The sequence below is a fragment of the Cellvibrio sp. pealriver genome (assembly GCF_001183545.1).
Lineage (GTDB): Bacteria > Pseudomonadota > Gammaproteobacteria > Pseudomonadales > Cellvibrionaceae > Cellvibrio.
Map to the genome: position 1 here is coordinate 2,988,395 of NZ_KQ236688.1, position 230,686 is coordinate 3,219,080.

207 protein-coding genes, 1 tRNA gene and 1 pseudogene (1 of these 209 only partly in view) are annotated in these 230,686 nt (G+C 49.8%); 77 read left to right on the forward strand and 132 right to left on the reverse strand.

Annotation, left to right across the window (positions count from 1 at the left end; translation table 11 throughout):
* Window positions 1-11: 11 nt before the first annotated feature.
* The 7 genes from VC28_RS12970 to VC28_RS13000 all read right to left on the reverse strand — a co-directional run bounded on the left by VC28_RS12970 (window position 12) and on the right by VC28_RS13000 (window position 4,936).
* Window positions 12-443, reverse strand: coding sequence for a hypothetical protein (locus VC28_RS12970; RefSeq protein WP_049631000.1), 432 nt, complete (start codon window positions 441-443; stop codon window positions 12-14).
* A gap of 571 nt (window positions 444-1,014) precedes the next feature.
* Complete coding sequence (locus VC28_RS12975) at window positions 1,015-1,332, reverse strand: VOC family protein (RefSeq protein WP_049631001.1); 318 nt, start codon at window positions 1,330-1,332, stop codon at window positions 1,015-1,017.
* Between the two features lie 179 nt (window positions 1,333-1,511).
* Window positions 1,512-1,787: a hypothetical protein gene (locus tag VC28_RS12980; protein ID WP_049631002.1), complete on the reverse strand. Its 276-nt coding sequence runs from the start codon at window positions 1,785-1,787 to the stop codon at window positions 1,512-1,514.
* A gap of 138 nt (window positions 1,788-1,925) precedes the next feature.
* Complete coding sequence (locus VC28_RS12985; RefSeq protein ID WP_049631009.1) at window positions 1,926-2,354, reverse strand: hypothetical protein; 429 nt, start codon at window positions 2,352-2,354, stop codon at window positions 1,926-1,928.
* 565 nt (window positions 2,355-2,919) lie between these two features.
* Complete coding sequence (locus tag VC28_RS12990) at window positions 2,920-3,348, reverse strand: hypothetical protein (RefSeq protein WP_049631010.1); 429 nt, start codon at window positions 3,346-3,348, stop codon at window positions 2,920-2,922.
* 633 nt (window positions 3,349-3,981) lie between these two features.
* The gene (locus VC28_RS19770) at window positions 3,982-4,395 is read right to left on the reverse strand and encodes a hypothetical protein (protein WP_156184334.1); all 414 of its coding nucleotides are present in this window, start codon (window positions 4,393-4,395) and stop codon (window positions 3,982-3,984) included.
* A 133-nt stretch (window positions 4,396-4,528) separates the two neighbouring features.
* Window positions 4,529-4,936, reverse strand: a complete 408-nt coding sequence (locus VC28_RS13000) for a hypothetical protein (protein ID WP_049628923.1) — start codon at window positions 4,934-4,936, stop codon at window positions 4,529-4,531.
* An 809-nt stretch (window positions 4,937-5,745) separates the two neighbouring features.
* Between VC28_RS13000 and VC28_RS13005 the strand changes: the two genes are divergently transcribed.
* Entirely contained in the window at window positions 5,746-6,717 is a 972-nt protein-coding gene (locus VC28_RS13005; RefSeq protein WP_049631012.1) for an integron integrase, read from the forward strand.
* 4 nt (window positions 6,718-6,721) lie between these two features.
* Here the strand turns inward: VC28_RS13005 and VC28_RS13010 are convergent, their stop codons facing one another.
* Window positions 6,722-7,396, reverse strand: coding sequence for a GntR family transcriptional regulator (locus VC28_RS13010; RefSeq protein ID WP_049632385.1), 675 nt, complete (start codon window positions 7,394-7,396; stop codon window positions 6,722-6,724).
* Between the two features lie 366 nt (window positions 7,397-7,762).
* Here VC28_RS13010 and VC28_RS13015 point away from each other — a divergent pair, with 366 nt between their 5' ends.
* The 5 genes from VC28_RS13015 (at window position 7,763) to VC28_RS13035 (ending at window position 12,033) form a co-directional block, all read left to right on the forward strand.
* Window positions 7,763-8,542, forward strand: coding sequence for an outer membrane protein OmpK (locus VC28_RS13015; protein ID WP_053094201.1), 780 nt, complete (start codon window positions 7,763-7,765; stop codon window positions 8,540-8,542).
* A 1-nt stretch (window position 8,543) separates the two neighbouring features.
* Window positions 8,544-9,233: a cysteine hydrolase family protein gene (locus VC28_RS13020; protein ID WP_049631013.1), complete on the forward strand. Its 690-nt coding sequence runs from the start codon at window positions 8,544-8,546 to the stop codon at window positions 9,231-9,233.
* Between the two features lie 60 nt (window positions 9,234-9,293).
* Complete coding sequence (locus VC28_RS13025; RefSeq protein WP_049631014.1) at window positions 9,294-10,886, forward strand: hypothetical protein; 1,593 nt, start codon at window positions 9,294-9,296, stop codon at window positions 10,884-10,886.
* Window positions 10,887-10,908: 22 nt separating this feature from the next.
* The gene (locus VC28_RS13030; RefSeq protein WP_049631015.1) at window positions 10,909-11,592 is read left to right on the forward strand and encodes a biuret amidohydrolase; all 684 of its coding nucleotides are present in this window, start codon (window positions 10,909-10,911) and stop codon (window positions 11,590-11,592) included.
* 69 nt (window positions 11,593-11,661) lie between these two features.
* Window positions 11,662-12,033 carry a cupin domain-containing protein gene (locus VC28_RS13035; protein ID WP_082191529.1) on the forward strand — a complete coding sequence of 124 codons (372 nt, stop codon included), beginning with the start codon at window positions 11,662-11,664 and terminating at the stop codon, window positions 12,031-12,033.
* A 57-nt stretch (window positions 12,034-12,090) separates the two neighbouring features.
* Here the strand turns inward: VC28_RS13035 and VC28_RS19585 are convergent, their stop codons facing one another.
* From VC28_RS19585 to ectA, 9 genes are all read right to left on the reverse strand, one after another.
* The gene (locus tag VC28_RS19585) at window positions 12,091-12,627 is read right to left on the reverse strand and encodes an Lcl C-terminal domain-containing protein (RefSeq protein ID WP_082191530.1); all 537 of its coding nucleotides are present in this window, start codon (window positions 12,625-12,627) and stop codon (window positions 12,091-12,093) included.
* A gap of 11 nt (window positions 12,628-12,638) precedes the next feature.
* Window positions 12,639-13,628, reverse strand: a complete 990-nt coding sequence (locus tag VC28_RS13040) for an Lcl C-terminal domain-containing protein (protein ID WP_049631016.1) — start codon at window positions 13,626-13,628, stop codon at window positions 12,639-12,641.
* Between the two features lie 375 nt (window positions 13,629-14,003).
* On the reverse strand, window positions 14,004-15,344 hold the full coding sequence (locus VC28_RS13045) for a PepSY-associated TM helix domain-containing protein (protein WP_049631017.1): 1,341 nt from the start codon (window positions 15,342-15,344) through the stop codon (window positions 14,004-14,006).
* 107 nt (window positions 15,345-15,451) lie between these two features.
* Window positions 15,452-17,803, reverse strand: a complete 2,352-nt coding sequence (locus tag VC28_RS13050; RefSeq protein WP_231591744.1) for a TonB-dependent receptor — start codon at window positions 17,801-17,803, stop codon at window positions 15,452-15,454.
* Window positions 17,804-17,933: 130 nt separating this feature from the next.
* Complete coding sequence (locus VC28_RS13055) at window positions 17,934-18,527, reverse strand: GNAT family N-acetyltransferase (RefSeq protein ID WP_049631018.1); 594 nt, start codon at window positions 18,525-18,527, stop codon at window positions 17,934-17,936.
* A 160-nt stretch (window positions 18,528-18,687) separates the two neighbouring features.
* A complete protein-coding gene (locus VC28_RS13060) occupies window positions 18,688-19,602 on the reverse strand; it encodes a TPR end-of-group domain-containing protein (RefSeq protein WP_053094203.1) in 915 nt (304 codons plus the stop codon).
* The gene (locus VC28_RS13065) at window positions 19,602-19,994 is read right to left on the reverse strand and encodes an ectoine synthase (protein ID WP_049631019.1); all 393 of its coding nucleotides are present in this window, start codon (window positions 19,992-19,994) and stop codon (window positions 19,602-19,604) included. The genes VC28_RS13060 and VC28_RS13065 overlap by 1 nt, the downstream gene beginning before the upstream one ends.
* 48 nt (window positions 19,995-20,042) lie before the next feature.
* On the reverse strand, window positions 20,043-21,317 hold the full coding sequence (ectB, locus tag VC28_RS13070) for a diaminobutyrate--2-oxoglutarate transaminase (protein ID WP_049631020.1): 1,275 nt from the start codon (window positions 21,315-21,317) through the stop codon (window positions 20,043-20,045).
* Between the two features lie 175 nt (window positions 21,318-21,492).
* Window positions 21,493-22,104: a diaminobutyrate acetyltransferase gene (ectA, locus tag VC28_RS13075; RefSeq protein WP_049631021.1), complete on the reverse strand. Its 612-nt coding sequence runs from the start codon at window positions 22,102-22,104 to the stop codon at window positions 21,493-21,495.
* 316 nt (window positions 22,105-22,420) lie between these two features.
* Between ectA and VC28_RS13080 the strand changes: the two genes are divergently transcribed.
* The 3 genes from VC28_RS13080 (at window position 22,421) to VC28_RS13090 (ending at window position 26,179) form a co-directional block, all read left to right on the forward strand.
* Window positions 22,421-22,921 carry a MarR family winged helix-turn-helix transcriptional regulator gene (locus VC28_RS13080; protein ID WP_049631022.1) on the forward strand — a complete coding sequence of 167 codons (501 nt, stop codon included), beginning with the start codon at window positions 22,421-22,423 and terminating at the stop codon, window positions 22,919-22,921.
* A gap of 119 nt (window positions 22,922-23,040) precedes the next feature.
* Window positions 23,041-25,560, forward strand: a complete 2,520-nt coding sequence (locus VC28_RS13085; RefSeq protein ID WP_049631023.1) for an ExeM/NucH family extracellular endonuclease — start codon at window positions 23,041-23,043, stop codon at window positions 25,558-25,560.
* A gap of 16 nt (window positions 25,561-25,576) precedes the next feature.
* Window positions 25,577-26,179 carry a cohesin domain-containing protein gene (locus VC28_RS13090; protein WP_049631024.1) on the forward strand — a complete coding sequence of 201 codons (603 nt, stop codon included), beginning with the start codon at window positions 25,577-25,579 and terminating at the stop codon, window positions 26,177-26,179.
* A 90-nt stretch (window positions 26,180-26,269) separates the two neighbouring features.
* Here the strand turns inward: VC28_RS13090 and proB are convergent, their stop codons facing one another.
* The 7 genes from proB to VC28_RS13125 form a co-directional block, all read right to left on the reverse strand.
* The gene (gene proB / locus VC28_RS13095) at window positions 26,270-27,394 is read right to left on the reverse strand and encodes a glutamate 5-kinase (RefSeq protein WP_049631025.1); all 1,125 of its coding nucleotides are present in this window, start codon (window positions 27,392-27,394) and stop codon (window positions 26,270-26,272) included.
* Between the two features lie 128 nt (window positions 27,395-27,522).
* Window positions 27,523-28,725 (reverse strand): Obg family GTPase CgtA, encoded by a 1,203-nt coding sequence (cgtA, locus tag VC28_RS13100; protein WP_049631026.1) that lies wholly within the window; start codon window positions 28,723-28,725, stop codon window positions 27,523-27,525.
* A gap of 189 nt (window positions 28,726-28,914) precedes the next feature.
* A complete protein-coding gene (rpmA, locus tag VC28_RS13105; RefSeq protein WP_049631027.1) occupies window positions 28,915-29,175 on the reverse strand; it encodes a 50S ribosomal protein L27 in 261 nt (86 codons plus the stop codon).
* Between the two features lie 16 nt (window positions 29,176-29,191).
* Window positions 29,192-29,509: a 50S ribosomal protein L21 gene (gene rplU / locus VC28_RS13110; protein WP_049631028.1), complete on the reverse strand. Its 318-nt coding sequence runs from the start codon at window positions 29,507-29,509 to the stop codon at window positions 29,192-29,194.
* Window positions 29,510-29,670: 161 nt separating this feature from the next.
* Complete coding sequence (locus VC28_RS13115) at window positions 29,671-31,707, reverse strand: putative bifunctional diguanylate cyclase/phosphodiesterase (protein ID WP_049631029.1); 2,037 nt, start codon at window positions 31,705-31,707, stop codon at window positions 29,671-29,673.
* Window positions 31,708-31,801: 94 nt separating this feature from the next.
* Window positions 31,802-32,755, reverse strand: a complete 954-nt coding sequence (locus VC28_RS13120) for an alpha/beta hydrolase (RefSeq protein ID WP_231591746.1) — start codon at window positions 32,753-32,755, stop codon at window positions 31,802-31,804.
* Between the two features lie 84 nt (window positions 32,756-32,839).
* A complete protein-coding gene (locus VC28_RS13125; protein ID WP_049631030.1) occupies window positions 32,840-33,205 on the reverse strand; it encodes a zinc ribbon-containing protein in 366 nt (121 codons plus the stop codon).
* Window positions 33,206-33,400: 195 nt separating this feature from the next.
* Between VC28_RS13125 and VC28_RS13130 the strand changes: the two genes are divergently transcribed.
* The 6 genes from VC28_RS13130 (at window position 33,401) to axe2C (ending at window position 41,785) form a co-directional block, all read left to right on the forward strand.
* Window positions 33,401-35,383 carry an alpha/beta hydrolase family protein gene (locus tag VC28_RS13130; protein ID WP_049631031.1) on the forward strand — a complete coding sequence of 661 codons (1,983 nt, stop codon included), beginning with the start codon at window positions 33,401-33,403 and terminating at the stop codon, window positions 35,381-35,383.
* 134 nt (window positions 35,384-35,517) lie between these two features.
* Window positions 35,518-38,112, forward strand: coding sequence for a leucine--tRNA ligase (leuS, locus tag VC28_RS13135; protein WP_049631032.1), 2,595 nt, complete (start codon window positions 35,518-35,520; stop codon window positions 38,110-38,112).
* A gap of 151 nt (window positions 38,113-38,263) precedes the next feature.
* Complete coding sequence (gene lptE / locus VC28_RS13140; protein WP_049631033.1) at window positions 38,264-38,809, forward strand: LPS-assembly lipoprotein LptE; 546 nt, start codon at window positions 38,264-38,266, stop codon at window positions 38,807-38,809.
* 1 nt (window position 38,810) lies between these two features.
* Complete coding sequence (gene holA / locus VC28_RS13145; protein WP_049631034.1) at window positions 38,811-39,860, forward strand: DNA polymerase III subunit delta; 1,050 nt, start codon at window positions 38,811-38,813, stop codon at window positions 39,858-39,860.
* 199 nt (window positions 39,861-40,059) lie between these two features.
* Window positions 40,060-40,716: a GDSL-type esterase/lipase family protein gene (locus VC28_RS13150; RefSeq protein WP_231591748.1), complete on the forward strand. Its 657-nt coding sequence runs from the start codon at window positions 40,060-40,062 to the stop codon at window positions 40,714-40,716.
* 10 nt (window positions 40,717-40,726) lie between these two features.
* A complete protein-coding gene (gene axe2C / locus VC28_RS13155; RefSeq protein ID WP_049631035.1) occupies window positions 40,727-41,785 on the forward strand; it encodes a bifunctional acetylxylan esterase/glucomannan deacetylase AxeC2 in 1,059 nt (352 codons plus the stop codon).
* Window positions 41,786-41,864: 79 nt separating this feature from the next.
* On the opposite strand, the gene VC28_RS13160 is transcribed toward axe2C, so the two are convergent.
* Together VC28_RS13160 and VC28_RS13165 are read right to left on the reverse strand one after the other, a co-directional pair.
* Complete coding sequence (locus tag VC28_RS13160) at window positions 41,865-44,447, reverse strand: efflux RND transporter permease subunit (protein ID WP_053094204.1); 2,583 nt, start codon at window positions 44,445-44,447, stop codon at window positions 41,865-41,867.
* A 170-nt stretch (window positions 44,448-44,617) separates the two neighbouring features.
* On the reverse strand, window positions 44,618-44,950 hold the full coding sequence (locus VC28_RS13165) for an Rdx family protein (RefSeq protein WP_049631036.1): 333 nt from the start codon (window positions 44,948-44,950) through the stop codon (window positions 44,618-44,620).
* 138 nt (window positions 44,951-45,088) lie between these two features.
* Between VC28_RS13165 and VC28_RS13170 the strand changes: the two genes are divergently transcribed.
* The 3 genes from VC28_RS13170 to VC28_RS13180 all read left to right on the forward strand — a co-directional run bounded on the left by VC28_RS13170 (window position 45,089) and on the right by VC28_RS13180 (window position 48,319).
* The gene (locus tag VC28_RS13170; protein ID WP_049631037.1) at window positions 45,089-45,919 is read left to right on the forward strand and encodes an FHA domain-containing protein; all 831 of its coding nucleotides are present in this window, start codon (window positions 45,089-45,091) and stop codon (window positions 45,917-45,919) included.
* A gap of 67 nt (window positions 45,920-45,986) precedes the next feature.
* Entirely contained in the window at window positions 45,987-46,517 is a 531-nt protein-coding gene (gene ppa, locus VC28_RS13175) for an inorganic diphosphatase (RefSeq protein ID WP_049631038.1), read from the forward strand.
* Window positions 46,518-46,723: 206 nt separating this feature from the next.
* Entirely contained in the window at window positions 46,724-48,319 is a 1,596-nt protein-coding gene (locus VC28_RS13180; RefSeq protein ID WP_049631039.1) for an MFS transporter, read from the forward strand.
* A gap of 89 nt (window positions 48,320-48,408) precedes the next feature.
* Here the strand turns inward: VC28_RS13180 and VC28_RS13185 are convergent, their stop codons facing one another.
* From VC28_RS13185 to VC28_RS13225, 9 genes are all read right to left on the reverse strand, one after another.
* Complete coding sequence (locus tag VC28_RS13185; protein ID WP_049631040.1) at window positions 48,409-48,825, reverse strand: PilZ domain-containing protein; 417 nt, start codon at window positions 48,823-48,825, stop codon at window positions 48,409-48,411.
* Window positions 48,826-48,925: 100 nt separating this feature from the next.
* Window positions 48,926-50,122 (reverse strand): DUF418 domain-containing protein, encoded by a 1,197-nt coding sequence (locus VC28_RS13190; RefSeq protein WP_049631041.1) that lies wholly within the window; start codon window positions 50,120-50,122, stop codon window positions 48,926-48,928.
* Between the two features lie 91 nt (window positions 50,123-50,213).
* Window positions 50,214-50,289: transfer RNA gene (locus VC28_RS13195), tRNA-Phe, on the reverse strand.
* 183 nt (window positions 50,290-50,472) lie between these two features.
* Complete coding sequence (locus VC28_RS13200; protein WP_049631042.1) at window positions 50,473-51,039, reverse strand: phosphoribosyltransferase; 567 nt, start codon at window positions 51,037-51,039, stop codon at window positions 50,473-50,475.
* A gap of 138 nt (window positions 51,040-51,177) precedes the next feature.
* A complete protein-coding gene (aga27, locus tag VC28_RS13205; protein WP_049632393.1) occupies window positions 51,178-52,344 on the reverse strand; it encodes an alpha-galactosidase Aga27 in 1,167 nt (388 codons plus the stop codon).
* Window positions 52,345-52,532: 188 nt separating this feature from the next.
* On the reverse strand, window positions 52,533-53,903 hold the full coding sequence (locus VC28_RS13210) for a glycoside hydrolase 5 family protein (RefSeq protein WP_049631043.1): 1,371 nt from the start codon (window positions 53,901-53,903) through the stop codon (window positions 52,533-52,535).
* Between the two features lie 20 nt (window positions 53,904-53,923).
* Window positions 53,924-55,165 (reverse strand): AGE family epimerase/isomerase, encoded by a 1,242-nt coding sequence (locus VC28_RS13215; protein ID WP_197085527.1) that lies wholly within the window; start codon window positions 55,163-55,165, stop codon window positions 53,924-53,926.
* A 4-nt stretch (window positions 55,166-55,169) separates the two neighbouring features.
* Window positions 55,170-56,351, reverse strand: coding sequence for a 4-O-beta-d-mannosyl-d-glucose phosphorylase Mgp130 (gene mgp130, locus VC28_RS13220; protein ID WP_049631044.1), 1,182 nt, complete (start codon window positions 56,349-56,351; stop codon window positions 55,170-55,172).
* A gap of 140 nt (window positions 56,352-56,491) precedes the next feature.
* Window positions 56,492-58,363 carry a sodium:solute symporter family protein gene (locus tag VC28_RS13225; protein WP_049631045.1) on the reverse strand — a complete coding sequence of 624 codons (1,872 nt, stop codon included), beginning with the start codon at window positions 58,361-58,363 and terminating at the stop codon, window positions 56,492-56,494.
* Window positions 58,364-58,577: 214 nt separating this feature from the next.
* Here VC28_RS13225 and VC28_RS13230 point away from each other — a divergent pair, with 214 nt between their 5' ends.
* From VC28_RS13230 to gshA, 3 genes are all read left to right on the forward strand, one after another.
* Window positions 58,578-59,579: a LacI family DNA-binding transcriptional regulator gene (locus VC28_RS13230; RefSeq protein WP_049631046.1), complete on the forward strand. Its 1,002-nt coding sequence runs from the start codon at window positions 58,578-58,580 to the stop codon at window positions 59,577-59,579.
* An 81-nt stretch (window positions 59,580-59,660) separates the two neighbouring features.
* The gene (locus VC28_RS13235; RefSeq protein ID WP_049631047.1) at window positions 59,661-59,993 is read left to right on the forward strand and encodes a hypothetical protein; all 333 of its coding nucleotides are present in this window, start codon (window positions 59,661-59,663) and stop codon (window positions 59,991-59,993) included.
* 108 nt (window positions 59,994-60,101) lie between these two features.
* Complete coding sequence (gshA, locus tag VC28_RS13240) at window positions 60,102-61,715, forward strand: glutamate--cysteine ligase (protein ID WP_082191534.1); 1,614 nt, start codon at window positions 60,102-60,104, stop codon at window positions 61,713-61,715.
* A 52-nt stretch (window positions 61,716-61,767) separates the two neighbouring features.
* On the opposite strand, the gene VC28_RS13245 is transcribed toward gshA, so the two are convergent.
* Window positions 61,768-62,316, reverse strand: coding sequence for a flagellar basal body-associated FliL family protein (locus VC28_RS13245; RefSeq protein ID WP_231591750.1), 549 nt, complete (start codon window positions 62,314-62,316; stop codon window positions 61,768-61,770).
* Between the two features lie 236 nt (window positions 62,317-62,552).
* On the opposite strand from VC28_RS13245, the gene VC28_RS13250 reads away from it, so the two are divergent.
* Window positions 62,553-63,050 carry a disulfide bond formation protein B gene (locus tag VC28_RS13250; protein WP_049631049.1) on the forward strand — a complete coding sequence of 166 codons (498 nt, stop codon included), beginning with the start codon at window positions 62,553-62,555 and terminating at the stop codon, window positions 63,048-63,050.
* Window positions 63,051-63,194: 144 nt separating this feature from the next.
* Window positions 63,195-63,659, forward strand: coding sequence for an Rsd/AlgQ family anti-sigma factor (locus tag VC28_RS13255; protein WP_049631050.1), 465 nt, complete (start codon window positions 63,195-63,197; stop codon window positions 63,657-63,659).
* 77 nt (window positions 63,660-63,736) lie between these two features.
* Here the strand turns inward: VC28_RS13255 and VC28_RS13260 are convergent, their stop codons facing one another.
* Entirely contained in the window at window positions 63,737-64,477 is a 741-nt protein-coding gene (locus tag VC28_RS13260; protein ID WP_049631051.1) for an FKBP-type peptidyl-prolyl cis-trans isomerase, read from the reverse strand.
* Window positions 64,478-64,911: 434 nt separating this feature from the next.
* Between VC28_RS13260 and VC28_RS13265 the strand changes: the two genes are divergently transcribed.
* Window positions 64,912-65,778, forward strand: coding sequence for a hypothetical protein (locus tag VC28_RS13265; RefSeq protein WP_049631052.1), 867 nt, complete (start codon window positions 64,912-64,914; stop codon window positions 65,776-65,778).
* Window positions 65,779-65,916: 138 nt separating this feature from the next.
* Window positions 65,917-66,153, forward strand: a complete 237-nt coding sequence (locus VC28_RS13270; RefSeq protein WP_082191535.1) for a DUF2789 family protein — start codon at window positions 65,917-65,919, stop codon at window positions 66,151-66,153.
* On the opposite strand, the gene VC28_RS13275 is transcribed toward VC28_RS13270, so the two are convergent.
* On the reverse strand, window positions 66,130-66,663 hold the full coding sequence (locus VC28_RS13275; RefSeq protein WP_197085528.1) for a TIGR02444 family protein: 534 nt from the start codon (window positions 66,661-66,663) through the stop codon (window positions 66,130-66,132). The two genes, VC28_RS13270 and VC28_RS13275, sit on opposite strands and share 24 nt — an antisense overlap.
* A 49-nt stretch (window positions 66,664-66,712) precedes the next feature.
* On the opposite strand from VC28_RS13275, the gene VC28_RS13280 reads away from it, so the two are divergent.
* Complete coding sequence (locus VC28_RS13280) at window positions 66,713-68,638, forward strand: ATP-binding cassette domain-containing protein (RefSeq protein ID WP_049632397.1); 1,926 nt, start codon at window positions 66,713-66,715, stop codon at window positions 68,636-68,638.
* 125 nt (window positions 68,639-68,763) lie between these two features.
* Here the strand turns inward: VC28_RS13280 and VC28_RS13285 are convergent, their stop codons facing one another.
* Window positions 68,764-69,327: a hypothetical protein gene (locus tag VC28_RS13285; RefSeq protein WP_049631054.1), complete on the reverse strand. Its 564-nt coding sequence runs from the start codon at window positions 69,325-69,327 to the stop codon at window positions 68,764-68,766.
* A 195-nt stretch (window positions 69,328-69,522) separates the two neighbouring features.
* Window positions 69,523-70,176 carry an exopolysaccharide biosynthesis protein gene (locus tag VC28_RS13290; RefSeq protein ID WP_082191536.1) on the reverse strand — a complete coding sequence of 218 codons (654 nt, stop codon included), beginning with the start codon at window positions 70,174-70,176 and terminating at the stop codon, window positions 69,523-69,525.
* Window positions 70,177-70,338: 162 nt separating this feature from the next.
* Between VC28_RS13290 and VC28_RS13295 the strand changes: the two genes are divergently transcribed.
* Complete coding sequence (locus tag VC28_RS13295) at window positions 70,339-71,496, forward strand: GNAT family N-acetyltransferase (RefSeq protein ID WP_049631055.1); 1,158 nt, start codon at window positions 70,339-70,341, stop codon at window positions 71,494-71,496.
* Window positions 71,497-71,587: 91 nt separating this feature from the next.
* Here VC28_RS13295 and VC28_RS13300 read toward each other — a convergent pair whose 3' ends face one another.
* The 5 genes from VC28_RS13300 to glnA all read right to left on the reverse strand — a co-directional run bounded on the left by VC28_RS13300 (window position 71,588) and on the right by glnA (window position 78,170).
* Window positions 71,588-73,078, reverse strand: coding sequence for a methyl-accepting chemotaxis protein (locus VC28_RS13300; RefSeq protein WP_049631056.1), 1,491 nt, complete (start codon window positions 73,076-73,078; stop codon window positions 71,588-71,590).
* A 364-nt stretch (window positions 73,079-73,442) separates the two neighbouring features.
* Window positions 73,443-74,879, reverse strand: a complete 1,437-nt coding sequence (glnG, locus tag VC28_RS13305) for a nitrogen regulation protein NR(I) (RefSeq protein WP_049631057.1) — start codon at window positions 74,877-74,879, stop codon at window positions 73,443-73,445.
* A complete protein-coding gene (gene glnL, locus VC28_RS13310) occupies window positions 74,866-75,939 on the reverse strand; it encodes a nitrogen regulation protein NR(II) (RefSeq protein WP_049631058.1) in 1,074 nt (357 codons plus the stop codon). Before glnL ends, glnG begins: the two co-directional genes overlap by 14 nt.
* Window positions 75,940-76,092: 153 nt before the next feature.
* The gene (locus VC28_RS13315; RefSeq protein WP_049631059.1) at window positions 76,093-76,632 is read right to left on the reverse strand and encodes a DUF4124 domain-containing protein; all 540 of its coding nucleotides are present in this window, start codon (window positions 76,630-76,632) and stop codon (window positions 76,093-76,095) included.
* 137 nt (window positions 76,633-76,769) lie between these two features.
* A complete protein-coding gene (gene glnA / locus VC28_RS13320; protein WP_049631060.1) occupies window positions 76,770-78,170 on the reverse strand; it encodes a type I glutamate--ammonia ligase in 1,401 nt (466 codons plus the stop codon).
* 174 nt (window positions 78,171-78,344) lie between these two features.
* On the opposite strand from glnA, the gene VC28_RS13325 reads away from it, so the two are divergent.
* The gene (locus tag VC28_RS13325; protein WP_049631061.1) at window positions 78,345-78,524 is read left to right on the forward strand and encodes a hypothetical protein; all 180 of its coding nucleotides are present in this window, start codon (window positions 78,345-78,347) and stop codon (window positions 78,522-78,524) included.
* A 220-nt stretch (window positions 78,525-78,744) separates the two neighbouring features.
* Window positions 78,745-79,947, forward strand: coding sequence for a cation:proton antiporter (locus VC28_RS13330; protein ID WP_197085529.1), 1,203 nt, complete (start codon window positions 78,745-78,747; stop codon window positions 79,945-79,947).
* Window positions 79,948-80,028: 81 nt separating this feature from the next.
* On the opposite strand, the gene VC28_RS13335 is transcribed toward VC28_RS13330, so the two are convergent.
* Window positions 80,029-81,648 carry a methyl-accepting chemotaxis protein gene (locus VC28_RS13335; RefSeq protein WP_049631063.1) on the reverse strand — a complete coding sequence of 540 codons (1,620 nt, stop codon included), beginning with the start codon at window positions 81,646-81,648 and terminating at the stop codon, window positions 80,029-80,031.
* Between the two features lie 240 nt (window positions 81,649-81,888).
* Between VC28_RS13335 and thiI the strand changes: the two genes are divergently transcribed.
* Window positions 81,889-83,367, forward strand: a complete 1,479-nt coding sequence (gene thiI, locus VC28_RS13340) for a tRNA uracil 4-sulfurtransferase ThiI (protein ID WP_049631064.1) — start codon at window positions 81,889-81,891, stop codon at window positions 83,365-83,367.
* The gene (locus tag VC28_RS13345) at window positions 83,364-84,422 is read left to right on the forward strand and encodes an acyltransferase family protein (RefSeq protein ID WP_049631065.1); all 1,059 of its coding nucleotides are present in this window, start codon (window positions 83,364-83,366) and stop codon (window positions 84,420-84,422) included. Before thiI ends, VC28_RS13345 begins: the two co-directional genes overlap by 4 nt.
* A gap of 17 nt (window positions 84,423-84,439) precedes the next feature.
* Here the strand turns inward: VC28_RS13345 and VC28_RS19860 are convergent.
* From VC28_RS19860 to VC28_RS13355, 3 genes and pseudogenes are all read right to left on the reverse strand, one after another.
* Window positions 84,440-84,673: pseudogene (locus VC28_RS19860) on the reverse strand (PIN domain-containing protein); the annotation flags it as partial.
* A gap of 21 nt (window positions 84,674-84,694) precedes the next feature.
* A complete protein-coding gene (locus VC28_RS19865) occupies window positions 84,695-84,844 on the reverse strand; it encodes a PIN domain-containing protein (protein WP_197085530.1) in 150 nt (49 codons plus the stop codon).
* A gap of 10 nt (window positions 84,845-84,854) precedes the next feature.
* Window positions 84,855-85,085 (reverse strand): antitoxin, encoded by a 231-nt coding sequence (locus tag VC28_RS13355; RefSeq protein ID WP_049631067.1) that lies wholly within the window; start codon window positions 85,083-85,085, stop codon window positions 84,855-84,857.
* Window positions 85,086-85,289: 204 nt separating this feature from the next.
* On the opposite strand from VC28_RS13355, the gene typA reads away from it, so the two are divergent.
* Window positions 85,290-87,113 carry a translational GTPase TypA gene (gene typA / locus VC28_RS13360; protein ID WP_049631068.1) on the forward strand — a complete coding sequence of 608 codons (1,824 nt, stop codon included), beginning with the start codon at window positions 85,290-85,292 and terminating at the stop codon, window positions 87,111-87,113.
* Window positions 87,114-87,341: 228 nt separating this feature from the next.
* Window positions 87,342-88,145 (forward strand): sulfite exporter TauE/SafE family protein, encoded by an 804-nt coding sequence (locus VC28_RS13365; protein WP_049631069.1) that lies wholly within the window; start codon window positions 87,342-87,344, stop codon window positions 88,143-88,145.
* Between the two features lie 47 nt (window positions 88,146-88,192).
* Here the strand turns inward: VC28_RS13365 and hemH are convergent, their stop codons facing one another.
* Window positions 88,193-89,209, reverse strand: a complete 1,017-nt coding sequence (gene hemH / locus VC28_RS13370) for a ferrochelatase (RefSeq protein ID WP_049631070.1) — start codon at window positions 89,207-89,209, stop codon at window positions 88,193-88,195.
* 104 nt (window positions 89,210-89,313) lie between these two features.
* Between hemH and VC28_RS13375 the strand changes: the two genes are divergently transcribed.
* Complete coding sequence (locus VC28_RS13375) at window positions 89,314-89,712, forward strand: thiol-disulfide oxidoreductase DCC family protein (protein WP_049631071.1); 399 nt, start codon at window positions 89,314-89,316, stop codon at window positions 89,710-89,712.
* Window positions 89,699-89,986 (forward strand): DUF6482 family protein, encoded by a 288-nt coding sequence (locus tag VC28_RS13380; protein WP_049631072.1) that lies wholly within the window; start codon window positions 89,699-89,701, stop codon window positions 89,984-89,986. The genes VC28_RS13375 and VC28_RS13380 overlap by 14 nt, the downstream gene beginning before the upstream one ends.
* A 37-nt stretch (window positions 89,987-90,023) precedes the next feature.
* On the opposite strand, the gene VC28_RS13385 is transcribed toward VC28_RS13380, so the two are convergent.
* From VC28_RS13385 to VC28_RS13400, 4 genes are all read right to left on the reverse strand, one after another.
* Window positions 90,024-90,437 carry a gamma-glutamylcyclotransferase family protein gene (locus VC28_RS13385; protein WP_049631073.1) on the reverse strand — a complete coding sequence of 138 codons (414 nt, stop codon included), beginning with the start codon at window positions 90,435-90,437 and terminating at the stop codon, window positions 90,024-90,026.
* A gap of 66 nt (window positions 90,438-90,503) precedes the next feature.
* Window positions 90,504-91,628, reverse strand: a complete 1,125-nt coding sequence (locus VC28_RS13390) for a PQQ-dependent sugar dehydrogenase (RefSeq protein ID WP_049631074.1) — start codon at window positions 91,626-91,628, stop codon at window positions 90,504-90,506.
* Between the two features lie 202 nt (window positions 91,629-91,830).
* Window positions 91,831-92,451: a DNA-3-methyladenine glycosylase I gene (locus VC28_RS13395; protein ID WP_049631075.1), complete on the reverse strand. Its 621-nt coding sequence runs from the start codon at window positions 92,449-92,451 to the stop codon at window positions 91,831-91,833.
* 19 nt (window positions 92,452-92,470) lie between these two features.
* Complete coding sequence (locus VC28_RS13400) at window positions 92,471-93,196, reverse strand: helix-turn-helix transcriptional regulator (RefSeq protein ID WP_049631076.1); 726 nt, start codon at window positions 93,194-93,196, stop codon at window positions 92,471-92,473.
* Between the two features lie 184 nt (window positions 93,197-93,380).
* Between VC28_RS13400 and pip the strand changes: the two genes are divergently transcribed.
* The 3 genes from pip to VC28_RS13415 all read left to right on the forward strand — a co-directional run bounded on the left by pip (window position 93,381) and on the right by VC28_RS13415 (window position 95,418).
* Entirely contained in the window at window positions 93,381-94,352 is a 972-nt protein-coding gene (gene pip / locus VC28_RS13405) for a prolyl aminopeptidase (RefSeq protein ID WP_049631077.1), read from the forward strand.
* Window positions 94,353-94,466: 114 nt separating this feature from the next.
* Window positions 94,467-94,907, forward strand: coding sequence for a D-aminoacyl-tRNA deacylase (dtd, locus tag VC28_RS13410; protein ID WP_049631078.1), 441 nt, complete (start codon window positions 94,467-94,469; stop codon window positions 94,905-94,907).
* Window positions 94,908-94,998: 91 nt separating this feature from the next.
* Window positions 94,999-95,418: a GNAT family N-acetyltransferase gene (locus VC28_RS13415; protein ID WP_049631079.1), complete on the forward strand. Its 420-nt coding sequence runs from the start codon at window positions 94,999-95,001 to the stop codon at window positions 95,416-95,418.
* Here the strand turns inward: VC28_RS13415 and VC28_RS13420 are convergent.
* The 6 genes from VC28_RS13420 to VC28_RS13445 form a co-directional block, all read right to left on the reverse strand.
* Window positions 95,413-96,315 (reverse strand): type 2 periplasmic-binding domain-containing protein, encoded by a 903-nt coding sequence (locus tag VC28_RS13420; RefSeq protein ID WP_049631080.1) that lies wholly within the window; start codon window positions 96,313-96,315, stop codon window positions 95,413-95,415. The genes VC28_RS13415 and VC28_RS13420 overlap by 6 nt on opposite strands.
* Window positions 96,316-96,359: 44 nt before the next feature.
* Window positions 96,360-97,154 (reverse strand): gluconate 5-dehydrogenase, encoded by a 795-nt coding sequence (locus tag VC28_RS13425; protein ID WP_049631081.1) that lies wholly within the window; start codon window positions 97,152-97,154, stop codon window positions 96,360-96,362.
* Between the two features lie 103 nt (window positions 97,155-97,257).
* Window positions 97,258-98,097 (reverse strand): 5-dehydro-4-deoxy-D-glucuronate isomerase, encoded by an 840-nt coding sequence (kduI, locus tag VC28_RS13430; protein ID WP_049631082.1) that lies wholly within the window; start codon window positions 98,095-98,097, stop codon window positions 97,258-97,260.
* A gap of 63 nt (window positions 98,098-98,160) precedes the next feature.
* Window positions 98,161-100,683 (reverse strand): glycoside hydrolase family 88 protein, encoded by a 2,523-nt coding sequence (locus tag VC28_RS13435; protein WP_231591752.1) that lies wholly within the window; start codon window positions 100,681-100,683, stop codon window positions 98,161-98,163.
* Window positions 100,684-100,844: 161 nt separating this feature from the next.
* Complete coding sequence (locus VC28_RS13440) at window positions 100,845-103,583, reverse strand: TonB-dependent receptor (RefSeq protein ID WP_049631083.1); 2,739 nt, start codon at window positions 103,581-103,583, stop codon at window positions 100,845-100,847.
* 273 nt (window positions 103,584-103,856) lie between these two features.
* Entirely contained in the window at window positions 103,857-105,323 is a 1,467-nt protein-coding gene (locus tag VC28_RS13445; RefSeq protein WP_053094205.1) for a glycoside hydrolase family 28 protein, read from the reverse strand.
* A 739-nt stretch (window positions 105,324-106,062) separates the two neighbouring features.
* Between VC28_RS13445 and VC28_RS13450 the strand changes: the two genes are divergently transcribed.
* From VC28_RS13450 to VC28_RS13470, 5 genes are all read left to right on the forward strand, one after another.
* On the forward strand, window positions 106,063-107,583 hold the full coding sequence (locus VC28_RS13450) for a UxaA family hydrolase (protein ID WP_049631084.1): 1,521 nt from the start codon (window positions 106,063-106,065) through the stop codon (window positions 107,581-107,583).
* A 344-nt stretch (window positions 107,584-107,927) separates the two neighbouring features.
* Window positions 107,928-109,085 (forward strand): Re/Si-specific NAD(P)(+) transhydrogenase subunit alpha, encoded by a 1,158-nt coding sequence (locus VC28_RS13455; RefSeq protein ID WP_049631085.1) that lies wholly within the window; start codon window positions 107,928-107,930, stop codon window positions 109,083-109,085.
* Between the two features lie 12 nt (window positions 109,086-109,097).
* The gene (locus tag VC28_RS13460; RefSeq protein ID WP_049631086.1) at window positions 109,098-109,397 is read left to right on the forward strand and encodes an NAD(P) transhydrogenase subunit alpha part 2; all 300 of its coding nucleotides are present in this window, start codon (window positions 109,098-109,100) and stop codon (window positions 109,395-109,397) included.
* A 2-nt stretch (window positions 109,398-109,399) separates the two neighbouring features.
* On the forward strand, window positions 109,400-110,806 hold the full coding sequence (locus VC28_RS13465) for an NAD(P)(+) transhydrogenase (Re/Si-specific) subunit beta (RefSeq protein ID WP_049631087.1): 1,407 nt from the start codon (window positions 109,400-109,402) through the stop codon (window positions 110,804-110,806).
* 114 nt (window positions 110,807-110,920) lie between these two features.
* A complete protein-coding gene (locus VC28_RS13470; protein WP_049631088.1) occupies window positions 110,921-111,316 on the forward strand; it encodes a VOC family protein in 396 nt (131 codons plus the stop codon).
* 171 nt (window positions 111,317-111,487) lie between these two features.
* On the opposite strand, the gene VC28_RS13475 is transcribed toward VC28_RS13470, so the two are convergent.
* Window positions 111,488-112,429 (reverse strand): sugar kinase, encoded by a 942-nt coding sequence (locus VC28_RS13475; RefSeq protein WP_082191538.1) that lies wholly within the window; start codon window positions 112,427-112,429, stop codon window positions 111,488-111,490.
* Between the two features lie 334 nt (window positions 112,430-112,763).
* Between VC28_RS13475 and VC28_RS13480 the strand changes: the two genes are divergently transcribed.
* From VC28_RS13480 to VC28_RS13490, 3 genes are all read left to right on the forward strand, one after another.
* On the forward strand, window positions 112,764-114,254 hold the full coding sequence (locus VC28_RS13480) for a mannitol dehydrogenase family protein (RefSeq protein WP_049631089.1): 1,491 nt from the start codon (window positions 112,764-112,766) through the stop codon (window positions 114,252-114,254).
* A gap of 79 nt (window positions 114,255-114,333) precedes the next feature.
* Complete coding sequence (locus tag VC28_RS13485) at window positions 114,334-115,539, forward strand: pectinesterase family protein (protein ID WP_231591754.1); 1,206 nt, start codon at window positions 114,334-114,336, stop codon at window positions 115,537-115,539.
* 207 nt (window positions 115,540-115,746) lie between these two features.
* Entirely contained in the window at window positions 115,747-118,029 is a 2,283-nt protein-coding gene (locus VC28_RS13490) for a methyl-accepting chemotaxis protein (RefSeq protein WP_049631091.1), read from the forward strand.
* 8 nt (window positions 118,030-118,037) lie between these two features.
* Here VC28_RS13490 and VC28_RS13495 read toward each other — a convergent pair whose 3' ends face one another.
* The 35 genes from VC28_RS13495 to gspC all read right to left on the reverse strand — a co-directional run bounded on the left by VC28_RS13495 (window position 118,038) and on the right by gspC (window position 154,665).
* Entirely contained in the window at window positions 118,038-118,556 is a 519-nt protein-coding gene (locus VC28_RS13495; protein WP_049631092.1) for a GDYXXLXY domain-containing protein, read from the reverse strand.
* Between the two features lies 1 nt (window position 118,557).
* Window positions 118,558-119,610 carry a DUF4401 domain-containing protein gene (locus tag VC28_RS13500; protein WP_049631093.1) on the reverse strand — a complete coding sequence of 351 codons (1,053 nt, stop codon included), beginning with the start codon at window positions 119,608-119,610 and terminating at the stop codon, window positions 118,558-118,560.
* Window positions 119,607-120,593: a DUF2157 domain-containing protein gene (locus tag VC28_RS13505; protein WP_049631094.1), complete on the reverse strand. Its 987-nt coding sequence runs from the start codon at window positions 120,591-120,593 to the stop codon at window positions 119,607-119,609. Before VC28_RS13505 ends, VC28_RS13500 begins: the two co-directional genes overlap by 4 nt.
* Window positions 120,594-120,682: 89 nt before the next feature.
* Entirely contained in the window at window positions 120,683-121,651 is a 969-nt protein-coding gene (locus VC28_RS13510; RefSeq protein ID WP_049631095.1) for a class 1 fructose-bisphosphatase, read from the reverse strand.
* A gap of 29 nt (window positions 121,652-121,680) precedes the next feature.
* Window positions 121,681-122,760 carry a class II fructose-bisphosphate aldolase gene (fbaA, locus tag VC28_RS13515; protein WP_197085531.1) on the reverse strand — a complete coding sequence of 360 codons (1,080 nt, stop codon included), beginning with the start codon at window positions 122,758-122,760 and terminating at the stop codon, window positions 121,681-121,683.
* A 212-nt stretch (window positions 122,761-122,972) separates the two neighbouring features.
* Window positions 122,973-123,734: a triose-phosphate isomerase gene (gene tpiA, locus VC28_RS13520; RefSeq protein ID WP_049631097.1), complete on the reverse strand. Its 762-nt coding sequence runs from the start codon at window positions 123,732-123,734 to the stop codon at window positions 122,973-122,975.
* A 227-nt stretch (window positions 123,735-123,961) separates the two neighbouring features.
* On the reverse strand, window positions 123,962-125,578 hold the full coding sequence (locus VC28_RS13525; RefSeq protein ID WP_049631098.1) for a sensor domain-containing diguanylate cyclase: 1,617 nt from the start codon (window positions 125,576-125,578) through the stop codon (window positions 123,962-123,964).
* Window positions 125,575-126,000: a type 2 periplasmic-binding domain-containing protein gene (locus VC28_RS13530; RefSeq protein ID WP_231591755.1), complete on the reverse strand. Its 426-nt coding sequence runs from the start codon at window positions 125,998-126,000 to the stop codon at window positions 125,575-125,577. Before VC28_RS13530 ends, VC28_RS13525 begins: the two co-directional genes overlap by 4 nt.
* On the reverse strand, window positions 126,000-127,265 hold the full coding sequence (locus tag VC28_RS13535; protein WP_231591756.1) for a hypothetical protein: 1,266 nt from the start codon (window positions 127,263-127,265) through the stop codon (window positions 126,000-126,002). Before VC28_RS13535 ends, VC28_RS13530 begins: the two co-directional genes overlap by 1 nt.
* Before the next feature lie 130 nt (window positions 127,266-127,395).
* On the reverse strand, window positions 127,396-128,277 hold the full coding sequence (locus tag VC28_RS13540; RefSeq protein WP_049631099.1) for a response regulator: 882 nt from the start codon (window positions 128,275-128,277) through the stop codon (window positions 127,396-127,398).
* A gap of 80 nt (window positions 128,278-128,357) precedes the next feature.
* Window positions 128,358-128,741 carry a TfoX/Sxy family protein gene (locus tag VC28_RS13545; RefSeq protein ID WP_049631100.1) on the reverse strand — a complete coding sequence of 128 codons (384 nt, stop codon included), beginning with the start codon at window positions 128,739-128,741 and terminating at the stop codon, window positions 128,358-128,360.
* 320 nt (window positions 128,742-129,061) lie between these two features.
* Window positions 129,062-130,213, reverse strand: a complete 1,152-nt coding sequence (locus tag VC28_RS13550) for an AGE family epimerase/isomerase (protein WP_049631101.1) — start codon at window positions 130,211-130,213, stop codon at window positions 129,062-129,064.
* 464 nt (window positions 130,214-130,677) lie between these two features.
* A complete protein-coding gene (locus VC28_RS13555) occupies window positions 130,678-131,646 on the reverse strand; it encodes an AgmX/PglI C-terminal domain-containing protein (RefSeq protein ID WP_049631102.1) in 969 nt (322 codons plus the stop codon).
* A gap of 1 nt (window position 131,647) precedes the next feature.
* Complete coding sequence (locus tag VC28_RS13560; RefSeq protein ID WP_049631103.1) at window positions 131,648-132,166, reverse strand: ExbD/TolR family protein; 519 nt, start codon at window positions 132,164-132,166, stop codon at window positions 131,648-131,650.
* On the reverse strand, window positions 132,163-132,711 hold the full coding sequence (locus tag VC28_RS13565) for an ExbD/TolR family protein (RefSeq protein ID WP_049631104.1): 549 nt from the start codon (window positions 132,709-132,711) through the stop codon (window positions 132,163-132,165). Before VC28_RS13565 ends, VC28_RS13560 begins: the two co-directional genes overlap by 4 nt.
* A 34-nt stretch (window positions 132,712-132,745) precedes the next feature.
* Complete coding sequence (locus tag VC28_RS13570; protein WP_049631105.1) at window positions 132,746-133,426, reverse strand: MotA/TolQ/ExbB proton channel family protein; 681 nt, start codon at window positions 133,424-133,426, stop codon at window positions 132,746-132,748.
* A gap of 73 nt (window positions 133,427-133,499) precedes the next feature.
* Complete coding sequence (locus VC28_RS13575; protein WP_049631106.1) at window positions 133,500-133,868, reverse strand: hypothetical protein; 369 nt, start codon at window positions 133,866-133,868, stop codon at window positions 133,500-133,502.
* Window positions 133,861-134,703 carry a tetratricopeptide repeat protein gene (locus tag VC28_RS13580; RefSeq protein WP_082191539.1) on the reverse strand — a complete coding sequence of 281 codons (843 nt, stop codon included), beginning with the start codon at window positions 134,701-134,703 and terminating at the stop codon, window positions 133,861-133,863. The genes VC28_RS13575 and VC28_RS13580 overlap by 8 nt, the downstream gene beginning before the upstream one ends.
* A complete protein-coding gene (locus VC28_RS13585) occupies window positions 134,690-137,581 on the reverse strand; it encodes a tetratricopeptide repeat protein (RefSeq protein WP_231591758.1) in 2,892 nt (963 codons plus the stop codon). Before VC28_RS13585 ends, VC28_RS13580 begins: the two co-directional genes overlap by 14 nt.
* The gene (locus tag VC28_RS13590; RefSeq protein ID WP_231591760.1) at window positions 137,578-139,542 is read right to left on the reverse strand and encodes a hypothetical protein; all 1,965 of its coding nucleotides are present in this window, start codon (window positions 139,540-139,542) and stop codon (window positions 137,578-137,580) included. Before VC28_RS13590 ends, VC28_RS13585 begins: the two co-directional genes overlap by 4 nt.
* Window positions 139,542-140,072: a hypothetical protein gene (locus tag VC28_RS13595; protein WP_049631107.1), complete on the reverse strand. Its 531-nt coding sequence runs from the start codon at window positions 140,070-140,072 to the stop codon at window positions 139,542-139,544. Before VC28_RS13595 ends, VC28_RS13590 begins: the two co-directional genes overlap by 1 nt.
* A gap of 322 nt (window positions 140,073-140,394) precedes the next feature.
* Window positions 140,395-141,594, reverse strand: coding sequence for a hypothetical protein (locus VC28_RS13600; RefSeq protein ID WP_049631108.1), 1,200 nt, complete (start codon window positions 141,592-141,594; stop codon window positions 140,395-140,397).
* Between the two features lie 105 nt (window positions 141,595-141,699).
* Window positions 141,700-142,677, reverse strand: coding sequence for an FAD:protein FMN transferase (locus tag VC28_RS13605; protein ID WP_049631109.1), 978 nt, complete (start codon window positions 142,675-142,677; stop codon window positions 141,700-141,702).
* Window positions 142,677-143,471: a type II secretion system protein N gene (gene gspN, locus VC28_RS13610; protein ID WP_049631110.1), complete on the reverse strand. Its 795-nt coding sequence runs from the start codon at window positions 143,469-143,471 to the stop codon at window positions 142,677-142,679. Before gspN ends, VC28_RS13605 begins: the two co-directional genes overlap by 1 nt.
* 51 nt (window positions 143,472-143,522) lie before the next feature.
* Window positions 143,523-144,002, reverse strand: coding sequence for a type II secretion system protein GspM (gspM, locus tag VC28_RS13615; protein ID WP_049631111.1), 480 nt, complete (start codon window positions 144,000-144,002; stop codon window positions 143,523-143,525).
* 20 nt (window positions 144,003-144,022) lie between these two features.
* Window positions 144,023-145,306 (reverse strand): type II secretion system protein GspL, encoded by a 1,284-nt coding sequence (gspL, locus tag VC28_RS13620; RefSeq protein ID WP_049631112.1) that lies wholly within the window; start codon window positions 145,304-145,306, stop codon window positions 144,023-144,025.
* Window positions 145,307-145,388: 82 nt separating this feature from the next.
* A complete protein-coding gene (gspK, locus tag VC28_RS13625) occupies window positions 145,389-146,522 on the reverse strand; it encodes a type II secretion system minor pseudopilin GspK (RefSeq protein ID WP_231591762.1) in 1,134 nt (377 codons plus the stop codon).
* On the reverse strand, window positions 146,485-147,174 hold the full coding sequence (gene gspJ, locus VC28_RS13630; protein WP_049631114.1) for a type II secretion system minor pseudopilin GspJ: 690 nt from the start codon (window positions 147,172-147,174) through the stop codon (window positions 146,485-146,487). Before gspJ ends, gspK begins: the two co-directional genes overlap by 38 nt.
* On the reverse strand, window positions 147,171-147,659 hold the full coding sequence (gene gspI, locus VC28_RS13635) for a type II secretion system minor pseudopilin GspI (protein ID WP_049631115.1): 489 nt from the start codon (window positions 147,657-147,659) through the stop codon (window positions 147,171-147,173). The genes gspJ and gspI overlap by 4 nt, the downstream gene beginning before the upstream one ends.
* On the reverse strand, window positions 147,656-148,228 hold the full coding sequence (locus VC28_RS13640; RefSeq protein WP_049631116.1) for a prepilin-type N-terminal cleavage/methylation domain-containing protein: 573 nt from the start codon (window positions 148,226-148,228) through the stop codon (window positions 147,656-147,658). The genes gspI and VC28_RS13640 overlap by 4 nt, the downstream gene beginning before the upstream one ends.
* Window positions 148,229-148,244: 16 nt before the next feature.
* A complete protein-coding gene (gene gspG / locus VC28_RS13645) occupies window positions 148,245-148,706 on the reverse strand; it encodes a type II secretion system major pseudopilin GspG (RefSeq protein ID WP_304413525.1) in 462 nt (153 codons plus the stop codon).
* Between the two features lie 48 nt (window positions 148,707-148,754).
* Window positions 148,755-149,993, reverse strand: coding sequence for a type II secretion system inner membrane protein GspF (gene gspF / locus VC28_RS13650; protein ID WP_049631117.1), 1,239 nt, complete (start codon window positions 149,991-149,993; stop codon window positions 148,755-148,757).
* A gap of 21 nt (window positions 149,994-150,014) precedes the next feature.
* Window positions 150,015-151,487 (reverse strand): type II secretion system ATPase GspE, encoded by a 1,473-nt coding sequence (gspE, locus tag VC28_RS13655; RefSeq protein WP_197085603.1) that lies wholly within the window; start codon window positions 151,485-151,487, stop codon window positions 150,015-150,017.
* 72 nt (window positions 151,488-151,559) lie between these two features.
* Window positions 151,560-153,629 carry a type II secretion system secretin GspD gene (gene gspD, locus VC28_RS13660; protein ID WP_082191540.1) on the reverse strand — a complete coding sequence of 690 codons (2,070 nt, stop codon included), beginning with the start codon at window positions 153,627-153,629 and terminating at the stop codon, window positions 151,560-151,562.
* A gap of 7 nt (window positions 153,630-153,636) precedes the next feature.
* Window positions 153,637-154,665, reverse strand: a complete 1,029-nt coding sequence (gene gspC, locus VC28_RS13665) for a type II secretion system protein GspC (protein ID WP_049631119.1) — start codon at window positions 154,663-154,665, stop codon at window positions 153,637-153,639.
* 560 nt (window positions 154,666-155,225) lie between these two features.
* Between gspC and VC28_RS13670 the strand changes: the two genes are divergently transcribed.
* The 4 genes from VC28_RS13670 (at window position 155,226) to VC28_RS13685 (ending at window position 159,313) form a co-directional block, all read left to right on the forward strand.
* The gene (locus VC28_RS13670) at window positions 155,226-155,471 is read left to right on the forward strand and encodes an exodeoxyribonuclease VII small subunit (RefSeq protein WP_049631120.1); all 246 of its coding nucleotides are present in this window, start codon (window positions 155,226-155,228) and stop codon (window positions 155,469-155,471) included.
* Window positions 155,471-156,358: a polyprenyl synthetase family protein gene (locus tag VC28_RS13675; RefSeq protein WP_049631121.1), complete on the forward strand. Its 888-nt coding sequence runs from the start codon at window positions 155,471-155,473 to the stop codon at window positions 156,356-156,358. Before VC28_RS13670 ends, VC28_RS13675 begins: the two co-directional genes overlap by 1 nt.
* 74 nt (window positions 156,359-156,432) lie before the next feature.
* Window positions 156,433-158,343 (forward strand): 1-deoxy-D-xylulose-5-phosphate synthase, encoded by a 1,911-nt coding sequence (gene dxs, locus VC28_RS13680; protein WP_049631122.1) that lies wholly within the window; start codon window positions 156,433-156,435, stop codon window positions 158,341-158,343.
* A gap of 76 nt (window positions 158,344-158,419) precedes the next feature.
* On the forward strand, window positions 158,420-159,313 hold the full coding sequence (locus VC28_RS13685; RefSeq protein ID WP_049631123.1) for a chemotaxis protein: 894 nt from the start codon (window positions 158,420-158,422) through the stop codon (window positions 159,311-159,313).
* A 13-nt stretch (window positions 159,314-159,326) separates the two neighbouring features.
* Here VC28_RS13685 and VC28_RS13690 read toward each other — a convergent pair whose 3' ends face one another.
* Complete coding sequence (locus tag VC28_RS13690; protein WP_049631124.1) at window positions 159,327-160,220, reverse strand: LysR family transcriptional regulator; 894 nt, start codon at window positions 160,218-160,220, stop codon at window positions 159,327-159,329.
* A gap of 98 nt (window positions 160,221-160,318) precedes the next feature.
* Between VC28_RS13690 and VC28_RS13695 the strand changes: the two genes are divergently transcribed.
* Together VC28_RS13695 and fghA are read left to right on the forward strand one after the other, a co-directional pair.
* Window positions 160,319-161,431 carry an S-(hydroxymethyl)glutathione dehydrogenase/class III alcohol dehydrogenase gene (locus VC28_RS13695; protein WP_304413533.1) on the forward strand — a complete coding sequence of 371 codons (1,113 nt, stop codon included), beginning with the start codon at window positions 160,319-160,321 and terminating at the stop codon, window positions 161,429-161,431.
* Window positions 161,432-161,479: 48 nt separating this feature from the next.
* A complete protein-coding gene (fghA, locus tag VC28_RS13700) occupies window positions 161,480-162,331 on the forward strand; it encodes an S-formylglutathione hydrolase (RefSeq protein ID WP_049631126.1) in 852 nt (283 codons plus the stop codon).
* A 343-nt stretch (window positions 162,332-162,674) separates the two neighbouring features.
* Here fghA and VC28_RS13705 read toward each other — a convergent pair whose 3' ends face one another.
* From VC28_RS13705 to VC28_RS13720, 4 genes are all read right to left on the reverse strand, one after another.
* The gene (locus VC28_RS13705) at window positions 162,675-163,907 is read right to left on the reverse strand and encodes an MFS transporter (protein ID WP_082191541.1); all 1,233 of its coding nucleotides are present in this window, start codon (window positions 163,905-163,907) and stop codon (window positions 162,675-162,677) included.
* Between the two features lie 103 nt (window positions 163,908-164,010).
* On the reverse strand, window positions 164,011-165,156 hold the full coding sequence (locus VC28_RS13710; protein ID WP_049631127.1) for a Gfo/Idh/MocA family protein: 1,146 nt from the start codon (window positions 165,154-165,156) through the stop codon (window positions 164,011-164,013).
* 152 nt (window positions 165,157-165,308) lie between these two features.
* Window positions 165,309-166,361 carry a sugar phosphate isomerase/epimerase family protein gene (locus VC28_RS13715; protein WP_049631128.1) on the reverse strand — a complete coding sequence of 351 codons (1,053 nt, stop codon included), beginning with the start codon at window positions 166,359-166,361 and terminating at the stop codon, window positions 165,309-165,311.
* 263 nt (window positions 166,362-166,624) lie between these two features.
* Window positions 166,625-168,562, reverse strand: coding sequence for a RecQ family ATP-dependent DNA helicase (locus VC28_RS13720; RefSeq protein WP_197085532.1), 1,938 nt, complete (start codon window positions 168,560-168,562; stop codon window positions 166,625-166,627).
* A gap of 587 nt (window positions 168,563-169,149) precedes the next feature.
* Here VC28_RS13720 and VC28_RS19595 point away from each other — a divergent pair.
* Both VC28_RS19595 and VC28_RS19315 read left to right on the forward strand, forming a co-directional pair.
* The gene (locus VC28_RS19595; RefSeq protein ID WP_082191542.1) at window positions 169,150-172,182 is read left to right on the forward strand and encodes a discoidin domain-containing protein; all 3,033 of its coding nucleotides are present in this window, start codon (window positions 169,150-169,152) and stop codon (window positions 172,180-172,182) included.
* A 255-nt stretch (window positions 172,183-172,437) separates the two neighbouring features.
* Entirely contained in the window at window positions 172,438-173,229 is a 792-nt protein-coding gene (locus tag VC28_RS19315) for a hypothetical protein (RefSeq protein ID WP_053094206.1), read from the forward strand.
* 132 nt (window positions 173,230-173,361) lie between these two features.
* On the opposite strand, the gene VC28_RS13735 is transcribed toward VC28_RS19315, so the two are convergent.
* Both VC28_RS13735 and VC28_RS13740 read right to left on the reverse strand, forming a co-directional pair.
* Window positions 173,362-174,219 (reverse strand): helix-turn-helix domain-containing protein, encoded by an 858-nt coding sequence (locus tag VC28_RS13735; protein ID WP_049631130.1) that lies wholly within the window; start codon window positions 174,217-174,219, stop codon window positions 173,362-173,364.
* A 216-nt stretch (window positions 174,220-174,435) separates the two neighbouring features.
* The gene (locus VC28_RS13740) at window positions 174,436-175,929 is read right to left on the reverse strand and encodes an OmpA family protein (RefSeq protein WP_049631131.1); all 1,494 of its coding nucleotides are present in this window, start codon (window positions 175,927-175,929) and stop codon (window positions 174,436-174,438) included.
* A 224-nt stretch (window positions 175,930-176,153) separates the two neighbouring features.
* Here VC28_RS13740 and VC28_RS13745 point away from each other — a divergent pair, with 224 nt between their 5' ends.
* The 3 genes from VC28_RS13745 to VC28_RS13755 are packed head-to-tail and all read left to right on the forward strand — an operon-like array spanning window position 176,154 to window position 178,416.
* Window positions 176,154-176,984 carry an AraC family transcriptional regulator gene (locus tag VC28_RS13745; protein WP_049631132.1) on the forward strand — a complete coding sequence of 277 codons (831 nt, stop codon included), beginning with the start codon at window positions 176,154-176,156 and terminating at the stop codon, window positions 176,982-176,984.
* Window positions 176,985-177,026: 42 nt separating this feature from the next.
* Window positions 177,027-177,473: a carboxymuconolactone decarboxylase family protein gene (locus VC28_RS13750; RefSeq protein ID WP_049631133.1), complete on the forward strand. Its 447-nt coding sequence runs from the start codon at window positions 177,027-177,029 to the stop codon at window positions 177,471-177,473.
* 25 nt (window positions 177,474-177,498) lie between these two features.
* Window positions 177,499-178,416 carry a TlpA family protein disulfide reductase gene (locus tag VC28_RS13755; protein WP_049631134.1) on the forward strand — a complete coding sequence of 306 codons (918 nt, stop codon included), beginning with the start codon at window positions 177,499-177,501 and terminating at the stop codon, window positions 178,414-178,416.
* A gap of 168 nt (window positions 178,417-178,584) precedes the next feature.
* On the opposite strand, the gene VC28_RS13760 is transcribed toward VC28_RS13755, so the two are convergent.
* The 4 genes from VC28_RS13760 to grpE form a co-directional block, all read right to left on the reverse strand.
* Complete coding sequence (locus VC28_RS13760; RefSeq protein ID WP_049631135.1) at window positions 178,585-179,385, reverse strand: CPBP family intramembrane glutamic endopeptidase; 801 nt, start codon at window positions 179,383-179,385, stop codon at window positions 178,585-178,587.
* 243 nt (window positions 179,386-179,628) lie between these two features.
* The gene (dnaJ, locus tag VC28_RS13765) at window positions 179,629-180,741 is read right to left on the reverse strand and encodes a molecular chaperone DnaJ (RefSeq protein ID WP_049631136.1); all 1,113 of its coding nucleotides are present in this window, start codon (window positions 180,739-180,741) and stop codon (window positions 179,629-179,631) included.
* Between the two features lie 212 nt (window positions 180,742-180,953).
* Window positions 180,954-182,888: a molecular chaperone DnaK gene (dnaK, locus tag VC28_RS13770; RefSeq protein WP_049631137.1), complete on the reverse strand. Its 1,935-nt coding sequence runs from the start codon at window positions 182,886-182,888 to the stop codon at window positions 180,954-180,956.
* Between the two features lie 223 nt (window positions 182,889-183,111).
* On the reverse strand, window positions 183,112-183,684 hold the full coding sequence (gene grpE / locus VC28_RS13775) for a nucleotide exchange factor GrpE (protein WP_231591764.1): 573 nt from the start codon (window positions 183,682-183,684) through the stop codon (window positions 183,112-183,114).
* A gap of 453 nt (window positions 183,685-184,137) precedes the next feature.
* On the opposite strand from grpE, the gene VC28_RS13780 reads away from it, so the two are divergent.
* Together VC28_RS13780 and recN are read left to right on the forward strand one after the other, a co-directional pair.
* Complete coding sequence (locus tag VC28_RS13780) at window positions 184,138-185,757, forward strand: methyl-accepting chemotaxis protein (RefSeq protein ID WP_049631138.1); 1,620 nt, start codon at window positions 184,138-184,140, stop codon at window positions 185,755-185,757.
* A gap of 153 nt (window positions 185,758-185,910) precedes the next feature.
* Window positions 185,911-187,584 (forward strand): DNA repair protein RecN, encoded by a 1,674-nt coding sequence (recN, locus tag VC28_RS13785; protein WP_049632413.1) that lies wholly within the window; start codon window positions 185,911-185,913, stop codon window positions 187,582-187,584.
* A gap of 217 nt (window positions 187,585-187,801) precedes the next feature.
* Here recN and fur read toward each other — a convergent pair whose 3' ends face one another.
* Window positions 187,802-188,209, reverse strand: coding sequence for a ferric iron uptake transcriptional regulator (gene fur / locus VC28_RS13790; protein ID WP_049631139.1), 408 nt, complete (start codon window positions 188,207-188,209; stop codon window positions 187,802-187,804).
* Window positions 188,210-188,287: 78 nt separating this feature from the next.
* Between fur and VC28_RS13795 the strand changes: the two genes are divergently transcribed.
* The gene (locus tag VC28_RS13795; RefSeq protein ID WP_049631140.1) at window positions 188,288-188,743 is read left to right on the forward strand and encodes an outer membrane protein assembly factor BamE; all 456 of its coding nucleotides are present in this window, start codon (window positions 188,288-188,290) and stop codon (window positions 188,741-188,743) included.
* Window positions 188,744-188,839: 96 nt separating this feature from the next.
* On the opposite strand, the gene VC28_RS13800 is transcribed toward VC28_RS13795, so the two are convergent.
* Entirely contained in the window at window positions 188,840-190,471 is a 1,632-nt protein-coding gene (locus tag VC28_RS13800; RefSeq protein WP_049631141.1) for a diguanylate cyclase, read from the reverse strand.
* 294 nt (window positions 190,472-190,765) lie between these two features.
* On the opposite strand from VC28_RS13800, the gene VC28_RS13805 reads away from it, so the two are divergent.
* The gene (locus VC28_RS13805; RefSeq protein ID WP_049631142.1) at window positions 190,766-191,989 is read left to right on the forward strand and encodes an HD-GYP domain-containing protein; all 1,224 of its coding nucleotides are present in this window, start codon (window positions 190,766-190,768) and stop codon (window positions 191,987-191,989) included.
* A gap of 179 nt (window positions 191,990-192,168) precedes the next feature.
* On the opposite strand, the gene VC28_RS13810 is transcribed toward VC28_RS13805, so the two are convergent.
* From VC28_RS13810 to VC28_RS13835, 6 genes are all read right to left on the reverse strand, one after another.
* Window positions 192,169-192,552 (reverse strand): response regulator, encoded by a 384-nt coding sequence (locus tag VC28_RS13810; RefSeq protein WP_049631143.1) that lies wholly within the window; start codon window positions 192,550-192,552, stop codon window positions 192,169-192,171.
* A gap of 89 nt (window positions 192,553-192,641) precedes the next feature.
* Window positions 192,642-194,273 (reverse strand): GAF domain-containing sensor histidine kinase, encoded by a 1,632-nt coding sequence (locus VC28_RS13815; RefSeq protein ID WP_049631144.1) that lies wholly within the window; start codon window positions 194,271-194,273, stop codon window positions 192,642-192,644.
* Window positions 194,273-198,223 carry a PAS domain S-box protein gene (locus VC28_RS13820; protein ID WP_049631145.1) on the reverse strand — a complete coding sequence of 1,317 codons (3,951 nt, stop codon included), beginning with the start codon at window positions 198,221-198,223 and terminating at the stop codon, window positions 194,273-194,275. Before VC28_RS13820 ends, VC28_RS13815 begins: the two co-directional genes overlap by 1 nt.
* A 124-nt stretch (window positions 198,224-198,347) precedes the next feature.
* Window positions 198,348-198,683 (reverse strand): RnfH family protein, encoded by a 336-nt coding sequence (locus VC28_RS13825; protein WP_049631146.1) that lies wholly within the window; start codon window positions 198,681-198,683, stop codon window positions 198,348-198,350.
* A gap of 37 nt (window positions 198,684-198,720) precedes the next feature.
* The gene (locus VC28_RS13830; protein ID WP_049631147.1) at window positions 198,721-199,155 is read right to left on the reverse strand and encodes a type II toxin-antitoxin system RatA family toxin; all 435 of its coding nucleotides are present in this window, start codon (window positions 199,153-199,155) and stop codon (window positions 198,721-198,723) included.
* A gap of 5 nt (window positions 199,156-199,160) precedes the next feature.
* Window positions 199,161-200,543 carry a sodium-dependent transporter gene (locus VC28_RS13835; protein ID WP_049631148.1) on the reverse strand — a complete coding sequence of 461 codons (1,383 nt, stop codon included), beginning with the start codon at window positions 200,541-200,543 and terminating at the stop codon, window positions 199,161-199,163.
* A 240-nt stretch (window positions 200,544-200,783) separates the two neighbouring features.
* Here VC28_RS13835 and smpB point away from each other — a divergent pair, with 240 nt between their 5' ends.
* Complete coding sequence (gene smpB / locus VC28_RS13845) at window positions 200,784-201,266, forward strand: SsrA-binding protein SmpB (protein WP_049631150.1); 483 nt, start codon at window positions 200,784-200,786, stop codon at window positions 201,264-201,266.
* 97 nt (window positions 201,267-201,363) lie between these two features.
* On the opposite strand, the gene VC28_RS13850 is transcribed toward smpB, so the two are convergent.
* The 3 genes from VC28_RS13850 to tkt all read right to left on the reverse strand — a co-directional run bounded on the left by VC28_RS13850 (window position 201,364) and on the right by tkt (window position 205,068).
* The gene (locus tag VC28_RS13850) at window positions 201,364-202,536 is read right to left on the reverse strand and encodes a phosphoglycerate kinase (protein ID WP_049631151.1); all 1,173 of its coding nucleotides are present in this window, start codon (window positions 202,534-202,536) and stop codon (window positions 201,364-201,366) included.
* A gap of 29 nt (window positions 202,537-202,565) precedes the next feature.
* On the reverse strand, window positions 202,566-202,988 hold the full coding sequence (locus VC28_RS13855; protein ID WP_049631152.1) for a DUF5991 domain-containing protein: 423 nt from the start codon (window positions 202,986-202,988) through the stop codon (window positions 202,566-202,568).
* A 76-nt stretch (window positions 202,989-203,064) separates the two neighbouring features.
* Window positions 203,065-205,068, reverse strand: coding sequence for a transketolase (gene tkt, locus VC28_RS13860; RefSeq protein WP_049631153.1), 2,004 nt, complete (start codon window positions 205,066-205,068; stop codon window positions 203,065-203,067).
* Between the two features lie 367 nt (window positions 205,069-205,435).
* Between tkt and VC28_RS13865 the strand changes: the two genes are divergently transcribed.
* From VC28_RS13865 to metF, 4 genes are all read left to right on the forward strand, one after another.
* Window positions 205,436-206,461, forward strand: a complete 1,026-nt coding sequence (locus tag VC28_RS13865; RefSeq protein WP_049631154.1) for an ArsR/SmtB family transcription factor — start codon at window positions 205,436-205,438, stop codon at window positions 206,459-206,461.
* Between the two features lie 153 nt (window positions 206,462-206,614).
* Window positions 206,615-207,769, forward strand: coding sequence for a methionine adenosyltransferase (gene metK / locus VC28_RS13870; RefSeq protein ID WP_049631155.1), 1,155 nt, complete (start codon window positions 206,615-206,617; stop codon window positions 207,767-207,769).
* A 138-nt stretch (window positions 207,770-207,907) separates the two neighbouring features.
* Window positions 207,908-209,278, forward strand: a complete 1,371-nt coding sequence (gene ahcY, locus VC28_RS13875) for an adenosylhomocysteinase (protein WP_049631156.1) — start codon at window positions 207,908-207,910, stop codon at window positions 209,276-209,278.
* Window positions 209,279-209,420: 142 nt separating this feature from the next.
* Window positions 209,421-210,269: a methylenetetrahydrofolate reductase [NAD(P)H] gene (metF, locus tag VC28_RS13880; protein WP_049631157.1), complete on the forward strand. Its 849-nt coding sequence runs from the start codon at window positions 209,421-209,423 to the stop codon at window positions 210,267-210,269.
* A gap of 82 nt (window positions 210,270-210,351) precedes the next feature.
* On the opposite strand, the gene VC28_RS13885 is transcribed toward metF, so the two are convergent.
* The 3 genes from VC28_RS13885 to rph are packed head-to-tail and all read right to left on the reverse strand — an operon-like array spanning window position 210,352 to window position 211,949.
* Window positions 210,352-210,810, reverse strand: coding sequence for a phosphate-starvation-inducible PsiE family protein (locus tag VC28_RS13885; RefSeq protein WP_049631158.1), 459 nt, complete (start codon window positions 210,808-210,810; stop codon window positions 210,352-210,354).
* 31 nt (window positions 210,811-210,841) lie between these two features.
* Entirely contained in the window at window positions 210,842-211,231 is a 390-nt protein-coding gene (locus VC28_RS13890; RefSeq protein ID WP_049631159.1) for a diacylglycerol kinase, read from the reverse strand.
* Window positions 211,221-211,949: a ribonuclease PH gene (gene rph / locus VC28_RS13895; protein ID WP_049631160.1), complete on the reverse strand. Its 729-nt coding sequence runs from the start codon at window positions 211,947-211,949 to the stop codon at window positions 211,221-211,223. Before rph ends, VC28_RS13890 begins: the two co-directional genes overlap by 11 nt.
* A gap of 169 nt (window positions 211,950-212,118) precedes the next feature.
* On the opposite strand from rph, the gene VC28_RS13900 reads away from it, so the two are divergent.
* Window positions 212,119-212,988 (forward strand): YicC/YloC family endoribonuclease, encoded by an 870-nt coding sequence (locus VC28_RS13900; RefSeq protein ID WP_049631161.1) that lies wholly within the window; start codon window positions 212,119-212,121, stop codon window positions 212,986-212,988.
* Between the two features lie 38 nt (window positions 212,989-213,026).
* Here the strand turns inward: VC28_RS13900 and VC28_RS13905 are convergent, their stop codons facing one another.
* From VC28_RS13905 to VC28_RS20035, 5 genes are all read right to left on the reverse strand, one after another.
* The gene (locus tag VC28_RS13905; protein WP_049631162.1) at window positions 213,027-214,529 is read right to left on the reverse strand and encodes a Ppx/GppA phosphatase family protein; all 1,503 of its coding nucleotides are present in this window, start codon (window positions 214,527-214,529) and stop codon (window positions 213,027-213,029) included.
* Between the two features lie 180 nt (window positions 214,530-214,709).
* Complete coding sequence (secB, locus tag VC28_RS13910) at window positions 214,710-215,222, reverse strand: protein-export chaperone SecB (protein ID WP_049631163.1); 513 nt, start codon at window positions 215,220-215,222, stop codon at window positions 214,710-214,712.
* Window positions 215,223-215,279: 57 nt separating this feature from the next.
* Entirely contained in the window at window positions 215,280-215,537 is a 258-nt protein-coding gene (grxC, locus tag VC28_RS13915) for a glutaredoxin 3 (RefSeq protein WP_049631164.1), read from the reverse strand.
* A gap of 50 nt (window positions 215,538-215,587) precedes the next feature.
* On the reverse strand, window positions 215,588-216,001 hold the full coding sequence (locus tag VC28_RS13920) for a rhodanese-like domain-containing protein (protein ID WP_049632414.1): 414 nt from the start codon (window positions 215,999-216,001) through the stop codon (window positions 215,588-215,590).
* Between the two features lie 261 nt (window positions 216,002-216,262).
* Complete coding sequence (locus VC28_RS20035; protein ID WP_255356020.1) at window positions 216,263-216,388, reverse strand: hypothetical protein; 126 nt, start codon at window positions 216,386-216,388, stop codon at window positions 216,263-216,265.
* Window positions 216,389-216,400: 12 nt separating this feature from the next.
* Here VC28_RS20035 and gpmI point away from each other — a divergent pair, with 12 nt between their 5' ends.
* From gpmI to VC28_RS13945, 5 genes are all read left to right on the forward strand, one after another.
* Entirely contained in the window at window positions 216,401-217,948 is a 1,548-nt protein-coding gene (gpmI, locus tag VC28_RS13925) for a 2,3-bisphosphoglycerate-independent phosphoglycerate mutase (RefSeq protein WP_049631165.1), read from the forward strand.
* Window positions 217,949-218,047: 99 nt separating this feature from the next.
* A complete protein-coding gene (locus tag VC28_RS13930; protein WP_049631166.1) occupies window positions 218,048-219,226 on the forward strand; it encodes a murein hydrolase activator EnvC family protein in 1,179 nt (392 codons plus the stop codon).
* Between the two features lie 179 nt (window positions 219,227-219,405).
* Window positions 219,406-220,785 carry a S41 family peptidase gene (locus tag VC28_RS13935; protein WP_231591766.1) on the forward strand — a complete coding sequence of 460 codons (1,380 nt, stop codon included), beginning with the start codon at window positions 219,406-219,408 and terminating at the stop codon, window positions 220,783-220,785.
* 5 nt (window positions 220,786-220,790) lie between these two features.
* Window positions 220,791-221,675, forward strand: coding sequence for a divergent polysaccharide deacetylase family protein (locus VC28_RS13940; protein WP_053094207.1), 885 nt, complete (start codon window positions 220,791-220,793; stop codon window positions 221,673-221,675).
* Between the two features lie 156 nt (window positions 221,676-221,831).
* The gene (locus tag VC28_RS13945; protein ID WP_049631168.1) at window positions 221,832-222,056 is read left to right on the forward strand and encodes a DUF6316 family protein; all 225 of its coding nucleotides are present in this window, start codon (window positions 221,832-221,834) and stop codon (window positions 222,054-222,056) included.
* Window positions 222,057-222,132: 76 nt separating this feature from the next.
* On the opposite strand, the gene hisF is transcribed toward VC28_RS13945, so the two are convergent.
* The 4 genes from hisF to hisB are packed head-to-tail and all read right to left on the reverse strand — an operon-like array spanning window position 222,133 to window position 224,951.
* Window positions 222,133-222,906 (reverse strand): imidazole glycerol phosphate synthase subunit HisF, encoded by a 774-nt coding sequence (gene hisF / locus VC28_RS13950; protein ID WP_049631169.1) that lies wholly within the window; start codon window positions 222,904-222,906, stop codon window positions 222,133-222,135.
* A gap of 14 nt (window positions 222,907-222,920) precedes the next feature.
* Window positions 222,921-223,652, reverse strand: a complete 732-nt coding sequence (gene hisA, locus VC28_RS13955) for a 1-(5-phosphoribosyl)-5-[(5-phosphoribosylamino)methylideneamino]imidazole-4-carboxamide isomerase (RefSeq protein WP_049631170.1) — start codon at window positions 223,650-223,652, stop codon at window positions 222,921-222,923.
* A 30-nt stretch (window positions 223,653-223,682) separates the two neighbouring features.
* A complete protein-coding gene (gene hisH / locus VC28_RS13960; RefSeq protein ID WP_049631171.1) occupies window positions 223,683-224,354 on the reverse strand; it encodes an imidazole glycerol phosphate synthase subunit HisH in 672 nt (223 codons plus the stop codon).
* Between the two features lie 3 nt (window positions 224,355-224,357).
* Complete coding sequence (gene hisB / locus VC28_RS13965; protein WP_039918066.1) at window positions 224,358-224,951, reverse strand: imidazoleglycerol-phosphate dehydratase HisB; 594 nt, start codon at window positions 224,949-224,951, stop codon at window positions 224,358-224,360.
* A 221-nt stretch (window positions 224,952-225,172) separates the two neighbouring features.
* Between hisB and VC28_RS13970 the strand changes: the two genes are divergently transcribed.
* Window positions 225,173-225,790, forward strand: coding sequence for a hypothetical protein (locus tag VC28_RS13970; RefSeq protein ID WP_049631172.1), 618 nt, complete (start codon window positions 225,173-225,175; stop codon window positions 225,788-225,790).
* Between the two features lie 201 nt (window positions 225,791-225,991).
* Window positions 225,992-226,657 (forward strand): hypothetical protein, encoded by a 666-nt coding sequence (locus VC28_RS13975; protein ID WP_231591767.1) that lies wholly within the window; start codon window positions 225,992-225,994, stop codon window positions 226,655-226,657.
* A 109-nt stretch (window positions 226,658-226,766) separates the two neighbouring features.
* Here VC28_RS13975 and VC28_RS13980 read toward each other — a convergent pair whose 3' ends face one another.
* Both VC28_RS13980 and VC28_RS13985 read right to left on the reverse strand, forming a co-directional pair.
* A complete protein-coding gene (locus VC28_RS13980) occupies window positions 226,767-228,068 on the reverse strand; it encodes a dicarboxylate/amino acid:cation symporter (protein WP_049631174.1) in 1,302 nt (433 codons plus the stop codon).
* A 104-nt stretch (window positions 228,069-228,172) separates the two neighbouring features.
* Window positions 228,173-228,448, reverse strand: coding sequence for an HU family DNA-binding protein (locus VC28_RS13985; protein WP_049631175.1), 276 nt, complete (start codon window positions 228,446-228,448; stop codon window positions 228,173-228,175).
* 179 nt (window positions 228,449-228,627) lie between these two features.
* Here VC28_RS13985 and VC28_RS13990 point away from each other — a divergent pair, with 179 nt between their 5' ends.
* The 3 genes from VC28_RS13990 to phoB form a co-directional block, all read left to right on the forward strand.
* Complete coding sequence (locus VC28_RS13990) at window positions 228,628-229,194, forward strand: chorismate--pyruvate lyase family protein (protein ID WP_231591770.1); 567 nt, start codon at window positions 228,628-228,630, stop codon at window positions 229,192-229,194.
* A 299-nt stretch (window positions 229,195-229,493) separates the two neighbouring features.
* Window positions 229,494-230,318, forward strand: a complete 825-nt coding sequence (gene ubiA / locus VC28_RS13995; protein ID WP_231591892.1) for a 4-hydroxybenzoate octaprenyltransferase — start codon at window positions 229,494-229,496, stop codon at window positions 230,316-230,318.
* 112 nt (window positions 230,319-230,430) lie between these two features.
* A protein-coding gene (gene phoB / locus VC28_RS14000; RefSeq protein WP_049631177.1) for a phosphate regulon transcriptional regulator PhoB crosses the window boundary here: on the forward strand, window positions 230,431-230,686 show its start. It continues 443 nt past the right edge of the window; 256 of the gene's 699 nt are visible here — the first part of the coding sequence; it begins with the start codon at window positions 230,431-230,433; the stop codon falls past the right edge of the window.

Genomic DNA, 230,686 nt, shown 5'->3' on the forward strand with positions numbered 1-230,686 from the left:
CTTGTTAGAGTTTACTTTTTTGGGTTAATACTTTCTTCTACAACCCCAACAATTTCTGCTAAGGTGATTGTAAATATTCCGGCCTCACCGTTGTCAAAGGCATCTTTCCAAACGTTGTAACCGTTTAAATATTCTGGATTTGGTTCTTTCTTACCGATGAGCTTGACTACACTTTTATTCAATGTTTCTTCTGAAACAGGGAAATGAGGTAAGTCAGTTGATATACCACCAGCAATTCTAGAGTTTTTAACTTTAACGCCAAAAATACTGACATGAAAAATTTTTCCAAGCTTAGGATGGCTTTCAACTTTATTAATTAATACTGTAGATCCTTCCTCTCCGATACGATTTTTATAGCTCCATACTTGCCCTGCGGAAAATTGAGAAGCCTCAGCTAAACCGAAAAAAGAAGATAGCCCCAGAATTGCAATTATTTTTTTCATACGATTACTCTAACGTTGTATTAAACGGCAGAATTTAAGGCGGGCTTTTGTGGAAACTTTTTGCGAAGCAAAACCACAAAAGAGCGACTTAAATTATGTCCGGTGGAGCGTAGCGTAACGGATTTGAATACTTTGTTATAAAACTACGCCAATTGGGTAAAACTTGGCACGACCTAAAATATTCCAGCCCGCACAAACTTCACTAGCGATTTGCAGAACCATGCCGCAATTTACTTTAAAGCACCTGCTGCCAAGTGCAGAAAGCGCCCATTCGAACTATTCCAGAGATTCTAACGGAACTACGTTTCTACCAAAACTCGCTTAGTAACTTAGTTGCTACAGCGCACTTACTTTCAAAAACCGACAACCAAAAAGGCCGCGCTTTATAACGTTAAGCACAACGGCAGTTTGTAAGTTGCGCGTTGTGGAATACTTTTGCGAAGCAAAACCACATAAGCGCGACTTACAAACTGTCCAGCCACGTAGTGGCGTGTTGCTGCGCCTTGTTATGTTTGCTTTATTGTTTTAAGCCAAACAACTAATTTATACAAACGATTGATATTAGGATTAACTAGGAAATTTCTATTTTTCTACCGTCTGGGTCTAAAAGAATATAAATAGTTTTTCCATTAAATTCATACTGGCCATGAAATTGGATGCGCTCAAGCAAAGATTCAAGAGATTGAACGGAAAAGCCCAGCCTAGTATTGCATGGGGTTTCACCTAAATTTAATGGGTAAATTTCAAACACCAAATCTTCTATGCAAGTAGCATAGTGCTCAACCCCTTTGCCATGCTTTTCTTTCACAAATTTTAAACCAAGCAGCTCATAGAAATTCTTGGAAATCTCTATGTTTGTACATCGCAAAACTAGCAGATTAAGTTTCATTCGCCACCTTGAGAACATAACGTTCGGTTCAACCGCAGTTTGTAAGCGGCGCATTTACGATAAACTTCGCGCAGCGATTCGCTAAATGCGCTGCTTACAAACTGTCGAGCGTAAGCGCGAAGCGCTGGAGCGGCGTTGGAACCGCTTGTTATGTTTTTGTGACCTATTTTCGATTGAATTTAATCTAAGCAATCAACTGGTATATTTTTAACAAATTCGGTTGCTTTAGCCATTAGTTGATTCCAATCTTTTTCAGGGCGAGAAGAATAGCCCTGATTAATAAGCTCCCTTTCACACAAGTCTTCTAGACCCCAAATTGCTCTTTTTTCCTCTTCGGTAAACGAATCTTTTATTGGGGAACTAGATAACTTTTCGGACAGGATTCCCCATACAGCAAGTAGGTGACCCACGGGAATTTTGATATTAGCTTCTTTGCTTAGATCATCTTCGGACATTTCGACTTTCCTAGTGAAACATAACGTTGCGTTCACCTGCGGATTGTAAGTAGCGCGTTGCGATAAACTTAGCGCAGCGGTATTGCATAAGCGCTACTTACAATGCGTCAGGTGCAACGCTTTGTTATGGTTTACAATTTATTTCTTAATGTAACGATATAAAAGCACAACTAAAATTTGCAAAAAGCCCAAGAAAAGAGCTCCAAACATAAGGCCAAATGCCCATGCATGATATATGTGTTTTCCGGTATTAACTACCCGATAGGGTTGCGAGAAGTAATAGTAGAATAGGCTTCCGAAAACTACCAACCCTGCGGCTAACGCAAACCAAGCCTTAAAGGAATAAGTGTTTTGGGAGCTTTTACCCGTATAAGTTGGGCCTTGAAGAATGGCTTTAGATAACAATGTAGCACTCACTAATACTGCAAGTGAAAATGACCCCGTGGCAGATGCGATTAAATAGGTCTGAAAGCCTGTTCCAAAGTCATAATATGCACCAAGAATACATAGAGTTATTACTAGCGTCACTGTTAATGAAACAGAGATTTTCAATTTATAAGCATCCATTACCATAACGTTGTATTAAACGGCAGAATTTAAGGCGCGCTTTTGTGGAAACCTTTTGCGTAGCAAAACCACAAAAGCGCGACTTAAATTCTGTCCGGTGGAGCGCAGCGTAACGGATTTGAATACTTTGTTATAACACTACGCACAATTGGTAAAACTTAGCACGGACTAAAATACTTCAGGCCGTACACACTGCACTATTCAATTTTCAGAACCATGAGCAACTGAACTTTAGAGCGCCAGCTGCCAAGTGCAGAAAACGCCCATTCGAACTATTCCAGAGATTCTAGCGGAGCTACGTTGCTACCAAAACTCGCTTAGCAATTTAGAACACCTAAACCACCGAGCGCACAAACTAAAATATTGCTACAGCGCACGGACTTACCGAAAACACCAACCAAAAAGACCGCGCTTTATAACGCCGAGCTAAGCGGCAGTTTTTAAGTTGCGGTTTTGTGGATTACTTTTGCGCAGCAAAACCACAAAACTGCGACTTAAAAACTGTCCAGCCACGAAGTGGCGATGCTTGAGCGATTTGTTAGGCATACTTTTTGTTTTCCTTAGTTTAAAGTTTTTTAACTTCATAAACTCCATGCACAGATATTAAGTAATGTGAGTTTCTGACTTCATTCATACCAACCCATAACAAAAATATCCCTGGGCAATTTTCACAAAACCTTTTTAAAAAATAAGACCAACCGTTGCACGGAGCAGACTTAAAAAGTTTAACTGAAAATATTTCTTCCGCGAGAACGATAAGTTCTGCTTCTAAATCTTCTTCCTTTCCAAATAGATAGCCATCCAAAACAAGTTTCAGATCTACATGATTACCATGCTTGCATAGTGGGCATAACCATGAAAAAGAAGAATCCTGAACATTTTTAGCATTATCATAATGCGTAGTTCCAAATCCTTTAATCGTAGCGATACATTTTTGGTATTTGTACATGTTTTGCCTAACGTTGTGTTCAACCGCAGCTTGTAAGTAGCGCATTGCGATAAACTTTGCACAGCAATTCGCTAAATGCGCTACTTACAAACTGTCGAGTGGAGGCGCGAAGCGCCGGAACGGTGTTGGAACACTTTGTTATATTTACTGCCTTATAAGCATAAGAAACAAAGCTGCAATCTGCGACAAAGGTAGAGTTACAATAATTAGCGAAAAAGACGAAAATGGTGTGAAAAAACCTGATATTAAGGGCGGTAAAAATGCACAAATAGCTGCAGATAAAAAATAGCATTTTTTTCCTGATATGTATTTATTTAGCTGTAAGTATATAGGCAGCCACACTATAGCAGTGACCAAGCCGATAATAAGCGAGGATAGTAAAACTGACATTAGTAGATATAGATTTCCCTTTGATGCAAAAAGAAATAGAACAGCGAATAAAATTGATATTATTCCAACAGCGACATTCATCTGAATGTATAAAGTTAAATTTTTGTTCATAATTTTCCTTGATATAACGCCGAGCTAAGCGGCAGTTTTTAAGTTGCGGTTTTGTGGAATACTTTTGCGCAGCAAAACCACAAAACTGCGACTTAAAAACTGTCCAATGGAGGCACGAAGTGCCGGAGTGGTGCTTGAGCGACTTGTTAGAATATTTTTCTCATGTACCACCTATTTCTATGTAAATTCCAGCGGTGTATTTACATGAACACTCAACTCTTTTTTGCATGCGTTAAATGCTGTGACAACAATGTTTTGAAGACTAAATGGATTGCCGATGATTTCAAAAGTTGTTTCTTCCGACATTAAATAGCTAGATGCGCAGCCTTCTCTATAAATGGACGAAGATCTATATAAAACTAACTTATTGCTTGGCGCATTATTGTAACCATGCCGCCAACTAACACGAATTTCAGCTGAAGCTCTATTAGGGGGAATGCTAGCACTAAAAATAAAAACATACTGCCATATGTCACCTTCTGGGCTTCCACTGGATATACCAGAAATTTCCGCGCCAAGATTCTTAAGATGAATCTTGCACTTCTCCAATTCAGAATCTAATAATCTTTGTTGTGGTGTAATATTTTTCATGGATTCTTCTAACGCCGAGCTAAGCGGCAGTTTTAAAGTTGTAGTTTTGTGGAATACTTTTGCGCAGCAAAACCACAAAACTGCGACTTTAAAACTGTCCAGCGCACGTAGTGCGCGGTGCTTGAGCGATTTGTTATAAATGGCCGCTAAAAGTTATTGCGCAGGCAACATACCCTAATAAACCTGCATAACCCAAAATAACAAAACCAAGTTTAGACCAGAAGAAAAGATTAATAGGCCAAGTTAAGTATTTGGATGCTTGTAATTCTGGATCATTTCCAGCGCCATATTTTATTTCTTTAATTCTATGAAAAATGCCCCAGATTGCAGATGCAACTATGTAGTGCAGCAAGTCACAGAAAATGCTCAGAACAAGCAATAAGGCAGGCCAAAGCAAGTTTTCAGGAAGTGTATATGTATTACCTGTTTTTGTATTAAAGATCCAAAGCAATGCAATTCCCGCAAATGAAGCCTGCCGACTTACAGAACTTGCTGAGCTGCTAAAGTCATAATATGACTGCTTATAGCCTGATAATTTCATTTTTTACTATTACTTGGGCTTCTAGGCCCAGTACTCGTAGTGGTTTGATTGTTGTTCTGCAATTTCCCAGAAGAGGATGTTGAAGAATTCCGCCCGCTACCACCTCTATTTTCACTAGGTTTCTGTGGCGGTGATTGTGGAGTTTTTCCATTGCCGCCAGTTTTATTATTTGTCATTGTGTTTCTCCATATTTTTTATAACGTTGTGTTCAACCGCAGTTTGTAAGTAGCGCATGCGATAAACTTTGCGTAGCAATTCGCTAAATGCGCTACTTACAAACTGTCGAATGGAGGCGCGAAGCGCCGGAATGGTGTTGCAACACCTTGTTATAACAATACGCTTATTTGGTAAAATTTAGCACGACCTAAAATATTTCAGGCCACACAAACCACACTATTCTATTGCAGAACTATGCTGCAATTTTCTTTAGAGTGCCTGCCGCCAAGTGCAGAAAATGCCCATTCGAACTATTCCAGAGATTCTAACGGAACCACGTTTCTACCAAAACTTACTTAGTAACTTAATTGCTACAGAGTAAAAACTTCCCGAAACCACCAACCAAAATACTGCTCTTTATAACAATGTTATTAGACGGAAAGATTCCGTATTTTCTACCGGAATTTTTCCGTCTAAGTTTTTAGAAGTTGATATATAGCATAGACCTCAATTACGCGCCATTACAGAGCCTTAGCCCGCTACCCTAATAGGAATGGAGGAGTGAAAGGCGGAAAATTTCCTTGCTAATTCTCCTATTATGAATACAATCACTGTATATGCAAACAGTTATCTATTCATAACATGGTGCGCGCATGTACAAATCCCCTTTCCTTTCCAGCATTTACGATGAAATGATGCGGCGGCGTTATGCCAAACGCACGATTGAAACTTATCTTCATTGGATTAAGGGATTTATTCTATTTCACAACAAGCAGCACCCGAGCTTGTTAAGCGATAACGATGTCGAAACCTACCTCGATTTTTTAGTGCTTAAGCGCAACGTCGCAGGGCCTACGCAGGCTCTCGTTTTGAATGCATTGAATTTTCTTTATAAAGAAATTTTGCAGAAGCCGCTGTCACTGGAACTCAGATTTGTAAAAAGCCAAAAGCCGCGCAAATTACCTGTGGTGTTAACCCGCGACGAAATCAGCCAATTGTTTGCACAAATCAGCGCTAACTATTATTTGCCTGCTGCGCTCATGTATGGAAGCGGGCTCAGGCTGATGGAGGCAGTTCGCTTGCGTGTTAAAGATATCGATTTTGATTATTGCTGCGTGCGTGTTTGGAATGGAAAGGGTGGAAAACACCGCACAGTGACCTTGGCAGCGGAATTAAAAAATGCATTACAAAACCAGATAAAGCGCGCTGAAAGTTTTTTAGCGCACGATCTGAACAACCCGGATTATGATGGTGTCTGGCTGCCTCATGCATTGAGGAGAAAATATCTTGCTGCAAGTAAATCGCTCGATTGGCAATATTTATTTCCGTCAGATCGCTTAAGCAATGACCCGGAAGATAATGCATTACGCCGTCATCATATCGATGAAACAGGCTTACAAAAAGCGATTAAAAGCGCTTCGCATAAAGCAGAGATTCGGAAAATAGTGAGTGCACACACGCTGCGCCATTCTTTTGCTACACACCTGCTTGCTTCGGGGGCAGACATTCGCACCGTGCAAGACCAGTTAGGTCATACCGATGTAAAAACAACACAAATTTACACGCACGTATTACAGATGGGCGGCAACGCTGTCAGAAGTCCGTTTTCAAGTTTAGGGGTTTAACAACTTACGGCTTATGGCGCTTGATGGCTTGCTGCAATTGGCTGAGTGTTACGCTGCGCGCAAGCTCCTGGCTTTTGCGGATATGTTTGGTCATGGTTTTGCGTGCTTGCGATTTGTTTTTGTCGCGGATTAATTGGCAAATTGAAAAATGCTCTTCGCAAGTTTCAATCACTGATTGGCGATCAGGGAACCCTAACCGGCGCAAAATGCGGATGTTGTTATTGATGTCGCGCAAATAATTGGCAAGCACTGGATTACCGCTACCAATGGCAATGCCGATGTGAAAGGCCTCTTCGCGCGCTTTTATTTCTTCCATATCCAACTCGTCATCCAAACGCTCGGCATTCCAGTCTTCTTGCAATGCATCCAGATCATCGTCATTCATATGGTCGCAAGCCAACTCTACGGCGCTGGCCTCAAGCATGATACGCACATCGTAATATTGGCTGATGGTTTCAATATCCACCGAGCGCACAAAACAACCCTGCTTGGGCATGATGGTGATCTGCCCTTCCGTTTCCAAACGCTGCAAGGCGGCGCGCACTGGCGTGCGGCTTACTTGAAAATCATCGGCGATTTCTGATTCCGTAATACGGGTACCCGGATAGATTTCAAAATCGATAATCTTTTTTTTGAGCTGGTCATAGACCAATTGTGCGGCTGATTTCGGGGTAGTCAAAACACCTGCTCCAGTTGTGGAATTGCGCTGGCTGAACGCCTCTACTGGCATGGTAGGCGAGCCTCCCCACCTTGTAAACCAAACACCCTTCCAAGGGGAGTTACAAGCACAGTATCAGTGCACAAATAAATAGCATCGCTGCTTTATAGCGCCCACGCCACAAACCCAGGTAGCGGGCAACCGCTATAACTCCCCCCAAAAACTCATGCTTTTTCAAACACCTACACCAAACAGATTGAGCCCTATTGCCTGCTGGCACAGCTTGTGCACAACATAAATCAGAGCAACGTTGTATACAACAATGTTTTATTAAGTCAGGAATCACTACAAGCCAAACTGCATAATCAGAACAATGAGGAGCCCGAGATGCACCATGCCAATAGCCGTCACCCCGTTTCTTCCCCCCGCTTGTGCCGCGGCCTTTTGGCCTGCGGCGCGTTTTTTTGCGCACTGCTGGCTAACACGGCCACCTATGCCGACGCACGCTGGAGCAGTACTAATTTTCAATATCACTATGGCACCGAATATGAGCTGGGCGATGAAGAGCGCAGCCTGATTACGCTTGAGCATGCGAGCGGCTGGAAATATGGCGATAACTTTTTCTTTGTGGATATAACCAACCCCGACCGCACCGGCGAGCTGACCGAGACCGGTTATTACGGCGAAATTTCCCCGCGCCTGAGCCTTGGAAAAATCACCGGCAAGGATTTATCGGCGGGCATCATTCAGGATTTTTTAATCACCAGCACCATGGAAATTGGCGAGGGTTTTCACACCTACCTTTACGGTTTTGCCGTGGATCTAAAACTACCCAAATTCAATTTTTTCCAAATCAATTGGTATGCGCGCAATGAAGTGAGTTTTGGTACCGAGCTTGGGCAACAAATCACACTCGCGTGGGGAATGCCGTTTGAAATTGGTAAAGCGAAATTCAGCTTTGAAGGCTTTTTTGATTACGCGTGGGATGTAGGCCCCGCTGAAGACAACATTATTACCCAACCGCGTTTGCTGTTGGATGTGGGCTCACTGTGGGATTCACCCGGTGTAATTCAGGCCGGGATTGAATACCAAATCTGGCGAAATAAATTCGGCATTGATGGCATTGATGAAAACTTTCCCGAGTTAATGGTCAAGTGGATTTTTTAAAATGATCAGTTTAAGTGCGCAACCCGAAGCAATTGATTTATCACTCGCACACACCGCGCTGATAATTATTGATATGCAACGGGATTTTCTTGAGCCAGGTGGTTTTGGTGCGAGCCTTGGTAATGATGTGAGTTTATTGCGCTCAGCAATTGCGCCTTGCCAAGCCTTGCTGAATGCGGCGCGCGCGATAGGCATGTTGGTTATTCATACGCGTGAAGGACACCTGCCTGATCTTAGCGATGCGCCACCGGCAAAAATTATGCGCGGCAAACCGGAGCTGCGTATCGGCAGCAGCGGGCCCATGGGCCGAGTGTTGGTGCGCGGTGAACCCGGCCACGCGATTATTCCGGAGCTCGCACCTATCACCAGTGAGGTGATTATCGACAAGCCAGGAAAGGGCGCTTTTTATCGCACCGAATTAAATGATGTGCTGCAAGAAAATCGTATCGAAAATGTATTGGTGTGCGGTGTCACTACCGAAGTCTGTGTGCACACCACCGTTCGCGAAGGCAATGATCGCGGTTATCGCTGTGTAGTGGTGGGCGATGCCTGCGCCTCCTATTTTCCTGAGTTTCATCGCGTTGCCTTGGCGATGGTCTCTGCACAAGGCGGTATTTTTGGTTGGGTCAGCAACAGCACCGCTGTCGTTTCTGCGCTCACACAAACATATAAAACCACGTCACTCACCTAATTTTTAATTTTAATTTTTTATCCCTGTCATTTTTATCCCTATAAACAGGAGCGCCGCATCATGAAAAGTAATGTAAAACTCTGGGTTCCAGGAGATTGGAATGCGCTTTTTGGTTTCGGTACAAACATTCTGGTAAATTTATTGGTGTTAACGGGTTTGCTGCGTTTTGTATTGCAAATGCCGGATGACATTGTATTTGGTCGCATATTGCCTGCGGTGGGCTTAATGATGTGTTTAAGCACAACTTATTACGCTTACCTCGCATACAAATTGGCAAAAGAAACCGGGCGAACCAATGTGTGCGCATTGCCTTCCGGCATTAGCGTGCCGCATATGTTTGTGGTGGTATTTGTAATTATGTTGCCGATATCACTCACCACCGGTGACCCCATTAAAGGTTGGGAGGCCGGATTAACTTGGGTATTCGTGCAAAGTTTTGTGCTGATGCTCGGTGGATACATCGCCCCTTACATTCGTAAAATTACACCACGCGCTGCATTGCTCGGCACACTCGCCGGTGTTTCCATCGCATTTATTTCATTGCGCCCCGCACTGGAAATGTTTATGACACCAGTAATTGGTGTTGTGTGTTTTGCCATTATTTTATTGAGTTGGTTTGGCGGCGTGCGCTACTTCAAAGGAATTCCTGCCGGGCTGGTGGCAATTGCAGTGGGAACATTAATTGCCTGGGGTTCAACCGCAATCGGTTTGAATTTTGGTGGATTAAGTTTGGACAACCTCACCCAGTCGCTTACCAGTTTTGGTTTTTCTGTTCCTATCCCTGCCGTTGGTCATGTGTTTTCCGGATTCGAATTTATTGGAATTATTTTAGTCACTGCAATTCCCTTCGGTATTTACGATTTAGTTGAAGCGATGGACAACGTTGAGAGCGCTGCAGTCGCGGGCGATAGTTACCCAACCACGCGCGTGCTGACTGCCGATGGTGTAATCAGTTTAATTGGTTGCTGCATGGGCAATCCGTTTATCAATGCTGTTTATATCGGGCACCCCGGTTGGAAATCCATGGGCGGGCGCATCGGCTACTCAGCGGTTACGGGCATCGTCGTACTGCTGTTGTGTTGGTTGGGAATCATCGCCGTATTTTCATCCGCAATTCCTGTGGTCGCGATCTCACCTATCTTGCTTTACATCGGCATGCTCATCGGTTCACAAGCGTTTCAGGAAACCCCCAAGTCTCACGCACCGGCCATTATTGTTTCACTCATGCCGCACCTTGCAGCCTGGGGAAAATTGCAAATCGATAATGTACTCAATGCAGCAGGCACCAATGCCGCAGCGGTTGGTATGGACAAGCTCGCACAGAATGGTGTGCTCTATGAAGGTTTATCGGTGTTGGGTGGCGGTGCAATTCTCGGTGGCCTCATGCTCGGTGCGATCACGGCATTTATTATTGATCGCAGTTTTGTTAAAGCTGGATTATTTGCCTGTGCAAGTTCGGTATTAACCTTTTTCGGTTTGATGCACGGTGAAGCCATTGGTATTGCAGAATCGCCTACCGTTGCATTTGCTTATCTCGCTGTTGCCGGTGTGTTGTTCGCTTGTGCAAAGTTTGGCACAGCAGCAAGCACACTGCCGGAAAGCGATGATAAACATGAGCATCTTGATCGCGATGCCATTGAACCAGCGCACTGAAACAGGACAGGAGAACACCGCTATGAGTACGCCACTTTTCATTAATAGCACGCCTTATAAATGGCCTTATGATGGCAACCTTCGCCCGGATAATACCGCGCTGATCATTATCGATATGCAGACGGATTTTTGCGGCAAAGGCGGCTATGTAGACACCATGGGTTATGACATTAATTTAACCCGTGCGCCGATTGAACCGCTGCGAAAATTATTGCCCACCATGCGCACGGCCGGTTTTCATATTATTCACACGCGTGAAGGCCACAGGCCAGACCTTGCTGATTTGCCCGCAAACAAGCGCTGGCGCTCACGGCAAATTGGCGCGGGCATTGGCGATGAAGGTCCTTGCGGAAAAATTTTAATTCGCGGAGAACCAGGCTGGGAGATTATTCCCGAGCTCGCACCTATCGCCGGTGAAATTATTATCGACAAACCGGGCAAAGGTTCTTTCTACGCAACCGATTTGGAAATGGTTCTGCATTTGCGCGGAATCAGCAACATTATCCTCACCGGTATCACCACCGATGTCTGCGTACACACCACCATGCGCGAGGCAAATGATCGCGGCTTTGAATGTGTGTTGCTTGCCGATTGTTGTGCGGCAACAGACCCGGAAAACCATAAGGCCGCGCTCGCGATGATTCATATGCAAGGCGGCGTATTCGGCGCAGTGGCTAACTCGGCTGATATTCTTCACATATTATAAAAATAGATTTTCTTAAAAATATTTTCAAAAACCAGACAACAATCCTTTCCGAAAAAACAGGAGTCACGTGTGGAAAAAAATTTGGTATGGACAGATTTATTAAACAGGAACTTTGATGCGCCGGAATATCAGTGGCAAGCATTCCGCAACGGTGTAGGCATATTGCCATTGCATGGCGACCCACAAGGTTGCTCATGCGCTTTGTTGCGTTATCACCCTGGAGCAAAAATTCCACGACACCTACACACCGGCGTGGAATTTTTATTGATTTTGCGCGGCAGCCAGCGCGATGAACGCGGTGAATATCACCAGGGGACTTTTTTAATCAATCCCGCTCAAACCAGTCATGCGATTGTCAGTGATGACGGTTGTGTGGTGTTGGCGGTATGGGAGAAGCCTGTTAGGTTTGTAAGTGACCGAGTAAATATTATTAACGATTGATCTGTAGCGCGTATGATTCAGGGCGGACTACTGAGGTCATCTTTTCAGCTTGAGGATCTACTCGTCACGAACCAATAATAGAGCCAGGTTTTGTCTCTTGGTATTGGTAAACGTCCTGCCCGACAAATAACTCCACGCTTGATCAGTCTGACCTGCGCCTCCATTATTTACAGCTGAAGTTGAAGACCATAAATACGTATCATCAAATGGAAATAAAGTTGCATTGAAAGAGGTTCTGCATTGCACCTCATGAAGGGAGCCCAACTCAGATATGCTAGGTAGCCTCCAATCAGAATAATCGGCAAAACTAAATGCTCTTGTTAAAGTAATAGCATCAGACCAAGAATAATATGCTGGCTCACCAACACAAACATTTTCAATCAATGTTTGACCTACCAAGCACCTCATCCAAGTTGACTTAGTAATCTTGTTAGTAATAGTCCCATCGTTATTAATAATAAAATTATCAACTTGTATACTTGACGGGATAGCCACACTAGTAGGCTCTATGCAGTCACCTAAAGAAACATTAGAAAATAAAATAATATTGAATACTATAATATTAATTTTTTGGCTTGATTTAATTACTCGCAATTTAAATTTCCTTAAGGTTTTTGACGCACTAATCTGATTCGACCAAAATTACGCTTAACATCTAGATTAACGTGCCCGTTTGAAAATTCAACGCCCCAGGCACTCAATCCAACTGAAATTCCCGTACCAGTTGATGATGACCAAGTCCAATTAAAATAATTTGATGGTGGTGCATTGCGAAAAAAATTCACATCAGTAGCAGGGTATATTCGCCCATAATTAATAATTGTTTTTAATTCATTAATTGTTGGAATTGACCAATCATTGAAACCGCATAACCCCTGGGAATTTACGGCGCTCAAATAAGAAAATGTGTCGCAATCACTACCAACACAACTCCCTTGATTCCGGACACCCTCGTCACCACCATTTGACGCTGGGTTTGGGTCGTACCAAGTGTAATAGTTATTCGCATCACGCAAACCTCCATCACTTGTTTTTTCCTCCCAAAGCAAATTGGTAACATTATCGAGAACACAGCTCCACTTCTCTGCATTGTCTGGCAACTCGTTACCATTCGCATCTATCTTAGTAAAATCAAAACCTGCTGTACCTGAACCAATTTTCACCAAATACCCCGAACGATATTGCGCATCACGGCCATAATCCCCATCCTGCCCGAAGAAATCTGCCTGCGGACAAGTTAAATAAATGAAATCTATATCTGCGCACCAATCGACACCGGTATCATTAATTTTGCCTGATCCTCGAACAGGAAACTGAAGGAGAGGCTGGGGGATTGCACTAACTTCATCACTTGGGGGACTTTCACCAAGCACATTCAATGCCGTGACAACAAAATACAACCTAGTTCCGTTTTGTAAATTATTCAGGGTAAAAAAAGAGGGAGTTACATTTTCCATACGATTTAAAGCTGCCAATTGGCCAAATTTACTTGGGTCTATATTTGGCTCAATGGAGTAATAAAGATTATAGGAGTCAGCATTATTAACGGTAAACCAACTAAGCGTAACACTATTGTTACCGGCAGCCACACGCATTGCACGAGGAGAATCCAAACTAGGTGAGCTAGATTGAGCATATGAACTCGATTGAAAACTCGAATTTACCTGACTAGTTGACGATGAGCTTGTCGAGCCCGAACCACCTCCACAGCCACTTGTAATGACACATATCGCCAACATAAAAAATAAATCAATACAATACCTCATACATTTACATCCTATCCATAATAAATATTTTAAATATCCAACTTTTCCGAGTGCTTTCCGAAGAAAAACGCTACACAAGCTAGTAGCGATATAATTAATCAAGTCCAGCACAGCGACTCTATTACTTCAATTGCGCTTTGATTTTCTGAGATGGATGCTATAAGGATGGTACTACGCCACTGTAATTATGCCAACAAGAGAAGTTTATGCGCTGCCCAATCCTAACCATTGGCTAACGCGATCAATACGCCGCAAAATTAAAAACTCCACCAGCAGTAAAACAACCAATGACATGGCCAGTAGCGGTAAAAATATTGCCAAAGCAAGAGTGATGGCGACGACAGCAAACCCAACGCGCGCCGGCATTGCTGGCGGTGCACCTAACACTGAATCGGGTTTGCGTTTGCGCCAGAGAATAAATCCGCTGACACACATCAAAATTAATCCTGTGCAGGTCAGCACACCTAACACCAGATTAAACCAACCAAACAAATAACCTTCGTGCGCGGCTACGCCAATACCTATGGCTTTATCCACCAATTTTTTCTCAGAAAAGTTGGACTTTTTTTCAATACTGCCGTCGGTTTTGATCCACACATCGGCGCGCAGTGGACGGTTCTGGCTTTGTGAGGATGCCTTCCAGGTGTGGTGATGCGCATGACCGTTAACGTGATGCACAGAAGCCACGCTTAAATCTACTGGCGGTGCTAATTGCAATGCATCTGCTGTGCGTAGCACCTCGGGGGTAAGGTCAAAACTCTCTACTGCTTGCGCGCGCCAGTGTTGGTGCTCTTGCGCGCGGCTTTGCGACCAATCTTGCTGCACAGAAAAATCAATTGAGCGCACTTCTTTTAGCGCTGCGCCCCACACCATCGCCCAAGGCAAACCGGTCACCAATAAAAATAATGCGAGTGCAGAAATCCAAATACCAGTAACAGCATGGATGTCGCGCCAGAAAGTGCGGCTGCCTTCACGCAAGCGCGGATACATCACACCTGCCAAGCCTTTGCTATTGCGCGGCCACCATAAATACAAACCGGAAACGATCAGCACAATTGCCCAACAGGCAGCAAGCTCAACCAAAATAGAACCAACATCACCGATTAATAATTCGCCGTGAATGGTTTTCACCACATTCATCAGTTGCCATTGGCTTTGTTGTTGGCCAACCACTTCTGCGGTGTAAGGGTTAACAAATACTTGCCAGTTTTGCTCGCCTTGCACGCTAATTAATACGGCTTCATTTTCTGCTTGTGGCAAGCGATAACTTAAAAACTTTCCGTTGGGAATTGCATTCAGCGCCGCCTGTATCTGTTCATTGGCAGGCACGCGCTCGCCGGAAACAGGTAGTGAATGGTATTGGCTTTCTTGCCAACTTTCATAATACGGCTTGAACAGATAAATAGCGCCGGTGATGGACAACAGAATCACAAATGGGATGCAAAAAATACCGGCGTAAAAATGCCAGCGCCAAATAGTGCGATAGAGGGCGCGGGAATTATTTGTGCTGCTCGTCTGCGGATTGGAATGAGCACTGACATTCATTTTATGAAACCTTTTTCAGTTTTCCGAGATAGTCATGTTGGGTTACGCTGCTCGTTGTACTCGCAGCTAACCCAACCTACGGTCACTCTGTTTTTATTTTTTCGCTATTACAAATCGTAAGAAAGACTTAGATAATAACTTCTGCCCGGCCATGGGTGGGCGACATAGCTGATTTCATCAGTAACGTTATCGATACCGAAACCCACTTCAAGATTGTCATTCAAGTCATAGGTGGTTTTCACACCAATGCGCGTATAACCATCCTGCGCGCCCATCACATTTTCAGCAGTATCGTCGTTCTGCAAACGGCCAAAACTTTTATCGGCATATTGGACGTTTGCACTTAAATCCCAGCGATCGGTCGCGTGGTAAGTCGCCATTAAATTGCTGCGCCAGCGCGGCATGCGCGGGTAGTCATTGCCTTCAATGCTGGGAGCGTTCGGGTTCGTATCTTCAACAGTGCTGTTATCGGTGATAATCGATTTGGTGTAAGCGATATTAAAACGAATATCCAACTCCGGCACCAAAACACCGTAGCGATTTAAAATCAGTTCAACACCGTCGGTTTCCACTTCATCCACCGCAGAGAAAGTCGTGACCGATGGCACAGGCGAGCCGCTGGGCAAAAGCGTCGTTTGCGATTCAATCGCGTCTTTGACTGTTTCGGTAAAAATATTGATGCGCGCATAACCAGCATCAAATTGTTTTTCCAACATCAGATTGTGATGCAAACCATTTTCCGGTTTTAGATCTGGCCGCGCTTCTACTGCGGAGGAATAGGATTGGCTCTGCGCAAATAATTCTTCCACAATCGGAAAGCGGTAAGCTTTTGCTAACGAGTAACGCACTAACCAGGTATCTGCAGGAATATAGCCGAGTGAAAATTTGGGCGAGAATTGGTTGCTGGATGCATCGGCAACATCGACCAGATCGTACTCCGGTGTTGCCGCCACATCTTTACTGAAATAACCGCCTTCACTTTGCCAGCGCTCGTAACGCCCGCCCAAGGCAATATCCCAGCGATCATTAATATCCCAATTGGCTTGCACAAACGCAGCGCTGATATTGGTTTTACCGCCGCTACGGCCGGTGTATCCGGCGAAGTCACCTTTGGTCCAACGCGCAGAGTTATAGGTATCCAAATTTAATTCATAGGCTTCGTAGCGCGCACCAGTAATTAATTCCAAACCATCAACGCCTATATCAGAAAAGGTGAATTTTCCTTCCAGCGTTTGCCAACCAGTGTCTTCGTAATTGGTCGTGAGACCACGATTTTTGAACAGTGGATCTTGCAATGCATGGCTGGAGGCGCGATTGTTATCTTCCAAAATACGGAAGTCACTCATATTGGCTTCAAAACGCGTGTGCTCGTTTAATTCTCCTTTGATGCGCAAACCAGTGGATAAACTGCGGCGATCCAATTCGCTGGCACCCAAGCGCGATGCAGGCACAGTAATGGCAACGCCGTCCTGAATAAAATTGCCAGACCATACAGTGTCACCCGCGTTGCTGCGTAAATAACTGTTGGGTGTATCGCGCAAGGTATTGCGATCTTCATAGGCGATATTTAACAAGCTCGACCAGTTTTCAAAATCGTAACCCAATTTAATTTTGAAATTATCTGTTACCGCTTGCTCAACGCCGGTATCACCAAAGTAGTAGGCAGGTTTGCCATACACATCCTGATCTGTAATCAAACCGCTGACCGGTGTTGCGTTAGCGAGTGTGCGTTTACTATCAAAATAATAGGACTGCGGTTGGCTTTTGTTTTCCAAGCGATTGTAGGAAAGATAAATACTAAAATCGCCCAGGTTTTCACTGCGAAAAGTATCGCCATAAGAGACAAAGGTTTTGTAGCCGTCCAATGTATCGCTAAAACCATAAGCGGAAAAATCCTGCACAAAATAATCCAGATCCACATGCACTTTGCGCTCTTGTGGCAGCGCGGTTTCAATCAGAATTACACCGCCCATGGAATTGCCGCTGTATTCGGCAGAAAAAGGGCCGTACAAAATTTCCACCTGCGCAATTTCGCTTGCGCTCACCATGGTCCAGCGCGGTGCGCCGCTCCAGCGGGTTTGCAATAAATAATGCAGGGGAACACCGTCGGCAAACACCATAGAACGCGGTGTGGCAAACATATTGGAACCGCGCAAACCGAGCGTACCATTGGAATCACCAATGTAGCGTTTGCGGATCACAATGCTGGGTTCGTATTTGACGAGATCTTCGGTGGTGGTGGCATTAATGCTGACCATGTCTTCTTGCGTCAGCACACTGGTGGGGTTGGTATAGCCGGATGCCGCACTGTCGCGCGCCTCGCCCCAGACTTTTACCTCTTCAACTTCCTGCGGATTTTTCGTGCGTTTTTTCTTCAATACCTCTTCATGCGCATGCGCTGCACCCGCCACACCCAAGCTGGCAATTGCAATCACCAGCAGTCTTTTCACCTGTTTCACTCACCCCACCCCAATCGTTTTGGCTGTTATTTTCAGGGTGGAACATTAGGCGTTTTGGCGCGTCACGCACAGTGACAAATTGTCGCAGGGGTACGGCAATTTGTTACAGCGCAAGTGCTGGTAAAAACGCTTAATCCAACCAGCGCCGCATCGCCGAAATATGCGAGCCGCTGGATTTAAGGTCGCTTAGCAGATCATGTGTGACAGGGGCTTTGCGGTTGGGGAGCGGAGAAATTCGCAGCAGGTATTCGCTTTGTTTGTCATCGGGCAAGGGTTTGATAGGGGTAACAAACGACTTGATGGGCAGTGCGCCTATGTCGCGCGCGAAGCTGTCGAACATCGACCAGGAGATACTGTTTTTGATGCCTATCGCCGTGACCAGATGAATGGCCTGCTCACAGCCCGGCTGTGCGATCAGCCAATGCAGCATTTTTTTGCCCAAGCCCAAATCGCGCAAGTCCTGGGCGACAACCACTTGCCACACGAACAGGGTATGGGGTTCATTGGGGGGATAATAGGCCGAGACAAACCCCACTAATTGGCCGTGAAAAAAGGCCGCTACCGAGGTCTGGGCGAAGTGGCTGCACTGTAAAAGCGTGCATTGGACAGAGTTACCATCGAGCACTGGCGTGGTAGCCAGCAGGGCGTTCAGGGCATCGCCATCACTGGCGAGCGGGTGGCGAAATTCAATCTTATCGAGCAAAAGATCGTTTCTGGCGTTCATATAAACCTCCATACAGCGTCTTTGTCTACACAGATGCAGACGTTCAGATCACATCGTTTTCATGTATATCAATAGGTGGCGTTACTTGGATGAATAGTTCCGACCCACTGCAATCCGCCATGGTTCCCCGTCTTTACATTTCTAATAGATTCATTTGCTATTAGGATGTTTTTTCCGCCGCCTTTTCATGTAATAACTGCTCAAATGCCGGCAGATGATGCAGTGGCTGCAGTGCAGGATCTTTGGCGAAATCATCCAAACGCGCATCGCCATTGATCAAGGCTTGAGTGAGAAATTGAATCGCATCATCAAAATGGGAAAGCGCGGTGTGCGCGCAGGCGAGCTGGTAAAAGGCGTGGGCATTGGCCGGATCAAGCTGTAGCGCGCGCTGGCATAAATTAATCGCCCATTGCGGCTCGTTGGATTCAAGTGCGGCATCGGCTTTGTAGGTCAGCGCTTCGCAATCACGCGGATTGAGCGCGAGTATTTGATCGTAAATCGTAATTTTATTAGCGGGCGTATTTTCTTGCGCAGCGCGCAACCAGAGCGCATGAATTTCTTTTGTCTTTTCTATCGCCTCGCGATTTTCATCAATGTAGGTGGATTTTTCGCGCAGCTGTAATTCAATTTCGCGCAAGCGGTCTTCATAAGCACCAATTAATTTGCGCAATTCTTTATCGGCGATATTGCCCATTTTTTCTTTCATATCGCGGATGGATGACCAACCGACAATCACCAACACCGAGCTAACTGCGGCAATGATATAAAAAAGATTGGACACGGTGCTGGTGGCGTAACTGACACTTTTATCAACTGCATCAATCTGGCGATCAGTAATTTGCTGCACAAACTCCACCCGTTGCGCCGCCATATCGGTGCGCAGGGATTTAAGCTCATCCAGAATGTAGCGCTCAGTGAAGGGCGTATACAGTGGCTGCTGTAATTGATCGACTTGCTGCTGCGCTTTTTCTGCAGCATCTGTTTTGGTGCGCTGATCATCTGCCGCAGCAGAAACCGCACACCACAAAAAGCAGCAGGCACATAACAGTGCCTGCCCAAGCGGGGAGTTACTCATTAAATTGCATCCGCTTCCAGTGCATAGGCACCTTCGGCATTGTGCACCTCGCGCCCCATTAGCGGTGGATTAAACACACACACCAATTCCAGCTCTTCAAACGCGCGCAAAATATGCTTGTCGTGTTGATCAAGCACATACAAAGTGCCCGGCGAAATACTGTGGGTCTCACGCCCGGCAATATCCACTACCTCACCTTGACCGCGCACACAATAAACCGCCTCAATGTGGTTTTGATAATGCATTTCCAACTCAGCACCTTTCACAATGCGGGTGATATGAAATGAAAATCCTGCTTTATCACTTTTTAATAACAGGCGATTACTTTCCCAACCGGGCGCGCTTACACAGCGACCTTGCATGGCCGCATCGGCTAATTTTCTGACGATCATATTTACCTCTATTTTTTGTCGGTTGCTATTCGTTGCATTGACTTGCTTTTACGCAGTCTTGAGCGATGGATAATCATTTAATGCGGCAGTAAAACTGCGCCCGAGAATATTCAGGCCTTTCATTAAATCTTCTTCACTGATAGTCAGCGGGCAAAAACATTTCACCACCTGACCATGATTGCCCGCGGTTTCAATAATCATTCCGCGATCAAATGCATGACGACAAATCGCCTCGGCAATATCGCCATTTTCGCATTCAATGCCCTGCATAAATCCGCGGCCTTTTATGCGCAGCGCCAAGGGTTTATGTGCATCCACAATGGCCTGCAAACTGCGCGTAACCAATTCCGCTTTATGCTGAATATCGCGCTGGAAACGGTCGTCACCCCAGTACAATTTTAATGCTGCAGCGGCAGTGACAAATGCATGATTGTTGCCGCGAAAAGTGCCGTTATGTTCGCCCGGCTTCCACACATCCAACGCAGGGTTTAGTAACACCAATGAAAAAGGCAAACCAAAACCGCTAAGTGATTTTGACAAGGTCACTATGTCGGGTTTGATTCCACTGGATTCAAAACTGAAGAAATGCCCGGTGCGACCGCAACCGGCTTGTATGTCATCCACGATCAATAACATGTCATGCTTGCGGCAGAGTTTTTGCAAACCTTGCAGCCAGGCATCGCCCGCCACATTTAATCCACCTTCGCCTTGCACTACTTCAACGATCACCGCTGCAGGCAAATCCACACCGCTCGATGGATCGCCCAATAATTTATCCATCATCTTGAGTGTATCGGTGTCGCGCCCGTGATAACCACAAAAAGGCATGCGCTCAATATTGCCAAGCGAAACACCGGCACCACTGCGGTGATGGTCATTACCCGTGGCAGCAACCGCACCGAGCGATACGCCGTGAAAGCCATTGGTGAACGCAATAATTTTTTCGCGGCCTTTTACTTTTCGCGCAATTTTCATTGCTGCTTCCACTGCGTTGGCACCGGTCGGCCCGGTAAACTGCGCGCGATAACTCAATTCGCGCGGCAATAAAATGACATCGCGCAGGGTTTCCAAAAACTCTGCTTTGGCAGTGGTGTGCATATCCAAACCATGCGTCACACCGTCGTTTTCGATGTAGTCCATCAATGCTTTTTTAAGCAAGGGATTGTTGTGCCCATAATTGAGCGAACCAGCACCCGATAAAAAATCGAGCCAGGGATTGTCTTTTTCATCGTAAAGATAACTGCCGCGCGCGCGTTCAAACACTACTGGAAAACTGCGCGAATAGGATCTGACTGCCGATTCCATCTGTTGAAACACTTGCATAATCCATCTCCTGTCTTTTTAGTTAGGAAAAAATTAATTTAGAAAATATCAATTTAGAAAATATTGAACAGCTGATAAAAATTGAATAAAAAATTTTAGAGAATTTTGGGTAAAAAAATCCCCTGCGCCGATAGACATCGGCACACATACGCATCAGCGGGGATGATTAACGGATTTACTCTAACCAGCGTTTGCCGGGAGGGAGACGCAGGCGGCTGCGCAAATCGGAATAAAAATGGGCGATAGAATCCTGCGGGCGATCAGGTAAAGGCGCAATGCGCAGCAGATATTCATCGTCATGTTGCCCGGCAAAATGCCGCTCGCGCTCGAACAACATTTCTTTTATGGGTTGCGCATGCCAATCGCGCGCAAGACTTTCAAATAGCGACCAGGAGGCGCGGTTATCCGGCGTAATACTGGTAATCAATTGGCGCGCCGATTCAGTGCCCGGCTGCGCAACCAACCAATTCAACATGCGCTTGGCCAAACCGTGACCGCGGAATTTTGCATCCACCACCACCTGCCAAATAAACAGGGTTTCAGCGTCGTTTGGCAGCAGGTAGCCGGAGATAAAACCGATCAGGCGCTTATCGATAAGGGCGGCAACGGAAGTGTCCGCAAAGTGCTGGCACTGCAACAGGTTGCAATAAACTGAATTGGTATCTAGTGGTGGGCTGGCCGTAACCAGTTGATTGAGGTGGAACCCGTCGGTAGCGCGAGGATGGCGCAGCTCCAATCTATCCTCAAACTCCAATGTATCCTCAAAAAGATCGTTTCTGGTGTTCATAAAACCTCCATAGCGCGTCTTTCTCTGCCAAGCACGATAAACCTGACTGCACTTTTATTACAACACAAAGTACTTCTATGCTGATTTAAGAATGGCAATAACCTGAAAACCTTATAAAACGCCTGGAAGCCGCTTCAAAGTGGGCAAATTATTACCTTGAATACAAATTACTTACTTAGTGTACAAAACATTATTTTGTCTGTCCACCCTAAATAACCCGCGCAATCTTTATCCGCAAGAGTGACAAACATGCCAACAACAGGCATGCTGGCACCTGAAAACACCCGTAATTACTGCCATCCACCACAAAATACCTATGCAACCTATAGATCAAGTACTGACCAGCCTGCGCCGCGTGATACGCGCAATTGATTTGCACTCAAAGCAATTAGTCAAAACGGCCAGCGTCACCGGCCCACAATTGCGACTGCTGCAACTTATCCGCAGCCAGGGCGATGCCACGGCCAGCGAACTGTCCGATGCCATGAGCCTGAGCCAGGCCACAGTCACCAGCATTTTGGATAGGTTAGAAGATCGCGGGCTAATCGAACGTATCCGCTCGCAAACCGACAAACGCAAAGTCCACCCGCGCCTGACCGATGGCGGCAACGCATTACTCGATAAAGCGCCCGCCGCATTGCAAGACAACTTTGTGCGCAAGTTTGATCAGCTGCAAAGTTGGGAGCAGCACATGATTATCGCCTCACTCCAGCGGCTGGCCGAGATGATGGATGCCGAGCATATCGATGCATCGCCCTATCTGGATTTGGGCTCGCTGGATCGCCCCATCGACAAACACCCTCATGAAAAAGACTGATGCGGCCATTCACAAAAACATCATCAAACCGCCTTTTTAACGCCACAGCCCCGTAACAAAGCCCACCTAAGCTGCGCTCCTCGATCACCAAAACCTTATGGTTTTCCAAGGAGCGCATCATGAAAACCTTCGCACAACCGCCATTAGTATTGGCCTGCTTACTGGCAAGCCTCGGCGCTATGCCCGCTGCGGCTAATGTGTATTTTTCTGAATACATTGAAGGCTCCAGCAACAACAAAGCGCTGGAAATTTATAACAGCAGCGACACGGCAATTAATTTAAGCGGCCACAAGGTGGAGATGTATTTTAATGGCAGCAACAGCGCCGGATTGACCATCAACCTCACCGGCACCATTCCCGCGCAGGGCGTATTTGTGCTCGCACATGGCAGCGCTAACGCAACCATTCTGGCAAGCGCCAACCAAACCAACAGCTCCGGTTGGTTTAACGGCGACGATGCGATTGTGCTGAAAAACGGGAGCACCATTTTAGATAGCATCGGCCAAATTGGTGTTGACCCCGGCAGCGAATGGGGCACGGGCTTTACCAGCACCGCTGACAATACTCTGCGCCGCAAAACCGCCATTACCCAGGGCGATACCAATCCCTTCGATATTTTTGACCCCGCAAGCGACTGGGAAGGTTACGCGCAAGATACCTTTGATCACCTTGGCAGCTATCAGGGCAGCAGCAATGGTGGCGGTAATAACGGTGGCAGCGATGGCGGAACAAACAACCAATGCGGCACAACCGCAACACGCATTGCCGATATTCAAGGCGCAGGCACTGCTAGTTCAATGGTCGGCAACAGCGTCAGTGTTGAAGCCATAGTGGTCGCGGATTTCCAGAATGCGAATCAACTCGGCGGATTTTTTATTCAGGAAGAAGATGCCGATAGCGATGGCAATTCCAGCACCCCCGAAGGCATTTATATCGCCAGTACCAGCGCCGTTGCTGTGGGCGACCGCGTGCGCGTCACCGGCACGGTTGCAGAAACCTTTCAGCTAACCCAGCTCAATAATGTCAGCGTCACTGTGTGTGCCAGCAATCAAACATTGCCAACTGCGGCCAACATTTCTCTGCCGGTGACTTCACTCAATGCGTTTGAAAATGTTGAAGGCATGTCGGTTGCGATTGCACAAACACTCACCGTGAATGAAACCTATCAACTAGGTCGCTTCGGGCAAGTGCTGCTCGCCAATGGCCGCCTGCAACAACCGACCAATGTGGTGGAACCGGGTGCAGCCGCCAATGCACTGCAAGCGCAAAATAATTTAAATAAGTTGATGCTGGACGATGCGAGTAATGTGCAAAATCCTGACCCGGTTATTTTCCCCGCGCCGGGTTTATCTGCAGATAACACTCTGCGCAGCGGCGATACCGTCGCGAATCTGCAAGGTGTTATTACTTACGATTTTGGTGTGTATCGCATTCTTCCTACTGCTACGCCGAATTTTGTGCACAGCAATGCGCGCCCGCTGGCACCTATTACCGATGCGGCGGCGAATCTAAAAATCGCCAGTTTTAATGTGCTGAATTTTTTTAATGGCAACGGCAGTGGCGGCGGATTCCCAACCTCACGCGGCGCAAATACCGCTGCAGAATTTGCGCGGCAAAAAGCCAAAATTGTGAGCGCCTTGGCTGGCTTGAATGCCGATGTTATCGGCCTGATTGAAATAGAAAATGATGGCTACAGTAGCACCAGTGCCATCGCGGAATTAGCAGCTGCTTTAAATTCAGCAACCGGCACCAGTGCATGGAAAACTATTAATCCGGGTGTGAATAAAATCGGCAGCGATGAAATTGCGGTGGGTATTATTTATCGCAGCGACAAAGCCACACCTATTGGCACAACAGCGATTTTGGATTCCAGTGTTGATGCACAATTTATCGATACCAAAAACCGCCCCGCATTGGCACAAAGTTTCCGCGTGAATAGCAACCGCGCTATTGCCACGGTGGTTGTCAATCACCTGAAATCCAAAGGTTCGGATTGTAATGACTTGGGCGATACCGATATTGGCGATGGCCAAGGCAATTGCAATATCACCCGCACCCAAGCCGCAAGCGCATTGGTGAATTGGCTGAGCACCAATCCAACCGGTGTAAATGACCGCGATTATTTAATCATCGGTGACTTGAATGCTTATGCAAAAGAAAATCCCATCACCACAATTATTAACGCCGGTTACACCGATTTAATTAATCGCTTTGGCGGTAGCAACGCTTACTCCTATGTGTTCGATGGTCAAGCCGGTTATTTGGATCACGGCTTGGCGAGCAACTCACTGACACCGCAAGTATTGTTTGCCGCCGATTGGCATATCAATGCCGACGAGCCCATCAGCCTCGACTACAACACTGAATTTAAATCCGCCGCGCAAATAAACAGTTTTTATGCGCCCGATGCTTATCGCTCATCCGACCACGACCCGCTGGTGATTTCACTGAAATTAATTCTCGACCTGGATGGCGACGGCGATGTGGATAAAAACGATGTGCAAATCGTTACCAACGCGCGCGGAACAACAACCAGCGCATTCGACCAACGCGATGTGGATGGCAATGGTGTGATTAATGTTAACGATGCGCGTGCACTCAGCTTGCAGTGCACGCGTACCGGCTGCGCCACTCATTAATATTAAGGAGTTTGCAATGAAAAAAATCTTCGCCAGTTTATTAGCGTTTGGGTTAAGCCTATCGCTTAATGCTAATGCCATCAGCATTGACCTGATTGCTGATAAAACTACCGCCAACATTGGTGACAATATCGAACTGCAAGTACGCATCAGCGGCCTGGAAGGAGCCAGCGCACTCGGCAGTTACGATGTCAATGTTCATTACGATAGCGATCTCTTCAGCATCAGCAACATCACTTGGGGCGATGCAGTACAAGGCAATCAATTGGATCTGCTCGGCTTTGGCAGCTTGCAAGATAACAGCAGCAGCCTTGACTGGTTAACTATGCTGGAAGTCTCTTTTGATGAAATCGCCGATTTGGAATTGCTGCAAGCGGGAGAATTTACCTTGTTCAGTATATTGCTCAGCGCAATTGCTCTTGGCAGCGGAGATTTTTCGCTAACCGCTAATACAATAGGCGATGCTTACGGTCAGGATTTATTTATCGACACCATTAACAGCACAACAGTGAATGTAAACGCAGTCGCTGTACCTGAACCATCGGGAGTGTTGTTATTGTTAGTCGGCCTTATCGCTGCTGCATTATTGCGCTCAAGGTTGTCGCACTCATCAAAATAAATATTAATTCAGTAAAATCTACCAATAAAAAACCGCTCACTGATCATGAGCGGTTTTTTATTTTTATTGCGCACAGGCAATATCTGTTTGCTAACTTAACACCAGATTGTCGCGGTGAATTAATTCGTTGTCGTCGCGGTAGCCGAGAATCTCGGCGATTTGACTGCTGGGTTTGCCAATGATTTTGCGCGCTTCGTCGGCGTGGTAATTAATTAAACCGCGAGCAATTTCTTTTCCGGTTAGGTCTACGCAAATTACCATGTCACCGCGGGTAAAATCGCCGCGCACATCTTTTACTCCCACCGGCAAAATGCTTTTGCCCTGCTCACGCACGACGCGCACAGCGCCGTCATCCAGCACAATAGTGCCGCGCGTTTGCAATTGACCGGAAATCCAACGCTTGCGTGCCGCTTGCGGCTGTTGTTCTGCCCACAAAAAAGTCCCCAGATTTTCACCGGCGGCGATACGCAATAATGCATTTTCAATTCTGCCACCGACAATTACTGTGTCCGCACCCGAGCGAGCCGCCACACGTGCAGCGCGCACTTTAGTAATCATGCCGCCACGCCCAAGCGCGCCACCGGTGCCGCCCGCCATTTGTTCAAGGCGCGAATCATCTGCCGCAATTTCACTCAACAATTGCGCGCCGGGATTATTGCGCGGATCACTGTCGTACATGCCTTTTTGGTCAGTGAGAATCACCAACAAATCCGCTTCAATTAAATTCGCCACCAATGCGCCGAGCGTGTCGTTATCGCCAAAGCGAATTTCTTCGGTGGTAACCGTATCGTTTTCATTTATTACCGGCACCACATTAAAACCAATCAGGGTTTTCAGTGTAGAACGAGCATTTAAATAACGCTGACGCGACGAGAGATCGTCGTGATCCAACAGTACTTGCGCAGTGAGCAAACCATAACGTTGGAATTCCACCTCATAGGTTTGGATCAAACTCATTTGGCCGACGGCAGCGGCAGCTTGCAGTTGATGGATTTCGGTGGGGCGCGCAGCCCAACCCAAACGGCGCATACCGGCCGCAACTGCACCCGATGACACCAACACCAACTCAATACCGCGCAAGCGCAGCTCGGCCATTTGTTTTACCCATCCGGCAATGGCTTCCGCATCCAGACCTTTGCCGTCGTTGGTCAGGAGCGCGCTGCCAATTTTTACTACCCAGCGTTTGGCTTGGGGAATGATGTCTCTTTTACTCATGCGCGAAATACACTTCAAAGGAATTCGTTAAATTTATCTGCAAAACCGCCAGCGCCTAATGCAACACGCCCGGAGCATTGCCCGGGCGTGAGGTTACACTATTTTTTTATATCCGCTAATCAGCACAATTAGTGATTAACGTAAATGACTTCAACATCGTAATCATCTTCGTTGAAATTATCGTCATCATCTTCGCCACGTGCACGACGCGCTTCACGCTGTGCCTGACGCAATTCTTCAATGCGCTCACGCGCTTCTTGCGCCATCTGGTTTTGCATTTCCAATTCGCGCTCACGCGCTTCAGGGTTGGATTTTTCTTCTTCCCAAATTTCTTCCAACAAATCCATCGCCTTGCCCGCGAGCGGCATGGTGCCTTCGCGGTTTAATGCGGAGATACGGAATACCGGACCAGTCCAACCCAGCTCATCCACCACTGCCTGACAGCGCGCTTCCACTTCATCGGGCGGAAGCAAATCGATTTTATTGAGCAACAACCAGCGGTCGCGCTTGGCGAGTGTCGGGCTGAATTTTTCTAATTCGTTGGCGATGATGCGCACATTGTCAGCAGGGTTGGATTCATCCACCGGTGCCATATCGACCATATGCATCAATACGCGGCAGCGTGTGAGATGCTTGAGGAAGCGCACACCAAGACCCGCGCCTTCTGCAGCACCTTCGATAACACCGGGAATGTCGGCAATCACAAAACTGCGATGCTGCTGCACTTTGACTACACCGAGATTTGGTACCAGTGTGGTGAAGGGATAATCGGCCACTTTGGGTTTGGCCGAACTCACCGCGCGGATAAAACTGGATTTACCGGCATTGGGTAAACCGAGCATGCCCACATCAGCAAGAACTTTTAATTCGAGCTTTAAATTGCGCGACTCGCCGGGAGTACCGGGCGATGTTTTGCGCGGCGTACGGTTGGTACTGGTTTTAAAGCGAGTATTACCCAAACCATGGAAACCACCTTGAGCGACTTTTAATTTTTGGCCATGTTCAGTCAAATCGCCAAACACTTCCTCGGTATCAAGATCGATAACGGTTGTACCGACGGGAACCGGCAAAAATAAATCGGCACCTTTGGCACCGGTACAATCTTTGCTGCCGCCTTTCTCGCCATTTTCAGCGCGATATTTGGGCACAAAACGGTAATCGATCAGGGTATTCAGGTTTTCATCAGCAACCAGGTAAACACTGCCGCCGTCTCCGCCATCACCACCGTCCGGGCCACCTTTGGAAATAAACTTTTCCCTCCGGAAGCTCATGAATCCGTTGCCACCGTTACCGGCTTCAACATGAATGGGGGCTTCATCAACAAATTTCACAACACACTCCAGAGGAATAAAAATTCAAACACTTTTAAGACACTACATATCGCCGCTTCTGTGCATCCATGCACCCGCGGCATACCGTTCTTCCTGAACATAAAAAAGCCCTGACGTTATCGGCAGGGCTTTTTTATTGTTCTTCATTGCCCACTGCAAGCAGCAAGCTTGGCTGGTTTCAGCGCAGTATTAAACAGCAGGAATAATGCTGACGTACTGACGGCCAAAAGCGCCTTTAATTTCGAACTTAACGGTACCGTCCACTTTCGCGAACAGAGTGTGGTCTTTACCCAGACCTACGTTTGGACCAGCGTGGAACTTGGTACCACGTTGACGAACGATGATGCTGCCGCCAGAAATCAATTCACCGCCGTAAGCTTTAACACCAAGGCGTTTCGCTTCTGAATCGCGACCGTTACGGGAACTACCTACCCCTTTCTTGTGAGCCATTTTCTAAACTCCTCAATTAACCTTTAATTGCAGTGATTTTCACTTCAGTGAACCACTGACGGTGACCTTGACGCTTCATGTGGTGCTTACGACGACGGAACTTGATGATTTTCACTTTGTCCGCACGGCCGTGAGAAACGACTTCTGCAGTTACGGTAGCGCCATCTACAACAGGAGCGCCGATCTTGACGTCTGCACCGTTGGCAACCAGGTAAACTTTGTTGAATTCAACAACGCCACCAGTGGCGAAATCGATTTTTTCGAGTTTGAGGGTTTCACCCACAACTACGCGATGCTGTTTACCACCGCTTTCAAAAATTGCGTATGCGCTCATTGTTTGCTCCAAGACGCTGGACGACACGAAGTAGCCGGGCGACATGCCCTATGGCGTTTGAGACTAGCGTCGTATACCTGCTTTTGCAGGGGCGGCGATTGTATGCCAAGGGCGAGTGTCACTGCAAGTGAAGTTTGGTCAATTATTCATCAAGTACCTGATCAGCTGCTCTTCGCACTTTGCGCCAACCAATCAGGCACATCTGCTTGCAACATCGGGCGAGCGATCAAATAGCCCTGCAAATAATCCACCCCCATGGCCACCAGCAGGTGTTGTTGCTCGGCCGTCTCCACTCCCTCCACAACCACCCTGAAACCCAACCCATGCGCCATAGAGACAAGCGCCAGCAGGAGTTTGCGCGCGCCTTGGTCGAGCGACTGGATAAAACAGCGGTCAATTTTAATGACATCTACAGGCAAGTGACGCAGATACGCCAAAGAAGAATAGCCGGTACCAAAATCATCGATGGCGATACTCACACCCAGCGCCCGCACCTGCTCCAATACCCGGCAGATAGTTTCCAGATCGCGCGAAAACACGCTTTCGGTGATCTCGATTTCCAGGCGTTGCACCGGAAGACCGGTCAATTCAATGGCGCGGCGCACATCACTGACCAGATCCCCGGCGAGTATTTGCTGCACCGAGACATTCACACTCACCATCGCATCGCCAGGCCACAGCATTGCCGCGCGGCAGGATTCCAGCAGCACCCAGCGGCCAAGGGGCATGATCAAACCACTTTCTTCCGCGACCGGTATAAATAACGCCGGAGAGACTGTGCCCAGCTCGGGATCATCCCAGCGCAGCAGTGCTTCCAGTTTGCGCGGGACATTGGTGCGGCAGGGTTCTATCGGCTGGAACACCAGTGTCAGGCTGCGGCTATCGAGCGCCGCATGCAGGGCGAAGCGCAATTTCTGGCGACGGCGAATGTCCACCTCCATTGCCGCATCAAATAGCGCTATACCCCCGGCACCGCGCTGGCGCAGATCCTGTTTGGCGATGGAGGCGCGATAGTTGAGCGTTTCCAGATCCTGTGCGTCTTCATCCACAGTAGCGATACCCAGAATCACATCGACAGCCACCGGGCCTATATCGGTGTCGATTGTCGATTGCAGGGCGGCGCGCAAAAACAGGCTGCGATCGTGCCAGCGCCGCTCCGGGTCATGCAGTGCCAACGCAAACTCTGCGGTGCCGGTGCGCGCCAGCAGGAATTTACCCTCGGCAAAATCGCGCAGGCGATTGGCAATAGCCAGCAATACTTGCTCGCAGGTGCGCGCGCCCTGCAACTCAATTAAGTCAAAGCGTCTGATTTCTACCGCCACCAATGCGAGCGGCAGATCGCCCGCATCACCTGCATTGGCGGCTAATTGTTGGTGCAGCTCGCGTTCGAAGGCGCTGCGGTTCAGCAACCCTGTCAGGCTGTCGAGCGCTGCCATCTGCGTCAACTCGCGGGCATAGCGCTCTTTAAGGCTCATCTCCAGCTCCAACGTTTCCACTTTTTCCGCAAGCTGGATCTCCAGGCTGGACTTGGCACGCTGCAACGCCTTGCTCTGCGCATATACGCGCTCGATCTTGCGGTTGCGCTCCTGTGCCACCTGCAATAGATGGTTGGCGCTTTGGCTGGCTACCCGTGAAAAACCGGTCAAGCCGATAAACAGGGCAATCCCCAGCGCAGCGATCACCAACTCATCGCGCTCACCGGTATTGGCGAACATCACCACCAGAGGGCCGATCAACAGTGCAATAAACGTGCGACTTGTCCAAGGCGACAACGCCAGCACATTCACGCTACCGGCAGCGACAGTCGCCATCACCAGCGCAATCACCAGACGCTCGGAGGCGTTTGATACAGGGAAGAAAACGATGGAAAAGCACGCCCAAAGCGCGCCCGCAACCAGCGACAGAGTGAGGAAGATATAGGTAGCGCGCAGGGATTGTTGTGTACTTGCCGCCTTGCTCCAACGGTAGCGCCAGCAGACCCAGCTAGCCAAACGCATCACGCCGACAAGTTGCATCGCCCCCCACCACAGCCAAAGCTGTTGGATATCGCGGAAGTAGAGCATCAGCGCCGAGCTGGCGACAAAGGTAAAAATCAATACATTGGGCAGCTGGCGATACATCACCAGCGCCTTTTCATGAGTCAATTCCAGCAATTCACGTGAGCACCCCAGCACCGGCGAGGAATGTGAGGAATTCATAACTGCGTCTCCTGATACCCAACTGCACCACCTGCTATTTGTGCTACTTGTTTCGGGTAGCACATGCGGGTTTCCCTGAGCGATCGACCTGATATCAAGGCATCATCCAGCCGCGTTCGCGCATCCAGGCCTCAAGCGCCTGTGGCCAACTGGAAATACTGCCTTGCCCCTGGATCATCCCCACGCCATGGATATTCGATTGATAAACATGCAATTCGGATTGTTTATTGTACTTCTGGACTTCGGTAAAAAACGCGAGGCTATTGGCCACTGTGACAGCCTGATCGCCAACTCCGTGCAGCATAAACACCGGCGGCACTTTATCGGTTACTTGAAATTGTAAGGAATTGTCATGCAGCAGCTTGGGCTCAGGGTTTTCACCCAGCAGCGCCTTGCGCGATCCGGCATGGGCATCGGGGCCGTAGAGGGCGATCACCGGATACCCCAGCACCGCAAAATCCGGACGGGCGCTGATATCGGCCAGAGGATCGCCCAGCAGGTTGGTATAAGTGAAACGGGTTGCCACGCTCGCCGCCAGATGGCCGCCAGCCGAAAAGCCCACCACCCCGATTTTGCCGGGGTCTATCCCCCAACCGGCTGCATTCTGGCGTACCAAGCGCACCGCGCGCAGACCATCCAACAAAGGCGCAGGGAATCCATACTCCTGCATGCGGTACTTGACCACAAACGCCGCCACACCACGCGCAGCAAACCATTTGGCGATGTCGTAGCCCTCGTGATCAATCGCGAGGCGCACATAACCGCCGCCGGGGAAGATCACCACTGCCGCACCGGTAGCGGTACCCTCTTGCGGCCAGAAAGGGGTCATTGAAGGATTATCGACCGCATACACACGCTGGTCTTTAATGTGCTCCCGGTCGGGTTCGACCAAAGGTTTTTCCGCCCACAAATACAGAGGCTCGGCAGGGAATTCAGTCACGGGGTCGGCAACTCCAGGCAGGGGTATTAATAACAAAACAGCCCCCATGCAGATGCACAGGGACTTGAGGGCGTTTACCGCCATAAATACATTTGAAGGCTGCATCATATGCTCTCACCGCGGATTATTTTCATAAGCAAGGCGAGAGCTTAGCAAACTTATCAGATAAATAGCGCGAACCCTGCGGTCACATCAATGCCGAAGCTGGGATTCCTCATCGCCCCACCAATGATGCTGGTGCCAGTCAACCCGGGTGGGATCTGCTGCTGTCAGTAACAACTGGCCAGCCGCCAACTCCCAATAGATAAACTCCTGCTTCAGGTCACCCCAGAAATGGCCGGTGTCTTCTTTGACATACTCACGCGCCAAGCGAACCTCATCGCCAAGCATCTCTTCGGCCGTGAGCTCAAGCTTGACCAGATCGTCAACCTCATGATTGAAGCCCTGCCTGACTGTGCCCAAAGCGCCTGTCTCCTCCGCGCTGAAAGGCAAGTCCATCTGGTTGGAGTGATAGGGATTGTTGGACGTGGTAAACGGTGAACGGTCGCCGGATTTCATAAAACACCTCTCGCTGGTTCCTCAAGATAGGGGTTTAGCGCCGCACACAACAAAAAAACAAGAAGGCGCTGTTTTTTGCAAATCGCCCGAGCACTCCTTAGTATAGCCACGCCAATTCTGGCAAGCGCCACGACGCAGCAAAATAACAAACCCTTACAATGCCATCGGGTCTTTTTATTGACACGGAGTTGTTCTATGAAGTTCTGCTTGACTGCCTTTTTATCCTTGTTTTTCCTCGCCAATATCAGCCTTGCATCAACCAACCTGCTCACCGTAGAGGACTTTATGGCAGAGCCGGATTTGCTCGATATTGATATTTCACCCAGCGGCCGTTACATGGCTGAAGTGCGTAAAGTCGGTAAGCTCCGCGTTGCCGTCGTGCGCGACCTGAGTTCACCCAACCTGAAAATCATCGGCAAAATCGGTGACAGTGTTATCCGCCCCTATGCAGTGACCTGGGCTAAGGATGAGCGACTGGTCGTGCACTTGCTGGTGCCATACAACACCCAAAAAGTCATCCGCGAATCCGATGAAGAGGATTTCGATCTTGATGAACACTTCATGTTTAGTCGATCCATCGCCATGGACCCGGATGGTAAAAATACCGTTGCCTTGATGGCGGATACGCGTTCACTGCGGGCAAGAGTCAACCTCTCCAACATTCGCCACACCATGCCAGAGGACCCCAAGCACATCTTGATGAGCAGCTTTCACAACGAAAGACTCGCACTATTCAAAGTGAATGTGTTCGATGGTACATCCGAAAAGCTCATCGTCGGTGGCCGCAATACTACCTATTTCATCTGCGAAACTGATGGCACCCCGCGCTATCGGATTGACTATTTACCCATCCGCAAAAAGATGCGGATTCTTGAGCTGACCGACGGGGGCAAATGGCTCAATGTCGATGAAATCAACACAGATGAGGATACCGACGATATGGATGACAGCAGCATCCTCGTCGGTCTGACCATTCAGGGGGCACTGACCTACCGCAAGAAAAATCCAACCACCGGTTACTATGAATTGGTTGAACAAAACCGGACGGATAAAACACTCACCGTATTGGCCTCATCGCCCAACAACGATATTGCCGGATTGATTTATCAGGGGCGCAACGACCAGGTTATCGGCTACAGGGTGGAAGAAGACGTTTTGGTTAATAAATACTTCGACGCAGCCACGCAGCGCACCTACGACAGCATCCGCAAACGCCTTTATGGCTACGGCTTTCATTACATGAGCAGCGATAAAAAAGGGGAGCACATTGCGATCAAATCCTACGGACTGGATCTTCCCGCCGGATATTACCTCTACAACGCCAAACAGGATGAGCTGCAATTCTATGATGTCGGCTATAAAAGCTTGCCTTCTGAAAAAATGGGTGCACCGGGTATTGCGACCTTTAATAGCCGCGATGGCTTGCCGATCCGCACCTACCTGCTCTTTCCTGCGGGCTATCAACAAGGGAAAAAATATCCATTAGTAGTCATGCCACACGGAGGTCCGCACAGCCGCGACTATGCGCTTTACGATGATTTCGCTTCCTTTGTCGCCAGTCAGGGCTATTTTGTTGTGCAACCCAATTTTCGCGGCTCAACAGGTTACGGCAAAAAATTTGAAGAAGCTGGCTACAAACAATGGGGCGGAACCATGCAGGACGACCTGCAGGATGCAGCCCAATTCCTGATTAAAAAAGGCTATATCCAGACAGATAAAATCTGCCTGGTGGGAGCCTCTTACGGCGGTTATGCCGCCCTTATGGGGCTGGTAAAACACGGTGATTTTTATCGCTGTGCGATCAGTATCAATGGCGTCACCCATCTGGCAGATCAGGTCAAGTTTGATGAAAAGCGTTTCAGGAAGCGCCAGGAAATCATCGACTTTGCACACAAAAGCATCGGCCATCCAGAGACCGATGCCGACCTGCTGGCCGCTAACTCGCCACTTTTGCACATCGACAAAATCAACGACCCGGTCATGATTGTCGCTGGCACTGATGACAATGTAGTGCCCTACAAACAATCCAAGTCGCTGGTAAAGGCATTGCAGAAAGCGAAGAAGCCGGTTGAGTGGGTATCGCTGAAAGATACTGGCCATCATGCGCTCTATTTTGATGAAGACCGGGAAACCGTTTACACCAAAACCCGGGATTTCCTCGCCAAACACCTACGCTAACAGCATACCCGCCTGATCCAATCACAGGATCAGGCGGGTGTTTTATCCGCGATTATTACCCCTTTTCAACCTCATCCCTCTATAATCAGCGCCTTTCTCACATTCCCATTTTCAGTAATAGGCCGTACACGTCCATGCAAGAACAATACAACCCCGCCGAAGTCGAAGCACAGGCACAGCAGTACTGGGAAGCCAATGACAGCTTCAAAGTAGTAGAAGACCCCAGCAAGGAAAAATTCTATTGCCTGGCGATGTTCCCCTACCCCAGCGGCAAGTTGCACATGGGGCACGTGCGTAACTACACCATTACCGATGTGATCGCCCGCTACCAACGTATGCAGGGCAAAAACGTATTGCACCCGATGGGCTGGGATGCGTTCGGCCTGCCCGCCGAAAATGCCGCACTCAAGCACAACACTGCACCGGCCAAGTGGACCTATTCCAATACCGACCACATGCGCAACCAACTCAAGCAACTGGGTTTTGGTTTTGACTGGTCGCGCGAACTCACCACCTGTACACCGCAATACTACAAATGGGAACAGTGGTTCTTTACCCGTTTGTACGAGAAAGGCTTGGTGTACAAAAAAATGTCCACCGTGAACTGGGACCCCATCGACCAAACCGTATTGGCGAATGAGCAGGTGATCGACGGTCGCGGTTGGCGCTCCGGCGCATTGGTTGAACGCAAAGAAATTCCGCAGTGGTTTATCAAAATCACCGACTATGCCGAAGAATTGCTGAACGATCTGGACAAGCTGCCCAACTGGCCAGAGCAAGTAAAAACCATGCAGCGCAACTGGATCGGTAAAAGCCGCGGTTTGGAAATGCGTTTTGATCTGGCATCTGCTGTAGGCGAATTCACCAGCTTCGATATCTACACTACGCGCCCGGACACCCTCATGGGCGTGACCTATGTAAGCCTCGCTGCTGAACATCCTATTTCAAAGTTTTTAGCCGAATCGAACCCTGATCTCGCGCAATTTATTGCGGATTGCAAAGTGCAATCTGTCGCCGAAGCCGATATGGCGACCATGGAAAAGAAAGGCATGGATACCGGCATCAAGGCGCTACACCCCATCACCGGTGAGCCGGTTGCGGTGTGGGTCGCTAACTATGTGTTGATGGATTACGGCTCAGGCGCAGTGATGGCAGTTCCTGCCCATGACCAACGCGATTACGAATTTGCACAGAAATACAATTTGGCAATTACGCAAGTGATTGCGCCAGCCAATGGCGAAGAAATTGATTTGGCAAAAGCGGCGTTCACTGAAAAAGGTGTACTGGTAAATTCCGGCGAATACGACGGTCTCGATTTCAACGCCGCGTTTGATTCCATCGCCAGCACCCTGGAAATGGCAGGCAAAGGCCGCGTAAAAACCAATTACCGTTTGCGCGACTGGGGTGTATCCCGCCAGCGTTATTGGGGCGCTCCTATCCCTATGTTTAATTTGCCCGAAGGCGGTGAAATTCCGGTTCCTGCGCACAAGTTGCCCGTGTTGCTGCCGGAAGATGTGGTGATGAACGGCGTGCAATCGCCCATCAAAGCCGACCCGGAATGGAAAAAAGACGAATTAAATGGCCAATACGTTGAGCGCGAAACCGATACCTTCGACACCTTTATGGAGTCCAGCTGGTATTACGCGCGCTACACCTGCCCGAATTTTACCGATGGCATGATCAACAAAGCCGCCGCCGATTACTGGTTGCCGGTGGATCAATATGTGGGCGGTATCGAACACGCCATTTTGCATTTGCTCTACTCACGCTTCTTCCACAAATTAATGCGCGATGAAGGCCTCGTCAGTGGCGATGAACCCTTCGAGCGCCTGCTCTGCCAAGGCATGGTGAATGCAGAATCGTTCTTCACCAAAAGCGAAGGTAAAGAGAATTGGATCGAGCCGGAAAATGTGGTTATCGAGCGCGATGACAAAGGCCGCTTTATTTCCGCCAAGCACAAAACCACCGGCGAACCAGTGGAATTTGGCGGCGTGATCAAAATGTCCAAATCCAAAGCCAACGGTGTTGATCCGGAAAGCGTAATCAGCCAGTACGGTGCCGATACCGTCCGCTTGTTCACCATGTTCGCTGCTCCGCCAGAGCAAAGCCTGGAGTGGAGCGATTCCGGTGTAGAAGGTGCGAGCCGTTTCTTGCGCCGTTTGTGGAAGGCTGTTGAAGGCCACATCAATGCGGGCACACCCGGCAAGCTTGACGCAGAAAACCTGCCACAAGCACAGAAAGATTTGCGCAGAAAAACCCACGAGACCATCCAAAAAGTCAGCGACGATTACGGCCGTCGCCAAACATTCAACACCGCTATCGCGGCAGTGATGGAATTGTTGAATGAAACCAGCAAACTTGCAGACCGTGCCAACCCGCAGGGTTTGGCGGTAGAACGCGAGGCACTGGAAGCGGCGATTTTATTGCTCGCTCCGATTGTCCCGCACATCACCCATGCGCTCTGGTCAGAACTGGGCAACAAAGAAATTCCGCTGAACCAACCCTGGCCAACGCTGGATGAGAGCGCACTGACTCGCTCAACGGTAGAAGTGGTTATACAAGTGAACGGAAAATTGCGCGGCAAATTGGATGTTGCGGTTGATGCACCCAAAGAGCAACTCGAAGCTGAAGCACTTGTACAAGAGAATGTGCAGCGCTTCCTCGAAGGTGTAACCGTGCGCAAGGTAATTGTGATCCCTAATAAATTGGTCAACATTGTTGCTAATTAAAAGCAAATCCCCCTAGCCCCTTTTTCAACGGGGGAATTTTGGTGCACAGAATCACCAAAAGATTTAATGAGCAGGATGCGAGATTCAACAGGGAGTTTGCCCCTCCCTTTGAAAAAGGGAGGCTGGGAGGGATTTACAACACAGGTCTGTTATGAAAAAAATTATCGCCGTTTTATTAATTCTTTCTCTCTCCGCGTGCGGCTGGCATTTGCGCGGCTCTGCTGCGGGTGGCGATAAACTGGCAATGACCGCACCATTGGACATAGTTGTTATCGCAACCGACGATCACAGCCCAGTGATCAACAGCCTGCGCCAATTATTTCCTGCCTACAAAATCAATGAACTGACGGCACCTACCAGCACATCGCTTACCTTAGTGATGGAGCGGGAAATAATGGACAAGCGCACAGCAGGTGTCGGTAGCGATGCACTGACGAGCGCCTATGAAATTATTCTCAGTGTGGATTATCGCGTGAGCAATGCCCAGGGTATTCTCACACCGCGCAACACCAGCGCGCGTATCTCGCGCACCTACAATTACAATGTGAATAACGCGAATGGTGCAGCGCAGGAAGAAGAATTAGTCTTGCGCGAAATGCGCCGCGAATTAGCCAGCAGTATTTTGCGCCGGGTAAAAAATATCAGCACAAAACCTGTAATCACTTCAGCAACACCCGCATCCACTACGGCAGAATAAAATGCCCAAATTGCGCGCCGAACAATTAGGAGCTTCACTCGCCAAACAATTAGCGCCTATCTATCTGGTGTCTGGTGATGAGCCCTTATTGATTCAGGAATCCTGCGACCAAATTCGCGCTGCCGCGCGCAAAAATGGTTTCAGCGAGCGCGAACTTTATCATGTCGATACCAGTTTTGATTGGAACCAATTGCTCTCGGCAGCCAACAGCCTATCGCTCTTTGCCGAGAAAAAAATTCTTGAAGTGCGTATGCCCAGCGGCAAACCCGGTGACAAAGGCGGAAAGGTATTGCAGGAGTATGCACAATCGCCAGCACCGGATAATTTGTTGTTGATCGTCACTGAAAAACTCGATGGTGCCACACAAAAAAGCAAATGGTTCAAAGCCATTGAAGATGCAGGCCAACACATCCAAATTTGGCCGGTTACTCCCGCGCAATTACCGCGCTGGATTGGCGTGCGTTTGCAACAAGCAGGGCTACACGCCGACAGCGATGCGATAGACCTGCTCGCCTCACGTATTGAGGGCAACCTGTTAGCCGCCGCTCAGGAAATTGAAAAATTAAAACTGCTCACTACCGATAACCGCATCAGCTATGAGCTTATGGCATCGGTTGTTGCTGACAGCGCGCGTTACGATATTTTCGGCCTGACCGATAAAGCACTGCACGGCGATGCCCGCGCAGCCGTGCGTACCCTGCAAGGATTAAAAACGGAAGGCACAGAACCGATTAACATTCTCTGGGCAGTGACGCGCGAAATTCGCGCATTGGTGCAAATTTCACAGGCAGTCGCACAGGGAAAACATTTTGATTGGGCAGCCAAACAAGCCGGTGTATGGGATAAACGCCAACCGCTCATGCAGGCGGCATTGCGCCGCCTTAAACCAGCGCAATTGCAACAGTTGTTACGAAAAGCCAATGGGATTGATAAAGCCGTAAAAGGGATGCGCAATGCAGAGCCTTGGGACGAATTGCTCGATTTGATTTTAAATATTGCCGGTGTTCAAAGCTTGAACTCACACAATGAACGGCTAAGCTTGAAAAACTAAAAATTCATATAAAAACATAAGCACACCAGTGCACTTTATTAAAAACACACAGCCTGCACTGCAATTGATTTTCTTACACCATATCGATTGCCAATATTAAAAATTTACTACGCAGGAAACCACTATGTTTCGCCATCCCATAATCTGGATATGTTTGCTTTCTTTTTTAGCCGGTTTCGCTCACGCAAAACAGGATGAAATGCCCGCTGGTACAATCCCCACAAAACGTACGATTGAATTTGACTGGATGCCGGTAAAAAACTGGGACAAACGCCACGCTGAAGATGTCGTTGTCGCACAGTATGAAGAAGTTGACCTCTTGTTTATTGGCGACTCCATTACCGCAGGTTGGGATTGGCAAATTTGGGACAAGCACTTCAAACCGCTCAAGGCCGCTAACTTTGGTATCGGTGGCGATCACACTGCGAATGTTCTCTGGCGCTTACAGCACGGTGCTATAGGCAATATGCAACCCAAGCTTATTGTATTGATGATCGGCGTCAATAATTTTGGCCATCTGCACGAGACACCAGAACAAGTAGCGCAAGGTGTTGCCAAGGTTGTCGCGCAGCTACAGCTAGCCTGGCCGCACAGCAAAATCCTGCTCAATGGCGTATTTCCCTTTGATCAACTGGCGAGCTCGGATAACCGCAAGCATGTTAAAAAATTAAACCACCTGATTGCACAACTTGATAACCAAACAACCATTTTCTTTAAAGATTACGGCGCTCTGTTGCTGGAAAAAAACGGCAACATATCCACCGCTATCATGAATGATTTTTTGCATCCCACCCCAAAAGGCTACCAAATTTGGGCGGATGCAATGCTGCCCGATATTCAACAGTTATTAAAATAGGCGGCGCATCATGAAACACTACGCACAACATATTATTTCGCTAGTGATGATTTTATTTATGAGCACCAACCTCTTCGCTGAAACCATTAATGCTAACGATGAACGCATTGGCCTTATGGGGAGAGCACAACAGCAAGGTGATGGCAGTGTGCGTTTCGCGTACCCCGGTGTAACGTTTTTGCTGGAAGTGAAAGCATCAAAACTGGAGATGGTTGCGCAGAGCAATACAGGAAACGGCTGGATTGATGTGATTGTGGATGAAGGCCCCGCAACAGCTATCCAACTTGCAAAAGAGGCGACCACGATAGAACTGTTTCGTTTTGCGAGCGCAGGCAAACACAGTGTGCGCATCGTTAACCGCACCGAAACCTGGCAAGGTATATCAACCATCAAAACATTTACGTTGGATAAAGGCGAATTACTCCCACCGCCATTATTACCAAAACGCAAATTGTTATTTCTGGGCGACTCAGTTACCTGCGCCGAAATGATTGATCGTATCCCGGGTGAAAAACCGAATCCATCCTGGTCAAACGCACGTGAATCCTATGGCATGCTCACCGCCGCAGCATTGAATGCGCAAGTGCAGTTGGTATGTTACGGAGGGCGGGGCTTGGTGCGCAGCTGGAATGGCAAAACCGATGAATTGAATTTACCGGATTTTTATCCACTCACTATTGCAGACCAGGCAGCGCCTGTGAGCTGGAATACAAAAGCGTATCAACCCGATTTAATTGTCAGCGCCATAGGCACCAATGATTTCAGCACTGGCATTCCCGAACGCGAGGCCTATGTGCGCACTTACGTAAAGTTGGTTAATCAATTACTCAAAGAGTATCCGCACGCACATATTGCACTCACCGAAGGAGCTATTTTGCATGGCGATAAAAAAACCGCATTGATTGATTATATTCGCGAAACGATTTCCCGCGTGAATGCAGCTCGTGTACATCAAGTCACATCGCCACATTATCCCGGTGACGAGCAAGATGCCCACCCCACCAAATCACAACATGCCGCCATGGCTGCGGATCTTGCACCACAATTAAAAGCATTGATGGATTGGTAATCGATTAACCAAAATAAAAGGCAACAACGACAAATAAAAAAGGGCGCGATATATCGCGCCCTTTTTTCAACCGGGAAATTTATTTTTCCGGCCCAAACGGCTTCATCAGCAAAATCAGCTTCGGCAGCAATGTGAGTGAACCAATAACCGCCATCAACATGGCAAACGCCGTCAATGCACCGAAATAAATGGATGGAATAAATTCCGACAACATCAGGATAGAAAAGCCAACAATAATGGTGACCGAGGTGTAGTACATCGCGCGGCCGATTGATGCATGCGAACGATGCATAGCTTCAACATAACTGTGGTCGTGCGCAAACTCGACACGGAAGCGATAGAAATATTGGATCGCCTGATCCACCCCCACGCCGACCACAATCGCCGCGATAGTCGTAGTCATCATATCCAGCGGAATGCCTACCAAGCCCATCGCACCTAATACGGTTCCCGCTGCCAAAATATTTGGCAGTATGGCAATGACAGCAATTTTAATTGAGCGGAACAGCGCCATCATCATCAGCATGATCGAAACAAACACGACACCGATGGTTGAAATTTGCGAGGCAAATAAACTCTGCAACATATTGTTGTACAGCACCAACATGCCGGTGAAGTTCACTTGCTCGGGTTTAAACCCACCTTCGGTAATAGCGTATTGGCGAATTTTTTCGACCAATTCAGCGCGTTTTAAATCGGGGGTTGTTTCAATCACACGCAGGGTAATACGTGTTTGCTGTTGCTCATCCGACAAGTAGGGTTTGATAAGGAACCCCTTGATATCGTCCGAAAGCATATTGCGCATAACGTTCAATTCAAAATCGTTAAGCTTGCCTTTATTGATATCGCGCGCCAACTGATACACCGTTGCCAGCGATTGCACTTTGCCCACTTCCGGCAAGGATTCCAGATAATTATGCAACTGCTTGATTTGATCCAAACCTGCCACACTGAACCAGTAACTCGATGCAGACGAAGCGGTATCGCTGTCTTCGGCGAACGCATCTTCATCGCCCACCTCGGCGAAGGGATCTTCTTCCAGATCCATGTCGCTTGCCGGGTCGGCAGTTGTATCTTCAGCAAAGGGATCTTCTTCTATTTCTTCATCACTTTCATTGATGGCAATTGTGTTCTTTTCAGCATCCAAAATAATATCGAGCGTTACCGTACCGCCGAGCTGGCGATCAATGACGCTCAAGCCTTGATGGATTTCACTGTCGTCTTTGAAATAATCAACAAAGCGGTTTTCCACCTCCAATTTGCTGATTCCCCAAATGCTGACCAAGGCTGCGAGCACACTCAGCAGCAAAATTTTTCCACCGTGAAACTCTGCCAGCTTTGAAAACCTTACTGTCAGTGCTGCCGAATTGTCGCCGCGATCTTTAGGCTCGCCTTTGGGCAGGATCATCAGACCGGCAGGCAGAATGACAAACACCAATACAAAGCCCACACATAAACCGATCGTCATCATCCAGCCAAAATCAATCACCGGGCGAATGCCGCTCATCACCAATGACATAAAAGCCACTATGGTGGTCAGCGCCGAATATAAACAGGGAATGGCCATGTCGCGCATGGTTTGCAACACCAAATCGGCTTGCGACATATCCGGGTCAATTGCATGTAATTCACGGTAGCGCACCACAACATAAATCGTGAATGCAAACACCATGATCAACAACAGCGCGACAAAGTTGGATGATATGACCGTAAGCCGCCAATCAATCCAGCTGAGCCAACCCAACATCAACGTCACTGACATCAAACAAACCGTTAATGGCAAAATCACAAAACGCCATTGGCGGAATAAAAATGCGAGCATAAAAATAATAAAAGCGATAAGCGCACTGCCAAACACCACCAGATCGCTTTTGATATAGGCAATCATGTCGGTAGTGATCATGCTCACACCGCCCAGGAAAATTTGCGCGCGATCCTGATATTTGCTCACTATGCCGCGCACAATTTCCACACGCGCAGCATCTTGTGCTGCCGTTGCGGTGCGGTACGCAAGAAACTCTGCCGAAACACGCTCCAACTCTTTCGCTTCTGTTTCACTCAGCCCTTCTTTATCACGCTTTAAACGCAAAGCATCGCGATGACGTGCCATTTCAATGTATTGATTATTCACTTTCAGATTGAGCAGGATCGCCGATGTAGTGCCATCAGCACTGAGTAACATATCGCGGTAAATCGGGCTGGTTAAAAATTCTTGCTTGACCATCGCACGATCAACACCGGGCGTTAACAAGGTGCGCGTTGATTCTTGTTGCTCCGCCAAAGTGCGCATTGGGCTGTACAGCAATGGGACATCGATCATCGAATACACACTCGCCACCCCATCTACGCTCGCCAGTTCATCGCGCAGTTGTTTCAGCGTGTTGATCGATTCATCGGAAAACATTTCGGCTTTGGGTGCATACGTCAGCACCAAAAAATCGCCGCTTTGATAGCGCTTGGAAATTTCGCGCAGATAATCAATAGATGTATCGTGTTCGAGCGTGAGCGAATCAGCAGAGGCATCCAATTTGAAATTGGTCATGCCAAAGGCGGCCACAATGGTGAGAATCACAAGACCGGTAAACACATGGTAGGGACGGTTGATAACCAGCGCGCGATAAAGACGGTTAAGTGACAAATAAAAGCGTGAAAGTATCTGCATGGAAAAATCCGGTTGGTAGGGGTTCCCTGAACGACAAAAACCGGGCGGTAATTGCCTGTGAGACATCGCCCGGACGTGGTCGCCATTATGCCAGCCACACCCGGGCAAAACAGTAAAAAGGCCATTAATCCGGCCAAGGGAAACGATTTGTTACAAAAGTCAGTGGGAAGTCAGTCAGATTTTTTATGGCCATCGCTATGACCAAGGGATCGATCAGGGCAAAGCACATCGCGCACACGCTGCTTGAGCTCCTTGGCTTCCGGAAAGCCGCCATCGCGAACCCTGTCCCACACCAGCTCATTATTGAGCCATACATGGAAAATCCCGCCTGTGCCCGGGTGCAACGCAACCTCATCCAGCTCGCCGTCAAAGGTGCTGAGCAGCTCTTGCGCGAGCCAAGCCGAGCGCAGCATCCAGCGGCACATATTGCAGTAGTGAATCACCACTCTGTTTTTTGCCTCGGGAGCTGCCAATAAAGAGTCAGCAACAGGAATATCAGCCATACAATTGCCCTTTGGGGTATGAGTTAATAGAATTCGATGGTAATGTCATTCAACTTACAGGATCGACGCCAAAATCGGCTTTATCAGGGTAGATACACACATAAAAGATTATTTAGACGACAAAAATACGGATCGGCCATGCTTAAACTTCATTTTAAGGACAATCGACGCCCACCCTTGTGGGTTGTTGAAAAACTGTTCTCGATTGGCAGCTCCGCAGACAATCATCTGGTTATCGACGATAAAGACATAGACCCCGTACACGCCAAGGTCATCCAGGAAAACACCCGTTACTTACTCAAGGACAACAACAGCACCAGCGGCTGCTTTGTGAACGGCCAGCGCATCACCCAGAAAGAAATCCTGCCCGGCGATATTATCAAAATCGGCAGCGCCGAAATCATTGTACTCGACCCCCGCAGCCTACCCGATAAAACCAAAGAACCTGCCGCTGCCCCCTGGCGGCTTGTCTCCGATAGCAGCTGGCTGGCGGGCAAACACTTCATGCTGATGCCCGAGCGCGCAACGGTGATCGGGCGCGGCAACCAGTGCGATATCGTTATTCCAGGCACACATTTGTCGCGCCGCCATGTGGAAATCAGTGTTGAGGGTAACCATCTGCGCATTAAAGACCTTGGTTCAGCTAACGGCACCTACCTGAATGAATTGCGGGTCGATAACGCCACCGCCAATAACGGCGATCGTTTGCGACTGGATGTTTATAGTTTCCGCATTGTTGCGCCCGATCTGGAAGAAAATAAAACCCGCATCCGCAAACCGATTGATGAACTGAGCAAACCCATCGAGCGCAAGCTGCCCAGCAGCGAACCCAAGCGCTGGAAAACACGCCCGACATCACCGGGCAACCGCATTGAGCCCGATACCCAACGAAGCCGCCGCACCACCTGGTTAATCCTTGCTGCAGCGACCCTCGCAGTGGCTGCTATCGCTGCCTTTTTGTTGTGGTAGAATCCGCCGCCGATCAGCTCAAAGAATTCAATAACCTTCTGCAATCCTTACACATCAGGTATCTACCATGAGTTTTGAACTTGTCCCCGCTGGCAAAAGCCTGCCCGATGACTTCTACGTTGTTATCGAAATCCCTATGAATTCCGGCATCAAATACGAGATCGACAAAGACAGTAATTCACTGTTTGTTGACCGTTTGGTTAGCACTGCCATGTACTATCCATGCAACTATGGTTACATCCCGCAAACCCTGTGTGGCGATGGCGATGCCGCTGACGTGTTGGTGGTATTCCCTCAGCCAGTACAAGCAGGTTCCGTGATTCGCTGCCGTCCACTGGGCGTGCTGAAGATGACCGACGAAGCTGGCGAAGATGCAAAAATCGTTGCTGTTCCGCACGACAAGCTGACCACCATTTACAGCAATGTCAAAACTCTGCAAGACCTGCCGGAAATTACCCTGAAGCAGATCGAGCACTTTTTTGAACACTACAAAGACCTGGAAAAAGGCAAGTGGGTTAAAGTGGCAGGCTGGGGCGATCTGGAAGAAGCGCGCGCTGAAATCCTTAAAGCCGCTGAAACATTCAAAAGCAGCAAGTAATTCCATTCTAAAAAAATGCACCAACCAAAGATGCACCCGCACAGGAAGCATCTACGCTTGATCAGGTGAGAGAGATCAAATCAGGGGGGCAAATCCCCCTGATTTAACAAGCCGTTAAAAAACCAAATCGCGCATGGACAGCGCAACAATAAAACCAGCCATCATTCTTAAATTGCTGAGTAAAACAAACTCGAGGTTTTGAGACCATGCACGACTCCACCGCCGGAGCCACCACAGGTGTTGCTCCTAAATTATCTCTGCGAGAAAAAATCGGTTATTCATTAGGTGATGCCGCCGCCAACTTCGTCTGGCGCAGCGGGTTTTTCATCCCCGTGTTTTACACCGATACTTTTGGAATCGCCGCCGCCCACGCCACGATTTTGATTTTGATTGTGCGCCTCTCTGACGGTCTTACCGACATCATGATGGGCTCCATTGCCGACCGCACCAAAACCAAACAAGGCAAATTCCGCCCCTGGATTTTATGGTCAACGCCGTTCCTCGCACTGTTCCTTGCATTGATCTTTACCACGCCCGATTTCAGTTACACCGGCAAATTGATTTACGCCTTCGTGATTTATTTCTGCCTGACGCTCGCCTACACCGCCAACAACGTACCCTATGGCGCACTCATGGGCGTGATGACCGATAGCGTGAAAGAGCGAGCAAGCTTATCGAGCTTCCGCTTTATTGGCGCATTTACCGGTGGATTACTGGTGATGACCAGCCTGCCAGAATTGGTAGAAATTCTTGGCAAAGGCAATGAGGCTGTTGGCTATCAACGCACCATGCTGATTTTTGCTGTATTGCTCATTGTGTTCCTGTTGATTACCTACAAGACCACCAAAGAGCGCATTGAGCCGCCCACACAGCTGCACGGCACGTTCTGGGAAGAGATGAAAGATCTGTTCGCCAATTTGCCAGTGATTTTGGTTCCGGTTTTCGGCATCAGCTTGTTTATTATCACGCTGGCAATGCAGGATTGGCCGGCGACTTACAAGTACATCGCCCTCGGTTTCATGCTGGCTTCATTCGCATATACCGTGTATTTGCGCAAACGTATTATCAGCCGCCCGCAAGAATCCTTGAGCCCGACCCAAAAAGATCTGGCCGATTTGCTCACCAACAAACCTTGGCTGATTCTGCTCGGCGTCGGCATTATGTTTGGCCTTTTCACCGTAGTTCGTCCAAGCGCCGCAAGCTATTACTTCAAGTATTACCTTGAGCGCCCGGATCTTATCAGCCTCTACTTCCTGCTCACCTTGCTCGCATCCCTGGCCGCAGCAGTAGCGACAGGCTGGCTCTCCAATCGCTTTAATAAACGCACACTCATGATCGCCGCCTTTGTGCTTGGCGCAATATTTAACGGAGCGATTTATTTTGTACCGCAAGAGAATGTGACGCTGATGCTGGTGCTGGCGACTATCGGCGAGTTTTTTGCCGGCATGATGCCCGTACTTTTCTTCAGTATGCTGGGCGACACCGTGGATTACTCCGAATGGAAAAATCACCGCCGTGCAACCGGCCTGATTTATTCCGCAGGTACTTTTATCAATAAAACCGGTCACGGTTTTGCCGGTGCAATGGTGCTGATTGTGTTGGCGCTCTATGGTTACGATGCCAGTGTTGAAAGTGCTGTTACCGCCTCCGTACCTGCCATGGTGTTATTGATGACCGGCATTCCGGTAATCATCGGTATTCTCGGCACTATCTTCACCCTGTGGTACCCGCTCGATGACAAAACCATGAAATCCATTGAGCAGGATCTGATTAATCGCCGCCTGCAAAACCCGGCGCAATAATCTCCACACATTCTTTTAATAAAAAAATCCCCGCAGCTCACAATGAACGGCGGGGATTTTTTTATGCATCAATTTAGCTTAACCCAATACTAACCCATCGCATGCTGATCAAAATTACCCGAGTAACGCTCGATCCACTCCAGTGCGGCCTCTTCACTGGTTAACTTACGCCCCTTTAATGCCAGGCGCTGGCGATAATCTTCTATCTGGCACACTTGCTCCACCATACGTGTACGAAAGTATTCATCGTCGCTGGTAAAGCGCACTCCCACTTCATACTGGGTTGAAGATTGTTCGCGTCGCCACACAATGACACCAGAGCCATGATAGTCAGGCTTGGTGACGGGAATATCGAATTCCACCAGAGTCCCCACTTTGACCGGTTTATCGGTGACAAAGCATAAACCGCCCGCACTCAGGTTGCGCACCCGCACACGCGATGCTTCATCACCACCTGCACAAACTTGAATAGGGATAGACGTGGGATGACGGATATAAGTACGCATAGCCAATCGCTCGCAAAATGTGGGCACACCTAAAAGTGTAATCCAGCACACCCGGCAAAACAGATGCAATTGCTATGAAAGAGTCGCTTACTTAGAACCGTTATTCAGCGCGATACACCAAGCGATGCCACAACCACTCAAGCGGGCCATACCGGAAGCGTGCGAGCCACCAGCAGGCGAACATACACTGGAACGACCAGATAAGCAGAGTGACTAGCACCACTTGTGAAAGCGATAATTGGCCATACCACCCCAGCCCATAGCCATAAAATAGCAGCGTACAAATCAGCGATTGCATGATGTAGACGCTCAGCGACATACGTCCCACAGCCGCAAGGACTCGCGCGAAAAATGATCCACCTGCCGCGCGACACCACAGCATCACCATCAGCACATACGCAATGCCCAGCAAACTACTACCCCAAAAATGGAGCTCATAACCATAGGTGTAGACATAACCAGCGGCAAACCCATAGTGGATGCTTTTGTACAACCCAATCGCAATCAGCAACAACCCCGGCACGCCGGTTAGTGCGATTAACCGGCGATAGTGATCAGCACTCACTTGCAGGGTTAGCAATCCGCAACGCGCCAACACTATCCCCACCAACATCAGCGCGATGGTTGACCACCCCGTCACAAGCACACCCAGCTGCAGCCCAACTGCCGTTCCAATCCGTTCAAGCGCAATTGCCCCCCAACCCTGTTGATAGTGCTCAACCTCTGCGGCGATTTCATCTGCCGTTTGGTAAGCCATCAGCTCATTCATCACCTCAGGAAAAAAAGCAGTCATCACCACATTGGGCAGCGCACCGATTGCGAACAGACCGGCACTTATTTTGAGCAGCAACACAGTGTCATAGCGACGCATATGCCAGACCACCCAGCCACACACAGCATAGGTAAACAACACATCGCCGTCCCACAGCAAATAGCTATGCAGCAAACCGAACACCAGCAACCACATGAGCCGACGCCCCTGTAATTGATCAACAAGCCGCGCATCCCCCGCGGCGCCATGCTCAGCAAAAAGCCAAAGACTCGCACCAAACACCACGCTGAGCATGGTGATAAATTTAGTGTCGGCAAAGATATGCAGCACATACCAGAGCGCGCGATCCAGGCTACTCGCGTCCACCAGCAAAAATGGATTGGCACGCATCACTTCCGGCAGGGCAAATGAATACATATTGATAAGCAAGATACCGAGCACCGCGATGCCGCGAGCAGTATCAAGAGCAGCGATGCGCTGCGTTGTAAGCGCAGGCTGTACATTGGGGGCTTGGTTACTTTCCATCGTCAATACATTCCTGATGCACACAAAGCGGAGGGCAAAAATATACGCCCAATAAAAAACCCGAAGTTCTTGCGAACTTCGGGTTTTAATATGGTGCCCAGACCCGGAATCGAACCAGGGACACGAGGATTTTCAATCCACTGCTCTACCGACTGAGCTATCTGGGCGTGTCGTGCTTGCTGTGGCGGTAGCCACGCTGCAAGAGGCGCGTATTAAACCCGTTTGGTCTTTTTGAGTCAACACAAAAGTTGAAAAATTCCTGCTTTATCGCCTGTCGAATAACAGGTTTTCGCTCTTGGACAGGGTTCAATTACGCAATTGGTATTTTTCCTATTCAGGGCGATTATTTTTTATCCTTTTTTCAGTTGCGCAAGGGTCGCAGCCACCTCCTGACCTTTTCCTTGCAGAATTTCCTGTGGGGTCAGGCCGCATAACTCGTGCGGAAAAACCAACCAGCGGTCGGTTGCGTGAACATAAAAATCGGGCGTAATACTGGTGGTATTGCGCGTTGGCTTATACCAGGGGCATGCCACTTTTATGATGCTGGGCGCATTGCGGCGGGATTTCCGTTTGATCTCCTCTATCACCGCCATGATCGAACGGCCGGAGTCAAACACGTCATCGACAATCAGCAGCGATTGGTCGGCATCGACATTGTTGACGATGTAATCAAGCCCATGCACACGAATATCTTTGCTTTGTTGATCAATACCGTAATAGGACGAAGTGCGTATTGCGATATGGTCGGTCGGCACACCGGCATACTCCAGGAATTCCTGCACAGCAATGCCCACTGGCGAACCGCCGCGCCATACACCCACAATAAAATGCGGGCGAAAGCCGCTGAGGAAAATTTGCTCCGCAAGCTTGAATGAATCCAACAACAATTCATTTGCGCTAATAAAATATTTATCCATCTCACCTCCCAACATACGCACGCTGCGCGATAGCAAACGGCTTTATGTGAAAAGTGTAGGCGCAAAACAGCATAAGCCACAATAAAAAGCCAACGCGTGCTGACTTTTTATTGTGATGGCGCAGCGACAACCAAACGATTATTGCGGACTCAAACGCAGCACAACAACACCATGGGCAGGAATACGGGTTGTGTATTGGCTGCCCGTAGTACCTTTTTCACCAGTCCAGATATCGCGCCAGTTGAAGCGCTTTTTATCAAAGAAAATTTCATGCTTGCTAATATCGTCTTTCATGTAATGAAAATTCCAATCCAGACTGTAATCGCGCGCGACGTCATCGCGATTTAAAAACAGCACCGCGTAATCACCTTTTTCCAATGGCTTGATAAAAATTTCAATAGCGCCTTCATCAATCCACTTCATGGCTTGGATACCCAACTTATCCTGATTAATCGCCAAGGTATCCTTATGGGTGAGCAATTGTTTGGTGGCGTCGCTCATGTTGCGCAAATCATTTCCTGCAATTAGTGGCGATGCCATCATCGCCCACAGCGAAAAGTGTGCGCGATCTTCATCAGCCGTCATACCATTGCCCACTTCCATCATATCCATATCATTCCAATGCCCGGGACCGGCAAACTTGCGCAAACCTGTTTGCTTATCAAGGATCGGCAACACGCCCCATGAAGACCATGAGCCGTGATTGTGCTCGCAGTTCCAGCAAGGATAAATATCGCCTGTGGTGCGCCATGAATGGCCAACATCTTTTGCCCAGTCCCATGGTTTGTTATCGCCCCACTCACAAATACTGAACAACATTGGCCGGCCCGCTTTGTAAATTGCATCGCGCATGGTTGAGTACGCAGAAACGGGATTAATGTCTTTGGTATCGCACCAATCGTATTTCACATAATCGATGCCCCAACTCGCATAAGTAAGTGCGTCCTGGTATTCATGCCCGCGGCTGCCCGGGCGACCTGCGCAGGTGGTGTTACCTGCATCCGAATAAATACCAAGCTTTAAACCTTTTGCGTGAACATAATCGGCAAGCGCTTTCATACCGGACGGAAAATGTTTTTTATCGGCTTGGATAAAACCATTTTTATCGCGCTCGCCGTGCCAGCAATCATCGATATTAATGTATTCATAACCCGCATCTTTCATGCCGCTGCTGACCATCGCATCCGCCATTTCGCGAATCATTTTTTCATTCACGTTACAACCAAATGTATTCCAACTGTTCCAACCCAACTGCGGTGTTCTAGCTATCTGTTCAAATTTTTGTGCATACACTTGTGCACCCATAAAAAAACTCAGGGCGATAAACCCCAAGCGAAAAATTAAATGTGCTGACATAGGTATTTACCTCTGGAGAATAGATTTTATTAAACTTATGAATCAATCAATGCGTATTACTAATCATATAAATTAAGCGATTGCGAAAAAAAACTGCAATTCACATTGCAGTTTTTTACTGTTGGATTAACGCAATACTATTGCTGAAAGCGCGCGTTAAATTCTTTCATGATAGCGATGGTAGATTTATCGGTATCGAACACGCCATACATTCCCTGCTCTTCTTGTGGCGGATCTCCCATAAAATCATCGCCCTCTTGCCACCAATAATTTTCACGCGTTGTCCTGCCAGCGCCATTCCACGCCCACAGGTTGTAGCCCGCACTGGGCTCGCCTTTTTGTGCGCTTTCAAGCAGCACGCTGAATACTTCGCGAAAATAGCGGTCGCGATATTCTGTTGTGGCATCTATTGCATAGGCACCCATATCGCGATCCAAACCAAACTCTTCCAACACTAACGGTTTGTTCATTTTTTTGGCGATATCAATATGCGTGCGCATATAATTTTGTGCTTTTTCCCATGCTGGCTGCCATGTTTCAGCGGGATTGGTTTTATCAAACCAACCCCAGTTGCGAATCCACATATGATAGGTGAGATAATCAATATCCGGCGTTGCATGTGCGCGCGCAAATACATCCAGATCATTAACCGAACCCATTTCACCCTCACTGCCACTACTCACCAAATGATGCGCATCCAGGCTCTTGATATAAGCAGCGGTTGCATGTATCCAATTAATATAAATTTCTTTGTGCTCTTGGGATGTTTGTGAGTTGCCGGGGCGGGGTTCATTGGCCAATTGCCAGGACATAATCGTTGCATCATCGACATAAGCTTTGCCGTTAATGCTATTCACGCGCGTAATGATTTTTCTCAAAGTGTTGCGATATTCCTGTTGTGCTTTTTCGCTGCGATAAAAACTGGCCGAGTTGGCCATAAACGATTCCCACTGCTGGGTCACATTGGGATCTTGCATAGGCTCACCCGTAATCCAGCTCATATATTGGCTCATGCCGCCTGACCATTGCCAAAAATTATTGAAATAAAGCACTGCTGTCATATCGCGCTTGGCAAGTTCTGCTAATAAATAATCCAAGCCCTGCAAAAGATTTTCATCGTAATTGCCAAAACCGTTGGTGACTGCGGGTTTTACTGCAGAATTAATATCGCTTTGTTCGGATACCGCCAGCACCCGGATATTGTTTACACCAATCGACTTAAGCGTATCCAACTCCTTCGCCAAACGCGTGCGGTCACCAACACCATGTGGCGCGCCTAAATAAGCGGCGTACCACATGTTCACACCGGTGATGACATAAGGCTTGCCATTTTTTTCAAAACGCACGCCTTTTACCTGAACAAAATCCGCTACATTTTTTACATTCCCGGCACCTTCAGGCTCGCCTGATACTGCTGGAGTTGTTGTCGAATCGGTGCAGGCGATAACCCCGAATAAAATAACGAGCGCGGATAACAAGCGAAGCAGCAGTGGGAAATAATTATTCATTATGTAATTCCAACAAAAAATTAGCTGTGTGTTTGCAAATAACGGATTGCTTCCATCATTGCGCGCCCGTTGTGATAAGGGCACTTCCAGAAGCCTACTTTATAATAAGAATATTGATCGGGTTGATCCAAGTTGGACAACCAAAACCATTCACCTTTTTGGTGATCAATCTGATACTGCTTGATAAATTCCCACACATTTACGGCGGCAGTAAAAAACCGCTGCTCGCCAGTGGTAGCATAGGCATACAAAAAACCAACCAACGCTTCTGCTTGCACCCACCAGGTGGTATCGGTGTTAGTGGTTTGGGTTGCACGATCATAAGAGTCAATCACTTGCCCATAACAACCCACCGCCTCATTCAACGTAACCTCCGCCACTTTGAGCAGAGTAGGAGTCAATGCCTGGGTGCAATGCTCATCACCTAATGACTCCAATGCCTTGGCAATTAACCAACTGGCTTCAATATCATGGCCGTAGGTGTAACCCGGGGAAAAATCGTTCCACTGCAAATCCATAAACATCCGCAGGTGATGACTGCTGCGGTCGATCATGTAGCGATCAAACATCCGGATATTATATTCAAGCGCCGCGCGTATACCGGGTGCCGGATGTGCCTGATGCAAAGTGGTGTAAGCCTCCATGATATGTAAATGCGTATTTTGTGATTTGGGATAATTCAAATCTTTTTCACTCAAACGCAAATCATCAATCGGTTTCCATTCGCGCGTGAAGGCTTCCAGATAACCCTCATTAATGGGATCAATACCGTACCGCTCTACCAACTCAAAACATTCCAGTGCGCGCACCAACACCTGCTCATCTTTTGTTAATTCGAAATAAGCCACCAGCGCATAAATAGTGAACGCCTGTGCATAAATTTGTTTTTTGGTATTGATGGGGTTTCCTGCTGCATCTAATTCCCAATAGACACCACCAAATTCCGCATCAAAAAAATGCGTAACAAGATAGTCATAGGCACGCTGCGCGCAGTCGCGATAACGTAAGTCATCCAACTGCTGCGCAACCTCGCTAAAAAACCATAAAATGCGTGCATTCAAAATAATGCCTTTGCTGGCATCGTTTACCGGACGATTGCCAGCATCGATTTCGCCATAAAATCCACCGCGCTCCAGATCTGGCGAATACGTCGCCCACCAATCTGCGATCGCGATCAATTCTGTATGGAATTCCTGCATCATTACCGCAGCCTGGGCTGCGGCATCAATAACAATTGGCTCTGGTAAAACAGGATGCCCCATCTGCTTATACCCACTCTTTCAGAATGGACAAATTCGCACTGATCAACTCATTGCGCACCGCGACAGATGCAGCAGAGCGCAAACCATCTTCCGGAGTGTTTTTGCAGTAATCAATCAGTTTTTCAACCGTTGATGTCGCAACATGCATGCGCGTGTCAGATGACGCGTAATAAATAAATACTTCATTTTTTTCATTCACGATCCAACCATTAGAGAACGCCACGTTGGACACATCGCCTACACGCTCATCACCGTGCGGCGCAATAAAATGCCCGGCAGGGCGATGAGTAACAACCCATGGGCGCTCCAACTCGGTCATGAACATATAAAGCACGTAACGCAAACCAGCCGCCGTGTTGCGCACACCGTGCGCGAGATTCAACCAACCCTCTGCGGTTTTAATCGGTGCGGGGCCCTGGCCGTTTTTTACTTCTTTGATGGTGTGATAAACCTTGCCATCCACAATCACTTCGGATTTCACTTCAGCTTTGGTCATATCATCAACCAGACCCCAACCGATACCGCCACCGGCACCCACACTGATAAAACCATCTTGCGGACGCGTGAACAAACCGTATTTGCCATCAATAAATTCCGGATGCAACACCACATTGCGCTGCTGGCCCGAGTAAGTCACCAAATCCGGCAAACGCTCCCAGGTAATTAAATCTTTAGTGCGCGCGATTCCGCATTGCGCCTCTGCAGCAGAAGTATCATTCGGATGATTGAGATCTTTGCGCTCGGTGCAAAATAAACCATAGATGTAACCATCTTCGTGCGCGGTCAAACGCATGTCATACACATTGGTGTCCGGGCGCTCGGTTTCTGGCAGGGTGATGGGGTAATCCCAAAAACGGAAATTGTCGATACCGTTCGGACTCTCAGCAATCGCAAAAAAAGATTTGCGGTCAACGCCTTCTACGCGCACAGCCAAAATATATTTTCCATTCCAATAGAGCGCACCGGAATTGAACGCGGCATTTACGCCTTGGCGCTCCATCAGAAAGGGATTAGTTTTTTCATTCAGATCGTAGCGCCAAAAAATGGGCGCATGGGCAGCGGTAAGAATGGGATTTTCATAGCAGTCGTAAATGCCATTGCCATTTGCTTTTACTGTATTTTTTTTTGTTACCAACGCCTCGTGCTGCTGCAACAGTGCCTTGGCTTTTTCTTTAAAGCTACTCATGTGTCAAATACTCCAATGAATTTATCAATGTATCGCCCTGCACTGTGCTTCATAACCAGCGGGCATAAAACGTAATCGATTACACTGGTCGTTAAAATTTTTTGCACTGCAGAGACATCCACAGTGCAAAAAATTAACGATCAGGATTTTGTTAACAGATGCTCGTCATTTGTGTTTTGCAAAACACCAGCAGGCGTATCTGCCGGGTAGTCTTCTAATTTTTTATACCAGTTAAACCACAAGAAAATGCTGGCAACCAATGCAATTGCCATCGCCGATATAAATTCCGGCCAGTGCTTGATCACCATAAAAATAGGCGCAGCAACCAACGAGGTTTGCCATACCACACCCACCACCACGTTGAGCGCATCGCGGGTGAAATTTTTATTGCTGCCCAGATGCGGATACTCTTTCTGCACTTCGGCAAGCACCGGTGCCCAGAAGCCCCAAGGGCGCACTTTGGCATAGAATTTTTTCAACACTTCCATATCGTCCGGCGCGGTGAGCAGCGAGCCAATCACACAGGCAGCGATACAGGCAACAAACATAAATGGAAATGCATTGATTGGTGAGATATCGGTAAATATCAACGGGAAAGCAATCGCAAAGCCAGTCACCATTCCCCAGAAATAGCCGTAGCCATTGAAACGCCACCAATACCATTTAAGAACGTTGGATGCGGTATAGCCACCGTAAAGCGCGCTCACCAACCATTGGATTACCTGATTCAGAGTGGGAATAAAAAAACCAATCGCCACACCGAGAATAACGAATAACACCGAGATCACGTAACTCATGCGCACATAGGTTTTTGGATCGGCATCTGCATTGATGTAACGCTTGTATAAATCATTGACCACATAGGCCGGTGCAGCATTAACGGTGGCGGCAAAGGTTGACATAAATGCGGCGAGCAAACCGGCAATCAACAAGCCCAACAGGCCGCTCGGCAAAATTTCACCCGCTAACACCATCGGCAGGATTTGTTCAAAATCCAGATTCTCGCCCATTGCATTTAAATCGCCCATAAAAAATCCGAGCGCAAGTACGGTTAATCCGGCGATCAACATGTAGCGGGGGAACATCAACACCACGGTCACAAAGCCACTCATTTTGGCGGCCTCTTTCGGCGTTTTTGCAGAGAGCACGCGCTGCATATCGTAGGTTGGCTGAGGGCCAGCCATGCTTTGCAGCACGCCTTTGAACAGCATCAACATAAAAAAGATGGCAAACAATTCATAACCATCGGCATCAATTTTTGCCTGCGCTGCCGCGAGCTTTTCCGACCAATCCAGATGCAATTCCCAGCTGAAGAGGATGCTGGTCCAGCCATCTGGAATCACCGCATTTAACATCTCGGGCGAGACGCGCTGCATCGCAATAATTCCAACCGCGACGCATGCAACAGTCATGATAAAAAATTGCAACACTTCAGTGAAAACCACGCTGAACATGCCGCCTTTAACGACATACAGCGTGGTGATGGCGGTGATAATCAAACCGTAATACACATCGTTCATGTGCGAATTACTGGATAACTCCCACGGCATAAACACCGCCGCAAATTTTCCGATGCCGATGAAACCATAAGCGATAAACCCAATCACGTTCACCAGCGCAAACACCACCACAATCAAATGCGATAAGCGCGCTCCTTTACCTTCACCAAAACGAAAGGTAATCCACTCAGCGCCAGTCATCACGCCAGAGCGGCGCAGCCATACCGAGAGGAACACCATCAGAAAAATCTGGTTAAACACCGGCCACAACCAGGGAATAAACACGCTGGTGAGGCCATACACAAAGAGCAAATACACCAACCACATGGTGCCGGAGATATCGAACATGCCCGATGCATTGGATAACCCCAACTGCCACCAGGACAATTTATTGCCGCCAAGGAAGTAACTTTTAATATCTTGTGACGCGCGACTGGAAATCCAGAAGCCCACCACCAAGGTCGCCAATACGTAGGCAAATATGATGGCAATATCCAGCAGGGGAAGATTCATGAACAGATTCCAACGTTATTATGTAAACCGGCGCGCGATCACAAAATGATATATTAAATAAGACCATAAGCCCGCACACCCAATTAATGTAACCGTTTACATTTTATTTTTCTAGTCTCTTTTAATGAGCTGTAGTAAATTTTCCGGCAAATAAGCAGATTTCGTGCAAATCCAGCACCATTTCACCCCAGCCGACAGCCTAAGGTTGCCCTCTATGTCAAACATTCGCGATGTCGCCCGCTTGGCCGGTGTATCCGTTGCCACCGTTTCCCGCGCTTTAAGCAACCCCGAAAAGGTATCTCCGGAAAGCCTGGAGAAAGTTCATAAGGCCATCGCCCAGGTGGGCTATCGCCCCAATATGTTGGCGCGCAACTTCCGCTCGGCTCGCGCCTATGCTGTTGTCGTTTTGGTACCCGACATCGCTAACCCTTTTTACTCGCTGTTTATCCGCGCCCTTGAAGACCGCGCGCAACAGAAAGGTTATGCCGTACTTTTGGGCGATACCCGCGGCACCCCGGAACGTGAAATGGATTACATCCGCCGCGTGGAAACGCGCCTGGCTGACGGCATAGTGCAGTTGCGCCCAAGCTCCGAAAAAAGCCAGAACAACATCCCGCCGGATATCCCTTGCGTCAACGCCTGTGGTTGCGAATACACCACCGGCCCTGCGATCCGCATCGACAACCGCGCTGCTGCCAAAACCATGGTGAATTATCTGATCTCGCTCGGGCACAAACGCATCGGGGTAATTTCCGGCCTGAAAGACAACCCCCACGCGATCGACCGTTTGGAGGGCTATAAAGAAGCGATTGCCGAAGCCGGCATCCCCTTTGAAAAAGACCTGATTGCTGAAGGTGACTTCACCATGTGGTCAGGCCTGAATGCGGCATTCCAGTTCTGCAACATGAAAAACCGCCCCACTGCGATTTTCTCGATGAACGATGAAATGGCCATCGGTGCCATGCAAACCTTGAAGAACCAGGGCATCCGTATTCCGGAAGATATGTCGGTCACCGGCTTTGACGATATCGCCTACGCCAAGTATTCCGACCCCAGCCTCACGACCATTTCCCAACCGGCAGAAGAGATGGGCAAGATGGCGATGGACATGCTGCTGAAAGTCATTGAAGGCGAACCACTGAGCCAACGCGAATGCGTACTGCCCACGGAATTTATTATCCGCAAAAGCACAGGCCCAGTACCGGGGAAAAAATAACTTGAACTCAGCCGACATCACCCCCACATGGGCGTTTGGTTATTCTTACGAACGCTGGGTATTTGTGAACAAGGGTGGATTATGAGCGACCTGTTTATCCTTCAAAATCAGGACTTGCTGTTTCTGGGCAAACAAAATAATTGGGTCGATGGCCGGGACTTGGGCGCGTTGTTCAAGACAGTGCACAAAGACGAAGCTATCAACCAGATGTTTGAAGCCAGCTCAAAAGATTACAAACAACGCATCAAAGTGGTTAGTTGCGCAGCGAATGAAAAGGGGCTGCCGGTTATCGACCCCGCCATCATGCCCGAACCGCTCCCTAAAGTAGGTAAAGACCTGCTGGATACGCTGGAGCAAGACGCTGCCGCACAAGCCTCTCCGCCTCTGACTACCGAATCAGCCGACATACACTAAACTGTGGCCAATAGCCCAATACCAGAGTGAATCTGCTTCCCATTCCCGTGGAGGGTTTGGATACAGCATCCAAACCTCCTGACTGCGCTTGCCGCCAAGGAACCTGAATTGTCATTACCTCAAGGTTTACATACTTCATTACTTGAAACCTTTACCGAGCCAACGGCGAACGCCAGCTTGCGTGGTATTTTGCGCGGACTGGAAAAAGAAAGCCTGCGTGTTACACCGGCTGGCACCCTGGCGCAGACAGATCACCCGCACTCGCTGGGATCGGCACTGACGCACCCGCATATCACCACTGACTACAGCGAAGCATTACTCGAATTTATTACCGATCCGTTCGATGATGTCGCGCCCCTGTTAGCGCAGCTTGACGATATCCATCGTTTTACCTACCAGCAACTCGCGGCCAACAATGAACGCCTATGGCCAGCAAGTATGCCGTGCATACTCGGGGGTGATGACGAAATTCCCGTCGCGCGCTATGGATCATCCAACAGTGGAAAAATGAAAACGGTGTATCGCATTGGGCTCGGGCATCGCTATGGCCGCGCCATGCAAACCATCGCCGGCATCCATTACAATTTCAGCATGCCCGATGATTTTTGGCGCGTACTGCAAACGCAATGCAATAACCAACAATCGCTGCAAGATTTCAAAACCGAACGTTATTTTGGTTTGATCCGCAATTTCCGCCGCAATTTTTGGTTGTTGATTTATTTATTTGGCGCATCACCTGCTGTCAGTTCCTGTTTTGTAAAAAATCGCACGCACAAATTGCAACTTTTCCCCGCCGCCGAGCACACCATGTATTTGCCGTTTGCAACATCGTTGCGCATGGGCGATCTGGGTTATCAGAGCGATGCGCAAAAATCCCTGGTAGTGAACTACAACAACCTTGGCGATTATTTAAAAACCCTGTGCGGTGCCATCACCCAAAGCCATCCGGCTTACGAGCAAATCGGCGTAAAAGATAACGCAGGAAATTATCAGCAACTCAACAACAGTTTGCTGCAAATCGAAAATGAATTTTATTCCAGCATACGTCCAAAACGTACCACCGGACGCGGCGAAACTGCGTTACAAGCATTGCGTTTGCGCGGGGTTGAATATGTGGAAGTGCGCTGCGTGGATTTAAACCCCTACGCGCCGCTGGGTATTACAGCAGAGCAAATGCAGCTGATGGATGCGTTTTTGCTGTACTGTTTATTGAGCGATAGCCCGGAAACAGATGAGCGGGAGTTTTATCAGGGGCAAGAAAACCAGAAGCGCATCGTCAATAATGGCCGCGATCCCCAATTGCAATTACAACGCGGTGATAAAGACATTCCCATGCCGCAATGGGCAAACGAAATTTTGCGCGGTTGCAGTGCGTGTGCTGCACTATTGGATCAAGCTAAAGGCGGCAATTACTACCAACAGGCTGTTGCTGCGCAATTTGCAAAAATTGATAACGCAGAACTAACACCGTCTGCGCAAGTGTTGCGCGATATGCAGCAATCGCAACAGAGCTTTTATGCTCATGTATCAACACAAGCAGAACAACATCGCGCCTATTTTGCCGAGCGGCCGCTGATAGGTGAGTTTTTTGCAGCGTTTACACAGATGAGCGAAACATCACTGCAGTCACAAAAGGATTTGGAGGCAAGCCAACAACTCAGCTTTGACCAGTATCTGGAAAATTATTACGCCCAGTATCGCGGCTGCAGTTGCGGAACTTGATTATTGAAAAATAGCGCTACCCGTTTCACATCCGGTTTGCGCTATTTTGGTATTACTTCTGCACAACGAAATTATTAAAAAATAAATCCGACGCTGGGCCTTTCACCGGCTTAAGATCAGCAAGCGATGGCACTGCTGGCTTGGCGTCTTTCACCTCAGCAGCATCACTAACGGCAGAGGCCTTCGCACTGCCATTGGTTTTGCTGTGCCCTGTGTCATGACCATCCACACTGTGCCCTTGCACTTGCAACAGCGCTTTGTTGATTTCCGATAACGCATAAAGGCGCACATACTCTTTACCTTCCGGCGTACTGATACTCTCCTCGGTCTGGGAGCTGAGGATACTGATCATGCGATCGCGAATCAGTGGCAAGTGATGCATCACCTCTACGGCATTTTCAGCATTTTCCGCGCGCAGCGACAATTCCGCCTTGATATAGCGCGGCTTGCTACCGGGGCCACCGTAATTCACTACCAATGCGGGTGTCAGTGGAATGTAGTTAACACCTTCCGCCACTTTAGGGCCGCCGCCAGATGCCAATACCGGCAACGCAAGCATGCCCGCCATCCACACCACCAATCTCTTCAACACAACCTTCATAACCGCTCCACTCATTTGAACTTGTCCTGTTTTTTACGCTCCAACAGACGCAATAATATCTCAGCCCCAAGCATAGACTATTTCATCCATCCGCCAAGCAGGCTTTTTCGCAACAGAAGGAACACGAAAGGCTGGCTCTGGCGCGAGCTTATTGCTTACCATTAGCGCCGCACACCCATAAAACAAGCGCGATACAAACTGACCCCATACAAAATAGAATCGATTAAGGATTTCCTATGATCCCCGGCATTCGCACAACCAACCTGATCATCTTCCTCACTTGTACCGCCATGATGCTCGCCGCCGCTTACATGGAGCACGTCATGAAAATGGTTCCCTGCTCACTCTGTATTACCCAGCGCGGTTTTGTCGTATTAACCGGTATCATTGCCCTGATTGCCGCAATCCATAACCCTGCACTTACCGGTCGCCGCGTTTATGCTGTGCTCGGCATTATCAGCCCCATTCTCGGCGCTTGCTTTGCCGGCCGCCAACTCTGGTTACAAAGCTTGCCCGCCGATCAGGTGCCCGCATGCGGCCCCGGACTTTCCTATATGTTTGAAGTTTTCCCTTTTATGGAAGCGATGAAATTGTTGCTGCAAGGTGATGGCAACTGCGCCCACGTCGATAAAATCCTGGGTGTCAGTCTTGCCGCATGGACATTGATCGCCTTTATCGGGCTGGCTGTCGTGAATCTATACCAACTCATACGCAAGGATCACAAAGCCGCCTAAGCGGCTTGCCCTTGCGAATCAGATGGCCTATTGTGGCAAACTCAAAACAACAGCAGCCTGCTTGCTGTTATCTGGTATCCATAGCCATGCGCCGGATACCCGATATAAAAACAGGCTGCGCTTGAACAACGATAGGATTAACTGATGTTAGAAAATTGCAAAAGTGCCAAAGAACGCTGGGGTGGTGTGAACGACATTATTGACCGCTGGTTGGAAGAGCGTCAGGCAATGCTGGTGCAGTACTGTGCACTCAGCGGTCTGGATCAAGACCTGAGCGATTTGCAGCGCGGAGAGAAACTGCGCAGCTTTTGTCAAATTCTGGTGGACTATGTTTCTGCCGGTCACTTTGAAGTCTACGATCAGTTGATCAAAGAAGGGCGCGAGTTTGACGATGCCGATGCATTAAAAGAAGCCAGCAAACTGTACGACATTGTCGATAGCACAACCGAAAAGCTGCTCGACTTTAATGACAAATACCTTGAAACCGATGACTTGGCATCGCTGACTGATGACCTGTCCAAACTCGGCGAAGTACTGGAAGTGCGCTTTAGCACTGAAGACCGTTTGGTTGCCGTACTTCATACATCGCACAAAGATCTGGTGAGCTAAATATTACCGACCACCAAATACCGCGCATAAAAAAACCCGCTCTTGAGCGGGTTTTTTTATGCCTCAGAAAGCAGAGATTACTTGGCTTCTGGTGCTGCTTCTGGCGCTTTAACTTCCAGCAACTCAACTTCGAAAATCAAGGTTGATGATGGCGGGATTGGGCCTTGGCCACCAGCACCGTACGCCAACTCTGATGGGATCACAATTTCCCACTTGGAGCCTTGCGGCATCAATTGCAAGGCTTCAGTCCAACCTGGAATTACGCCATCCAATGGGAAAGTAGCAGGCTGGCCGTTTTTCACAGAACTATCAAACTCGGTACCGTTGATCAGCTTACCGGTGTAGTGCACGGTTACAGTGTCAGTCGCTTTTGGCTTGGCACCTTTGCCTTCAGTAATTACACGGTATTGCAAACCACTTTCAGTGGTGGTTACGCCTTCTTTGGCTTTATTTTCTTCAAGGAATTTTTTGCCTTCAGCAATGTTGGCTTCGCTCAGCTTCTTTTGTTCTTCTTCTTGTTTTGCCATGGCTTTTTGCTGAACTTCTTGCATGATTTTTTGCATATCTTCTTCACTGATACGCGACTCTTTACCGTCACGCACATCAGTCAATGCCAGCGCCAGTGCTTCTGGCTCAATTGCCAAACCACCGTTTTGCAGGTTCTTACCCAGGTTTTGGCCAATGATGTAGTTGGCTTTTTGCTCAAGGCTAGTCAGTTTTGCACTGTCATCAACTGGCTTGGCTTCTTCTTTGTTGCAGCCGATCAGGCCAGCGGTCGCAGCCATCAGGCCAACAACCAATAAACGTTTGTTAAACATAATGCACCTTATTAGTAATCATTAATTTGTAATCATGGTCTGTGAAGCAAGCCAACTGCTCGCCTGGTTCCTAGCCGACACCTTACTGCGATGCCAGAGCAGGCGGCAATGGTATACCAACTTCAGCAAAATGTGCGCGTTTTTAGCGCCCCGGCAAGGCAAACACCCGCATAAACTGTGTGCTATCGCGCATTGCCTCCAATCAGCCACATTGGCAGTCGCATTGCGATCAGGATTGTGAGCTCTTGTGACTGGCAAAGGCGTGCGAAGTTCAAAACAGGTTCGCAATCAATATCAGTTCTTAGGTACCCGGAGGGCATACCCTTTTTAACAAGGCAAAGCTACAATTCGCTCACCTTACATCAAGGCATCCAAGCCGATAACTGTGACTTTCCAACGCATATTTTTCCAACACATCTACGATAGGTATTTTTATGGCCGCCGCAAAAAACCCAAAAATCTCAATTGCTGAGTTGGAACAACAGATTGCCAAACTCAGTGCTGCACTTGATAAAGCCCGCGCACAGGAATTGACTGCCGCAACCAAAGCAGTCGCCGCAGCACAAAAAAATCTGGCAACAGCCAAGAAAAAAGTGGCCGCTGCCAGTGCGAAAGGTGCATCGACCGCTGCTGCAAAAGCCCGTATCGCACAAGCAAAAAAAGAACTGGCTGCACACAACAAAACCTTGGGCGATGCACAAGCCGCATTGGATAAACTCACCACCGCACAAGCAACTGCCAAAGCCGTCGCCAAAGCAGTCGCTGAACAACTGAAAGAAAGCGGCACAAAAAGCGGCTCGGCAAAAAAAGTGAAATCTGCAAAGAAAACAGCAGCAAAAAAAGATTCAGCCAAAGAAACTGCTGTTGATACAAAACCGGCTACCGATAAAAAAGCAGCCGCTAAAAAGACCGCAGCCAAAAAAGAAAAAACCAGCAGCAAAGATAAACCAGCAGCAGCAAAACCTGCCAAAACAATAAAAGCAGCACCCAGCACACCTGCTGCTACAGCAGTTGAAAAAGCAGCAGAAGCAAAAGCAGCGCCGAAAAAAATCGCCAAAAAAGCTACTCCTAAAAAAGTAGCGGCCAAAAAAACCACTGACAAACCCGTCACTGCGCCAGTAGCTGATGCAACACTTGCTACAGCCGCTGACGCACCTGTCACCGCAGAGCCAACACCGGTTGTTGAAGCACCTGTTATTGAATCACCGGTTGCAACTCCTGCCCCGACAGAAACACAAGCGCCAGTGACACCTGCAACTGCATCATTGCCATTTGATGATGACCAGGGTGCCTTGAGTTAATAAACTCTATTACTCGCACAAAAACAAAGGGCGTTTTTACGCCCTTTTTTATCACAATCGTTTTTTATAACAATAAATTCACTTGCAATAGCACATCACCTCCCATACTTAATCATTATGAATATGGAGGTAACAACTATGCTCACAACCAACAGCAGCGTGGATATGCATCAATTGTTTTCACAATTGGGGTTAGAGTCCAGCAACCTCGCTATAGCACGATTCATCAAACACCATCATTTACCTGAGGGTATTGCGCTGGAAAAAGCGGATTTTTGGACACCCGCCCAACGCCAGCTGATCCACCAAAGCTTGAAAGAGGATGCCGAATGGAGTCAGGCAGTAGATCAATTAGCCGCGCTCTTGCGACACTGATGTGCGACAGACACATGCCGCACCAATAACCGTTAGCGCCTGTGCAATAGCGGAATCAGCAACACCTGATGTATGCAGATAAAAGTGGAGATTCTTTTCAGGTGCTGTTGCCGGATCAGACCGAGGGGCGCTTCCCCAAGTTTGCACCTGAAGCTCAAGCCAATACAGGAGTTGTCGCTCAGCTTGCAGTTCAGCCTGCTTGATGTGGGCACGAACGCTTTCAATGCCTTCATCACCCACACCAAATTCCGCCTTCATTTGCCGCCGCAAGTTCCGTAGTGGCTCAATATAGTTAGCATTCCATGTGCGGATACGCACCTGTGCATCCGCCAAGCGCGGTTGATCAAGTACATAACCTTGCACGCCCAGCCAGCAACACCAGAGCAACATATTCACATTAACACCCTGCTCATCTTGCAAGCGCAGACAGCAGTCAGCCACACCGGGCTGTGCATAGAGTGCGAGCGAAAAATCCCACAGTGAATCAGGCGCTGGTACAGGTGCTTGCATAAAGAATCCACTAGCAGGAATTTGGAGCAAGTCTGCTAGAATGCGCGCCATGATTCAATTACAAAACATCTCCGTACAACGCGGCACCAAATTTTTATTGGATTCCGCCGACCTCACTATTTACCCGGGCCAAAAAGTCGGTTTGATCGGCGCTAATGGCACAGGGAAATCCACCTTGTTTCAACTGTTATTGGGAAGCCTGCAAAGCGATACCGGCTCGCTGGATATTCCCAGACAATGGCGTATCGCCCATATGGCGCAGGAAGTTGGTCACACCAACCGCAGCGCATTGGATTATGTGCTGGATGGCGATAGCGAATTGCGTCGCTTGGAGCAAGAAATTGCACAAGCCAATCTCGATATTGAACACAACGGTGAAAAGCTCGCGCACTTGTATAGCGATATGGAAAACATCCATGCTTACACAGCTCCGTCGCGCGCGCAGCAATTATTAAACGGTTTGGGGTTTGCTCCGGGCGATGCAGAGCGACCTGTTTCTGATTTTTCGGGCGGCTGGCGGATTCGCTTAAACCTTGCCCAAGCACTAATGTGCCCATCGGATTTATTACTGCTTGATGAGCCAACCAACCACCTGGATCTGGATGCAACCCTGTGGCTGGAAGAGTGGTTAAAACGTTACGCAGGTACGTTGATTATTATTTCGCACGACCGCGATTTTCTCGACAATATTGTTGACCGGATTGTGTGTATCGAGCGCCAGAAGCTGGATCTTTACAGCGGTAACTATTCTGCGTATGAGCGCCAGCGCGCCGAAAAATTAGCGCAGCAACAAGTGAGCTATGAAAAGCAACAAGCGCGCATTGCTCACGTTGAAAGTTATATTCGTCGCTTCCGCGCGCAAGCCACCAAAGCACGCCAGGCACAAAGCCGCATTAAAGAATTGGAGCGTATGGAAAAAATTGCGCCCGCCCATATCGATTCACCGTTTACGTTCACATTTAAATGCCATGACAAAATGTCGGTGCCGCTGGTGCATATCACACGTGCGAGCATCGGTTATGGCAGCGGCTCCGATCACAAAATTATTCTCAATAACGTAGAGCTAGCAATCCGCGCAGAAACTCGCGTGGGCTTACTCGGCCCCAACGGTGCAGGTAAATCCAGCCTGGTAAAAACACTCGCGGGGTCCCTACCGTTAATCGCCGGCGATCGCACCAATGGCGAACATTTCAAGCTCGGTTATTTTGCCCAGCATCAACTGGAAGCACTGGACATCAATGCTTCCGCGGCACTGCATATCCAACGCTTGTCACCGCAAGCGCGCGAACAAGAGATACGCGATTTTCTTGGCAGTTTTGATTTTCATGGCGACCGCGCGTTTGAGCCGATTACACACTTTTCCGGCGGAGAGAAAGCACGTCTGGCATTGGCCATTATTGCGTGGGAAAAGCCGAATGTGTTGCTGCTCGATGAACCCACTAACCATTTGGATTTGGAAATGCGCCACGCATTGACCATGGCGCTACAGGAATTTGAAGGCGCAGTGATTGTGGTATCGCATGACCGCCATTTATTACGTAACACCGTCAATGAATTTTTATTGGTAGCCGATGGTAAAGTAGAAGAGTTTGATGGCGATTTGGAAGACTATTACCAATGGATGCAACAACAAAAAGCCAAAACAGTTGCGGCAGAAAAAGAGACTCCCGTTGCCACTGACAGTGATGTTAAAGTTGATAAAAAAGCCCAGCGACAACAGTCAGCCGCAGCGCGCGCGCAATTAAAACCACTGACCAATAAATTAAAATCACTTGAAACTCAGATGGAAAAATTGCAAGCCCGCCTGGGTGAAATAGAAAATCAGCTAGGTGATCCTGCTATTTACGATGAAAAAAACAAAAACACCTTGCAACCACTTTTACAAGAGCAAGCCAAACTGCAAGCCCAACTGGAAGAGTCCGAAGAAAGTTGGCTACTGGTGAGTGAAGAATTGGAAGCGGCAAGCCAACAGTAAAAAGTCGTTATCGCTCGCAATAAATACTCACCAACATAAAATATTGATTAACTCAAAAACAAAAAGCCGGCAAAAATGCCGGCTTTTTGTTTTGCAAATTCACATTAAAAAATCATGCAGCAGCATTAGAAGTTCATGCGAAGACCAACACCAAATTCAGAAGCCTCAGAGCCAAATCCGACATCACCAGTTACTGCAAATTGCGGAGCAAACCAGTAGGCAACACCGCCACCCAAAACGGTATTACCGTCATACACAGTATGGTGAGCTAATTCTACTTTTGCTTCCAAATTGTTATTGATAAAACCACGCAAACCAACAGCAGCAATCAAACCTGAATCACTGTTACCACCATCGGGCGACATATGCTCTGCGCTTACCGTACCATAAAGACTGGAGTCCGCACCAAACACTGTGCGATAGCCAATACCTGCACTGATTGTTTCTGAGCCACAACCACGGCCACTAACATCGCTATAAGAACCCACAGCAAAAAAATCGCTATTTAATTCCATACTGCCATTCAAGCGCAGGCCATCCTGGTCACAATGATAATCGTCTATATCTTGCTCAACAAACTGTAACCCGGCGTAGTTGTAGCTGATTCCTGGAGCGGCCTGCACACCAATACTTGCGCACACACCAACCACTGCGGATAAATAAGTCAGCTTTTTAATTGTACTGTTCATTGAATTGTTCATTGAATTTATCTCCCATTAAAGTCTTTCAGGGCCGATACTAGTTTGTAAGGATGAACAAATCCTGAATATCAATTCAGAATGTTGTTTGTTTTTTTATTATTGGTGGAGGTTATCAGAAGAAGGGTGAGCCAGTTCTCGATAGAATTCATTACCACATTTTTATTGATTGTAGAAATGCAATTCCTATACAAGCCGATCAAGCATGGCTAATACGGTTTGTACAGCGACCCATATTAATCCACTTAAAAATATCCAGGCAGCAATACCAATACCTATACCGGTAAGTACGCAAACACCATCGCGCTCAATCAAGCCTAACGCAATAAAAAGAATTCCCAGAGCGGGCAATAAATTTCCCAGAGGAATTGGAAGCACCAGCAAAAATGCGAGAGAAACACAAAACGCACCCAATAGACGCTCTGCATTGTTTTTTGTAAGGAAGAGGATACGTGGGCGCATCAGTTTTTCTATTCGCTGCAGCCAGGGAGCTACTTTATTGATCAACGCTTGAAAATCGACCGTTGCGACGGAACGGTTGGCAATCCAACCCGGTAGATATACGCGCTTATGCCCCAATGCCATCTGCACTGCAACAAACAACATCGGCAGCCCCGTGACAGTCGATACACCAGGAATACCCAGAATAGGTAACGAATTAGGCAGCGCAAAAATTAACAGGATGAAACCAAATGACCGCTGCCCGAGCGATTCCGTAATATCACGCACACGCACGCGCTCAGCCTGAAAATTTGCTGCAATATCCATTAGCAAGGAGGACAAACTAGGGCTCGAATGACGCTGGGCAGTGAGTTTCGGATCAGCAGGAGACGATGACATTGATCAACCAAAAAATTGTCGGGTTGGCAGGATTCTACTGTAGTCTGAATAAAAATAACCAGCACGATAGGATCAGAGTTGCGTAACTTTACCTTTTACACAAGACTCTCTTAAGATCCAACGTGATCGAATGGCGATGGCTAATTTCGGCAGGGTGCAATAGTGCATATCCAATTTATCAACTCAATACAGCAAATTTCTCCTGCTCAGTGGAATGCACTATGCCCCGACGGCTACCCATTTATACGTCATGAATTTATCGCAGCACTTGAGCTCAGCGATTCCACCACTGCAGAAACAGGCTGGCAGCCGCAGCACTTGCTGATATTTTCGGGGGCGCAACTTATTGCTGCAATGCCCGGCTACATCAAAACACATTCTTATGGTGAGTATGTATTTGATTGGGCGTGGGCTGATGCCTATCGCCGACACAACCTCCCTTATTATCCGAAATGGATCAATGCAATTCCTTTTACGCCCTGCACCGGCCCCCGTTTATTGTGCGCACCGGGGATGCAAAGCGGCGAACTGATTGACCGGGTAGTGCAAACACTTTCAACCTATTGCATCGAGCACAATCTATCGGGCTGGCATTGTTTATTCCCTGATGACAACCTAAGTGAACAATTTAAACAACGGCATATACCGCAACGGATTGGCTGCCAATTTCACTGGTTCAATCATCACTATAAAAGCTTCGATGATTTTCTGGCACGAATGAATTCGCGTAAACGAAAAAATATTCTTAAAGAACGCAAGCAGGTAAAAGAGCAGGGATTTTATTTTTCATCCAAAACCGGAACACAACTAACGCCCGAGGATTGGGATTTATTTTATCAACTCTATCGCAACACCTACCTTAAGCGCAGCGGACATGCTGGCTATTTATCGGCGCAATTTTTTCACTCTCTCGGCGCAACCATGCACGACAACCTGGTGTTGATCTGCGCCCATAACAGCACACATGAACGCGCTGATAACACTATTGCAGCCGCACTGTTTATACGCGATGAGCGCACTATTTATGGCCGTTACTGGGGCTGCATGGAAGAATTCCAATTCCTGCATTTTGAAACCTGTTATTACCAAGGCATTGAGTTTGCCATTGCACATAACATAGAGCGGTTCGACGGTGGCGCACAGGGAGAACATAAAATTGCACGTGGTTTTGAGCCAACGCTCACCTACTCCAACCACTGGATTAACAGACAGGATTTTGCAGGGGCAATTGCCCATTTCATTGGGCAGGAAGCAAACGCCATCAAACACTATGCAGAAGACGCGCGAGCCATGCTACCGTTTAAAAATAAGGATGAGTAACACTGATGCTCAAAGCATAAAAAGACTGCAAAACAAGGCAAAAAAAAACGGCGCAGATTGCGCCGTTTTTTTATTGCGATAAATGTAATCGTTACACTTTGAAACTATCAATTTGTTTTTTCAACTCACTGGTTTCATTGATCAACTGACTACCGCTGTGATTGACCACCTGGGCATTTTCCACCACGTTTTCTGACAACCCATGAATAGCGGTAATGTTTTTACTGACCTCATTTGCGACCGAGCTTTGCTGATGCGATGCTGTAGCAATTTGATGGTTCATATCGTTAATGATGCCAATATTCGCGCGGATTTTATCCAGCGCCCCACCGACTCTGGATGCGGTATCAATAGTTTCGCGCGCAGAAGCTGTACTGGTATTCATTGCTTGATGCGCCTCATCGGCAGCGCGCTGTAGTTGCACAATGATCGATTCAATTTCTTCAGTTGATGAACGGGTTTTTTGTGCAAGCGAACGCACTTCATCCGCAACCACCGCAAAGCCACGCCCTTGCTCCCCCGCGCGCGCTGCTTCAATCGCAGCGTTAAGGGCGAGCAAGTTGGTTTGCTCGGCAATCGTGCGGATCACTTCCATTACCGAACCAATATTTACCGAATTATTTTTTAGTACCTGAATTTTTTGCGCGGTTGATTCAATTTGGTTAGTCAGGCGATTAACGTTTTCCAATGAAAGATTAACGATCTCATTACCTTCTTCCGCGAGGATACTGGTGGCATTAGTACGCTCAGCCGTATCGCCAGCGTGACGCGCAATTTCGGTTGCGGAGGCCGATAACTCTTCTACTGCCGTCGCCACCAATTCAATTTCGCGCAATTGTTGCGAGGTAGAATTCACCGTACTTTCGGTGGCATTACTCATTTTGTTAACGTTGGTGCGCACCTTGTCATTCACTTGCACTACGTTGCGAATAATGTCAGCGATATGCTCCATTACGCGGTTAAAATTGTGCGCGAGCGCGGCGATTTCATTTTGGCTGTCGGTCGGTAGACGACGGGTCAGATCGCCGCCGCCATCCGCAATCGTCGCCAGTGAACGGGTCACTTCATCTACCGGTGCCAACACCAGACTGCGGATCAATACATAGACTGTAATCAAGCTGGCTGCCAGCAGTGCCAATACGGTAAAAATTGTGGTTTGTCGCTGATGGGACAAGGTTTCATTTAATTCCTGAGTGGAAAAACGGATGCTGTAACTTCCAATCGTGCTGCCGTTGTACACAATCGGGATTGCATCGCGGGAGAGTTGGTTTTCACTCTGGTCGCCATCGTCGGCTTTGGCCAAAGATTGCCCACGGTGATCGACCACATTGACCGAGGTCACCAGAGAGGTATTCACCAGGGATTTGGCGATCGCTTCAATCTGCTGGAAGTCGTAGGCAAACACCGCCTCCAGAATCGAGCTGTTGGTCAGCGAGATCATCGCCGAGGTTTCGGCTTCCAGTTTTTCTTCCAGGTTATCGGAAGCAATTTTGTCATTGACCAGGGCGACTATGACGGCAATAACCACCATCGCAACCGCCAACACCAACATCAATTTGGTGAGTAAGGATTTTTGTACCATGTGTCCCCCGAATATATTCGGCTATTAGAGTTATTGGATTACCCACTATTCGCTATTGTTGACGGCAGCAATGCACCAATCTTGAGCACATCTTTCCTGGGCTGGGGTAATTATCTATTCAACGGTATACGGTTTTGTTAGGTGAGCTGTAGTAGTCAGCCGGTGATCCACCGGTGTTGTATACCAGTTAGCAGAGTATAGACTCAGGTTGGAAAAGCTGCGCGAAGAAGAAAAGAAGATCTAAAAAGATGTTTTTAATGCCGCAAAGCATAAAGAAAGGAATAAGAAAGAGCAGAGAGAGGCATATCCGCAGCGAAAACGGTCACTTATTCACCATTTTCACTGCGGACATTTTTACTACTGGTTAATCATCACCATCGCCATCAGGATCATTGCCACCTGCCATTCCCAACTCTTTCAGTTTGCGGGTCAAGGTATTGCGCCCCCAGCCCAGTAAATTGGCAGCATCGCGTTTGCGACCGGCGGTGTACTTGAGCGCAGTTTCAATCAAAGCCCGCTCGAAGGTAGGTACAGCCTCGCTCAACAATTGATGCTGACCGCGACTCAGCGCCTGGTCGGCCCAGTGACGCAGCGCCTTTTCCCAATCATCGGCCGGGGTGCTGGTCTCTTTGTTTTCAAGCAGTTCTGGTGGCAAATCTTCGATGTGCACTTCACGCCCGGACGCCATTACGGTGATCCAGCGGCAGGTATTCTCCAACTGACGCACATTGCCCGGCCATTGCAATGAACAAAAATACTCTTCGGTCTCAGGCAACAGTACTTTGGGATCCACATTCAATTCAGTGGCTGCTTTATGCAGGAAAAAGCGCGCCAACTTGGGAATGTCTTCGCGGCGATTAGCGAGCTTGGGGATATGGATGCGGATGACGTTCAAACGGTGGAATAAATCCTCGCGAAAGCGATTCTCTGCCACCAAGGTTTCAAGATTCTGGTGAGTAGCGGCGATGATGCGCACATCCACTTTTACCGGGGTATGCCCGCCGACGCGATAGAACTCGCCATCGGCCAATACCCGCAACAAACGGGTTTGGGTTTCGGCTGGCATATCGCCGATTTCGTCGAGGAACAACGAGCCGCCGTTGGCTTGCTCAAAGCGCCCCTGGCGCTGTGCAGCAGCGCCGGTAAAGGCACCTTTTTCGTGGCCGAACAGCTCGGACTCCATCAAGTCTTTGGGAATAGCCGCCATATTCAGCGCGATAAAGGGTTCGTTACGGCGCGGACTGTGGCGGTGCAGCGCGCGCGCCACCAGCTCTTTACCGGTACCCGACTGACCATTGATCAACACGGTGATGTTGGATTGCGACAGGCGGCCAATCGCGCGGAACACCTCCTGCATCGCAGGCGCTTCGCCGATGATTTCGGTATTGGTTTCCAGGTTGTTATCCGGCGCATGCTCGCTTTTTTGCTCTTGCGCGTGGGCGAGCGCGCGTTGGGTCACCGCGACGGCATCATCGACATCAAACGGCTTGGGCAAGTATTCGAAGGCACCCCCTTGATAGGCAGCAACGGCGCTATCCAGATCCGAATGGGCAGTCATGATGATGATCGGGATCTGCGGATGAGTAGTGTGCAGGTTGCCCAGCAGCGTCAGGCCGTCGGTGCCCGGCATACGGATATCGCTGATGATGGCATCGGGCGTATCGCGGTTGAGCTGGCTCATGGCGCTATCGCCCGAATCAAATACGCGGGTTTCTATGTTCGCTCCTTGCAGGGCTTTTTCCAGCACCCAGCGGATCGAGCGATCATCATCAATAATCCAGACTTTGTTAGACTTCTGCATGTTGCGCTTCCATTGGTAAGTAGAGCGAGAAACGGGTTTTGCCCGGTTCGCTTTGGCACTCGATGAGGCCATGATGTTGATGGATGAGATGTTGCGAAATGGTCAAGCCAAGCCCGGTACCTTCGGCGCGGCCAGAGATCATCGGGTAGAAAATGTTTTCGATCATGTCGGCCGGAATACCGGGGCCGTTGTCGATAATGTCGATGCGGCACACCAGCGAGTGATGCTTGCGGCCGATGGTGTATTGGCGCTGTATACGGGTGCGCAGCTGGATCACACCATTGAGCACACTGGCTTCAACCAGCGCCTGCATAGCGTTGCGCACAATATTCAGCAGCGCCTGGATCAGCATCTCTTTGTCGCCCTGCATGGCAGGAATACTCGGGTCGTAGTCGCGTACGATTTTGATCGCATCGCTGCTTTCGGCCTTGATGATATTGGCTACACGCTCAATCGCCTCGTGAATATTGAGCGATTGCCATTTGGGCAGCTGGTTCGGGCCGAGCATGCGGTCAACCAGATTACGCAGGCGGTCCGCCTCATCGATAATGATATTGGTGTATTCACTCAGGCCTGAATGGGGCAGCTCGCGCGCCAGTAACTGCGCCGCGCCACGGATACCACCCAGCGGGTTTTTAATCTCATGTGCCATGCCACGCACCAGATTGCGCGTGGTTTCATGTGAGGTAGTCAGCATCTCTTCGCGGCTAATGCGCAGCAGACGGTCAATTGGCTGTATTTCGATAATCAAACCATCGTGGTCGCCAAAGGGCGTTACGGTGTAATCCACCGTGATAGTACCGCCACTCAACAAACGCCACTCAGCATGGCGCTTGGTGTAATGATTTGCCTGGGCAGCCGCCAGTTTTAACTGGCGATCTGTCTCATCTGATTCATAGAAAAAATAGGTGATAGGTTCGCCGGTATTGCTCTCGCAACTCATCGCCATAAGCGCTTCAGCAGCGGGGTTCATATGGCATAGCAACAAGTCCGCATCTACCAGAATGATGGCAGTGCTCAAACTATCCAATATGGGTTTGTAGATATCGCGCGGGCTCACCAGCTAATGCTCTCCTGAACGCCTCGACAATGGGCATGGAGGCTACTGCAAAAACCAAACCAAGTAGAAATAAGGCCAGATTCAGCAGTTTTAGCCGCCAAACCTGTCCATAATGGGGAATATCAGGAAAATTGTAGCACCATTTTGGTGCGACTATTTTGGAGTGGGCTTTGGAAGGGCATTGTTTTTAATATTTGGCCGAATAACGTTCACAATCACCGGTGGCGATGTGCCCAATGATCGACCATCGGCATCAATCGCCTCCACCACCAGAGTGTGAGTTCCCCTTGGGACATCTTTGACGATGATGTTATTCCCCGTCGTTTCTTCCAGCAGCTCACCATTCATGAAGTAGACCAGCAAATGTCCGGGCTGGAGCGCCGGCTCTATGTTGATCGCAATTGCCAGATCACGTTGCCCGACAGGAATTGTGACATCCGAGCGCGGACTGATAATACCGATACGGTAATCCACCGCAGCCTGTTGCACCCCCATAGTGTCTACCGGCACAGACTGGGGCAAAGGCGGAGGACTAGGGACAGTATTGATCTCACGCAGCTCGATTTTTTCTGCCTTGTCAGATTTTGGTTTATCCGTGTAGATAACACGGCCATCTTTATCTACCGTCTTGTACACATCGGCCAAGGTCCATGGAGCAATCAATACACATAACAACACTACAAACAGGCGCATAATTTTTCCCTCATGGATTCACCCCCCAAGAGTAGCCCTATCGCCCCCAAAGAAAAAGCCCGCCCCCTTGCGGGTGCGGGCTTTTTCACAGATCGCCAGCAGGTACTGGCGATCAGCATGGCTTACACAGACATCACTTACACAGAGTAGTAAAGTTCAAATTCTACTGGGTGTGGAGTCATGTTAACGCGTTGGATCTCTTGTTTCTTCAGGTCGATGTAAGCATCGATGAAGTCTTTAGAGAATACGCCACCAGCCAACAGGAACTCGTGGTCAGCTTCCAGAGCGTTAAGCGCCTCTTCCAAAGAAGCACACACTTGTGGAATTTCGGCTTCTTCTTCCGGCTCCAGGTCGTACAGATCTTTGGTAGCTGCTTCGCCCGGGTGGATCTTGTTCAGAACACCGTCGATACCCGCCATCAGCAATGAAGCGAAGCACAGGTATGGGTTAGCAGTTGGGTCTGGGAAGCGAGTTTCGATACGCTTGGCTTTCTCGCCAACAGTGTAAGGAATACGGATAGAAGCAGAGCGGTTGCGAGCAGAGTAAGCCAGCATTACTGGCGCTTCAAAGCCTGGAACCAAACGCTTGTACGAGTTGGTAGACGCGTTACAGAAAGCGTTCAGTGCTTTAGCGTGCTTGATGATACCGCCGATGTAGTACAGGGCAGTTTCAGACAGACCAGCGTAAGCGTCGCCCGCGAATTGGTTTTTGCCGTTCTTGGAGAAAGACTGGTGAACGTGCATACCTGAACCGTTATCACCGATCAGAGGCTTCGGCATAAAGGTAGCAGTTTTACCGTATTGGTGAGCTACGTTGTGTACGCAGTACTTGAGGATCTGTACTTCGTCCGCCTTCTTAACCAGAGTGTTAGCACCTACGCCAATTTCACATTGACCAGCGTTAGCAACTTCGTGGTGGTGAATTTCAATTTCCAGGCCCATAGCTTCCATGGCGTTACACATAGCGCCACGAATGTCGTGCAGTGAGTCTACTGGAGCAACGGGGAAGTAACCGCCTTTTACGCGTGGAGCGTGGCCGTGTTTACCTTCAACGTCGTCACCTGATGACCATGCTGCTTCTTCAGATTTGATCTTGTAGAAAGCGCCGCCCATTGAGCTGTGGAAGTGAACGCTGTCGAAGATGAAGAATTCTGGTTCTGGACCAAACAGAGCTACGTCGCCCAGACCGGTAGACTTCAGGTATTCCTCAGCGCGCAAACCGATAGAACGTGGGTCGCGGTCGTAGCCTTGCATGGTTGCAGGCTCAACGATGTTACAACGAATGTTGATGGTTGCTTCGTCGTAGAAAGGATCCAGAACGGCAGTTGAATCATCCGGCATCAGAATCATGTCTGAGTCGTTGATGCCTTTCCAACCGGCGATAGAAGAACCGTCGAACATCTTGCCATCAACAAAGAAGCTGTCGTTAACCACGTGTGCAGGGAAAGTCACGTGTTGCTCTTTACCTTTGAAATCGGTGAAGCGCAAATCAATCCAGCGAGCTTCGTGTTCTTTGATCAGGTCTAAAGTCTTAGACATTGAATGCCTCCAAGTTGTAATAGCCCGAAGGCTACGGATTGTGAAAGTTGTTATTGCGGCCGATAAGCCCCCCCGAGGGAGCAACTTACCTGAAATTTTTCCCACTTCATCCGGGCGCGCGACTCATTTCGGTGAGCGGGGCAAGACTAGGGTGTCAGAAAAGGGGCAAAATATATGCCATTCAAGGAAAATAGCAATAAGCGTTGTGAAATAAGGCTTTCGCGCGATAAGCAAAAACCTGAAAACGCACAAAAGAATCATTTTGGTGCACAAAATACTCGCAAATGCACCATTTTGGATCAAAAAGCATTGACTGCTAACATTGCTTTACCGCTCTTCTCGCAAACAACATGAACATCCCTATTGGCTGCGCCAATTTGCACCATTTTGTATACGGCATCATCCTTTTAGCTTTTAGCTTTTAGCTTTTAGCTTTTAGCTAAAGCCCTGATAAAAACTATCAATAGGGTTAGCATCGAATGGCGCAATAATTCACTGTAGTTTGCCGCCCTTGTCCACAGGACTCCAAAAAACACGATAAAAACCTAAAGTGGTAAGGGCTCGCAAGATGCACATGACAACAACAGAAATATTCCTGATCGCGATGGTGATCATTTTTACTATTCCCTACCTGATCTGGCGCCTTGGCCGGACAGATTACTGGGCACCCTTGGTGGTCGTTCAAATTATTATGGGGATAGTACTTGGCCCCGGCGTGTTGGGTAACGCTTTTCCTGAATACTACACCTTTGTCTTTAATCCGGATGTCATCAAATCGCTCAACGGTATTGCCTGGTGGGCGGTGATGATTTTTGTGTGGATCGCCGGTATTGAGCTGGATCTGAAAAAAGCCTGGGAATACAAGCGCGAGAGCGGCATCACCGCTGGTTTGGCGCTGGGCACACCACTGCTGTTTGGCTGTGGTGCCGCGGTAGTCTTGATGGGATTTAGCGATGGCTGGATGGGGCCAAAAGGCATGACCTGGCAGTTTATCCTCGGTGTCGGTATGGCCTGTGCGGTAACTGCCTTGCCCATTTTGATCCTGCTAATGGAAAAGCTGGAAATCCTGCGCCAGCCTATTGGCCAACGTATTCTGCGCTATGCCAGCCTCGACGACATTGCCATCTGGGGCGTATTGGCGCTGATCCTGCTGGATTGGGAGCGCGTAGGCCGCCAAGGCATGTTCCTGGTGGGCTTTGCCATCGCTGCTTACCTGTTCCGCAAATTGATGCTGGCCATTCAGGAGAAAGATCGCTGGTATTCCGGTTTTATCTGGCTGGCGGTTATCGGCTTGGCCGCTGATTGGGCAGGTTTGCACTTCATGGTAGGCGCGTTCCTCGCTGGCGCAGTGATGGATGCCGACTGGTTTAATCAGGAAGACATGGACAAGCTGCGCCACTTTGTACTGATGATCATTATGCCGGTGTTCTTCCTCAGTACCGGTCTGCGTACAAACTGGGAGGTGGGCGGCGCTACCGTATTTATCGCAGCAGCCATCCTATTGGTCGCCTCGGTATCGGGTAAGCTGGTGGGCGTTCACGCGGCCGGCAAAATCCTCAAATGGCAAAAAGGCGAAGCATCGATTATCGGTTGGCTGCTGCAAACCAAAGCATTGATTATGATCATCTTTGCCAACGTGCTGCTCGACAAACAGATCATCACCAGTGAGACCTTTACCGCGCTGCTGATCATGGCAGTCGCCAGTACCATGCTAACCGTGCCGGTGGTATCACCCAAGTTGGCCAAAATCAGGGAGCTGATTTTCCGTTCCAAGTAAGTCATCCAGCAGGGAAGGAACGCAATACGGATAAAAAAGCCCCGGATCAGCTGGGGCTTTTTTATTGCTCACAGTGTTGTTTTAGATGACAAAACGCGTGACCAGGCTATTCAATTCGGTCGCCAAACGCGCCAGCTCATAGGTTGCTGCACTGGTTTGATTAGCGCCCGCTGCGGATTGGGTGGATAGATCGCTGATATTGACAATATTGCGGTCAACTTCGCGCGCCACTGCCGCCTGCTCTTCCGATGCGCTGGCAATCAGCAGGTTGCGCTCGCTAATCTGCCCGGCTTTTTGATAGATCTGCTCCAGCGCCTCACCCGCTTGCTCGGCAACACCCAATGTCTGCCCTGCGTGTTGTACGCTGCCGCGCATGGAATCCACCGCCGCCGCGGTACCGCCTTGTACTTTGCTGATCATCTGCTCAATTTCCTGTGTGGACACTTGAGTGCGATGCGCGAGTGCACGCACTTCATCGGCCACTACCGCAAAACCACGCCCCGCTTCGCCCGCGCGTGCCGCCTCAATAGCGGCGTTTAACGCAAGCAGGTTGGTTTGCTCGGCAATCGCGCGAATCACATCCAGCACCTTGCCAATATCCTGGGATTGATCTGCCAGACCACTGATCAGCGCTGAGGTGCGGGTAAATTCTTCGGTCATGGATTTTAATGCCGACACCGTATGGCCAACCTTATCCCGCCCCTCATAAGCAAGGCGTGAGGATTCGTTGGAGGCTTCGGCAGTACTCACGGCATTGCGTGCTACTTCGTCCACTGCGGCGCTCATTTCTGTTACTGCAGATGCTGCCTGTTGGATCTCATCATTCTGGCGCTGCAGGTTGCGCGACGAGTCCTCCGCAACTGAACTCAGCTCTTCACCCGCCGATGCCAGTTGTACCGATGCATTGCCAATCTGGCTGATAGCACTGCGCAGGTTATCTTGCATACGCGCCAGCGCTGCCAGCAGCTGCGCTGGCTCATCGCTACCCTCAACATGGATGGACTGGGTAAGATTACCACTGGCAATGGTCTCGGTTGATTTCACGGCTTGTTGTAACGGGCTCACGATACTGCGCGAGAGCACTAGGGCGAGCATAGCCGTAATAATTAATGCCAAGACTATGCTGGCAATCACCCAGGTTTTACTACTGCTATAAGTTTTTTGGGATTGCTCTGCCGCTGCCGCTGCACCGTCTCGATTGATTTTGCCCAACTCCAGTAGCATCTGGGTCATTTGGTCGGCAAGCGGGTTTTGCTCTGTTTCGATAATCAATAACGCCGCCTGTTGGTCGCCCTGTTTCATTGCTGCTAGTACCTTTTCGGTACCCTGCATGTAGCGGCTTTTGACATCGCGCAACTCGCTGAATATCCGGCGCTCCTCCGGTTCGGTAATCAGTTTTTCGAAGTTTGCTTGCGCCACCTCAACATCCTGCGCGCGTGCGCGCAGATTGCTTTCGGCTTGGGCAATCCCCGCCGGATCTACATCAATCACAGCACGCACGGCATTCACCCGGTAACGCATTAGCGCCAGATTCAATTCACCCACAGCACTGAGCGCAGGAACCCAGATACTTTTGACCTCATCAGCCTTCTCCTGCATGTTGGCCATGTTATTCAAGCCAAACAGCCCCTGCAGGAGCAGGATCAACGCCAGCGCGCCAAAACCCAGCGTCAGACGTGAGCCTATGTTTATATTTCTCATCAATACTCACCTTTGTGGAAAACAGCCAATTTGCCTCACCGGATCAACCCGATGGGAGACTAATGTGTTTTTAAGTATCGGCCACAAATGGCAAAGGTAAAGGCGATAAAATTACCTTTGGCACTGATCGCAGGTGCAAATAAAGACGTAACGACCCGCCAAATTTCACCTGCTATTGCTTTATAATCGCCGCCTTTTTAGCCAGCCAGCACCGGCTGCATTCTCTCAGGCGCGATATCCATGCATGTTGTTGTTAAAGTTTTTTCCGAAATCATCATCAAAAGCACACCCGTCCGGAAGCGCTTTATCAAGCAATTGCGCGATAACCTGCGCCTGCTGCTAGGCAATTTAGGGGTGGATATTGATGTACAGCGCGATTGGGAAAAAATCGAAATCCGCTGCCCCAATGCCGATGCCGAAATTGCCGCGCAGATCGCCGAGGTGCTGGCGCACACGCCGGGTATCGCTAACTTTGCCGTGCTGCACGATTATCCGCTGGGTGACCTGGATTCCATCTTCCAACACACCCTGACCCATTGGCGCGACGCGCTTGCAGGCAAAACCTTTTGCGTGCGCGTTAAGCGGGTGGGCAAACATCCCTACAGTTCGGTCGATGTTGAGCAATATGTCGGCGGCGGATTACTGCAGCACTCGAACGCCAAAGGCGTTAGCTTGCATAAACCCGATGTCACCGTACACCTTGAAATTAAAGGCGATCGCCTCTGGGTGCTTACCAGCAAAACCCAAGGCATGTGCGGCTATCCACTCGGTGCGCAAGATCCGGTACTGTCATTGATTTCCGGTGGATTTGATTCGACGGTTTCGACTTATCTGTGCATCAAGCGTGGCCTGCGCGCGCACTACTGCTTTTTTAATCTTGGCGGGCGCGCACACGAAATTGGCGTAAAAGAAGTCGCCTATTATTTGTGGAATAAGTACGGCGCATCGCATCGCGTTAAATTTGTCACCGTGCCGTTTGAAGAAGTCGTAAAGGAAATTCTGGAAAAAGTCGATAACCCCTACATGGGCGTTACGCTTAAACGCATGATGCTGCGCGCCGCTGAAAAAGTCGCGGAGTCACTGGAAATTCCCGCACTCGTCACCGGTGAAAGTGTGGCGCAGGTATCGAGCCAAACACTGGTCAATTTAAATGTGATTGACCGCGCGATTGACATGCTGGTGCTGCGCCCGCTCGCCACTATGGATAAGGGCGACATCATTGATCTCTCGCGCAAAATCGGCACCGAAAGTTTTGCCGCGAGCATGCCGGAATATTGCGGCGTAATCTCAGTGAACCCGACCACTCGCGCTAAACTGCCCAAACTTGAACACGAAGAAAGTAAGTTCGACATGGCCATTCTGGAGCGCGCCATCGCCGAGCGCCGCGCACAAAATATCGATGAAATTGTCGATGAGTTGGATGCAGATTTATCGGTACCCGTGGTGGGCGAAGTCAATGCCCCCGATGTGATTATCGATATCCGCCACCCGGACGAGCAAGAGGCCAGCCCATTAAAACTTGTGGATGTAGAAGTGCTCACTATTCCGTTTTATTCACTCAACCACAACTTCGCTAATCTCGATATGAGCCGCCAATATTATCTCTACTGCCAAAAAGGTGTAATGAGCCAACTGCATGCGGCTAATTTAAAAGATGCAGGAAAATTCAATGTCGGCGTATATCGTCCCGAACCCAAGAGTGCTTGCGCTATTTCATGAGTGGTGCAAGCACCATAGCGCAGAAGGAACGATTAGTTGAATTTGATTACCTGCGCGGTATGGCCATCGCCATGATCGTGCTGGGGCATTCTATTTTTCTTTCACAACCAGTATTTCCAGCACTGTTGGAAAATCTACTGCGCGGCGGCACCGGCTTATTTGTGTTTATTTCCGGATTTTTCTTTCACCGCGTTTTTTATCCGCGCTTTCACTACACTGACTTTATCCGTAAAAAAGCTCGCTTATTGTTAATTCCTTTTGTCATTATTTCATTATTTGCTTTAGCGATCCGCATGCTCGGCTGGTGGCAGGACGGGCTGAACATACAACAGAACTTACTCAACGCTTGGTACACACTGCGCAACGGCTACGTGCTTTATCCGCATTGGTATATCCCGTTTATTTTTCTTACTTTTTTGTGCTCGCCGCTCCATGCCATTTATATCCGCACACCATTATCAATACAGATATTCGTGCTGCTGACTTTTTCATTAATTGCATTGTTGATGCATCGTCCGCAATCCAACTCCAACTTTTTGCAATCGCTGGTGTATTTCACGCCCTACTATTTATTGGGGATTTTATTCTCGCAGTATGAAAAACCCTTGCGTCGTTTTCATTGGCCTTTGTTGTACATCAGCGTTGCAGTGATTGCCACTACTGCGCTGGTGCAAACTTATGTTCTCGTTCATCTCGGCAATTACCACAAAGCACCGTTTACTTATGAAGGCTGGGATTTGCAATTTATCCAGATTTTGTTTGGCTGCATCGCCATGCTCGCACTCTGCCGCCATATCCGCCCGTGGCTGCAACAACATTTGTGCTGGCTCGCGGAATTAAGTTTTCCGATTTTTTTTATTCATCCATTACTAACAATTGCACTGGAAAATATTGCAGCATTGGATGCAATCAAACTTTACTTCCCCGTCACCAGCATAGCGGCAAGTTTGTTTGTGTTTACGCTGGTATTTTTGATTCAGTTTTATGGTTCGGCGGGGGTTGCGCTAGTCATTCAGAAAGTCTTTAAAAAACACAGTAAATTGATTGTGGGATAAAACCTTATCAATTCAGATCACACCCAATTCTCCACACGCAATCCATTCACGCGCAAAAACTCTTTTTCATTATTAGTCACGAGCGTCCAATCTTGGGAGCGGGCGTGGGCGGCAATCCATAGGTCATTATTGCCAATCAGCTGACCGGATTTTTGCAAGCTTGCCCGAATATCGCCGTAATGATTCGCGACATCTTCCGACAATTCGGCAATGGTAATCATGCTGGCGAGATCATTAATGACCGCTAATGCGCGATCTTTCGAATGACTTTTTTATGCACCAAAGCGCAGCTCACCCAAGGTAATGACCGACATGACTAATTGATTGGCAGAATATTGCTGAAAGCGTTCGCGCACGGAGGGTGGATTATATTTGGCGATATAAATACAGATGTTGGTATCCAATAAGAAACGCTGATCCATAAAAAATCCTTTAGAAAATATCCCTTTCCTGTGGTGGGGTATCGTCACGGCCTTGTTCCATAAAATCGGATGGCAATTGGGTTAATGCATCAAAAATCGCTGTAGCCTTGGGCGCTATGGCTCGCAGTACAACCTCATCGCCACGCCGAAAAATCTCCACTTCATCTACATCAAAACGGAATTCCTTGGGTAGGCGAACCGCTTGGCTATTACCAGACTGAAAAACCCGCGCGAACGTCATAGGGCACCTCTCAATTACGCCGTGTTCACAACACAAATAAGTATCTACAAACAGTATATACATGCGCATTCTGACAAACCAGCCTAAATTTTCGCCAATTAGCGTCTGCTAGACATATCCGCGTCACAGTCAGATAGGTATAATGCGCGCCTTTTTACGCGTCCCCACTTGCCTGATACAGGCACCATCAAGAGAAATCCCACAGTGACAGATCAATCAGCTATCGAAAAACTGCGCAATATTGCGATTATCGCCCACGTTGACCACGGCAAAACCTCTATGGTTGACCAGTTGTTGCGTCAATCCGGCACCCTCGACCGCCGCGATGACACCGGCGACCTGATCATGGACAGCAACGATCAGGAACGCGAGCGCGGCATTACCATTCTGGCGAAAAACACCGCCATCAAGTGGAATGACTACCGCATCAACATCGTGGATACCCCCGGACACGCCGACTTCGGTGGCGAGGTAGAGCGCGTACTGTCGATGGTTGACTCGGTATTGCTGATTGTGGACGCGGTTGGCGGCCCAATGCCCCAGACCCGTTTCGTAACCTCCAAAGCCTTTGAACAAGGTTTGAACCCAATTGTGGTCATCAACAAAATTGACCGCCCGGGTGCGCGCCCTGAGTGGGTAATCGATCAGGTGTTCGATCTGTTTGACCGTTTGGGTGCGACTGAAGAGCAATTGGACTTCCCGATTGTTTACGCCTCTGCATTGAACGGTGTTGCTGGCCTGTCACCCGATGACATCGCTGATGACATGACCCCGCTGTTCCAAATGATCGTCGATAAAGTACAACCACCGAAGGTTGACCTCGATGGTCCGTTCCAAATGCAAATCTCTGCATTGGATTACAGCAGCTATGTAGGTGTAATCGGGATTGGTCGTATCACCCGCGGTAGCCTCTCGCCCAACCAACAAGTCGTGGTAGTTGATCACGAAGGTAACCAGCGCAAAGCGAAAGTATTGCAAGTGATGGGTTACCACGGTTTGCAACGTATCGAAACCGACAAAGCTTACGCGGGCGATATCGTGTGTATTACCGGTGTAGACAAACTCGGCATCTCCGACACCCTGTGTAGCCCTGATGCGGTTGAAGCCCTGCCAGCGCTTTCTATCGATGAACCAACCGTGAGCATGACCTTCCAGGTAAACGATTCGCCGTTTGCCGGTAAAGAAGGCAAGTACGTGACCAGCCGCAATATTAAAGACCGCTTGGAGCAGGAACTGATTGCCAACGTTGCACTGCGTGTACAACAAGGCGATTCGCCGGATAAATTTATCGTGTCTGGCCGCGGTGAATTGCACCTGTCGGTATTGATCGAAAATATGCGCCGCGAAGGCTATGAGCTGGGTGTATCGCGTCCTGAAGTAGTGAAGAAGATTGTGAACGGCGAAGTGCACGAGCCGTTTGAGCAAGTGGTTATCGACGTTGAAGAAGAGCATCAAGGTAAAGTGATGGAAGAACTCGGCCTGCGTAAAGGCGAGTTGACCAACATGGAGCCGGATGGCAAAGGCCGTATCAAGTTGGAATTCTTGTGCCCATCGCGCGGCTTGATTGGTTTCCGTGGCCAGTTCCTGACCATGACTTCCGGTTCCGGCATCATGACCAGTATTTTTGATCACTACGGCCCGGTAAAAGAAGGCGAAGTGGCCAAGCGTCAAAACGGTGTGTTGGTATCAATGGTGAAAGGCAAGACTCTGGCTTACGGCTTGCACCCATTGCAAGATCGCGGCCGCTTGTTCCTCGGCGCTGGTGTGGAAGTTTACGAAGGCCAGATCGTGGGTATTCACTCGCGCTCTAACGACTTGGTAGTAAACCCAACCAAGGCCAAACAATTAACCAACGTTCGTGCATCAGGTACTGACGATGCGCTGACCCTGTCACCGCCAATCCGTCACACGCTGGAACAAGCGCTGGAATTTATTGAAGACGACGAGCTGGTAGAAGTAACACCACAATCGATTCGTCTGCGCAAAAAACTGCTCACCGAAAACGAGCGTAAACGCGCAAATAAATAATTTACGTTTGTTCGCGTAAACTAAAAATCCCCGACGCGAAAGTGCCGGGGATTTTTTTTAGTGCTAGTGCTATTGAGTAATTGAACGTGCCATTGGCACTTGCGAATACCTCTGCAGGACACGCCGTAAACCCATCCATGGGGGCTTGTCTTCGACTTCCCTGTCTCAGACAGTCCTGCAGAGGTATTCGCAAGCGCCTTGAAATATTTTCGCAAGTAGATTTTACGTATGGATATTTATTTTATTGTTTCGCTTTTAGCTCTCGGTGCCTTCACCGGATTTTTTGCCGGGCTTTTTGGTATTGGCGGCGGCGGGATTATGGTACCGATGCTGACCTTGTTATTCACCCAGCAGCAATTCCCCGCTGAACACATAGTGCATATGGCACTTGCCACATCGATGGCGGCAATTGTGCCCACCGCTATCGCCAGCTTGCGCGCGCATCACAAACATCAAGCGGTGATTTGGCCAGTGGTAGTACAGATTACTCCGGGAATTTTATTGGGGACATTTGCCGGAACCTTTTTAGCGAGTTATTTATCGGCAGCACCGCTCGCGATTTTCTTCTCCTGCTTTATGGCATTTGTCGCACTGCAAATGGTGCTCAACCGCAAACCAAAACCCTCGCGTCAACTACCGGGGCTATTCGGCATGAACGCAACCGGCTCCGGGATAGGGGCGATTTCTGCATTAGTGGCCATTGGTGGCGGCACACTGACAGTGCCGTTTTTGGTGTGGTGCAATGTGACGCTACCGGTTGCGATTGGCACATCGGCCGCAGTGGGATTACCTATCGCAATTTCCGGTGCCGTCGGCTACATCACCAACGGCTGGAATGAAACCAACCTTCCGCTGTACACACTGGGCTACGTTTACTGGCCAGCGGTAATTGCCATGGCCTGTATGAGTTTTTTCAGCGCACCGCTGGGTGCCAAGCTTGCACACCGATTGCCCATCGCGCTGCTAAAAAAATTATTCGCATTATTATTGGTTGGCCTATCGGCGCAAATGCTCTTCACCATTTTTGGCTAGCGCATTTCACATCAGTCCATGTAAGCAACCGTGCTGTGCTGTGCTGGTTAATGTTTTAATACATTAACCAACGCCGCAATATGGTCAGCACGATCATTTAGCGCAGCAATGTAATCATACTTCTCGCCGCCCGCCGCGATAAATGCATGGCGATTTTCAACGGCCAATTCTTCCAGCGTTTCCAAACAATCGGCACTGAATGCAGGAGAAATAATCGCGATATGCTTGATGCCGTCTTTGGGCAATTGTTCCAATGTCTCATCAGTATAAGGCTTCAGCCATTCTTCGCGACCAAAGCGCGATTGGAAACTGGTGAGGCAAATACTTTTATCAAGACCGAGTTTTTCCTGCACCAACCGCGTGGTTTTTTGGCACAAACAAAAGTAAGGGTCGCCCGCCGTTAAATAACGCTTGGGCATGCCGTGGTAGGAAAAAATAATTTTTTGTGGCAAACCATTTTTTTCGATGTGTTCCCGTACCGAATTGGCGAGCGCTTCTACGTACAACGGGTGATCGCAATAATTATTAATAAAATGTAATTCAGGCACCCAGCGCCAGTTTTTTAATTCTGTCGCAACTGCATCAAAGGTCGAACCGGTGGTTGGCCCCGCATACTGCGGATAAAGCGGGAGCACAATAATTTTACGCACGCCCTCTTTTTGCAATTCGCGCAGCGCACCTGCGATTGATGGGTTGCCGTAGCGCATACCCAATTTCACACTGTAACCATCACCCAATTGTTGCTGGATTGCCGCCTGTTGCTGTTTGCTGATCGCAAGCAGCGGCGACCCTTCACTGGTCCACACACTTTTATAAAGCGCGGCAGATTTTCTGGGGCGTATGCGTAAAATAATCCCGTGCAACACCATCATCCAAATAAGGCGCGGCACTTCAATTACGCGTGGGTCAGATAAAAACTCAGCCAAATAGCGGCGCAAGGCGGGAGCAGTGGGTTCATCGGGCGTGCCCAAATTTGCAAGCAGCACACCAACGCGCGGAGCAGGGCGGTTGGCGGCGTGAAACACCGGGTCTATATCGTAATTCAATGCGCTAAAACGACTCATGAAATGCTCCGAAGAATGATCTGGTTTTCAAACAGCACGTAAGTATATAGGGAAACCAAAACCGGCGTTTAACTGAAGCGAATAGCTTCATCAGGAAACTTGTCATGCCATTACCCGCGCCCATCCATTGCGCCCAACTCTTTTTTGATGGCCGCTGCAGCCTGTGCGCGCGGGAGATGGCTCTTTTACGTAAACATAAACGTCCCGGATTAGTGTTGGTTGACATTCACACGCTGGAGAACATAGACAGCAGCATACGGCAACAAATGCTGCTGGAGTTGCACATGTTGCTCCCTGACGGGCAATGGCTGCGCGGTGTCGATGCCAGCGTTAGCGCGTGGAGTTTTACCCGGTTCGGATTTTTGTTGCAGCCGCTACGCTGGAAAATTTTTGCTCCATTAGTGGATAAGCTTTACAAACACTGGGCAGTAAGACGCTACTGCAATTTGTATGGTGAATGTTCGATTCAAACCAAAGAGGTGGCCTGCAATGAGCCGAAATGAGCGCGCATTAATTTTTAGCATGTCTGATTGCGCAAGCTACCTTGCAGGAACAACCCTGGAACCAGAAGGTCTTTCAGATGCAGTAACCATGCTGCGCGCTCCCGATGGCAAAATCAGAAAATTCCCCAGCGCTTACCGCGCGCAAGAAGCATTGAAAGAGATGGGGTTTGAGCGCGGCTGGTTAGTCATGCAATCCCCTTACGATGAAATGATTGGCAACGGCCCCGCAGCACAAAAAACGGAATTGCCATTGGTATTCAGTCGCGAAGCCTGACTCGATGCAGCAAAAAAAGAGGTGGCAAAAAAATCGCTCAGGGATTTAAAAAATCACCGCTCTCGATAACGGCTAATCCATCGGGCGTTTGTTGATAGGCATAAACCCAGCAGGCAATTTCTTTTTCATTATCAGCGTTAGCAAAAACGGTTATTCGTTGATACTCCTGATCCGGTGTCGCTGGATAACTGCATTCTTCATACTCATCCAATGCCGATAATTGCGCAGCATCCTTGAGGCGATAAATTTCACCTTTCACCCAATCACCGCTTTCATCTATGACCAGCGCCGGATAATAACTCACACGATAAAGCCTGCCGCGCACGCGCGCCTTGGCAATAAATTCAGCACCCGCAAGATAACGCTGATGCGCACCGGTAGTGCAATCGCGTCGCAAAGTACCGTAGACAAATAAAAAAGTGCCGTAAACAAATAAATAAGAATCAGCCATTGATCACCTGTTAAAAAAATTCCCGCAACTGCGGGAATTTTTTATGCCGGTTTATATAAGCACGATTTAGCGTGGGGAAACCTGCAGGATTTTCCCTTTGCCTTCATCGGTTGCCAAATAGATCAAACCATCTGGCCCTTGCACAATTGAACGCAAGCGCTGCCCTATTTCTTTTTGCAGCATACGTTCTTCTTTTACAATTTTATCGCCATCCAGCACTAAACGCACCAACGTCTGCTCACGCAAACTGGCCAGCAAAATATTATTTTTCCACTGCGGAAATTTATCGCCGGTGTAAAAAATAAATCCTGCGGTTGCAATGGAAGGAACCCACTTATAAGTTGGCTGCTCCATTCCGTCTTTATGTGTACCTTCACCAATTTTTCCGCCACCGTAATTTTCACCGTAGGTGATCACCGGCCAGCCATAATTTTTTGCGGCGCGATCAATGTTCAATTCATCGCCACCCTGTGGGCCATGCTCGCCAGTCCACAATTCTTTGGTGATAGGGTTGATCGCTGCGCCCTGCATATTGCGATGTCCAAACGACCAAATTTCTGGCAGCGCACCAGGCGTTTTTACAAAGGGGTTATCTTTTGGCACTGAACCATCGGCATTGATGCGCACCACTTTGCCTTGGTGATTATCCAGCGTTTGCGCTTTGTCTTTTTCGCTGTAGCGATCACCCAGCGTGATAAACAAAGTGCCATCCGGTGCCCATACCAAACGCGAGCCAAAATGGTTGTTGCTGTTCACTTTGGGTTGCTGGCTAAAAACACGCGTGACATTTTCCAGCGCATTGCCATTTAATGTAGCCGAGCTCACTGCGGTGCTGTTACCGCCTTTGCCCGGTTCAGAATAACTGAAATAGATTTTTTTGCTGGTGGCAAAATCCGGTGCAGTCACTACGTCCAATAATCCGCCTTGGCCTTGCGCAACAATTTCAGGCAACCCGGTCAAAGGCTTCCCGATTTTTCCGTCGGCCGTCACTACACGCATCCGGCCTGCGCGCTCGTTTACCAGAATACTGCCATCGGGCAAAAAAGCCATGCCCCACACATTTTCCAATCCTTCCGCAATAACATTTACCTGAATGGTACCGGCTTCTGTTTTCACTTCTACCGGTTTGGCATGCGCGACAGGCAATGCGAGCGACAATGACAAGGCTGCCGCGAGTAATGAATATTTCATTGATAAACTCCTATTGGAAAAACATGAATTCGTAACAATGGGCTCGCAAAACAGAGCCACGAAAATATAGTTTGACCTGATGTGGCCAGTGTAGTGTCGTCAGGGTGTCCGGCTTAAAGCTGGATTCGATAATGCGGGCTAGGGTAACAAGCCCACCAGAGGCAGGCAATTCAAGGATTGTTAAGGAATTACCAAGGCGTAATCAACGCGCCTCGGCAGCTGGGAATGCGGGAATTTTTTTAGCCAGCGCAGCACAGGGTTTGTGGCGATGGCAATCCACAAAGTGATCATTCACCATGCCGCAGGCCTGCATAAAGGCATAGCAAATAGTTGAGCCGACAAAATTAAATCCTCTCTTCTTGAGCGCTTTGCTCATAGCGTCGGATTCCGGTGTGGTAGCTACCGCATCATGCATGCCGCGCAAGGTATTTTGCACAGGCTTGAAGTTCACAAAGCTCCATAAAAAGTACACAAAATCGTCGCCATTTTTTTTCATCGCCAATAATGCTTTTGCATTTTTCACAGTACTTTCCAGTTTCAGGCGATTGCGGATAATGCCATCGTTCAGCATTAACTTTTCTATTTTGGCGGGCGTGTAACGCGCGATTTTTTCAGGATTAAAATGATCGAACGCGGCGCGATAATTTTCGCGTTTGCGCAACACCGTAATCCAGGATAAACCTGCCTGCGCGCCTTCCAGGATGAGCAATTCAAATAGTTTTTGCTCATCAAATACCGGAACACCCCATTCGGTATCGTGGTATTCACAGTAAAGAGGATCATAACCACACCAGCTGCAACGGCATTTTTCAACGCTTGGCATAACGCTATTTCCTATCAGGTTAATCGGAATGTGTTTCCATTTTCTCGGGTTCTTGCTCGCATCGCTCTTTCATCAAATTTAAAAAATGCTTGAGACTTTTTTGGTCGTGCGTCGCAAAGCTGTTATCAGTGAGAATGGTGGTTTGAATGCGGTCGAGGCGGAAGGTGCGATAGTCATTGCGCAATTGGCACCATGCCACCAGCGTCCACACTTTGCCCCAAAAAATCATGCCGAGTGGTTCAATCGTGCGCGAGCTGTGCTCTTCATCGGCGCGTACATAATCGATCACCACACAGCGATGCAAACGTATCGCCTCGCGCAGCGGTTGGCTGTGGGCGGTGTAATATTTTTGTACCTCTTCCATATTCGGCACGAGCAGCGGCAGGGTTTCATCGCTATGGCGCAAATGGTCGGGCAAGACCGCAAGAATTTTTTGTATCGCCTGATTGGCATGGATCGCCATGTCAGTATCGCCCCAACTGCTGACCATGCGCGCGCCGAGCAACAGCGCCTCTACTTCCTCGCGGTCAAACATCAATGGTGGAAGCTGGTAGCGGTGCGACAGGCGATACCCAACCCCCGCTTCACCTTCAATGGGTACGCCGGAGAGGCTGAGCGATTGGATGTCGCGATAAATCGTGCGCTCGGAAACGCGCAAATGCTCGCTCATCTGTTTTGCGGTGAGCACCGTGCGGCGGTTGCGCAGCAGGGTAGTAAGCTGGAAAAGACGTTCAGCGCGATGCATAACAAAGTCCCGCAATCAGCCAGAAGAAACAGGGAATCGAACAGAGAATGCGCTATGCTAGCCGCCACCCCTGACAGTTTATGTCAGCATGTAGGCAAGTGTTAACCCACGCGTAGTGTGCTACCTTTAGTGGACGTTATTCCCCAGCGCGATCCCCAGTGATTACCCCGAACAAGGCGAGTTTATGCAGATTTTTTATCCCGAGATAAAACCCTACCAGCGTCACCAAATTGCCGTAGAGCCGCCCCACGAACTGTATGTCGATGAATCCGGAAACCCCGATGGCATTCCTGTGCTGTTTGTCCACGGCGGCCCTGGTGCGGGTTGTGGCAAATATGACCGCCGCTTTTTCGATCCTGAGGTCTATCGCATTGTGCTGTTCGACCAACGCGGCGCAGGCCGTTCGCGCCCACACGCCGAACTCGACAACAACACCACACAAAAGCTGGTGGACGATATAGAAGTGATCCGCAAAACCCTCGGCATCGAGAAATGGGTGTTATTTGGCGGCTCCTGGGGCTCAACCCTGAGTCTGGTCTATGCCCAAACCTATCCCGAACGCGTACTGGGTTTGATCTTGCGCGGCATTTTTCTGTGCCGTCAGGAAGACATCCATTGGTTTTATCAGGAAGGTGCCAACCGTTTGTTCCCCGATTACTGGGAAGACTTTGTAGATCAAATCCCGGCGGACGAGCGCAACAATATATTGGCGGCTTACTACCATCGCCTGATTGGCGAAAACCAGATCCAGCAAATGTCGGCCGCCAAAGCCTGGGCTGGCTGGGAAGGGCGCACCGCCACCCTCAAGCCCTGTCAGGATGTCGTGGACTCCTTTACCGAGCCGCACCGCGCGCTGTCGCTCGCGCGTATTGAAGCGCACTACTTCATGAATAACTCGTTTCTTGAACCCAACCAGATCCTGCGCGATGCCCATAAGCTCGCCGGTATTCCCGGGGTTATTGTGCACGGCCGCTACGATGTGATCTGCCCGCTGGATAATGCCTATGCATTACATCAAGCATGGCCAGACTCCGAGCTGATTATTATCCGCGAAGCGGGTCACGCATCGCGCGAGCCCGGCATTGTCGATGCACTGATTCGCGCAACCGACGATATGGCCAAAACCTTACTGAACACGGGCGATCAACTCGCGTAACCTCGCAAGCAACCAGCCTTGAAAAAACGGAGCCAGCAGGCTCCGTTTTTCTTGGGGCACAATACAGTCACCACGGTTCACATTATTTAGCAATTTATAAAAGCGGAAAATTTCATGTTAGGCCTCATCCAACGCGTTAAACAGGCATCAGTCGTAGTCAACAGCGAAACCGTCGGAGCCATTGACCAAGGTATTTTATTATTATTGGGCATCCAAAAAACCGACACCCAAGACACCGCCAATAAACTGATCGACAAATTACTCAGCTACCGGATTTTTTCCGATAGCGACAACAAAATGAATTGCAGCGTGCAGCAAATTGACGGCGGTATTTTGGTAGTCTCGCAATTCACCTTGGCGGCCGACACCAAAAAAGGCACCCGCCCCAGCTTTTCCTCCGCTGCACCACCGCAACAAGCGGAAGCACTCTACGATTATTTTGTCGCGCAGCTGCGCAGCAAACACCCAAAAGTCGCCACCGGTATTTTTGCCGCAGACATGCAAGTGAGCCTGATTAATGATGGGCCGGTGACCTTTATGTTGGAGATAGAATGATGTTGGAGATGGAGTGATGTTGGAGATGGAATAATCCTGCGATGAAATAGTCATGCCTGCTTAACCTTTATTTTAATCATGGAACCGATACATGAACATTCAAATTGCACATACCCAAAAAGAGATTATTGCTTGTTATGCAGTAATGGTCGAGTTGCGCCCGCATCTGTCACAGGATGATTTTTTAGCGTTGGTTGAGCGCATGCATAACAATCACGGCTACGATCTGGTCTATCTGGATGACAATGGCATTAAAGCGGTAGCGGGCATACGCATTGCGGAATGGCTTTACACCGGGAAATATCTTGAGATCGATGATTTGATTACAACTGCCGCAGCGCGTTCACAAGGTTATGGTGCAATGTTATTTGATTGGGTTGCAGATTACGCACGCGAAAACCACTGTGTGCAACTACGGTTGGTTTCCGGTGTGCAACGAATTGATGCGCACCGGTTTTATGAAAACAAAGGCATGAAGTTTGAAGCGAAATATTTTTCACTGAATTTATAATTCATTATTTTCACGCATGAGCTGTGTTTTTTCTCTTAATTCATCAAGCGAGATCCACAGTTCTTTGCGCTCAAGCGGTGTTGCTTTGGGAAGGAAAGGGTTTTCCATGTAAAAGGCTTTCCGGTTGGGCAAGTCCGCTTTTATCAATACGTCCTTCACTTCTTTACTCGCATAAAAATAGCGGTCGAAACTGCCATCGGCGAGCATTTTTTCTAGTCCTTCTTCCAAATCTTTTGCAACTTCTGGGCGGTGTTTACTGACAAAGAAATAAGTAGGTAATGGATAAACCAACACCAAATTTTTTTCCACATCCAATGCAAGCGTGGGGAACGCCGCTAATTCATTCCAAGCTTCATTCGCGCCGCGCGGGAAGGCATCAAACCGGGCACCATCGAGCATATGGAACAGGCCGGGTTTTTTGGTGATTTTAACTACCTTGAAACCGGATTTTTCCAAAATGTCCGAGTCTTGCCAGGTTCTGACTTGGCCGAGGGAAAATTGGCGCAAATCGTCGAGCGTTTGCACACGATCAAAACGCGCTTGATCGCCTTTGCGGATCAACAAAATGCGATGACTCATTAAACCGCGATAGGCATCGATACGGATGGGAATAAAATCGTCTTCCATTTGCGCCGAGGTGCCGCCCCACATCACGGTGATGTCACCCGATTTCATGGATTCCATTACCCGGTCGCGCGAATAGGTTTCTGCCGTTGTGAGGTAGGTGTATTGCTTGCCGGACTGGCGCAGTGCCAGTTTTAACAGCTCCTGCATGTAGTCCGACTGCACCCTGTTCGGTTTGTTATAGGTGATTGCCAGCTCGCTGTCAGCAAGCGCGCTGCCGGAAATTGCACACACAAAAAGCGTTATCAGTGAAAAAATAATTTTTGTGTTCATTGCCTGTCACCCGTTAGCAGCACCCCTCCAAAGAGGGGCGAGTATTAGATTTCGTTAGACGGCTTGCCAATCGTTGCCAGAATTCCACCATCGACATACACAATTTGGCCGGTGACAAAATCGCTGGCTTTTGATGCAAGAAAAATGGTCGCGCCTTGCAAGTCATCCGGGTCGCCCCATTTGGCGGCAGGTGTGCGGTTGATAATAAAATCATTGAACGGGTGGCCATCCACACGGATGGGTTCAGTTTGGCTGGTAGCAAAATAACCGGGGCCAATGCCATTCACTTGCACATTGTATTTCGCCCATTCAGTGGCCATATTCTTGGTCAGCATTTTCAATCCGCCTTTGGCAGCCGCGTAAGCGCCGACAGAATTGCGACCGAGCTCGCTCATCATTGAACAGATATTAATAATCTTGCCCTGACGACGCTCTACCATTTTGCGCGCAACCGGACGCGTCATGGTAAACACACCGGTTAAATCGATTTTGATTACTTCTTCAAAATCTTCCAGCGACATTTCCAGTAACGGCGTGCGCTTGATAATGCCCGCGTTATTAATCAGGATATCGATAGCGCCATGGTCTTTTTCAATTTGTTCAACCGCTGCAATGACTTGATCTTCATCGGTGACATTGAATTTGTAACCAAATGCCTTGAAACCTTTTGCGCGATATTCATTAACCGCATTGTCGATTTTTTCTTGCGACGAGTTGCCATTAATAATTAAGGTTGCGCCTGCACTGGCAAGGCCGGACGCCATGGCCATGCCCAAACCGTGAGTCGCGCCAGTGACCAGCGCGATTTTTCCGGTTAAATCAAACAGTGGATGATTCATGTTTTTATCTCAATTTAAATGGGAGTCGTCATCCTCGCGTAGCGGGATCCAGATTTTAAAACGCAATCCATGGATACCCGCACGCGGGTATGACAGAACAAACTTATTTCAATTCACTGGGCTTGTGATGATCCATATCGGTGTAATCGTGGTTCTCTCCCGCCATGCCCCAAATAAACGTGTAGTTCGCCGTGCCTACGCCCGAGTGCATTGACCAAGGTGGTGAGACGACCGCTTGTTCATTACCAACCCACAGGTGACGGGTCTCTTCCGCTGGCCCCATGAAATGGCATACCGCATGGTCTTGTGGAATGTTGAAATAAAAATAGGCTTCCATACGGCGGCTGTGCGTATGCATGGGCATAGTGTTCCAAATACTGCCGGGTTTTAATTCGGTCATCCCCATTTGCAATTGGCAGGTATCCAGTACGGTGCTGATCATCAGCTGATAAATATCGCGCTCGTTGCAGGTATCGCCTGCGCCCATGTGCAACACCTTGCTGTTTTCTTTATTTAATTTTTTGGTGGGATAAGTGCAATGTGCGGGTGTTGAATTCAAATAAAATTTGGCTGGATTGGCTGCATCGACACTGGAGAAAATCACTTCTTTGGCACCGCGACCAATATACAGCGCCTCTTTGGTGTTGATCTCATAGACCTCACCATCGACCGATACATTACCTGCACCGCCAATGTTAATTGCGCCCAATTCACGGCGCTGCAAAAAATATTCTGACTTTAATTGATCGTAGGTTTCCAGCGCGACCGGCTTGGTTGCCGGAAATGCACCGCCCACCATCAACCGCTCATAATGCGTGTAGGTAAATAACACTTCATCTGCAGAAAAAATATTTTCCACCAGAAAATGCTTGCGCAATTTTTCGGTATCGTAATTTTTGTAGTCGTCGACGTGGACGGCAAAACGCTCTTCAAGGACTTTCATAATAAAACCTGCTAATTTGCTCCTCCCCCTTGGCAAGGGGGAGGCTGGGAGGGGGTAAATATTTTATTGCTTCAGCAATTTATACATTTCAAGACCCGCCAAAATAAACGGCGTATTGCCTTTAGGGTCGTTAGAAACAATGCGTTCGGTCATGTAATAGTTGTAGCTACCATCGCGACCAAAGCCCAAACCAGCCACCAGGCATTGATCATTCATACTGATTTTTCCATCGGCGTGTACAGTGACAAATTCATTAATCATGCCTTGATAACTTTTCACCGCAAGCTCGCGATAGGTGTCTGCAGGCAAGTAACCTTTATTAACAGCTTTGGCATAAAAGTAAGTGAACATGGCGCTCGCGGTCGATTCACGATAGTTCGCAATCTCGCCCGGCTTATCCATAATTTGCCACCAGGTCCCTGTACCCGCATCTTGATAGCGCGCAATATCCGCCGCTAACTCCACCGTAATATCGATCAGCGTTTTGCGCAATTCGGTTTCAGATTCAGGCAAATAATCGAGCACATCTACCAGCGCCATGGCATACCAACCCAAGCCGCGCGCCCAGTATTGCGATGCACGGCCATTTTCTTTGTTTGCCCAATTCGCTTGTTTTGATTCATCCCACGCGTGGTAATAAAGGCCGGTGTCCGGGTTGCGTAAATGTTTGCGCGCGACCACAAATTCATGCACTGCCTCTTTAAAACTTTCGTGCTGTTGTTCACCACTTTCATACAGCGATGCATATTGCGCAAGGAACGGCATGCCCATGTAAACACCATCCAACCACAATTGGTTAGGGTAAGTGGCGCGATGCCAAAACGCGCCTTCACTGGTACGTGGATGGCGTTTTAAATTTTCACGCAAAAAATCCACCGCTTTGCGATATTTTTCTGCACCGGTTTTTTGCTCCAGCAAAATCACCATTTGCCCCGGCTTAGTCAGGTCGATACTGAATAAATCCGGTTCAAATGTATGGATATGGCCGTCATCGCGAATGTAACTGCCGGTCACGGTTTCCAATGCGCTGGTGTACGCAGGGTCAGGGCTTAATTCATTTAATTCTTGCAATGCGGCAATTTGCATTCCCACCACATCGTATTCAAATTTTCCGGGGCGTTTGCGGTATTCGTCCCAACCTTGATAGTGGTAATTCAATGTTTTGCGCGCGAGCTCGGAATCGGCCAATTTTTTAGACCAGCCCAACGCAGCATCTGCATCAACTGGATTCTTTTTTGCATCGGCACTGAGTGTAGATTCAAAACGGATGCGCGGAGTTTTGGTCAAACGCTCCACTTCCTGGTCGAGGTAAGCTTTAAAGTCAGCCTCGGTTTTAATGCCATCCAGTTCATGCTCCCAAGCGGCAAGAAAATAATATTCCAGCTCACCGCCTTTATCTTTCATCACCGATACATAGGAATTTTCATCCTGGGTTTGTTCGGCGCGGTCATCGCGACGGAAAATTACCGCCATGCCTAAATGGTCATTTTCACCGCTCAGACTTTGCTTGCCCCAGCTGGCAACATAGGTCCAGGCGTAGCCGCTGATTTCTTGCGGCCCTTCCAACAGAGTGGTGCCTTTATGCTTGACCAAACCAATGGCCAGATTCGGCAGTTGTTTGCTCGCTTTGAGTTTGACATTCACCAAACGGCTGCCAGCGTTCATGGAAAAGTGCGCAGCGAGATCTACTTTTTGGTTGTTGATTTGCCAGCCGTTGTAATTGATTTTAAAGCCGGAATAAATATCGCCATTGTTGGTGATGATGGCATCGCGGGTATCAACTTGCGACACCAAGTCAACGCTCTTGCCATTCCAAAAACCAAAACCACCCATGCCGAGGGATTTACCCACTTTCAGCACATCTACGCCCCAATCAGCATTGATGTGATAGTCGTCGTAATTATTCACACCGACATTTTGCAACACGACATCGTTAACGCGTTTGCCAAAAATATCAAAACCGTTGCGCCAATCGAGATAAATACGGTACGCCACTTTGTCCGATTCTATGCCGGGGCCTTCATAGCGAATCCAATAGGAGTGGTCGGTATACTGTGGCGGTGGCGTTACGCTCTGCACATTTTTAAATGTGCCACCCACATATTCTTTGCCTTTCCATTCGCCGCCTTCTTTAATGGAAATTTCAGCCTGGGTTTGTTTTGTTAACGCGGGCTTGGCGATGGATGGATCACGGGTAACGGTAAAATATTTAATTTCTGCCGGAGCAAAATCCGCTACCAACAACAAACTATCGAGCGTGCCATCGCCATCGGTATCAACCGTTTGTGATGGCTGAGCTTGATCACCTACCAATACATTCAGGTGTTTTATTGCATCATCTCCCGCGCTTATTCCCAAATCATAAAACGGGAAATAAACCGGTTCGCGCTGCAGCGCAAAAGCATTGGCATTGGTAATCTCTGCCGTTGCCAAAGTAAATTGTTGTTCAGCGTGCGCAACAGATGTTGTAGCCGTGGCATTTTGTTTATCAATGGATTGCTCTGTGGTTTTTTCCGGTGAGCATCCAACCAATGCTGCCAAAAAAATACCGCCATAAATTACTTTATTTTTAAACAATAGACTCACGATCTACCCCTCTCTTGCGTATCAATTTTTGCGCATTAATCGCACAGGCTTTAATAATCAAATAGGGATGCCAGCGAACTGGCATCCCTTTTTGTTGCTTTCACCATTTATTGCTTTCGCAATTCACATACTGCATGTCGCACATATGCGCTCAAACACTATCAGTATTTGTATTGCACACCGAGATAGTATTGACGGCCAGTTGAGTGGTAGTAAGAAAGACGTTTTTCATCTTCCGTACCAACCCATTGGTCATCCACTTCGTCGGTCAGGTTTAATGCTTCGAAGGTAAATTTCCAGTTATCGTTTAACTGATAACCGAAGGATGCATCAACGTTGAACGTTTCGTTAACACCTTCTTCAACGTTGCCATCGCGACCCACTGGATAAGTGAGGTATCCGCTGCGGGTTGCAGCAGACACACGAGCGCTGAATGCATCGTCTTCGTAGTATAGCGTCGCACTGGTTGTTTCATCGGACAGGTCAACCAAAGGTTTGGTCGCCTGAACCAGACCTGCGGTGTTCAGGTAATCCATGTCGGACTCAATGCTGGTGTAAGAACCGATGAAACCGAAGTTACCCCAAACACCCGGCAGGAAAGTGAACGGCTGTTGGTAGCTAATTTCGTAACCATCCAAATCACCGCCAGGACCATTGGTTGGAACGGTGTATTGCCACTCAAGGTTTTCATTACAGTTTGCACCGTAACCACCCAGTGCAGCGCCGTTTTTGGTACAAGCATCTATCGCAGCCTGAATTGGCAAACTCAACTCACTGGCCAATTCGCTATAAACACGTGAAGAGTTCAGCGATTGGATATGGCTCGCAATTTCTTTCTTGAACAACGTCAACGCGATCATGCCTTCTTCAGAGAAATACCACTCAGCACCTAAGTCATAACTCTTGGCTTTGGTTGGCTCAAGGAATGGGTTACTGCCGCTTACCTGACGGTTAGTACCGTTTACGGTTACGCTAGTTGCCGGAGTCAGGCTACTCAACCCTGCGCGTGAAATACCTTCGGAATAGCTTGCACGTAACAAGAAGTCCTCAACTGGCTCCAAGCTCAAATTCAGTGAAGGCAGTGTGTCGGAGTAATCGTGATCTACAGTGATCCACTGTGCAGGGGTTGTCAGAATATAGCCTGAAGTGCTTTGCTCGGTATCAAAGCGACGCACACCTACATCACCGCGGAATGGCATGCCGGCAATTTCAGTTTCAAAATCCACTTGCACAAAGTAACCCAGCGTTTCTTCAGAAACGTCATACGTACCGGTAGTCGCGGTTGAACTGGTGTTGATCACCATCGGCAAATCAAACAGGTTGTAGGCTTCCATAATGGCTGCACGGTTAGGAATCAACCACGCACGGCCATCGCCCACACCAGCTTTGTACTCTGAAATAAAATCAGGATTAGACTGGATGTTAACGCCGTTGGCACCTTCACCACCCTGATAGGAGTATTGATCAGTGCTGAAATTAAATTCTTTTTGTTCAACACCAAATTTGAATGTCAGACCATCCGCCAGATCGTATTCAAAATTGATTTTTGCCGCTTCACTTTCATTCAGTGTAGATTGCGGACGCTGACGCACAGCAGTAGCCACCCATGAGGCTTTCTCATAAGCCGCATCACCAAAAGTAAGGGTCGGAGTGTAGCCACGATAATCATAAGTGAAGCGCTGATTGCTCGCTTGCATCAACAATGTATTTTGGATTGGGTTGTCGTAATCGGATTTGGTTTCGCCGTACATGGCATTCACACGGAAGCTTTCACCAAATTCCTGCTTCACATTCAAGGTACCTTGAGAGAAGTCAGTTGATGCTTCGTCAAAACGGTTTTCAGAGAGCAAACGAATACCGGCCAAATCTGCATACACCAGAGTATCACCCTGAATTTCGTAATCCAGCACATTACCGGTAGTTACGTTAGTGCCAGGGTTGAGCGATGCCTGCATAAAAAGCTCTTGGCGAGTGGTATCAAATTTTGCCCATAAGCCATCCAGACTGATTTCAGTAGTATCAGTTGGACGGAATTGCAAAGACAAACTGGAGCCCAAGCGTTCCATTTCGTGCGTATAGGAATCGTAACGGGGAATACGTGGCTTGAATGACGAATTCACTTCATGAGAAGCAGTGATTGGCGCTCCATTGAGGAAGCCAAAACGGTTGGCACTTGCCTCACTCCAACGCACCGTACTAGTGCCTTCGTCTTTTACATCACGCTCGGAATAAGACAATGAAAAAAGCGCACCGAATTTTCCATCGGCAAACGTATTACTCACCAAGAAAGAAGTAGCAGGATTGGTTTTTTCAGCGTCTTCGTTGTAGCCCAATTGGCCGGATGCGGTGAAAACAAAACCATCGTAATCAAATGGCTGCGCTGCTTTCAAATCAACGGTTGCACCCAATGAACCTTCTGCAATTTCTGCAGAACCGGTTTTACGCACTGTCAATGAGCTGAATAAATCTGATGTGAATGTGTTGAAGTCAAAACCGCGGCTGCGGTTGTTACCACCAACAGCGTCGGTACCGCCAGTAGTAGAAATAGTCTCCATGCCGTTCAAACGCACGGTGGTAAATGCAGAGCCCAAACCACGCACAGCAATTTGACGACCTTCACCACCAGAACGGGTAATGGCTACACCGGAAATGCGCTGCAAGGATTCAGCGAGGTTGTTATCTGGAAACTCAGCAATGTCTGATGCAACAATTGAATCGGTAAAACCGCTTTGATTGCGTTTGATGTTCATCGCATTCTGCAAGCTGTCGCGGAAACTACCGGTAACAATGACCTCTTCTACGGTATCGTCTCCAGCACCCTGATCTTGTGCATAAGCGCCCATAGACAACGTACCGGCCATCATGGCTAACACGATCGGATTGAGTTTAAATTTTCTCATAGCTATTCCCCATCTTTTATTGTGATTAAATCATTGAGCTAGCGTAGCTGTGTCATTCATCGCACTCACAGCGTGACAACAGATGACACGGTTTCACAAACACCACAGTAGTTGCCGCACCTTGACGACGAATGACTGCTGCAATTTGTAATCTGGTTTTGTTTCAATCCAGGCATTAACCAATCGCACTGGATCAATCACGGTTTTTATTCATGGATGCGGCGCGTAACTTCCGCAGAAATTTTTATGTCAATAACGCTGCCTTGGCAGCCATCACACTTTGAATTCAACACCCTGGATTAAAACTCCGTCCGCAACAAAGTTATCCATTTTTTCCAACACACCAATTTCACCCACTTGGGAAAATTGGCAATTGGTGAGATGCAAATTTTGAATCGGTGAGCGCTCATAGCCACGCACCTGAAATACTTTTACTGCTTTTTGGCAAGTGAGGTTGCGGATATCGATATTGCGCACGATGGGCGTAAATTTTCCGGCGTCGCCTTCTTCGTAATCAAAGTCGATCACAATGGCGGTGTGCACTTCGCCAATGGAAACATCGCGGATAAAAAAGTTTTCAATCAAACCGCCGCGCACTGAATTGGTTTTGATGCGAATGCCGCGCTCCAGATCCGGGCTGCTCATTTCGCAATGCTCAACAAATACGTTGCGCGCACCGCCGGAAATTTCGCTGCCGATCACAACACCGCCGTGACCGCTGCGCATTTTGCAATGGCTGATAAGAATATTTTCAGAGGGGATATTGATCCGGCGGCCATCGGCATTGCGGCCAGATTTAAGTGCGATGCAATCATCGCCGGTATCAAACAAACAATTTTTGATCACAACATTTTTGCAGGACTCAGGATCACAACCATCGGAATTGGGGCCGAGGCTCGCAAAATCGACACCATCGATAGTGACGTTTTCACACAGCACCGGATTGAGCAACCAAAAAGGCGCATTGGTAATGGTGATACCTTCAATCAATACATTGGTGCATTGGTAGGGCTGGACAAACACCGGGCGCAAGTAAGAACCTTCGGCATAAATGCGCTGCGCAACCGGCACATTGTTTTCCATGTCTTGCATCAGTTTATTGCGCGCTTCCGCCTGGGTTGGAACGCCGGGAATACCCCAGTCAACCGAGCTGAAATTGCTCCCCTTCCAGGGCCACCAGGTAGTGCGATTAGCCTGGCCATCCACCGTACCTTTTCCGGTCACGGCAATATTGGTTTGCTTGTAGGCGTAAATCAGCGGGGAATAACCCATGATCTCCATACCTTCCCAGCGGGTTAATACTTCAGGCAGGTAAGCTTTGGGATCGGTCTTGAATGCGATGGTCGCATCACCGGTGATATGCAGGTTGACGTTGGACAATAAATGGATCGGGCCCGTTAAGTAGCGCCCCCCAGTCACCAGCACTTTACCGCCACCTGCGCTGTGGCACGCGGCGATTGCTTTGGCAAATGCCTCGCTGCAATCGAAAACGCCGCCCGCTTGTGCGCCAAAATCGCGGACATCAAACGTGCGCTCAGGAAATGTAGGTGCAACCACTTGCTGGCGAATCTGCTCTGCCAGTGCCCAGGCATCGGCCACGGCATTGTGATCGGCTTTGACAGATGCCTGGCGGGCACAGCCCGACCCCACACTTGCCAATGCACCAAGCCCAACCACGCCGGGCAGGGTGCGGGAGATAAAGTCACGGCGACCTGATTGTAATAGGCAGTTATCTTTCACCAGTGTTAGCTCTCGTGTTGTCTTGCGTTTTAATTTTTTTGTTTTTCTTATTACTTACTTTTACTGACTTCTTTTACTTACAGCCTCGCTTCACAGCTCTGAGGGCCGCCTTTGAGCCTTTTGCTGCAGGGCGAAGCATCAAAAAAGATAAACATCCTCATATAGAGTGAAAAACATTCTGGATGTCATATTCGATAAATGCAATACAGCCACCCCAAAAAAAACCACTATTAGGTAATTTTTCGTTAATTTAGCCATTTAATGGTCATGTATACGTTTACATTTTAAATGCGATAGTTTTGTATACGTTTACACATGTAAATCAATAAAAATAATTTGAAATTTTTGTTTTTTGGCAAAAGAAAAATTATTTCAATAAATGCAAATAAATTAGGATAAAAATGTTTTTCACTGCGCCATCTTTTTATGTAACAGGCTAAGGTTTCCTGTCGCACAAATGAAAACGGTTACATTGCGGGTTTTATGGGTTTTGGGGCTGTTGCGAGGGGTAAAAATCCGGCGTAGATTTGATCCCGGTATTGACCGAATACCATTGCCGATTTTGAGGCGCCGCAAGGCGCCTTTTTTTTCGGGACAGTTTTAGCAGGCGATAAATACACCGTATCGACACCCGCCAGAGTGCAATCAGGATACGGCCAGTCGCAAATGATAAGACCCATCGTAATAAGTGAGGCGGTCTACACTTATCACTTAGAGTCAACCAGAGAGAGACATCAGCGTGAGCAGCATTATTGTTTTACATGACAGTGATAACGTCGGTATCTGTAAAGTCGCGCTGCCTGCAGGCGTATTGTTTGCCGAGCGTGATGTCACCCTCGCACGCGATATTCCGGCCATGCACAAAGTGGCTGTGCGCCCCATCGCCAAAGGCGAACCTATCCTTAAATACGGGCAGACCATCGGCTTTGCCAGTGAAGACATCCCCGCCGGTGAGCATGTGCATGTACACAACTGCGTCATGGGCGAGTGGGAAAAAGATTACAGCTTTGGAAAAGATGCCAAAGCCACCGAATTTGTACCGGCCGACCAACGCGCCACTTTCCAAGGTTACAAGCGCGCCAACGGCAAAGTGGGCACACGTAACTACGTGGGCATTATCACCACCGTGAATTGCTCGGCTACAGTCGCCAAAGCCATCGCCCAACATTTCACCTTTTCCGGCGAGCTGGAACAATTTCCTCATATCGATGGCGTGGTTGCCATGACCCACGACAGCGGCTGCGGTATGCGCTCGGACGGTGAAGGTTACGAAACCCTGCGCCGCACTTTTAATGGCTACGCACGCCACCCGAATTTTGGCGGGGTGATGATGGTTGGCCTGGGCTGCGAGACCATGCAGATCCAGCGGGTGATGGAAGAGTGTGGCCTCGCCGATTCCAAAACCTTTACTGCATTTACTATTCAAGATGTCGGCGGCACGCGCATCGCAATTGAAAAGGGCATTGAAACCCTGCGCGCAATGTTGCCCTTGGTGAATCAAGCACGGCGTGAAACCGTACCCGCGAGTGAACTGATTATTGGTTTGCAATGCGGCGGCTCGGATGCGCTCTCTGGCATTACCGCCAACCCGGCGCTGGGTATTGCGGGCGATATTTTAGTGCGCCACGGCGGCACAGTCATTTTGTCCGAGACACCGGAAATTTTCGGCGCAGAACATTTGCTCACGCGCCGCGCGCAATCGCCAGCGGTTGCACAAAAATTATTGGATCGCATCGAGTGGTGGAAAGATTACACCGCGCGCAACGATTTTGAATTAAACAATAATCCATCGCCCGGCAACAAAGCCGGTGGCCTCACCACGATTATTGAAAAATCCCTCGGTGCGCAAGCCAAAAGCGGTTCAACTAATTTGACCGATGTGTTTTTGTACGGTGAAGACGTTACCACCAAAGGTTTTGTGTTTATGGATAGCCCGGGATACGACCCGGTATCCGCCACCGGGCAAGTTGCATCGGGTGCACAAATTTTGTGTTTCACCACCGGCCGCGGCTCGGCTTTTGGTTGCAAGCCAGCACCGAGTATCAAGCTTGCTACCAACAGTAAAATCTATAACCACATGCAAGAGGATATGGATTTGAACTGCGGCAAAGTGTCCGATGGTGAAATCAGCTTGGAAGAATCCGGTCAGGAAATTTTTGCAGAAATCCTTGCGGTTGCTTCCGGCAAAAAAACCAAAAGCGAATTGCTCGGCTATGGCGATAATGAATTTATCCCATGGAAAATTGGTGCAGTGGTGTAAATCCAATTTTTGTGCGTGATGGACTCCGGTATTCCCTCCGGGACACGCCGTAAATACATCCGTGTAGGCTCGACTGCGGCATCCATGCCGCAGACGGTCCCGGATGAAATACCGGAATCCATCTGCAAGATCATCACGCAGAATTAGAAACGTAAATAAAACAGTATCTGGAATACTCGGGATCAATCAAAGAATTGACTCGTCAAAATAACCAGCAACAAGCTGGAATCTACTAGAAGCAAGTTACGGCAAGTTCCATTCGTATCGTCAACCACATTAATACTGTTATTGATGGAAACTTGTATTGCCGAAAATTTGCCACGACTACAGAGGGCGACAATAAAATGAAAATTGTAATTTCTAAAGAGCGACGCGCGCACGAGCGCCGCGTTGCTGCAACACCCGATACCGTCAAAAAATTTATCGCACTGGGTTTTGATGTGGCGATTGAAAAAGATGCCGGTATTGCCAGCCGTATTAGTAACGAATCCTATCAGGAAGCGGGAGCAACCATCAGCGATAACCTCGCTGACTTGTTGGGCTCTGCTGATATCGTATTAAAAGTGCAGCGTCCGTTATTGGCGAATGAAGGCGATGTGAATGAGCTCGCACTGATCAAACGCGGCGCGCTATTAATCGCCATGCTTGCACCTTACGCCGAACCCTCGGCAATTCAACAATATGCCGATGCCGGTATCACCGCACTGACATTGGAATTTGTACCGCGCATTACCCGCGCGCAATCGATGGACGTGCTCAGTTCGCAATCCAACCTCGCCGGTTATCGCGCAGTATTGGAAGCCATCAATGTATACGACCGCGCCATGCCAATGATGATGACCGCCGCAGGCACCATTGCACCGGCACGCGTGATGGTGTTGGGCGCGGGCGTTGCCGGTTTGCAGGCCATCGCCACGGCAAAACGATTGGGCGCAATTGTGTCTGCTACCGATGTGCGAGCTGCATCCAAAGAGCAAGTGGAAAGCCTTGGCGGAAAATTTGTGATGGTGGAAAGCGATGAAGTGAAAAACGCTGAAACCGCAGGCGGATACGCCAAAGAAATGAGCGACGACTACAAGCGCCGTCAGGCGGAGTTGGTTGCAGAAACCTTAAAGAAACAAGACATCGCTATTTGCACTGCGTTAATTCCCGGCCGCAAAGCGCCTACATTAATTAATGATGAAATGGTGCACAGCATGCGCCCTGGTTCAGTGATTGTTGATCTTGCCGCGGAGCAAGGCGGCAATTGCACGCTGACCAAACCGGGTGAAATTGTTGAAGTAAATGGCGTGACGATTATTGGCTTGTTCAATATTCCCAGCCGCTTATCGGCCGATGCCAGCGCACTTTACGCCAAAAATATTTTAAATTTTGTAACACCCATGATCGATGCCAACAAACAGTTCAACGTGAATTGGCAAGACGACATCATCGCGGCAACCGTGCTTACATGCGACGGCGCGATAGTTCATCCCAACTTTAAACCGGCTACATCTGCCTAAGGGGAAGTGATCATGGAAACCAATTTTGTTTCGCAACTCTCTATTTTTGTGTTGGCGATTTTTGTGGGTTACTACGTTGTGTGGAGCGTAACGCCCGCACTGCACACACCTTTGATGGCAGTGACCAATGCGATCTCTTCTGTGATTATTGTCGGTGCATTAATTGCGGTTGGCCCCGAGGGCATGAGCCTGTCAAAAGTATTGGGCTTTTGCGCGATGGTGCTGGCAGCAATCAATATTTTTGGTGGCTTTACGGTCACGCACCGCATGCTCGCTATGTATAAAAAGAAAAATAAAGCAGGGGAGAAATAATCATGTCATCACTCAATGAAAATTTAACCTCGCTCGCGTATTTGGTGGCCGCTGTTTTATTCATTATGGCGCTGCGCGGTTTGTCATCACCCGAGTCATCGCGCAAAGGTAATTTGTTTGGCATGCTGGGTATGACTATCGCCGTGGTTACGACGGTGTTAAGCCCCGCAGTGACTTCTTATGGCTGGATTTTATCGGCACTCGCGATTGGCGCCGTGATCGGGATTTTTATCGCGCGCAAGATTGCGATGACCGCCATGCCGCAATTGGTTGCAGCCTTTCACAGCTTGGTAGGTATGGCCGCTGTATTGGTTGCCGGTGCTGCATTTAGCAACCCTACCGCGTTTGGAATTGTCAACGCAGCGGGTGAGATTTATATCGCCAGCCGCATTGAAATGGGCTTGGGTGTTGTGATTGGTGCAATTACCTTTTCCGGTTCCGTGATTGCGTTTACCAAACTGCAAGGTTTGGTATCGGGCAAGCCGATTGTATTTGCAGGCCAGCATTTTATTAACGCCATTCTCGGCGCAGCGATTCTCGGTTTGATTGGTTATTTTTGTGTGGATCAATCGCCTTGGGTATTTTGGGGAATGACGGCGCTCGCATTTGTCATTGGTGTGCTGCTGATTATTCCCATCGGCGGTGCGGATATGCCCGTGGTGGTTTCCATGCTCAATTCCTATTCCGGTTGGGCCGCTGCTGGTATTGGTTTTACCTTGCATAACGATGCGCTAATCGTCACTGGTGCACTAGTCGGCTCGTCAGGTGCCATCCTCTCCTATATCATGTGCAAAGGCATGAACCGCTCGTTTTTTAACGTGATTCTCGGTGGTTTTGGTGCAGATACATCAAGCGCGGGTGCAGCAGCTGGTGGCGATGATCGCCCGGTAAAACAGGGCAGCGCAGAAGATGCCGCGTTCATTATGAAAAATGCGGGCTCGGTAATTATTGTTCCCGGTTACGGTATGGCCGTTGCGCAAGCGCAACATGCCTTGCGTGAAATGTGCGAAGAATTAAAAAAAGCCGGAGTCAAAATCAGTTACGCGATTCATCCGGTCGCTGGCCGTATGCCAGGGCATATGAACGTATTGCTCGCCGAGGCGAATGTTCCTTACGACGAAGTATTTGAACTGGAAGACATTAACAATGAATTCCAAACAGCGGACGTAGCGTTTGTCATAGGCGCTAACGATGTCACCAACCCCGCAGCCAAAACCAATCCGCAAAGTCCGATTTTTGGTATGCCGATTCTGGAAGTGGAAAAGGCGCGCACTGTATTGTTTGTGAAGCGCTCAATGGCGTCAGGCTATTCCGGTGTGGAAAACGAATTATTCCATCGCGATAACACCATGATGTTATTTGGCGATGCGAAAAAAATGGTGGAAACCATTGTTAAAAATATTGCGTAACCTGTTTTACGTTATTTGCGTTCTGGAGCCATATTGAGTGCCCTTAAAAGCACTCTCTTTTTACATGAACCGACTTCATATTTTTTTGCCCGCAGAAATAAGTAGTAAGCCGTTATGAAGATTGAACATTTTGCTGTAAACGTTGCCGACCCGATTGCCATGGCCGAATGGTACGTTGCCCATATGGGGTTGCGTGTGGTGCGCAAACAGGATGGCGGCGCTAACACACATTTTCTCGCAGATGATTCCGGCGATGTCATGCTTGAAATTTATAATAATCCGCCCGACCAGGTACCGGATTATAAAAATATGAATCCGCTGTTATTGCATTTGGCATTTGTGTGTGACAACCCGGAACAGAAGCGCGCCGAACTGGAAGCGGTAGGCGCAAGCTTTGCGGAAGAAGTGCATATTAAAGATGGATCACATCTGGTGATGATGCGCGACCCTTGGGGGCTGGCAATCCAGTTGTGTAAGCGTGGAAATAAAATGCTGAAGTGTCAGCAGTGATGTATCAAATAAACTTAAAAACATACTTCGAACCCGTTTGCTGTTAAGGTTTTTGTTTCGAAAACGCATCAACCCATCCGTGGGGCTCACATTCGCCATCCATGGCTCAAGTGTTTCGAAACAAAAACCTTAACAGCAAACTCACAATAGAATTGTGTTCGATTGATCGGCCTATGCGCCAAGTTCTTTATCAAAAACAGCTTTATCAATAATTGCACCGCGATGGCGAATGATAATACCGGCGCAGCGAATACCTTGTTTGGCAGAATCCTCAATGGATTTTTTCTGCAAACGCCCGGCGAGATAGCCAGCGTTAAATGTATCGCCCGCACCGGTAGTATCAATAACACCTTGCACCGGTGGAACAGGTACACAGATTTCAGCATCGGGCGTAATGATTACCGCATCGTCAGCACCACGCTTTAATACCAGCTCGCTCAGATTGTAATTTGCATAACGCTGCTTGCAACCTTCGATGCTGTCATCGCCCCACAGGAGTTGTTCGTCGTCCAGCGTGAGCAAAGCAATGTCGGTGTATTCCATGATTGCGAGCATGGCTTGTTGCGCTTCGCCTTTGTCGCGCCATAAACGCGGACGATAGTTGCTGTCGAATGCAACGATCACATCTTGTTGACGCAGTTTGTGCAAGGCGTTGTACAAAAACTCGCGCGACTTTTCGCCGATGATCGCGAGCGTAATACCGCTCAGGTAAACGCAGTTGCAATTCACCAGTTTTTGGCAAAGCTGGTCTGCCGCTTCTTGCGATTGGAACAATTCGCGCGCGGGGGCTTCTTTACGCCAATAGAAAAATTCGCGCTCGCCATCCGGGCGGTTGCGAATGATGTACAAGCCAGGTGAGCGGCCGGGTATTTGTTTGATCATGCCGGTGCCGATATCTTCATTGGCCATACGCTGCATGATTTGCGCGCTGTAAGGGTCATCGCCCAATTGGGTGACGTAATCAGTCTGCAAACCCAAACGCGCCATATAAACGGATGTGTTGTAGGTGTCACCAGCGAAGGAAAGTGCCATCGTTTCGCGGCCGTTGCTGTCGGCAGTCGGGAAAGGAGAAAGCTCCACCATGACTTCGCCAATTGCTGCTATGTGTGCCATGTTAATTGTCCACAGATATACAAATGAATATTTATAAATTACGTGTGCAGTGCTTGTTAGGTAATTCGATGTGCGCTTTAAACAGCGCAATAATTAACCCGGCAACTATATCACTTGTTAATTATCAACCCTAGAAATTTGTGAAATTAAAATGAAGTTGTTTCAAAAAAAATGATTTTTCCTGATTGGAAATAAAGTTATTTTTATTGCAGGAAAAATATTTTTTCAGTGCTGTTTTTATATTTTATAAGCACCGTACATACAGGTTTATTTTTTTACATTTTTATTTTTGCGTTTTTTTATTGACCGCCATTAACCTTGCTGGATTTTTATAATGAGTCGTTTAAACAACAACAGTTTGTCACAGTTACCCAAAGACGTTGCCTTACCAAAGTATGATCGCGTGCACTTGGTGCCCGGTATTGTGCACTTGGGCATAGGTGCATTCCATCGCGCGCACCAAGCTTTTTATACAGAAGCGGTATTAAACCAGTTTGGCGGTGATTGGGGCATTATCGGTAGCAGTTTGCGTTCACCCAGTGTGCGCGACCAACTTGTCCCGCAAGATTGTTTATACACCTTGGTTGAACGTTCGGGCGATGGCGAAAAATTACAAATTATCGGTGCCGTAACCGACACTTTGGTCGGCCCGGAAAATCCGGCTGCATTGGTTGCAACCATGGCGCAACCGAATATTAAAATTGTATCGCTCACCGTGACTGAAAAAGGTTACTGCCACGACCCTGCAAGCGGAAACCTGAACGAAAACCACCCCGATATCATTCATGATTTACAACACCTGGATAAACCGGTTTCTGCCATTGGTTTTATTGTTGCCGCATTAAAACAGCGTTTTGAAAAAAATCAAAAGGCATTCACTGCATTGAGTTGCGATAACCTGCCCAATAACGGTGAAGTGCTGGAAAAAGTCGTGCTGCAATTTGCGCAAAAAATTTCACCGGCACTCGCAAGCTGGATTAAATCCAACGCCACTTTTCCCAGCACCATGATTGACCGTATTGTTCCAGCTACAACCGATGATGACCGTCGCGATATTGAAGCGCGTTTGAGCATTAACGGTGAACCCGTGCGCGATGAAGGCATGGTGGTGTGCGAACCTTTTTCGCAGTGGGTTGTAGAAGATAAATTTGCTGACGGCCGCCCTGCCTGGGAAAAAGTCGGTGTGCTCTTGGTTGACGATGTACGTGTTTTTGAAAAAATAAAATTGCGCTTATTAAATGGCGCTCACTCCACTATGGCCTACACCGGTTATCTCTCCGGCTTCCAATACATCAGTGAAGTCATGGAGCAACCTGCATTTGTGAATTTGGTAAAAACTTACATGGCGCGCGAAGCCGGTGAAACCATCAGTGCGCCTGCAGGTTTTGATATTGAAGCTTACAAACAACAATTGCGCGACCGCTTTTCCAACAAAGCACTCAAGCATCGCACTTGGCAGATCGCTATGGATGGCTCGCAAAAATTGCCACAGCGTTTATTGGAAACCCTGCGCGAACAATTAGCGGGCAACGGCAACATCGATATTTTATGTTTGGGCGTTGCCGCCTGGATTCGCTATGTATCCGGTGTGGATGAACAAGGTAATGCGATTGAAGTGTCCGATCCGCTTGCAAAAGAATTGCGTGCCTCCTGCGATGCCAATCAAGGTAACCCTGCAGGTATGGTAAAAGCGGTTGTGGAAATTCAAAAAGTATTTGGCAGCGATTTAATTAATGAAGCGCGTTTTGTTGCAACAACGACGCAGTGGTTGGAGCGTTTTTATAGCAAAGGTGTATTCAATTCTATTAAGGACGCTTTTCAATAACATTTCCCAGCGTCGCACTCACTCGTAGGGATCCAGCTTGCAAAAATGGATCCCCGCTTCGCGAGGATGACGACTCGCGATGATTATTCCCCACGCCCAAGCTCGGCTTGGGAAGCGAAAAATTCAAACCAATTACCCATTCTTGCCCAGCGGAGCTACATTAATGATTGCCAAGCAGCTACCCGGAATCAGTTGTATTTTTCTCGCAACACTGTTTATTTTCGGTTGTGCCAATCAGCCCACGTCTACTTACGATGCCTGGGTGGATCGCTCTGCAAAATCAACAGTCCATCACTTCACGAGTATTCAGGCTGCACTGGATGCTGCACCCAACAACTCCATAAAACCCTATCGAATTTTTATTGCCTCAGGCGAGTACTATGAAAAAATTGTTATCGCCAAACCCAATATTCATTTGATCGGAGAAAATAAAAATAACACGCGCCTGTATTACGATGCTTACGCCGGGCAACAATCTACTGATATAGGCGCAACCAAAGGACAAATTTGGGGCACCTCGGGTTCCGGCACATTAATTATTCGCGCAGCGGATATACAACTTCACCACATCACAATTGAAAACAGTTTTGACTTTATCGGCAATGATGCACTTGCCGATGATGACACAAACCGTGTTGCCAATACCCAAGCCGTTGCATTGCATTTGGATAACGGCAGCGACCGCTTTCTTGCGCGCCATGTCCGTTTGCTCGGCAATCAGGACACCTTATTTGTAAACGCCGGACGCAGTTGGTTTGATCAGGTTTTTATTGCAGGCAACATTGATTTTATTTTCGGGCGCGGCAATGCACTTTTTACCCAGTCAGAGATTCACACCACTGGGCGTGGCAAACCGGCGAATCCTCATGCGTTTTTGGTTGCACCTTCAACCAATATTGCGGATGAATTCGGTTTAACGTTTATCGATTGCACACTCACCCGCGCAGCATCTGTACCGGATAATTCCGTACCGCTCGGCCGCCCATGGCACCCCACCACCCAATTTGCCGACGGACGCTACGCCGACCCCAATGCAATTGGCAAAGCAGTATTTATTAATAGCTGGATGGATGCGCACATCACTACAGATGGTTGGTATTCCATGAGCGGCACCGCAAAAGACGGCAGTAAAATGGTGTTCCTGCCTGAAGACTCACGCTTTTTTGAATTTAATAGCCGGGGCCCCGGCGCAGCGATTAACCACAAACGCCGTCAATTAAATGCGGCAGAAGCCAACGCATATACCCGCGAAAAAATATTGGGCGATTGGAACCTAACACATTAAGCAGGGAGCTCAAGGATGAGACTATCGCCACGTCATTACCAAAAACACGCGATTTAAAATTTAATATAACCGGATCGCGCCAGAGCCTGCACCAACCAATTATTTTATTGGGAAAAATACCCAATAAAATCCAAACCGCAGTATCTGTAATAAAAATGTCATAGACAAAACCTACATTGCCTGAGATTAATCAGGCAATGTATTGTTATGAAAATTTCTGCGCGTTTAATGTTGGGTGCCATAGCAATGACTGGGATTGCTGTGGTGTTAGCGGCTGGCACTACCAGTTGGTTAGCACTGAAAGAATCCAAGCAGGCGCTGTCACAAAATCTGGAACAACAATTTCAGGCACTGGCAGAAAGCCGCGCCCAGGCAATCCAATCACAATTTACCAGCTACTCTGATTTGTTATTGTCGCTATCCCACGGGCGCATGACGCAGGAAGCGGTGTTCGCATTAGTGCGGCCATTTGCATCCTATCGCTATGAAGTAAGCCCGCTATCCATCGAAGAACTGCGCAGCCAGTTAACCCAGTGGTATCAGCAAACCTATTTACCCTATGACCGGCAAAGCAACCGCACGGCTGCGCCCGATACCTCACAATGGGTGCAACAATTTTCATTGGAAACTTTATTAATCCAACATCATTATCTGCAACAAAATTCGCAGCCTATGGGCCAATTGGATTTAATGGATGATGCTGCCGACGCAACCATTTACGGACAACAGCATCGCCGCTACCAAAGCAGTTTCCGCGATTTGGTTAATCGTTTTGGTTTTAGCGATTTACTCTTGGTAGACAGCCAAAGTCTCGCCGTTATTTATTCCGTTGCCAAAACACCGGTGCTGGGCAGCTCATTAAAAGATGAGCCGTTTTCTAAATCACCTTTGGCAACACTCGCCCAACAATTGCAAAATGCCGATGGCAATCAATTGCTGCTGTCAGAGTTCCATCACAACCAATGGCGTTTTGGCGAGCATCTGGTTTATTTGGGCGTACCGGTTTTTCACGATGCGCAAAGCCCGACCAAAGCGATTGGTTTTTTAATTGCAGAAATTCCGGCAGCGCGACTTACCAATATCATTAGCGCCAACCAACGTTGGCAAACACTTGGCTTGGGCAATACTGGCGATATTTATCTTGTCGATTCCCACCATTCATTAATTACCGGGTTGCGCGCCGAACAGGAACAACCTGAAACACAAACCGGTGGCTATCGCACCATCAACACCGTTCCTGTTAACCAAGCACTTGATGGCAAACGCGGTGTAGGTGAACAACAGGATTATCGCCAACAAACTGTAGTCAGCAGTTGGCAACCATTGCAGATCCACAACCAATCATTTGCATTAATTGCCCAGCAATCACCTGAAGAAGTATTTTCTTCGCTTGATCATTTGGAATTTACCGTGTGGCGCAGCGTGATTATTGCGTGCCTGGTGTTATCGATTATTGCAGCCGGATTTGCTTATGTGTTTGCGCAATTTATTGGCAATCCGTTAAAGCAATTGGCGCAGACAATTAAAACCGCAGCACAGGAAAAAAATCTCGCCAGCCAATTTGCAGTGCAGCGCAACGACGAGCTGGGCGATATAGGCCGCTCACTGAATTATTTATTCAGCGAATTAAATTCGGTGATGCATCAGGTCAACAGCTCCAGCGAGCAAAGTTTGCAAGGCGCACTGGAAAATGTCACGACTACTCGCCAGTGCCGCGATGAAACCGCGCGCCAGCGCCATGAGATGAACCATGTTGGCGCTGAAACCGAAGCGGTGGTGAAATCCATGAGCGACATTACCCATCGCCTGAATGCCGTTACGCAAAAAATAAATCAGGCGATGCTGGCGGCGAGCGATGGAAAATCGCGCGCAACCCGTGTCGCCATGCAAATGCAAACACTGGCAGAACAAGTGGGCGACTCCTGTTCAACACTAGGGGAATTGCGCACCGCAACAGATAATATTGGCTCGGTGCTGGATACCATCCACAGTGTTGCCGAGCAAACCAATTTGCTCGCACTCAACGCCGCCATTGAGGCAGCGCGAGCAGGTGAGCACGGGCGCGGTTTTGCAGTGGTGGCAGAAGAGGTGCGCCGCCTTTCGTTTGATACACAAAAAGCGACGGGTGAAATCAATAAAATGATTGATCACTTACGCACAACCGTACTGCAAATTTCAGAAGGATTGGAAGCGGAACAAAAAACAGCGCAGGCTTGTTTGCAAGAAACCAATGCGACACAGGAGTCACTCGCCCACGTACAACACGCCGTGGCTGATGCCAATACTATAGCGCAGCACATCAACACCAGCGCACAGGATGAAAGCAGCCGCGCACTTGCGATGCGCAGCCGCTTGATTAAATTGGTAACGGGGATTAATGAAACGGATATCGCGATTGCGCGTTTAGCTGAGGGCGCTGAACAACAAAATGCATTGGCAAACAAAGTCATGACGGCGGCAAAAGTGGTGAAGTTTGCACGCAGTCATTAATATCAACCTCACTCGCCGATGATGTGTTTGAGGTCTTTATCGAACATGCCTGCTAACAACACTTCTCCGTTAGCGTTGACTCGGAATTGGCCGTAACGCGCAGCCTCGTAAGACTGCGCATGCCCCTCCTGAAAAAAGAAAGCATTGGTTGCAAATTTAACCGCGCCGTTTCGCACACGGTATTGCAGTTTAATTTCGTTCTTATCCAACACACCGCCAGTGTAAATCCGCACAAAGTCTGCGCGGCTCTCTGCATCCAGTTTAACGACAACAAAACCATCGCCTGCATCAGCATTGCGGTTCCAACCGCGATAATTATCTGATTTTGGCAACGCATCGTAAATCTGCTGCGCCACACGGAAATTCAACGCCATGTAATCACCTTGCATTAATGAGCGAGGATCAACCGGAGCCAATTCCAAATACACAATGTCGCCATGAGCAAGGTGCTTTTCTTTTTCAATAATTGACCAATTTACTAACCCGAGTACCACTACCAGTGCAGCGACTGCGACAACCTTAGACATATTATTCGCCCTCCTGCACTGGAAAAAATGTCACCAACGCCCAGCGCAAAGCCAACAACACCACACCAATCAACAATAAAGAAAGCGATTTCTGCAGCAGCGTCGTATCAAGACAATAGTAATAGGTAGACAGGTAAGCGAGCAGCGATACAACACCGAGCCCCATCAGGATGCGATTACTATTTGCAAACCCCAATAACAACACCGCCATGCCCACGGTGATTCCTCTCGCCTCTAACGAGACAAGGCATAACAACAAGGTGCCAGCAAAAACCGCGACAGGTATTTTTTCACCCAGCGAATGAAAATGCCTACGCAATAATTGTGCGACCATCCAGAGCACAACCATACCGCTTAGCACTTCAGCCATCCAGGGTTGCACAACGCTGTGGCTGACATCGTAACGCCAATCCCATAAATCACTGGAAAACCAACTGGTTCCATTAATGATCAAGAGCGCAAATACCAACCCATAACCAACCGGCTGCATAAGTGAAAAATAATTTGGATAATGAAATTCATTCAGCCACACCCAAACCGTTACCAACAATAAAATACTGCCAAACACAAACGGAAAACCCAGCGACATCATCGCAATATAAAACGCTACAGCTGCACAAAAACCGGAAAAAACGCGGTGGAGATAACTGGGTATTAACACCACGAGCATCAACTGGGCAAGACCTATTGAAAACAAGACCAGACTGTCGTTATTGATAAGCCCAAATAGCGCAAAAATACTCAAACCCTGACCGGCGAGACTAATCGCCAAGGCAAGATGTTCTGTAAATTCATTTTTTGCGCTGCGAAAAATAATGCACGCAATGCCGATCATCAGCACACCCACCACCAGTGCAGTGGAAAGCTCGCGCCATAAATCCGATAGCGACAGACCGACAAACCCCATCAGAAATAACGCAGCTAACCAGCCAGATATTCCTAACAACACTTTGATATACCAAGGCGATGCGTCTTTATTTTTTGCGGGCATATCGCCTTGAACTACTCCTGCTTGCTGTAATGTTTGCCAGAGTATTTGTTGTGTGCGGCTCATAGATCCAACTCCTTATGCACTTTGCGCAACCACATAGCGGCGGCGGTACTTAATCCGATTATCGATAATGCAATTAACAATAAACCGCTGCCATCATCCAAGGTGCTGAATAAATTGTCGGTCATCAGCGCAACAACAACTGAAATCACCGATAAACACGCACCGGCGAGCATAAATAAATCGGGCCGCTGATAGCGGTAATAACCCAGTAGCGCGGCCATATACGCAAGCCATGCCGCAAAATGGATGATCGCATTAGCCTCGCGCTCAAAAATACCGTAAAACGCCAGACAGGTCGCGGCAATACCTGCGGCCACTGCAATTATCCGTGTCGCCCAAGCTGAGCGCAGCCAGGCTAATGTTTTAGCGAGCAATTCCCAACAGACCAACGCCGTCGTATTGAACAAAAATAAACCCCATATCAGCGCGAGATCGGAATGAAATAAAAAGCTGAAGGTATTGCGAAAGGTCTTGAAATACAGAATGGCCGATAAATTCAACAATACCAGCCACACAATCCACAGCGAGGGAAAACGCGCGAGCAATGTCCACGGCAGAATCAGCAGCGCCCAATTAAAAAATAATTGCCAGGGATCGGCTCCGGTTTGGTACGTCTGGCCGAAAAGCGCAAGCAAAATACCCAGGCCGATACTCGCCATACATAACGATAATTTGCCCAACACCGGATGCCGTTGCCATTTGCAATATCCGGCAACACTCGCTGCGATAAATACCTCGACCATCGCAAATTTTGCAAAGCGACCGAGGTTGTCCCAGTTGTAGGCAATAAAAAATAGCAGGGAAAATACCAGCGCAAGAGCGCCCAGCCACAGCAATAGCTGCTCAATAAAATGTCGCCATCGCTGGCGGTCAGGATAAAGCCCAGCCAATTCAAGCGCTGCCGGGATTTGCTCCGGCGGAAGCGCGCCCCGCTCAATTAATTCAAGCAATGGGGCGCGATTTGAAGGTTCTGTTGGTTGCATGGTGGTTCTTCCTGTTGAACACAGTTGTCCGCACCATAGTAGAGAGTGACTGCCGTTATTGCCAGCACCCGATTAGCCAGACGAGAAGGCTATTGCAAATAACCCAAACACTCACTCACTTCATTTGCTGAACCTAAAATTACCGCCACACGTTCATGCAATTGCGTGGGTTGGATATCCAAAATTCGCTGTGTTTCGCTGCAGGCTTTGCCACCGGCATTTTCAATTAACATCGCCATGGGATTGGCTTCATACAACAAGCGCAACTTTGCTGGCTGTTTGGCGTTGCGGTTATCGGACGGATATAAAAATATTCCGCCGCGCGTCATTACGCGGTGCACATCGCCCACCATGGCCGCGTTCCAGCGCATGTTGTAACGTTTGCCTCGCGCACCGGTTTCACCCAGAATCAGATCATCAATATAGCTGCGCATATTGTCATTCCAGAAACGCGCGTTGCTCATGTTGATGGCAAATTCTTGTGTGTCCTGCGCGATGCGGATGTGGCCGGCAGTCAATAAAAAATTACCCTGGGTAGAATCCAACGTAAAACAGTGCGTGCCTTTGCCGGTGGTGATGACTAATAGAGTAGATGGGCCGTAGAGCTCATAACCGGCGCAGACTTGTTGTGCACCCTTCTGTTTAAATTGTTCTTCACTGCCATGCGCAATACCATCCAGCACGCGATAAATACTGAAAATAGTTCCAATCTGGCCGTTGATGTCGATGTTGGATGAACCATCGAGCGGATCAAAAGCCACCAGATATTTTCCTGCTGCGTTGCCAGCCACAACGGTGTCTTCCTCTTCCGATGCGATAGCAGCGACAGCACTGTTGGCGAGCAGCAAATCTTTTAACAATTGGTTAGAAATCACATCCAATTGTTTTTGCGTTTCGCCCTGGATATTTTCATCCTGTGTTGAACCCAACACACCGGCAAGAGCGCCCTGACGCACAAGGAAAGCAATTTCTTTGCTCGCATCGACGATGGTTTCGATCACCCGCACAAGGTCATCAGCTACATCGTCGCTGCGCAAGACACTGAATAAATTTTTCATGTGTTTACTCTTCAATAAATCTGTTGCATTTACCGATAACGATTAAGGCAGTTCAAATCGGCAAAGGATTGTTCAAGGCGCTTCACCATGTACTCTTCACTTTTACGCAGCCAAACGCGTGGGTCGTAAAATTTTTTGTTGGGTTTTTCATCGCCCTCGGGGTTGCCAATTTGACCTTGCAAATAATCGGCATTGGCTTTGTAGTAATCCATAGTGCCTTCCCAGAAAGCCCACTGGGTGTCGGTATCGATATTCATTTTTACCACACCGTAGCGGATGGATTGCGCAATATCTTCCGCATCAGAACCCGAACCGCCGTGAAAAACAAAATCGAGGCTGTTGTATGGCACACCGAATTTTTCACTCACGTAGGTTTGTGAGTTGCGCAAAATTTCTGGCGTGAGTTTGACGTTGCCCGGCTTGTAAACGCCATGCACATTGCCGAAGGAAGCCGCGATAGTAAATTTGTCGCTGATCGGGCGCAATTTTTCGTAAGCGTAGGCTACATCCTGCGGCTGGGTGTAGAGCGCGGAATTATCCAGATGGCTGTTATCGACGCCATCTTCTTCGCCACCGGTGCAGCCCAATTCAATTTCAAGCGTAATGCCAAGCTTGCTCATGCGCGCGAGATAGTGCGCCGAGATTTCAATATTTTCTTGCAGCGATTCTTCCGATAAATCAATCATGTGCGAACTGAACAGCGGCGCGCCGGTTTGTGCAAACTGTTTTTCGCTGGCATCGAGTAAACCGTCGATCCAGGGCAATAATTTTTTGGCGGCGTGGTCGGTGTGCAAAATCACCGGTACACCATAGGCAACCGCAACAGTGTGGACATAATGAGCCGCCGCGATTGAACCGAGAATAGAACTGCCCTGGCCATCGAGCTTGATGCTTTTACCGAGAAAAAATGCCGAGCCGCCTTGCGACAATTGCACAATCACTGGCGAATTCACTTTGCGCGCCGCTTCGAGCGTAGCGTTAATGGTATTGGTGTTGGCTGCATTCACGGCAGGATACGCAAAGCCGCCTGCTTTGGCGGCATTGAATAAGGTTTTTACCGCATCGCCAGTGGCAACACCGGGGGCAACAAGGTTAGCGAGACTGTTCATCATAAAATCCTGAGCTGTGGTTGATTTTTGTGATGACCGAGTTATTCGCCGATTGGATTTTTTAGTTTTTCTTTTTTGATTTTTCTATTGGAGTAGCAACTTTTTTATAGTGGAGTCGTCATCCTCGCGCAGCGGGGATCCATAAGTTTTAACGCAACATCAAACGCTGGACTCCCGCACGCGGGAGTGACGTTAACAACATTTTCTATACATCACCCTGCGATTTCTGATGCCTGTTCGCAAATCGCCACAAAATGCCCCGGGTCCAAACTGGCACCGCCGACCAGAAGGCCATCGATATCCGTTTGTTGCAATAAATCCTGCGCATTGCTTTTGGTGACGCTGCCACCGTAGAGAATGCGCACACGGTTTGCAGTGGCCTGATCAAAAATATGCGCGAGTTCCGCGCGGATAAATTGATGCACTTCCTGCGCGATTGCCGGTGTTGCTGCAAGGCCGGTGCCAATCGCCCAAACGGGTTCGTAGGCGATGCATAAATCCTTGCCGGTCACATCAATATCGGTAAGGCCGCCGCGCAATTGCTCACGCAAAATTCGTTCAGTGATATTGGCTTCGCGCTGCTGCCGGTTTTCACCGACACAGAGCACTGGCAGTAAGTCGTGATTCAATGCGGTGCGCACTTTGATCTGACAGCCCTCGTTATTTTCCGCAAACATGGCGCGGCGCTCCGAGTGACCAATCAAACACAACGAGCAGCCCGCCTGCTTGAGCATTTGCGCGGAGGTCTCACCGGTGTAAGCACCGGATTCGTAGCGGCTCACGTTTTGGCTGCCAATCTGCAATTCGGAATATTGCAAAAAGGTCATCATGTCGCGCATGTACAAATAGGGCGGACAGATGGCGATTTGCGCAGCAAAGTGTTTACCGATAAACGAAGCCACCGAGGTGCAGATCAGATCCAGACCGCCATTCAATTTCCAGTTGGCGATTACAATGGGTTTGCGTTGTTTCATGGTGAATAACTCATGTAAGAAAAAACACCCCTGTTGCTGTGGGCGGGCAACAGGGGCAGTTCTGATAGAGAAAATGCTACACAGGGGAATGAAATCGGGCAATAGCGAAGCAGAATTATTTTGCTTAAAAATGGTTTTTTGTAGAAATTAAATCCTAAATAAACAGCTAAAACACGTGTAAACGTTTCATTTAAACCGCAAATAAAAATGTAAACGTTTACATTTCATCATTGCGCAGGCACATCCTCATCGACAGCGGAGACACCTTCGGGGCAGTAGATGGCATAGTTATTTTTACCCTGCCGTTTGACTGCATACATGGCCTGGTCTGCATGCTTGCGCAAGCTGAGCGGGTTGTCGCCGTGGTCAGGGTAAAGCGCAATCCCGATACTCATACCGATCTTTTCCAACACGCCGGGCTGCACATCGATCGGAATTTGCTGGGCATCGAGTATTTTCCGGGCGATGCGCTCAACCATATCGATATTCCCCGCGTGGTTGAGCAGCAGCAAAAACTCATCGCCACCCAAACGCGCAACCACATCGGATTCACGCACCAGTTTGCGCAGACGCTGGGCGACGGTGTACAAGACTTTATCGCCAGCATCGTGGCCGTAGGTGTCATTGATGAACTTGAAGCGATCCAGATCGATCATCATGATGGCGAACTCGGAGCCGCCAACGGGAGCTTGCTGGACCAGTTCAGCCAAAGCGGTCTCCGCCGCCTGACGATTACTCAACCCGGTGAGACTGTCCTTTTCTGCCAGTTCGCGAATGCGGTCTTCGGAATATTTCCGCTGGGTAACGTCGTACATAACACCTTCTACCGTCACCCCTTGTTGCGCGTTGCCCGCCGGGGAAAAAATGCAGTGCACCCAGCGCACCCCATCACTGTTTTCGCAGCGGATTCTCAAGTCAGCAGAGTGGGGGCGCTTACTGATCAGCGCCAGCTTTATCAGGGAAGCGGCCTGCTCCTGATCAAGAAAAACCCGCGCAACAATATTGTCATCCACATGCTCTACCGGATGATTTTCAGCTAGCCCGGTCAACCGGAAAAAGGCGGGGTTTGCAGTCACCAACGTACCCTGTTCGCGCACCAAAAAAATACCGGCACTGCTGTCTTCAAAAATACCGCGAAAGCGCGTCTCCAATAATTCAACGCGATGGCGCAATTGGCGCTCCTCTTCCAACATTTTTTCAACCGTGTGCAAAAGCGCGTTGATGTCGCCAGCGAGCAAACCAATTTCATCACCGCGGTGCAGGTTGTGCACATCAAGCCTGCTGCCATCGCCGGGAGTAATGCGATGCAAGCGGCCGGACAAATAGGAGAGTGGCCGCGTCATCATTCCGTACACAAGAATTAATACCAGGAGCGCAACGACGGCGGCCTGCGCAGCGAGCCCCATTGCTGTTGCCATAGCAGAGTCGCGGGCGCGCAATGCAATGAGCGGAATATTGGGCGCAACAGCAAGCTCACCGACAATTTCTTTTTCATCAAAAGGGGAGTGCAGCACAATGGAAATCAATGGATTTTTTTTGCTGTCCGCAGATTTTCCGTTTTGACCGATGATTTCATTGTTGGCTGTGATTTTTGCACCGACCACAATATCGTTTTGTGTCAGACCAGAGACTACCTGCTGCGCCAATTCACGGTTGCCAACATAGGCGGCAATAGCGGCAGTAGCCTGTACAGTTTCCAGCAATTGCTGCACCGAACGCTCACTGTCACTGAATGAATTTTCGTAACTGCGCTGATAAAAAAATTGCGATGACACTATCACCACAAACAGTGCCGCTGCTGCAACGCTCAGTGAAACTTTGATGTGCAAACTTTTGATATTCATTCGTCCAACGCCAGCTCCATCACCACTTTGACATTTGCCGGCAGCGGCTGTTTGCTCACATAGGCAATTGCTGCCGGTTCAGCGGCCACTTCTTGTATCAACGCTTTTTCATCAGCCACTTGCCGGGGCGGCGACATGCGCCCGGCAAACACCAGCGTCGCCCAATAGGCATCGACCTGGGCTTCGTTTTTGCCGGTGAGATATTTGTAAAATCCGGCGCGCAGCGGTGTGCCCGCTTTTAAATCCAGCGTTTGCGCTGGTTGTTTGTTGGGGAAGACCGATACACGCCCCATAAACAAATCCACGATTTGTTTTTTCTCCAGTGTCGCCACCGGATTGTGCGCGTTAACGATCACCAGTATTTGCGCCTGGAGCGGGCCGCTGAGGATCAGCGCGACAATTAACAACATCACTCTGGCCATTAGAAAAGCACATCCCACGCGAGGCTGGTGACAACCGGTTTCTGGTTTTCAAGGACCGGCCGGGTATTGTCGGTGCGCAGCCAAAGATTGGTGCCGGTTTTATCGACATCAATCTGCTCCAGCTGGAGCTTGAGCGCCATTTTGGGTGTGAAATCCCAGCGCGCGCCTATTCCGTAGCTACGCTGCTTGATGCGCACACCGTTCAGGGTTCGCTCAGTCGCACGCGCAAGCAAATCAATTTGTTGGTCGATAGGGTCAGAGAATGAAATTCCCGGGCGTATCACGGTGATACTCGGGTTTTCAGGTTCGGCATAGCCTGCCAGCAGGTAAATACCCAGATCGCCAAAACGTTTACCTGCACTGAGGTAGGCGTGCTGCCCTGCAGCAACCAATGTTAGCTCTGAGCCCAGGCGCACATATTCGCCCTGCACCCACCAATCGTTATTGTCGTAATTCAAACCTATCTGGTTGTAGTCAAACTCTTTGTTTTCGGTTTCCAGCAGAGTGCTGTAAATAGCGGCGTTGGTCCACCAAGGTGCCAATGATTGCAAGCCACCGCGCAAGGCTTTGGTATGGTCACTGTTCATCTCTACCCGGGCATAGGTATAACGCAGTTTCCAGTAACCCCACTCAAGGCTGGTACTGGCACCATAAACATCAAAATCAATTTTGATGCCCTGCCCATCATTAAAACCCGTGGGATATTCTTCGTCGGAATTGCCATAAAAAGCTTTGATGTTGAGCATGGCATTGCCCAGCTCGATACGTTTGCTGATATCTGCACCATCAAAGTGGTAGAGCGACGTAATACCATAAAGGTCGTGAGGCGGGCGCACCCAGGGAATGGCGTACCCTACCTGGCGATACTCGGAGAGCATAAACACATCCGCCCCCAAACGCCCGAGCCGCAGATCAAAGCCATCTACCGGGCGATAGCGCACAAATGCCCATTCCACCGACTCGGCAAGGCCATTATCAAAACGGTCTTTTCCGACCAGCTGCACCATAGTGCCCCACTCGGGCGACCAGTCCGCTTGCCATTGCAACCCCACCAGCGAGTCACTTTTCCAGCTGCCACTGTGTTCATAGGCACCATCGTCTTTGGTGACATCGCGCCGGAACACCAGCTCCGGGTTGTCGCTAATAGCGAGGCCAAGCGTGGCAAAACCGGAGAGCCGGTGCTCAACATCCGCGCTGGCGAAGGGGGCGGCACAGGCCAATACCAGTGCCAAAAGAAAGGAGGAACGGCGATCAATCAACATCATGGGCAACACAACCTGCTAGTCCGGTCAGCGCCAGCCCGGGCTGGAACACACACTACGCTGAACCCAAAAATCGGATGAAAATAAACAGAAACATGGACTGAGTATAGTCAGCTCACCGGGCTTTGCAGGTTTACATCTGGGCGATGTATTTGGAAAGGGTCTCAAATTTTTCAGCATCGTTATCCACAAAACGGATAACAATTTTGACTACGTTGGTGTCGGGGCGATTCTCTCCCGCCTGAATGCTATGCACATAGCCGTTCACCCGCGCCAGATTATTGCCATCGCCCGTTTCTATATCGACTACCGCCTGCTCGAACAGTCCGGGCAATCCGTCGGCGCGCTGCATCAAACAACTCATCAACTGCAGAGACATTTCGCGGATCACACACGCAAAGGTGCGATTATTGGGAAAGCGCAATTGCGCCTTGCCCTTGGCGCTCTTGGCAGGTGCCTCCACCGCTTTGATCGCCGGTTTTGCGCCGAGCGCACTGGCGCTGTTATTGGCAAAAGGGTTGGCAGCCACAGGCCTGGCCGCAACGGGGGCTGCCGCTGCACCGCCAGTGAGTACATCCACTGAGGCAAACGCAATTCCCTGGGTGCTGCCACCACTGGCGCGCTGGGCAGGCGTTTTGCCGATGATTTTTAGTTGCTTGAACACTTTTTTCAGCAACTCTTCGGCCGAAAATGGCTTGGTCAAATAATCCGACACCCCAAGTTCTATCGCCTTGACGATATGGTTGCGGTCACCGCGACTGGAAATCATGATGAAAGGGACATTGCCAGCATTGGGCATAGAGCGCACAGAAGTCAGCAATTCTGCGCCGGTCATGTTTGGCATTTCCCAATCGGACAGGATGATATCTACCGTTTGGCTTTTCATTTGCGACAGTGCGCGGGCACCATCAGGCGCATCGATAATCTCGACACCGGGAATTTTATCGCGCAATTGTTTTTTGATCATATCGCGGATAAAGGTAGCGTCATCCACCACCAGGATACGGATACCCATGATGCAGCCCTCAAGAGAATATCCCTTGAGCCTAGCCCAGCTTTGGGAATTTGCGCATTAACGCGCACAGGTAAAAACACTCAGGCGCGTTGGCGCAAATGGCGAATCGGTGTTTCGACGGTGGTTTCATCATCGCGGTAATCGCCCGCTTGGGCGGCTTCAACTGCAATTCTCAACCAATGGCGCAATTCTGCGGGAGCGTTGAGCACCTCATCGGGCAACTCAAAAAAACAGGACTCCACCTGAACGCTTGCACGGGGCTGGAACGACTTCATGGATTTTTGCAGGTAGAGCGGGCGGGAGTATTCATCGGCGCGGAAATACAGGCGGTCATTGACCACAATGGCAAACTGGACACCGCGATAATAAATTCCTATACCGTTGAATATCCGGCGGTAAGAAATTTCTGCCACACGAGAAAGGCTAGCGATAACGCGGTCGATGTACGTATTGCTGACGGTCATTATTGTGCGCCTCTAGCGTCCGTTGGCAGTTGCAGGCTCAGTAGGATGTGTGCCAAAACGCTCAAGCATGGCAGCAAAACTCTAGGGAGTGGCGCATCCATTTGCAACGGTTTACTAATACCATTTTCTGCGCCAAAGGTAGCATAGTAGACTTTTTAACTATATAAACTTTTTTGATGAAAATTTTTTGGTTTATGCAAATCAGTAAGAGCACTCAGGTACACGGATAAAACGCCAGAGTACAGGGATAAAACAGGGTACAAGGATAATAATAGGGGGAGCCTGTTTCCGGCTCCCCCACTCCAATGACGCATCTGGGGTTACTGGGCAGCCAGCTCAAAGTGATCCTGCAGCTCCATCGCCGCCACAATCAGATGGTACAGCGTACTGGCAGGCGCAATATCGACCACCACTTCATCATTGGTACCGCGCTGGTCTACATAGGAGCCGGGGGTGGACGCACAAAGGTAATAGGTGAATAGATCATCTACCGCTTTTACCGCAATGGCTTCAGCCTGTGGATTGCCCGCGCGGATCTGCACCAAACTCGCTTTGATCAGCTCAGTGATTCCCCAACAGCGCTTGTTGCGGTCAATCACGTCACCGGTGTAGGACACAGCATCAAACAGCAATCCGGATTTATCCATGCCGATTTCAAGACCGCGCGAATACAGCGCCTTGGTGTAATAAGCAACCGGGCGACCGGTACGGCGATGATACCAATCCAGCAGCCAGATCCACTCCATCATATGGCCAGGCTCAACCGTATCGCCTTTGGCATTGGGCAGGCGCTTCCAGTTTTCGTCAAAAAACTCAAACAACACCCCGTGCTCCGCATCGAAAAAATGCGCCTGAAACAAGGCAAACAACTCCCCTACGCGCGCCAGATACTTCGCATCGCCGCTGGCATCATAGAGCGCGAGAAAGGACTCAAACAAATGCATATGGGGATTCTGACGACGGCAGGCGTAGTCGTAATCACCTTCAATCCAACCGCCGACTGCAGAGCCGAAACGTGCATCCAAATGGGCGATCAGCCTGTCGGCCTCTTCCAGATAGACTTTTTCGCCCGAGGCGCGATAACACCAGGCGTTAGCCAACAGGAAAAAGGCATGGTCATACAGATCTTGTTTGGTATCGATGACTTTCCATTCGCTATTCAGCAAATGGGTATAGCCACCGCCCGCCGTTGGATGGGCAGCGGTTTTGTGGACAAAATCGAGCAGGTTTTTAGCAACGGTTTTGCCCTCTGCGCACCAGCCACGGTGATAGGCAGCGGCAAAGAAAAACGCTTGTCGCGCTTGCACCCGCACACGGGTACTGCACGTCAGGTCAGGTACACCGGCGGGCGTTAACCGCTCATAGTTGGCCTTGGTTTGTGGCTCTATGCCGCGTGCCAACCACAGAGGCAGGGCATCATTTTTGATCCAGTTTTCCAGGCGACTGGCCGCCGCTCGCAATGCTTGTGTCATAAGAATTCCCAATTCGCAGCGCCGCCCCTGGCGAGAAAGTAATGATCGGATGAATTGCGGCTGATGTAGCAGGGGCATTGTGCGCGAGGAACAACAGAGGCGCAAATCGCATATAAAAAACCCCGGCGAACCGGGGCGCAAAAACACAACAGCGGGCTATGGCTTAGCAATTCATCATTCAATAGGACTGCTCAGGACTCCGCGCCTTCCGCCACCATAAGATAACTTTCACACGCAAAAAGTAACCGTTTGCAATACTAAATTAATGAATAAAAAGACATTAGCGACAATATTATCCACATAAATGTAACCGGTTTCAATAAATCCATTATAAGTCTCGCCAAATTTTTAGATATGACACAAGGGTGCGACACATAAATTGCCGCAAAGGATCACAAAATCAGAAGATTATTGGGGCAGCTATAAAAAACCCCGGTAAACCGGGGCTCTGGAAGGATGGAAAACTACTGGGGCAGGAAATCAAAAGTCTGGTTGAGCGTTGTTCTTGCCACATTGGATGCAGGGAAAACGATCTGTTTGATGCGCAACAGGATCTTCGCTTCCAGATCGCTATCACCCAGTTCGCTGGATACCAGCGTAGCTTCAACTATACGACCATTGGGATCGATGACGATTTTCACCACCATCTTGCCTTCAAGTGCAGCATTCTGGCGCAAGGCACGATTGTAAATCGAATAAATAGCGCCTTTATGCTGCTCCATAATTTTGCGGATTTCTTCCTCGCTGCGCGCCGCTCCCCCTGCACCATTGCTATTACCCGCCGTTGCCTGGCCGGATTTTTTAGTGCCATCGGCAAGGCCGCTTTTGACTTTGGTGGTCTCACGCCCGGACAGCGCAACACCGCCGGTATCGCGGCTGAGGTTTGCGGTATTGATGCCGCCGCTGGCTTTTTTGGCTGTGCTAGTCAGCATAGCGCGATCAACCTGCGCAGCTTCACCCGTGCTATTAGTTACGGTGGTTGCTGCCGTTTCTACCGCTGAGGTTTGCAGCATATCGCGCATTTCAGCGAGGTCATCTTTAAACTGCATAACACCGCTGTTTTCCGCTTGCTCGCGCGCTTTTTCCACGGTTTGTTTCGGTGGCGCTTTTACTGGCTCTTTGGGCTTTTCAACAGGCTTGGGCTCCGGTTTTACCTCTTCGGGTTTTGGCTCCGGCTTTTTCTCTTCCGGTTTTGGGGGCTCAACCGGTTTGGGCGGTGGCAACTCCTGTTTTTCCAGCACCACGCGCGCCAATTGTGGCGGCAACTTTTCTTTTTCCTCGCGCGCGATGTCAGGCACATTGACCAATGTGACAATCACACTCGCCACCACCATCGCCACCAAAAATCCCGACAGGATTTTGGTAAAGCGTTTGTCGTCTTCGATGGACGAGCTCCAGGGCAGCGCCAGATTAAACAGTGGGCTAGTGGCCATATCAGCCTCCTCCCGCATCGGCGCTAATGTCTTTTTGCGTCACTGCAAGTGATATGGCGCGATACTCTGCTGCTGCACAGGTTGCCATGATTTTTTTCAGAGTTGCATAAGGCAGCTTCTGGTCAGCCATGATAGTTACAGGGCGACCCGTTAATTCCTCTTCCGGTTTTAACGGACCCGCTTTCTGCGCCTGATATTTCAACTCCGTTTCAAGCGGGATAAATTTATCATCCGTACTGGCCAACAATTCCGTCACTTTGCCCACACTGCGCCCGCCGACCATTACATCGGTTGCGCTCACAACGACCAGCAAATTATTTTCCGGCACTTGCTCGGAAACCGATGCCGGTAATTTGATGCTTTTATCTGCCTGTAAAACTTCTACATCACCGGAATTTACCAACAGGAAAAATACCAGAATGGTAAAAATATCCATCAGCGACACCAAATTTAATTTGGATGCCTGATTCAAACGACGGTGATGTTTTGCCATACGCTTGGCGCGCAGCGATTGCTTCATTGCGACCCTCCTGCAGCAGGCGCTACAAGACCGGTTGATTCTCCTGGTGGCGGTGCATCACCCAAGGCAATTTCCGGAAATAATTCTGCATCCACAACCGATGCAGCAACGACAGCTTTGAATGAACGCACCGTATCCATAGTGCTCACCAGCGTTTGGTAATCTGTTTCTTTTTCCGAAAGAATATAAATATCTTTTTTCTGGATACCTTTATCTTCCAACAGACGTTTGGTTTCCTGCAGCACACTTGCGAGCATCGTGTAGTCGTATTCGCCTGCAGGTGTCTTTTCAATCCACTTAAGTTTTATCCCCGCCGGATAATTCACTTCAAATTTGTCAGCGCGAATAATTAATTCCAATTGCTGCGGCGGCTCTTCCGTAGGTGGCGTGCTGGAATCTGCCATATCCGGCAATTTCAAATCCAATACGGTCGTGCGCGCGAGCACCATACTCATCAACAATACCGGTACCAATATGATCATCAAATTCATAAAGGAAGTAATGTCGAGGTCTGCGTCCTCTTTAAATCGCCGTTTAATGCGCATAGGTGTAAATCCTATTCGTTAGCCCGTTAAACGCTTATTGCGCCGCTTGTGGTTTTGCAGCAGAAGTATCCTGAGTGCGCGTGCGCGGAACATCTTGCACATGGGTGATGATGTTCAGGCATTTCACACCGGCCATTTCAAGGCTATCGATAATTTCAGTGGTTTTACTTTGCAGCATGGAGTGAATCAGCAGCAGAGGAATCGCCGCGACCAAACCAAACGCAGTGGTGTTCATCGCGACCGCAATAGATGAAGACAAGAGCGCCGCTTTTTCAGCGGGGTCTGCACTGGCCACGGCGGTAAATGCCTGAATCAAACCGATGATGGTGCCCAACAATCCAAGCAGCGTAGAAATATTGGCGAGTGTTGCTAAATAAGGCGTACGTTTTTCCAAACGCGGCATAGCTTCCATCACACCTTCTTCCATCGCCAATTCAACATCATCACGGCGCGGTGACTGCGCCATACGTGCGATACCCGCTGCGATAATACGTGCAATCGGTGCATCAACACTTTTGCCCAAATTGATTACACCCGCGTAATCTTTCTTCTGCAACATCGGCAATATGCGATCAAACGCCTGACGGTTGGAACTTTTGGCCGATGACAATACAACCCAACGTTCAACAGCGATTGCCAACCCCACCACCAATACCACCGCGATGGGATACATAAAGGCACCGCCTTCTTGAAAAAAACGAATCAGAGTATCCATAACCTTATTAACCTCGAAAAAAAGAAAACAAAAAAATAATGTATAAAATAATGAATCCAATTTACATCAATACTTACTCATCTGGCTGATCCAGTTCGCCTGCCGCCTCCAAACTGCGCTGCATTTCATCGCGCTCAATGTGCCCGAATATCGCATCTTCCTGGCTGCTTAACATTTCCATTTCCAGATCAGGGCTTAACGGTGATTGCCAAGGCAATATGTACATCACCCGCGGTTGCTCCTGATTTCCGGTCACGGTTGTTTGCAGATTAATATTGGCTTCACGGATCATTTGTTTACCCGCCGGAGCCGATGGTTTTTCAGAGGATTGTGCAGAGCTGGCCGCCTCTGTATTGCCTGCGGTTTTTTCTTGCGCGGCATCCTGCGCTTGCGCTGTTAATACAAATAAAAAACACACCAGCACTAACAATAATTTATTCATCACTGGCTTCCTCTTTTTCACCAGCTTGTTCTTTTTCACCAGTCTGGTCTTTATCATCAATCCGGTCTTTATCATCAGCCTGATTAATACCAAACTCGCCAACATCGTTCGTCAACGGAGCTTGTACTGGCTCGGATACGGCCGCTTTTTTTGGCTTGGGTGCTATACCCAAGCGACGCTGCAAATCGGCAATCCAACTGACAACCTGTTTGTCATCGCCGCCACGCAATTGCAAATACGCCTCATAATGCGGCAAAGCCTCTGCGCTTTTGCCCATATATAAATCGTAAAGTATGGCGATATTTTTATGGCTCTCGGCATGAAATGGCCAGATGCTTAAGGCTTTTTTGTAATTGCTTTCTGCTTCAGAAAATTTACCGGCTTCACGCTGCAAAATAGCCAGTTGGTTATAGGCATCCAGATTGGTGTGATTGGCCATGATGGCATCGTTGAATGCTTGCTCAGCGCGTTTATTTTCTTGTTGCGCGCGATATACCAACCCTAAATTAAGATGCGCACCCGACAATTTGTTATTTTCCGCAATCACTTTTTCCAAATGGGATTGTGCTAGCGCCCACTGCTTATTGCGCATGGCCCGTGTTGCATCGGCAAATGATTGTTGTGCGGCACGGCTCACGGATGGACGATTTTGTAAATACGGGTTAGGCGTTACAGGACCAGCAGGTAATATGGATGCACCCGCTTCAACACTTTCGGACAAAGCGGGTGTGTTTTCCTTATCGGATTGCGCGTCGCTTTTTTTAGCTGGCGATGAGGAGCAGGCAGATAGAAAGCCAACAATAACAATTGTTGCGATGTGATTAGTGAATCTCATTACTCACCTCCACACGCGATTCCATTTTGTTGTAGCGCGCCGGTAACAATTTAGCGAGCGCATCAAAACTGCGTTTCACACCTGTATCGTAGGTGCCTTTCCAACTGCGCTGCGCATTAGCCTGATGGATTTCTATCGCTTTTTCTTCAAACGGATAAGCTTGTTCTTCCAACAGAATTTCATATTGCTCAAGCGCCAGATCATCAAGGTCTTTTGGCCGCTGGGAATTCATAAGGTCACGGCTCAATTGCGCGTAGACTTCGCCAATTTTAAAACTCGCTTCAGTGGTAAATTCACCCACCCCGAATGCCAATATTTGTTCTTGCGCTTTTAACGCTTTTTCCATTGCAGCGCGCTTACGCTGCAAACTATTTTTGAGCGGCAGGGTTAATTGGATGCGGGTAAATTCATCGTAAGATGCTTGTGCCAATTCTGTTTGTGCACTTGCAGCCATCCAGGTGGAGCGATCTGTTTTGTCTGCGCCGGCGCGATTGTGCGTGTTAATAATATTTTGCAACCAATACAACCGCTTGGCTTTATCGCCTGCCAATTCATATAGCTCTGTTAATTTAAATTGCGCTTCCAGATTATTCGCGAGCGGGCGCGGATATTCTGTTGCATAACGGCGATACTGCTCGATGGCTTGCGCGCGCTTGCCGGATTTTTCATACAGCTCAGCGCCCATGTACAGCGATTGGCGTTTGACATCAGGGTCAGTGCTGGTGCGCTCCATCACCACCAATTCATCGGCCGCTTGTTGCCATTTATTTTGGTTTTGGTAAATCAATACCATTTTCGCAGGCAAGGTAGATGCTAATTGATGGCTGGGATATTTTTTGCGGAAACCTAAGTACACATTTTCAGCTTGCGCCCATTTTTCCTGCTCAATCAAATACACGCCTGCGTCGTATTGCGCTTTAATGGCAATTTCAGTATCCGGCGTGACTTGGGTTATACGCAACAGTTGTGCGACAGCAGAATCTTTATCGCCAAACTCCAAACTGGCTTGCGCTTGTTGGTAAATGCTGGCCGCAATACGCTCACGCACTTGCTGTGCATTCGGCGCGCCGGGCGCGTTGCCATAGGCAGGCAATAAATTTAACACTTGAAAATACGCCTGCTCTGCAGCGGCATATTCTTTGGTTTCAAAACGGCTGTGCCCGAGGATCAACCAACTGGAAAATAATAATTTTCCTTCGGCGGGCGGCTGCCACTCAATAACGCGCTCGGCCACCATTTTGGCATCATCGTAACGCTCTTGCTGCAGCAAATCATTTGCTGCTTCTGCAAGCACCAAAACCGCGCGCGGATCAGTTCTGTATACATCGGCAAAATTCAACGCATTTTGAATTTTACGATTTTGCCATTCTTGTAAACGGTTATCGGGCAAACTGCGTGCCGACTGAATTAATTGCTGCGGCAATAAAATTGCTGCGTACCCGGAATCTGCACCGCGCAATTTATCCATGTAACCGTAAGCGACCTGCTCATAGGCATCCATCGCAGCGGGTAAATCACCTGCTTCATTAAGCGACTCAGCTAACAGAAATGTCATCTCGGCAACTTGTGCATCCTTGGAAAAGGTTTCTACAAATTCGCGATACCATTTTGCAGCGCGACCAAATGCTACTGTCGCCTCCGGATTTTTTGCCGCTTTTAATGTCTGTGCCTGAGCGTGCTCAAATTGCGCCAGTTCTTGCAGCGACTGGTGTAAATACGCCAACGCGTTATCGCCAATTGCGCCTTTGCGTTGCGTCCAATAATTACTACTAATTCCGTAACGCTCAGCAAAATCCTGTTTTGCAGGCAGTACCAAGGTAGGGAAATCACCCTGCTGATAAACATCAATCACTTTGATACTGAAGCTGGGTGCAAAATCAGAATTGGCATTGTGTTGCACAAAATGTTGATAGGTTTCGGCGCTATCGGTGTAGCGTTTTTGATCGAGATACAACTGCCCTAATTGTTGATACAACAAATATTCGTAAACGCGGCCACCGCCTAATTCTGTTTGCAATTGACTGATGGATTTTGCCCCGTCCAAATAAGACAGCGACAAACCCATTACACGCAAGGTATCTTTTACCAGGTTCGCTTTGGATGCGCCTATATCGGCGAGTGTTGCATCAACATCATTCGCGCTCGGGGCATGCCCGATGAGTTGATCGAGTACTAGCGCAAAAGATTTCAGTGCAAGATCATAATCACCGCGCTTGAATTGCGCCCAGCCTTTCATGTACAGCGCATTTTGTTTGAGTTCGGGATTATTTCCTTTTACCACCGCATCGTAGTTGCGCTCTGCAGCTGCGTAATCGCCATCGGAAAAGGATTTTTCGGCGCGACGGAATTGTGTTTCTGCCATAAACGCAGAATTGGGATTGGTGCCCGCCAATTGATCCAACACTTGCGAGGCTTCGTCGTTGCGCCCATCGAGCGACATCGCTTTAGCCAATTTATAGCGCAGCTGATCTGCCTCAATCCCTTTGACGGGCTGCGGATTTTCCGCCTGCATTTTTAACAGCTCGCGATACATCGCAACGGGCTTATCGTAAAAACGGCGCAGATCTGATGCGTCCAGCTGGGCCTTTTCGGCGCGCGCCATTTCAAGGTCAGCCAAGCGCACCATAATTTGTTGGCGCAATGCAGGATCTTCCGCTGCCGCCAATGCGCGCTGGTAACTTTGTTCGATGCGCGCCATATCAACAACTTCTACTTTGGCTTTACCATCGGGAATTTTTGCAGCCGGTAAATCGGCCAGGGTTTTTCCACGGCCATCATCGCCCAAACCGACAACACTACAGCCTTGTAGTTGTATTAATCCGCTCACGAGTAATGCGAGCATGGAAATGCGGAAAAGTGGTTGGTTAAGGTGCTTCATTCTGGTTGCTTCCTTAACTCGGCATCGTACAAGCGCGCTACCGCAAGGTGCGCCTGCGCCAAATAATTATTCAGGCGCTTTTCATGTGCCGCGAGTTGCTGGTCAACCTGGGTACGCAACAATTGTGTTTGGCGAGCAAGCAGGGTATCGGTATTTGATAACTTATCGGCAACTTCTTTTTGCAGTACTTGCAAGCGCGCAAGTGTTGGCTGGATGTCCATGCTGGTTGCGGTGATGTCTTCAATGTGGAGGCGCGTTTTGGCAATACTTTCTAGCGATTGATCAATCGCTTTTAATTCTGCTTGCTGCGCAGCAAGGCGCGCCGGATATTCCTGTGCGGCATTCCATAACAATATCCCACCAAACATTGCAATACGGCGCTCCAGCTCAGCAGTGTCTTGCCCTGCGACTTTCATGCGCGCGATGGTTTGCTGGCCTTTTTCCACGCGTTCATACAGCGATCGCGTGTCGTCATCGGCCAGGGCGATGTAGTTTTCGCCACTATCGATTTGTGCCAAACGCTGCGCCAATTGATCGCGCGCCGCTTGCAATTTTTGCGCTTGCTGGCCAATCACATCTTGCTTCAACATTTGATCTTGTCGGTTACGGATATTTTGTTTTTGCAAAAGCAATTCCTGATAGGCATCTAACTTGGGCAACCATTGCTGTAATAGTGATTGCAACCGCAGTAGATCGCGCAAATCAAGCACGGCAGTCTGGAATGTATTTTTGGCAAATAATTCATTGAGGTAGGCAGAGCGGGTTTTGATAATACTGGTGCTATCCAACTTCAACCAGTTTTGTCCGTCATCGGTGACAACTGCAGTGAGCGCGCCCGCATCGGATTCACCGCCTTCCACTTTATTACTATGATTACCTCGTAGAAGAGCATTAGCTTCTTCGGCAGGAACAGGGTCACTGCCAACCACGGTTAACAATTCTTCTGCTGTGAGGGTTGCGCGCATGTCGCGGATTAATTGTAATTCGCGCACCAGCAATTCTTCCGCCGTTTGGTAGGCAGCAATAGCTTCACCTTGCGCCTGTAATTTTTCATACGCAAAAGGCAGTGCAAGCAATGATTCCTGTACGGCGGGATACATCAAACTGCGCGTGCGTAGCAATTGCCAAGGGCGCAGGGCTTCATCGTATTCTTCTTGCGCGACAGCAGCCCAACCGTAACCTAATAATGCCTGGTTGGCGTAAATGCCATCGAGCCGCACTTTGGTAAATTCACGTATTGCCGCAGCGTATTTTTTTTCCGAGAGATAGGTATAACCGATGGCGGTGTAGGCTTTGTCTTGCAGTGCCCACTGTTCTTTTTTACGCAGTGGGTTGTCGCTAATATCGATATCGGCCAACTCATTAAAAAAGTCTTGCGCTGTTTTAAAGTTGCCCTGACGCGCATGGGCTGCACCCAGATTGTAAAGCGCATAAGGATTCCATGAACGCAATTCGTCCTCGTCAATATCATTCAACGCAAGATCTGCATATTGATTATTGCGGATACGGATATTGAGTTGCAGCGCTTGCATTTGCGCACGCAGTGATGGTTTAAATTCTTTACTCACACGCGCAAAACTTTGTTCGGCTGCACTCCAATTACCACGGGTGTAGTGCAGCTTTCCCAAGTAAAACCAGGCGGCATCGCGCACCGATTGCGGGCGACGTTCATCTTGTAAAATTTGCGTGAATACCGCCTCGGCATGATGCTGCATACCAAATGCAAGGCTGACACCACCAGCAATTAATTCCGGATTATCACTGTGTCCTTGAATACCATCGCGCGTATCGGCAACCATTAACTCGGCAAGCGCGGCAACATAATCCTGCTGATAGTAATGATAGAGCGCGACGCCGTAGCGCAAATCAGCCACTGAGGTTTTAGGTTTTTCTTTGGCGTAGGTTGAAGCAATGCAACTCAATGCACACAGTAAAAGGCCAAAGCGAGCAAGGCTATGCATTACATCTGCCATTGCTTGATTTCAAATACGGGCTGCAATTGTGCGCTGGAATCGACAATACGTAATTCAAGCACAAGTGGATCCTGCGCTTTGGTGACAACCAGTTTTGCACCGCGCTTGTAATCGCGCTGGGGGCCGCGCCCGGTAAAGAACGCACTGATTTCGTGCTCACCGGCTTTTAAATTGCCGATATACAAACGCTGTACACCACCGCGGAATAACGCTTTGGTTTGTTTATCTGTGTAGAGTTCGCTGGCGACCAATTTGTTGTTGATCTCCAACTTGACCGCATCCAATGCAAAGTAAGCGCCCAGATCCATCGATACATAAACCGCTATCTGGCTGCTGGCGGGATACAACAACTCTTCTTCGAGAATCAGCAAATCGCGATTAAGGGTCAGCACCGATTCCTTGAGCGATTCAACATCGCTTGCGGCCTCTTGCGCGAATGACAGAGCACTGCTGAACAGCGGCAGGAATACGGCGAGGTGAAGCCAGTGGCGCAGCAATTTGCGCAAAGGGTGGATCATCGTCTTTCTCCGGATTTTTTATGTTTGCGCGCCCATCGCCGCTGCATGAGTTTGGCACTCATGGCCACCTTGAGCAAATCATTCTAGAAGCCAATATGGATCTTGGATGTGACACTGAGCACAGTTGATCTGGCGCTTGAGTGATTTTTTTATGAGCACGATCAAGCCCTGCACAAAAGTGACAAGCTGGGGCAAAAAGTGCGACTTTAGGAAACCACCAAAGACAAGTCTGGAAAAGTTTAGATGGTTTTTGAGGAGGGGCAAAACCCCGCTATTGCTGCACGCAATAGCGAGGGAGGGGCGAACTTATGAGGAGGTAAACTTATTCAGCGATACGAATCGTATCCAGATTGATATAGCCGTAGGGCAAAGGATGGTCGGTTGCATAAATATGTACTGCAAGCTTGCGCACATCTGCCGCATTAAACCCACCGGCAAAATTGCTCCCCAAACGGGTGCTCACTTGTTGCCATTGTTTGTCTATCATCCCCTGGCTACTAAAACGCTCGGTGGACGCCTGACGATTAGCACCATCGGTTGCGATAAGTGCAAACTCTATCGGACTCCTGAAATCCGGAGCGGCAGACGATACCAATTTAATCTGCAAACTTACTTCTTTGTTTTTGATATTGATCGCTTTGCCAAGATCATGCTCCAGCGCCCAGTGATCCATACTGCTCATCCAGTAAGGGAAAGTGACCAACCCTTGTGATAGAAATTTCTCGCTCTGTGCAATAGCGCCACCATAGGTCACAAACTTCCAATTGCCGACGGAATCCTGGGTATTGAAGTGCTCTGCGAAAACATCCTTGGCTGCGCTGATACTGCCTGTACCTTTTACCCATTGGATATTATCCACTTGGAAGGAAACGCCAGTTTGTACGCCGTCTTCTATCGACGGACGAATCAGGAACCCGGTATCTACTCTTTTCAAATCGAGACCATCGCGCACCATATCGGCAATATTGAGCTCGACGGTTTGCCATTGATTGAGAAAATTAACCGGAACCTTGGCGGAGTGGGATGTGCAAGGCCACACGCATTCAACGATGACTTCAAACAGCATTTGCCCACGCTGGGCATCGTAGGCATCACCAAAACTTTGTACATTCAAATCAAATTTCAATTTGCCCGTTGCATAAGCGCTGCGGTCAACAGGATCGACATTGATATAAACCTGGCTGCTATGCCCCGTCTTGGCACCATAGCTAATTTCCAACACCTTTCCGTGTCCTGCTGCCTGGGAATCAACCTCTTTCCACTGCACATTACTGGGGTTGGTTCCGGTTGTGTAACCCTGCCCCTGACCCGTTCTGATTTCATACTCCCAGGCTTTTAAAGAGCCCCAATTTTTGTTGACGCAATCCTTGAAAAGAACGCCATCGCTGCCGCAACTGTTGCTGACAACCTCACCCCCGGATTGCGATGAGTTTCCTCCACCAGACGATGAACCTCCACCGCCTCCGCCACCACAAGCCCCCAACAACAGGCTAACCACAGCAATTCCGATACACGACTTCATTACAGCTCCTTGAAAGATAAAATAAAAAATGATGGAACAAAAAAAGATGAGATAAAAAATGAAACCCTAAATAATTGAGTGGAGATAACCAGAGGGGAAACGCCTTTACTCAGGCGGCATCAAACCTTTGCTGTAAAGCACTTTGCCTTCGCTGGTGATAATGACCGCATCAAAACCGGGTAGCCGGTTGATTAAAGCCAATCCTTTCTCTGCGCCCATCACAAACACGGTGGTCGAGAGCGGGTCGGTATCAAATCCGAGTGGACCAATAATCGTGACGCTGTTGACGCCATTGGTTGATTTGCCCGTGCGCGGGTTGATGATGTGATGAACTCGTTCGCCTTGCTCGTTAATAAAATAACGTTCGTAATCACCCGATGTAGACACTGCAACATCTTCCAGCGGCAAGGTAATCGCAACGGCATCGGCGCGCGGGTTTTTGATGCCCACCAGCCATGGGCGACCCAATTTATCGCCAATCACCCGGCTGTCGCCGCCGGCGGTGACGCTCGCATGCTTCACGCCGAAGGACTGCACAATTTCAATGGCTTTATCGACCGCATAGCCTTTGGCGATGCCGCCCAAATCGATATACACCTTGGGGTGCGCAAACCAGACAGTATTGCGTTGGGTATCGAGGTGGATCAGGCGGTAATTAATGGCGGGCAGAAGTTCTTCGCGCTGTTGTTCGCTGGGCGAGAGCTTGTTGCGGTAATCGTAATAGCGGGCGAGTGAGGCGAAGGTGATATCAAATGCGCCGTCGCTCAAGCGGCTGTAATAAAGCGATTTATCGATAATCGCTGCCAATTCCGGTGAGATTGCCAGCTGCTTTTGGGCACTGGCCTTGGGCGCTAATTGATTGGCGCGATACAGCTCGCTGGTTTCAATGTAAGGACTGAAGTGCTCATCGATGCGGCGCATTTCTGCCATTGCCGCTGCCACAGCCTGCTCAGCCTTGATGTCATCATCCAACCATAAAGCCACACTGACTTTGGTACCCATGATGTCTTGTTCATCGCCGTGCCATTTGGCCTGCAATGGCAAGCTGACGCACGCCAATAGGACGACAACCAAGCGGAGCATTACAGGTTCATATCCACGCGATAATGGGTTTTGCCTTCGTCGTCAACGCGGTCTTCCTGAGCAAACATCGCTAACATATCCATCGCATTGGCTGCTTCAAAAAACGCCCTGGGCGCAGCCAGCTCACCCGTCACTTTGCCGCCACTGGGCGCAGCCAATTCAACTTGCAAGTCCACATCCACCGGCCCTGCCAAATGAAAGAGTTTGGCGCTGATTCCGTTACTGCCGTTGTCGGTAAATTCGGCCGCGTAACTGCCTATATCCAACCAGTTAACGCCGGTATTTACACGCGCGCCATTCCAGGTCAATTTGCCTTTAAGCTTGAGCAATACATTCCCGCGCAATTCCATTTCCTCGATATGGGCAGAGAATTGCCCCTGCACCGGGATTGGCAACTTCGTTTGAACCAAGGCAACAGGAAGGGATATGTCGGCATTGCGCAGTTTCACTGCACCACCAGCACCTCCACAGACATCACCCTCAAATTGCTGCCCGGGTAAATTGGTTTTGACATGTGCGCAAGGGGAGAGCGTCAGTAATGAGAGCGGGCTCAGACTCCAACTTAATTGCCCAAGCGAATACTCCCGCTCGGGGCGCGGCAAACTGGCAAGACTCGCCCGACCATTCCAGATAGTTCCCGTCACACCACTCAATGCCAAACCCGAACTACGGCTGAGCAAGTAAGCGCCCCATACGGCCGGGATGCTGCTGATCACAAAAATCAAAAACAGCGAAACGCCCAAGGAGATCCAGAGTTTTTTGTGGGTTTTTAATAAAGCAGGTATCGGGTTCATAAATGATTTCAGTCTGGCTCAGGTGCTTTTGGCTTGGGCGTTTTAGCAATGTTAGTTGGTTTTTTGCAGACGCAAGTTAACGGTGACTTGCCCCGGATCATTGGTCGCCGCAATAGATAAGTCGCTCACTTTGACCCCCTGTTTAAACTCCAGATCGTAGAGCCACTGCATCAGCGATTCGTAATTTGCACGATCCAGACGCACCCGCACTTCGCCATTGGCACCAGGCTGGAAACCACTCATGGTGAGGCCATTGGTGCGCAACGTGGTATCAATTAAACCGTTGATATTTTCCGTACTGGCTGCAGCGCCACGGTTGCGCATCTGCTCGATTTGCGCTGCGACAATCTGCACCCGCCCAAGGGTTTGCGTCGTTGCAGTATTGGCTGACAACAGTTGGTCGCGTTTTTTCTCGATAGGGACAAATACCAGCAGCCATACCATGTAGAGAATGACAGCCAAACCGCAGCCCAGAATCATGGTCTGCTCGCGGCGGTTATATTTATTCAGGAAATTAAGTAACTGGTTCATAGGCCGATACCGATGAGGTACTAAGGATTTTTAGTCACACGCAGGCGTGCAGTCTGCACATTACCTTGCGCATTAAAGCTGGAGGTCTCTGCGTTAAGCCCCTGATTGCGCAGGTTTTGGCTAAGCGATTCAAAGGCGCTGAAACTGTCTGCCTGGATGCTGAAATTCAGCTCGCCAGATTCGCTTGCAAAGGAAATACCTTTGACTTGCACGCTAGGCTCCTGGGTAATCTGCGGCAGGGCTACCGCCAACAGCGATATCACACTGACCGACTGATCTACCGGTTGGCTCTGCCTCAGCAGGTTATTGAGTTGTTTTTCAGGATCGACAATACGCCCTTGGGGAATCACCGAGCGTGCAACGGCTTCAATTTGCTGGCGGATCTTCAGGTTCTCGCGCCCGAGCGTATGAATTTCAAATAGCAGGGTTCCCACATAAGCCGCCACACAGACACCGGCAAATATGACTACCGATTGCCAGAGTTTCCACCAGCGCTCGATTGGCAGGCGCTGGGAAAAATCACCCTGGCACAGATCAATCGCGCTACTGCCGAAATCCAGCGCCCATTCATCCGCAAGCGTCCGCGAGGCAATAGAAGGCTGTAATTCCGCCGGAATGGCTTCTTCCAGAAGCGCCAAATCCGACTCATTGGCCGCACGCAAATGCAAACTGGGCAGACTGTCCACCCGCTCTTGCTCGCGCAATAACATTTGTAGCGCCAGACGCGCGTGGGTGTGGGCGATACTGAAACCCAAGGTACTGGCATAACGCAGGCATACCTGCTGCTGGTACAGACCCAATGTCCAATGATTGTTAGCGTCGGAGCTATTGGCTGCGGCGGTCGCCTCTGCCGCGAGCGGCAAGGTCAGCGGCGCAGTCCAACAACGGGTGACTTCGATACCCAATGCAGCCAACTCGGCAAAGGCCGCTTGCATCCAGACTTTGTCGGCAAAGGCGACAACCACCTTGCCATTAGCCGGTGTACCCAACGCAAAATGCAACTCTTCTACATCGCCCACTACCGAATCTTCCAGCTGGAATGGCAGAAGGTTGCGCAGATGTTTTTTCTCTTTTTCGGTGTATTCCAGCTCGCGCGTATTCACCCGGCTGCCGGGCAGTATCAACCAGGCCGATTGTGGATTGCCCGATCTTTCACCCAGCGCAGCACGCAAGGCCTCGCGGTCGCCGCTGGTACCTGCATCAACAGGTACGCCATCAGCGCCCAGCCAGCACCAGCGGAAATTATTCGCCAGGCTTTTGCCGTCATTGGAGGTATCTACAGAGAGCACCAATTGCATGGACATAATTTGCTCTAACTCTTGTGTTTATCTTGTTTTTGTTCGTGTTGGTCTCAAGGGAAACCACTACCCATACCCGTGCTGGCACTTACTCCACTAATTCGCCATCGTCTTCTTCATCGTCGTCGTGGACGACGGTAGGGAATTCAAATACATCATCGCGCTGGATAACACTCAACGAGCCAGGTTCATTACCGCGCTTCATCAGGCTTCGCATACTGCGGCGCTGGTCAACCAACTGAACACTGGAGTTAAGCCAGAAAAATTGGGTTTTGATATTCAGCCCCGCGGTATCCAAGGGTTTTCCGGCGAACATGGTATTCCAGCCATCTACTACCGCCTGTACATCTTTGAACCCCTCCTCAGGACGAGTGGCGATGAATTGCGCCATATCGGAAGGATTTGTGGGTACCAGTTCATCCTTGCCATTTATCGCTGCCAACACATTGTTAAAGCCTTTGCCGTCAGGGCCTGTCACATCCAGCGTGTTGATATTCAAACCGGCATCATTCACAGGCAACGCCGTAATAAACGGCAACAGCCGCGTTACCAGCAAGGGAGCTTCGTTAAAACCGCGCACCATGCGCAGCTCGTCAACCGTTTTGAAATTCGTATTGGCCGATAAATAGGGCTCAGGCAAACTTTGGTAATAATTGCTTTCCGCACCACCAGCGCCTGACTCGCCATCGTCCCCATCAATCCAATCCACCACAGCGGCAGTCAGAAACTCTGCCTGCCCCTGATCGAGAGGCATATCCGGAAAGGTTTGTAACAACCGGATAAACCGTCGCTGCGCCTCAGAGTAGCGGGTTGGATCGCCCTCCGGCTTTTGTAAATCAATAGGGTTTGCCAGATCATTTAAATTCAGTTGCGTCGTCGCATCTGTCAGACGCGCAAAGCCGGAGACACCTTCATCCTCAATTGGCACCTCGCTGCTCCAGGGTTCGCTCAATACGTCCACATTGGAATCGATATCCCCATCAGGAAACATCAACTTAGCCACTTCCTCTGTGCCTTCCAGAAAGGCTCGCGCCTGGGCACCATGCCAACGGGTCTCCGCACGCGCCATACCCAGCTGGTATTGCGCGGCATATTTCACACTTAATCCGGCGATAAGCGCCACAATCAGCACCACCAGTACCAGTACTGTACCCCGCTGCGTATGCGCCATAGGCACTACCAGACTACTGCGGTTGTTCAGGCAATGCGAAGAGGCGCACACTGGTGCCAACTCCTTCAAGTTCGATACTGATCTCTACTGCCAATGGCAAGCCGTTGGCACCTTGTTGATTGTTGTCCGGCCATGACTGCAGCCAATCATTGGAATATTCGCGATCCTCCAGTGCAGATTTACCTTTTGAGGTAATCGCCCCCTGGTGCAACATCCGCAACTGCACGTCTTTTACATTTTTCAGCAATAGCTGATGAAAACCATCTTCTTCCAGATCGACATCACCCAAATCACGGTTGTGCTCAGGCAAAAAATCGCGCCATAGCTCGCCATCCAGGACGCGGTAACTGACGATTTGTAAGTCACTTCTTGGCAGATTCGAAAAATTAACCCAGCCGCGCCGTTTGAACAGCAACACCTCCTGATCCGAATTCTCGCCCGAGGTGCGCAAGCTCTCCGCCCTGAATACCCAGTTCCTGTCTGCAGTCGCAGGCAAAGGTATGCTGTGGCGTAAATCGGCCGCAATAATCTGCCACGCCCGATCAATCTGGTTAATCTCATTGAGAACCTGATTGGTGCGTTCAGCGCCGTTATTGGCAGCATTGAGCGATTGGAATGCCATCACCGCAATCAGCGCAGAAATGACCAGCGCAATCAGCACTTCCAGTAAGGTAAAACCCTGTTGTGGGCGCTGGCTACTCATTGGGTGGTTACCTGTTCCGGGTCGCTGATGTAGCCCGTCAGCATCGCCAGTACTGGCAGATCTTCATCAACAGTACCACCACCCAAAACAGCTCCATCAGCCGCCCCCATCAGCCGCACCGAAATTTCAACCCGTTTGAACCCGGGAACCGGAAGGCTCTCCATGGCGATGGTTTTCAACTGCCACTGCCAACGCATGCCTGCCATATCCACAAGACCGGAATCTTTTTCCGGCAGTTGGTAACTTGTCAGGGCTTTTTTCATTTTTTGCTGTTGGAGTAAACGCACGCGTGCCAGCTGGTTTTCTGCTACCCAGTAGGCGTAGGTTTTATCGCGGATGGCGGCAGAGCCATCCAATTGCGTCATGACCAAATTAATCAGCGCTGGCAAAGCCATGGCGATAATCGCCAATGCAATCATGGCTTCCAGCAAGGTAAAACCACGCTGTTTTTTGCCGTATGCAGACCAAAACGAGCGGATTGTCATCGCCCTTTTTGCTCCTCTTCCAGGCGTTTTTCTTCACTTAACCAATGCAGTTCACCCATCATGTCCAGCTTGAACTGTTCGGTTTCCACATCATTGTCTGCCTGCAGTTCATTGGCAAAAATACTGATCTCTACTGCGCCGGAACCATCGCCGCTGGGGAAAAAGCCCATGACTGGCTCCTGATACTCCAACTCCGAATCGTACTCCCACAACTCATCGTCGATCACAAACTCAATCGCCAACTGCTCGGGTAGGCAATGTTGTTCCAGCTCGGGCACATCCTGCCACTGGCGGTCGCGCACCCTGCGCCATCGGTAGCACCACTGTTCATTGCTATCAATGTCCTGCGCCGGGCGCAATTCCACAAACAGCCCATGAGTCTCGCCTTTAAGCACCGATTGCTCGGCGACGTAGGAGCCTTGCAACATAAATGTTTCAGCTTCCTTACGTGCGAGGTCAGCGGCATCATCACCGCCCACTGACACTGAAATCACCCCCACCGCCATACCGATGATAAAAACCACAATAATGATTTCAATCAGGGTAAATCCGCGCTCGGTGGGTTTCACTGCTTACGCCTTCGGATTACTGTTCATCCCAGACACTGATGTCAGCATTCTGGCCTTCGCCACCGCTCACACCATCCGCACCCAAGCTGTAAATATCGTACTCTTTGCCATCATCGGCCGGGCTCATGTACTGGTAATCGTTACCCCATGGATCTTTGTTGAGGTTATCGATGTAACCGCTGGCTTTAAAATTGCGCGGCACGGGTGCGATAGAAGTTTTGGTGACCAGCGCCTCAAGGCCTTGCTCGGTAGTCGGGTAATTGAAGTTATCGATGCGATAGAGCTTGAGAGCAGTTTGTAGCGAGCTGAAGTCCGCACGCGCTTTTTGCACGTTGGCTTTATCGAGGTTATCCATCACATTGGGTACTACAATACCGGCCAACAGTCCGATAATAATCACTACCACCATGATTTCCACCAGCGTAAAACCGCTCTGGTGTTTCAAGGCCGATCTTGTTTGCATCTCTTTTGTTCTCATTTTTCTGTTTCCTCCAATATCAAAATCGATCAATCGTGAAAGCCGGTATTAACCCAGCTTGGTCATTTCAAAAATCGGGGTCAGGATCGCCAATACAATCACACAGACCGCCCCCCCCATGAAAATAATCGTTGCAGGCTCCAATAACCCCATCGCCACACCCAGCATCATTTCCAGTTCGCGCTCCTGATCTTTGGAGGCGTTATCCAACTGTTGCGGCAGGGTACCATTGGTTTCACCACTCGCCACCAACTGCACCAGTAATGGCGGGAAGTGGCCGGTATTTTCCATGGCTCGGCTCAAACTCATACCTTCACGTACCGAGGCGGCAACCGTATCGCAAGCTTCTTGCAGGATTTTGTTAGTCATCACCTGACCGGAAATATTCAGCGCCTGCAACAGCGGTACACCACTGGCAGACAACAAACTGAGCGTTGCAGCAAAGCGCGCCGAGTTGATTTGTTTGACCAGCTCGCCGATCACCGGCAGCTTGAGTTGCACCACATGCCAGGCACGCAAACGTTTGGGATCACGCATGAGTTTCTTCACAAAGAAGTACAAACCCACCAATGCTACCAACAGGTACAAGCCGTAATTCATCAAGAAACTACTGGTGGCGATCATACCTTCGGTCAGGGCAGGCAATTCGCGCTTGCCTTGCTCAAAGATCTTCACCAGTTTGGGCACAACCAGTACCATCAGCGCGACAATTACCGCCAAGCTCACCACCAGCATAACCATGGGGTAAATCATGGCCATTTTGATGCGCTGTTGCAGCTGCTGGCTGGTTTGGGTGTAATCCGCCAAACGCTCTAATACCGGGCTTAAATAACCCGAGCCTTCACCAGCGCGCACCAGAGCGCGATACATGTCATTAAATGCAGCCGGATTATCGCCCAGCGCCTGCGCCAGGCTAAAACCTTCCAAAACCTTGGTGCGCACCTGCAAGACAACCCGTTTTACATTGGCTTTCTGCGATTGCTTGGCGGTGGCGTGCAGGGCTTCGTCCAGCGGCAAGCCGGACTTTACCAATGAGGCCAATTGGCGGGTAATCAAACTTAAATCGCGGGTACTTAGCTTGCTGGCACGACGACGGAAACCGGCAGCAAAAGACGTATTTTCACTGGTTGATGAGGCAGATGCATCGCCTGCAGCACTGACTACTTCGAGCGGCTTCAGCTTTTTTGCGCGCAATTGCGTGCGGATATGCCGCTCGGAATCCCCTTCAAGAATGCCTTTGACGGCTTTGCCATCCTCGTTCAGCGCTTTGTAACTGTACGCACCCATGATGCCGGCCTGTTAACGAGGTTAGAGTTGAGTAGTGACACGCAGCACTTCTTCAATGCTGGTGATGCCGTTCAGTACGCATTGGCGTCCGTCATCGCTCATCGATGGACTGGACTTGCGCGCTTCGGCCAACAGTTCCTGTTCGCCCGCTTGCTCATGGATCAGGTGACGCAGGCGCTCGGTAATTTCAATCAGCTCATAGATACCCTTACGGCCGCGATACCCTTGCTGGTTGCAGTGTTTACAACCGCTCGGAGCCGGTCGCCAGATAGGTGTATCTGCCGGGAGCTTGAGCATATCGCGCTCGGAATCGACCGGCATGTACTGCTCTTTACAGTGACTGCACAGCACCCGTACCAAACGCTGAGCCATCACCACTTCAAGGCTCGATGCCAACAGGAAAGGCTCCACACCCATATCTTTCAAGCGCAGCACTGCGCCAATGGCGGTATTGGTGTGCAGGGTCGATAACACCAGGTGACCGGTGAGCGATGCCTGAATCGCAATCTCGGCGGTTTCGCCGTCGCGGATCTCACCCACCATCACCACATCCGGATCCTGGCGGAGAATCGCCCTCAGGCCGCGAGCAAAGGTCATATCCACCTTGCTGTTCACTTGCGTCTGGCCAATCCCCGGCAGCAAATATTCAACCGGATCTTCGATTGTAAGAATGTTGCGGCTGCGGGTATTGATGTGACTCAACCCGGCGTAAAGCGTGGTGGTTTTACCGGAGCCCGTGGGGCCGGTTACCAAAATAATGCCGTGCGGTTTGATCAGGTTTTTGGTCAGGCGCTCATATACCAGTTGCGGCATTTGCAACTGCTCCAAACGCAGCTGACCAGCGGCTTGGTCAAGAATACGCAATACGATACGTTCGCCAAACGCAGAGGGTATAGTCGATACACGGATATCCACCGCGTGGCCAGCAAGGCGCACGGTAATACGGCCATCCTGCGGCAGGCGTTTTTCAGCAATATCCAAACGTGCCATTACCTTCAGGCGCGATACCAATACCGGAGCCAATTCCGCCTTAGGCGACAGCACTTCGGTCAGTACCCCGTCAATGCGGAAACGCACTGATACGCGATCTTCAAACGGCTCAAGGTGGATATCCGATGCACCTTCACGCACCGCTTGGGAAAGGATGGCGTTAATCAGACGGATAATCGGAGCGTCATCATCGCCAGCCAACAAATCGCTGCGATCAGCAAGGTCATCGGCCATGGAGGACAAGTCAAACTCATTGCCCAAGTCTTCGGCGGCACGCTGGGCAGCACCATCACCACTTTGGTATTCGCGGGTCAGGCGCTTTTGGAAATCCTCGGCAGGCAGCTCCTCCAGCTGTAAATCAGGCCCAAGAATACGCTGCAATTCCAGCAGCACATCCAACGTGAGGCCGGGTTTATGCAACACACGCGGCATAAGCCCCGGTGCCAGCTCTTCCAGCATCACCCCATGGGCAGAAGCAAAGCTGAATGGCAGACGCTCAAACACCGAAGGCTCGGTAGCATCGGTGAGCGGGTCTCCATCAAAAGAGAGCGAATCGACAACTGGATCGCTCACGGCTTACTCCCTGGTATCCACAGGCGCAGTGGCATTTGCCTCATTGGCCGCCTTGGTAGCATCAAGGTATTTTTGGATCTGCTCATCCCATTCGGGAATTAGCGGAACATCGCGCTCGCGTGTCAGCAGCCCTCTTTTGCGGCTAAAGCCCATCTGCTCTTGGCGAATAGCGCGGTATTTTTCTGCAGTCGCGCCAGTCAGTACGCGATCGTCACGGATAATCGTCGGGCGGATAAAGATCAGCAGATTGGTCTTTACCTTGGTGGACTTCTGGCTGCGGAACAAATGTCCCAATACCGGAATACTGCCCAATACCGGCACGCGGTTATTGGATACCAGCACATCGTCTTTAATCAGGCCGCCAAGCACAACCGTCTGGCCATCGGCCGACAAAATTTGGGTTTTGACTTCGCGTTTGCTGGTGACGGGGCCATCTTCAGTGGTGCGTACAACGCTGGAGATTTCCTGCTCGATATCAAGCACCACACTGTCACCCTCGTTAATGTGTGGAGTCACTTGTAACTTGATACCCACATCTTCGCGGTTGATAGTGTTGAATGGGCTGGTAAAACCGGTATTACCGGTAGTGCCGCCGGTATTACCCAAGCCAGAGTAAGAACCGGTGCGGAAAGGAACTTGTTCACCCACCAAAATAGATGCTTCGGTGTTATCCGTGGTCAGCAGGTTGGGTGTGGAGAGGATGTTACTGGAGCTATCGGTCTGGAGCATTTTCAATACCGATAAAAAGTCGGTTTTCCCACCTATCCGCCCAACGCCAAATACCTGGCCGGGGATACCGGCAACACCGGCGGCCAGCTGCACAAGAGATTCGCTACCCTCGCCAGTACCATTGGCTTCAATATCCAACGCCGCAGCACCGACTTTGCCCAAGGCACCACTATTGGTTGAACCACCAAAGCCGTAATCATCACTGCGATACATCCATTCGATACCCAATTCCTTACCGTTATCGCTGGAGAGCTCAACAATAATCGCCTCAACCAAAACTTGCGCGCGGCGAATATCCAGGCTTTCGATAATCGACAGCATGGTGTCCATGGTGTCTACATCTGCGGTGATCAATACCGAGTTGGTGGCTTCATCGGCCTGCACAGCGGGTGGATTGCTGTTTGGCGCAGCACCTTCCGCTGCTTTGCCCTGGCCGAGGCTCTGTATCATTCCGGAGAGCACCTTGGCGACATCTTCCGCTTTGGCATATTGGAGATACTCAACCCGTACATTGCTGTTTTTGGATTGCGGACGATCAAGATCATCGACCAATAATTTGAGACGTTGGCGGCTCAGGTCATCTGCGCTGATGACCACCGCGTTGGTGCGCTTATCGGCAACAATCACTGGCGGTGCAGTGGTCAGGCCGCGGTTGGGGTCAGGCTTTTCCAACTGGGTCAGCATCGCCACCACATCGGTTGCATTGGCGTAGCGCAGCGGGATTACATCGGTATGGGTGATACCAATCTTGTCCAGTTGCACCACCAATTCATTCATACGCGCGACGTTGGCGCGAGTATCGGTGATGATCAGCGCATTGCTGGGCTCATAGGTTGTCAGATGGCCGTATTGCGGCACCAATGGGCGCAGTGCCGCAAGGATTTTCGCCGCGCTGGTATTTTTCAGCGGAATGACCTGGGTGATGTAGAGGTCATCTTTATTGGTGACATTATTCTCAGTGGGAATTGGCAGGTTGCGCGCATCGCGGTTCATCACAATACGCACGATGTTGCCACTTTCAACAGCGGTAAAACCGTGCACATCGAGCGAAGCTAAAAATAACTCGTACAGTTCCTGCGCATTCAGTGGCTTGCTGTTGATGACCTTGATAGGCCCGCGAACTTTGGGGTCGATGATGAACGTTTTACCTGTCAAACCAGCAATCGATTTGATGACATCCTGAATGTCAGTATCGTTGAAATTAACCGCCCAACGGGTCTCACCTTGCGCATCAGCGGGTTGCTCCTGTACTTGGGCAAAGCCCGAACAACTCATCCCCATGAGTGTCGCCAGCAACAGGCCGCCGATGATGTTGTTATTGTTACGACCATAAAACCGGATCACGAAAACCTCACTTGAGCATTACGTCTAGGTTAACTGTACTGCCACCGCGCCTGATCTCCAGGTTCGCCGATGTGGCACTACCCATACTTTTGTATATTTCCATAATCTTGCCGGGGCTGCTAAGCGGCACACCATTGACCGCCGTGACTATGTCGTCGGTCTGCAGGCCCAGCGAGTTGAACATCTCCGCATTGCGCCCTGGGCGAATTTTGTAACCGACCACCTGACCATTTTCACGATAGATACTCATCGCCACCACATCTGCCAGCGTCTTGCTTGCAGCAGCGGGGTCGGCAGCAAAGCGCGGCGAATCCACTATTGGGTTTTTATCGACATATAAAGGCGGCTGTTGTTGAAAGGGCGGGTCGGCATAACCGCGCGGATTGGAATTCAGGCTATCTGGCTGGGGAGGAGGGGCAAATGATGTTGTTAATTTGGGAGCATTGGGATCTTCCTTGAACAACCACAAGGATTCAAATGTGCCGTTATTGTTGATAATGACACGCACATCCAACACCTTCGCCAAGGTGACATTGGTACCCGCTGGCAGGGTGTCACCCACCGCGTAGACATCCGCACGATCACCTGAGGCAATAATGGCGCGCCCGGCTTTGTCATCTGCGCTTCCCAATACACCGCGCAACACCAGATTCAGCTGGGTGTCAGCTGCGTCGTTTTCGATGCCTTGGTCAGCAGGCTGGACAGCAACAGGGACAGCCTCCTGCGCGCTATTTCCAAAAGGGGTCAACATTTTGATTTGCGCGATATTAACGGTATCGGATGAAGCCGCGCCTGATGGGCTATCGGATGCCACCAACATCACAGACGCGGGAGGAATTTCAGGATTAGGCACAACCAGCCAAAACAGACGCGCCAAACTGTGGCTCAACCACACAACCAGCAACAATATCACCAGCCACTGCCAACGCTGTAATGGCACCCGTTCCAGCAAGGCAAATAGCCTGCGCAGCTGCTGCTCCAACTGGGCGGTGCGCTGCTCAACGGCGGCTCTATGGGCTACTAATTTGTCTTGCATGGGGTTGATTGATTCCTTCTCACAGGGAATGCGACGGGAACTGGCGTAGCGGTGGCAATTGTTAGTCGCATCAAAAGCTTAGTGCGTTATGATTATCAAAGCCACGGGATTCTACTCCATCCATATTACAAAAGCGAAATAGTCGAAAACAGACGCCTGCGCCTGAGCAGCGGCGAGTTTCAGCGCATTTTGGATATGGAAACAACGGAGAAGTTGCAAGATGAATGAAATATGCGACAGAAACCACAAAAGATGAGGGAAAACCAGAGGGACATATAAACGAAAAACCCTGATTGCAGGAGGGGGCAATCAGGGTTTTTACAGGATGATGACCAAACCTTGGCGGTGAATGTGCTTGATTCCGTTGTAGTCCTTGCTGGAGCCACGTCCTGTAGCAAATTCCTCTGAAGCCATTATTGATGAAACATGCGTCAGGCAATAGTGGCCAATTTCTGTAAGTTTTGTAGGAAATATCTCACACGCGCGCCAGCCAAAACGCCTGCAGATTTGCACGCGCAGGTTTATAATCCGCCGCCACTCACCGATTGCGAGACCATTCCATGCCACCCAAGAAGAAAAGTATCGATTTTGAGCAATCGCTCAGCACACTTGAAAATCTGGTAACCCGCATGGAACAGGGCGACATGACACTGGAAGAATCACTACAGGCGTTTGAAACCGGCATATCCCTGACACGCGAATGCCAGGCGCGCTTAGCGGCTGCCGAGCAACAAGTGACCAAGCTGGTTGAACAACAAGACGATATCCGGCTGGAGCCTTTTGATTCTGATGAAGGCGATGCCTGATGCCAGTGGACTTTTCTGCCTTTGCCGCACATTGCCGCACTCGTGTGGATAATGCGCTTGACCGTCACTTTCCCATCGGCGAAGACCCTACACAGTTACGCGCCGCGATGCGCTACAGCCTGTTTAATGGCGGCAAACGCGTTCGCCCCATCCTGGCTTATGCCAGCGCATTGGCCATCGACCCCGACATTAATCTGGATGTAATAGATCCCGTCAGCTGCGCACTGGAGTGCCTGCACTCTTACAGTCTGGTACATGACGACCTGCCGGCGATGGATGACGATGATCTGCGCCGCGGCAAACCGACTTGCCATATCGCCTTCAGCGAGGCCAACGCCATACTGGCGGGCGATGGGTTGCAAACCCTGGCATTTGAGCTGCTGACCAAAACCGACCTGCCTGCACACACACAAATCCGCCTGATCCGCTCGTTGACCGCCGGCTCAGGGGCAGAGGGAATGGTGCTCGGTCAGGCAATCGATCTGGCCGCGGTAGACCATCAGCTCGATCTCACGCAACTGGAAACCATGCACCGGCACAAAACCGGCGCATTGATTCGCGCAAGTGTGGCGATGGGCGCTATCAGCGCCGGAGCTGATGACTCACAGATAGCAGCTCTGGACAGCTACGCTGCGGCTATCGGCCTCGCCTTTCAGGTGCAGGACGACATTCTTGATGTCACCGCCGATACCGCCACGCTGGGCAAGCAGCAGGGCGCTGATATCGCGCGCAACAAACCAACTTATGTATCCCTGTTAGGCCTGGAAACGGCGCGCGCCAAAGCGGAGGAACTGCATCGTCAGGCACAGGATGCACTTGCGAGCTTCGGCGAAAGCGCTGTTTATTTGCGCCAACTGGCCAGTTATATCGTCCACAGGTCGAACTAGCCAAGCCTCGGGCAAGCCGCCTACAATAGCCATCCACAAGCGGCGCGCCGCACCACTATAAATGATGACCGTGAATGTATAACGAAATCCCCACCAGCCGCCCGCCGACGCCGTTGCTCAACAGCATTGATTCTCCTGCCGATCTGCGCGCCCTGAGCGAGAAGCAATTGCCGCAACTGGCTGACGAGCTGCGCGCGTTTTTGCTGTATTCCGTGGGGCAAACCGGCGGGCATTTTGGTGCAGGCTTAGGCGTTGTTGAGCTGACCATCGCGCTGCATTACGTTTACCAGACACCGGACGATCGCTTGGTGTGGGATGTTGGCCACCAGACCTATCCACACAAAATTCTCACCTCGCGCCGCGAGCGCATGCTCAGCATCCGTCAGGGCAACGGCCTGTCGGGCTTTCCCAAGCGCGAAGAAAGCCCTTACGATACCTTTGGTGTCGGCCATTCCAGCACTTCAATCAGCGCCGCTCAAGGCATGGCGATCGGTGCCAAAATGGCAGGAATTGAGCGCAAAGTTGCCGCGATTATCGGCGATGGTGCCATGACCGCCGGCATGGCGTTTGAAGCGTTGAATCATGCCGCCCACACCGAAACCGATATGGTCGTTGTGCTCAATGACAACAATATGTCCATTTCGCCCAATGTTGGCGGCCTGTCTACTTACTTATCCAAAATCTGGGCGAGCAAGTTTTATAACTCGCTGCGCGAAGGCAGCAAGCAAGTGCTGGGAAAAATTCCACCGGCATGGGAATTTGCGCGCCGCACGGAAGAACACTTCAAGGGCTTTATGTCGCCCGGCACGCTATTTGAAGAAATGGGATTCAATTATGTCGGGCCAATTAACGGCCATGATTTAAGTGATCTGGTGCGCTGCCTGCGCAACCTGCGCGAAATAAAAGGCCCCAAGCTGCTGCATATCATCACCCAGAAAGGCAAAGGCTTTGAGCCCGCAGAATTAGACCCTGTTGGCTATCACGCCCTCAACAAAATCGAGCCTAAAAAAGCAGCGATTGGCGCAGTGGACACGCCGAAAAAACTGAAATACCAGGAAGTATTCGGCCAGTGGTTATGCGATATGGCCGCACAGGATGGCAAATTGGTTGGTATTACCCCGGCCATGTGCGAAGGCTCAGGCATGGTGGAATTTGCGCGCGATTATCCCGAGCGTTTTTATGATGTCGCCATCGCCGAACAACACGCCGTCACCCTCGCCGCAGGCATGGCTTGCGAAGGGCAGAAACCGGTTGTCGCGATTTATTCCACCTTTTTGCAACGCGCCTATGACCAATTAGTACACGATGTTGCGCTGCAAAACCTTGATGTCACCTTTGCTATTGACCGTGCAGGCCTGGTCGGTGAAGACGGTCCAACCCATGCGGGCAGCTTTGATATCAGCTTTCTGCGCTGCATTCCCAACATGGTCATCGCCGCCCCCAGCGACGAAGACGAATGCCGCCAACTGCTCCACACTGCCTACCAACATCCGGGCCCGGCAGCTGTACGCTATCCGCGCGGCACCGGTGTTGGCGCTGCAATCCAGCCGGATATGCAATTGCTCCCAATAGGCAAAGGAGTGATCAAACGCGAAGGCAAACAAGTCGCCTTGCTCTGCTTTGGAACCCTGCTTGCAACGGCGCAGCAAGTCGCCGACCAATATGGATACAGCCTGTGTGATATGCGCTTTGTTAAGCCACTGGATACCGGGCTGATCGAACAAATGGCGGCAACCCATGAGCTGCTCGTCACTCTGGAAGAAAACGCGATTGCCGGCGGCGCAGGCAGTGGTGTATGTGAATACCTCAATAGCCGCGCACTCAATGTGCCGGTACTACAATTGGGCTTTAGCGATGAGTTTGTGGAACACGCTAGCCAGAAGCAGCAATTGGCCAGCCAGGGGTTAGACGCTAAAGCCATCGCCGAGCGTATTGCCCTACACCTCAACAGTGCCGCCGAAGATACCAAACTGGCGGCGAATTAAACGTTATTTAGCGCTATAGTATTCATTCTATAGCGTCGCATTTTTCATCTGCCAAACCTGTGAGGAGCACCGTATTTTGTCATCCTCTAAAGCTGATCATTCCCAAGGGCTGCTGTTATTCCGCTTGCACAACCAGCAGCTATTCGGCTTGGGCACACTTAAGATCCAGGAGCTGGTTCCCTTTCAACCCGTCACTCCCATGGTTAACCAGCAACCCGGTATTCTGGGTGCTTTGAATATCCGCGGGCAGACCATGCCCATCGTTGACCTTGCCGCCGCCATTGGTAAAGGTGCCACTCCCAAAGAATTACAGACCAACAGTTTCATCATCATTACCGATGTGCAACGACAAAAAGTCGGTTTTCTGGTGCGCCAGATCGAGCGCATCGTCGATGCCAATTGGCGGGATATAAGCGCACCCGATAAGTTTTTGGGCAACAGTATCTACATCACCGGCGTCACCCGGGTAAACGAGCAATTGGTGCAACTGCTGGACGTAGAAGTCATTATGGCGCGCCTGTTCCCTCTCGACCCATCCAAAGCAACCGCCACCATCACCGATGTCGAACGCGAGCAGCTGCGCCCCATGCGTATTTTATTAGTCGATGACTCACGTACCGCGCGCAAACAACTGAGCGACTCGCTCGATGCGATCAACGTGAAATATCAGGTGACTGACGACGGTCAGAAGGCGCTAGAGATCATGCGTGCAGCCGCCAAAGAAGGGCAGCCAATTGACCTGCTGGTCAGTGACATCGAAATGCCCGGACTGGACGGCTACGAATTGGCATTTGCCGTGCGCGACGATAAACAGTTGGCGGGTGCCTACATTATCCTGCACACCTCACTGTCCAGCAGTATCAGTGTCAGTCAGGCGCGCCAAGTCGGTGCCGATGAGGCGCTCACCAAGTTTGATGCGCGCGAGCTGATTGACGGCATGTTGCGCGGCGCAGCGAAAAAATCCCGTTAGGAGAAAACCTCCGTTAAGTAACCAACGGAGGCACACCTGCGGTAAAACGTGCCGCCAGAAAATCGATAAACAACCTTACCTTGGGCGCTAAATGGCGCTGTTGTGGATAGACCACCCAGACACCGGCATCATTGAAGCGATAGCCATCCAGCACCGATACCAACCGGCCATCGGCCAGAAATTCATCCACGTAATAATCCGGCAGTTGCGCCAACCCCAGCCCTTTGAGAGCCGCATCCAGCAGCGCCGGACCGGAGTTAGCCTGCCAGTTGCCCCGCACCACCAGATCTTTGCGCTGCCCATTCTCCTGTAACAGCCAATAGCCACGCGTCCCCACCAAACAATTGTGGCGCTCAAGATCGGTCAGGGTTTGCGGCGCAGAAATGCGCGCCAGATAAGCAGGCGAACCGACGATGTACTCCTGCCGGTCGCACAGGCGCTTGGCAACCAAGGTCGATTCCCGCATCACCCCCATGCGGATCGCCAGATCAAAGCCTTCTTCGATCAGCTCTACCTGTCGGTTACTGAAATACATATTCACCTTGAGCTGCGGGTAAAGAAGCTGGAAATCGTTTACCAACGGGGCGATATAGCGGTCGCCAAAAGTGGTAGCAGCAGTGATTTTAAGCAGCCCGGTTGGCTGACCTTGGTGATGCTGCAAGAGCGATTCCGCCTCGCGCAAACCATCGAATAGATGGCGGCAACTTTCGTAATACAACTGGCCAGCATCGGTCAGGCGGATCTGGCGCGTAGTGCGATACAACAATTGCGTGCCCAGTTGCAGCTCCAATTGACTGACCAAACGGCTCACATGGGAATTGGATACCTGCAGCTCACGCGCTGCCGCCGCAAAACTGCCAAACCGTACCACGGCGATAAACGCCTCCACCCGCTCCCAATGTTGCATTGTTGCTCCATAGCAATAATTAAGTGATTTTTAGCTGGCTTATTGCCATTGAGTCACTAGTCTACACTCTGCCACCTATTTTTCTATCCTCAGGAGCCATCATGAAATCACGCGCCGCCATCGCCCTTGCTGCAGGCAAACCATTGGAATTAGTAGAGATAGATGTACAAGGCCCGAAAGCCGGCGAAGTACTGGTGCGCATAGTGGCAACCAGCGTCTGTCATACCGATGCCTACACCCTTTCCGGCGCAGACCCGGAAGGCGTATTTCCGGCAGTACTGGGGCATGAAGGCGCGGGGATTGTAGAGGCCGTGGGCGAGGGCGTGACCAGCTTGCAAGTGGGCGACCATGTGATCCCGCTCTACACCGCTGAATGCGGCAAGTGCAAATTTTGCCTCTCGGGCAAAACTAACCTGTGCGGCTCGGTGCGCGCGACCCAGGGTAAAGGCCTGATGCCCGATGGCACCACCCGCTTCTCATTTGAAGGCAAACCGCTGTTCCATTACATGGGTACATCGACTTTCTCGGAGTACACCGTACTGCCGGAAGTCTCTCTGGCCAAAGTGTCCAAAGAAGCTCCGCTGGATAAAATCTGCCTGCTTGGCTGTGGCGTGACCACCGGTATTGGCGCTGTGATCAACACCGCCAAAGTCACCCCGGGTTCAACCGTCGCGGTATTTGGTTTGGGTGCTATCGGCCTCGCAGTAATTCAGGGTGCACAGATGATGAAGGCCAGCCGTATTATTGCCATCGATATCAACCCCGATAAATTTGAACTCGCCCGCCAATTTGGCGCGACCGATTTTGTGAACCCCAAAGACCACAGCGCGCCCATCCAGCAGGTGATTGTGGATATGACCGACGGCGGCGTGGACTACTCGTTTGAATGTATCGGCAATGTGAACGTGATGCGCTCGGCGCTGGAGTGCTGCCACAAGGGCTGGGGCGAGTCGATCATCATTGGTGTTGCCGGTGCAGGCCAGGAAATTTCTACCCGCCCGTTCCAACTGGTGACCGGCCGCGTATGGAAAGGCTCGGCGTTCGGTGGAGTGAAAGGCCGCAGCCAATTGCCCGGTTATGTGGATCGCTACATGAAGGGCGAGATTAAGATCGACGAATTTATCACCCACGATATGCCGTTCGACAAGATCAACGAGGCCTTTGATTTGCTCCACGAAGGCAAAAGTATCCGCACTGTGCTGCATTTTTAATTAGCGCTGCGCCTTTAGTTTGCGCTTCGATTTGAATCAGGAGAAAGCATGAGCCAATTGACTGAATTGAGTGCCACCAAAAGTTTTGGTGGCTGGCTTAAACGCTACAAGCATCACTCCAACGCCTTGCAGTGCGACATGATTTTTGCGGTTTATCTGCCCCCCCAGGCAGAGACACAAAAAGTCCCGCTACTTTGGTGGCTATCCGGCCTGACCTGTACCGATGAAAACTTTATGCAGAAAGCGGGTGCGCAGCGGATTGCCGCTGAGCTGGGCATCGCAATTATCTGCCCCGACACCAGCCCGCGCGGGCTGGATTTACCCGGCGAACACGACAGCTACGATTTTGGCTCTGGTGCAGGTTTCTACGTCAATGCGACTCAGGAGCCCTGGAAAAGCCACTACCAAATGTACGATTACGTGACCAAAGAGTTACCGGAGCTTGCCATGGAAAACCTGCCACTTAACGGCCGCGAAGCCATCAGTGGCCACTCCATGGGCGGTCACGGCGCACTGGTATTGGCGCTGCGCCAACCGGATCGCTACACATCTGTGTCTGCGTTTGCCCCCATCACCAACCCAAGTAATTGCCCCTGGGGGCAAAAAGCGTTTAGCGGTTATCTGGGTCCTGAACACAATACCTGGGCGCAATACGATGCCTGCGAACTGATCGCAGCGGGAGCATCAAAGCAGGAGTTATTTGTCGATCAAGGCGAAACCGATAATTTCAAAACCGAGCAACTCAAACCCGAGCAATTACAAGCAGCGTGCAAAGCAGCGGGGCATCCGCTGGTTTACCGCAACCATGCAGGGTACGACCACAGCTACTTTTTTATCGCGAGTTTTATCGAAGATCACCTGCGTTACCACGCGCGCCATCTTGGCGTAGAAAAAACCTGATTCGGGTTTTGGCGAGGAAGGACCGGGTGAGGAAATTCGAAAGTAACGGGAGATTGGGGAAGAACAGAGGTTGAACAGAAGAAGGAAGGTGGAAACTCAAGTCCTTTTGAGCTCACTAAACCACTCACTCATATCATGGTCATGCCCGTTCTTTATACTCTTGGTTTTTTAAAAAACCCAATTCGCCCTGCAATAAATGTGATGAAAATCCCATATTTGTCGTCAAATGCATCAACTTATTACAAGATATTACAGCTTTTTATAATGTGACGCTTTTATCAACGCTAAAAAAAGCGCCCTTGGGCGCTTTTTTTGGAATAAGCCGAAGCCGATAAGCCTGTGTTTATTCGCTGTGGGCAAAACGTTTGCGCAGTATAAACAGCACACTGAAGGCGATGATCAATACACCAGGAATCATCGCCAGATTCTGCAGGGTTGCTTGACCTGCAACTAACTCAACCGCATCGCCGGTCACGCCGCTGGCAACCGCTTCCGCTTTCGCATCATCCAACCAGCCGCCAATTACCGGGTTCCACATACTGACCGAGAACATGCCCGCACCACCCATCAAGGACATACCCAAGGCACCGGTTTTAGCGGTGTATTCGCTGGTAAAGCCGATCATGGTTGGCCAGAAATAAGTGACGCCCAGCGCGAATACGGCTGCGGATACATAAATCATGAAGCCTGAAGCCTGGCTCAACAGCAACAAACCAATCGTGGTCACAATCGCCGACATCACCAATACACCGGCTGGATTAAAGGCATGGACGAGCGGGCCAGCAAAGAAACGGCCTAACGCCATCAAGCCTGCGGTCAATGCCAGAATCATCATCGGGTGCACATCGGAGGATTCAAAAATACGGCCCACCCATTGCTGCGCGCCAAACTCGGAGATGGCGGTCATGGTCATGCACACGATCATAAACAGGAACAGCGGCGAGAAGAGCGCCTTGATGTTGGTCGCGGTTGAGGTCTCGGAATTGGCCATGCTGGGGAAAGGCTGACCGAAAATCATGAAGCCGTAGATCAGCGTCGGGATGATCATGATCGCGATTTGCATCTGCCAGCCCAAGCCCAATTTGGTCATCAGCGCCGACACCAGTGAGCCGATCACAATACCGCCCGGGAACCACACATGGAATTTATTGAGCATCGCGGTTTTGCGAGTGTGATAAATATCGGCAATGAGCGGGTTACACGCCGCTTCAACCGAGCCGTTGGCGAAGCCGATAAAAAAGCTCGACAGCAACAGCGTCCAAAAACCGCCGGCGGTGATGGTCAAAATCAAGCCGAGTAAATGGCAGGCAAATGCCAGATACATCAGCGTACGCGCACCAACGTAGTTATAAATCAAACCGCCGAACATCATGGCAATTGGGAAACCCAAAAATGCCATGCCATTGATCCAACCCAGCTCGGTGTTGTTGAAATTAAATTTAACGCTGAGCTCGCTCAAAATACCCGCGCGAATCGCGAAGGTCATGGCGGTTACGATCAGCGCAATACAACACGCCATAAATAACCGCTGGGGATTGATTGTCGCAGGGGATAGCGTCGCAGAGGAGGTGGTCATAATGGGTTTACCTTTTGTTATTGTGATCGTTTATGTTGTCATCATTTGTATTGCGCGCGGCAAAACAGCACCGCGCGTTTTAGTCAAAAATGCCTGAAAAACCTTATGCCAGCGGTGTCCAAACACCATCGCGCTGACTTGAGGTTAGCACAGCGTTAATAAAGCGCATGCCTTCCACACCGGTGTCGATATTCGGTACCCAGTTTTGCAAAAAGTGCGCTTCACCTTGCGCGCGTGCAACCAAAATATCGGCGATGTCTTTGTACAAGTTGGCGAAACCTTCGAGATAACCTTCCGGATGCCCGCCCGGTGTACGCATGCCGCGCGCGGCAATTTCACTGCCGATATCACCGCGGCGGGTGATGCGCTGGCGCGGTTTGTTTAATTCGGCAAACCACAATTCATTCGGGTTTTCCTGCGCCCATTCGATACCGGCTTTATCGCCAAATACGCGGATGCGCAAACCATTCTCGCAACCCGGTGCTACCTGGCTGCTCCACAGCATGCCTTTCGCGCCGCCATCAAAACGCAGCAGTGCGTGCACGTTGTCATCCACCAAACGACCATCGACAAAACTGGTCAAATCCGCGCTCACGGCGCTGAGTTTTTGCTGGGTAATAAAACGCGCAAGTTGGAACGCGTGGGTGCCGATATCGCCCAGACAACCCGCCGCACCGGAGCGCGCCGGGTCAGTGCGCCATGAGGCTTGTTTGTTGTCATCGCCCGCCGCTTCAGTCAGCCATTCTTGTGGATATTCCACTTGCACTACACGGATTTTTCCAAGCTTGCCCTGTTCAACCAATTCACGCGCGTAACGCACCAGAGGGTACGCCGAATAATTGTGGGTGAGCGCAAAGAAGCAGCCGCTTTTTTTCACGATCTGCTCAAGCTCCAGCGCTTCTTCCAAGGTGCGCGTCACCGGCTTATCGCAAATTACATCAATGCCCGCTTCCAAACAGGCTTTGGCGACGGGAAAGTGCATATGGTTAGGGGTAACGATCACCACCGCTTGAATACCATCGGCGCGTGTTTTTTCCACACGCAACATTTCTTCGTAAGAGGTGTAAGCGCGATCCGCAGTGATGTGCAGATCCGCAGCGGATAATTTTGCATTTTCCGGATTGGATGAAAGCGCACCGGCGACCAATTCAAAACGGTCATCCAAACGCGCAGCAATGCGATGCACCGCACCGATAAATGCGCCGCGGCCACCGCCAACCATTGCATAACGAATTCGTGGAGTTGTCATAGTTAGATCTTCTTGTTGCAGGTTGAAATTATTTTTCCCTCACCCGGCCTCTCCCAGAGGGAGAGGGGATAAAGTCCCAAATGAATTTCCTACGAAGTAAATTCAGTCCCCTCTCCCTCTGGGAGAGGGTTAGGGTGAGGGCAATCGAGGAATCACAATCCCAGAATCCGGCGATTCTTCGCTTCATCAATTCCGCTTTTTGCAAAATCATCAAACGCGCGCTCAGTCACTTTAATAATGTGCTGCTGAATAAATGGCGCGCCTTCTGCCGCACCCACTTCCGGATGCTTCAGGCAGCATTCCCATTCCAACACCGCCCAGCCGTCGTAATCGTAGGCGGCGAATTTGGAGAAAATTTGTTTGAAATCCACTTGGCCATCGCCCAGTGAGCGGAAGCGGCCCGCGCGATTCACCCAGCTCTCATAACCGCCGTAAACGCCTTGCTGCGCGCTCGGGTTAAATTCCGCATCTTTCACATGGAACATTTTGATGCGTGCGTGATAGCGGTCGATAAACGCCAGATAATCGAGTTGCTGCAACACAAAGTGCGATGGGTCGAACAAAATATTCGCGCGCGGATGATTGTCTACCGCCGCGAGGAAGCGCTCAAAGGTCGCGCCATCGTGCAGGTCTTCACCCGGATGGATTTCGTAGCACACATCCACACCGGCTTTATCAAACGCATCCAGAATCGGCAACCAACGCTCGGCCAATTCTTCAAAGCCTTTTTCTACCAAACCAGCGGGGCGCTGTGGCCATGGGTACAAGTAAGGCCAGAGCAGCGCGCCGGAGAAAGTCGCATGGGCATTCAGGCCGAGGTTTTTGCTCGCCTGCGCCGCCATCATTAATTGCTCAACCGCCCAGGCCTGACGCGCTTTGGGGTTGCCGCGCACTGACTCTGGTGCGAAGCCATCAAACATATCATCGTAAGCGGGATGCACAGCCACTAACTGGCCTTGCAAATGGGTAGACAATTCCGTCGCAACCAAACCGTGTTTGGCCAGGGTCGCCTGAATTTGGGCGCAGTATTCCGGGCTTTTTGCCGCCTGCTCCAGATCGAACAGTCGCTTGTCCCAGGTTGGGATTTGCACGCCTTTAAAACCCAAACTCGCCACCCAACCGGCGATCGAATCCAGACTGTTAAAGGGAGCTTCATCGCCCGCAAATTGGGCGAGGAAAATAGCGGGGCCTTTGAGGGTTTTCATGGTAATTCTCCGGCAGTGGCGGGACGGCGCGCGTCCATATCGTTTTTAATGTATCTGTTTGTTTTTAACGTGTCGTTTTCAATGTTTCGACTGCGCAGACAGGCCTGCGCAGCGACAAATATCGGATTTATTATTTCAGGCGCAAGACTTTATGCCATGTCGCCCAAGGGAGCGATACGCCAAAACAGTTATTTACACTTCTTATAGTACTTATAACCCAAAGCTACCCGACGGGCAGCTCCAAGGTCAATCATAGACTGCTTTTAATGAAGCTCCGCCAATACTCCGGCAAACGCCACGCCCGCCAAGGCACCAAATGCCGGGTGGGATTTAAGTGCCGAGCGGCTGGTGGCCGGGCTGGGCAGGCCACACAAAAACCGCGCCATTTGGCGTGGCTGGCGCAATACGGCATGACCTTCACTTTTTAAGCTGGTGATCAGGTTTTGCTGCGCCGATGTAAGCGGTACAGCCATGGGCAATTCAACCTGAGCAGATGATGGGTTGCGGCAGTGATTGCAGATGCCGCAGGGCTGCGCGCTGGCCTCGCCAAAATACTGCATCAGCTGCTGGCTCAAACAAGCGGGATTATTGGCAAACGCGAGCACACTGTGGATGCGCTTGATATCGCGCGCTTCGCGCTCAGCAAATAATCGATTTAGATGTTCGCAGAGCGCGTTGAGTTGTTCTGGCGATTTGATCGCTTGATTGTTTTTGTAACCTTGGCGCAAATTGGCGACGGTTAATTCAATCCAACCTTTTTCGGCGATGTAATCCAGCGCCTTGGTGATGCGTTCTTTAGGCTCATTTAATTGCTGCGGCGCAGTCAGCATATCAATTGACAACCACTTTCTGCCCATGCGCCCGACCGAAAATAATGTCTGCAAAAACGCCGCACGCTCTGCATCAAACTGTGAAGCAATAAATTGCGCACTCTGAGTAAAATGAATTTTATATTCGGTATAAAACGGACTCTGCGCGCTGATGACGTTTTGTAATTCAAGATAGGTGAGCGCGGTATTTAATACCAGCGGGCGCAGGTCAAATTGGTTGGACAACTCGTAAGTGGAAATATCAAATACATCCTCAAACGCGAGCAAGTGCTCTACCAACGCACGCACACTTTCTGCTGTAGGTGTATCGCCATAGGTAAAATTTTCCAGCGTGCGAATGTCATCGCCCACCGCTAGCATTTCGCACAGCGATGGATTGCCATCGCGCCCGGCGCGGCCAATTTCCTGCACGTAGTTTTCTATCGATTTGGGCAAATTAAAATGGTAAACCGCGCGGATATTGCTTTTATCGATGCCCATTCCAAAGGCGATAGTCGCCACTACAATCGGCACTTCGCCACTCATAAACTGGTTTTGTACTTGCTCACGCTCATCGTCTTTTAAACCGGCGTGATAGTGCGCTGCATTCAAACCAGCTGCGTTAATCGCAGTGGCAACTTCTTCTGCCGTTTTTTGCAGAGTGACATAAATAATCGTCGCCGCATCGCGCGGGTGTTTGTGCAAACGCGCAAGCAACAATTCCATGCGCGTCTCAGCCGTGCAGGGTGTAACACGCAATTGCAAATTGGGGCGCGCAAAGCTGGTCTGAATGTGATGCTCTGGTTGTATCGCAAATTGTTTGCAAATATCAGCAGCCACACTCGGCGTTGCCGTCGCGGTCAATGCAAGCACACGCTCAACGCACAATTTTTTGGCAAGGTCGGCAAGCAGTAAATAATCCGGCCGAAAGTTGTGACCCCATTCGGAAATACAGTGGGCTTCATCAATGGCCAATAAACTGATGTTTAATTGTCCGAGCCGCTGCACAAAACGTTCATTCTTCAAGCGCTCGGGCGAGACATACAATAATTTCAAACTGCCGTTGTGCAGCGATGAATAGATCGCTTGTGTCTCTTCTTTACTGAGCGATGAATCCAAACGCGCGGCGCTGATGCCCAAGGCTTGCAGTGCATCCACCTGGTCTTTCATCAACGCAATCAATGGCGATACCACCAGCGTCAATCCATCCAACAATAACGCGGGCAATTGATAGCAAAGACTTTTGCCACCGCCGGTGGGAAACACCGCGAGCGCGGAGTGCCCTTGCAGCAGCGCGTTAATCACTGCCTCTTGCCCGGGGCGGAATGCGGGTAATTTAAAGGTGTTTTGTAACAGTTGTGCGGGTGTTGTCATGGTGATTCCTGTTGTCATTGCTGGCCTTCCCTGAGCGAGTGTCGGGTGATATTCATGTTGCGCGCATCATAAACATATCGCTGATCATTGTGGCTAGCAGGCAGCCCGTTTTCCTGCACAAATCGCTGTGCGCCACTTCACGCAAATCCGTCCCACTTTTGTCTTTCAGGTTTGCGCGGTTAACAACTCACCATAAGTGGTCGAACGGCACGCAATCCGCTTTTTTACTCACATCACAAAAATGCATTTCCCTTCTTTCATGCGCAGCCCGAGCGAAAACCTTAATCAATTGATTAGCAATGATTTTTAACCCGTAGGTTTGTTGCGGCTTATCCGAACACGGCCATTTGCGTTCGATGCAACCGTCAGGACGACAGTGTTGTGCAGATTTTTACAATGGCTGCACCACATTCTCTGGTTACAGGAACTGCTGGCTGCAGCGTTTCTTTTTTGATGGATGAAGACCGGTGATGTGCGGCTGGATTCAGGCCGGGATGGCACGCGAATCCATTCCCACGACACAGTTTTATTAACGGCACAGTTCTATTAACCAACTTTCCATTAACTAAAAGTCCTTACATAAAAATAACTCAGGAGTATCCACCATGTTAAAGCAGCATTTAGTGCGGCTGGGGGCGTTGTGCGTGCCCTTGGCCTTGAGTGTATTTTCCCCTGCAGCGTCGGCGCAGACGCTGTTGTCCCAAGGCAAACCGGTTGCAGCATCCTCGCAAGAAGGCGCAGGTATGGCAGCCGCGATGGCGGTGGATGGCAATACCGGTACCCGCTGGGGCAGTGTATTTGCCGATCCGCAGTGGATTACGGTCGATCTGGGGCAAGTCGCCAGTATCAATCGCGTACTCTTGAACTGGGAGGCAGCCTACGGCAAGGCTTACCAGATCCAGGTGTCTGACAACGGCACCAGCTGGACCAATATCTATTCCACAACCAACAGCGACGGCGGCATTGACGACCTTGCTATTAACGGCACTGGCCGCTACGTGCGCATGTATGGCACGGCGCGCGCCAACGGTTACGGCTATTCGCTGTGGGAGATGCAGGTGTACGGCCAATTTGGCCAGCCCGCCAGTTTGCTCTCGCGCAATGCGCCGGTGACAGCCTCATCGCAAGAGGGTGGCTTTACCGCCGCGAGCGCGGTGGATGGCAATACCACCACCCGCTGGGGCAGCAACTTTAACGATGCCGAGTGGATCACGCTCGATCTGGGCTCCAGTGCCAACCTGAGCAAAGTGGTGCTCAACTGGGAGGCGGCGTATGGCAAGTCGTACCAGATTCAGGTGTCCAACAACGCCACCAACTGGTCAACCGTTTATTCCACAACCACAGGCGATGGCGGTATCGACGAGATCACGCTGTCCGGCAGCGGCCGCTATGTGCGCATGAATGGTGTGGCGCGCGGCACCGGTTACGGTTATTCGCTGTGGGAGTTTGATGTGTATGGCAGCCGCAGCGGTGGGACAGGTTCATCGTCAGCGCCTTCCTCGGTAGCACCGTCATCTTCCGCGCCATCATCGATTGCGCCTTCAAGTTCAGTGGCACCATCGAGCAAATCGTCCGTTCCGGCGACCTCTTCGTCTGTTGCTGTCACCTCGTCGTCAACACCGGCAACATCTTCTTCGGTAGCCCCATCGTCACGTTCATCGTCGCTATCGTCTTCATCAGTATCATCTACTGATCACTGCGGCAGTGTGCTTAATGCACCGACAGGGTTGACGGCAAGTGGGGTGACGACCAATGCGTTAACACTCTCCTGGACTGCACCTTTCACGTCAGTTCCACCGTGCAATGCAACGGGCTACCGCGTGTATCAAAACGGCACTCTCGTGGCATCGCCAACCGCAACCAATGCGGTAATTACCGGCCTGACTCCCAATACGGTTTACTCGTTCACCGTGGTGGCGATTAACCGCGTCGGTGCTTCCGCAGCCAGCGCGCCTTTCCCGGTATCCACCGAGAGCGACAGCACAACGGTTAACTTTGGCAGCAACGTGACTATTTTTGATCCGGCGATGCCGCAAGCGCAGATCCAAGCCAAGATCAACGAGATCTACGAGCGCCAGCGCGATAACCAATTCGGCACACCGCGCGATGCGATTATGTTCAAGCCGGGCACTTACAACGTAGAGATTCCGGTCGGATTCTTTACCCATGTGATCGGCTTGGGCGCGCTGCCGGATGATGTGCATATCGTTGGCCAAGTAGTGTCTTATCCTGTCCTGCCCAACAACAACTCGACCCAAAACTTCTGGCGCGGCATTGAGAACTTCTCGGTGACTCCACCGGGCGGCGGCATGCTCTGGTCAGTATCCCAAGCGGCTCCGATGCGCCGTATGCATGTACGCAACAACAACCTGATCCTGCACTACTACGGCGGTTGGGCAAGCGGCGGCTGGCTGGCGGATTCCAAAGTGGATTACGACATTGGCACCGGCTCGCAGCAGCAGTGGGTATCGCGCAATAGCCAATGGGGCAGCTGGACCGGCAGCCTGTGGAACATGGTGTTTTTGGGCATCGCCAACAACCTGCCCGGCGGCACCTGGCCAAGCTCGGCCAATACCTTTATCGATAGCACACCGGTTGTGCGTGAGAAGCCATTCCTGTACCTGAACAATGGCAACTACGAAGTGTTTGTGCCGTCACTGCGCACCAACAGCAAAGGCCTGTCATGGGCGAATGGACAATCGGCAGGCAGCTCACTGCAGATCAGCCAGTTTTACGTTGCCCGCGCCGGTGTGGATAACGCCACCACCATCAACGCGGCGCTTAACCAAGGCAAAAACCTGCTGCTCACACCCGGTATTTACCCGCTGGCAGACTCGATCAAAGTCAACCGCGCCAATACCATCGTACTGGGCATGGGTTACGCGACCCTGACCCCAACCAATGGCAATAGCGTGTTGGAAGTGGCGGATGTGGACGGCGTTACCGTATCGCACTTGATGGTCGATGCCGGTGTAACCAATTCGCCGGTATTGATCCGCATTGGGGAGAACGGCAGCAACGCCAGCCACGCGTCTAACCCGACGGTATTGCACGATGTGTTTGTACGCGTGGGCGGTAACGGCGTTGGCCGCGCGGGCGTAAGCCTGTTGGTGAACAGCAATGACGTGATCATCGACCACACCTGGTTGTGGCGCGCCGACCATGGCGACGGTGTGGCCTGGGACTTGAATACCGCGGCCAACGGCTTGATCGTGAACGGCAATAACGTATCGGCCTACGGTTTATTTGTGGAGCACTATCAGGAATATCAGGTGCTGTGGAACGGTAACAACGGCAAGACTTATTTTTATCAGTCTGAAATTCCATACGATCCACCTACGCAAGACCAATGGCGCAGTGCAGCGGGCGTAAACGGTTGGGCATCCTACAAAGTGGCTGACAGCGTAACGCAACACGACGCACGCGGCATGGGCATCTACGCCGTATTCCTGCGCCCGAATGTGTTCCTGTCGCGCGCAATAGAAACCCCGACATCACCCAATGTGAAATTCCAGCATATGGTGACGGTGAACCTGACTAATGATGGCGGCATCCAACGCGTGATCAATAACACTGGCGATCCAACCCCACCGGGTATTGCAGTGCAAACCCCGCGCGTGACTAGCTATCCACAATAGTTTTTCGCTGACAGTACAGCGTTAAACAAAAGCCCCCGCGAACAAAAAATTCGCGGGGGCTTTTTTATGGGCGCAATGTCCAGTTTTTAAGAGCTGTTTTTAAGGGCTGATAGAAAAGTGCCAAATTTGCATTCAAAAATACATTTTTACCTCAAGCGGGCTTGGCAGAATCGCCACAGGATGACGGATTGGATCTATCAACAAGGATAATTTTTCATGTGAGCATCCCACGCCAACAATAATATCGAGGTCAATATGAACCATCTTGTGAGCAAGGCAATCGGGCGGGCGCTTAAACGGCTGGCTGTTTTTGGGGTCGCACTGAGCGGCAGCTTTTTGTGTTTAAACGTGCAGGCGATTAGTTGTAACGGAATCGCCGAATGGAATAGCAGTGCGGTTTACAACGGCGGAGCCAAGGTCAAACAAAATAATAAAGCCTATCAGGCGCAGTGGTGGTCGCAGGGCCATAGCCCGGCTAATTATTCCGGCCAGTGGCAAGAGTGGAAATTACTCGGCAGTTGCGATGCAGCAGCGTCTTCTTCCAAAGCAGCATCGTCGGTAAAAAGTTCCAGCAAATCATCGGTGGCATCGAGTAAATCGAGCAGCAAATCGTCTGTCGCATCTAGCAAATCAAGTTCATCTGTTGCCGGCAATGATTGCGGCTCGGCGTGGTATCGCGCGAACCTGACTAACTATGAATCCTATCCTGCGCCCGGCAGTGACGAGTGTGTGATTTATAACGGCTGTTTGTGGAGCGGATATTTTTATGGCATCTCCGGCAAGCAACCAGAGTCATGGGTGATGGCCAATAATATTGCTGCTGTGCACTTAAAAGATTGGAGCTGGCTCGGCCTTAAAACCATTAACTTGCGCCAGGGCACCAAACGCATTACCGCAAAAGTATACGACGCCTGCGCTGATTCCGATTGCAACGGTTGCTGTACTGCCAACCTTGCCGGTGACGGTTATTTGATTGATTTGGAAAAATACACCATGCAACGTTTTGGCTCCGGCTCCGGCATTGTGGAATTCCAAGTGTGTAACTAAAGATACAAGCGTTTAAAAAAGATTACTGAAAACACTATTACTGGAAAAAGTAACTACAGCGTTGAATCTTTTCACTCTCCCGTGGAATGATTTTCTTGGCCGCGTTATGCGGCCTTTTTTCTTTTTTAAAAACTAATTATGTTGGTAGCTGCGTTTGAATTCACGCGGGGTGCAGTGCTTCAATTGCAAAAAGCGGCGGTTGAAATTGGAGATATTATTAAATCCGCAACTATAGCTAATTGCCGACACAGGGAAATCGGTGGTTAACAATAATGAGCAGGCTTTACCCACACGCAATTGGTTGACGAATTCAGTAAACGTTTGCTCGGTGCGCTGTTTAAAAAAACGGTGAAAATGATTGGTACTCATGTGCGCCAGTTTTGCCATTTGCTCCGCGCACAAATCGCTGGTGTAATGCTGGTGAATATACGCAATAACGCGATCAATTTTTTCTGTTGCTGAATCTGCAAAATTCACCGGTGCGTAACCATCACTGGAGATCATGCGTGCATCGCTGTCATCCAGCATCAATTGCAATATTTCCAACAGCCCCAACAAACGTTGCATGGGTGTTGCATCCGCCATTGCCTCAAAACGTGTACGGCATTGCTGCGCAGTCGCAGTACCAAATTCCACACCGCGTTTACTTTTTGCGAGCAAATCGCCGAGTGGTTTTAATTCCGGCATTTGCACTACTGAATCAATCCAACTGGTGGGCAACTGCGCCACATAGGTTAAATGCTGCCCCGGCGCAACCAATTCCTTTGAGTGCCAGGTGTGCGGCAACTTAGGGCCAAGCAATACCAAATCCAGATCGTTGTAATTGGCAATGTTATCGCCAATATAACGTTGCCCACGGCTATTAAGCGTCAGGCAAATTTCATATTCAGGGTGATAGTGCCAGTTAAAAGGAATTTCATCGAGCGCATACAGCCAATAGCGCCATGAGGAGTTTTCGGTAGGCAAGACTTTTTCATACATGGGTTTCATGGCTGGCTCCAGAAACATGCAAGCAAATAATATCCGCGCGATGTGCACATAAACACGATGTTAGTCATACCAATCACGCCAGAGCTGCCAGGTTTTTTATTATGTTAAGCGTAAAGTTGCGACTGGGATTATCAGACCAGAATTTATCCAACATGGCAAGATGTTAAAAAAATCCCCGCATATGCGGGGATCTTATCAATACAGAAAAACGACGAATTAACGCAAGCGTTTTACCAACTCAACTCGACGATTCTTTTGTTTGCCCGCATCGCTGGTGTTATTACCTGCTGGCGCATAAGGGCCAACACCTTGCGCCTGCAAACGGTTGGCCGCAACCTGGTACTCTTTTATCAATGCTGCAACCACAGCATCTGCACGCTGCTTGGACAAAGTAACATTTGCAGCACCATCACCGGTATCGTCGGTATGACCCACCACGTAAAGCAATAAATCGGAATTGCGTTTTAACAATTCTGCAATCGCATCCAGCGTAGGTTTGGATTCGGTTTTGATTTCCGCTTTTCCGGTATCAAAATAAATTCCGTAAATCAGTGCTTTACCGTCTGCATCAATCTGCTGTTTTAATTCATCGGCGTTAACACTTACCAAACCGGTCTGAACGGCTTTTTCTTCGAGGATAATTTGTTGCAAGCCCACTTCATCTTCATAGCCACCAATAAAAATGGCAGCGTAAACATTGCCTGTGGGTAGGGATTTTTTCGCCAACAAGTAATAGGGCTTGCGATACCAGTTGTAGACACTGTTCTCTATCGAAACCTTATCACCCAAATCGCTTGCTTGTTTTTCTGTACCGCACTGTTCCAATTCACACTGGGAGATAAAACTAAAACCCGCCGTTGTCAGTGCGGCTTTGTAGTTCTCATACACTTTTAGTGTGGATACATTTTGCATAGTGTAACCATGCTTGGCCAAATCACCGGTGAGTTTCAGCGGCGTTTTGTCAGTGGCATTATTGGCAACAGGAATAGTGACTGTTTCGGTATCGACTTTATGATGGTTACGTAATTTTGCCCCGGGATAACGCGGCAGCATGGAATGATCTTTTGCTTTTTCTTCTTCCGATAGCGGTGCAACTTCTGTAGCTGTAGCAGGTTTATTTGCATAGGCTTCATCGACTTTTACCAATCCGGTTTGCAGTGGCTCGGTTTCCACAATCACCTGTTGCAAACTGACGCTGTCTTCGTATGCACCTACAAACCAGGCGACCAGAATTTTTCCTTTCGGTGTGTCTTTCTCACCTAACCAGTAGTATGGGTTGCGATGGTGGTTATACACATCGCCGCGCACTGCGACCAATGAGCCCAATTCCCTTGCTTGTTTTTCATCGCCACAGGCATCCAATGCGCAGGCAAACAACTCCTTGAATCCCAATTGTTTAGCGGCGGCTAAATAATTTTCGTACACCTTCACAGACGATACATTTTCCATATCGTAGTTGTGCCAGTACACATCGCCAATGGCATCTACTTTGGTGAATTGCGGATTTTTTTGGCTGACATCCACAACCGATGCCGGAAATGAAAATTTTTCGTAGTCATACATTTGCGCCTGTTCAAGATCGGCATTGGGGTAGGCAGAGAATAAGGGATGATCCTCTTCCCAATCGGCATAAGCAGACTGCCCGACCAAGGCAGAGACCCCAATCAATGCGAGAAAAACAACTCCGAATGACAATACCCGACGCAACATAGCGACTCCTTTATCTCATGATATGTAGAATATTTACTGCACTTTAGCTGGACTTTAACTGGGCTTTAACCGCACCTTAACTGCACCTAAGCGCACGCAGACCAGCAGACTAACGCGCAGGGCTGAATGTTTTATGAATGACGATATGAATGCCATCATAAACACCACAAATGCGCTTCGGATGTAATATCCTTTGAACTCCATCAAACTTTCTGATGATCGTTATGGCTCCCTATCATCCGCAATCCATTAACAACGCGCCCTTTAATAGCCTGCAACATCTTGGCTTCCAGCGTTTTATGCCGCACCCACAGCTACGCCCGTGGGTGCAATGCTATTGGATTGCACGGCGCGATCAACTGCCTGACCACAGCCTGAGTGAAACGGTTTACCCCGATGCGGGCAGCAGTTTGGGGCTGGATTTTGCGAGCGGTGAGCTGCCTGTGGCCAGCTTCAACGCCACAAAGACCTCCGGCAAAATGGTGTTTACCGGATCTATTCATCGCATAGGTATCCGCTTCCATCCCGGCGGGGCATTCCAATTGTTAGGGGTGGAAATGTCCGCACTCACCCAGGACGAATTTTCTGCCGATGCGCTGGCCTTACCCGATATCGAACAACTCCAATATCAATTGGCGGAAGCGAGTGAGATCAGCCAGCGCCTAACCCTGATTGATACTTGGCTGCTGGAGCGCGCGAACATCACCCAAGCTGCAAGTGGATTGGTGCAGCAATTATTGCCGCGCTTGATGCTCGCGCAGGAACCGATTGCCGATTTAAGCTCGCAACTGCCCATTAGCCTGCGCCAGCTGGAGCGCAAATTCCAGGTGGAAGTGGGTTTTAGCCCTGCACAAGTCAAACAATTGCACCGCATCAAACTCGCGCGCGCGCTCATCAGCCAAAGCCCCGACCAACCGCTGGTGCAGATAGCGGTGGATACCGGTTTTTATGACCAGGCGCATTTCATTCGCCAATTCCAGAAAATCACCGGGTTAACACCAAACCAATATCGCCTTAAAAAGATGTCGCAAAAATACAATCCATTGCCCACGTGAAACCGCATGATGAACGCTCTTAACACCTAACAGGAGCACAGCATGCAACAGCGAATCAAACAACCCGACGTATACAAACTCCAACCCGCAATCCTCAAATCACTGATTGATTTAGGCAATGCGGCTGCGGGTGAATTGGAACATTCATTAATTCATTTAGTGAAATTGCGTGCATCGCAAATCAATGGCTGTGCTTTTTGCCAACACATGCACGCCAACGAAGCGCGAAAAGATGGCGAACAGCAACACCGTTTGGATGTTCTGCCTGCATGGCGAGAAGTGGCAATATTTACTGCACGCGAGCGCGCCGCATTGGCGTGGACTGAAGCACTCACACAACTTTCCAATCACGGCGTGAGCGATGCCTGTTTTACTGAAGTGCGCGAGCAGTTTAACGAAAAAGAAATCGTCAATCTGAGCGCGGCCATCGCAACCATTAATGCATGGAACCGCATCGCGGTAGGGTTTAATTTTGCACCGAATTTTTAATTTACATCCGCACAGGAGTTGCCTTATGCGTAAACATTACTGGCTATTGGCTTTATTCATATCGCTATCAGCGAGCCTACAAGCCAAGCCGTTACTATTGGAAAATCAGTATCAAATTTTTGAAGGGGAAAAAACATCACTGCAAGCTGTGATTGGCACAAAGCCCGTGTATTTAAAATTCTGGGCAACCTGGTGCCTTGAATGCCGGCATGAACTGCCTAGCCTTGAACAGGCTTACCAAAAGCATCGCGATCAAATCGCGATGTTTGCAGTAAACCTGAATATCAATGAAACCGATGAAGCGATTAAGAAGTTGCAGCAGAAAAACCAGCTCACCATTCCTATCCTTATGGATAATAACGGTACTATTGCGGGCAATTTTGAGTTTAAAGGAACCCCATTTCACGTACTCATCAATCGCAAAGGGGAAGTGGTGTACACCACCTATAAAGATGATGCGCAACTTGCGCAACAATTAGCGCTGTTAGCAAAAAATTCCGCAGTTTCTGCACAAGGAGTAAACACCAGCACCGTACATCAGACTCAGGCCAAACCACTGCCATCGGGTGTATCACTCGTCTATTTCTCTGCAACCTGGTGCGATTGGTATATGAAAGATATTCATCCGGAAATCAGCAATAACTGCATCTATGCACAGCAAGCCGTCGATAAACTTTATCGCTCCACACCCGGCCTTCAGCTAAGTGCATACGTGACACACTTATGGACAGAAGCGAAGGATGTAGAAGAGTACAGCAAAAAATTCTCACTGCCTTATAAGGTTGCGATGGATGATAACAACGATGAATTCCGCCGCTTTAAAGTCAGCGGTTATCCCACACTGATTGTATTTGAAGACGGTATAGAAACAGCGCGTTTTACAGAGTTTGACCAGGGTGATAATACATTCAACGCACTTAAACGCGCGCTTGAGAAACACTGAGTCTGCAACCTCCATCTCGCAACATAGGCTCCAATAAAAAATGCCGCTGTTTACGGCGGCATTTTTAAAATCGCTTTTTCAATACAGAAGTGCTATCGATAAAAAAACTACAACAAAAAAACAGGAATCATATAAATATGCGTAAAACGCGGTAACTCGCACTAACTTTCACAATGGATACGTCAAAAACGAAAAGTGGATTTGGTTTACCAGAAAGTGCAGCGCAATCGGATAAACGATATGTTTGCCCAGCGTGTAACTCAGCCCGTACAAAAATCCCGCCAGCGCATACACCCAAACAGCCGCGCCGCTAAGCCCTGAATGAATTGCAACAAAAACACAGGTCACCAGAACAAGCGGGATGATCTCTTGCAGTGCGCGATTAGCGGTAACACTAGCAACTGCGTTGCGCAAATTGTGCTGAAATAAAAACCGCAAAAACACTTCTTCCGCTAAGCAGGTGATTAGCAAACTCACCGCTGCAAATTGCAGGATTTGCTCAATAGGCTTGGGCTGCCATTGTAAACCCAACACCAAAATCGCAACACCGATTATGATTAGCGAAGCGAGTAACACAAACAATGCAGAAATCCATTTATCCGCAACCCATTCATTGGCCATTCGTTTTGGCCAAAGCAAATACAACAATAAAAACCCGGCAATTCCTTTAGCAAAATCAACCGACAACTCATAGCGCGCTGGTTCTCCTGCATCACCCGCCAAACTCAACAACAACGGATACGCAAACCCTTGCGGCTCATAACTCGCCACCCAAAACGCCAGCGGCACCAACAATAAAAATAAACCTGTCTTAATCCAAGGGCTCAATTCTTCTTTGCGGAAAAACCACGCAAGAAATGCAACCCCCACCAAACCAATCGCATTAGCAACCGGCAGCCAACCCAACATGACCAACCCTATGACCAAAGCCGCCAACACCAAACCCGATAACAATTCTTTTTTATTCACAATAATATTTCTTCAAGGTTCCGTAGGTTGGTGCTGAGCGCAGCGATGCCCAACGCGATTTCAATTCCTTGCGAATAAATTACCACATGTGTCGCATGGGTGCGGTTGGAGTGTAACGATGACCACCGAGCCTGCAATATACATCGATGTTGGGCATCGCTGCGCTCAGCACCAACCTACATTTAGTTGATCGCAATAAAAAAGCCGATTCTCTCGAATCGGCTTTTTAAGTTTAAATATTACTTACTCACCAAAAAACTTCTTGACCCCATCGAACCAACTCGACTGTTTGGGCGAGTATTTTCCGCCCTTCATTGTCGCTTGGAATTCTTTGAGTAACTCTTTTTGTTTGCCGGTGAGGTTAACTGGTGTTTCCACTACAACGCGACAGAGCAAGTCACCTACGCCGCCGCCGCGTACGGGTGTTACACCTTTGCCGCGTAATTTGAAGAGTTTTCCGGTTTGGGTTTCGGGCGGCACTTTCAGTTTTACGCGACCATCAAGCGTTGGCACTTCAAGCTCGCCACCGAGTGCGGCATCGACAAAATCAATCGGGACTTCGCAATACAAATCGGCACCGTCACGCTTGAAAATATTGTGTTCACGCACGTGGACTTGCACGTATAAATCACCGCTTGGCCCTCCGTCTGCACCAGCTTCACCCTCGCCGGATAAGCGGATGCGGTCACCGGTATCCACACCTGCAGGCACTTTGACTTGCAAGGTTTTGGTTTCTTCTACACGGCCTTGGCCGCTACAGGATTTACACGGATCTGAAATAATTGTGCCGCGCCCACGACAAGTGGGGCAGGTTTGCTGCACAGAGAAAAAGCCCTGTTGCATGCGCACTTGGCCGTGGCCACCACAGGTAGTACAGGTCACAGGTTTACTGCCTGCTTTTGCACCGGAACCGTCACAGGTTTTACAAGACACCAACGTAGGTACTTTAATTTGTACGCTGGTGCCTTTGACGGCCTCTTCCAAATTTAATTCGAGGTTGTAGCGCAGATCGGAACCGCGACTGGGGCCACCGCGACCACCGCGCCCGCCACCAAAAATATCGCCGAACACATCGCCGAAAATATCACTGAAATTACTGAAGCCTGCGCCACCACCCATGCCGCCCTGACCATCAACACCTGCGTGACCGTGGCGATCATAAGCTGCGCGCTTGTTGTCATCCGAAAGAACTTCGTAAGCCTCGTTGGCTTCTTTGAATTTTTCTTCCGCCGATGGATCATCCGGGTTTCTATCCGGGTGAAATTTCATCGCCACACGGCGGTATGCTTTTTTCAATTCAGCTGCGTCTACATCTTTTTTGACGCCGAGGACTTCGTAGTAATCGCGTTTTGCCATGGTTACACCGATAGTAGAAATGTGGTTTACATTTCAAATAATAATTTCATCGTAGCCCGTATGGAGCCTAGCGTAATACGGGACTGATCATTTAAAACATTCCCCGTATTTCGTTAGACTCCATACGGGCTACATTTGCCGGATTCTTACATGACAAATGCGGGCATGAGCCCGCATTTGTTATTGGTACTTACAGCCAAGCAATCGAAGACTTATTTGTTGTCTTCTTTCACTTCTTCGAATTCAGCATCCACTACGCCGTCATCTGCTGCTTTGCTGTTGCCACCGGCTTGTTGTGCACCAGCACCGGCGTTAGCACCTGCAGCTTGTTGCTCGGCATACAGTTTTTGCGCAAGCGAACCTGAAGCTTCAGTCAGCTTGGTTGTTGCTGCTTCGATTTTCGCAAGATCATCGCTTTTCGCTGCATCACGTGCTTCAACCAACGCAGCTTCGATTGCAGATTTTTCTTCTGCAGTGGCTTTATCGCCCGCTTCTTTCACGGTTTTTTCCGTTGCGTGGATCAAACCTTCCAGAGTGTTGCGCGCGGTGACGACCTCTGCAAACTTGCGATCTGACTCGGCATTGGCTTCCGCGTCTTTGATCATTTTCTGGATTTCTTCATCGCTCAAACCAGAAGATGCTTTGATCACGATCGATTGCTCTTTACCTGTGGCTTTGTCTTTCGCGCTCACGTTCAAAATACCATTAGCGTCGATGTCAAATGTCACTTCAATTTGTGGCATGCCGCGTGGTGCAGGCGGAATGTCAGCCAAATCAAAACGACCAAGCGATTTGTTTTGCGACGCTTGTTTACGCTCACCTTGCACTACATGAATAGTCACGGCAGTTTGGTTGTCGTCCGCAGTCGAGAAAATTTGCGATTTCTTGGTCGGAATCGTGGTGTTTTTGTCGATCAATGGCGTTGCAACACCGCCCATGGTTTCAATACCCAGGGTCAGTGGGGTTACGTCCAACAACAATACGTTGGTGGTATCGCCCGACAATACGGAGCCTTGGATCGCTGCACCGATTGCAACGGCTTCGTCCGGGTTTACATCTTTACGCGCTTCTTTGCCGAAGAAATCGGCTACTGCTTTTTGTACCAGTGGCATACGGGTTTGACCGCCCACCAGAATCACATCATCAATTTCGCTGATGGATTTGCCAGAATCTTTAATGGCTTGTTTTACTGGCTCCATGGATTTGGTAACCAAATCTTCCACCAAAGACTCAAGCTTCGCGCGAGTCAGTTTTACTACCAAGTGTTTTGGACCAGTTGCATCAGCAGTGATGTATGGCAAGTTCACTTCGGTTTGTTGGCTGGATGACAATTCGATCTTGGCTTTCTCTGCCGCTTCTTTCAAACGTTGCAGTGCCAGTGGATCGTTGTGCAAATCGATGCCGGTATCTTTCTTGAAAGTTTCCGCCAGGAATTCGATCAAGCGCATGTCAAAGTCTTCACCACCAAGGAAAGTATCGCCGTTGGTTGAAAGCACTTCGAATTGATGTTCACCATCTACGTCAGCAATTTCGATAATCGAAATATCGAAAGTACCACCACCCAAGTCGTATACCGCAATGGTGCGATCACCTACACCTTTATCTAAACCGTAAGCCAGTGCTGCAGCAGTTGGTTCGTTGATAATGCGTTTTACATCCAAACCTGCGATACGGCCCGCATCTTTAGTCGCTTGACGTTGTGAATCGTTGAAGTAAGCAGGAACAGTAATGACTGCTTCAGTCACGCTTTCGCCGAGATAATCCTCAGCGGTTTTTTTCATTTTCTTCAATACTTCAGCAGAAATTTGTGGCGGTGCTTTTTTATCGCCTTTCACTTCTACCCAGGCATCACCATTATCGGCAGCGACGATTTTGTAGGGCACCATTTTGATGTCCTTCTGCACAACGTCGTCTTTGAATTTGCGGCCAATCAAACGTTTTACCGCAAACAAAGTATTGTGCGGGTTAGTGACAGCCTGACGCTTGGCCGATTGACCTACCAGAATCTCATCGTCGTTAGTAAACGCAATAATCGATGGCGTGGTGCGATCGCCTTCGGCATTTTCGATCACTTTTGGCTTGCCGCCTTCGAGTACAGAGACGCAAGAGTTGGTAGTACCCAAGTCGATGCCGATAATTTTACCCATGGTGTTGCTCCTGAAAAATTCTATTTGTTGCTGGGTGCATGAGATTGTCACGCACCGGATGTTAATGACTTGTGTGGATCGCTTGCTCTAATCGCGCTGACATAAATGTTTTGCGCTTTCGATTGCAGTTGGTTTCTATATTGGCGCGCGGCATTTGAATTCAAGTGTCGCACTAAAAAAAATCTGTACGAAACTTGCGCAACCGCGCGATGACATTCAACCGTTATGGCGCTTTGGAAACCACAACCATTGCTGGACGCACCAAGCGACCATGCAAGGTATAACCCTTTTGGAAACAGTTGATGACCGTATTGGGTTCAACGTCGGGATTAGGTACTGCAGAAACCGCCTGATGCAAATTGGGATCGAAAGGCTCACCTACCGGGCTTACTGCAATGACTTGATGGCGAGCGAGCGCATCGACAAAAGACTTGTGAGTAAGTTGAATGCCCTCCACAACCGCACTCAAGGCTTCGTTGCCCGTATCGATAGCCGCCAGTGCGCGCTCCAGGTTATCAACCACAGGCAGCAAATCATTTACCATTTTTTCCAAGCCAAACTTGTGTGCCTTTTCCACATCTTGCTCTGCGCGACGGCGGGCATTTTGCGCATCGGCTTGGGCGCGCAAGGCTTGCTCTTTAGCAGATTCATAACCGGCAGCCAGAGTAGCCAGTTGGGCTTGCAGTGCTTCAATGCTGATGTCTGATGCTTCTGCTTGTGTTTGCTCGGTCACTTCCTCTGCCGGATTCTGGGGCTCAGTAGTGTTTTGGATATCGGTATAGTCTTGGGTTGACACGCTAATCTCTCCCATCACAGGTTGCGCGGTACCGGCCAAATGATTGGCACAAATCCCGCTTTAATGACTGTGTCGCTATATGGGGCTAGCAGCGGGGGATTCAAGTTTTCTGCCAAAGTTTTTCCCATCGCCGCCGATAGCTAAAGGGAGCAGCAGCGATTTACCACCAGCAATCAGGCATCGCTTGCTTTTGGAAAATTGCTTCTATACTCAAATTAACCTTGTTACAGCCATGATCATCCGCTAGCTGCAACTAGCCTATAGCGGCCGGAATTTGCACGCCTTTGGTGCAAAAATGAAGATTTATGCGCCAAACTGGCGTGCAAGTTCTTCCAGGATTACTTGGACGTAAACGTTTGCCTTATGAAACAAAAAATCATTTGACAACGTTGTCTTGTGAGCATAAGGTCGGCGATCTCACTGTTCATAACTTAGCCACTGCCAGGGGGCACAATGTCACTGCGCGTCAAAATCTGGATACTCTCCGCCCAAATCTTTGTCGGTTTGCTGGGAATCATGCTGATCGGGCTCTATACGGTTCGCTATTCCAGCGAGAAAGACAACGCTGCCCGCGTCGAGCAATTACTCAATAGCACCTACGCTACCGTCATCCAAATGGAGCAAATGGCAGCCCGGGGCGAAATGGACGATGAGACAGCGAAAAAAATCGCCACTACCTTGCTGCGCAACAATATCTATCACAAGTCGGAATACGTTTACGTTGCCGATGAAAAGCTGAACTTTGTTGCAGCGCCGCTCGATCCGCAAATCCACGGCACCAGCTTTCACGAGTTCCGCGATGGCAAGGGTCAGAGCGTGGGTGAAATACTGCAAAGAGCCGTAGAAAAAGCCAACGGCCAGCTCGCGCGCTACAACTGGACACAAAAACAAGCTGACGGCTCCATCGAAGAAAAGTTATCGATCGCCAAACTGTCACCCCGCTGGAATTGGGTGGTAGGAACCGGGATCGGATTTAATGAAGTGAATGCACGCTTCTGGGAAACCGCAAAATGGCAACTGACCATCTGTATGCTGGTGATGCTGGCGATTGTTGTGCCGGTGGTGGTATTTGCGCGCAGACTCGACAGCGGCTTGGGTGCCGAATTGAAAGAAGTGCTGACACTGGTACGCGCCGTCGCCAGTGGCGATCTGACCGAGCGCGGCGTACACAATGCGCCGGAAGACAGTATTTATGGCTCGGTAGTGCGCATGCGCCATGCACTGCGCGAGGTGATTGGCGGGATTTCACAAATGGTGTCGCGCCTGCATTCCATCAGTGACGATATTGTTCATAAAGCGGAAACCAGCACGGCAATGGCCGAAGACCAAAGCGTCAACACCATCAAAATTGCGTCCTCTGCCGAAGAATTCAACATGCAGACCAAAGATGCCATGCAGCAGGCCAAGGTGGCGACCAACCAAACTGACCATGCATCCAAAACCGCAAACCAAGGCCAGAAATTAATTTCCAGTGCGGTCAAAAGCTTTGTGGAGATCGACAACAGCGTGATCCAAACCCAGGGCAGCATTGATGACCTCGCCAACCGGATCAACAGTATTTCAGCCGTTATCTCGGTGATTAGCGAAGTTGCCAACCAAACCAACTTGCTTGCCCTCAACGCCGCGATTGAAGCAGCGCGGGCAGGTGAGCAAGGGCGTGGTTTTGCGGTAGTAGCCGATGAGGTTCGCCAACTTGCGCAACGCACCACGCAGGCGACTACCGAAATCAGCGATACCATTACCGCCGTACAAAACTCCAGCCGTGTCGCCAAACAAAATATGGACGACATGGTGGTGCAATTAAAAGAAGGCATCAGCCAAACCCGTCAGGGCGGCGAAATTGTTGAGAGCGTACGCCTGGAGACTGATGAAGTCGCCAAGATGGTGGCTCATATCGGCAACTCGTTGATCGAACACGTACAAGCCAGCAGTTTGATCCTCGAATACGTAAGCCATGTGGAGCAGTCATCGCTAGGCACTAAAGATGCCGCGCGCGGCACCTTGCTGGCATCGCAGCAAATCCGCGATGCTTCCGATGAGCTCAGCCGGAGATTGGAAGGCTTCCGCCTGTAATAACACCCCGCGGCCGAAGATTCTCCCGGCCGCAGCTTGCTACACAAACAAAACATACTGTATAAATAGCCAGACATTTTATTAATATAAATGTCTGGCTTTTTTATTGGCGCATTCTTTTATTTGTTGCGTGGCACAACTCGCGAGGCATCCATGCTGACTCACCTGAATATCCAAAACTTCACTTTGGTTGAACGGCTCGATCTGGATATCAAACCAGGAATGACCGTCATTACCGGCGAGACAGGGGCAGGCAAATCGATCATGCTGGATGCGCTTGCGCTTACCTTGGGCGACCGTGCGGAAGCGGATAGGGTGAGACAGGGTGCCAGCCGTGCCGACATCACCGCCACCTTCGATACCAGCGCCATTCCCAGCGCCCAGGAATGGCTGCTCAATATGGATTTGCAGCAACCGGATAATCCGCAAGAGTGCCTGCTGCGCCGACTGGTTAATAATGAAGGTAAATCGAAATCCTACATTAATGGCCAACCGGTAACCCTGCAGCAGTTGCGCATCCTCGGTGAGATGCTGCTGGATATTCACAGCCAACATGAGCATCAATCACTGCTGGTAAAAGACACCCATCGCCGCTTGATAGATGAATTTGCAGGTCAAACTGAATTAGCCAAGCAGGTGCGCCTGGCGTTTCGCGAATGGCAAAGCCGGCTTGAGCACTTTATCCATCTGCGCGACAACGCTGCGGATGTCAGTGCACGCTTCCAATTATTGAGTTATCAATTTAATGAATTGGAGCAGCTCGCGCTTCAACCGGGCGAATTGGTGAAACTGGAGGCCGAACAGCGCAGCCTCGCCAATGCCGAAGACATTATGCGCGGCAGCCAACAACTGGCTGCTTTTTGTAGCGATGAAGAGCAGGGGCTGAGCGTAAACCTGCACCGCGCGCTGCACATTTTGCGCAACCTGCCAGAAAAATCGGCTGCGCTGTTGGCTGCAGAAGAATTATTGGCCAGTGCACAGATTCAAGTCGAAGAGGCGCAACACGAGATCGATCGCCATATCGACAGTTTTAATCTTGACCCAGCGCGCTTGGCGGTAGTGGAAGATCGCTTGTCGGCGATTTACGATCTGGCGCGCAAGCACCGAATCCAACCGGAAGAACTGCCCGGTTTTGTCGACCAACTCAGCGCAGAACTGGAACAACTAAACGGTGGCGACGCCAAGCTCGATCAACTAGCGCTGCAAGTTGAGCAAGCAGAAAAAGCCTATCGCCAACTGGCGGAGCAACTGTCTGCCAAACGCAACAAAGCAGGTAACAATCTCGCCAAGCAAGTCAACGAACAACTCAAACTGCTGGCGATGGAAAATGCCAAGCTGAGCGTTAGCCTGATTCCTTTGGGTGATAAGCCAAATGCCAACGGTCTGGAAGAGGTGGAATTCCTGATCAGCACCAACCCTGGTCAGGCACCGCGCCCCTTGGCCAAAGTCGCATCGGGTGGCGAGCTGTCACGGATTAGCCTTGCGATTCAGGTGATTACTGCGCAAACATCCGCCACACCAACCTTGGTATTTGACGAAGTGGATGTCGGGATTGGCGGCGCAACTGGCGATGTTGTGGGGCAATTGCTGCGGCAGCTGGGCGAAAAAGGTCAGGTTATCTGCGTAACCCATCTGGCACAGGTCGCAAGTAAAGGGCATCAGCATTTGCAGGTGGTCAAAACAGCGGGCAAAAAAAGTGCTGAATCAACACTGGTTGAGCTGGTGGGGGACAGCAAGGTAGAGGAAATTGCGCGCATGCTTGGCGGCTTGAAAATTACAGACCAATCGCTCGCTCACGCCCGTGAAATGTTAGCCATTGAACCTTAATGCGCTTCAATAATGGGCATTACTGACCATCCGATCCATCACACCGGATAAAAAACCGGAAATAAAAAGGGCGCGATAAACGCGCCCTCAAGCAGTAATACAAATCAACGTTTCTTTCATAACACCTATGCTTACGCATATCAAGCACTAACGTTTTCTTGCTAAAACATTTTCTTTCTTCACTAACATTACTCGCCTAACACTTGCTCTGAAACACTCAGCGTTTCTTCCTTACGTATAACACCAAGCTGTGATCAGTTAATTCGAAACCATACTCTGCTGCAATGCGTTTTTGCAAGGTTTCAATTTCATCATTATGGAACTCAATGATGTTGCCGGTATCTATATCGACCATGTGATCATGGTGTTCGCCGCGCGCAACTTCAAATACAGAATGACCGCCGTCGAAATTATGTCTCGCTACCAAACCGGCAGTTTCAAATTGGGTCAGTACCCGGTAGACAGTTGCCAAGCCTACATCATCACCCTGCTCCATCAGCGCTTTATACACATCTTCCGCGCTCATGTGATGCTGTTCAGAGGACTCCAGCATTTGCAAAATTTTCACACGTGGCAAGGTCACTTTAAGACCCGCTTTGCGCAGTTCGTGGTTACCGTCTGCCATTATTTCCCCCAAACCCTTCTCAGTGTTCCTGTGGTTCGGGTATTATCCGCGTTCATTTTCGTTAGTGGAAGCCCTAGTATGAAATTAGCCAGCCGTGTTTTTCTGGCCCTTGTCTTAGCATCCAGCCTCACCGCTTGCTCCAGCTTCCGCTTTCCTGGTGTGTATAAAGTCGGTATCCAGCAGGGCCATATCATCACCCAGGAGATGGTAGACCAGCTCAAGTTGGGCATGTCCAAACGTCAAGTGCGCTTTGTTCTTGGCAATACCTTGCTGCCAGATACCTTTAATGATGACCGCTGGGATTATCCTTACAGTGTACGCCGTGGCTCGCAAGGCGAGATTACCCAGTACCTTTACACTGTGTATTTTGAAAACGACAAGCTGGTCAAAACCGAAGGCGATTTCTTACCGGGCAAAGCGCCTATGAGCGGTGAAAAATCGAAGCGATACCTGGAAGATATGAACCGCGATGTGCCGGTACCCACCGAAGACAGCACACCGCCTGAAGTACCAGATCCGGATGAACTTGAGTAAGCACGCCAGATTTACCAAAGACGACAACGCCCGGCTAAATGCCGGGCGTTGTGTTTATGGTGGTAACAATTTGGATGCGACGTAAGTGAAAGGGGATTAAATACAAATCCGGTTACGGCCTTCTGCTTTGGCTCTATAAAGTGCGGCATCGGCTTCATGTAGCAATTGCTCGGCGCGCACGACACCTTCGCGATAGGCGGCAATACCGACGCTGAGGGTGACATTGAAGCTGCGCTGGTCAACAGTAAAGGTGATCTCACCGAACCGCTGGCGCACATCCTCCATCAGAGCCAGAGCTTCATCGCGACCGCAGCGCGGTAACACGGCGACAAACTCTTCACCGCCGTATCGCCCAACCGCATCGGATTTACGCAAACGCTGACGCAACAGGTGGGCAATCGCCTTGATCACTTTGTCACCTGCGGGATGGCCGTAGGTGTCGTTGACCTGTTTGAAGTGGTCGAGATCCAGCATGACCAGACTGAGGTTTTCGCCCGACCGGATAGCGCGGCTCAGCTCGACATCGACCTGCTCTTTGATGCGTGAGTGCTTCAGCAAACCGGTCAGGCTGTCGCGGTCCAGCGCATCGCTCAGTTGCCGGCTGCGCGCTGCGCGCACCGAAACGGCAGTTACCAGCTCGCGGTCCCCCATTGGTTTGCTGAGAAAATCATCGCCTGCGCGCCCCATGGCATTGGCACGTTTTTCTTCGTCCAGCTCGGATGACAAATAGGTGATGGGTATTCTCAGCCAATCCTGATTCAGGCGAATCACCTGTGCCAGCTCCGCCCCGTTACAACCGGGCATATTGATATCGAGCAAAATCAGCTCGGGATGAAAATCCTGCAACTTTTCAAAAATTTCGCGCGGATTATTAATGACTTCTGCACGGATATCCGCGGAGCTGAGCACCAGTTTGTAATGCTCGGCCAATTCCAGATCATCATCGATAATCAACACCCTGTGCGGTGCACTGCGGTTGCGGTCCAGATAATACTCAAAGCAATCGACCAAACGGATGATGTCCAGCGGCTTCACAAAATAGCCCACAGCACCGGCGCGCACGGCAGCATGGTAGGCATCAAAATCGGTGCGGGTAGAAACAAAAATCACCGGGATAGGCACCGGCAGCTGCTGTTGCATAATGGCGACCGCTTCGGGCGTTTCACGGCCTTCTTCGGTAAACATAATGTCGCAAATCATAAAATCCGGCGGGCGGCGCAACACTTCGACTTCTGCTGCGGCGATGGTAGAGAAGTGTTCTACCTGATGACCAAAGTGACGCAAGGTCATGCAGACTTCGTCGGCGATGTCCTGATCGTCCTCCAACACATAAATCAGCGTATTGGTTTTGAGCGGCGCGAGCTGCGAGACCACAGGGGTTTTCTTCGGGCTATCGTTTTGCGCCAAACCATCCAATGCCGCCACGGCGACAGCAAACACGCGCACCAAACCGAGATCCAGCTGGTTGCTGTCGATCCACGCCTGGGTTTGCAATTCCAGTTTTTTGGCTTGTTTCCCTAATTCAGGAAAACCAAAACTGCCTGCGGACCCTGCCAATTTATGCAGCCGTTGGCGCAACTGGTTGAGCGCATCTAGCTGCAGGGCAGGATTGGGTTTGGTCAAGTGTTCAACCAAACTGCGTAGCTGCTGGATTTCGGCGGGAAGACGCGCGGCATAATCTGCCCGAAGCGCCTGAAGTTTTAAGGCAATTTCAGCATTTTTATCCATGGGTAACCGATGCCTGACACAGGTTGTGAGCCACTTGATGGCTTTTCATTATCAGCTCTTGATGTAGGAAGTTAAACCCATGCCAAAGATCAAGCACTGGTACAGTTCCCGTTAATGTATTGAATAATAGGTCTGATCCACCGGTTTAGCCAACCGGCAAACACTCTCCTGTTCACATCCCGGAAGCGCCCTATAAAAGAATTAATTTACGCCAGCCTTACCCGATAAAAAACACTGTCTATACTCATTTTAATGCTGCTCGATCAGGCATCCACCTTCACTTTCTGGACTCACATGCTCAAGCGAATTGCTGTCAACGACTTACAGCTCGGAATGTTCATTTGTGAATTTTGCGGTTCATGGATGGAGCATCCATTCTGGAAAACCAAGTTTTTGCTGACGGATGAAAGCGACCTGCAAACCATTAAAAGCAGCGGCATTAAAGAGCTGTGGATTGACGTAGCCAAAGGTGCCGATCTTGACGGGGCAGTGCCGGGTAAGTCAGAAGAGGAAGTCGAGCGCGAAACCGATGCTTTATTGCTGTCCGCTGCAAAAGCCGCATCCACAGAAAAGACCTCCCTCGCCGATGAAATTGCTACCGCAGCCACACTTTGCGCCAAAGCCAAAGAAGCCGTCATTGAAATGTTCAGCGATGCCCGTATGGGCAAGGCGATTCAAGTCGAAGAGGCGCGGGCGCTGGTAGAAGACATATCCAATTCGGTATTGCGCCAACCCCACGCGCTGATCAGTCTGGCGCGCTTAAAAACGGCCGATGAATACACCTACATGCATTCTGTTGCAGTCTGCGCGTTGATGATCGCGCTCGCACGCCAGCTAAACCTGAGCGAGGACATGGTACGTGAGGCGGGTTTTGCGGGTTTGTTGCACGATATTGGCAAGGTCGGCATTCCGCTTAAAGTGTTGAACAAACCGGGCAAGCTGACCGACGACGAATTCGCCGTCGTTAAATCCCATCCGGATGTGGGAGCCAAGATTTTAATTGAGAGCTACGACGTCAGCCCAATGGTGCTGGATGTCTGCCTGCACCACCACGAAAAAGTCGATGGCACGGGTTATCCCCACGGTCTGAAAGGCGACACCATCAGCCTCTACGCCAAAATGGGTGCCGTGTGCGACGTGTATGACGCCATCACCTCCAACCGCCCTTACAAAAAAGGCTGGTCGCCTGCTGACTCCATCCGCAAGATGGCGGAGTGGAGCAAAGGCCACTTCGATGAAGCGATTTTTCAAGCATTTGTGAAGACTGTGGGAATTTACCCGACCGGCTCACTGGTGCGTCTGGAAAGCGGCCGCTTGGCAGTTGTCGTTGAGCAGAATGAGAAATCACTGCTCACCCCCACCGTGAAGGTATTTTTCTCGGCAAAATCCAAGATGCCCATTATTCAGGAGACACTGGACTTGGCGAAACTGCAGGGCAAAGAAAAAATCATCGGCCGCGAATCGCCCGATGACTGGGGTTTTAAAAATCTGGATGTGCTTTGGTCGGGGATTAGTTAAGCCTCTGGATTCGCTGCGCTGATCCAAGATCCCCGCCGTATAGAACTGAGAAAAAGAAAACGAGCAAATATTCTTAATGTTTATCTATCGTCACTCCCGCTCGCGGGAGTCCAGCTGTTGACGTTGTTGATAAAACCTATGGATCCCCGCTGCGCGAGGATGACGACTCTCTGGTTACATTACTGTTTTGACCAAATGTCGCGCAGTTCCTGCGCCAGTGTCATAGGGTCAAAGGGTTTTGCGATCACCCCTACTGCGCCCAGTTTCAGATAGCCTTCCACTTCTTGCGGCTGTACCTTGGCGGTCATAAATACCACTGGTGTTGTGGCCAGTTCCGGAAAACTGCGCAGCCCTTTGAGGGTTTCCGGCCCGTCCATCCCCGGCATCATCACATCCAGCAGCACCAGATCCGGTTTAAACGCGACCGCTTTTTCCAGCGCATCGCCCCCGCAATTGCAGGCCTCTACGGTAAAACCATTGATGGTTTCCAGCACCATCATCGCGATGGCCTGGATATCCGGGTCATCCTCCACATATAAAATCCGGCTCAACTCCTGCGTCATAGATGAGTACCTGTCTGTTTTTAACGGTTTAATTGTCTGTCGCTTCGATGGGTAACGATTCCCTTGCCAACGACTCGATGTTTACTACTTCAGTGATCTGTTGCGGGCAATGCGCGCACCGATGACGGATTCCCCGCAATCAGGAACAGCGCAAAAAATGTGGCTCCCTTACCCAATTCCGAATCAAAGCCAATTTTGCCTTGCATCTTTTCCACAAACGATTTGCTGATCGCCAAACCCAACCCCGTGCCGCCGCGCTGGCGTGAGTCCGACGAATCCGCTTGGGAAAATTTTTGGAAAATCCGCGCGCGAAACTCGTCGCTGATGCCCGGGCCATGATCCACAACCGCAATTTTTGCCCACTCACCCTGTTGCGACAACTCCACCTCTACCTGGCCACCAGCGGGCGAAAACTTGACGGCATTGGAGATGAAATTGGCCAGTACCTGCTGCAGGCGCTGGGCATCAACCCGCACCCGCAGATCCGCCTCCGGTGCACGCAGCGCGAGCCTGATGCCAAAGGTATCAGCATAGGCTTTATTGCTTTCGAGCGAATTTTCCAATATCGGCAACAGCGCCTGTTCCACCATATTGAATTCCATTTTGCCCGCCAGAATTTTCTCCATATCGAGCAAGTCATTGATCAATAGCGTCAAGCGCAGAGCATTTTTATGGGCGATGTCCACCATGTTGCGAATAGTGGGCGGAAGCTCACCCAACATCCCGCTCGCGATCAGCCCCAGTGAGCCGGAAATGGCGGTCAAGGGTGTGCGCAACTCATGACTGACAGCCGATACAAAATCGTTTTTCATCTGCTCTATGCGTTTGCGCTCGCTAATATCCCAGATAAACCCGTCGATAAACCTGAGCTCTCCCTGCTCATCAAACACACCGCATCCGACCTCTTCTACCCAGCGCCAGGACTGGTCAGCGTGCTGTAGGCGATAAATCAGGTGGAACGAGCGGCGCTGCACCAATGCCTCTTGCACCAGATCATAAATAACAGGGACATCGTCGCTGTGGGTGATGTCGGTCATGCTCAGGGCATCGTCACGCAAAAACTCCGCTGCGGCATACCCGGTCAGGGATTCAACCGCCGCACTCATAAATAGCATGCTCCAGCGGGTATTGTTTTCGCAGCGGTAGACAGCACCGGGAAAGTTGCTGACCATAGTTTGCAGGCGCTCTTCACTTTCCTGCGCAATGCGACGCTCCTGCGCGAGGATGTTATTGGCTTCGCGCAGCCGCAACAGCTGCATCACCTGCCCAGCCAATAGTTTGAGTGTCAGGATTTGGGTCTGGCTTAGCCCGCGCGGCTGGAAATCGACAATACACAGTGTGCCCAATGCCAAACCGTTCTCCGTCACCAAGGGAGCGCCGGCATAAAAACGGATGTAGGGCTCTCCTACTACCATGGGATGGTCGCAAAAGCGCGGGTCTTGCCGGGCATCTTCCACCACCATTAATTCATCAGGATTAAGGATGGCGTGCGCACAAAATGTCAGCTCGCGCGGAACTTCGGTTATATCCAGCCCCACACAGCTTTTGTACCACTGACGCCGCTCATCAATCATGGACACTATCGCGATAGGGGTCGCGCAAATACTGCCCGCCAGTTGGGCAACATCGTCAAAGCTTTGCTCGCGCGGCGTATCCAGGATCGCCAGATGGTACAGGTAGTCGAGGCGCTCATTTTCGCGCGCAGGTAAGGCTGCTTTCATTATGGTGCGGCTCCCGCCGGTTCAGTTGCCAACTGTGCCAGCGCTTGTTGGATGATGTCTTCCAGTTGCCCGTTGACCAGTGGCTTTTGCAACCAGAACACGCCACTGCGTGATACCAGTTCCGGCAGCCGTTTTTTGCCTTCATCCACAGCACCGGTGATGATAATCACCGGCAGGCGCTTTCCGTCTTGCAGGAGTGATTCCTGCTGGCGGATGTGTTCCACAATGGTCGTTCCATTCATATCAGGGAGGTTAAGGTCCAGCGTTATCAGATCGTAATCGCGCAGCTGCAAGTGTTCCAGTGCCGATTGACCGGTCGTCGCGCAATCCACATCGTAATCGCGGGATGCCAGTGCGGTGACCAATACCTCGGCGGTTTCAAGATCATCTTCCACCACCAGCAAATGCGGCTTGATCTTGCTCGGCTCCTGACGGCTGGCCGGGATTCTCTGGGTGGCATCTTCACAGGGCAGGTCAAAATAGAAACTGGCACCTTTGCCCGGTACTGAATCCACCCCCACCTTGCCGCCCATGCGCTCGATAATCTCTTTACAGATCGCCAAGCCCAAACCGGTGCCGCCTTTCTGGCGGGTATCCGAGGAGTCGGCCTGGGAGAACTTTTGGAACAGGCGGGCGCGGAAGTTCTCAGGTACCCCCGGCCCCTTGTCAGTCACACTCACCCGCACACTGCCAAAGCGAGGTTCTACCTGCACTGTCACCACATCATTCAGGGGCGAGAATTTGGCGGCATTGGAGAGGTAGTTGGCCAACACCTGCAGGAGCCGTTGGTTATCCACGGTGACTTTGATATCGCTATTGCCCGGCAGCAGCTCATAGGTCACGCCGTACTGTTGGGCGAACACACTATTGGCCTCAATGCTCTGCTGGATCAGCGGCAGCAACATCTGCGGTTTGATATCAAAATGCATTTTGCCCGCGACCAGTTTTTCCATATCGAGCAGATCGTTAACCAGATGAATCAGGCGCTGTGAATTATTGTGGGCTATCTGGATCATGCGCTCCGATTGCCCGGGCAACGCGCCGGCCAGACCATTGACCAAAATCCCCAGCGCGCCACTGATCGCCGTCAGCGGGGTGCGCAGTTCATGGCTGACGGTGGAGATAAATTCGGTTTTCATCTGGTCAATGCGCTTGAGCTCACTAATGTCGCGCGCCATACCCAAATAGCCGCTGATTTCACCCTCAGCATCGCGCAGCACCGCAACCGTCAACGCAACCGGCAGGCAGCTGCCATCTTTGCGCACATAGACCCATTCGTGTTCATCGTCATCCCCTTCGCGCGCCTTGGCCACAAAGGCATTGAAATCCGGTGCGACTTCATAACCGAGCTCGCAGGTCAGCTGGTGCGCGCGGGCGACCATTTCCTCGGGTAGATGAAGTATCGCAGGCGACTGTTTATCAATCATTTCCTCGGCGCTGTAACCCAGCATTAACTCTGCCCCCTGATTGAAGGTTTTGATCAGGCCGGTTTTATCGGTGGAGATAATCGCAATACTGGCGGCATCCAGAATCGCTTTGCGCAGGGAGTTGGTCTCTTTGAGTTTGATTTCGGTCTCTTTGAGCGGGGTAATGTCCGATACATAACCGCTCCAGAGCACACTGCCGTCATCCAGCTTTTCCGGTACCGACTGGATGTGGGTCCAGATCATGCCGCGCTGCGGGTTATTGATCCGCACTGTAGCCACCCAGGGCGTGAGGTGTGCGGCGGAATAAGAGACACTTTCACCCACCCAACCCGCATCATCCGGATGGATAACCGCGAATACCTTGTGCGCTGATAACGCGACATCTTCCGGGTTGACGTTGTAAATATTCTTGATGCCCGGGCTGGCGTAGGGGAAGAACGAGCTGCCATCAGGGCGCAACTGGAATTGGTAGAGGAAGCCCGGCAGCCGCTCGCTGAGTTTCTGGAAGCGCTGCAGGATGACTTTTTTCTCGGCGTCCTGTTGCAGGCGCTCGACGACTGAACTGATCCAACGCGCGAGCAAACGCACAAAGTCTTTGTCGAGTGAATCGTATGGGTGATGGCGGGTTTTGCGCGAGGTAAAGCAGAGGGTGCCATACACTTCGCCGTTCACCCACAAAGGCGCACCGATATAGCTTTCTATCTGGGTCAACAAATAGGCGGGGTGATGGCGATATTCGCTGGCGGGAATATCGTCCTCCGCCCACACGTCGCGCAAGCTGACCGTCAGGCCACAGTAGGTTTTGGCAAGCGGGCTGAAAGCGGGCAGGTTGTGCTGTCCCTGGGCGGAAAACTGGATGTGCACCCGGTAGTCATCGCCACTGATCTGGCTGATCGCCCCGCCACTCAAACCCAAATAGCGCGCGCCCAAACTCAGCGCACGGCGCAGTTGCTCATCCGGGTCCACCGCCGAGAGCGAGGCGATCTCATTGAGCGAGTGCAGCGCCGCCTGCTGGCGGATACTGATCAACTCGGTATTTTTGCGCTCGGTGATATCGGTATAGACCCCCAGCATCAGGGTGGCTTTGCCTTTGGCATCCCACTCCACCACCTTGCCGCGGGTGAGAATCCACTTGTAGCTACCGTCATGCACTTTGAGGCGATACTCGTTTTCATACATCGCCGTCTCGCCCTTGATGTGGCGGATGATGTCGCTGTAACTGGTGCGTTTATCTGCCGGGTGGACGCGGCTCATCCATTCATCCAGATCCAGCGATGTTGGTGATTCCGGCCCTATGCCGCAGAGCTGTCGCCACTCGGGAGAAAAGCTGGCCTTGTCGTGGGCAATATCCCACTCCCAAAACCCCGAATCACTGGAGCGCAGCGCCAATGCCAGGCGCTGGCGCGACTGTTCATTGACGGCGTGTTCAGCTTGCAACTGGGCGCTGTGCTGCTGCAGTAAATTGCGCAAGTAACGGCGATTGAGCTGGCTAAACCCGAGCAGTAACAATTGGGCACACACCATCGCCGCCATCCATTTTGCGATCACCCGCTGGCGGATATTGGTATAGGTTGTGTAGTCAGGGGTGATATCCGTCCAGGCCAGCATCGCCAATCCCGATTGCTCAATCGGTACCGAGGCCTGCTCCAGCGGCCACCAGGAGGCCACATAGGTTTTGCCTTCACTGAAAAGCAGATGGCCGCGCTGGTTAATCGGTACCATGCCGCTCGACCACCAGCTGTATAACTGCGGGTCAGTCGTTCCTTCCAGGCGCCAATCATCCACCGTGTTGGGGCTCTGTTGGTGGAGCTGTTGCCGGGTCTGTTCCCACAGCACCTGCTCAACTGCGGCTTTGCGCAAGAACACGGCCATTTGAATAGGTGTCTCGCTCTCGTTCGCCGGCAGGGATGACATACCCACCTCCAGCACCGCAATAACACCGCCGGTCTGATCCGGGTTCGCCATTATCGGCAAGACGGCGCGATAACCACTGCCTTGGCGGGCGACATCCAGGCCCCAGGTGGGAACACCTGATGTGAATGCAGAGGTGATCATAGGACGCAGGCCGCTGAGGCTGTCGCCATAGCGATCCGGGCGGTGCATGCGCAAGAAGTTCACTGCGCCGGGGGCGAAGTGCACACTCAACTGATCCGCGCCCAACTCTTCCATGTCGTCCCAGTAATCGCGCAGGAGCTGCTGCAAGTCAAGGCGGGCAACCTGCAACTGTTCGGAACCCGTGCCGTTGCTGGCATTGATAAATAGCTGATGGGCAGAGCGGATTTGTTCAATGACGCGGTAGTCGCGCCCGATCAACTGCGCCAGCAACATCGCCTGTTGGGTCAGGTCGCGGCCACTGGCTTTGACGTAATCACTTTGGGTCTGGGCGTTCCACGCCAAACGCTCATTCCAAACCTGGCGATGGGTGTTTAAATCGGCCAGCATAAACAACACAAATACCGCGGCCAGCCCCAGGGAAGACACCCAGGGCAACCAGCGGAATAAGCGTTTGTAATTCACTGACATGAACACTCTCGGGTAATGAATCGCGCCCGCCACCTAAACGTGGCGGAGTATTACCCCAGTGTAGTGCAAAATTTTGCGGGAGCTGGCCAAGGCAGCGGAAACGATGCCTTGGACAAGAGGGTGACTAAACGTCCGGAGCCGTGTCGCCTGTAGCGGTTTTTTCGGCGCGCTTGCGGCGGGCATCTTTGGGATCAGAAGCGAGTGGGCGGTAGATTTCCACGCGGTCGCCAGCATGGAGCACATGCTTATCGGCCGTTTCCAACCCCTTGGTACCGAGCGACTGGCCAAAAATGCCCATCTTGGCACTGGCGATGTCCAAGCCGGGAAAGTGATCCGCAATTTTGGAGCGCTTGACGGCCTCAAGCGCTGTAGTGCCCGGTTCTACCAAAAGCGCGATAATTTTTTGTTTATGCGGCAGCGCATAGGCCACTTCCACCGTGATCAAATCAAAATCAGCCATTGCTGTGTTCCACTAACGAAAAACCATGAACAAACACTCAGCGATAAACCTGTTTGGCGCGTGCGCAGAGCGCATCCACCTGTTTATTGCTGACACCTTCAAACAATTTGCCTACCGCCATACCCAGCAAGCGGTTCTGCAACTCAAATTCCAACTCAAAACTGACTTTGCACGCGGCATCGCCCAAAGGGCTAAAACGCCACACACCGCGCAAGTAGCTAAATGGCCCATCGACCAAATCCATGCTCATGCTGTGCGGCGGCTGCAACTGGTTGCGGGTGACAAAGCTCTGGCTCACACCGGCCTTGCTCAACTCTAGACGAGCTTCCAGCCAACCGTCGCCACGCGCAAGAATAGTGGCACCGGTGCAGCCCTCCATAAATTGCGGATAGGCTTCGATATCGTTGACCAGATCAAACATTTGCTGCGCTGAATAATTTACCAACGCCGATCGTTCCACCCTGTGAGCCAAGCCCGTTACTCCACAAATACGGCGCGCAGCACCGGAAAAATCCCGTTGATCAGTACCACCAGTACCGCAACCGGAGAAATGAATTTCAACACTGGCCGCCACCAACGCACCAAGCGCGGCGACTCAGAAGCAAGCTCATGCAATATGTGATGGTCGCGCAGCTTCCACCCCACGAACAGCGCAATCAGCACACCACCCAAGGGCAACATAATGTTAGTGGCGATAAAGTCCATGGTGTCAAAGTAGGATTTCCCCCACAGGAATTGCTTGGCTGACCAGTCATTAAACGACCATACCGAGCCCAGCCCCATCGCCCAGGCAACCACCCCCAGCAATATACTCGCCGCTACACGGTTAAATCCGAAGCGCTCATTTAAATAAGCCACGCCCGGTTCCAACAGCGAAATCGTCGATGTCCAGGCCGCGAGCATCACCATCACAAAAAAGATCGCGCCAAATACCAAACCTGCGCTCATATTGCCGAACGCCACCGGCAAGGTCACAAACATCAAGCCGGGGCCGCTGCCGGGCGATATTCCCGGCGTGGCAAATACCAGTGCAAAAATCGCCACACCCGCGACAAGCGCAACCAAGGTATCCAGCAGCGCCACATACAGCACCGTGCGGCTCACCGACTGGTTGCTCGGCATGTAGGCACCGTACGCCATAATCGCACCCATGCCCAAACTCAGGGTGAAAAACGAATGGCCCATGGCGACCAGCGCCGATTCCCAGGAAATGTCCTGCGGATTAAAACTGAACATAAAACGCAGCGATGTCGCAAACTCGCCCTCTACCGCCGCGTAACCCAACAACACCAGCAGCAGCACAAACAGCAGCGGCATCATCACCCGCACCGAGGATTCCAACCCGCGCGTCACACCCAGCGCAAGAATCACCACCGTCATCAGCGTAAACAAGGTATGCCACTGCAACATCTTGCCCGGGTCGGCCAGCAGACCATCAAACAGTTGTTTGGATGCCTCGCCGGTCAAGCCGGTGAATTCGCCACTCACGGCTGCCACTATGTATTCCAGCGTCCAACCGGCGATCACCGTGTAAAACGATAAAATCACCAAACCGGCCAAAGCGCCCATCCAGCCAATTCCCGTCCAGAGCTTGCTGGCACCGGCAGCCTCGCACAACTCGGCGGTGGCGATAATCGGGTTGGCGCGCGCACGCCGTCCCATCAAAATTTCCGCCATCATGATCGGAATACCAATCAGCAAAATGCACAGCAGGTACATCAACACAAACGCGCCACCACCGTTTTCGCCGGTGATGTAAGGAAACTTCCAGATATTGCCCAAGCCCACCGCCGAACCCGTCGCCGCCAGGATAAAACTGCCGCGCTGCCCCCAAATCACATGCTGCTTGAGTCGCTTCACAGGATGTTCCCCTTTTGTCTTTGCAGAAAATTATTATTAGCCAAGCACAGACTGCACCAGAAACCCGCGCGCCACTCATGATTTATAAAAGGTAAAGCGCGATCCACGGCATAAAGGTGAATTGTACCCAGATTGCCCCTCGCGTATAAACCCGCGCCAACCGCCAGCATCAAGACAGCGCCGGGAATTTGCCGATATAATGCCCGCCCGTTTTTGATCTTGTTGAAGTAGCAGCACCCCATGGCCAAAAAAGCACAGAAGAACCAAGGCAATACCATCGCCCTCAACAAAAAAGCCAAGTTCGATTACGAACTGCACGAGCGTTTTGAGGCCGGCGTTGCATTCACCGGTTGGGAAGTGAAAAGCCTGCGCGCCGGTAAAGGCAACATTACCGATTGCTACGTGATTTTTAAAAATAACGAAGCCTGGCTGCTCGCCGCACAAATCCAGCCACTGCTGAGCGCCTCCACGCATTTTGTGACCGACCCGTTCCGCACGCGCAAATTGCTATTGAACCGCCGCGAGATCAACCGCTTGCAAGAAGCTGTCGAACAAAAAGGCTACACCGTCGTGCCCACCGCGCTCTATTGGAAAGATCACCTGATCAAACTGGAAATCGCCATCGCCAAAGGTAAGCAATTGCACGATAAACGCGAAACCGAAAAAGAACGCGATTGGTCACGCGAGAAACAGCGTCTGTTTCAAAAGGATCAAAAACGATAGCCCTTTGCGTAACACCGTTTTCGCACTTATTAAAAAATCAAAAAAAATGCCGGTACTGTTTTCAGCACCGGCATTTTTTATGCGCTTAAAAAACAAATTAGTTTTTAGCGCGCTCTTCCAGAATCGCTACTGCTGGCAATACTTTTCCTTCCACGAATTCCAGGAAAGCACCACCACCGGTAGAGACGTAAGAGATCTTGTCTGCAAGATTCCATTTATCGATAGCAGCCAAGGTATCGCCACCGCCCGCAACCGAAAACGCAGCACTTTCAGCAATTGCGCGTGAAATAGTTTCAGTACCTTTAGAAAAAGCATCAAACTCAAATACACCACAAGGGCCGTTCCACAAAACGGTTTTGGCGTTTTTGATAATCTCGGCAACGCGTGCGGCAGTCTCAGGACCGTAGTCGATAATTTCTTCGTCAGCTTGAATTTCGTTAACTTTTTTCGCTACACACACAGAGTTGTGGTTCCATGATTTGAAACCTTCTTTGGTAACACGCACGTCGGTCGCGTAAACCACTTCGGTGGTTTTGCACAGGCGTTGTGCTTCGGGAATCAAATCTTTTTCATGCAGTGAATTACCTACTTGATTACCTGCCGCTGCAACGAAAGTGTTGGAAATGCCACCACCGACTACAAGAATGTCAGCGATTTTTGACAGCGCATCCAACACGCTCAGTTTGGTAGACACTTTCGAACCACCAACAATTGCCACCAATGGGCGCGCAGGATTGTCGAGCACTTTTGCCAGCGCTTCCAACTCGGCAGCGAGCAAAGGACCTGCACAAGCAATGGGCGCAAATTTCGCAACACCGTGAGTGGATGCTTGCGCGCGGTGTGCAGTACCGAATGCATCCATTACAAATACATCGCACAGTGCCGCCATTTTTTTGGACAGCTCGTCAGAATTTTTGCCTTCGCCTACATTGAAGCGAACGTTTTCGAGCAACACCAAATCGCCTTGGTCAGAGAATCCATCCACCCAATCTTTTACCAGCGGAACCGCGCGGCCTAATTTTTCGCTCAAATATTTTGCAACCGGCGCAAGCGATGCAGCCTCATCATAAACGCCTTCATCAGGACGACCGAGGTGCGACATCACCATGACTTTTGCACCAGCAGCCAATGCAGCCTGAATAGTAGGAATAGATGCATCAATACGCACCGCGCTGGTAATGCGCCCATCTTCCAAGGGCACGTTCAGATCCTGACGAATCAATACACGCTTACCAGCAAGATCCTGGTCTTTCATTAGTTTTACAGTCATAGTGAGCCTCTTAGCTATTGCCAATAATTTTACTGAGCTTTCTTTAAAAAATATTTTCCCGGTTTTGCTACAGACTCATCAGGCACTAGCGCATCCCAATGAGTTACCAATTCATTATCCAACCAAAACAATCGCTGTCCGGGTTTGTAAAGCTCAACACCGTAAGCGTTTTTCACTGAACCATCTTCATAAGACTTGAAATAAATGCCCAGCGCTTTTTTGTCATCCTTAGCGTCACACATAATAGTTTCAAAAACTTGATAACCTTGAATGCTTAGCAGGCAAGACTGTTCGTCAATACTCAAAACATATTCAACAAACATCAAGCGATCAGGAATTCCGCCACTCAAATCAAGATCAAAGCCATATGAGCCATGCCATACTGAATTTGCAGATGCAGCAAAAGAAAGTAGAGCACCTACTAATAAAGACAATCGTTTTACTGCTTTCATGGATCAACTTTAACTTTTGCTATCCCTAAGAAAAAACACCCGATCTAAGTCGGGTGTTTTGTTTTCGCGGAAGATTTTAGTCTTCCAACAATTCTTCAACAGTGGCGACAATATTATCGACAGTGAAGCCGAAGTGTTCGAGCAGTTTGTTGCCGGGGGCTGATTCACCGAAGGTGGTCATGCCGATGATGCGACCGTCGAAGCCTACGTATTTGTACCAGTAGTCAGCGTGTGCAGTTTCAACCGCAACGCGCGCGCCTACGCTGATTGGCAATACGGATTCTTTGTAGGCAACATCTTGCTGATCAAACACAGAAGTTGAAGGCATAGACACAACGCGAACGTTTTTGCCTTTGGCTTTCAACGCTTCAGCCGCTTTCACTGTTACACCCACTTCTGAACCGGTGGCGATCAAAATAGCTTCTGGCTCACCAACGGAATCAACCAATACGTAACCGCCTTTGGCGATGTTGGCGACTTGCTCTTGGGTGCGCGCGAAGAAATCCAGATTTTGACGGCTGAATACCAATGCCGCAGGGCCATCTTTACGCTCAACCGCGGCTTTCCACGCAACAGCCGATTCAGTGCTGTCCGCTGGGCGCCAGGTTTCCAGGTTTGGAGTCAAACGCAAAGTGCCAAGTACTTCGATTGGTTGGTGAGTCGGGCCGTCTTCGCCCTGACCGATTGAGTCATGGGTGTAAACAAACACGTTGCGCAATTTCATCAGCGCCGACATACGCACGGCGTTAGCCGCGTATTGTTGGAACATCAGGAAGGTTGCGCCGTAAGGGATAAATCCACCGTGAGCAGAAACACCGTTCATGATCGCGCTCATACCGAATTCGCGCACGCCGTAGTACACGTAGTTGCCGCTGGCATCGCCCGCTTCCACGCCTTTGGATTTTTTCACCAACGTCAGGTTGGAACCGGCGAGGTCAGCAGAGCCGCCGAGGATTTCCGGCAACCACTCAACAAATGCCGCGATAGTATTTTGCGATGCTTTACGGCTCGCAATTTTTTCGCCTTTGGCTTGGGTTTCGGCAATAAAGGCTTCTGCTTTTGCGGCGAAGTCCGCTGGCAATTCGCCTTTGACTACGCGGCGATCAAATTCAGCAGCGAGTTCCGGATACGCAGCTTGGTAGGCTGCAAATTTTTCGCCCCAGGATTTCTCTGCCGCAGCACCTTTGGTTTTTGCATCCCAACCTTCGTATACATCCGCAGGCACCACAAATGGCTCGTATTCCCAGTTGAGGGTTTTACGCACCAATGCCACTTCTTCCAAACCGAGTGGTGAACCGTGGCAATCGTGTGAACCTTGTTTGTTCGGTGAACCGAAACCGATGATGGTTTTGGTGATGATCAAGGTTGGCTTTTGGGTTTCAGCGCGCGCGGTTTCAATCGCGGTTTTGATTTCTACCGGATCGTGACCGTTAACAGAACGGATCACCTGCCAGCCGTAAGCTTCAAAACGCTTGGCGGTGTCATCGGTAAACCAGCCTTCAACGTGGCCGTCGATGGAAATACCGTTGTCATCGTAGAACGCAATCAACTTGCCCAAGCCCAGAGTACCGGCCAGAGAGCAGGCTTCGTGCGAAACACCTTCCATCATGCAGCCATCGCCGAGGAAGCAGTAAGTGAAGTGATCGACTACCTCATGGCCATCGCGGTTAAATTGCGCAGCCAGTACTTTTTCGGCCAGCGCCATACCCACGGCGTTAGCAATACCCTGACCTAATGGGCCAGTGGTGGTTTCAACACCGGGGGTGTAACCCAATTCCGGGTGGCCGGGGGTGTTGGAGTGCAATTGACGAAACTGCTGCAGGTCTTCAATGGAAACCGCGTAACCGCTCAGGTGCAGCAACGAGTAAATCAGCATAGAGCCGTGGCCATTGGACAGCACAAAACGGTCGCGGTCAGCCCACTTGGGGTTTTGCGGGTTGTGTTTTAAAAAGTCGTTCCACAGAACTTCGGCGATATCCGCCATGCCCATTGGGGCGCCCGGGTGGCCTGAGTTGGCTTTCTGAACCGCATCCATAGACAGGATACGGATCGCATTGGCAAGGTGTTGACGAGTTGGCATGAAACTCAAGGCTCCTTAAATAAAGTTGATTGCTGTTGTAGTTGGGCGCATCACTGCCGTCTATGCGGTTCAGGGCACCCGGGGTTGCAAAGCACTAATGGGCAAATGCCACTTATTTACAGGCCTCTGATGGGCTTTGGTGTCGTTGGGTTCCAGCCGCCGTCGCTGGGACAAAATGGGCAGGCATTTTCGCCCAGCAAGCGCCAGTCGTAAAGAAATAACCGGTCTCATAGGCAGAATTAATGACAAAAACGCTCGCGACCGGCGTTCTTGAGCATAAAAAAGCCTAAAACCTATATCAAAATATTTTGATATAGGTTTTTCTGACTGCTAGACTGCACAGCACTTTCCACTTGTTGACCACAGAATGAACCAATCCCTGCAAAACAATGATGCGTCCCTGCCTGTGCTAACCGATATGGTCGAGCTGGAGACGCCACTCAGTCCACTCGCCAACCTGCTTAAAGCCGCAGGCGACCCTTTGCGCCTGGAGATACTGCGGGTGCTGAGCCAGGATTCGTTTGGCGTGTTGGAGCTATGCCGGATTTTTTCGATAAAGCAGTCAGGCATGAGCCATCATCTTAAAGTGCTCAACAATGCAGGGCTGCTCAGTTCGCGGCGCGAGGCCAATTCGATTTTTTATCGCCGCGCTTATTTAGCACCCGATCACCCACTCGCCGCCTTGCAGCAACAATTGTTTGCGACTGTTGATACTTTGCCGATTGCCGAGCACCTGTTGCTGCCCATCCGCGAGTTGCAGCAAGAACGCAGCCAAGCCGCGCAGCAATTTTTTAGCGAAAACGCCGATAAATTTCGCGCGCAGCAAGATTTGATTGCCAGCTATCCGGTGTATGCCGAACAGATGACGCAATTGCTCAACAACACACCGCTGCGCGATAAAAAACTCGCGCTGGAAATCGGCCCCGGTGAAGGTGAATTCTTAGCGGTGATCGCGCAACAGTTTAATCACGTAATTGCACTCGATAATGCCGCCAATATGCTCGACAAAGCGCGTGCATTTGCGAGCGAAAAAAATCTGCGCAATATCGAATTCATCCACGGCGACACACAGAGCTTGCTCGGCCATAAAATATTGGCCGATTGCATCTTGGTAAATATGGTTCTGCACCACACACCATCGCCTGCCGATATTTTTCAGGATTTAAGTAATGCTCTCGCACCCGGCGGCGCGCTGTTGGTTTGCGATTTGTGTCGCCACGAACAAGCCTGGGCGCGTGACGCTTGCGGTGATTTGTGGCAAGGGTTTGATCCACAGGATTTTTCGCGCTGGGCACAAGCGGCAAAATTAGATGAAGGTCAAAGTGTGTATTTTGCACTGCGCAACGGTTTCCAAATTCAATTGCGCCAATTTTTTAAACCAACGAATTTTTAAACCAACAATTTTTTAACCGTGGGTTACGTAGCCCGTATGGAGCCTAGCGAAATACGGGAACACCGATGATGTAACACTAAAACCCGTATTACGTTTCACTCCATACGGGCTACCCGATTTTTTTATTTTCGAAATTATGTAAAGGAAAAAACCATGTCCGAATATTCCGTCTTTACGTCCGAGTCAGTTTCTGAAGGCCATCCCGATAAAATGGCGGACCAGATTTCCGATGCTGTGCTCGATGCTATTTTGAAAGATGACCCCAATGCGCGCGTTGCAGTAGAGACATTGGTAAAAACCGGCATGGCAATTGTCGCCGGTGAAGTGCGCACATCCACTTACGTTGACTTGGAAGATTTGATTCGCCAAGTAATTCTGGATATCGGCTACAACTCCAGCGATGTTGGTTTTGATGGCGCAAGCTGCGCAGTATTAAATGCAATCGGCAAACAATCGGCCGATATCGCCATGGGTGTTGATGAAGGCGATGAAAAAGATTTGGGTGCAGGTGACCAGGGTTTGATGTTTGGTTACGCCACCAATGAAACCTCCGTATTGATGCCAGCACCAATTTTTTACGCGCACCGCTTGGTAGAAAAACAAGCACAATTGCGCAAGAGCGGTGAATTGCCCTGGTTGCGCCCCGACGCAAAAAGTCAGGTGACTTTGCGTTACGAAAACGGTAAGCCGGTGGCAATCGATGCCGTTGTACTTTCCACCCAACACAGCCCGAGTGTGCAGCAAGCAGAAATTCGCGAAGCCGTGCGCGAATTGATTATCAAAAATGTATTGCCTGCTGAATGGCTACACAAAGATACGCAATACCATATCAACCCGACCGGCCAATTTATTATTGGCGGCCCAGTGGGCGATTGCGGTTTGACTGGCCGCAAAATTATTGTGGATTCTTACGGCGGCATGGCACGTCACGGCGGCGGTGCATTCTCTGGTAAAGATCCATCAAAAGTAGATCGCTCTGCCGCTTACGCAGGCCGTTACGTGGCAAAAAATATTGTTGCGGCAGGCTTGGCTGATAAATGTGAAATTCAGGTGAGCTACGCGATTGGTGTTGCTGAACCGACTTCAATTTCTATCAACACCTTTGGCACCGGAAAATTGTCGGATGCTGAAATCGTCAAACTGGTGCGTGAACATTTTGATTTGCGTCCACGCGGTTTGATCCAAATGCTGGATTTAAAACGCCCGATTTATCGCCAGACTGCAGCATATGGTCATTTTGGTAGAGAGCTACCCGATTTCACTTGGGAAAAAACCGATAAGGCAGATGCATTGAAGAAAGCGCTTTAAGACCCTCACCCCAGCCCTCTCCCAGAGGGAGAGGGGGTTAAAAGCACGCACTACGAATTTAGCACTCTCCGCTCCTCTCCCTCCGGGAGAGGCTGGGTGAGGGGAAAAAAACACAGAATTCATTTTAGGAAAATTATTATGAGCTTCACCGACTACAAAGTTGCCGATATGTCCCTCGCTAATTGGGGCCGCAAAGAAATTGAAATCGCCGAAGGTGAAATGCCTGCATTGATGGCGCTGCGCCGCAAATATGCAGCGAGCAAACCATTGGCGGATGCTAAAATTATTGGTTGCATCCACATGACCATTCAAACCGCAGTGTTAATTGAAACATTGGTGGATCTCGGTGCAGAAGTGCGTTGGTCATCGTGCAATATTTTTTCGACGCAAGATCACGCTGCCGCTGCGATCGCTGCTGCCGGTATTCCCGTATTTGCGTGGAAAGGCGAAACCGAAGAAGAATTCTGGTGGTGCATAGAGCAGACCATCAACAAAGATGGCAAACCTTGGGATGCCAATATGATTCTTGATGACGGCGGCGATGTTACCCAAATCGTGCACGAAAAATATCCGCACATGCTCGACAAAATCCACGGCATTTCTGAAGAGACCACCACCGGTGTGCACCGCTTGGTTGAAATGATGAAGAAGGGCACATTGAAAGTGCCAGCCATCAACGTAAACGATGCCGTAACCAAAAGTAAAAACGACAACAAATACGGCTGCCGTCACAGCTTGAGCGATGCCATCAAGCGCGGCACCGACCATTTGCTGATGGGCAAAAAAGCATTGGTCGTGGGTTACGGCGATGTAGGTAAAGGTTCTGCCGCATCATTGCGTCAGGAAGGCATGATCGTAAAAATTACTGAAATTGATCCTATCTGTGCAATGCAAGCCTGCATGGACGGTTTTGAAGTGGTATCGCCATACAACAATGGCATCAACACCGGCAAATACGAAGACATCAATCACATTGTATTGGGCACCACTGATTTGGTTGTCACCACAACCGGCAACGTCAATGTGTGTGATTCCGCCATGCTGCGCGCATTAAAAAATGGCGCAGTGGTATGCAACATCGGTCACTTCGACAGTGAAATCGATACCGCATTTATGCGCAAAAATTGGGAGTGGGAAGAGATCAAACCGCAGGTGCACAAAGTGTATCGCGATAAAGCCACCAACAACCATTTGATTATTTTATCCGAAGGTCGCCTGGTGAATTTAGGCAACGCAACCGGTCACCCATCGCGCATCATGGATGGCTCTTTCGCCAACCAAGTACTCGCACAAATGTATTTGTACGAGCGTAAATTTGCTGACTTACCAGCCGAACAAAAAGCAGAACATATTTATGTGCGTGTGCTGCCGAAGAAACTTGATGAAGAAGTCGCGCGCGATATGGTGGAAGGTTTCGGTGGCGTGATCACCAAACTGACTTCCCACCAAGCCGAATATATTGGTGTGGAAATTGAAGGGCCATTTAAGCCGGATTCTTATAAGTATTAATTTTGTTTCCCTCACCCTAACCCTCTCCCGGAGGGAGAAGGAACTGTACGTGCCACTTAAGACCAATTTATTCTTAAGTTGAACATGCTCCCTCTCCCTCCGGGAGAGGGTTGGGGTGAGGGAAAATCGTAAAGGTAAAATTATGAACGACTCACAACTGCGTCTGAGCTTTGAATTTTTCCCGCCCAAAACACCGGAAGGAAAAGAAAAGCTAATTAAAGTGCGCGATGACTTGAATTTTTTTAATCCGGATTTCTTTTCCGTTACCTATGGAGCGGGCGGCTCTACGCGCGACAATACCAAAGGGCTGGTAACAAAATTTACCTCTGATGGTGTCAGCACTGCGCCGCATTTGTCGTTTGGTGGTGATGATGAAGAGACAATTCTCACTTTATTGCAGGAATACAAAAACGCAGGCGTTGATCGAATAGTCGCGTTGCGTGGCGATATTCCATCCGGTGTTGGCGGTGGTTTTCAGCTGGTTTACGCAAATGAGCTGGTGGCATTTATCCGCAAACATTTTGGTGCACATTTCCAACTGGAGGTTGCTGCCTATCCGGAAATTCATCCGCAAGCCAAAAGCTATAGCGATGATGTGCGCTACCTGAAAGGAAAATTTGACGCGGGTGCCAATAGTGCAATCACGCAATATTTCTTTAATCCGGACTCGTATTTTTTCTTTATCGACCAATGCCAGAAGGCCGGAATTACCCAACCGATTTATCCCGGTATTATGCCCATTATCAACTACAAAAATTTAACGCGCTTTTCCGATGCCTGCGGTGCAGAAATTCCGCGTTGGTTGCGTAAAGCGCTGGAAAATTATGGTGATGATGAAGCCAGCTTGAAAGCATTCGGCGTAGAACTGGTATCCGAATTGTGCGAAACCCTGTTGGAAAACGGTGCCCCCGGCTTGCACTTTTACACCATGAACCAAACCGAACCCACTGCGCAGATCGTGCGTAATTTGGGTTTAATTCCAGCGGAATAGCTCGGCATACGATTGAATAGACAACGATCTACTGATAACAAAAAAGGCGCTAACGCGCCTTTTTTGTTGCATTCTAAGTCGGTTATTCATTTAGTTCGTCAGATTTTTTACGCGGCATAATGACAATTATGTAATACGCCACTCCCAGTGCAAAGATTACGGCGGCAGTTGCGTAAATGTAAGATGCATCCATTTCATTAAAATCAAAAATAATCACTTTACGCGCTGCTGCCATCAATGCGGTTGCAAGTACGATTTCTACAGCTAGCCGAGGATTGTGATCGCCTTTGGTGTACAAAATCAGGTTATGATAGATCTCAATCGCAATCAACACGGCCATGAAAGCACCGAAGGTCGCAAAAATATCTTTGATTTCAAGCAGCAAAAATGGTGGTGCCATCAAGCGCTGATAGAGTACATAAAGAATATCGGCAACACCCCATGCAATAACAAGCACCATAATGCAGGCAATCGCCAGCGCACAATTGTGGATGATGCGATCTAGTACCTTTAACAACTTGATTTCATGTTGTTCTTTCATCCAAATGCCTCGAGTTATTGAGTTGCGTTTACTAAACGATCAGATGATTCACGACCGCGTAAGACTCTACCACCAATACAATTAGCCACAACAAAATACTGATACCCACAGCTGCCGCGGCGATGTCTTTGATCATCCCTATACGCGGGTTTTTCTCAGGCTCAATAAAATCACATAGCGCCTCTATTGCCGTATTCAATATTTCAGCAATTATCATGACCGCCGTTGCTATTAATACTGCAGCCACATCGATCCAATCCCTGAAAGCGATACAAGCAGCCAGTACAACAATTGATAAAACAAGTTTGTAAGCAACAGAAAAATCAGATAGCACGGCAAATTTTAGCCCGCGTATAACAATGCAAATTTTTCGCAATGGATGAAAGCCGGGCTGGCCAGTATTAAGAAATTTATTTCTCATCGCCAAGTAACGCCTGCTTTTGCAACTCATGCAATTGCGCGATTCCCTGTTTAGCCAGACCTAACATCGCCGCAAATTCGGCTTCCGTAAAAGGCTCTGCTTCCGCGGTGCCCTGAATTTCAATAATGCCGCCGTCATCACCCATTACGACATTCATATCGGTATCGGCCGATGAATCCTCGGGGTAGTCCAAATCCAATACCGGTACGCCTTGATAAATCCCTACAGAAATAGAAGCAATCGCGCGCTTGAGCGGTTCACCGGTGACTTTGCCTTGGGCTTTGAGGAAGCTAATCGCATCGGCCAAGGCGACCCAGGCACCGGTGATGGAGGCCGTGCGGGTACCGCCATCTGCCTGAATAACGTCACAATCGATGTGTATGGTGTTTTCACCCAAGGCTGCCAGATCAACCGCCGCACGTAATGAGCGACCGATCAAGCGCTGGATTTCCACGGTGCGCCCCTGCTGCTTGCCGCGCGCAGCTTCGCGATCCATCCGGGTGCCGGTAGAGCGGGGCAACATGCCGTATTCCGCGGTCAACCACCCTTGTCCTTGCCCGCGCAAAAAAGGCGGTACCGAATTGACCACGCTCGCGGTGCAGATCACTTTGGTATCGCCAAACTCCACCAATACCGAGCCTTCGGCGTGTTTGGTGTAATGACGGGTGATACGGATGGGGCGTAATTGGCCTGGAGTGCGGCCGCTGGGACGTTGCATAAAAGGATTCCTTACTACTGGAAATAGATCTGCGGGAAGGTGTGTTACCATCCCTCGCCTGTTCATGAATATTAATTTGCCGGGGAACTCTACCAGCTCTTGTGCGTAGAAGTAACCGCCCCGCACCAGTATCAACCCAGCATAGAACGCCATAGTTCCAGGAGCCCTTATGCCACGTAGTATGACTGGATTCTCCCGCCGCGAAGCCAAACTCCCCTGGGGAACATTGGTGTGGGAAATCCGCAGTGTGAATCACCGCTACCTCGAACCCAGCTTCCGTTTACCGGAAGATTTCCGCGAAATTGAACCCCACCTTCGCGATGCCATGCGCAAAGCACTGCAGCGCGGCAAAGTTGAAGCCAGCCTGAGTGTGCAATGGGAACAGGAAGGCGAATCGGAACTCGGCATCAACCTCGCCAAAGTGTCGCAGCTAACCAAGTCCGCCCAACAAATTAATGGCCTGTTAGGCAGCGCCGCTGCACCGGTCAATGCACTGGATATTTTGCGCTGGCCGGGCGTGATCCAAAAACAGGAACTGGATCGCGAAGCACTGCATAAAGCTGCGCTGGAATTATTTGAATCGGCATTGGAGGGATTAATTGAACATCGCTCACGAGAAGGTGCCGAGCTTGAACAATTAATTATTAACCGCCTCGATAGCGTCTCGGTTCAAGTCGCCAATGTACGTGCACGCATGCCGGAAATTCTGGCGGCGCAACGCGAAAAATTGCAAACCAAACTCGCTGCCCTGCAAATCGAATTAGACCCGGAGAGACTGGAGCAGGAAATTGTCCTTCTCGCACAAAAAGCCGATGTCGATGAAGAGTTGGATCGCCTTGACACTCATGTAATTGAAGTCAAGCGCAGCTTAAAACAAACCGACTCCCTTGGCCGTCGCTTGGATTTTTTAATGCAGGAACTAAACCGCGAAGCCAATACACTTTCATCAAAATCCGTTGTGAGTGAAACAACGCAAGCAGCGGTCGAATTAAAAGTGTTGATTGAGCAGATGCGCGAGCAGGTGCAGAATATTGAGTAATTATTTTCTCGCAGATTAAATTTTGATTGAATGGAAATTTAATCTGCTATCAGCAGCAACTCATAATCTATATCACTCAAATAACGTTGTTCGGTTTCCAAATCAGCTTGTGTCAATGGATGCGTCTCTATCCATTTTCCCGGCACATGAAGTGTTATTTTTTTGCCGTCGCATTTTAATTTTAGAGCAGGCAAACCATCTTTAATGCGGCCGCGATGACAAATCGCGGCAAGGCGTAACAAAATCGCCAAGCGCACCAAATTCGTGTTGTCGAGCGGGAAATTTTTTGCAGGAAAACGTTTGCGATGCGCCAGTACCAAGGCGGCAAGTTGCGTTTGCTCTGCGCGGGAACAGCCGGCGAGATCCACATTTTGTACGATGTACGCAGAGTGCTTGTGGTAATCGTTATGGGCAATATCCAATCCGACCAAATACAACCGCGCAGCCCAACCCAATAATTTATTGGCATCATCGGCTGTTAAGTGCCAACCCGCTGCGACTTGCTGCAACAAACCCAATGCCGTTTTTTCGACGGCAATGGCTTTTTCCATATTCACATGGAAGCGCGCAGCGAGGGCATCGACACTGGCCTGGCGTATATCGTGATTCTCCAAACGGCCTTTCTGGTCAAACAATAAACCTTCACGTAGCGCCCACTCGGCGGCAACCATCTGTTTTAATTCCAGTGCATCAAACAGTGCACTTAATACAATCACGCCGCCGAGAAAAACCGGTTTGCGATCATCCGATAAGCCGTCAATTTGCGCATCCAGTTTGCCGTGTTGCAAATAAAGAGAAATAATTTTTTCAAGTGATTCGAGTGTGATAGTGCCATCGCTCCAACCATTGGCTTGGCATACTTTAGCAACCGCTTTGATACTGCCGGATGCACCTAACACTTGCGACCAACCTGATTGTAAAAATTCATCTTTTACTGGCTGCAATTCTTGCAGGCAGGCAATCAATGCTTTGGTGACTGATTTTTCAGTAACCTTTCCCTCACTAAAAAATTTTTTGGTGATGGCAATGCAGCCCATGTTTAAACTTTCTTTCAATATTGGCTGCATGCCTTTGCCAATAATGACTTCCGTACTGCCACCGCCAATATCCATCACAATACGGTTGTCACCATCGGGGGCGATATCGTGTGCAACGCCAATGTAAATCAGGCGCGCCTCTTCATCGCCGGAAATAATTTCAACAGGGTGGCCAAGACGTTTTTCGGCTTCGATTAAAAACTGGCGCGAATCATTAATACTGCGCAGGGTTTTAGTGCCGACAATACGCACACTGCGCGATGGATAGGCGCGCAGGCATTCACCAAAACGCTCAAGACACGCAAGCGCGCGATCGCGTGCATCGTCGCTCAAACCGCCATCTTCTTGCAGGCCAAACCCCATACGCACAGGCTCGCGCAAACGATCGAGCAAATTGAGCTGCCCGTTATCCCATTGGGCAACAATCATGTGAAAACTGTTGGAGCCAAGATCAATCGCTGCAATGTGGCTGGCGTGACGGTTGGTGCTGGAGAGATTGAACATGCGCGGAACCCCAAGGCAGAGAGTATTTCAAATGAAGTAGTGCCTTGATGATATTACGAAAGTTTGACGGGATTACAATGACAAATTCAAGACAGCAGAAAATTCCAGTGTGCAAATGGCGCGCAATAAAAAAGGCGATCACTGTCGTGATCGCCTTTGGGTAAACATCCGCACGCGGGATTAATTTACAGTTTCAGGCTTTTCAGCTTGCGCTTGTGCCTGGGCTTGTTGTTGCGCGGCGGTAATCGCCTGAACAAATACTGCATCAAAATTAATGGGTGCCAGCATTAATGGAGGGAAGCTGCCGCGACCGAGAATACTGTCTACCGCTTCACGCGCGTAGGGAAACAAGATTTGTGGGCATGCAGTGTTGATCAACTGGGTCACTGCCGGGCCTTCAATACCGGAAATCGCAAACAAACCGGCTTGCTTCACTTCCACCAAAAATACCGCGCGATCTTCAATGCGCGCAGTGATAGTAAGCAGCAACACCACTTCAAACAAACCTTCTTCAATCTGGTTAGCTTGGATGTTCAAATCCTGCTGGATATTAGGTTTGTACGCTTTGGTAAACGCTTCGGGCCCCATTGGGGTTTCGAAAGAAATATCTTTCAAATAAATACGTTGGATAGCAAATACCGGATTGCTGCCAGCTGCCTGGCCAGCGTCTTGTTGGTTATTTTCTTCAGACATGATGAACTCGACTTGATGGGATTAAATTTAACGTTCGTTTAAAAACTGCTGCCGCAATCAGGGCTGCGCCAGCAATGGATCCAATTTACCCGCTTTATCCAACGCCCAGAGATCGGTAAAACCGCCGACATGCGTATCGCCGATCCAGATCTGCGGCACTGTGCGCTGACCGCTTTTGGTCATCATTTCCTGACGCAAATGCGGTTGGCTATCGACGCGGATTTCTTCCACAGCTACACCTTTCTGCGCCAACAGCTTTTTGGCATTAACGCAATAAGGACAAACTGCAGTGGTGTACATCAACACGCGCGCCATACAAAACTCCACACCCTACAAGGGCTGCTAACTTAACGACTTACTTTTAACTACTTACCCTTAACTAAAGGCAAACTCTGCGCCTGCCATTCAGCGATGCCACCGCCTAAACGGCGCACATCAAAACCTTCTTTACCCAGAAAACGACCAACTGCACCAGCGTGCTGCCCAAGCTTATCCACCAGAATGATGGTTTTGTCTTTATAAGACGCTACCTCGGTGGATTCTTTGCTCAGCTTGGCGTAAGGGATATTTAATGCCCCTACAATGTGGCCAGCTTTGAACTCTGCACTTTCGCGCAGATCGACCACCACTGCATTCCCCGCATTCACCAATTTGGTCACTTCATGGGGGGATACCGGACGGCCACTTTTAATGCGGTCGCGCCAGACATAGATGTAAATCAGCACAATCAGGGTGGTGACTAACAGCCACTCTTGGGTTACAAAATTTAAAAAATCCACGATAACGGCCTTCTTGTAAAACTGCAGGATTGACAATCTGCAGGGAGAGGATTGGATCGCTCGCTGTCCCAGTGAAACCGAGGTGGGGGCGGCAAAGTCGATTTCAAATGAAATCCACAAAAACTTCACCCTGCGCGCGACAAGGCGGCGAAGTATACACGATTCAGCCGGGGCATCCGCCTGACGCATAGGCCAAAAACACCGTCAACTATGAACACCATAGCCAGATAGAACAGGGCGTTCATAGGTTTACGCATAGAGTTACGCCGCCCAACCCGCTAGAATGCAGGCTAACTGTGCGGGCATTGCCCCCATCTTATCCGGGGTTGCGTACACCGGCGACCACAAGCCGCCATCGTCACCAACCACTTCAAGTTCATCCGACACTGGAAGCGATTTATGAGCGCCAAGAAACCTGTAGTTTTGCTGATCCTCGACGGTTACGGCTATTCGGAAAAAACCAAATACAACGCAATCTACGCCGCCAATACCCCGGTGTATGACGAGCTATGGAAAACCTGCCCCAATACCCTGATCGAAACATCCGGTATGGCGGTGGGCTTACCGGAAGGCCAAATGGGCAACTCCGAAGTTGGCCATACCACGATTGGCGCAGGCCGCGTGGTGTACCAAAGCTTTACCCGCATCAATAAATCCATTAGCGATGGCGATTTTTTTACCAACCCTGAATATGTCAAAGCGATTGATAGCGCCATCGCCAATGATAAATCGGTGCACATCCTCGGTTTGCTGTCTGAAGGCGGTGTGCATGCGCATCAGGAGCACATGTACGCGATGATCAAAATGGCCGTGCAGCGTGGAGCCAAAAACGTTTACCTGCACGCGTTCCTCGATGGCCGCGACACGCCGCCGCGCAGTGCTGAATCGTCGTTGCAAAAAGCCGAAGACCTGTTCAAAGAATTGGGCACCGGCCGCGTTGCGTCTATCGTTGGCCGCTACTTTGCACTCGACCGCGACAACCGCTGGGATCGCGTAAAAGCAGCCTATGATGTGATGGTCACGGGCGATGCTGAATACGATGCACTCACTGCCGTTGACGGTTTGAAAGCCGCTTACGAGCGCGGCGAAAACGACGAATTCGTAAAAGCCACTGTGATCTGTGGTGAAGATGAAGAAGTCGCGACCATTAACGATGGCGACTCAGTGATTTTCATGAACTTCCGCCCTGACCGCGCACGTGAAATTACCCGCGCGTTGATCGACGAACCATTCGATGGATTTGATCGCGGCGAAACCCATCCGAAGATTGCGCACTTTGTGCAAACCACCGAATACGCGTCCAGCATCAAAGCGCCTATCGCTTTCCCACCGGAAGATTTGAGTAATTCATTTGGTGAATATATTTCCGGCTTGGGCAAAACCCAATTGCGTATCGCTGAAACAGAAAAATACGCGCACGTTACCTTTTTCTTTAACGGCGGCAACGAAGTCGTGTATCCAGGTGAAGACCGCATTCTGGTTCCATCACCACAAGTGGCCACTTACGATTTGAAACCGGAAATGAGCGCACCGGAAGTGACCGAAAAATTGGTAGAAGCGATTGAGTCCGGCAAATACGATGCAATTATTTGCAACTACGCCAACTGCGATATGGTCGGCCACTCAGGCTTGATGGATGCTGCGGTGAAAGCGGTAGAAGCCGTGGATGTGTGTTTGGGTAAAGTACTTGCTGCAGTTAAAAAAGTTGGTGGCGATGCCTTGGTCACTGCTGACCACGGCAACGTAGAGGAAATGTTTGACGAAGAAACTGGCCAGCCTCATACACAGCACTCCACGCTGCCGGTGCCATTTATTTTTATCAGCCCACGCAAGGCAACAATGGCCAACGGCGGCTCACTGGCCGATGTAGCACCCACTATGCTGGCATTGCTGAATGTGCCACAACCCAAAGAAATGACTGGCCGCAATTTAATTACGCTCGGTTAATACACCGCCAAACAAACGGCTGGTTTTTTAGCGGCCGTTTGTTTGGTTGTTGTTTTAAGCAGCCGTTTTATTTTTCTTTTTCAGCCGACAATACATGCCATGAAGCGTTTTTTGATTCTGACCAAAACATTTTTCGCCTGCAGCCTGCTGACTTTTGCGCTGTCTGGCGTTTATGCACAAGCTGATGAAAAAGCTGAAATGGCGAAGCTGCAAAAAGAGATAGAAGCGCTGCAAAAAGAGCTCAAGGAAGTGCAGGGCACCCGCTCAACGCTGCAAAAAGATTTGGAAAAATCAGAAAAGCAAATCAACGAGCTGCAAAAAAAAGCCAACGACATTAATAAACAGCTTAAAGAGCAAAACAACGAATTAAACCAATTAAAAAACGAACGCAGCCAATTGGAGCAAGCGCGCCAACAGCAGCAGGCACAAATCGCCGAGCAAATGCGTGCAGCCCATAAATTGGGTGAGCAAAGCGAAGTCAAGGTGTTGCTGAATCAGGAATCACCCGATCAAGTATCGCGCATCATGAAATACCACAGTTATTTCATGGAAGCGCACAACCAAAAAATGCGCACCTACTTGGATACGATTACGCGGATTGATGCACTGACTCCCGAGATAGAAAAAAAAACGCTTGAGTTAGGTGCGATGCAAACGGAGCTGGATGCCCAGCGAGCGCAATTGAAAAACGTTCACCAAACACGCCAACAAGCGCTGGCCAAAGTGAACAGCGAGCTGAAAAATAAAAATCAGGAATTAAAACAGCTCAGTGAAGACCGTCGCCGCTTGCAAGCATTGCTGGAGCGTGTGACATCCCGCGTTGCCACCACAGGCGCTATCAACTCTCCCGGTTATGTTCCGCTACCCAAAGGTGGCGAGAAATTTTCACTGCGCAAAGGTCGCTTACCCTGGCCAACCCAAGGCAGTATGACCCACCGTTTTGGTAGCCCGCGCATTGCCGGCCAAATGAATTGGAATGGCGCTTACATTGCGGCCCCTATGGGCAATTCTGTTGTTGCAGTGCATCACGGCCGCGTCGTGTTTGCCGATTATTTTGGCGGCCACGGCCTTCTGGTAATTGTGGATCATGGCGAAGGCTTTCTGAGTTTGTATGCGCACAACCAAAGTCTGCTGAAAAAAGCCGGTGAGCCGGTGAGCGCAGGCGAGGCCATCGCCCATGTTGGTAACTCGGGCGGGCAGGCAGGAACCGGCTTATATTTTGAAATTCGCCACAACGGAAAGCCTATCGACCCGGGCAATTGGCTGGCACGCAGCTAGACTCTGCCAGAAGGCGGAATTATTTTGTGCGCTATCTGTCATTTTTAAATGCTTTGGCTTAACGTGCGCGCTCTGATACGGTACCAGCCAATCATTATTTTCATCCATCTGTATTTTTAGTTGTTGCGATCATCGGAGACGCTATGTTTCGCGCTGCTTTTCCCCGGTTTATTGTAGGGATGTCATCTTATCCTGCCGCTCTGTTTGCACTGGCATTGTCCTCCGGCACAGTGGTTGCCGATGAAGCCAAGCCTGCCGCCACTGGTGGCTTGCTGCCGCTGGAAGAGCTGCGCACGTTTACACGCGTCTATGATCACGTGCGCAGCGGCTATGTCGATGAAATCGATGATGCGCAATTACTTGAATATGCCATCAAAGGCATGATCGCCGAGCTTGATCCACACTCGGCCTACCTCGACAAAGAAGCTTTTGCGGAATTGCAGGCCAGCACTTCAGGTGAATTTGGCGGCATAGGCCTGGAGGTGAGTATCGATGAAGGCTTTGTCAAAGTTGTCACGCCGATTGATGAAAGCCCCTCTGCAAAAGCCGGGATATTAGCCGGCGATGTGGTGATCCGCATTGATGACAAGCCGGTCAAAGGCATGGATTTAAATAAAGCCGTCAACCTGATGCGCGGCCCCAAAAACAGCAGTATCCATATTACTGTGATGCGCGAAGGCGTAGACCAGCCCATCGAATTCAATCTGGTGCGCGACATTATCAAAGTACAAAGTGTGCGCACACGGGTACTGGAAGAAGATTACTTTTATATCCGCCTGGCGCAATTCCAATTGGATACCGGCAAAGATGTCGCCAAAAAATTGCGTGAGCAGCTTAAGAAAAACCCCGACACCAAAGGCATCATTCTGGATTTGCGCAACAATCCCGGCGGGGTCTTGCAGTCTTCGGTTGAAGTCGCCGATGCCTTCCTCGACGGCGGACAGGTGGTTTACACCCAGGGCCGTCAGGAGAACAGCAATATCAGTTACAACGCTGAAGCGGGCGATATCACCAATAACCTGCCGCTTGTGGTGCTGATCAACGATGGTTCGGCATCCGCATCAGAAATTGTCGCCGGTGCTCTGCAAGACCATAAGCGCGCCGTGATTATGGGCACCCGCAGTTTTGGCAAAGGCTCGGTACAGTCGGTGATCCCAATCAGTAATGACCGCGCCATCAAACTCACTACCGCGCTTTACTACACACCTAACGGACGCTCAATCCAAGCACAGGGTATCGAGCCGGACGTTGATGTGGAGCGGGTGCAGATTGCCGCTATCCAACAAGGATTAATGACAACAGAAGCAGATCTGGCTCGTCATTTGGGCAACGGCAAAGGCGGCAAGGAAAGCACCAGTAAAGACCGTGCCAGCCGGAGAATCAGCAGTGCTGAATTGCTCAAAGAAGACAACCAGTTGCACGAAGCGCTCAATTTACTCAAAGGCCTGCACATTTTTATCCAGAGCTCACCATTAGCCGCAGGCACGGCAGAGATGAGCCCGGACATAGCACCGGATATCGTCATCCAACCCGAAGACCCCACCGATAGCGGCGAATAAACTCCATGCCGAAGCAGATTGCCTATCTCACTGCCTTCGGCTTTATTCTGTTCGCCTGCATCGCGAATGCCACCGCCCTGAACCAAGGGCCCGCATCTGAAAGCAACACTGATCGCGGGCGGTTAGCCATCATCATCGATGACATTGGCTACAATCTCACGCTCGGGCGGCGCACCGCCGATTTGCCCGGCAATTTCACCCTCGCGGTTTTACCCTTTACCCCCCATGGCGCGGAGCTCGCCAAGCGCGCGCACAAACGCGGCAAAGAAATTATGCTGCACGCCCCCATGAGCAACCACCACGATTACCCTTTAGGCCGCGGCGGGCTGACAGGCACGATGAAACGCGCCGAGTTTCTCGCCGTACTGCGCCAGAATCTCGCCAGCGTTCCCTATATCAGAGGGGTCAATAATCATATGGGGAGCAGACTCACCGAGCAGGCCGAACCCATGCGCTGGCTGATGGATGAGCTTCAGCAGCGCCATTTATATTTTGTAGACAGCCGCACCAGCGCCAAAACCCAAGCCTTGGCGATGGCGGAACGCATCCGCTTGCCCAGCCGTAAGCGCGATGTTTTTCTGGATGATGAGCGCAGCAGCGGCGCAATTCGCCAGCAACTGATCAATGCCCTGCAGCGCGCCCGACAGCAGGGCTCCGCTATTGCCATCGGCCATCCTTACCCGGAAACCCTTGCGTTACTTGAGCAAATATCGCCACTGCTGGAGCAATACCAGGTACAGCTGGTAGCCGCCTCGCAATTGATGCCCGCTCATCAACACCCCATCACAAAGACATTTAGCTGTCTTGCTCCACCCATGAGTTTGTGGCCACAGCTCCATATGCCAGCAGATCCGTTCGCCATAGACTATCCTTTCAATAATGATCATTAAGCCTGCCGAACTACAGCTTTTGGTTATTAAAGCTTTAATTTAAAAGATGAACTAAATCTAGCTAGCACTTCTGATTGCTGTTTATAATCACCAAGGGTGATTTTTGATCAACCGGTGAAGGATCCGAGTGTTCAGGAACAATAGCGAGGAATCGATATGGCTACTACAAACAGAGCAGGTGAACAAGGTTCAGTACCTGTGCGTCACGGGCGTTACCTACAAAAAGATGGCTACTGGTACTACACCACCCGTGAAGGGGTGGACATAGGCCCGTTTGATAGCCGCGACGATGCCGAAATCGGCGTCGGTGAATTTATCGACTTTATCCAGGCATCCGAACCCAAAGTGTCTGACATGCTTAAACAGTATCGTGCGGCCTAAGGGTTATCTTGGGCCGATAATAAAAAAGGGCGCTTTGAGCGCCCTTTTTTATTGCTTCGAATTTACCAATCAATTCCTATAAACGCACTTCGATACCTTGGGCGCGCATAAACTCTTTAGCTTGAGGCACCGTGTATTCGCGGAAATGGAAAATGCTCGCGGCCAATACCGCATCCGCACGCCCCTGCGTCACACCATCACACAGATGCTGCAAGTTGCCTACGCCACCGGAGGCGATCACGGGAATCGGCACCGCATCGCTGATAGCACGGGTCACCGCCAGGTCATAGCCTTTTTTAGTACCATCGCCATCCATACTGGTGAGCAGGATTTCGCCCGCACCAAATTCGGCCATTTTGATTGCCCACTCCACCGCATTGATACCGGTTGGCTTGCGCCCGCCGTGCGTAAAAATTTCCCAGCGCGGTGCTTCGCCCGGACCACTTACTTTTTTTGCATCAATGGCAACAACAATGCATTGCGCACCAAAGCGATCAGACGCTGCCTTTACAAAATCCGGGTTATAAATCGCTGCTGAATTGATACCCACTTTGTCGGCTCCCGCATTCAGCATAGTGCGGATGTCATCCACCGTGCGGATACCTCCGCCTACCGTGAGCGGGATAAACACCTCGCTGGCTATCTTCTCCACTGTATGCACAGTCGTGTCACGCCCTTCGTGGGTCGCGGTGATATCGAGAAAGGTAATCTCATCCGCGCCGTCATCGTTATAGCGCTTGGCGATTTCCACCGGATCACCCGCATCGCGGATACCGACGAAATTTACCCCTTTCACCACACGGCCGTTATCAACATCAAGACAGGGGATAATGCGTTTTGCGAGTGCCATAATCAGATCCGGAATTAATTCGCATCGCAGTAAGCCTGCGCTTCCGCCATGCTAAGTGTGCCTTCGTAAATAGCTCGGCCGGTGATGGCACCGCAGATGCCCTTATGGGCTTCGGCTTTGAGCGCGATGATGTCATCCATATTGGTAATGCCGCCAGAGGCGATAACCGGGATGCTGGAAGCCTGTGCCATGGCGACAGTCGCCTGCACGTTCACGCCTTGCATCATGCCGTCGCGCGCGATGTCGGTGTAGACGATGCTGCTTACGCCGTCTTGCTCAAAGCGTTTGGCAAGTTCAGAGGCTTGGACATTTGAGACTTCTGCCCAGCCGTCGGTGGCTACCCAGCCGTCTTTGGCATCCAGGCCGACGATGATGTGGCCGGGGAATTGTTTACACATGTCGGTCACAAACTGCGGCTCTTTCACCGCTTTGGTGCCGATAATCACGTACTGCACACCCGCATTCAGGTAGTACTCAATGGTTTCCGCGCTGCGAATACCACCGCCGATCTGGATCGGTAAGGTCGGATAGGCTTTGGCGATGGCAGTAACCACACCGCCGTTGACTGGCTTGCCTTCGAATGCACCGTTCAAATCAACCAGATGCAAACGGCGGCAGCCTTGTTGCACCCATTGTGCCGCCATCGCGACGGGATCATCGGAGAAAACGGTGGAATCGTCCATCAAACCCTGGCGCAAGCGAACGCATTGGCCATCTTTTAAATCAATTGCAGGGATAATTAACATTCAACAATCTCGATTAGCAGAAATGAGGGATCAGGCTTTGCCATCCCAATGTAAAAAATTCTTTAACAGCTGCAGGCCAACGGTATGACTCTTTTCCGGGTGGAATTGCGCCACAAATAAATTCCCGCGGTTTAGCGCGGCATGAAATTGAAAGCCATAGTCACAAGTTGCAGCAACCAAGCTGGCATCGTCGGCGATTACGCAATAACTGTGCACAAAATAGAAACGGCTATCTTGCGGGATACCATCCCAGAGCGGGTGATCATTATGATGCACCTGATTCCAGCCCATGTGCGGCACTTTTAAATGCGCGCCAGTGCTATCAGTATGGTTTTCGCCGAAAAAGCGGACTTTTCCCGGCAAGATGCCAATGCAATCAACACCGCCATTTTCTTCGCTGTGATCCATCAATGCTTGCATACCCACACAAATCCCCAGCACCGGCTTGCCAGTGGCGATTTGCTCGCGCAGCAATGTGTCGAACCCAAGGCGTTTAATTTCTGCCATGCAATCGCGGATCGCACCCACACCCGGAAACACCACGCGATCAGCCGCGGCAACCACGGCCGGGTCGGAAGTCACTACCACATGCTGCTCGGGGGCGACATGCTCAAGGGCGCTTTTGACCGAATGCAGGTTACCCATGCCGTAATCGATCACGGCGACTGTTTGTCTTGGCGTAGTTACTGGCGCATCGGTCATTGCTTACAAGGTTCCTTTGGTAGAAGGCGTAATGCCTTCCATGCGCGGATCTTTTTCCAACGCCATACGCAGGGCGCGGCCAAAGGCTTTAAACACGGTTTCGATCTGATGGTGCGCGTTGTGGCCGCGCAGGTTATCCACATGCAGGGTGACGCCGGCGTGGTTGACGAAGCCTTGGAAAAACTCCCAGAACAGCTCTACATCGAACTGGCCGACGCGCTTTTGCGTAAAGGGGATCTGCATGACCAAGCCGGGGCGGCCGGAAAAGTCGATCACCACACGCGACAGCGCTTCATCGAGCGGCACATACGCATGGCCGTAGCGGCGGATGCCTTTTTTGTCGCCGACTGCTTTGGCAATCGCCTGACCAATAGTGATGCCGATATCTTCTACCGAGTGATGGTCGTCGATATGGGTGTCGCCATCGCAGGTCACGTCCAGATCAATCATGCCGTGGCGGGCAATCTGATCCATCATGTGCTCAAGAAAAGGAACGCCGGTGTTAAACACACCCTTACCGGCACCATCCAGATTGAGGCTAACGCTGATTTTGGTTTCAAGAGTGTTGCGCGTGACCTGAGCGATACGGTCGGACATAAGAAGACTCACATTGAAGATGGCTGGGCTCACAAGCTGATACAAATTAATCGGCAGGAATTATATAGACTTGGCGCGCCGAATTCACGGAAAGGCGCGCTATTAGTGCGATTGTTAAGCCCGAATACAGATTCGGCTGCGCAAACTCTTGCGTGGATGGCGATAAATCTCATCGCCGCACAATGTCATTCACTGATTTTCATTACTGATGGATCGATTCTATGTTTACCACCTTAAAACCCCTTGCCCTGGCATCCTGCCTTATCGCCCTGAGCCCTTTCGCTTTGGCGCAATCCGACAACAATGTGCGCCAAACCGGCTGGAGCTGGTCCGGCCATGTGGATCATATCAACATCGACAAACAAGCCGCGGCCGAGCAGTGGATTGAAGATACCGCCGTTGCGATTGGTGGTGCCGCTGAGTACTACGCAAACGACAGTGAAAATACCTTGTCACTGGGCGCAAGCCTGCTGTTTTACCGCGACAACGCTGAGTTCTCGCAATATGTGGAAGATTACTGGGGCGATGAAAGCTATGAAGAGTCCGATGCAAACGCGCTGATGCTGTTTGCGGAATACGGCCCCAAATATCGCTTCGGGCGCGACAACATGAGCTTTTTCAGTGTGCGCGGTGGCGTGAGCGGCATACTCGGCTCTGAGCGCAGCATCAGCAACTGCCGCGACTGCTACTCAGAGGATATTGAAATTGACGGCGGTGTTTATGGCTTGATCGGCATTGGCCAGACGCTGGGAAGTATTGATCTGAGTTTGCAATTCCAGCAATACCTGAGCGGCGATTTGGACAATACCCTGCGCTTGAAAATATCCGGCGCGTTTTAACAAATTAATACACCTGATGGCACAAAAAATGCCATCAGGTCGATTTCTGCAGTTGCTTTGGTTTTTATAAAAAGTCGGTATTAGGAGTCACTTGCGTTTGCGGTCTCATGGTTTACTTTTAAAACGCAAGAAAAACAAAGTACGCCGGTATTGCGCAGGACGGATGATGTGATTACTTATAACCATTACCAGAGACACAGATTGAACGATCCCCTCAACCCTATACGCCAGCTTATACATCAGGCGCAGGAACAGGATGCCGCGAGCGGAAAGCTGCTTGAATTTGTCGAGTGCCGTAAACAGCACTTACACACGGCCATCAAATTACCTGACCAACAAGCGACCAAAGGTCTGGCTGATTTTGTGGTGCGCTACATAAAGCACGTGCCGGATTTTATTGATGCGATCCGCAGCATGGCGCAAGAGGCAGGTATTTATAACGATGTTGAACCCCTGCTCAAAATTGCGAGCGATTATTTTTTATCACCGCCGTCGATTGTTGACCCGCACAGCCAACTGGAAGCACTGCTCGATGAAGCTTACCTTGCGCACCGTTTGTTGGAAGAAGTAAATGATAGGTTTATGGCGAAAAGCGGAATCCCGCTCGCACCTATGGATATGACCGTCGCCAATATTATTGCGCACGAATTAATTGGTGAGCCTTTTGCCAATGAATTAGATCAGGCCGTTTTATTCTCGGCAGAACTTTTATTAAATGAACACGGTTTTGAAGGTGCCAACATTTCACATTATGTGACTGCGCATCGCGATAGAGGCTGGAGCCAAGAACTGGAGCGCTGGCCTTGTTTGGTAGAGGATTTATCGATCAGCGTTGAGTTTGATAGCGACACATTAACGCGCCACTGACAAAAGCATTTTGTGTCGTCCGCTATTTTTTCCAAATAGTAAAAAATAAAAAAGGCGAATTGCTCCGTGCAATTCGCCTTTTTTATTTTCATTTTTTCGCTCGCGATAATTACACCGGATCAATTTCCGCATTGAGTTTCATATCATCGTAACGCGTTTTATCAACCATATTTTCACTCTTCGCCACAATCACTGACACAGTTGCATCTCCCGTCACATTGACTGCCGTGCGCACCATATCAAGCAAGCGATCGACACCGATAATCAACGCAATCCCTTCAACAGGCAAACCAACTGATTGTAATACCATCGCCAACATCACCAAGCCCACACTGGGCACACCGGCGGTGCCAATGGAGGCGAGCGTAGCGGTCAGGATTACCATCAAATAACCGGACACACCTATATCGATGTTGTACACCTGGGCAATAAATACGGTGGCAACCCCCTGCATAATGGCGGTGCCATCCATGTTGATAGTCGCACCCAAGGGAACAGAAAAACTGCTGACTTTATTGTCCACGCCCAGATCGTGCTCAACGGTGCGCATAGTGACCGGCAAGGTTGCATTGCTGGATGCCGTACTGAATGCAAACACCGCCACTTTCCACATCTTTTTGAAAAATATAATAGGGCTTAAGCCGGATAATATTTTTAACAAGAGGCCATAGACAACAAATCCGTGCAGCAACAATACAAACAACACCGTGAAAAAATATTTCGCCAAATCGGTGATCGCTGCAAAACCGATGTTGGCAAATAATTTTGCGAGCAAACAGAAAACACCGTAGGGTGCCAATTGCATCAGCAACAGCATCATTTTGAGCACCACTTCATTCAAGTGCTCAAAAAACGTTTTCATATTGCTGCCAATTTCGCCGCCTGTACGCGAAATCGCGATACCAAACAAAATCGAAAAGACAATCACCTGCAGCATATTGCCTTCGGCCATTGCCTGAACCGGATTGCTGGGAAATATATCGAGAAACGTTTGCTTGATGGATGGCGCAGGTGGCGCGGTATATGTGCTGGACAATGCCATATCAACCGCAGCACCTGGCTGGATAAATACTGCCACCCCCATCGCCAGTGCAATCGCCATCGCGGTAGTCATCAAATACAACAACAGGGTTTTGGTAGCCAACGCCCCCATGCGGTTATGTCCACCGAGTGAAGCTGCGCCACACACCAATGAAACAAATACGAGCGGTACCACCAACAATTTGAGCGACGCTACAAAAATCTGCCCAATCGTATCGAGTACGCCATTGATCAGTACCGTTTGTATCCACTGCCCATAGCTGGTCGTTGGCACTGTCTGGGGATCATCTACACCAAGCAAGAGATTGAAGATGACCCCAACCAGGACACCCAACAGCATGCCGAGTAAAATTTTATTGGTCAGCGACATAGTCACCCCGGACGTTATTATTGGTTGATGAAGTAATTCAGGACGTTAAGAAAAGATGGTAGGGGATCAGGCGAGGGCGGCATAGGTATGCCGCCGTAACATTATTATTCGTTCACTGCGTCTTTCAGGGCTTTGCCTGCTTTGAAGGTGACAGTTTTGCTGGCGGCGATCTGGATGGTTGCGCCGGTTTGCGGATTGCGGCCTTCACGCGCGGCGCGCTCACTCACATTAAAGGTGCCAAACCCCAACAAGGCCACTGATTCACCACGCGCCAGTGCATTGGTAATTTGCTCGATAAAAGCCGAAACCACCAGATCCGCTTTATTGACACCCAGATCAGAATTATTGGCCAAAGCCACTACTATGTCGGTCTTATGCATGTTTTCTCTCTCCATCAACATTGATTTTCACAGGGAGTTTACCTGCATTCACGGGATTGCGGCAGACTTGTAAACGCATTATTCACGCTTGGGATTGGCCAAGCTGATAAACTGCCGCCCATGCATTTGCGCGTGCCAGCGCAAGCCGACCGCCATATTAGCCGATTGAGGAACCCGCTTTGTCCAAGGCTGCGATGCCCCGCCCGCTTTCAACCCGTTCGTGGAAACCTCTCCGCCAACTTGCCCGCCAACAGCGCCCGCAAGCCGTGTTACAGGATTGGCTGGCCGATAACGGCTCGCTGACAGCGCGCCTCGTCTCATTAAGCCAGAGGCAGTTTGCAGTGAAAGTCTTGCGCCAGGCGCTTGGTATCCCGAGCTTGAATGAGCGCCAGGCGCTGGGTATGAGCCGCCCGCAGCAGGCGCTGATCCGCGAGGTGATACTCTGCGGCAAAGGAACCCCCTGGGTATTTGCGCGCAGTATTTTGCCGCTATCGAGCCTGACCGGATCACTGCGTCATCTGCGCCAACAAGGCAGCCGCCCGCTAGGCGCGTTTTTGTTCAGTCAGCCACACTTGGTGCGCAGCGCCATTGCAGTGGCGCGGATTAGCCGCGATCATGCCTATATGCCAGCCGAATTGTGCGGCAAGGGGCATCTGTGGGGGCGGCGTTCGGTGTTTTATCTACACGCCAAACCCCTGTTGGTCAGCGAAGTGTTTTTACCTGACTTTATCGCCCTGATTCAGTAGCCTGATTTGATCGCTCGAATGTGACAGCCAGACAATCCAGATCCGTCCTGATACCCGATAACTCCAACAATACCGGCGCTTTGGTTATGACAACTCCCAACTCACAAAAACCTGCTGCAACCTCCACCAAAACCGGCTCGGCTAAACCAGCAGCTCCCAAATCTGCCACCCCAAAATCTGCCGTTCCCAAATCTGCTAAGGCCGCAAAATCCAGTGCCGGCAAAATCCTCCAGCGCGCCACGCAAAAAGCAGCAGGCCAGACAGACCTGCGCCAAAAAGTCCTGCTTTATTGGCGCTTGATGCGTATGGATCGCCCTATCGGAACTTTGCTCTTGCTCTGGCCGACGCTATGGAGCTTGTGGATTGCCGCCAAGGGTGTGCCCAGCATCAAAAATCTGGTGATTTTTACTTTGGGTGTGATTGTGATGCGCGCTGCAGGCTGCGTGATTAATGATTTTGCCGACCGCAAGATCGACGGCAAGGTCAAGCGCACTAAAGACCGGCCGCTCGCGACCGGTGCAGTATCCAGCAAAGAGGCGCTTGGCTTGTTTATCGCGCTCTGCATGATTGCGTTCGGGCTGGTGCTGATGACCGATCCACTCACGATCAAGCTGTCCGTTGGCGGGCTGATTCTGGCTTTCTGTTATCCGTTTATGAAACGCCACACCCATTTGCCACAAGTGGTGCTCGGGGCTGCATTTGCATGGGGAATCCCTATGGCCTATGCCGCGCAAGCCGGGGAGTTGCATCATGGTATGTGGCTGATTTACCTCGCGGTGGTGCTCTGGACAGTCGCCTACGACACCTTTTACGCGATGGTTGACCGCGACGACGACTTGAAAATCGGCGTGAAATCCACCGCCATTTTGTTTGGTGAGCAAGACCGGCTGATGACCGGGGTGCTGCAGGTGATGGCGCTTTACGCGCTGTTACTTGTTGGGGAGCGCTTTGAATTAGGCGCTGCTTACTTCCTTGGGCTTGCGGTTGCGGGAGCGCTTTTTGTGTATCAACAATGGTTAATCCGCTTTCGCAAACGCGAGGACTGCTTCAAGGCGTTTTTGAACAACAATTGGGTTGGTGCGGCGGTGTTTGCGGGTATTGCTGCCGATTACGCATTGCGCTAGCGCAAAATTTTTATCCTGTCATAAATGTGTAACACTGAACTTATTTAATAAGCTGCAACAATAGCTTCACAAACCTGTGCGGCACCCCGTAGTTTTTTCAGGCAGAACATTTATGACTGGTCGCAAAATCCTGATCGTTGACGATGAATCCGCAATCCGCGACATGCTGCGTGTGGCGCTGGAAATGGCCGAATACCAGGTAATGGAGGCAAGCAATGCGCAGGATGCCCACGGCCTGATCATTGATGAAAAACCAGACTTGATTCTGCTCGACTGGATGATGCCCGGCACCAGCGGTATTGAACTGGCGCGCCGTTTAAAACGCGACGAAGTCACCGCCAACACCCCCATCATTATGCTCACCGCCA

Coding starts and splice junctions, on each gene's coding strand:
- VC28_RS12970 (WP_049631000.1), bottom strand. CDS start 443: ATGAAAAAAATAATTGCAATTCTGGGGCTATCTTCTTTTTTCGGTTTA.
- VC28_RS12975 (WP_049631001.1), bottom strand. CDS start 1,332: ATGAAACTTAATCTGCTAGTTTTGCGATGTACAAACATAGAGATTTCC.
- VC28_RS12980 (WP_049631002.1), bottom strand. CDS start 1,787: ATGTCCGAAGATGATCTAAGCAAAGAAGCTAATATCAAAATTCCCGTG.
- VC28_RS12985 (WP_049631009.1), bottom strand. CDS start 2,354: ATGGATGCTTATAAATTGAAAATCTCTGTTTCATTAACAGTGACGCTA.
- VC28_RS12990 (WP_049631010.1), bottom strand. CDS start 3,348: ATGCGCTACTTACAAGCTGCGGTTGAACACAACGTTAGGCAAAACATG.
- VC28_RS19770 (WP_156184334.1), bottom strand. CDS start 4,395: ATGAAAAATATTACACCACAACAAAGATTATTAGATTCTGAATTGGAG.
- VC28_RS13000 (WP_049628923.1), bottom strand. CDS start 4,936: ATGAAATTATCAGGCTATAAGCAGTCATATTATGACTTTAGCAGCTCA.
- VC28_RS13005 (WP_049631012.1), top strand. CDS start 5,746: ATGTACAAATCCCCTTTCCTTTCCAGCATTTACGATGAAATGATGCGG.
- VC28_RS13015 (WP_053094201.1), top strand. CDS start 7,763: ATGCACCATGCCAATAGCCGTCACCCCGTTTCTTCCCCCCGCTTGTGC.
- VC28_RS13020 (WP_049631013.1), top strand. CDS start 8,544: ATGATCAGTTTAAGTGCGCAACCCGAAGCAATTGATTTATCACTCGCA.
- VC28_RS13025 (WP_049631014.1), top strand. CDS start 9,294: ATGAAAAGTAATGTAAAACTCTGGGTTCCAGGAGATTGGAATGCGCTT.
- VC28_RS13030 (WP_049631015.1), top strand. CDS start 10,909: ATGAGTACGCCACTTTTCATTAATAGCACGCCTTATAAATGGCCTTAT.
- VC28_RS13040 (WP_049631016.1), bottom strand. CDS start 13,628: ATGCGTGTGGCTGCCGGTAACAATAGTGTTACGCTTAGTTGGTTTACC.
- VC28_RS13045 (WP_049631017.1), bottom strand. CDS start 15,344: ATGAATGTCAGTGCTCATTCCAATCCGCAGACGAGCAGCACAAATAAT.
- VC28_RS13055 (WP_049631018.1), bottom strand. CDS start 18,527: ATGAACGCCAGAAACGATCTTTTGCTCGATAAGATTGAATTTCGCCAC.
- VC28_RS13060 (WP_053094203.1), bottom strand. CDS start 19,602: ATGAGTAACTCCCCGCTTGGGCAGGCACTGTTATGTGCCTGCTGCTTT.
- VC28_RS13065 (WP_049631019.1), bottom strand. CDS start 19,994: ATGATCGTCAGAAAATTAGCCGATGCGGCCATGCAAGGTCGCTGTGTA.
- ectB (WP_049631020.1), bottom strand. CDS start 21,317: ATGCAAGTGTTTCAACAGATGGAATCGGCAGTCAGATCCTATTCGCGC.
- ectA (WP_049631021.1), bottom strand. CDS start 22,104: ATGAACACCAGAAACGATCTTTTTGAGGATACATTGGAGTTTGAGGAT.
- VC28_RS13080 (WP_049631022.1), top strand. CDS start 22,421: ATGCAACCTATAGATCAAGTACTGACCAGCCTGCGCCGCGTGATACGC.
- VC28_RS13085 (WP_049631023.1), top strand. CDS start 23,041: ATGAAAACCTTCGCACAACCGCCATTAGTATTGGCCTGCTTACTGGCA.
- VC28_RS13090 (WP_049631024.1), top strand. CDS start 25,577: ATGAAAAAAATCTTCGCCAGTTTATTAGCGTTTGGGTTAAGCCTATCG.
- proB (WP_049631025.1), bottom strand. CDS start 27,394: ATGAGTAAAAGAGACATCATTCCCCAAGCCAAACGCTGGGTAGTAAAA.
- rpmA (WP_049631027.1), bottom strand. CDS start 29,175: ATGGCTCACAAGAAAGGGGTAGGTAGTTCCCGTAACGGTCGCGATTCA.
- rplU (WP_049631028.1), bottom strand. CDS start 29,509: ATGAGCGCATACGCAATTTTTGAAAGCGGTGGTAAACAGCATCGCGTA.
- VC28_RS13115 (WP_049631029.1), bottom strand. CDS start 31,707: ATGAATTCCTCACATTCCTCGCCGGTGCTGGGGTGCTCACGTGAATTG.
- VC28_RS13120 (WP_231591746.1), bottom strand. CDS start 32,755: ATGATGCAGCCTTCAAATGTATTTATGGCGGTAAACGCCCTCAAGTCC.
- VC28_RS13125 (WP_049631030.1), bottom strand. CDS start 33,205: ATGAAATCCGGCGACCGTTCACCGTTTACCACGTCCAACAATCCCTAT.
- VC28_RS13130 (WP_049631031.1), top strand. CDS start 33,401: ATGAAGTTCTGCTTGACTGCCTTTTTATCCTTGTTTTTCCTCGCCAAT.
- leuS (WP_049631032.1), top strand. CDS start 35,518: ATGCAAGAACAATACAACCCCGCCGAAGTCGAAGCACAGGCACAGCAG.
- lptE (WP_049631033.1), top strand. CDS start 38,264: ATGAAAAAAATTATCGCCGTTTTATTAATTCTTTCTCTCTCCGCGTGC.
- holA (WP_049631034.1), top strand. CDS start 38,811: ATGCCCAAATTGCGCGCCGAACAATTAGGAGCTTCACTCGCCAAACAA.
- VC28_RS13150 (WP_231591748.1), top strand. CDS start 40,060: ATGCCCGCTGGTACAATCCCCACAAAACGTACGATTGAATTTGACTGG.
- axe2C (WP_049631035.1), top strand. CDS start 40,727: ATGAAACACTACGCACAACATATTATTTCGCTAGTGATGATTTTATTT.
- VC28_RS13160 (WP_053094204.1), bottom strand. CDS start 44,447: ATGCAGATACTTTCACGCTTTTATTTGTCACTTAACCGTCTTTATCGC.
- VC28_RS13165 (WP_049631036.1), bottom strand. CDS start 44,950: ATGGCTGATATTCCTGTTGCTGACTCTTTATTGGCAGCTCCCGAGGCA.
- VC28_RS13170 (WP_049631037.1), top strand. CDS start 45,089: ATGCTTAAACTTCATTTTAAGGACAATCGACGCCCACCCTTGTGGGTT.
- ppa (WP_049631038.1), top strand. CDS start 45,987: ATGAGTTTTGAACTTGTCCCCGCTGGCAAAAGCCTGCCCGATGACTTC.
- VC28_RS13180 (WP_049631039.1), top strand. CDS start 46,724: ATGCACGACTCCACCGCCGGAGCCACCACAGGTGTTGCTCCTAAATTA.
- VC28_RS13185 (WP_049631040.1), bottom strand. CDS start 48,825: ATGCGTACTTATATCCGTCATCCCACGTCTATCCCTATTCAAGTTTGT.
- VC28_RS13190 (WP_049631041.1), bottom strand. CDS start 50,122: ATGGAAAGTAACCAAGCCCCCAATGTACAGCCTGCGCTTACAACGCAG.
- VC28_RS13200 (WP_049631042.1), bottom strand. CDS start 51,039: ATGGATAAATATTTTATTAGCGCAAATGAATTGTTGTTGGATTCATTC.
- aga27 (WP_049632393.1), bottom strand. CDS start 52,344: ATGGGTGCACAAGTGTATGCACAAAAATTTGAACAGATAGCTAGAACA.
- VC28_RS13210 (WP_049631043.1), bottom strand. CDS start 53,903: ATGAATAATTATTTCCCACTGCTGCTTCGCTTGTTATCCGCGCTCGTT.
- VC28_RS13215 (WP_197085527.1), bottom strand. CDS start 55,165: ATGGGGCATCCTGTTTTACCAGAGCCAATTGTTATTGATGCCGCAGCC.
- mgp130 (WP_049631044.1), bottom strand. CDS start 56,351: ATGAGTAGCTTTAAAGAAAAAGCCAAGGCACTGTTGCAGCAGCACGAG.
- VC28_RS13225 (WP_049631045.1), bottom strand. CDS start 58,363: ATGAATCTTCCCCTGCTGGATATTGCCATCATATTTGCCTACGTATTG.
- VC28_RS13230 (WP_049631046.1), top strand. CDS start 58,578: ATGTCAAACATTCGCGATGTCGCCCGCTTGGCCGGTGTATCCGTTGCC.
- VC28_RS13235 (WP_049631047.1), top strand. CDS start 59,661: ATGAGCGACCTGTTTATCCTTCAAAATCAGGACTTGCTGTTTCTGGGC.
- VC28_RS13245 (WP_231591750.1), bottom strand. CDS start 62,316: ATGAAGGTTGTGTTGAAGAGATTGGTGGTGTGGATGGCGGGCATGCTT.
- VC28_RS13250 (WP_049631049.1), top strand. CDS start 62,553: ATGATCCCCGGCATTCGCACAACCAACCTGATCATCTTCCTCACTTGT.
- VC28_RS13255 (WP_049631050.1), top strand. CDS start 63,195: ATGTTAGAAAATTGCAAAAGTGCCAAAGAACGCTGGGGTGGTGTGAAC.
- VC28_RS13260 (WP_049631051.1), bottom strand. CDS start 64,477: ATGTTTAACAAACGTTTATTGGTTGTTGGCCTGATGGCTGCGACCGCT.
- VC28_RS13265 (WP_049631052.1), top strand. CDS start 64,912: ATGGCCGCCGCAAAAAACCCAAAAATCTCAATTGCTGAGTTGGAACAA.
- VC28_RS13270 (WP_082191535.1), top strand. CDS start 65,917: ATGCTCACAACCAACAGCAGCGTGGATATGCATCAATTGTTTTCACAA.
- VC28_RS13275 (WP_197085528.1), bottom strand. CDS start 66,663: ATGCAAGCACCTGTACCAGCGCCTGATTCACTGTGGGATTTTTCGCTC.
- VC28_RS13280 (WP_049632397.1), top strand. CDS start 66,713: ATGATTCAATTACAAAACATCTCCGTACAACGCGGCACCAAATTTTTA.
- VC28_RS13285 (WP_049631054.1), bottom strand. CDS start 69,327: ATGAACAGTACAATTAAAAAGCTGACTTATTTATCCGCAGTGGTTGGT.
- VC28_RS13290 (WP_082191536.1), bottom strand. CDS start 70,176: ATGTCATCGTCTCCTGCTGATCCGAAACTCACTGCCCAGCGTCATTCG.
- VC28_RS13300 (WP_049631056.1), bottom strand. CDS start 73,078: ATGGTACAAAAATCCTTACTCACCAAATTGATGTTGGTGTTGGCGGTT.
- glnG (WP_049631057.1), bottom strand. CDS start 74,879: ATGCAGAAGTCTAACAAAGTCTGGATTATTGATGATGATCGCTCGATC.
- VC28_RS13315 (WP_049631059.1), bottom strand. CDS start 76,632: ATGCGCCTGTTTGTAGTGTTGTTATGTGTATTGATTGCTCCATGGACC.
- glnA (WP_049631060.1), bottom strand. CDS start 78,170: ATGTCTAAGACTTTAGACCTGATCAAAGAACACGAAGCTCGCTGGATT.
- VC28_RS13325 (WP_049631061.1), top strand. CDS start 78,345: ATGCCATTCAAGGAAAATAGCAATAAGCGTTGTGAAATAAGGCTTTCG.
- VC28_RS13330 (WP_197085529.1), top strand. CDS start 78,745: ATGACAACAACAGAAATATTCCTGATCGCGATGGTGATCATTTTTACT.
- VC28_RS13335 (WP_049631063.1), bottom strand. CDS start 81,648: ATGAGAAATATAAACATAGGCTCACGTCTGACGCTGGGTTTTGGCGCG.
- thiI (WP_049631064.1), top strand. CDS start 81,889: ATGCATGTTGTTGTTAAAGTTTTTTCCGAAATCATCATCAAAAGCACA.
- VC28_RS13345 (WP_049631065.1), top strand. CDS start 83,364: ATGAGTGGTGCAAGCACCATAGCGCAGAAGGAACGATTAGTTGAATTT.
- VC28_RS19865 (WP_197085530.1), bottom strand. CDS start 84,844: ATGGATCAGCGTTTCTTATTGGATACCAACATCTGTATTTATATCGCC.
- VC28_RS13355 (WP_049631067.1), bottom strand. CDS start 85,085: ATGACGTTCGCGCGGGTTTTTCAGTCTGGTAATAGCCAAGCGGTTCGC.
- VC28_RS13365 (WP_049631069.1), top strand. CDS start 87,342: ATGGATATTTATTTTATTGTTTCGCTTTTAGCTCTCGGTGCCTTCACC.
- hemH (WP_049631070.1), bottom strand. CDS start 89,209: ATGAGTCGTTTTAGCGCATTGAATTACGATATAGACCCGGTGTTTCAC.
- VC28_RS13375 (WP_049631071.1), top strand. CDS start 89,314: ATGCCATTACCCGCGCCCATCCATTGCGCCCAACTCTTTTTTGATGGC.
- VC28_RS13380 (WP_049631072.1), top strand. CDS start 89,699: ATGAGCCGAAATGAGCGCGCATTAATTTTTAGCATGTCTGATTGCGCA.
- VC28_RS13385 (WP_049631073.1), bottom strand. CDS start 90,437: ATGGCTGATTCTTATTTATTTGTTTACGGCACTTTTTTATTTGTCTAC.
- VC28_RS13390 (WP_049631074.1), bottom strand. CDS start 91,628: ATGAAATATTCATTACTCGCGGCAGCCTTGTCATTGTCGCTCGCATTG.
- VC28_RS13395 (WP_049631075.1), bottom strand. CDS start 92,451: ATGCCAAGCGTTGAAAAATGCCGTTGCAGCTGGTGTGGTTATGATCCT.
- VC28_RS13400 (WP_049631076.1), bottom strand. CDS start 93,196: ATGCATCGCGCTGAACGTCTTTTCCAGCTTACTACCCTGCTGCGCAAC.
- pip (WP_049631077.1), top strand. CDS start 93,381: ATGCAGATTTTTTATCCCGAGATAAAACCCTACCAGCGTCACCAAATT.
- dtd (WP_049631078.1), top strand. CDS start 94,467: ATGTTAGGCCTCATCCAACGCGTTAAACAGGCATCAGTCGTAGTCAAC.
- VC28_RS13415 (WP_049631079.1), top strand. CDS start 94,999: ATGAACATTCAAATTGCACATACCCAAAAAGAGATTATTGCTTGTTAT.
- VC28_RS13420 (WP_049631080.1), bottom strand. CDS start 96,315: ATGAACACAAAAATTATTTTTTCACTGATAACGCTTTTTGTGTGTGCA.
- VC28_RS13425 (WP_049631081.1), bottom strand. CDS start 97,154: ATGAATCATCCACTGTTTGATTTAACCGGAAAAATCGCGCTGGTCACT.
- kduI (WP_049631082.1), bottom strand. CDS start 98,097: ATGAAAGTCCTTGAAGAGCGTTTTGCCGTCCACGTCGACGACTACAAA.
- VC28_RS13440 (WP_049631083.1), bottom strand. CDS start 103,583: ATGAGAAAATTTAAACTCAATCCGATCGTGTTAGCCATGATGGCCGGT.
- VC28_RS13455 (WP_049631085.1), top strand. CDS start 107,928: ATGAAAATTGTAATTTCTAAAGAGCGACGCGCGCACGAGCGCCGCGTT.
- VC28_RS13460 (WP_049631086.1), top strand. CDS start 109,098: ATGGAAACCAATTTTGTTTCGCAACTCTCTATTTTTGTGTTGGCGATT.
- VC28_RS13465 (WP_049631087.1), top strand. CDS start 109,400: ATGTCATCACTCAATGAAAATTTAACCTCGCTCGCGTATTTGGTGGCC.
- VC28_RS13470 (WP_049631088.1), top strand. CDS start 110,921: ATGAAGATTGAACATTTTGCTGTAAACGTTGCCGACCCGATTGCCATG.
- VC28_RS13475 (WP_082191538.1), bottom strand. CDS start 112,429: ATGGCACACATAGCAGCAATTGGCGAAGTCATGGTGGAGCTTTCTCCT.
- VC28_RS13480 (WP_049631089.1), top strand. CDS start 112,764: ATGAGTCGTTTAAACAACAACAGTTTGTCACAGTTACCCAAAGACGTT.
- VC28_RS13485 (WP_231591754.1), top strand. CDS start 114,334: ATGATTATTCCCCACGCCCAAGCTCGGCTTGGGAAGCGAAAAATTCAA.
- VC28_RS13490 (WP_049631091.1), top strand. CDS start 115,747: ATGAAAATTTCTGCGCGTTTAATGTTGGGTGCCATAGCAATGACTGGG.
- VC28_RS13495 (WP_049631092.1), bottom strand. CDS start 118,556: ATGTCTAAGGTTGTCGCAGTCGCTGCACTGGTAGTGGTACTCGGGTTA.
- VC28_RS13500 (WP_049631093.1), bottom strand. CDS start 119,610: ATGAGCCGCACACAACAAATACTCTGGCAAACATTACAGCAAGCAGGA.
- VC28_RS13505 (WP_049631094.1), bottom strand. CDS start 120,593: ATGCAACCAACAGAACCTTCAAATCGCGCCCCATTGCTTGAATTAATT.
- VC28_RS13510 (WP_049631095.1), bottom strand. CDS start 121,651: ATGAAAAATTTATTCAGTGTCTTGCGCAGCGACGATGTAGCTGATGAC.
- fbaA (WP_197085531.1), bottom strand. CDS start 122,760: ATGAACAGTCTCGCTAACCTTGTTGCCCCCGGTGTTGCCACTGGCGAT.
- tpiA (WP_049631097.1), bottom strand. CDS start 123,734: ATGAAACAACGCAAACCCATTGTAATCGCCAACTGGAAATTGAATGGC.
- VC28_RS13525 (WP_049631098.1), bottom strand. CDS start 125,578: ATGAATATCAAAAGTTTGCACATCAAAGTTTCACTGAGCGTTGCAGCA.
- VC28_RS13530 (WP_231591755.1), bottom strand. CDS start 126,000: ATGGCCAGAGTGATGTTGTTAATTGTCGCGCTGATCCTCAGCGGCCCG.
- VC28_RS13535 (WP_231591756.1), bottom strand. CDS start 127,265: ATGATGTTGATTGATCGCCGTTCCTCCTTTCTTTTGGCACTGGTATTG.
- VC28_RS13540 (WP_049631099.1), bottom strand. CDS start 128,277: ATGGGTATCCGTATCCTGGTGGTGGATGACGCTACCTTTATCCGCGAT.
- VC28_RS13545 (WP_049631100.1), bottom strand. CDS start 128,741: ATGACCGTCAGCAATACGTACATCGACCGCGTTATCGCTAGCCTTTCT.
- VC28_RS13550 (WP_049631101.1), bottom strand. CDS start 130,213: ATGACACAAGCATTGCGAGCGGCGGCCAGTCGCCTGGAAAACTGGATC.
- VC28_RS13555 (WP_049631102.1), bottom strand. CDS start 131,646: ATGGCCACTAGCCCACTGTTTAATCTGGCGCTGCCCTGGAGCTCGTCC.
- VC28_RS13560 (WP_049631103.1), bottom strand. CDS start 132,166: ATGAAGCAATCGCTGCGCGCCAAGCGTATGGCAAAACATCACCGTCGT.
- VC28_RS13565 (WP_049631104.1), bottom strand. CDS start 132,711: ATGCGCATTAAACGGCGATTTAAAGAGGACGCAGACCTCGACATTACT.
- VC28_RS13570 (WP_049631105.1), bottom strand. CDS start 133,426: ATGGATACTCTGATTCGTTTTTTTCAAGAAGGCGGTGCCTTTATGTAT.
- VC28_RS13575 (WP_049631106.1), bottom strand. CDS start 133,868: ATGAATAAATTATTGTTAGTGCTGGTGTGTTTTTTATTTGTATTAACA.
- VC28_RS13580 (WP_082191539.1), bottom strand. CDS start 134,703: ATGAGATTCACTAATCACATCGCAACAATTGTTATTGTTGGCTTTCTA.
- VC28_RS13585 (WP_231591758.1), bottom strand. CDS start 137,581: ATGAAGCACCTTAACCAACCACTTTTCCGCATTTCCATGCTCGCATTA.
- VC28_RS13590 (WP_231591760.1), bottom strand. CDS start 139,542: ATGCATAGCCTTGCTCGCTTTGGCCTTTTACTGTGTGCATTGAGTTGC.
- VC28_RS13595 (WP_049631107.1), bottom strand. CDS start 140,072: ATGATCCACCCTTTGCGCAAATTGCTGCGCCACTGGCTTCACCTCGCC.
- VC28_RS13600 (WP_049631108.1), bottom strand. CDS start 141,594: ATGAAGTCGTGTATCGGAATTGCTGTGGTTAGCCTGTTGTTGGGGGCT.
- VC28_RS13605 (WP_049631109.1), bottom strand. CDS start 142,677: ATGCTCCGCTTGGTTGTCGTCCTATTGGCGTGCGTCAGCTTGCCATTG.
- gspN (WP_049631110.1), bottom strand. CDS start 143,471: ATGAACCCGATACCTGCTTTATTAAAAACCCACAAAAAACTCTGGATC.
- gspM (WP_049631111.1), bottom strand. CDS start 144,002: ATGAACCAGTTACTTAATTTCCTGAATAAATATAACCGCCGCGAGCAG.
- gspL (WP_049631112.1), bottom strand. CDS start 145,306: ATGTCCATGCAATTGGTGCTCTCTGTAGATACCTCCAATGACGGCAAA.
- gspJ (WP_049631114.1), bottom strand. CDS start 147,174: ATGAGTAGCCAGCGCCCACAACAGGGTTTTACCTTACTGGAAGTGCTG.
- gspI (WP_049631115.1), bottom strand. CDS start 147,659: ATGACAATCCGCTCGTTTTGGTCTGCATACGGCAAAAAACAGCGTGGT.
- gspG (WP_304413525.1), bottom strand. CDS start 148,706: ATGAGAACAAAAGAGATGCAAACAAGATCGGCCTTGAAACACCAGAGC.
- gspF (WP_049631117.1), bottom strand. CDS start 149,993: ATGGGTGCGTACAGTTACAAAGCGCTGAACGAGGATGGCAAAGCCGTC.
- gspC (WP_049631119.1), bottom strand. CDS start 154,665: ATGCAAGACAAATTAGTAGCCCATAGAGCCGCCGTTGAGCAGCGCACC.
- VC28_RS13670 (WP_049631120.1), top strand. CDS start 155,226: ATGCCACCCAAGAAGAAAAGTATCGATTTTGAGCAATCGCTCAGCACA.
- VC28_RS13675 (WP_049631121.1), top strand. CDS start 155,471: ATGCCAGTGGACTTTTCTGCCTTTGCCGCACATTGCCGCACTCGTGTG.
- dxs (WP_049631122.1), top strand. CDS start 156,433: ATGTATAACGAAATCCCCACCAGCCGCCCGCCGACGCCGTTGCTCAAC.
- VC28_RS13690 (WP_049631124.1), bottom strand. CDS start 160,220: ATGCAACATTGGGAGCGGGTGGAGGCGTTTATCGCCGTGGTACGGTTT.
- fghA (WP_049631126.1), top strand. CDS start 161,480: ATGAGCCAATTGACTGAATTGAGTGCCACCAAAAGTTTTGGTGGCTGG.
- VC28_RS13705 (WP_082191541.1), bottom strand. CDS start 163,907: ATGACCACCTCCTCTGCGACGCTATCCCCTGCGACAATCAATCCCCAG.
- VC28_RS13710 (WP_049631127.1), bottom strand. CDS start 165,156: ATGACAACTCCACGAATTCGTTATGCAATGGTTGGCGGTGGCCGCGGC.
- VC28_RS13715 (WP_049631128.1), bottom strand. CDS start 166,361: ATGAAAACCCTCAAAGGCCCCGCTATTTTCCTCGCCCAATTTGCGGGC.
- VC28_RS13720 (WP_197085532.1), bottom strand. CDS start 168,562: ATGACAACAGGAATCACCATGACAACACCCGCACAACTGTTACAAAAC.
- VC28_RS19595 (WP_082191542.1), top strand. CDS start 169,150: ATGTTAAAGCAGCATTTAGTGCGGCTGGGGGCGTTGTGCGTGCCCTTG.
- VC28_RS19315 (WP_053094206.1), top strand. CDS start 172,438: ATGAACCATCTTGTGAGCAAGGCAATCGGGCGGGCGCTTAAACGGCTG.
- VC28_RS13735 (WP_049631130.1), bottom strand. CDS start 174,219: ATGAAACCCATGTATGAAAAAGTCTTGCCTACCGAAAACTCCTCATGG.
- VC28_RS13740 (WP_049631131.1), bottom strand. CDS start 175,929: ATGTTGCGTCGGGTATTGTCATTCGGAGTTGTTTTTCTCGCATTGATT.
- VC28_RS13745 (WP_049631132.1), top strand. CDS start 176,154: ATGGCTCCCTATCATCCGCAATCCATTAACAACGCGCCCTTTAATAGC.
- VC28_RS13750 (WP_049631133.1), top strand. CDS start 177,027: ATGCAACAGCGAATCAAACAACCCGACGTATACAAACTCCAACCCGCA.
- VC28_RS13755 (WP_049631134.1), top strand. CDS start 177,499: ATGCGTAAACATTACTGGCTATTGGCTTTATTCATATCGCTATCAGCG.
- dnaJ (WP_049631136.1), bottom strand. CDS start 180,741: ATGGCAAAACGCGATTACTACGAAGTCCTCGGCGTCAAAAAAGATGTA.
- dnaK (WP_049631137.1), bottom strand. CDS start 182,888: ATGGGTAAAATTATCGGCATCGACTTGGGTACTACCAACTCTTGCGTC.
- VC28_RS13780 (WP_049631138.1), top strand. CDS start 184,138: ATGTCACTGCGCGTCAAAATCTGGATACTCTCCGCCCAAATCTTTGTC.
- recN (WP_049632413.1), top strand. CDS start 185,911: ATGCTGACTCACCTGAATATCCAAAACTTCACTTTGGTTGAACGGCTC.
- fur (WP_049631139.1), bottom strand. CDS start 188,209: ATGGCAGACGGTAACCACGAACTGCGCAAAGCGGGTCTTAAAGTGACC.
- VC28_RS13795 (WP_049631140.1), top strand. CDS start 188,288: ATGAAATTAGCCAGCCGTGTTTTTCTGGCCCTTGTCTTAGCATCCAGC.
- VC28_RS13800 (WP_049631141.1), bottom strand. CDS start 190,471: ATGGATAAAAATGCTGAAATTGCCTTAAAACTTCAGGCGCTTCGGGCA.
- VC28_RS13805 (WP_049631142.1), top strand. CDS start 190,766: ATGCTCAAGCGAATTGCTGTCAACGACTTACAGCTCGGAATGTTCATT.
- VC28_RS13810 (WP_049631143.1), bottom strand. CDS start 192,552: ATGACGCAGGAGTTGAGCCGGATTTTATATGTGGAGGATGACCCGGAT.
- VC28_RS13815 (WP_049631144.1), bottom strand. CDS start 194,273: ATGAAAGCAGCCTTACCTGCGCGCGAAAATGAGCGCCTCGACTACCTG.
- VC28_RS13820 (WP_049631145.1), bottom strand. CDS start 198,223: ATGTCAGTGAATTACAAACGCTTATTCCGCTGGTTGCCCTGGGTGTCT.
- VC28_RS13825 (WP_049631146.1), bottom strand. CDS start 198,683: ATGGCTGATTTTGATTTGATCACGGTGGAAGTGGCCTATGCGCTGCCG.
- smpB (WP_049631150.1), top strand. CDS start 200,784: ATGGCCAAAAAAGCACAGAAGAACCAAGGCAATACCATCGCCCTCAAC.
- VC28_RS13850 (WP_049631151.1), bottom strand. CDS start 202,536: ATGACTGTAAAACTAATGAAAGACCAGGATCTTGCTGGTAAGCGTGTA.
- VC28_RS13855 (WP_049631152.1), bottom strand. CDS start 202,988: ATGAAAGCAGTAAAACGATTGTCTTTATTAGTAGGTGCTCTACTTTCT.
- tkt (WP_049631153.1), bottom strand. CDS start 205,068: ATGCCAACTCGTCAACACCTTGCCAATGCGATCCGTATCCTGTCTATG.
- VC28_RS13865 (WP_049631154.1), top strand. CDS start 205,436: ATGAACCAATCCCTGCAAAACAATGATGCGTCCCTGCCTGTGCTAACC.
- metK (WP_049631155.1), top strand. CDS start 206,615: ATGTCCGAATATTCCGTCTTTACGTCCGAGTCAGTTTCTGAAGGCCAT.
- ahcY (WP_049631156.1), top strand. CDS start 207,908: ATGAGCTTCACCGACTACAAAGTTGCCGATATGTCCCTCGCTAATTGG.
- metF (WP_049631157.1), top strand. CDS start 209,421: ATGAACGACTCACAACTGCGTCTGAGCTTTGAATTTTTCCCGCCCAAA.
- VC28_RS13885 (WP_049631158.1), bottom strand. CDS start 210,810: ATGAAAGAACAACATGAAATCAAGTTGTTAAAGGTACTAGATCGCATC.
- VC28_RS13890 (WP_049631159.1), bottom strand. CDS start 211,231: ATGAGAAATAAATTTCTTAATACTGGCCAGCCCGGCTTTCATCCATTG.
- rph (WP_049631160.1), bottom strand. CDS start 211,949: ATGCAACGTCCCAGCGGCCGCACTCCAGGCCAATTACGCCCCATCCGT.
- VC28_RS13900 (WP_049631161.1), top strand. CDS start 212,119: ATGCCACGTAGTATGACTGGATTCTCCCGCCGCGAAGCCAAACTCCCC.
- VC28_RS13905 (WP_049631162.1), bottom strand. CDS start 214,529: ATGTTCAATCTCTCCAGCACCAACCGTCACGCCAGCCACATTGCAGCG.
- secB (WP_049631163.1), bottom strand. CDS start 215,222: ATGTCTGAAGAAAATAACCAACAAGACGCTGGCCAGGCAGCTGGCAGC.
- grxC (WP_049631164.1), bottom strand. CDS start 215,537: ATGGCGCGCGTGTTGATGTACACCACTGCAGTTTGTCCTTATTGCGTT.
- gpmI (WP_049631165.1), top strand. CDS start 216,401: ATGAGCGCCAAGAAACCTGTAGTTTTGCTGATCCTCGACGGTTACGGC.
- VC28_RS13930 (WP_049631166.1), top strand. CDS start 218,048: ATGAAGCGTTTTTTGATTCTGACCAAAACATTTTTCGCCTGCAGCCTG.
- VC28_RS13935 (WP_231591766.1), top strand. CDS start 219,406: ATGTCATCTTATCCTGCCGCTCTGTTTGCACTGGCATTGTCCTCCGGC.
- VC28_RS13940 (WP_053094207.1), top strand. CDS start 220,791: ATGCCGAAGCAGATTGCCTATCTCACTGCCTTCGGCTTTATTCTGTTC.
- VC28_RS13945 (WP_049631168.1), top strand. CDS start 221,832: ATGGCTACTACAAACAGAGCAGGTGAACAAGGTTCAGTACCTGTGCGT.
- hisF (WP_049631169.1), bottom strand. CDS start 222,906: ATGGCACTCGCAAAACGCATTATCCCCTGTCTTGATGTTGATAACGGC.
- hisA (WP_049631170.1), bottom strand. CDS start 223,652: ATGTTAATTATCCCTGCAATTGATTTAAAAGATGGCCAATGCGTTCGC.
- hisH (WP_049631171.1), bottom strand. CDS start 224,354: ATGACCGATGCGCCAGTAACTACGCCAAGACAAACAGTCGCCGTGATC.
- hisB (WP_039918066.1), bottom strand. CDS start 224,951: ATGTCCGACCGTATCGCTCAGGTCACGCGCAACACTCTTGAAACCAAA.
- VC28_RS13970 (WP_049631172.1), top strand. CDS start 225,173: ATGTTTACCACCTTAAAACCCCTTGCCCTGGCATCCTGCCTTATCGCC.
- VC28_RS13980 (WP_049631174.1), bottom strand. CDS start 228,068: ATGTCGCTGACCAATAAAATTTTACTCGGCATGCTGTTGGGTGTCCTG.
- VC28_RS13985 (WP_049631175.1), bottom strand. CDS start 228,448: ATGCATAAGACCGACATAGTAGTGGCTTTGGCCAATAATTCTGATCTG.
- ubiA (WP_231591892.1), top strand. CDS start 229,494: ATGCGTATGGATCGCCCTATCGGAACTTTGCTCTTGCTCTGGCCGACG.